Raw genomic sequence first — 230,686 nt, forward strand, 5'->3', positions numbered from 1 at the left:
GTAGATGTAGTCACGGCCAAGGGCCACGGCGACCGTATGGCCCACACTCACGAATAGCGTCTCGGCAGGGGCCCGGTTGAAGAACGGGGACTGCCCGAAGATGGTACCGGGCAGGAAACCGAGCACATAGCGTTCGACGCCCTCCGGGGTGACCGCCTTCGCCACCACATGCCCCTCGAGGACATAGTGGAGGGCATCGACCCGGTCGCCCATCTGGTGGAAAATCTCACCTGTGCCGTACTCACGCGTCACCCCTCCCCCGAGGGCCTTGGCCCATGGAAGATTGAGACCGCGCAGAAGCGGCCCGTGGCAGCGTGGCAGACGCATGGAAGGCCCCCCGGCGAATCGCGTGCACGCAGTCATGCCCAGCACGGCTATCGTTGCAGCTTGCGCTCCGCAAACTCGAGCATCTTGCGCGCCTCGTCAAAGGCCGGATTCACCCGCAAGGCTGCGGCTGCGGCCTTGGCGACCTTGTCCCACCTTTGCCAGTCGACATACAGACGCCCGAGGTTGAAGAGCAGGTTGGGATCGTGCCCGGCGTATTGCAGGGCCCGAAGGTAGTACTTCTCGCCGGTCTCGAACCGCCCCAGACGACGCAGTGCGATGCCGATACGATTGTAGAGATGGATGGATTCGGGGCTCAGGTCGAGGGCCTGCGCGAGGTAGTCGAAGGCCTCTTCGTAGCGCCCGGCCTTGAGAAAGCGCTCGCCTATCTCGCCACGCAGTTGCGGGTCGTCCTTGAACTCGTGGGAAAGCTGGCGGAAAACGGCGGCTGCCGCATCGAACTCCTGCGCGTCAAGATGCGCCTGCCCCTGTTCGAGACCTGCGGCCTTGCGGGCGTCCAGCGCAGCCAGTTGCTCTTGAGCCTCGGTGACGGCGGCGTTGTTCACCGCCGTCACCAGCTCACGGATGATGTCCAGCAGTTCCTTCTCGGAACCCGGCAGATATTCGATCTTGAGGGGGAAGAGCGCACGCAACCCGGCATCATTGTTCAGATGATGGGCCGCATCGGCGAACATGCGTTCGAACTCTTCACGTTCGGCACGCATGAGCGGACTTTTCAGCACGATGACCAGCGCGGACTGGAATGCCTGTGCGGCGGGCATCACCTTTCCCTGCCGCAGGTAGCCCCGAATCTGCGACAACTGCTGCCGCGCCCTCGTCAGTTCAGCCGACATCTCTCCCCCGTTGCTTCATCGCCCGCGTTCGTCGCGGACGGTGTGCGGCTTTAGCAGCCTGCCGCCTCACGCACCATGTTCCTGAACCGGGCGAAGAAGTACCGGCTGTCGTTGGGGCCGGGGCTCGCCTCGGGGTGGTGCTGGACGGCGATGACGGGCTTCGTCTTATGGGCGAATCCCTCAAGGGTGCCGTCGTTGAGGTTCACATGGGTGATTTCTACGTCAGTGAGGCTGTCGATGTCCACGCAGAAGCCGTGATTCTGTGAAGATATCTCGATGCGCCCCGTGGTGAGGTCCTTCACGGGGTGGTTGCAGCCATGATGACCGAACTTGAGCTTCATGGTGCGCCCGCCAAGGGCATGGCCGAGAAGCTGATGCCCGAGACAGATGCCCGCCGTGGGGTAGGTCTGCGCCAGCTTCGCGATTTCGGCGATCTCATCCTTCAGTGTTGCCGGGTCGCCGGGGCCGTTGGAGAGAAAGACGGCCTGTGCGCCCACCGCCGCCACGTCAGCGGCCTTGAAGGACGGGGGCACAACCAGCATGTCGAAGCCCTGCTGGGCGAGAAGGCGCAGGATGTTCCACTTGATGCCGAAGTCGTACACCACGAGACGCGGCCCCTTGCCGACCCATGCGCAACCGCCGGGTTCGAGGGTCACGGCCTGCGGACGCTCACCGTCCCAGCGATAGGGGGCTGCGGGGGCGACGCGGGTGACGAGGTTCTGCCCCTCCATGGACGGCAGGGCACGAGCGCGTTCGACAAGACGCGCCGGGTCGGTCTCCTGCGTGGAGATGACGCCCCGCATGGCACCGTGGATGCGCAGATGGCGCGTGAGTGCCCGCGTGTCGATGCCTTCGATGCCCATCACGCCGTGCCGCTTGAGGTAGTCGGGCAGCGATATCTCGGAACGCCAGTTGGAGGGCACCTTGCAGCATTCCTTGACGATGAACGCCTCGACGTGCACCTTGCCCGATTCCATGTCCTCGCGGGTAACGCCATAGTTGCCCACCAGCGGATAGGTCATGCAGACCATCTGCCCTGCGTAGGAAGGATCCGTAAGGACTTCCTGATAGCCGGTCATGCCGGTGTTGAAGATCGCCTCGCCCCCCGTCTCGCCGGGGCCGGTGAAGGAACGTCCCTCAAGCACGAAGCCGTCTTCCAGTGCCAGCAATGCTCTCATCCGTCGTTCTCCCTCAGCAGGTTGATGATCACGTCGATGTCTTCGGGCCTGTCCACGCCGTGGGTACGGTAGGTGGTAGGCACCACACGAATGGCTATACCGTTCTCGAGCAGCCGCAGCTGTTCGAGTTTCTCAGTCTGTTCAAGTCGTGAAGGCGGTAGCTGCGTGAAACGCCGCAGCGCCTCCATGCGGAAGGCGTACAGCCCGATATGGCCGAGACGCCCTGCGGTATCGCCCCCGACATCCCCGTCGCGCACGAAGGGTATGTCCGCCCGCGAGAAATAGAGGGCATCGCCGTTGGCGGCGACCACGACCTTGACCCTGTCGGGGCTTTGCGCCTCTTGGGCTGACAGGGCCATGGCCAGCGTGGCGACGCGCACCGATGCGTCGGCGAACGGGGCCACAAGCTGGTCGAGCATGCGCGGGTCGAGTGCCGGTTCATCACCCTGTATGTTGACCACCACCGCGTCATCGGGCACGCCGAGGCGCATGGCGGCCTCGTGTACCCGGTCGGTGCCGCTCGGGTGATGCTCCGCCGTCATGACACAGGGGACGCCGAGTACATTCGCGGCGTCCGCGATGCGGGCGTCGTCGGTGGCGAGGGCCACCTCGTCGAAGGCCGCACAACGCCGTGCCCTGTCGTAGACATGCCAGAACATGGGCCTGCCCAAGATCTCGGCAAGGGGCTTGCCCGGAAAGCGCGACGAAGCGTAGCGCGCTGGGATGATGCCGTAGCAGGTTCGGGGTGCGCTCATCTGCGGAACTGTGCTGGTTCGGGGTGCTGGGCGAGGATGCCCCGGCGCGATGCGCGGGCCCTGAAATCGCCCCGCCGCGCCAGCGGCAGGACATGTCGCCCTGAAACTTATGGAACATAACAACTTCACGCCCTTTCGGAAAGACCCCGCAGCAAAAAACATCCATCACATTGACAACAAAGACTTTTTGACATGAGCCCGCCATGCCGCAGCCTCGTCACAGCCTTGACCGCGCGGCCCGGCTGTAGCATAACGCCGCCACCGGGCACCCCGTCCGGCCCCCCTTCATTCCGCATCTTTCTATGGAAGGCATCACACGTGAGCACCAGACTCGAACGTGAAGTGGCGCGCAGGCGCACCTTCGCCATCATCAGCCACCCCGACGCAGGCAAGACAACCCTCACCGAAAAGCTGCTGCTCTTCGGCGGGGCCATCCAGATGGCTGGCGCGGTCAAGGCCCGCAAGTCGGGTCGTCACGCCACGTCGGACTGGATGGCCATGGAACGCGAACGCGGCATCTCGGTGACCACTTCCGTGATGCAGTTCCCCTACGGCGACCACATGGTCAACCTGCTCGACACGCCGGGCCACCAGGACTTCTCCGAAGACACCTACCGCGTGCTCACCGCCGTGGACTCGGCACTGGTGGTCATCGACGTCGCCAAGGGGGTCGAGGCACAGACCCGCAAGCTCATGGACGTATGCCGCCTGCGCGACACCCCGGTCATGACCTTCATCAACAAACTCGACCGCGACGGTCTGCCGCCGCTCGATGTCATGGCCGACATCGAAGAGAACCTGCGCATCGAATGCGTGCCGCTCACGTGGCCCATCGGCATGGGGTCCGACTTCAAGGGCACCTACAACCTGCTCAAGCGCGAACTCCATCTCTTCTCGGCCAGCCACCACGGGCGCATTCAGGAAGGCATCCTCATCCGCGACCTTGACGACCCGCTGCTCGACGAACATCTCGGGCCGCAGGCCGACGCCCTGCGCATGGACCTTGCCCTGCTCGAAGAGGCGGGCACGCCGTTCTCACGCGAGAAGTACCTCCGGGGCGAGCAGACCCCCGTCTTCTTCGGTTCCGCCATCAACAACTTCGGCGTGCGTGAACTGCTCGACAACTTCGTCGACCTCGCCCCCGCCCCTCGGCCTCGCCCGGCCATCACGCGCGAGGTGTCTCCGCATGAGGAGAGCTTCACCGGCGTCGTGTTCAAGATTCAGGCGAACATGGATAAGGCCCACCGCGACCGCATGGCCTTCATGCGCATCTGCTCAGGCACGTTCACCCGCGGCATGAAGCTGCGCCATCACCGTGTGGGCAAGGACGTGACCGTGGCCAATGCCACCATATTCCTCGCGCAGGACAGGTCGGGCGTCGAAGAGGCCTTCCCCGGCGACATCATCGGCATCCCCAACCACGGCACCATCAAGATAGGCGACACCTTCACCGAATCGAAGGAAGAGCTGAAGTTCACCGGCATCCCCAGCTTCTCGCCGGAACATTTCCGCCGAGTGCGGCTGCGCAATCCGCTCAAGGCCAAGCAGTTGCAGAAGGGCCTGGAGCAATTGGCGGAAGAGGGCGCGGTGCAGCTTTTCAGGCCGCAGGTCAACAACGACTACATCCTCGGTGCCGTGGGCGTGTTGCAGTTCGACGTCATCATCTCGCGCCTGCATGACGAATACTCCGTCGAGGCGGCCTACGAACCGTGCTCCATCCACACCGCCCGGTGGCTGCACTGCAACGACCGCAAGGTGTTCGCCGAATTCTGCGACTACTATTCCGCCGAACTCGCCATAGACGCCGAGGGAGCACTGGCCTATCTCGCCCCCAACCCGTGGCGGCTCGAATCGGCCATGGAACGCTATCCCGCCGTGGAATTCCGGACCACCCGCGAGATACGCTAGGGTTGCGACAGCACAAGAGGGGCATCGACGATGCCCCTCTTTTTTTGCGCCCGCATTCTGACGCACGGCAGACGTCAAGGGCCGCAAAGCGATGCTCCGTCTCTGTTCCTCTGCCGCAAGACGCGCAGCCTCCCATATGCAAACGGGGGCGAGCGGCGTTGTGCAGGCCATCAGGGCTCCTCCAACGCAGTATCGCAATCGTCGTTGCACGGCACACGGTCACCGTGCATTGCGTTTTCCCGTCTGAAGGTGTTATGGTGAGCCATGGTTGACAACTTTTCCATGCAGCGCAAGGTGCTGCAACAGAGAGGCCCCATGACGACCTGCAACAGACTTTTCGGTTGCCTGATTCTTGTGGCGTCCCTGCTTCTTCCCGTAAGTGCACACGCGGCCGACCTTGGCGATATAGCCGATTCGCTCGGGACACTCGGCGACCTCATCAACGAAGCCGACCGGGCACGGGAACGCTTCGAGCAACGGCAAAGCGACCGCAGTTACGAACGGGAATGGCGCGACAGGGAGTACCGCCTCGAAGAGGGGCGCATCGACACCCTCGCCCGCAAGGCCGGTGTCTCCCGCGACCGCATCCGTGACATGCGCCGCGACGGGGCAAGCTGGACGGACATCTGCCGACGCTACGACCTCGACCCGCGCACCATCGGCTACGGTACACGCACCTACCGCGGGTACGACAGGGAACACGACGATGACCTCTACCGCGGCTACTACCGCGACCACCCGCATGGCGGGCCTCCCGGCCTGATGAAGAAGGGCGGCATGCCCCCCGGACAGGCGAAGAAGAATCAGGATTACGATGATGACGCCCCCGGCAAGGGCAACAAGGGTAAAGGCAAACACAAAGACTGATCGGGGGCTGCGATGTATGCCGCCCGATGCAGCCGCGCCCACTGAGCGGCTGCCACTCCCGCACCCTCTGAACACCAAGGGGCGATACCGCGAGGTACCGCCCCTTTCTGCTGTCCGACGCCGATCGCTAGACGATGAAGTCGATGGCCTTGCGCGAGGCCACGATCTTCTTGATGAACTCCACGCACTTCATATGTTCGGGATGCTCGGCGTAAGCCTTCAGCCCCTCGGCATCGTCGTGCGTCGACAGGAGGATGATCTGGCAGGGTTCGGTGGTGCTGCCCAGAAATTCCATGGACACGTCGATGGAGCGCAACGAGGGGATGCGTCCTTCGAGACCGCGCAGCATCTCCAGCATCTTGCGGCCATTCTCGGCCCCGGTAGCGCCTTCGGCCTCATCCTTGAGTGTCCACCAGACGATGTGCTTGAGCATGTGTACCTCTATCGGTTGGAGTGATGGTCTGCCCAACGCCATATGCGCGCCGGGGCCCGTGGTCAACCGCCCCCTGACGTGCGCTACGGGCGACGGCAGCGGGCACTCGCAGCCCTTGCGCGGGATTGCAGCCCGCGCCGGATTGCCTTACACCCTTGGAACCCCACCCAAGGAGCCGACATGGAAGAACTTAGCCTCTACACGTTGCGGCATGTGCTCGAACGCAGTGCCGTCCTGTATGCCGACCAGCCCTCGCTCTCACAGCTTGGCTGCGAACCGCTGACCTTCCGCGACCTGCACGACCACGCAGAACACCTCGCCCTGTGGCTGCGTGACAACGGCGTCGGCACTGGCGACCGGGTGGCGCTCCTTGCCGAGAACAGCCCCAACTGGGGCATCGCCTACTTCGCCATCACCGGCATGGGTGCGATTGCCGTGCCCATCCTTCCCGAATTCCACGCCGACGCGGTGCAGCACATCCTGCGCCACTCTGAAGCCAAGGCGGTGTTCGTATCCGAACGCCTCTTCCCCAAACTGGAAGAGGGTGAGGGCATCGCCGACAGCCTCATGTGCATCAGCATGGAGACGTTCCAGTCCATCGCACAGGGAACCACGCGCGACATGCTTCGCGAACTCAAGTCAAAAGGTCTGCGTGAATTCCGCAAGCTGCGCGACAAGGCGAAGCGACTCGCCAACATGGCCGACGCAGCCCCTGCGGAGGACGACGTCGCAGCCATCATCTACACGTCAGGCACGACGGGCCATTCCAAGGGGGTCGTACTGACCCACCGCAACATCGTCTGGGACGCCGATGCCGTGAAGAGCATCGTGAAACTTGGCCCCGGAGACAGGATGCTCTCCATCCTGCCCCTCTCCCACACGTACGAATGTACGCTGGGCCTCGTGCTGCCCGTGCTCAACGGCGCGCACGTCCACTATATGGACAAGCCGCCCACGGCGCGTGCCCTTCTCCCCGCCATGGCGCAGGTGCGCCCCACGGCCATGCTCTCCGTACCGCTGGTCATCGAAAAGATCTTCAAGACCGCGCTGTTGCCCAAACTCACCGGGTCGTGGCTCAAACAGCGCCTTTACGCCATTCCCTTCGTGCGTCGCAAACTGCATGCGCTTGCGGGGCGCAAGTTGCTCGAATCGTTCGGCGGGGCACTGCGCATCTTCTGCATCGGCGGTGCGGGTATCGCCCCCGATGTGGAACGCTTCCTGCGCGAGGCGAACTTCCCCTATGCCATCGGTTACGGGCTCACCGAGACGGCCCCCCTTGTGGCGGGTTCCGGCCCGGCGTCCACACGTCTTACGTCCACCGGGTTCACCCTCGACGGTGTGGACATCGCCATTGATGCGCCCGACCCCGCCACGGGGGAAGGAGAGATCATCGTTCGCGGCCCCAACGTCATGCGCGAATACTACAAGGCACCGCAGATAACGGCCTCGGCCTTCACCCCCGAAGGCTGGTTCCGCACGGGCGACCTCGGCAAGTTCGACGCCGATGGCTACCTGTACATCAAGGGCAGGCTCAAGAACGTCATCATCGGCCCCAGCGGGGAGAACATCTACCCCGAAGAGGTCGAAGCCATCATCCACCAGTCGCCTTTCGTCCTCGAATCGCTGGTCTTCCAGCAGGATGGCAGACTGGTGGCACGCATCCACCTCGATGCAGCCCGGCTGGACGAGTCCTTTGGTGACCTGCCCGCCCTCAAGCAGCGCGAAAAGATAGACGCCCTGCTCGAGACCCTCCGCAACGAGGTCAACACCAAGGTGTCGACGTTCGCCCGGCTTGCCAAGGTCATCGAACAGACCGAACCCTTCGAGAAGACACCCACGCACAAGATCAAACGCTACCTGTACGTGGAGCAATAGCGGCCGTACGACAACGACGGTTCAAGGTTTTTGCCGACGGCACCGGAACGGAAGACGCCACGGCGCGGCAGCCCCCTGTGCGCGTCCTCCGCCGCCCGCCATCAGGATATCGAGCTTTATTTCAACATGTTACAAGTTGACCTCTGCGTTCGGCTTTTTTTACCGCCCCCGTGCGCTGCCCGATTGAACAAGGCGATGGTACAAGTCTTTACACGCTCTTGGCCTGCCATGCCCTGTGCGGAAAGCTCGCCACAGACCATTTATCTTTTGATAACGGCGTATTAAGGCGTCGCGCCCTCACAAGCGAGCCTTTGGCACGCATCATGCTAAAGGAAGATTACCTTCCTTCATTTGCATACCGAACAAAAAGCCTGCGGGTGGTCCGCAGGCTTTCGGTATTTCTAGGGCCCGGCATCACGCCACACGGCCCACGATTATCGCGTTCGAATGCTACAGCAGCCGCCCAAGGGCCTCCAGCAATGCCACGACATTGGTCGTCCGGGCCGAGTGCCCCATGAGACCGATGCGCCAGACCCGTCCGGCAAGACGTCCCACCCCGCCGCCAATCTCGATGCCATGTTCAGCCCTAAGCCTGCCCCGCACATCTTCCGCGTCCACCCCTTCCGGGGCTGGCACCACATGCAGCATGGGCAACCGCCATGGCACATCCGCCAACGGTCGCAGACCCAACGCAGCAAGTCCGGTCACAAGCTGCTCATGCGCAGCGCGATGACGGGCGAACACGTTGGGCAACCCCTCGTTGAGCACGCCCTCCAGTGCCATGTGCAAGGCATAGAGCAGATTCACCGAAGGCATGAGGTGACAGACGCGCGGCGCGCCCTGCCAATAGTCCAGATGCAGGGCGATATCGAAATAACGTCCGGGGATTGGAGTACGCCGTCTGCCAACCCTGTCCAGCGCCCGCATGGAGAAGGCCACGGGGGCAAGCCCCGGCGGGCACGACAGGCACTTGTGCGACGACGCGAAGAGGGCATCGGCACGCCACCGTGCCATATCCACATCCATCCCCCCGAGGCTGGTCTCGCAATCGACGATGAACAGGGCGCCGTGCATGGACACAAGGTCGCCCACGGCACCGACCGGACTTCGCACGCCTGTCGAGGATTCGGCATGTACCATGACCACGGCGTGGTAATCGCTGCGGGCAAGCCGTTGTGCGACCTGTTCAGAGAGAACGGGGTCACCCCACGGCACGGTCAGCACATCGACGGCAAGGCCCAACCGCTGCGCCGTTTCCCGCAGTCGTTCACCGCCCATGCCGTTGTCGAGCACAAGAAGACGCTCGCCCGGTTCAAGAAGATTGACGAGGCATGTCTCCATCCCCACGGCAGCGGGCCCGTCAAGAACCGCGCACACGCCGTCCGACACATTGAAGATGTTCCGCAACTGCCCTTGAAGCCTGTCGAGGATTTCATCGAAACCGGGGTCGAGCGGCCCCACCGTTGGGAGGGCAAGCGCACTATACACACTGTCGGGCACACCGGACGGGCCGTCCCCCATCAACAGCAATGCCTTGATATTCCGTAACGGATGCCCCAAGGGGCCCTCCTGTGTTCTCATGATCTGGCCCCGCCAGGGCCTTGTACACACTAGCACAGAAGAAAATCGTGGCAATAGGCAAGCCTATTACGTATGTCCAACAAAATGCCACCAGACATACAAGCAAGGCGAAGCGCCATGCCCGCAAGGGCGTGCATCTTTTCAGCGAGATGACGGAAAGCTATGTATAAACGCGCCTATAGCCGAGTGAAACACAATGGAATGCCCTTCCCCATAGCGGAGACGCGCCATTGTCAGGCAACTTCCACGGAAAACACATGTATGAAATGTCGTCGGGTGCGCCTTCGCAAACACTTCGCTACGCAGGAGTCACATGTGCAAGACCTGCAACATCGGCCATATGCCCCTCCGTTGCGCAGCCCGTTTCGGCATAATGCGCATCTTCCGCAAACGCTTCCATGATACCGCGCACAGGGGCCTGCGTTGCGCGCAGGGCATCCACCACTTCCGGGTCGTATTGTGTGCCACGGCAGCGCACGACCTCTTCAAGGGCCTCATCGAACGTCCATGCCGCCCGGTATGAACGACGTTGCATCATGGCCGACAGCCCGTCCGCCACGGCGATGATGCGCGCCCCCGGATGGATGGCGCGTCCTGAAAACCCTTGCGGGTAACCCTTTCCGTCGAAACGCTCATGGTGCTGCCCCACCATGACCGGGATGCCGTGCAGTTGCAGCGCGGCCACAGGGCGTAGCATCTCGGCCCCCATACCGGGATGACGCCGCACGACGCCCCATTCTTCATCGGAAAGGCGGTCCGGCTTGAAGAGGATGGCGTCGGGGATGCCTATCTTGCCGATGTCATGCAGATGTCCTGCAATATGGATGATGTCGGCATCTCCGGGCGTAAGCCGCAAGGCCAGGGCAAGCGCGTGAGACACCGTGGCCACTTCTTCAGAATGGGTGCTGGTGCACGGGTCCTTGGCATCTATGGCCCGGCCGAGTGACTCGGAAAGCTCATGCAGGAACGGTTCAAGCACCCTGCGGCATGACATGCCACCGCCGTAGGTGCCTGCCGGATAGCAGCAGGTTGCCATTGTCTCCCCCTTGTGTGGCAGCCTGAATATTGAAAAAGAAAATCATTGTCAAACATGCGAGAGGCATTCGCGCGCCCCGCCGACCGTCATGAACCCAAGCTACAAATGGACTTTCGCACTGGCACAAGGTTGCCGATTACCGGGCAAACAGGCTACCATGCATCATCATATGTTTCGCCCCGTACCGGAGGGCTGGCCATAATCCTTCCGGATGCGCATCAAGGAGTAGCCATGAAACGACTCGCCTTCCTGCTCGCCCTATCGCTCTTCGGTCTCACCGCCTGCGGAGGCGGGCCGAGACCCACAGCCCAGCCAGCCCCGCCCCCCGCCGACACCATGCAACTGGCCGGTGAAGGCACGGGCATCGTCACGTTGGCCCCCCCCGCACCGGCGCAACCCTCAAGCCCCATCGTCGAGCAAGACCTCACGGACGGGGCAACGGCACAGCCGCCCCAGCGACAGGCCACAGCCAGCACCACTGCGGTAGCCCATGAGGCTCCGAAGACCGCCGAACTCAAGGGAACATACTGGCGTCTTGCTACGCTTTCGGGTGTCGCCATCACCCGTTATCCCAACCAGCCAGAACCTCACCTCATCCTTCAGGCTGACGGACGCACGGCCGGGTCGGACGGGTGCAACCGCTTTTTCGGCACCTACAGCCTGTCTGGCGACGGCCTGTCTTTCAGCCAGGGGGGCACCAGCCTCATGGCCTGTCCCGAGGGCGTGGCACAGGCAGCCGTCTACATGGGAGCACTGCGCATGACCCGCGCCTATCGCCTGCAGGGCAACACGCTTGAGCTCATGGCTGACGGCAAAACGCTCGCCACCTTCGAGGCGGCCTCTCCCCGCTGACACACAGGGCACGACTCTACACGACGAGCAGGGGGCACTCCCCTGCTCGTCGTGCATGGTGCAAGCGCATCGCGACCTTTCCCCGCATCCTGTGGGCCCGACGCCGGCGAAGGGGCATGAGGGCGTGCGCTGCCACGGCACATCAACCCACGACCTGCGTCCCGGTCTGCCCCGCCTCCCGCAATCTCGACGCCCCCGGTCGTATTGCCCTCCAGCCTCACCTGTGCGTCTGCCCTATGCTGCAAAAGCGACAATGCCCCCGCCGGACAGGACCTACGCCGCCAGCGCCCCGGAGCACCAGGAAAAGGGCTTGCATCCACTTCATGGCATGAGATTCCTTGCTGCGGACACCGGTTCCAGAATAACGTACTTTGAGGTATCTCTCCGGGCAGACTCCATGCTGGCGCTTGCCAGCGGCACGAGACACGACACCTGACGGAAGAGCCACCATAGTGGACGTGCGGACCAGACGGTGTGCATGCAGAATCCACTCTCCGTGGCGACCTCACCTGTGGAGCCCCCATGCCTGTCATCGCCTGTCATGACTGTGACCTGCTGACACAACTTCCGGCCCGGGCTGGCGCAACCCTTCTGTGCCCCCGTTGCGGCGCGGTACTGCAACGGCACAGGCCGAACAGCATCGACCGGCCCGTGGCCTTCGCCCTGAGCGGTCTGGTGCTCTTTGCCGTCACCCTCACCAACCCATTCCTGGCCATGAGGAGTGCTGGCTTCATACAAGAAGCGAGGCTGCTGACTGGCATCATCGAACTCTGGAAGCAGGATCTCTACATCCTCGGGGGGCTCGTGCTGCTCACGTGCATCATCATCCCCGCAATCCAGCTGACCGGACTCCTGTATGTCCTTGTCCCGATAAGACTGGGCGTAAGAGCCCCCGGGGCCATCCATGTCTTTCGCGCTATCCGGCACCTCAATGCATGGGCCATGATGGAGGTTTTTCTCATCGGCATCCTGGTCGCACTGGTCAAACTCGCGAAAATGGCGACCATCATCCCCGGCATCGCGGTCCTGTCACTGGGGCTGCTGACCATCGTCGTGACCGCAGCCATGACCACCCTCGACCCTCCGTTCATCTGGAGAAAGCTGGACCCGCGTCCATGAAGAGCCTTCCGACATCCGCGAAATCACTCGGGCTGTTGCAGTGCCATGACTGCCATCTGCTCATCCGGTCCGAAGACATCCCTGCGCACCATGCCCATTGCCCCCGATGCGGTGCACCTCTGCACTTCCGCAAACCGGACAGTATCGCGCGCACATGGGCTCTGCTGCTGGCTGCTTCCATCATGTACATCCCGGCGAACCTGCTCCCCATGACCGTCACGACCGCCGTGGGTGCGGTGCAGACCGACACCATCATGAGCGGCGTCATCTATTTCATTCACAGCGGCTCATGGGAGATAGCGGCCGTCATCTTCATCGCCAGCATCTTCGTGCCACTGGTCAAGCTGGCCATTCTCGTATTCCTGCTCGTGAGCGTACAACGCCGCTCGAAATGGCGCCCTCGCGACCGCACCGTGCTGTACCGCATCACGGAACTGGTCGGGCGCTGGTCCATGGTTGACGTCTATGTGGTCACCATTCTGGTGGCACTGGTCAAACTTGGAGCGGTGGCCAGCATCGAAGCCGGCCCGGCTGCCGTCTATTTCGCATCTGTCGTGGTGCTGACCATGCTCGCGGCGGAGAGTTTCGATCCACGTATCATCTGGGATGTCATCGAGGACCACCATGACCGATAACGACTCGACAGAGCAGTACGCGACTCCGGCTACCGTCAAAAGCAAGAACAGGCTGTCCACGGTCTGGATCATACCCATTGTGGCCCTGATCATCGGCGGATGGCTCGCCATCAAGGCCTACTCTGAGAAGGGCCCTGTCATCAGCATTTCATTTGCCACGGCCGAAGGGCTTGAGGCAGGCAAGACCAAGATCAGATTCAAGGATGTCGAGGTAGGACAGGTCAACGAGATACGCCTTGGCGACGACCTCAAGCATGTCGTCGTAACGGCTGAACTCTCGAAGGACCTTTCCAGATTCCTGAACGACAAGACACGGTTCTGGGTCTCGCGGGCACAAATCCGGGGCGGCACGGCTTCCGGACTCGACACGTTGCTCTCGGGTGCCTACATCGGCGTAGACCCCGGTCTTGGCGGAAATCAGACACACGACTTCGTGGGACTCGAGGTCCCCCCCATCGTCACCACCGACCAGCCCGGTCGCCATTTCAAGCTCCGTTCCCAGCAACGGGGGTCTTTGAGCATCGGCATGCCCGTGTACTATCGCCAGATTCAGGTCGGGCAGGTGGTCAGCTACGGGTTTGACGACGATGGCAACTCCGTCGCGGTCCAGATATTCATCGAAGCCCCGCATCACACCAAGATCACAGAGAACACACGATTCTGGAATGCCAGCGGCCTTGACATGTCCCTCACCGCTCAAGGGCTCAAGATAGACACCCAGTCGCTTACCTCCATCGTCTCCGGCGGGCTGGCTTTCGATGTCCCCGAGGGTACTCCCCCCGGCAAGGAGGCTGACGAGAACACCGTCTTCGACCTGTACCCCGACCATGACAGCATCAATCGGCAGACCTACTCATTCCGCAAGGACTGGCTCATCTATTTCGACCAGTCCGTCCGGGGGCTCAGCGTCGGCGCACCTGTCGAACTCTATGGCATCAAGATTGGCGAGGTGAGAAAGATCGACCTCATCTACGACATGGTCCGCAAGGACATCCGCGTCCCGGTCATCGTCTCCATCGAACCCGAGCGCATCTCGGACATGCTGAAGGCCGTACCCAATCCGGAATCCACGAAGGGAGAGCCTATCCTCAAATGGTTCGTGGAAGACCGCAATATGAGGGCGCAACTCAAGACCGGCAACCTGCTGACCGGACAGCTTCTGGTCGACTTCGGATTCCACCCGCGTGAACCCAAGGTCAAACTGGCCTTTGAAAACGGTTACGCGGTCGTCCCGAGCATACCGGGCTCTCTCGAGCAGATTCAGGACAGTATCGCGCACATCACGCGCAACCTCGAAAAGGTGCCGTTCGACAAGATAGGAACGCGTATTGACACTCTGCTCAAAGAGACCACCGTTGTCGTCAAGGAGAGCGGACGTTTTGCCAACCGCCTCAACAACGAGACAACACCGCTTCTGCAAAGCAACCTCATCGCACTTCAGAAGACGCTCGAGGACCTGCAGGGAACCCTCGGCAAGAATTCAGCCTTCAATTACAACACGCAGAAGACTCTTGAAGAGTTGACGCAGACCTTGAGGGCCTTGCGCGAGTTGACCACTGCCATCGACCGTCATCCACAGTCGCTCCTGTTCGGGAAAGGAGAGCCCCACAATGAGAAATAGCAGAACCGGTCTGGCCGCGGCGCTGGTACTCGTCTGTGCCGTGGCATCGTCAGGCTGCGGCGGCGCGCAAGCACCGACACGATACTACTCCCTCCTTGCAGAGGCTGGGCAACGCCCGTCTGCAGCGCCGACGGAGAAGACGCTCTCCGTCAGCGTCGGGCCCGTCATCATTCCCGACATCCTGAAGCAGACACGCATCGCCACCAGCAAGGGGGACGGAAGCTACAACCTGTCAGAGTACCACCGCTGGAGCGGAGACGTGGACAGGGATATCGCCCGGGCGCTGGCTGAACACCTAGGCAGGGGACTCGGCACGGAACAGGTCTTCGTGTTCCCCTGGGATCAGGCTGGCGCGCCCGCGTACAGGGTCCTTGCGGATGTCATCTCCATGGGGGGAAATCCCGACGGTGAGGCGACCCTGCACGTGCGCTGGACTGTCGTGCCGCGGTCGGGCGCAGCGGAACCCGTCACCCGCCGTACGGACCTCAGCGAGAAATGCCCCGGCCCGGACCATGCGGACTGGGTCGCAGCCCAGCAACGTAACGTGGAACATCTGGCTGCGGCGATAGCCGCCACGATTCTGGACCTGCACGGGCAAGGCACCTAGCCACGACGTTCCGATGCCGCGGCATCGGAACGTCGTGGCAACAAGCAACGTGTTCCTTCTCGCGGGGGGCATGGCGTACGCCATGCCCCGCCGCACCTTCGCCTCCTGCCTGCCCACCCCCGACTGCCCCCGAAGGGGGGCCCACCCGATGCCTATCCCGCCACCGGCATCGTTGCCTTGAGGGGTATCGCAGGTACCGAGCCCCCTGAGCTGTGCAAGTGCACACTCCTGACAATATCCGTTTGATTCTGCCTCATTGCAGGAGGCCCCCTGTGGCCGCATGAAAAAGTTGTGCAGCATGTCAATTTTCTTGTTGCAATTTCGTCACAGAGTTTACATATGTTCAGAACATGAACATATGTCGCACCTGAAGGATGGCTTGGCGAATGAGACGAGACTGCCATGCCATCATGCGACATCCCATGAAATGCAACGGCCAACAAAATACCAAATGTCTTTCCAAGGATAGCCACCATGATGATGTAGCTGAAGCCGCATGCCACATCTCATACGTCTACAAGCCTTTCGCATCGACAAAGTAGCGCGGCACATCACCTCATTGCATACGTCGCATATGCTTCACAGCTATCACCGTTCTTTTCGTGCATCACGTACAACGCATCCTGCAACATGATACAGGACGTGGAATGGAAAGAGCACAGCATGACCATGCACTTCTGTCACGTATCGCATGGGCCTACTATGTGAACGGGATGACACAGTCCGACATCGCTTCGTGGCTTGGAACCAGTCGCGTTCGTGTCAACAGGATGCTACAGGTCTGCCGTGACGAAGGCTATGTCCAGATCATGGTACACAGTGGCAAGGCCGCCTGTTTCGAGGCTGAAAAGGCCATGGAAGACAGATTCGGACTTCGCCGCGCCATCGTCATCCCCACTCCGCCCACCCCCCGACAATTGAACCGCAATCTGGGACATGCCGCAGGATACTATCTGGCGGGCATTCTCAAGAACGGAACCTCGGTCGGCATGGGTTACGCGGCTGCCGCATCCATCCCCCGCAAACCCGCCGAACATCTCACCGTCGTATCCCTTTACGGCGGCCTTCCGCACAGCATCGTCATCAACCCCTACGAAATCGTCACCACCATCGCCCGACGGGTACAGGCCGAGCAGACGTTCTACATCGCCGCCCCCATGTTCGCCCCCACCCCAGAGACCTGCCGTCTTCTCAAGTCGCAGGCGCTGTTCAAGGCGGTCTACGCGCGGGCGCTTCAGGTGGATGTGGCCCTCATCGGCCTTGGCGAACTGGCACCCGACGCCACCAACGTACAACTGGGGGCCATCAGCCATGACGATGTAGAATCGCTGGAACGTGCAGGTGCCGTGGGCGAGGTGTTCGGCACGTTCGTCGATGCCGAAGGCGTCCCCGTTCTCCATCCCCGCAACGAGTGCTTCATGGGGCCCGACCTCGAAGAGGTACGAGCCATACCCCATTCCATTGCCGCAGCAGGCGGCGTCAAGAAGACCGGCATCATCAGGGCCGCTCTTTCAGGCGGATTCATCGACGTCCTTGTCACCGATGAGGAGACCGCCACGCGGCTTCTCGCACAACATACGGAGGCGCAGGCATGAGCAGACGACAGATTCTGGAACGCCTGCAGGCCGACAAGACGTTCGACCTGCTCATTGTCGGAGGCGGGGCCACCGGCTGTGGCGTCGCCCTCGACGCGGCCACGCGCGGACTGGACGTGGCACTGGTGGAGAGGGACGACTTCGCGCAAGGCACCAGCAGCAAGAGCACCAAACTCGTCCACGGGGGTGTGCGCTACCTTGAGAAGGCCATCCTCAAGGCAGACAAGGAACAGTTCGCACTCGTGCACGAGGGTCTTCGCGAACGGGGCTACCTCTTGCGCAACGCGCCCCACCTCGCCCACCCCGTGCAACTCATGACGCCGGTCGATTCGTGGAAGGACGCGGGCTACCTCTTTGCGGGCCTCACCATGTACGACCTGCTGGCAGGTCGCCTCGGACTGGGACACAGTCGCTTCGTCACCCGTTCCAAGGCACAACGCCTCTTCCCGACCTTGCGCCTCGGAAAGGCCAAAGGGGCGGTCCTCTACTACGACGGGCAGTTCAACGATGCGCGCATGGCCGTCACCCTCGCCCGCACGGCAGCCCTCCACGGCGCGACCTGCGCCAACCACGTCGAGGTCATCGACCTCGTGCGCGAGAACGGGCGCCTTTGTGGTGCCGTCTTGCGCGATGTGAACAGCGGCGAGACGTGGCAGGTACGGGCGCGGGGCATCATCAACGCCACCGGACCCTTCAGCGACGGCCTTCGCCGCATGGACGACCAGAATGCCTGCGACATCCTCAAGGTGAGTTCGGGCATCCATCTGGTCATCGACCCCGGGCACACCCCGCCCCATCTCGGCCTCATGGTCCCCCGCACCGATGACGGACGCGTCCTGTTCATGATTCCGTGGCAGGGGCATGTGGTCTTCGGCACCACCGACGAACCGGTGGACATCTCGCGCGACCCTGTGCCCACGCAGGAGGACATCGACTACCTGCTGAACTATGCCGGACGCTACCTGTCGCGCCCCCTTTCGCGCGATGACGTTCGCGCGGCGTGGTGCGGCCTGCGCCCGCTCGTGTTCGAGGCCGACAAATCGTGCACACAGGAACTTGCGCGCACCCATGTCATCGAAGTCTCGCCCGGAGGGCTGCTCACCATCACCGGCGGCAAGTGGACCAGCTACAGGCGCATGGCCGAAGACACCATCGACAGGGCGGATGCAGCCTTCGAACTGGGGCTGCAGCGGCCTTGCGTCACGCGCGACCTCAGGGTCATCGGTTCACGGGGGTTCGTGCGCGGGGCCCATGCCGAGATGGCACGCGATTTCGGTGTAGACCCTGCCCTTGCCCGCGGGCTTTTCGAACTCCATGGCGACGAGACCCCACTCATCCTCACCCTTGCCCGCGAAGAGGGGCTGATGGACCGCCTGCACCCGGCGCACAACTACATCGGGGCGCAAGTGGCCTTCGCCGTGCGCCACGAGATGGCGGTGCACCTCACCGACGTCATGGTCCGCAGACTTCCGCTGGGTCTGGTCGATGTGCAGCACACCCTTGAGGCATCTGCCCCGGCTGCGGACATCATGGCGCAGGAACTGGGCTGGGATGCAGCAACCCGCCAGCGCGAGATGGAGGCCCTTGCCGCCTACCTCGCCGCATGGCGACCCGCCCCTGACGCCGCCACGACATGACGCAAGAGGGCGTTCGTCACACCCGGACAGGTACGAAGCCGTCGGGGGGAGAAGCCGACGGCATCCCGCACTGAACTACAACCACAGGAACAGGCAGGAGGAGAAACATGAAGGAGATTTCGCTGGGCAAAGAGATGCTGTCCGAATTCATGGGCACCATGGTGCTCATCATCTTCGGTGCAGGCAACGTGGCCATGACCGTTCTGTTCGGCAAGACCCTCAACATCACATGGGACAACATCACCTTCGGCTGGGGTCTCGCCGTGCTGCTGGGCATCATGGCAGGTCTGCCTTCGGGGGCGCACATCAACCCCGCCGTCAGTCTGGCCCTCGCGGCGACGGGCCGTTTCCCGTGGCGCAAGGTGCTGCCCTATTCGGTGGCGCAGGTCGCAGGCGGCTTCGCCGGTGCGGCCATCGTCTTTCTCGACTTCAAGGCCAAATGGCTTGGTGTTGACCCGCAGCTTGCCAGCACCGCTGGCATCTTCTGCACCTTCCCTGCCATAACCACATCGTATCTTCCCGGATTCATAGACCAGATCATCGGCACTGCCGTTCTCATGTTCGGCATCCTCGCCATCGGCGACTTCGCAGGCAAGAACAACGTTGGCTGGATGGGGCCGGTCCTCGTGGCTGCGCTCATCGTCGCCATCGGCATGAGCCTCGGGGCCATGCACGGTTACGCCATCAACCCCGCCCGTGACTTCGGCCCCCGCTTCTTCGCGCTGGTTGCCGGGTTCACGCAACCCAACCTGATGGAACCCGGCATCGTGCTCGTCCCCATCGTCGGGCCCATCATCGGCGGCCCCCTTGGCGCCTTCATCTACGACTGGACCACCGGTGCCGTGAACAAGGCTCAGGGCTGACCCCGGACCTTCACGCATCCGTCGCCACTTCGGACAGACCGCCGGACAGGCTTCAAGGCAGACGACCCCACGGAACACACCGCAAGACAGGCCCGGTACCCGGTTCTCGACAGGCCGCAACCGGACAAAGGACACAGGAGTAAAGCATGAGCAACTACGTCCTCGCCCTCGACCAGGGCACCACCAGCTCCCGCGCCATCCTCTTCACGCGCGAAGGTGACATCAAGCAGATTTCGCAGAAGGAATTCACCCAGATTTACCCCCAGCCGGGCTGGGTGGAGCACAACGCCAACGAGATATTCGACACCCAGTCGTGGGTCATGCGCGAGTGCCTGCAAGAGGCCGGCATCGGTGCCGCGGACGTCGTGGCCGCGGGCATCACCAACCAGCGTGAGACGACCGTGGTGTGGGACAAGGCCACCGGCGCCCCCGTCTACAACGCCATCGTGTGGCAAGACCGCCGCACCGCAGGCTTCTGCGACGAACTCAAGGCCCGCGGCCTCGCCGACGTGTTCCGCAAGAAGACCGGCCTCGTGCTCGATGCGTACTTCTCCGGCACCAAGGTGCGCTGGATACTCGACAACGTGCCGGGAGCCCGCGCCAAGGCCGAAAAGGGCGAATTGCTGTTCGGCACCATCGACACATGGCTCATCTGGAACCTCACCAAGGGCAAGGCGCACGTCACCGACTCGTCCAACGCCAGCCGTACCCTCATGTTCAACATCAACACGGGCGCGTGGGATGACGAGCTTCTGGGCATCCTCGACGTTCCGCGCTCCATGCTGCCCCGCGTGACCGGTTCGTCCGAGGTCGTGGGTGACATCCACCCAGAATTCCTCGGCAAGGCCATTCCCATCGCCGGCAATGCGGGCGACCAGCAGGCCGCCACCTACGGCAACGCCTGCCTCAAGCCCGGCATGGCCAAGAACACCTACGGCACCGGCTGCTTCATGCTCATGAACACCGGCACCGAAGTCCGTTCCAGCCAGAACAACCTGCTGAGCACCGTGGCATGGACGACCCCCTCGGGACGTTTCTACGCCCTGGAAGGCAGCGTGTTCATCGCAGGCGCAGTGGTACAGTGGCTGCGTGACGGTCTCGGCATCATCAAGGCCGCCCCCGAAGTGGAACAACTGGCCCTGAGCGTCCCCGACAACGGCGGCGTCTACCTCGTGCCCGCCTTCGCGGGACTGGGTGCCCCCCACTGGGACCAGTACGCCCGTGGCACCATGGTCGGCATCACCCGCGGCGCGACGAAGGCCCACATCGCACGTGCCGCGCTCGAGTCCATCGCCTTGCAGACCCTCGACATCATGGACTGCATGCAGAAGGACTCGGGCATCAAGCTGGCCGCACTGCGCGCTGACGGCGGCGCCACCCGCAACAACCTGCTGATGCAGTTCCAGGCCGACGTTCTCGGCGTGCCCGTCGAGCGTCCCAAGGTCACTGAGACCACGGCCCTCGGCGCAGCCTACCTCGCGGGTCTCGCCACCGGATTCTGGAAGAGCGAAGACGAGATAGCCACCATGTGGCAACTCGACCGCCGCTTCGAGCCCAACATGTCCGACGACAAGCGCCAGCACCTCGTCTACGAATGGCAGCGTGCCGTAGAACGCGCCAAGGCGTGGGTCGAGGCATAGCGCCAGCGACGCCGCAACCGCCAACACCAAGGGCGACGGGGATTCCCGTCGCCCTTTTCCGGTCCGAGGATGGTGATTCAACTGCGCTGCGTACAGGGCATCGTGCACGAGCCACGACCATTCTCCGTCGCACGGCGTCGAGCCTCGTCAAAGCCCCTGTAGTCCCGTCATACGAGGAGTGTCATGGAGTCAGGGCGACGGTTGCGGCCGTCGCCCCTTCTGTGGCATCCCGGAGTGTCTCTCAGGAACGGCTTCGCACGGTTCACGCGCCGGAAGTCGCCGCCATGCCGAACGCGGAGGCAAGATGCGCCTCATAGCGCGCCACGTCACGTGCCACATCGGGATTCTTGATCACATCGTAGCTGACGAACGTTGGCAGCCCGGTCATGCCGAGAAACCTGAAATTCATGTGCGCCGGGAAGAAGAGGTCATCCACGGTCCTGCCCTGAAACAGGTACTGTCCGGCATCGCCAAAGGCTTCGGGCGGGGCATTGAACGTCAGTGAGAGCATGTATGTCTTGCCGCCACATGTTCCCCCTGAGCCATATTGCCTTGCGGGGTCGCTCCGCGACCTGCCATCGCCGGTGCACAGCCGTCCGTCCATACCGGCAAGGTAGACGTAGTCCATGTACCGTTTGCAACTCCACGGGAAACCCATCCAGTTCACAGGGGACTGTACGATGACCGTGTCGGCACGTACGTGCCTGTCCACCTCGGCGTCTATGTCGTAGTCGCCATTCGTCGCGACGACCTCGACGCTATGCCCCATGCCGACAAGAACGCTGCGTGCCACTTCCACGAGATGGCTGTTCAGGCGTCCCGGCGACCTCGGGTACGGCTCGTGTCCGTTGATGATCAGAACATGCGACATGGTCGCCTCCTGCCGGAAGTCGCTGTCTTCCGGTCTTATCTTTGACCCGTGTGTTTCAGAACCACTGCACCACGTCGTGCAATGCCTGCCGCGTCTTGGGCCTCGGGTCCGCAACCCGGTAGCCGAATGCCGCCATGCACGCCACGCCGTACTGCGACTGGTCGATGCCGAAGTCGCTGGCGAGGACCTCGTCGATGCGTTGCTGCTGGAAACCTTCCATGGGGCAGCTGTCGACACCGAGCAAGGCGGCAACCGTCATCATGTTTCCGAGGGCGATGTAGACCTGCTTGCACGCCCAGTCGAAAAGGGCGCGCTCATCTCCCCACAGGTTGAAGTCATCCTTCTGGAAGGCTTCATAGCGTTCGAGTTTCATCTTCTGGACATCGGCGGGCAGAGCCTGAACCCTGTCGACGAAATCGCGCACATAGTCGCTATCTGCACGCGTATCCATGCCTTTTCGCGCAAGGTACACCACAAGGTGGCTGCAGTTGGGTATCTGCTTCTGCCCGCCCCATGTGAAGGCGTGCAGTTTCGCACGGAGCGCGGCATCCTGCACCACGAGGAACCGCCAGGGCTCAAAGCCGAAAGAACTGGGCGAGAGGCGGCCCGCCTGAAGTATGGTGGCGAACACCGGTTCCGGAATGATACGCGCCGCATCGAAGTCCTTTGCGGCATGCCTGAACAGAAAGGCATCGAGAATCTTCTTCTGCATACTCATCTCCTGCACTATCACACCGTGCACTGCTATGACATTCAAAAACGATATGCCTGTTGGTCATGCCTATTTATGATCTTGTCTTCATACTGTCGAGAAGGCACAAGTATGTGGCATAGTGTCCTTGGAGTAACCGCACACCATGCCCATCCATATGATGTGCATACGTTATCCAAACTGCATCACGGTATCATGAATGACAAACATCGATACAAACGCATGTTCCGAGAAATGACTCATCGTATAGAGCACGAGAACGACAACCATGCCTTGCTACGCAGTCGTATCCCCCATGCCCGCGGGCCCGCTGTCGCGCACATCAGTCGTGCCCGTCCCCGTGAGACAGGCACGACCGGACACCAGACCGGACGCCAAAGGGGCCGTCCACAAGGATGGTGCCCGGCGGGAGACGGCAAGGCTGCCGTCGGCAACACCATGACACGCAGCAACCGACGGACACGTGGACAGACACCTTCCACAGTGACGCCCACGGCGCGAAACCACCTGTACCCTTCACTTGCCTGACGACATGGGGTAACAGGCAAGACAAGCCTTCAGGAGTGACCACTTGCTTCTGCATGATAAAGTGCACCGTTTGATGGCGATAACCATACCGAGGTACTCATGTTTTCAGGGATGCAAGACAGAAGAGTGATGGTGACCGGTTCTGCCAAAGGAATCGGCAAGGGCATAGCCGAAGCCTTCGCCTCTCGAGGAGCGCGCGTATTCCTCGCCGACCTTTCCGCGGAGCATGTCGAGGCCACAGGCAATGCGTTCAGGGCAAAGGGGTACAACGTCGCATGGGGCGTTGCCGATGTGAAGGACAAGGCTTCTGTGGAACAGGTCGCGAGCAAGGCCGTGGAACAACTCGGCGGGTTGGATGTGCTATGCGCCAATGCGGGCATCTTTCCCGCTGCACCGCTGGAGACCATGACCGAAGAACAGTGGGACACGGTGCTCGACGTGAACCTCAAGGGCATGTTCCTTACGGTGCAGGCCTGCATACCGGCACTGAAAGAGAGCACGTCGGGGCGCATTGTGGTCACATCGTCAATCACCGGCCCCGTGACAGGCTATCCGGGGTGGTGCCACTATGGCGCGAGCAAGGCGGGGCAGATGGGCTTCATCCGCACCGCAGCCATCGAACTGGCGAGATACGGCATAACCATCAACGCAGTCCAACCCGGCAACATCGCCACGGAAGGGCTTCAGGAACAGGGAGAGGCCTATATGGCCTCCATGGCTTCTTCCATCCCCCTGCGGCGGCTTGGCCTCCCTGCCGACATCGCAGCGGCGGCCGTCTTTCTCGCCTCTCCTGACGCGGGGTACATCACCGGGCAGGGCATCATCGTCGATGGCGGGCAAATCCTCCCAGAGACACTCGAAGCGCTTGATGCGTAATCGGGAGAAACTGAACGGGATTCATAACACAGCGCCATATTCCATACCGCGCCAGTCGGCGGATGCGTGAACGCGTCTGGCATGTCCGGAGGCAGTCGACCTGAATGCGCCCGGAGAACCCACGTGCGCCCGGATGAGGCCAGATGCGTCGGGTGCCCAAATGTGCCTTGCCGCGACCACCAGACTACGGCAAGACTCTCACCCCGCGCATCTGTCGTGTTGAGGTCTTCATTGCTGCACGTCAGCACCTGACCGCCGACTAATACAGCCAGATGAAACCATCTCTTGAATCCAAGCCTCTCTCTTAAATCATGTCCCCTCATTACTGGCCAGCGGAAGAAACACCAACGCAGCACGCCACTGAGTGTCCGGACTGGCAGGGTAACGCCACGCTGGCCCTGCCACGAAGAAGTAGAAGTGGAAACGTACAAGATTCTGGCGGCATCGCTTCGGGCATCCTGACACTCACCGCATGCAGCCCATGTTCAAACCCATGGGACTCAGGCAGATGAAGCACATGATAGTACGTGACTTGTTGCCAGACACCCCGCAGACGCAAGCGTTGGCCAAGGCCATTAAAAAGGGGCCACCGCAACCCGGACAAACCTCTTACCGCGGGGGGTGTCCCAATGCCGCGGGGGGATACAGAGTGACCGCCCCCACGCAGGTGGTCCTGCCCCCCGACAAGAAGGACTTCCTCCGCTTGCTCGGACTCGGTACAGGCCCGAACAAGATGGGGCAACCATACAGAGATAAATACCACGAATCAGCAGAGCCACAGTGTATTGTTTTTCACGCGACCTTGTGCGGTATAAATGCGGTTCATTTTCTGGAAGAATATGCAATAATAGACCCTAAAAGGACAAGAACGACACAGCGCACTAAACATAGACACATATTAGCGTGAACACACAGGATTACTAGCATGCTGCAATTACTCACACGTATTTTGGCAATGTCGGCATGTATTCTCCTGCTGGCATATAACAATGCAAAAGCAGGCGCCGACCTCTATGTCATGGCTGAAGAGTCGACGCCTCCATACGCCTTCGTTGAACATGGCATAAAAAAGGGGATTGACCACGACATCATCGTCGAAGCTGCGAAAAGAATGAACATCCGTGTTGAAATCGACATGGTTCCATGGATACGCATGTATAAATCCATCGAGACAGGCGTTTGTGATGCAGGGTCTGTATTCTTCCATGTCAAGGAACGGGAGTCATTTGCGATATTTACAAATCCTCCTCTCCATCATAGCACATATTCTGTATTCATCAGAAAGGACAGCAAGCTTGAATACTCATCGATTGAAAGTCTTTACGGCAAAACGATTGGCGTATCCAGAGGATACAGGCTGAACAACGACTTCAAGGAGGCTGTAGAAAGAGGCTTCATTCAAATAGAAGAGACGAACAACATCTCTATGAACATAAGAAAAGTCATGGCTGGGCGACTATACTGCATGGTGGCAAATTACGATGTCACGATGCTTGAACTTTCCCGTGCTGGTCTTCGTGGCCAGCTTATAGCCTTGAACCCACCATTACTTGAAAGAAAGCCGCTCCATTTCGTTTTTTCTAAAGCAGGCAGGTATGGCAACAATAAAGAGTTCATAGCTAAATTCGAGTCGACGCTCGATGCCATGAAAAACGACGGAACATTCAAAAGAATATACGATCGATACTACGCCAAACAATGACGACTGCAGACCAAACAATGACGGTCGCACAGAGTGGGTATCCTCCTGACACAGCCGTACAAGCGGTCACCGAGCAGACGGAGTGCGCTCTTCTGTCTACCTCTGAGAGGCTATCAGGAGGATTTGACGGGGTATGCGAGCCAAATAGGGGCGATTCGCCCCCATCTTGGCGGGTCTGGGTTCTCATTTCTTGCACAGGCTAGGCACAACGGCATGAGCCAAGAAAAAAGCACTCGCAGCTGTTACGCTGCAAGTGCTTTTTGTACTCGTGGTGGGCGGTGAGGGGATCGAACCCCCGGCATTCGGCTTGTAAGGCCGACGCTCTACCAGCTGAGCTAACCGCCCAAGGGAGTATGCTCTTAAAGGAAAGCCGCGCGCGTGTCAAACGCCTTGCACAGCCTGTACATGCCGCCCCTACAACCCCACGACGACCTTGGTCGCCACGGCAATCTGGTACAGTATCTGCGACATGTCCTTCACGAGTTGCATGTTCTTGGAATCGAAGCGCGGCAGCACCATGAGATGGTCACCGGGTGCGATGGTGGTATCGCCCGTCCGGAAGACCTCGCCATTGGGACGCACGATGAGCACGCTCGACGTGTCCGCCCTGTTCGAGTAGCCGCCTGCCCCGCGAATATAGTCCTTCAGGCGCTTGTCACCTGCCCAGACGATGGCCTGCGGCATGACGACCTCACCCGTGACGAGTACGACGTCACTCTTGCCGGGAATGACGATGACGTCGCCATCCTCGAGGGCGATGTCGGCGACCTTGCCGCCCGACCCCACCACGACGATGCCGTCGGGCTCCACGTTGCGCGCCTTTTCGGCGAACTTGGAGATCATCTCGGCCTCGTGGCTGCGAATCTGGGCTTCCTCCGCGCTGGCAGATGTGGCCGTGAAGGAGCTTTGCTCAAGGCGGCGCAAGGCCTCTTCGATGGCCTTCTTCTGCCGTTCGGCGACGCTGCGCCGCTTGATGTACAGCCCCTGAAGGTCGGCCCTGTCGCGATCGACGGCGATGAACTGCTGCACGTCACGCAGGCGGGCGTTGCGCTTCACGGGAAAACGCGAGGCCCCGCGAATGGCACCACGCACCTCCACCATGATGGTATCGCCGGGCATGTCTGCGAGGTAGGTCACGTTGTCACCATCCTCGAGCGGCATGGTGTCGAAATCGCGCAACGGAAGGTACAGGTTGAAGGGCGCACCATGGCGGGTCCCCACAAGGCTCACGTGCGATGCCGTGGGCTTGGGGTCGGCCATGAGCGAGAGGTTGTGCCCCATCGCCTCGCCCTTGCGGAACTCGAACCGTGCGACGTTGCGCACTTCGCCGGTGGCGGCCACGGCGGGCCCCTTCTCGCCCACGACGATGGTATCGCCGTCTAACAGGCGCAAACGCGGCAGTTCACCACGCAGTGCGAAGGGGTAGAGGTCGAAACGGCTCACCTCGGCGTTGTCGCGCATGATGCGGATGTTGCGATAGCTGCCACGCCGCGGGTCGATGCCGCCCGCCTTGTCGAGATAGGCGAGCACCATGTCACCGGGGCCTCCGGTATACCTGCCGGGCCGCAGCACGAACCCGGTCACGAAGACGGACAGGGGACGGCTGTCGAGCAGTGTCACGTACATCTGCACGTTCTCGACCCCCGTGGCACTCAGCTTGCTCTTGATGGCATCGGCCAGTTGGGCCTGTGCAAGACCTGCCACGGGCACCGGCCCCACGTCGGTGATGTCCACATCTCCGGCCTCGTTGACGGTGAGCACACCATCGAACGACCGGTCACCCCAGAGGCGCAGCACCAGACGGTCGCCAGCGACGATTTCGCGGGTGTCGCCACTGCGGGCTGCTGCGAAATTGCCCTGGAAGAGATTCGCCCCGAAGGGCGCGATGTCGGCTTGCGGGGCCGCCTTGGCATCGGCCGTCACGGCATGGGCCATGTCACCGGACACGGCCACGAATACAGACACAAGGAGGGCAAGGGTCAGCGTCAGGGCTGACCGCCCGAAGAACAAGGCAAGGACGCCACGCATGGCTACCTCCGTCATATATGTCGCGGGCGACTTCGCCCGGAGTCGACTCTGCATGAGCCCTGCACCGAAACGGCGCAGCAGCCATCATCCGCCATCACCTCTGCCCCGTCGTTGACGCGGGCAGGCCTGCAAAAGCTGGCAGGCGTCGGTCAGCACCAGGACCTCCACAGGCAGTGGCAGACCTCCGCCGGGCCGAAGGGCTCCATATTCGAAGCCACTCCGGTCATGGCCGGGGCAGTGTGCGGCCATGGGGTTTGACACAAGGGCGGTGACGCCCGACGTGCATCTACTGGCCGATACCCTGCCCCCATATGCGGGGGGCCATCGTCCATGTACCGTCATCGCCCTTGCAGGCGACAACGACCTCTGCCTGCCCGTCACGGGTCAGCAAGGTGGCCCGGCGGCACTCCTGCCCAGACGCCGAGAGGAACGAACCCTCGACGAAGACGCGGATGGACTTGCCGAATTCCGGGTCGTCCAGCGTCGCCGATGAACCGCCGTCATGGGTGGACAGATAGTCCAGCAGGGGTTTCTCCACCACAGGGTCGTCGATGGGTGAAGCCGCCATTTCGGGCTGCTTGCCGCCGCAGGCTGCAAGAAGAAGACACGCCACGAGTGCGAGAAGGGCCGCAGGGCGCGTGAAGGATCTGTTCGGATGTCCGGGCATGGATACCTCGCAAGTGGTTGGCGAACGGGGAAACAGCCGGAAGGGACAATACCCTCGCCGGGCTGGCGGGGCGTGGCATGACAGGTCGCCCTGCGCCACGGGCCCACGGATGCCCGCAGTGGCCCCTATACCGCCGCGCGGGGGCCACTGTCCACTACGGGAGAGCATCGCCGTAACCGTACGATATCCTCATCATCCCTGACGGCCTCACATCGGCCCGCACTCATCCTTTCACCTCGCGGTGAAGGTCGATGCCGTAACGCGCCATGCGGTTACGTACCGTCCCCCGGTATACCCCAAGCAGGCGCGCCGCCTCGGAGATATTGCCGCGTGCACGACGCAACGCCGTAAGAAGCTGCCTTCGCTCCTCTCCTTCGCGCAATTCGCGTTGCGTTGGCGGGAAGGCGTCCGCCATGGCGGGCGGCGGCGTGCCAGCCTCGCCGGAAGTGCCGGGCAGTGACATCACGCGGTCATGGGCGTCCACCGACATCATCTCATGGTCGGGGCCGGAGTCGGTCACAACAGGCACAGCGGGCACCACGGGCACAGCGGACACGACAGGTATCGCGGCAACAGCACCGACTTCACCGGCCCGACCCTGCGTGCCCCCACCGGCACCGGGCCCGGCAACACGCACTGGGGCATCAGGGCGCACCTCATCCGCAGGGGCCTCCTGTGCGGCATCCGGCCCTGTCCTTTCGGCCACGGTGGCAGCCAGCGCATGCCCCCCGCATTCCGGCGTCCCGTCGATGATGTGCGGCGGGAGATGTTCCGCGTCGATGTCACCTCCGCCCGCCACCACACAGGCATACTCCATGGCGCTACGCAATTCGCGCACGTTTCCCGGCCATGTATAGGCCACCAGATGCCGCAGGGCCGCCGGCGTCAGCCCTCCGGCCTTGCGACCGTCACGTTCGGTGATGGCACGCAGGAAGAAGGCCGCCAGCAGGGGAATGTCTTCACGCCGTGCAGCCAGCGCAGGCAGCGTGACCGGAATGACGTTGATGCGAAACAGCAGGTCTTCACGGAAACGCCCCGCGCGCACGAGCGCGCCGAGATTCCTGTTGGTGGCGGCGATGATGCGCACGTCCACCTCACGGGGGTGATTGTCGCCCACCCTCTCGATGCGTTTGGTCTCAAGCACGCGCAACAGCTTCACCTGCGTCGGCAGGGGCAGGTCGCCTATCTCGTCGAGGAAGAGGTCTCCGCCATGGGCTGCCTCGAACCGTCCCTGCCTGTCGCGTACCGCCCCGGTGAAGGCACCGCGCACGTGACCGAACAGCTCGCTTTCAAGCAGATTCTCGTTGAGGGCCGCACAGTTGAGTTGCACATAGGGGCCGTTGCGTCGCCTGCCCAGTTCGTGCACCGCCCGCGCAGCCAGTTCCTTGCCCGTGCCAGACGCCCCCAGCAACAACACCGGGGCATCGCTCTCTGCGGCACGTTCAAGCAACCTGAAGGTACGATGCATGGCTGAGGACGCACCGACCATGCCCGCGAAGCCCTCCTCCGACCCGAGAAGGCGCGAAAGCTCTTCGATACGGCGCTCCTTGTCCACCAGTTCGGAAAGGTCGGTGATGATCTCCACGGCACCCTGCACGCCTCCCTGTCCATCGGTGAGCACGCGGGCGTTCTTGAGCACGGGAACCACCGTACCGTCCTTGCGGCGCACCGTGCACCGCTTGCGGTTCTCGCCCTTGCGGTCGAAAAGGCGGCACCAGTGCGCCCCGCCATCCTTGCGTTGCCGGACACAGGCATCACATTGCAGCACGGAACACGCGCGTCCCACCAGTTCATCACGGGTGAAGCCCGTCAGCCGCTCCAGCGCCGGATTCACCATGCGGATGCGTCCGTCGGGTCCGACGAAGACCAGCCCCTCGTTCAGGGTGTCGATGATGCCGCGAAGAAAACGCGGGTCGGTCTCATGCATGGCCCCTCCTCCCTGTTGCGCCTTTGCATCCATTGCCGGTGAGCCTCCCCCATGCCCACTGAGAGGGCAAGCGGCGGCAACACGGATCACACCAGATGATGCATCGATTGATGCACATCATGATGCGTCATGTGCTGCATATTTCGAAGTACCGCGTCGCACTCCACGATGCAAGGGGCCACCGCAGATAATAACAGACACGCTATTCCGGCATGTTATGATTATCAAACTCTTCAGGCACAGTTCCTGCTCTGCTTTCATGCGGACGGTTCACCCCTTCCATGAGGAGACAACAGGAGACATGTCAGCATCTACAGCAGTCCGCGGCAAGCGCATCTCGCGCCGCCGCTTCCTTGGCGGTCTCGGCATCGCCGGAACGGCCCTCGCCCTCCCCGCAGGCGCACGGGCGGACGTTCCGGCGATGCCGGGAGCGTCATCCGGCAAGACGCCCACGGTCTATGCCACCCTCTATGACCTCGACCGCTGCGTCGGTTGCGGTGCGTGCGTCGAGGCATGCCATGAGCGCAACGGCGCACGCTACCCCGAACCGATAAAGCCCTTCCCCGACCTCGTCCCCGCCGGGACGAAGAACGAAGACTGGTCGGACAGGCGCGACGTGGACGACAGGCTTACCCCCTACAACTGGCTGTACATCCAGTCCGCCACCGTCGATACGCCGGAAGGCCCGCGCGAGCTGCACTTGCCCCGGCGCTGCCTGCACTGCGCCAACCCGCCCTGCGCCAACCTGTGCCCGTGGGGGTCGGCACGGCGCGAGACCTCCGGTGCCGTGAGTATCGAGGCCTCCACCTGTCTTGGAGGGGCCAAATGCCGCACAGTATGCCCCTGGCACATTCCGCAGCGGCAATCGGGGGTGGGGCTGTACCTCGACCTCATGCCACGCTTCGCAGGCAATGGCGTCATGTACAAATGCGACCGCTGCGCCGACATCACCGCCCGCGGCGGCATACCCGCCTGTATCGAAGCCTGCCCCTACGACGTGCAGACCATCGGCCCCCGTGACGCCATCATCGCCGAAGCGAAGCGACTTGCCGCCGAAAGGGGCTGGCACCTCTACGGGCTTGACGACAACGGCGGCACCAACACCATCTATCTCTCACCCGTGCCCTTCGGGCTGCTGGACGCTGCCATCCCCAAGGGGCCGGGCAGGCCGCACCTCGCCCCCGTGGCGGATGCCATGCGCGACGAGACCCGCCTTGCCGCCGTGGCTGCCACCGCGCCCCTGGCCGGATTCGGTGCCGCCATGCTGCGTGTAGCCGCCGACATACGCGAAGCGGCCCATAGCGACGCACCCGGCGCACATTCTTCACACGCCATGGGGAAGCCCGGACGGGCTGCCACCCACCGTCTGTCAGCCCCCACCCCAATAGACACCATCACACCCCATGCCTTTCTCCCCCCTGCCACGTCTCGCGCCGTCCGCGCCATCTGGCTTGCGTGCGCCATCGTGCTGGGATTCACGGGGCTGATGCAGATGCCCATCGCCGCACGCTACGGCATGACGGCACTGCCCGGGCTGGCATGGACAGGAGATTTCCACGTCACGCACCGCATGCACTACGTCTTCGCAGCCCTGCTGCTTGGACTCGGGGGCTGGCTTCTCGGCAGGGCGTTGCGGCAGCGCGCCTTCCCGGCACTCACCCGCGAGGGCTGGCTTCGTCTCGGGCTTGTGGCCGGACTGACAGGCACCGGGGTGTTGCGTGTGCTCAAGAACCTGCCCGACGTGAGCTTCAGCCCCCTGCTGACCTTATGGATAGACCTCGCTCACCTCGGCCTCGCCGTTGCGCTGGGCGCGGTTGCGCTCGTCTTCGCCTTCACGGGGCGCACGGCATGGACCCGCCCCCGCCCACCCGCCGGACGTCCCCCCGCATAGTGCGGGGTCATGCAATGAAGGAGGATCACATGCACAACGCCAACGCCTCGTTCCCCCGCCGTCAGCGGCTGGCGGTGCTGGCGCTCGCCCTGACCCTGCTGCTGCCGGGTGCTTCCGCATGGGCTGCGGAAGTACCGCCCGGTGCCACAGGCCTCGTAGGCAAGTTGCCGGAGCATCACATCACCGCCGACCACAGCAAGCACCCCGCGCTGCAACAACCCTTCGCCTCGCCGCAGGAGGTCACCAAAGCCTGCCTCTCGTGCCACAATCAGGCGGCCCTTCAGGTACACAAGACCATTCACTGGACATGGCTAGACCCGGCCGACCCCACCCGCAAGATGGGCAAGGGCGGCATCACCTTCAACAACTTCTGTATCGCCGTACCTTCCAACGAGCCACGCTGCACCTCATGCCATGCAGGCTACGGCTGGAAGGACAAGAACTTCGACTTCTCGGCGCAGGAGAACGTGGACTGCCTCGTCTGCCACGACCGCACAGGCACCTACAAGAAATTCCCCACCATGGCGGGGATGCCCGTATCCGAACCGACAAAGTTCGGCGAAGAGCAGTTCGACCCGCCCGACTACAACGCCGTCGCCGCCGCCGTGGGCAGACCCACACGCGACAACTGCGGCAACTGCCACTTCTATGGCGGGGGCGGAGACGCGGTGAAGCACGGCGACCTCGACTCGTCGCTGCATACGCCAAAGCGTGAAATCGACGTCCATATGGATGTGAAGGGGGCCAATTTCACCTGCCAGCGTTGCCACACCACCGATGTGCATTTCATAGCCGGACGCACCTACAAGGAACCCGCCTTCACCGAACGCAAGAGCCTCGTGCAGGACGACCAGGTCAAGCGCATCGCCTGCGAATCGTGCCATACCGCCACGCCGCACAAGGCCGGACACAAGGCCAACGACCATACGGACAAGGTCGCCTGCCAGACCTGCCATATCCCGGCCTATGCACGTGCCATCCCCACCAAGATGTGGTGGGACTGGTCTACCGCAGGCAAGAAGAAGGACGGCAAGAACTACAAGGAGAAGGGGCCGCTGGGGAAGCCCGTCTACGACACCCAGAAGGGCGACTTCAGGTGGGAACAGAACGTCGTGCCCGAATACAAGTGGTACGGGGGCCGCATGGACTACCTGCTGCTGACCGACAAGGTCGACCCCGCCAAGCCCGTCGAAATCAACCGCGTCATCGGCTCGCCCGACGACCCCAACGCGCGCATCATGCCCTTCAAGGTACACCGGGGCAAGCAGCCCTTCGACCCTGAACTGAAGACCTTCGTGGTACCGCACCTCTTCGGCAAGGACGACGCCGCCTACTGGAAGACCTACGACTGGGCCAAGGCCATCGAGGCCGGGCAGAAGGCCGTGGGACTGCCGTGGAGTGGCAAGTACACCTTCGTCGAGACGGCCTACCACTATCCCATCACGCACATGGTGGCCCCCAAGGAGAAGGCCCTGCAATGCGCCGACTGCCACAGCCCGGCGGGACGTCTGGCAGGTGTGGGCGGTGTATGGATGCCAGGACGTGACGCCAGCAGTGCCGCAGACACCCTCGGCTGGATCGCCGTCATCGGTTCACTGTGCGCCGTTACCGTGCACGGCATACTGCGGCTCAACGCGCGCAAGCGCAACGACGGATAGGAGAGCGCCATGAACACCGAGAGACTCTACCTCTACACCCGGTTCGAGCGTTTCTGGCACTGGGCGCAGACACTGCTCATCCTCGTGCTGCTGGTCACGGGCTTCGAGATACACGGCACGTACAGGCTGTTCGGCTTCGAAACCGCCTTCACGGTGCACAACGCCTGTGCGTGGACATGGTTCGTGCTCTACGCCTTCATCGTCTTCTGGATGGCGACCACAGGTGAGTGGAAGCACTATGTGCCCACCTTCCTGAAGCTCATGGACGTGGTCCGCTACTATGTCTCGGGCATCTTCAAGGGTGAGCCGCATCCGGTGCCCAAGAGCGAACGCAGCAAGCACAACCCCCTGCAACGGCTCACCTACCTTGGCATCGTGTCGGTTCTCGTGCCCTTCCAGATGGTGACGGGCTTCCTGTACTACACCTACAACCAGTGGCCCGCCTTCGGCTTCGCCGGGGCGCTCACCCTTCAGGTGGTGGCCGTCCTGCACACGGTGGGGGCCTTCGCCTTTCTCGCCTTCGTCATCGTGCATGTGTACATGACCACCACCGGCCATACGCTCACCGCACATATCAAGGCCATGTTCACCGGCTACGAGGACGTACCGCGCCACTAGGCTGCATGCAGCCCCCGTCATCCCGTATCCACCGGGTTGGCGGGAGCCTTCCAGCACCGTCCACCCGTGCGGCGCGTCTCCTCCGCACGGTCCGGCCGCCCGGCGCACCGTGCACCGGGCGGTTCCCTTGCAGGCATCCCTGCCTGTTCAGACTTGCCGTGACACGGGCAAAGCGTATGGTAGGCTCGCGCGGCAACATCTCGATGCCGCCCGACGCACACACCACAAGGGAATGGCGTTCATGACTCTGTTCACGGTTCTCCCCTGACCTCTCATGCATGCGTAGGCTGCGGCTGGTGTTGCCTCGACAACCAGTGCGGCGTATCGCATCACCTGCACGGCTACCTTCCGCGATGCCCCGAACTGCTCTGGCACGACCCGGCAAGGCGTTACATATGCCGCCTCATCCGAGACGAGCCTTCCGGCGTCGACCTCACAGAACTCCATGCGGGCGAAGGATGCTGTGCACCGCTCAACGGCTGGCACCATGATGTGCGGCAACGCACCTGAAGCCACCACGTAACGGCAGCTTCAGGCATCATTCTCCGACTTCACACGGGAAGACGGGCCGGGAGCATCCGCCACCAGAAGTCGGTGGCGGGCAGCCTGCCGTATCCCACGCGGGCATAGAACCGTTCAAGGCTCTCCAGCGAGCGCTTCGGGTCTCCGCCGATGCGTACCCGGCCCAGCAGTGCCCTGTCTTCGGGCCGCAGCCAGTCGATACAGAACTGCAGAGGGCATGGGCGCAGCAGCGAGACGCCGCAGTCGCCATAGAGCCACGACCGTTCGAGAAGTTGGCGGGCCACGTCGCCACCCCGGGCCTTGGGCGCCACCAGTAGCACGTCCACATAGGAGACGGGGGCGTCGTGGGTCGAAGCCATGGCGAAGCGCACGGCCTCCACGGCCTCGCGCAGGTCGTCGTGCGAGACGCCCGCGAGGTCGCCCACCATGTCCAGCGAGTGGTAGTGGATGACGAAACCGCGCAGCCTGCCCACCACCTCGCCGTCATGGACGGCGTCGATGGTATAGGCGCGCAGACCGGAACCGCATTCCGGAGACTCTGTGAGATGCGTAAGACAGCTTGTGCGTGTCGGGTGCATAGATGTGGGGTTTGAGTGCCCCCGCCGAACGGCCTGGGGGGCGGGCCTGCAGCAGGGCTGCCAGCTAACACGGGACATGGGGGCGGGAACGGATGCGCCGGCATGTGCACGCCTGCAGCGTGCGACCGTTCGCCCGATGGCCATCCGTCGCCCTGTTCCGGGAGACGGAGACGTCTGCACCGGGAGGCCCCGGCACACCGGCTTGCAGCGGCACACAGGCACCATGAGCAGACCGTGCCCGGCGCGCCACCTTCACCACCATGTCGACCGCTACGAACGCTGACGGTCGACCGTGCTCGTCGACCGCCTTACGGCATCGACACCGCCCGCATCTTGTAAGCCGATTCCCGCCCGGACGCCAGCCCCTACATGAAGGGTACCAGTTCGAACAGCTTCTTACGTTGCGTCGCCACGATATGGTAGAACTGGTTCTGCGGGATGTAGATGTGCGGCACGTCCTCTGTGCGACGGTAGAGGAAGTGCGAGAGAATCATGCGGTTGATCGCCTGATGCCCGATGAGCAGCACACCCGGTGCGTCGCCCGCGATGAAGAGTGCCCGTTTGAGCCCCCTCTCCACCCGTTCTCGCAAGGTGACGTAGCCCTCCCCCTGCGGATAGACGTAGTTGTACTTGTCACGCATGCGCGCCGCATACTGTTCAGGCATCTCTGACTGGATGTCCTCGTAGCGCATTCCCTCGCACAGCCCCGCGTCGATCTCGTCGAACTCCGGCAGTGCCATGATACGGCAGTCCGGACGGGCGGCCTTGAGCGGTGCCGCCGTCATGGACGAACGTCGCCGCGTCGAGGTGAAGATGTGCGTGACCTCGACCCGGCTGAAATGCCGTGCCAGCGCGTCGGCCTGTTCCTTGCCGTGCGCCGTGAGTTCGGGGTCGCCGCCTATGCGTCCTTCCACGTTGTAGGTCGTCTCGCCATGGCGCACCAGATAGAGGTTGCGCACCCAGTCGGAGACGAGGATGTCGCGGATACGGTGGAAGAAGGGCACGCGCGCGCCAAGACGTTCCTCGAGGATGCGATTCTGCACCGAGTCGACACGCACCCAGCAGCACTCATCCTCCAGCGGGGCGTACATGCGCTCGTAGTAGTCCATACGCTGCCTGAAGCTGGCAATGGCCTCGGCCCGTGTCTTTCCGGCGAATTCCGGCAAGGCGGCCTTGCGTTCGAGGCTTGCTTCAAGCAGCACCGGGTCGTCGTTGCGGCATTCCACGAACAGCAACGGGTGGTCCGTGAGACGTGCCTCCAGCATGGCACGGCGGGCACGGCTGGCATTGGTCGCATCGAGAATGGCGACATTGCCGCCCCCGGCGAGAAAGGCGCGTGCATGGGCCACGTTCTCTTGCGCCAACTCTTCGCGGCGGGCCCGCCCTTCGGCATTGTCGGGATGATAGAACTCCGGTGCCGTGGAGTCGCGCCCGAGGCGGGTGCGCCGCAACTCGCCGTTATTGAAGATGCCGACGCGCAGCCCCTCTGCCTCGAGCCCTTCGCGGATGCGCTTCGCCAGCGTCGACTTGCCACGTGCCGGAAGTCCGACCATCGCCACGTACAACTTCTTCACGGTCAACCCTCTTGATGCAGAAATGGTGGAAAGGCCCTTCAGAAGGCACTGCACTCGCGGTCACGGCAGGCCCCTGTGCACATTCCGAAGCCTCGTCATGACGACATACCGGACGGCTTGCGCATGGGGTGCCGTGCCACCACATAGAGGCGACGCTGCAGGCGCGTGTGACCTGATGCCGCAGGCATCGGCACCATGCATCGACAACGGAAAGCGGGCAACACGAAACGCACAACAGAGAACGGGTGACGACGAACCGACAGGCCGAGTCATGCCGCCCTCCCCCGCCCGCTCACAAGACGGTGCAAACTATGCGCGCAGCATCCACGCGACCGGACGGCGTCAGCAACGTCCGTACAGGGCCGTCATCCTCGCCAGCGCCTCATAGCGTCGGAGTTCCATGTGTTCCGGCAGCATGCGCCATGACCAGTTGCCCTGCGGGATGGAGGGCATGTTCATGCGCGCCTCACCCCCAAGCCCGAGCACATCCTGCAACGGCAAGAGGCACAGCCCCGCCACGCTGCCCAGCGCCAGACGCTGCATGACCGTCGCCGCCCGGTCAGAGCCGACCTCGTGTCCGACATAGGTCTCGAAACGCCACCGGTCGCCGTCCGGCAAGGCGTCGAACCACGCCCGCGTGGGCGGGTTGTCGTGCGTCCCCGTATAGACCACCGAACGTTCCACATGCCGGAAGGGGATGTCAGGGTTGGATGCCGGGTCGCCGCCGAAGGCGAATTGCAGCACCTTCATGCCCGGCAGGGCGAAGGTGTCGCGCAATTCGCGCACATCCGGCGTGATGACGCCGAGGTCCTCCGCAATGAACGGCAAGCCCGGCAACGCCCGTGACAGCACGGAGAACAGTTCCATACCCGGCGCGCTGACCCAGCGACCGTTGATGGCTGTCGCCTCCTCCGCAGGAATCTCCCAGAAACCCGCGAAGCCTCGAAAATGGTCGATGCGCACCATGTCTGCCAAGGCAAGGTTGCGGCGCAGCCGGCGCACCCACCAGCGGTATCCGTCGGCCCTCAACGCATCCCAGTCGTACACCGGGTTTCCCCAGCGCTGCCCGGTCTCGCTGAAATAGTCGGGCGGCACCCCCGCCACGGTGACTGGTCGCAGGTCTTCACCCAGCTTGAAGAAGTGCGGCGCAGCCCACACGTCGGCACTGTCATAGGTGACATAGATGGGCACGTCACCGATGAGGCGCACCCCCGCATTGGCGGCGACGGCGCGAAGTTCACGCCATTGGCGATGGAAGAGATATTGCTCGAAGCGCACATAGTCCATCTCCACCGACTCGCTGGCGGCCCAGTGCCCCAGTGCCGCAGGGTCGCGCCTGCACAGCTTCTCGGGCCACTCGTCCCAGCTTGCGCCGGAATGGGCGGACTTGATGGATACGAAGGCCGCATAGTCGTCAAGCCAGTGGGCCTCGGCACGGCAGAAGTCACGGAAACCGCCATCAACGGCAAGGGCACCACGGTTGCGTTCGTAGGCGGCGCGCAAGACCCGGCGCCGGTGGCTGTCCACCGCCTCATAGTCGACACGCGAAAGTGCGCCGCCTTCGCTCACACCCCCCGGCAGGTCGCCGATATCGGCCCATGAGACCAGCCCTTCGTCGGCGAGACGTTCAAGGCTGATGAACAGCGGATTGCACGCAAAGGCCGAGGGACTCGAATAGGGTGAGTTGCCTATGAACGTCGATGTCGGATTGAGGGGGAGGAATTGCCAGCACGACTGGCCCGCCGACGCCAAGAGGCGCACGAAGGCATGGGCCGCAGGGCCGATGTCGCCGATGCCCCCGACGGATGGTAACGAGGAGAAATGCAGCAGGATGCCACTTGCGCGCACGCTCATGCCTGACCTCCGTGTGGTGTGCAATGGTACCATGGGTTCCGCACGGCGTCACCGAAGAGAGTCTTCGCAGACGGCGGTATTTTGCAAGGAGAACACGCCCAGGCGGTAGACGGCATGGAGGAGGACTGACTTGCCCGGAGCCCCCTGCCCGTGCCCGCCGGGTGACGGCGGTGACTTCGAAGCGTGCAGGACGCCCGGTGGCGCCAGGCTAGTAATACAGGAAGGCGGGCTGGCCCATGTTCTGCGGCGGGGCGATGCCGAGTGCCGATTCGAGCACCTCGCGCACCCACGACCGTTCCTTGGGCGGTTCGATGAACACGGGCTTTTCACCCTTGAGGTCCACAAGGGCAAGCAGCACGTCCATGGCTGCGGCTTCGCTGCCAAGCTTGTCCACCAGCCCCAGTTCAAGTGCCTGCGACCCGGTGAGGATGCGCCCGTCGGCGAAACTGCGCACCTTCTCGACCGGGATGTTGCGGTCTTCGGCAATCATGCTCACGAATTGACCGTACATCTCCATGATGATGCTCTGAAAGTAGGCGCGTTCCGCTTCGGACATGGCGCGGAAGGGCGAACCGGCGTCCTTGAGGTCGCCGGAGACGAGCGTCTGCCGTGCCACGCCAATCTTGTCCATGAGTCCCTGCACGTTGGGCATCTCCATCTTCACGCCGATGGACCCCGTGATGGTGGCAGGGTTGGCGACGATGCGGGTGGCACCCGTGGAGACCATGAGCCCGCCAGATGCGGCAAGGCTGCCCATGGAGACGACGACGGGCTTGTCGGCAGCAAGCCGTTTCACGGCATCGTGCAATTCCTGCGAGGGGGCGACAGCCCCGCCGGGCGAGTCGACCCGCACCAGCACCCCGCGCACGGTGCGGTCTTCGGCAAGCTTGCGCATCCACTCCAGTGTCTTGCGTACATCGCCGATCATGCCTTCGATGCGCACGATGCCGATGCGCGGGCCCCCGAAGGAGCCAGCATCGGTCAAATGACGAAAGGTGGCCGTGGCCCCCGTAAAGAGGGCCACCGCCACCATGATGAGCAGGAATCCGAAGATGAACGGATGCCGCTGGCTGAAAGAGAGCCTAGTTGTCGGCTGCATCCTCTTCCAGCTTCAGCTTGAGGATATCGCCAAGGGTCTGACCGCCCACTTCGGGAGAACCGGAACGGAACTCCTTGGGCTTGCGACGCTCTTCCTCATCCTTGAGCTGCTTGATGGAGAGGCCGAGACGACGCTCTTCCGCGCTCACATGGATGACCTTGGCCTGGATCTCCTGACCTTCCTTGTAGATCTCGGAAGGAGATTTGATCTTCTTCTGGCTGATTTCGGAGACGTGGACGAGGCCTTCGATGCCCTCTTCCACTTCCACGAACAGGCCGAAGTCGGTGATGTTGGTCACGCTACCGGTGACGAGGGTGCCCACGGGGTAGGTGGCGGGCACACGGCTCCACGGGTCTTCGGCAAGCTGCTTCACGCCGAGGGTGAACTTCTCGTTCTCCTGATCGACGGTGAGCACCTTGGCCTGCACGACATCGCCGACCTTGTACATCTCGTTGGGATGACGGATCTTCTTGGTCCAGCTGATGTCGGACACGTGGATGAGGCCGTCGATGCCGTCTTCGATGCCGATGAACATGCCGAATTCGGTGATGTTCTTGATGACGCCCTCAAGGATGGTCCCTTCGGGGTACTTCTCGGCCACGACTTCCCAAGGATTGGGCTTGACCTGCTTCATGCCGAGGGAGATGCGCTTCTTGTCGGGGTCGACGCCGAGGATGACCACCTCGACTTCATCGCCCACGCGCACCATCTGCGAAGGATGACGCAGCTTGCGGGTCCAGGACATCTCGGAGATGTGCACCAGGCCTTCCACACCGGGTTCGAGTTCGACGAAGGCACCGTAGTCGACAAGGTTGGTGACCTTGCCCTGACCGCGCAGACCTTCGGGGAACTTGGCGGTGATGTCCTGCCACGGGTCGGCCACCAGCTGCTTCATGCCGAGGGAGACCTTCTGGCTGTCGCGGTCGAAGGAGAGAACCTTGAGTTCCAGTTCCTGACCGAGGGAGACCAGTTCCTTGGGATGACGGATGCGCTTCCACGACATGTCGGTGATGTGCAGCAGGCCGTCGAGACCGCCGAGGTCGACGAACACGCCGTACTCGGTGATGTTCTTCGCCTTGCCCTTGACCACCTGACCTTCTTCGAGGGTACGCAGAAGATCCTGACGCTTGGAGTCGCGTTCCTCTTCGAGGAGCACGCGGCGGGAAACGATGACGTTGCTGCGGCGGCGGTTGATCTTGAGAACGCGGAATTCGTATTCCTGGTTCACCAGCGCGTCCATGTCGGGCACGGGGCGCAGGTCGACGTGCGAGCCGGGCAGGAACGCTTCCACACCGCCGAGGTCGACGGTGTAGCCACCCTTGATGCGACGAACGATACGACCCTTGATGACGCCGTTCTTCTCCTGCACTTCTTCGAGCTGGTCGAAGAGCTGCATGCGCTTGGCCTTCTCGTAGGACAGGGTGATGGTGCCTTCCATCTCGTTCTTGCGAACGACGAAGACGTCTACCCGGTCGCCCACGCCGATGATCAGGTCGCCGTTGGCATCCCTGAATTCGTTGGCAGCGATCTGGCCTTCGGACTTGAAGTTCACGTCGACGAGAACGTAGTCGTCGCCGAGGCGGACGATCTCGCCCTTGACGATGGAACCTTCTTCAAGGTCGCCGAAGTCGGAGCTGAGGTAGTTCTCAAGGGCGCTTTCGAAGCTCATATCTGCGTCGAAAGCGTGATTTTCCATGGTTTCAGGGGTGGTTGCCATACGTTTCCTCCAACCAACAACAAAAATTTTCCTGCCCGTATCGAGCCGGATTTGTCTACATAGCAGAAAGCCCCTGCGAACACAACAGCAACCGCACCATTCACCGGCAACCCGCAACGAGGGGCGTCGGGCATACGGCATCTGTCATGTCCCGCCCCCCTGCACGCCCATCACGGGCCGCGGCAGTGTCACCACCGCGCAGCCGGACATGCCATCAGGCAAGGGCCACGAGGTCGTAGGTGCGGGTCTCAACGATGTCGGCCTCCACCAGCGCGCCGGGTTCGACGCCGGGGCCGCTCACGTAGGTGATGCCGTCTATCTCGGGGGCCTGGAACCACGTGCGCCCGGTGTGCAGTCCCGGCCACTCCTCGTGCGGGGCGTCCACGAGCACCTGCTGCCGTGTGCCTTCATGGACCGCGAGCAACTCTTCGCTTATCTCGGCCTGTACTTCCATGAGCGCATCGCGCCGCCACTCCTTCACCCTGTCCTCGACCTGTTCCGGCATCTCCGCAGCAGGAGTGCCCTCTTCGGCACGGTAGGCGAAGACGCCCATATGCGTGAAACGGGTCTCTTCCACGAAGCTGGTCAGCGCGGCGTAGTGTTCGTCGGTCTCGCCGGGGAACCCCACGATGAGGCTGGTGCGCAAGGCGGCGTCGGGGAAGAAGTCGCGCACCCGTTCCACCACGCGGCGCGGGTCGCGCGCGAAGGGCCGCCCCATGCGTGAGAGGATGTCGGGGTGTGCGTGCTGCAACGGCACGTCGAAATACGGCACCAGCGGTGCCCCGGCATCGCGCATGAAGCCGAGCAGTTCGCGCGTCAGCCCCGCCGGGTAAAGGTACATGAGCCGCAGCCGCGCAAGACCGGGCACGGGCAGCAGCCTCTCAAGCAACGTGGCGAGGCCGTGCGGGGCGCCGATGTCCTCACCCCATGCCGTCACGTCCTGCGCCACGAGAACGAGCTCGCGCACGCCTTGCGCCACAAGGTCGCGGGCCTCGCGTTCCAGCACGTCGGCAGGCGTGGAGCGATGTCCGCCCCGGATGGACGGGATGGTGCAGAACGAACAGTTATGGCGGCATCCGTCGCTTATCTTCAGCCACGCGTATGACGGCCCGGTGCTCAAGAGTCTGCCGGGAGTGACGGCTCCCTCCAGCTTGAGGGCATGCGCCAGCATGGCGGGCCATGCCGTGATGTCCTGATTGGGCAGCCATACGTCGACTTCCGGCAGTTCAGAGGCCAGTTCCTTGGCGCCGTAACGACCCACGAGACACCCGGCGACCGCCAGCAGAGGGCGCTTGCGCAACCCGGACAGGTCGTCGATGGTCTCGACGATGGTACGCACCGACTCCTCGACGGCGGGCAGGATGAAGCCGCAGGTGTTGATGAGCACCACGTCGGCACGTGACAGGTGCTCCACCGGCTGCACGGCGACGCCCAGCGAACCCAGGAGATGCTCGGTGTCGACCCTGTTCTTGGGGCAGCCGAGGCTTATGGAATAAACGCTTATCATATGTCGTTTTCCGGGCTAGGATGAAAGAAAGTACACATTCGGACGGACACCCTCAGGGCTCACCCGACGGAGGTACGCATGAACCGCTCAACCGGAACATCCCACGATCGCAGGCCCTTTCCGCTGGCGGTGGCAGGAACGGGCAGGCCACTCGGCCCCATGCTCACCTTCCTGCGCCGTAGGGATTTTACCGACGCATTCCCGTGGGTCAAGCTCGTTGCCGTCGTGCTTCCCCACGGAATGGACCTTCCGCCCATGCCGCTGGCCGAGGGACTACCCCGCTACGGCGACGCCGCCACCCTCTTCGCCAGCCACCCCGACCTGCGCCTCATCCTCGACCTCACCGACGACGGTTCGCTGACGGACGGGCTTCGTGCCAGCGCCCCCCCCGGGGTCTCGGTGGTGGGGCCGGACTCGGCACTGGTGCTGCTCGAGGTCATGGCCTCGGAAAGGATGTGCGGAAGCTGCAACGTCCAGTTGCAGCAGGCGCGCGACCTTTTCGCCACCCTCATCGACCAGGTCGATGAGGACATCCTGCTCATCGACACCGAAGGGCATATCCTCGACCTCAACCGCAACATCCTCGAACGCAAGGGAGGCACCAAGGACGACTGGGTCGGTGCATGCTGCAAGGAGATAGACGGCCCGGATTTCTGTGCCCCCCCTGAACGTGGCGGCTGCCCCTTCCGCGAGACCACCGCCACGGGGCGCAAGGCCGAACGCATCCACACCAAGGTCGACGAGGAGGGGCGCGTCCGCTACTTCCGCGTCTACACCTACCCCGTGCAGGACCAGAACGGGCGCCTCACCAGCATCATCGAGATGCGGCGCGACATCACCAACCGCACGAACATGGAACTGCGCCTTCAGCAATCCGAGAAGCTTGCCGCCATAGGCGAACTGGCCACCTACATCGCCCACGAGATACGCAACCCGCTCTTCGCCATCGGCGGCTTCGCCAACTCGCTGCTGCGCCTCCCCACGCTGGACGAGACCGCGCGGGGCAAGGTTCAGGTCATCCTCGAAGAATCGCGCAGACTCGACAACATCCTGCGCAGCATCCTCAACTTCGCGCGGCCCACCACCTCCAAGGCGGGCAAGGCCGACCTCAACGGTGTCGTGCGCCAGACACTGGAACTCATGGCCTTCGGCTTCGACACGCGGCGCATCACCAGTGAACTTGCCCTCGCCGCCGACCTGCCGCGTGTACGCGGCGACGCCGAACTCATCAAGCAGTGTCTCATCAACCTCGTCAAGAACGCACAGGAGGCCATGCCGGGTGGCGGAGTGCTCACCGTGCGCACCGGCATGACGCACAGCCATGTCTTCGTGACGGTGGAGGACTCCGGCGAAGGCATCCCCGCCGAGATGCACGAGCGCATCTTCAGCCCGTTCTTCAGCACCAAGGAGAAGGGGGCGGGCATCGGCCTCGCCATGACGCGCAAGATCGTCGAGGACATGGGCGGCAAGGTCGACCTCGTGAGCCACGTGGGCAAGGGCACGCGCATCACGCTCTTCCTGCCCCCCGTACTTGCCGTGCCGGAAGGCGAGACGCCCCCGCACGCGAACGGACCTGCCGGAGAGGACACCCCCGGAGAGACCGGCAGGCAGGGCTCCCCGTCAAGCCGGGATGCACAGACCTCGGAGACCGCGACGTCGGGCACGCCCCCCCCGCCGGAGACCGCCTCCGCCCCCGCATCGTCGGCGACGTCGCCCTGTCCGTTCGCACGCAAGGATTGAGGCATGGAGGCCCTCAAGATAGTGTGGGAGTCTCTCTCGCCGGGAACTCCAACAGGACGCACCTAGCCCCGCCATGGGGCTGGTCGCCTCACCGGACAGGCCGCCGGCAGACACACCACAGGCCGCGCACCCTATTGTCCTTGAGGCCATTGGGCCGGGTGCATGGGCGCGTGGGATGTACACCGGAGCAGGGACAGAATGCCCCCCTGTCCGTGCACAGTCCAACGCCCTCTTTTCCGTCGTCCTTCTTCCGTCGCCCCATTGCCGGTCTTGGGTCGCGGGTCGTGGGGCGCACGTGTGGAGTCCTGCGCCAAGCATGCATACCGCGGGTCAGCTTCCCCAGCCAAGCACACACGCGCACCGCAGAGGGGGCGGGCATAGCCCCGGTCACGCACCGCGACACGGCGCCCCCCCACGTCTTGCCCCCCGCAGCACATGGGGTTACCACGCAAGGGTGCCCACGATGTGCGGCGCAAGGCCACTGAAACGCGCCTCCCACCCCAAACCTCGACCGCACCCGCACACGGCGTGCGCCAGTCCAAGGACGCTTCATGACCAAGGCTACCATCGTGCTCGCCACCCGCAACGCAGGCAAGGTCGCTGAACTCGCCGACGCCCTGCGTGCCTACGGGCTCGACGTACTCGGCCTCGACGCCTTTCCGCAGGTGGGCGAGATAGAGGAGACGGGCACCACCTTCGAGGAGAACGCCCTGCTGAAGGCACGTGCCGTGGCGGAAGCCACCGGACATGTCGCCGTGGCGGACGATTCCGGCCTCGAGGTCGACGCGCTGGAAAGACGCCCCGGCGTCTATTCCGCACGGTATTCCGACGACACGCCCGACCTCCCCGGCGACACGCGCGATGCCCGCAACAACGCCAAGCTGCTGCTTGAACTCGACGGCGTGCCCGCCGAACGGCGCACGGCACGTTTCCGTTGTGTCATGGCAGCCTGCACGCCCGACGGACGACATGTCTTCGCCGAAGGTGCGTGGGAAGGCCACATCGCCCTCGCCCCGGAAGGCGACAACGGCTTCGGCTACGACCCGCTGTTCATCGACCCGCAGTCAGGCCTCCACTCGGCGCAGCTTTCACGCGACGAGAAGAACGCCCGCAGCCATCGCGGCAAGGCGCTACGACGTCTCCTCGAACTGTGGCCCGCCTTCTGGCGCGGCTGATACCTTTCCCCTGAATGCCATGGGGCCGTCGCCGCGTCATGTGCGGTGGCGGCCCTTCATCCTCGGACATGCGGGCAGCCCGCGGCCTCCTGTTCTGCCCATGCCCGCCGTCCCTCATCACGAAGTCCGGCATCACGAAGTCCGGCACCATCAAGTCCCGCCGGGTCAGCGCATCCCGCCAGCGATCCCCTTCAAACAGCATCCCGCCAGCGAGAATGCGCAGTGCCCCGGCAACGCGCACCACCACAAGTCACGTTCACTCTGCACACGACACCGCACGCACCCCGCGCCTTGCCGCGGCGGCCCATGCCCCACCCCTTCCTGCGTGTATTTCCCGCATGGGCGCAACCTATCATTGGTCGCCCCAAACCTGCGGTGCTATGATGCCAATCCACACCCCGTCCCGGCGTACCGCCCGACCACCGCGCACACCTGCGAGGCGGTGCGACCGTAACCCCGCATGGGGAGGAACACGATGACACTCAAGCGCAAGCTCATGGTCGGATTCATCCTTGCCCTGTTCGTGACCTGCACTCTCATAGCCGGAGTCAACTGGTACTTCGCCCACGACGGCATGAACGGCATCGGCGACACTGCAGTGGAAGCCATGAAGGACAGGGCACGCGGGCAGCTTGAGAGCATTCGCAGCGCCAAGGCCCTGCACATCGAAGACCTGTTCCAACGCATCCGCAACCAGACACGCACGCTGGCAGAGAGTCTCACCGTCCGTGAGGCCGCAACGACACTGAGTGCGGCCTATTTCACGGTGCAAGGCGAGACCACTGGCGCGCTCGACGCCAAGGCACTGCGAGGCAAGCTGACCGAGGACTATGCCGGGGCGAACTATCTCGCCAACCCGACCTTCGCCACCCATGCCCGCACCGCGAAGGGCTACGCCCCCCGTCCTGCGGAAACGTACCTGCCGAAAGATGCCAACGGCATCATCCTGCAGGCGATGTACGTGCACCCTTCGGGCAACCCCAACCCGCTGGGCGAAAAGCACCGCCTCGACGCCAACCCGCTGGCGTCCACCTACAACACCCTGCACCGCAAGTACCATCCCATACTGCGCAACTATCTGACGACGTTCGGCTACTACGACATCTTCATCATCGATGCCGCCAGCGGCGTCATCGTCTATACGGTCTTCAAGGAGAAGGACTACGCCACCTCACTGCTGACGGGCCCCTACCGCGACACGGGGCTGGGCGCGGTCTTTCGCGAGGCGGTGGAGAACGGACGCAAGGGACGGCGCGACGCCGTATCCATCTCCGACTTCGCCCCCTACGAACCCAGCTACAACGCTCCGGCGGCCTTCATAGCAGCACCGGTCTTCGACGACCGGGGAACATGCCAGGCCGTGCTGGCCTTCCAGATGCCCGTGGACAACATCGACCGCATCATGACCTCGAACGGACGCTGGCAGGAGGTGGGGCTTGGCACCACGGGTGAGACCTACCTCGTGGGCCCCGACATGCACCCGCGTTCGAAGCTGCGCGCCGCCTCCGGGGCATCGGACGAGGTCGTCGTCGACAGCGAGGCGGCACGCAAGGCCCTCGGTGGCGAGTCGGGCACGGCCACCATCAGGGACTACCGCGGCAAGAACGTCCTCGCGGCATGGCAGCCACTGCGTCTGGAAGGTCTCCACTACGGCCTCATCGCCGAAATCGACATCGACGAGGCCCTCCTTGCCGCCAGCAAGATAACCGCCGCACGACAGGGTGCCGAAGCGCGCACGCTCTGGGGCACGCTACTGGTGCTCGCCCTCGGCACGCTGCTCGGGTCGGGCATCGCCATAGCGCTGGTGGGCGCTCTCTCCAGACCGCTTCAACGGCTACAGGTCTACGCGGGAGACGTGGCCGCGGGCAACCTCGACGCGCGCCCCGAAGGGCAGTACCCGGCCGAACTCGACGCCATGCGCCACTCCATCGAGAGCATGGTGCAGAACCTGCGTATGCGCATCCATGAGGCTGACGCCAAGGGCATGGAAGCCGCCGACAGCGCACAGGCGGCACAGGCCGCGCTGGACAAGGCCCGGGCATCCGAAACCCGCATCAAGGGCCTCATGGAACGCATGACCGGGGCGGCAGGCAAGGCCCGCAGCGTGTCGGAACACGTCTCACGTTCCATCAACGACCTCACCGCGCAGGTGCACACCATCACGCAGGGCGTCGAGACGCAGCGCCACCGCATGGACGACACGGCGCAAGCCATGGATACCATGCGCACCATGGTCTCCGATGTGGCTGACAATGCCCGGCGGGCGGCGGAACAGGCCGACCTTTCACGTGGGCACGCGCAGCAGGGCGCCTCGGGAGTGGGCGAGGCCGTGGCCTCCATCGGTCAGGTCCGCGAACGCATCGAACGCCTCAACACCGCCATGGCCCGCCTCGGTGAAGAGGCCGACAGCATCGGCAAGGTCATGTCCGTCATCTCCGACATCGCCGACCAGACCAACCTGCTGGCCCTCAACGCAGCCATCGAGGCGGCAAGGGCGGGGGACGCCGGGCGCGGGTTCGCCGTGGTGGCCGACGAAGTGCGCAAACTCGCAGAGAAGACCATGCAGGCGACAGGCGAGGTCGGCAGTGCCGTCACGCGCATACAGACCCACACCCGAGACAACATCGCCGCCGTTGAGACAGCCATGCGCGAAGCCACAGCGTCGGCGGACGCGGCGACGGCATCGGGCCGGGTCATGGACGACATCGTCTCCCGCGTGGACGAGACGGCGGGCATGGTGCAGTCCATCGCCGCAGCCAGCGACCAGCAGGCCGCGGCCGCGACCATGGTGGGGCGCAACGTGGAGGAGGTGAACGCCATCGCAGGTGACACGGCCGCCTCCATGAGCCACTTCGCAGGCACACTGGAGGACATCTTCTCGCAAGTACAGGAACTGTTCTCCATGATCGAGGTCATCAGCACCGGCGAAGAGGGGGTATCGGTACTGGCCGATACGGGTGACGCGGATGTGCTCGTGAAATGGTCCGAAGACCTCGCCAACCTGCCGAGCATCGATACGCAGCACAAGCGTCTCGTGGACTACATCAACGACCTCTACCGGGCCGCACGACGCAGGGACATGGACAAGGCACGGGAGGTGTTCGACGCGCTCAAGAACTACGCCGTGGAGCATTTCGGGTACGAGGAGAGGCTCTTCGCAGACTATGCCTACCCCGAAGCGACACGTCACAAGGAGATACATCGCCGCTTCGTCGAGACCGTTCTCAAATGGGAGAAGCAACTGGCTGCCGGAGACCCGGAGGTGGTGATGACCACACTGCGCGGACTCGTCGACTGGCTGGTGAACCATATCATGAAGGAGGACAAGAAGTACGAGGCGTACTTGCGCGAACGCGGAGTCTCCTGACGCGCACCCCACGAAAACCCTGCGCACCGCTGGACCTTCGGCGGGCACGGGAGGCCATGGCGATGAACATGCCGAAGGGCTTGCGGGGGGACTTGCGGACGGGACATGAGGACTGCGCGGGCGAGCTGGAACGCCCCCCCATGACACGCAGGCAAGTCGGGCCGAGTCAAATCGGGACGGTCGGGCCTGACGGGCCTGACGGGGCTGCCGGGCCGAATCGGCAGGCCCTGGCCGCACAGCCAGACAGGGCCTTCAGGGCATTTCAGGATGCGGGGGGGGGGTGGCTGCAGGAGCGGGCACTCAGGGGCCTACATGCACGGGCCGGGCATGTAGCGTTCTCCGACACTGTTGCTACGGCGCGCCCTACCTGCTAAAGAGGCAGTCGCGGAGAAGGCGTGCGACACAGCGTCGCCGCCCCGCCAACCTCTACGGCCCGCGCCGCGCCACATACCGCGTGCGGGCGCCACGTCCTCCAAGGAGCTCTGGCCTATGTGCGGCATCATCGGCTACGCCGGTCATCGTCCCGCCGTTCCCGTCGTCATCGAAGGTTTGCGCCGTCTCGAATACCGCGGATACGACTCCGCAGGCGTCGCCTTCGTCCAGAATCGCGAACTCAATACCGTCCGGGCCGAGGGCAAGCTCGCGGCCCTCGAAGAGCGTCTCGCCGGATGTCCCAACACCGTGGCCACCACGGGCATGGGCCATACCCGCTGGGCCACCCACGGCGTACCGGCCGAACGCAACGCCCACCCCCACAAATCCAACGACGGTTCTCTCGCCATCGTCCACAACGGCATCATCGAGAACTATCAGGAGCTGAAGAACGACCTGCTCGCCAAGGGCTACGTCTTCCACTCCGAGACCGACACCGAAGTGCTGGCGAACCTCATCGCCGAGGGGCGCAAGCATACAGCCACCACGCTCGACGCCTTCGCATGGGCGCTGCGGCAGGCCCACGGAGCCTACGCCGTGGCCCTCACCACCCCCGAAGAACCCGACGTGCTCTACGCCGCCCGTCTTTCGGCACCGCTCATCCTCGGTGTCGGCACGGGTGAGAACTTCGTGGCCTCCGACATCCCCGCCTTCCTGCCCTACACCCGCGACGTGGTGTTCCTCGAAGACGGCGAACTTGTCCGCCTCGACGCCCATTCGTGGAAGGTCATGCGCATCGCCGACCTCTCTGCGGTCGACAAGCCCGTCCACCACATCCAGTGGGACATGCAGGCCGCCCAGAAGGGTGGCTACAAGCATTTCATGCTCAAGGAGATCTTCGAGCAGCCCAAGGTCGTCACCGACTGCCTCGCCGGCCGCGTGGACTGGGCCCGCGAAGAGGTGACCCTGCCTGAACTCGCCGCCCTACCCGTGCCGAAGCGCCTGCACATCGTGGCCTGCGGCACCTCGCTGCACGCAGGCATGTGGGGCAAGCACCTGCTCGAGAGCTGGGCCAAGGTGCCGGTGAGCGTGGAGATTGCCTCCGAATTCCGCTACCGCGACATCCTCCTCGACCCCGAAGACATGGTGCTCGTCATCAGCCAGTCGGGCGAGACCGCCGACACGCTGGCGGGCCTTCGCATCGCCCGCGAGAAGGGTGTGAAGGTGGCGGGCCTGTGCAACGTGGTGGGGTCGTCCATCGCCCGTGAGGCCGATGCGGTCATCTACACGCAGGCGGGGCCCGAAATCAGCGTGGCATCCACCAAGGCCATGTGCAGCCAGATGGTGCTGCTCACCCTGCTGGCCCTCTACTGGGGCCGCCGCAAGGCCACGCTCGCCGACGATGTGCGCCACGAGGCCCTCTCCGCCCTGCGCAAGCTACCGGGGCAACTCGAGAGTGCGCTCCCCGGCATGCGTGACGAGGCGCAGCAACTGGCCCGCACCTACTCCAAGGCGCGCAGCTTCTTCTACCTCGGCCGTGGGCACTGCTTTCCGCTGGCCCTCGAAGGTGCCCTCAAGCTCAAGGAAATCTCCTACATCCACGCCGAGGGCTATGCCTCCGGCGAGATGAAGCACGGCCCCATCGCCCTCATCGACCCGGAGTTCCCCACCTTTGCCCTCGCCCTCGCCGACGACCTCTTCCCCAAGGTGAAGTCGAACATCGAAGAGGTGCAGGCACGACGCGGCAAGGTCATCGCCCTGACCAACCCCGGTGTGGAAGTGCGCGTCGACAATCCGTGGGTGGTGCCCGCCGCATGGGGCCCGCTGGCGGCCTTCATCGCCTTGCCCGCCCTCCAGCTTTTCAGCTACGAGGCGGCAGACTACCTCGGCAAGGACGTCGACCAGCCTCGCAACCTCGCCAAGAGCGTGACGGTGGAATGATCCTGCGTCTGACCTGATGCCAAGGGGCCGTGGTGAACCAGTTCGCCACGGCCCTTCTTGCTGGGACATCGTGGCATCGGGCACAGGCGCGACCTGCGCCATGATGCGGGCATAGGCCGGTCTGTGCCAGACCTCGACCCCGTGGTCATGCCTCACCACGCAACGGTCTGCAGGAGGCACCCCCGGGACATCCCCTGCGGCAAAGATGTACCCGCCCTGCCACCCCGGACTGGCGCGAATCCGCGGAAAAAGCTACCAAGGTGCAACACCCGAAACCGGATACGAACCATGAAGCCTGCCCAGAATCATCACGCCGTACGACAGCCCGTCCCGGCTGGCCCGGCTGGCCCAGTCCGCCCGAGAGGACTGGCACTCCACCTCCTTGTCGTACTTCTGCTCTGCGCCGTCGCGCCATTCACCCATGGAGATGAAGCCCTTGCCGGTGTCTCCGCCGCAACTGACGGCACAGCCTACGCTTTCCCGGAAGCCGACCCGCTGCGGGCCACCGTCTTCGGCACCCCTCCGGGCCTCCAGCACCAGACGCGTCTGCCCGCCCATGACGTGCGACGTGAAGTCCGCATCGAAGGTCGCGAAGTTCCTGACATCTTCTGGTACGACAGGTCGTTGCGCTACACCCTGGCCCTCCAGCGCGGCCCCGCACCGCTGGTCTTCATCATCGCGGGCACAGGGGCTGGCGACAACGCGGGCAAGATGCGCTTTCTCACCCGCCTCTTCCACGACGCGGGCTATCACTGCGTGGCCCTGCCGTCGCCCACGCATATGAACTTCATGGTCAGCATGTCGCACACCCGCGTGGCAGGCTACGTTCCCGACGACGTGGCCGACCTCTACCGCGTCATGCGCTGGATGCTGGAGGAGGTCCGCAGCCGCGTCGAGGTCACGGGCACAGCCGTCACGGGCTACAGCCTCGGCGGACTTCATGCGGCCTACCTCGCGAAGATGGATGAGGAACGGGGCGACTTCGGCTTTCGGCGCGTACTGATGATCAACCCGCCCGCAAGCCTCTTCGACTCCGCCTCGCGCTTCGACGCATGGCTGTCGCCCGAGGCTCTCGGCGGCACATCGGCAGACCTCTTCGACCGCTTCTTCGACCAGTTCGCGGACTTCTATCGCAAGAGCGAGCGCGTCGGTTTCGACGACGAGTTCCTCTACCGGTTCTCGCAGAAGGTGGAGGCCTCCCCCACCGAGATGCGCGGCGTCATCGGCCTCTCTTTCCGCCTCACCGCCGCCACCATGATCTTCACCTCTGACGCGCTGCACCGTTCCGGCTATGTCATCCCCAAGGATGCACAGCCCGGCCCCTTCGACGACCTCATGCCCTATTTCAAGGCGGCGGCAGGACTCGGGTTCACCACCTACCTCGACGAGTACATGCTGCCCTTCCTGCTGCAACGGCAGCCCGACCTCACGCGCGAGGCGGTCATCCGGGCATGCAGCCTCGAACCCATCACCGGATTCCTTGCCCATAGCCCCAAGATACGAGCCATCGGCAACGCCGACGACCCCATCCTCACCGCAGGCAATCTCGCCTATCTCAAGAGCACTCTCGGTGACAGGCTCACCCTGTTCCCCACGGGCGGGCATTGCGGCAACCTGAACTACGGCCCGTTCGCCACCCGCATGGTCGACCTCATGAACGCGGAGTACGGCAACCCCCGGGCGAGTGGAACAGCCATGAACTCCGGACTCGCAGACGGAGGTGCACGATGACCGCGTGGACACCTTCGGCCCTTCCAGCCACCCCCTCGGCGCAGGACGCCGTAGTGCGCCCCGCAGCCCGCCATCTCCTGTCGCGCCTCGTCCTGACGCACCTCGTCCGGGGGCTGACCATCGCCATGCTCGCAGCAGGCCTTGCCGGATGCGCCGCCACCATGGAGAACCCTGCCGGGGCCGCCCCGCCACCGCCCTTCACGGCGCCCGTGACGCACGCCCCGGAACATAAGGCCCCACCGCGCGACGCCGCCACGCAGGTCGAACGCGACGACCCCCTCGAGGCCTACAACCGTCGCATGTACGCCTTCAACGCGCGACTCGACAGATACGTGTTCCTGCCCGTGGTCGACCTGTACGAGACGGTGGTCCCGCAACCCTTCCGCAACGGCATCGGCAACGTCTTCGACAACGTGGGCGAGATACCCACCTTCGCCAACTGCCTGTTGCAGGGGCGTTTCGACAAGAGCGCCATCACGCTGGGACGCTTCGCGCTCAACACCACCTTCGGTCTTCTGGGGCTGTTCGATGTCGCGGAAGGTGCCGGTCTCTATGCACAGGACGAGGACTTCGGCCAGACCCTCGGGGTATGGGGCGTGCCTGCGGGACCCTATGTCATACTCCCCGTACTCGGCCCCTCCACGGTGCGAGACACGGCGGGCTACGCCGGTGACTTCGGCTTGCGCTACATGGTCTACGACACGCTGTACGAAGAGACGGGCAACGCCGATGCCACCGCGTTGCGATGGGGTGTCACCGCGCTTGAAGCCGTCGACACGCGTTCGCGCATCCCCTTGCGCTACTACGATGCGGGAACGCCTTTCGAGTACGAATGGCTGCGCTTCCTGTACCTTGAGAAACGCAAGGCCGACATCGCGCGCTGACCGTCCAGTCTGCACACCAATGTTTAGAGACAGCAGGGCGCGTCACCGCAAGGAGACGCGCCCTGAATACGACCTGACATCGAAAACCTTCCGGAAGCCTTCCGGACGCCATTCGACTCCTTACTCTTCGCGAAGCTCGCGTGTCATGAGTTCCTGCACCATGTCACGAGGGTCGCGCCCGTCATGCAGCACGGCGTACATGGCCTGTGTGATGGGCAGGTCGACACCTTCACGCTGCGCCAACTCGTACACAGCCTCGGTTGTCTTCACGCCTTCGGCCACCATGCCCATGCCCGCGACGATGGCATCGAGCCCCTGCCCTTCGGCAAGACGAAGCCCCACCTGCCGGTTGCGCGACAGGTCACCCGTACAGGTGAGCACGAGGTCACCAAGCCCCGAAAGCCCCATGAACGTCGACCCCCGCGCCCCGAGTGCGACGCCAAGCCGTCCCATCTCCGCAAGTCCTCGGGTGATGAGTCCGGCGCGCGCGTTGCTGCCGAAGCCGAGGCCGTCGGAAAGGCCTGCGGCGATGGCGATGACGTTCTTGACCGCCCCGCCGAGTTCGACACCGCGAACATCGGTGCACGAGTAGGTGCGGAACGTCGGGGTGGAGAACACCTCACGCAAGGTGCCGCCAAGGTCGCGGTCTGCACAGCCGAGCACCACGGCGGTGGGCATTCCGGCAACGACCTCCGCGGCGAACGAAGGGCCGGAGATGACAGCGTAGCGGGGTGCCAACCCCGCAAGCTCGTCTTCGACCATCTCGCCCACGGTGCGCAGACCGTCCGTCTCTATGCCCTTGCTGGCGCTGACCACCACCATGCCGGTCTTCAGCCGTGGGCGAAGACTGCGCAGCACTGTGCGGGTCTGCTGGCAGGGCACGACGGAAAGCAGGATGTCCGCCCCCTCAAGAGCCTCACCCGCGTCACAGGTGGCCCGTAGCGCCTCATGCAGGTGCAGCCCCTTGAGATAGCGAGGATTCTCATGGTCGCGGTTCACGCCTTCGACCACAGCGGGGTCGCGCACCCACAGGCGCACGTCCTCGCCCTTTCCCGCCAGTAGATGCGCAAGGGCCGTGCCCCAGCTACCACCGCCCAGTACAGCTATCTTCATCGTCACTCCTCACGCGCCGCGAGTTGCAGGATGCAGGGGCGCGCCGTCACGCATACGGCAAAGCAGCCCCGTCCTCAACCACCGGCGAAAGACACGGCAAAAGATATCCGATGCGCCCCCGCCCCCCGAACTACAACGCAAAACCGTTGACTCGAAGACAGAACCCGGTGCACGATATGGAGATTTCATTCGCTGGTGTCCTCTCCGGGCCGGGCATCACACAGGCGCCCACGGAGAAGACCGCAGCGGGTCGAACAGACACACATCGATTCAGACAGGAAAGGGGGCATAGTGTCCACAATCGTTCTCGACAAGGTCAGCAGGCACTGGGGCGACGTGCGCGCCGTAGACGACGTCAGCTTCGAGGTCGAACAGGGCGACATGCTCGTCCTTCTCGGCCCTTCGGGTTGCGGCAAGTCGACCACGTTACGGCTCATCGCCGGGCTGGAGTCCGTCACCTCCGGGCGCATCCTCATCGGCGGACGCGACGTCACCAACCTGCCCCCGGCCCAGCGCCAGCTTGCGATGGTCTTCCAGTCGTATGCCCTGTTCCCCCACCTGACGGTTCGCGACAACATCCTCTTCGGGCTTGTCGTGCGCAAGGTTCCCGCTGCGGAACGCCAGAAGCGCCTCGACCGGGCCGTCGAGATACTCGGACTCGGCAAGCTGCTCGAACGCAAGCCCGGCGAACTCTCCGGCGGTCAGCAGCAGCGCGTGGCACTGGGACGCGCCCTCGTGGCTGAGGCCGCCGTGTGCCTCATGGACGAACCCCTCTCGAACCTCGACGCCAAACTCCGTCAGGAGATGCGCCGCGAGATACGCGCCCTGCAGCAGACCCTGGGCATGACCATGGTCTACGTCACCCATGACCAGACCGAGGCCATGAGCATGGCCGACCGCATCATCCTCATGCAGGGCGGTCGCATCGTACAGAACGCCACCCCCACCGAGATGTACTCCCGTCCCGCCACCGCCTTCGCGGGCAGCTTCATCGGCACGCCGCCCATGAACCTCGTCCGCCTTCAGGGGAATGACGACGGCATCCGCGTCGCGGGCAGCCGTTCGGGTCGCGTGACGTGCCACGCCGGGGCCGACTGCATGCTGGGCATCCGCCCCGAGCACATCCGCATCGTAGACGACGGCTGGCGTGCCGTGGTCGAGAGTGTGGAGTACCTCGGTTCGAACTCTGTCCTGTCGTGCCGGGTGGGCAGCGAGGAACTTTCCGTTGTCGTGCATGGCGTGACCGACACCGTGGTCGGCGCCGAAATCTACCTGCACTGCCCCGAAGAGCACGTCCACATCTTCGACGCCGCCACAGGGGCAAGACACGCGACGACGTAGCGACGCACTGCCGTAACCTGCGGCAGGTACACCACCCGTCGATTCTGGATCAGGCTGCACCGTTCATTCGCACCGAGCAACATCTCGAAGGAGGACGCACACATGGCCCTATTCCGCAAAACCTGCGCACTGGTGGCGGCTTCGCTGCTGTCGCTGACCCTGATGGCGGGCACCGCGCTCGCAGAAAAGGTCAATCTCACCTTCTACTTCCCGGTCTCCGTCGGCGGCCCCATCACCAAGATTGTCGAGGGCATGACAGAGCAGTTCATGAAGGAACACCCCGACATCAACATCACCCCCGTCTACGCAGGCATCTACCGCGAGACGCTCACCAAGGCGCTCACGGCCCTGCGTGGCGGTGAACCGCCCCATGTTGCCGTGCTGCTCTCCACCGACATGTACACCCTCATCGACGAGGATGCCATCGTCCCCTACGACAGCATCATGAAGCCCGAAGAGATGGCCTTCACCAAGGCCTTCTTCCCCGGCTTCATGAGCAACAGCCAGACCGGCGGCAAGACGTGGGGCATTCCCTTCCAGCGCTCGACCATCGTCATGTACTGGAACAAGGAGGCCTTCAAGGCTGCGGGCCTCGACCCTGACAAGGCCCCTGCCAACTGGCAGGAACTGGTCGCCATGGGCAAGAAGCTCACCGTCAAGGACGAAAGCGGCAAGGTCACCCAGTGGGGCGTCGCCATCCCGTCCACCGGCTATGCCTACTGGATGCTGCAGGCCCTCGCCATCCAGAACGGCGTGGAACTCATGAACGCCGAAGGCACCAAGACCTACTTCGACGACCCCAAGGCCATCGAAGCCCTCACCTTCCTCGTCGACCTCGCCGGAAAGCACGGCGTGTCGCCCTCCGGCACCATCGACTGGGCCACCACCCCGCGTGACTTCTTCGAACGCAAGACCGCCATCATGTGGACCACCACCGGCAACCTGACCAACGTCCGCAAGAACGCGCAGTTCCCCTTCGGTGTGGGCATGCTGCCCGCCAACACCCGTCCCGGTTCGCCCACGGGCGGCGGCAACTTCTACATCTTCAAGAAGAGCACCCCCGCCGAACGTCAGGCCGCCGTCACTTTCGTGAAGTGGATGACCAGCGCCGAACGCGCAGCCCAGTGGGGTATCGACACCGGCTATGTGGCGGTGCGCCCCGACGCATGGGAGACCAAGGCCATGAAGGACTACGTGGCCTCGTTCCCCTACGCCGCCATCGCCCGCGACCAGCTGGCCCACGGCGTGGCCGAACTCTCCACCCACGACAACCAGCGCGTGACCAAGGCGCTTGACGACGCCATCCAGGCTGCCGTCACCGGCTCCAAGACGCCTGCCGAAGCACTCAAGGCAGCCCAGAAGGAAGCCGAACGCATCCTGCGCCGTTACGCGAAGTAGACTGTTGCACACTGCGGGGCGGGTGTGACGCCCGTCCCGCTTCTTCCGTCTTACGTATCTCTGGAGGAGAGACGTGCCCAGACCCGCCACCATGCGGAACATCCATGCATGGCTGCTGCTTCTGCCAGCCATGGCCTTCATCGTGGCGTTCACCCACGTTCCGGCAGTGAACACCTTCATCCACAGCTTCATGCTGGATGGCAAGGGCGGTGCCCCTGCCACCTTCGTGGGCCTCGAGCACTACATGTACCTCTTCGAGGACGAAGTGTTCCGCAAGGCGCTGGTCAACAACCTGCTCTTCGCCTCGGGCACCATCCCCCTCTCCATCGGCCTCGCCATGCTGATGGCCTTCATGGTGAACGCAGGGCTTGCGGGCCAGTCCGTGCTGCGGCTGTGCTATTTCGTGCCCACGGTGCTGCCCATGATCGCCGTCGCCAACATCTGGCTCTTCTTCTTCACGCCCGAATACGGACTGCTTGAACAGGTGCGTGGTGCGCTGGGCTTCTCGGGCGTCAACTGGCTTGGCAACGAATCGACGGCCCTGCCGTGCGTCATCGCCGTCGCCGTATGGAAGGACGCGGGCTTCTTCATGATCTTCTACCTCGCCGCATTGCAGCAGATTTCTCCGTCGCTGGGCGAGGCCGCCATGCTCGAAGGGGCATCGCGACTCTATTTCTACCGCCGCGTCGTCATTCCCCTGCTCATGCCCACGACGCTCTTCGTGCTGGTCAACGCCACCATCAACGCCTTCCGCATGGTCGACCACCTCTTCGTCCTCACGCAGGGCGGCCCCAACAACGCCAGTTCGCTGCTGCTCTACTACATCTACGAAGTGAGCTTCAAATACTGGGATACGGGCTACGGTGCGGCACTGACCATGGTGTTGCTGGCCTTCCTCGGACTGGCCTCCATCGGGCAGTTCGGTTTCTTCGAGCGCAAGGTGCACTACAGATGAAGCAGACGAACATCTACGACAGCCGGGGTCTCGCACGCGCCCTCGACACCACCGCGGCATGGACGCTGGCCATCATGTGGGCGCTGCCCCTGCTCTATGCCATATGGACGGCCTTTCATCCTTCGGCCTATTCGACACGCTTCACACTGAACGCGCCGCTCACGCTGGAGAACTTCGTGACGGCGTGGCATGCGGCGCCCTTCGCGCTCTACTTCGTCAACACGGTGCTGCTCGTCACCATGGTACTGGCGGCACAGCTGGTGCTTTGCACGCTGGCGGCCTACGCCTTCGCCAAGTACGACTTCAGGGGCAAGAACATCATGTTCGCGCTGGTCCTCATGCAGCTCATGATCATGCCCGACGTGCTGGTGGTGGAGAACTACCGCACCATGGCGAGCATCGGCGTGCTCGACTCCACCCTTGCCATCGGCCTGCCGTACATGGCCTCGGCCTTCGGCATCTTCCTGCTGCGCCAGACCTTCAAGAGCATCCCCAAGGAACTTGACGAGGCCGCCGCCGTGGAAGGGGCGAGCACCCTCCAGATTCTGTGGAAGGTGTACGTGCCGCTGGGCAAACCGGTCTACCTCGCCTATGCGCTGGTCTCCATCAGCTACCACTGGAACAACTTCCTCTGGCCGCTCATCGTCACCAACACCACCAACTCCCGACCGCTCACCGTGGGCTTGCAGGTCTTCTCCTCCACGGAACAGGGGGTGGACTGGGCCATCATCACCGCCGCCACACTCATGACCTCCGGGCCGCTGCTGGTCGCCTTCCTCCTGTTCCAGCGGCAGTTCGTGCAGTCGTTCATGCGGGCGGGCATCAAGTAGGACGCCATGGCACGCCTTGCAGTCGAACCGCTTGAGGCACTGGCGCGGTATCAGGGCGAACCGGCCCTTGCCGCCATGCGCCGCGAATTCCTGCCCGCCGTGACCGACCCCGTATGGCGCGGCCTCGTCGAGGAGTTCCTGACGCTCGACGAACCGCTCACGCCCTATGCCCATCAGTGCCGCCGGGTATGGAGCTTCGCCGCCTCTCCGGGGTCGGGGGCGCACCACGCCCACATCGGAGGGCTGGCACTGCATGTCCTGCAAGACCTGCGCAACGCGCGCGCCCTTGCCGAAGCCCACGAGGCGCGGGGACTGGCGCTGGACAGAGGGCTGCTCTTCGCCGCCATCATGCTGCACGACTGCCTCAAGCGCTTCGTCTACGACTTCGATGACGACTACGCCCTCGTGAAGGCCGAAGACCCTTTCATCGCCAGACATGAAGACCATCATTCGTGGATGCTCCGTGAACTTGTCGCCCGCGGTGTCGACCGCACTCTCGTGCTTGCCGTGGCCGCCATGCACGGCCTCGACGACGTGAGCCTCGCCAGCGGCGTACGCCCGCTGGCCGTGGTCAACCACTATCTGGAGATTGGCCTCACAGGGCTCGAGATGCAGCCGGAGGATGTCCGTGCCGAACACAGCATCGGCTTCCTCTCAGACTCGGACTGGCCATGGAGTGGACGCGCCCAGCAGAGGGCGCGGGAAGTCGCCGCGGCACTGTCCCCGCGCTTCGAGGTGACGACGGGCTACATGAACCTGTATCTGGGGTCGCGTTTCAGCTTCGAGCACATCGACAGCCTGTTGCGGACGAAAGGGCATGACGGCACCGTCGACCATCTCAGTACGCTTCTGGAGAAGCAGGGCTGATGCGGCACCCCGGCAGCGCCACGCCCCCGGCGGCACGTACGGGGCCCGCAGCATGAGCGTCCGCAAACTCTTCTGGGACGACCCTGCCCTCACCGAGACGGAGGCTGTCGTGACCGGCGTCGAAAACGACGTCATCACGCTGGACAGGACCGTGGCCTTCGCCTTCTCGGGCGGGCAGGAGTCCGACAGGGGCACCATCGCCGGACATGCCATCCTCAAGGCGGTCAAAGGGTCCCCTTGCGACCCGCTCGAACTGTACTACACCCTCCCCGCCGGACATGGCCTCACCCCCGGCAGCCGCGTGACCGTATGCATCGATGGCGAGGCACGTCGCAGACTCGTGCGGCTGCACTTCGCTGCCGAACTGGTGCTGGAACTCGTCAACCGGCACTACGACCATCCCGAGAAGACCGGCGCGCACATCTCCCCCGACAAGGCGCGGCTCGACTTCGCATGGCAGGGCAACATCTCCGTGGCGTTCCCCATGCTCCATGAGAGGCTCAGCGCACTGGTGGCCGCAGACCTGCCCATTGAAAGCAGCTTCGAGGACGAGTCCACAGAGGTCCGTTACTGGAGCATCGAAGGGTTCGCACGTGTCCGCTGTGGAGGGACGCACCCCGCATCGACGGGCGCGGTAGGGCGTATCCGGCTGCGTCGCGAGAATCCGGGCAGCGGGCGTGAACGCATCGTGATCCTCCTCGACGACTGACGACGGACAGGGACGGGACGCCGGGCTTCTTGCCTATGACGCTACGACGGGGTATCAACTGCGGGTCGAACCGCAACCCACAGGACACACCCCATGAGCCGTTACGATGACTTCACCGAGGTAGAGCGCGCCATTCTGCGCATCGTGCAGTCCAACCTGCCCGACAGCCTCACCCCCTACGCCGACATCGCCCGCGAGGTGGGAACCGACGAGGAGACCGTGCTCGCCCTCTTGCGCTCCCTCAAGGAGGAAGGCCCCATCCGACGTTTCGGTGCCAGTATCAAGCACCAGCGTGCCGGATGGAACCACAACGCCATGGTGGCGTGGAAGGTCGACCCCGCCATCGTCGAGGAGGCGGGCACCAAGGCGGCCGAGCATCCGCACATCTCGCACGTCTACTATCGGCCCTCTTCGGCCCCCGACTGGCCCTACGAACTGTACACCATGATCCATGGTCGCCATGCGACCGCCCACATGGACGTCATCGAACAGTTGCGCCGTGAGACGCCACTTGAGGAGTTCGCCGTGCTTGAGAGCCTCCGCGAGCTCAAGAAGACATCCATGACCTATTTCTAGAGGCCCTGCCGCGCACGACGCGCGGCCCCGCCCTCTTCGCAGCAACCGCAACGACAGGGAGCCAGCCATGTCACAACGCTCCAGCGAACTCTTCGAACGCGCCCAGCAACTCATCCCCGGTGGCGTCAACAGCCCCGTCCGCGCCTGTCTCGGCGTCGATAGCGAGCCCCTGTTCATCGCCCGTGCCGCCGGAAGCCGCCTGCATACCGTCGACGGCGAGACCTTCATCGACTTCGTCGAATCGTGGGGCCCCATGCTACTGGGCCACACCCACCCCGAAGTGACTGCCGCCGTACATGCCGCCGTCGACCGGGGCACAAGCTACGGTGCCCCCTGTGAGGACGAGGTCGTCCTCGCCGCCAAGGTCGTCGACGCCCTGCCCGGCGTCGACATGGTGCGCATGGTCAACTCCGGTACGGAAGCGACCATGAGCGCGCTGCGCCTTGCGCGCGGCTATACGGGCCGCACCAAGCTGGTCAAGTTCGTGGGCTGCTACCACGGGCACGCAGACCCCTTCCTCGCCAGCGCAGGTTCGGGCGTGGCCACGCTCTCCATCCCCGGCACTCCGGGCGTGCCTGAAAGCACCGTACGCGACACCCTGCTCGCCCCCTACAACGACCTCGCCGCCGTGAAGGACCTTTTCGCCCTGCACGGCAAGGACATCGCAGCCATCATCGTCGAGGCAGTGGCAGGCAACATGGGCCTCGTGCCCCCCAAGGCCGGTTTCCTCGAGGGACTGCGCGAACTGTGCGACCAGCATGGCGCGCTTCTCATCTTCGATGAGGTCATCACCGGCTTCCGCGTGTCCTTCGGCGGGGCGCAGCAGCGCTTCGGCATCACGCCCGACCTGACCACCCTCGGCAAGATCATCGGCGGCGGCCTGCCCGTCGGGGCGTACGGCGGCAAGCGCGAGATCATGCAGCGCATCGCCCCCTGCGGCGAAGTCTATCAGGCGGGTACGCTCTCGGGTAACCCGCTGGCCATGGCCGCAGGCATCGCCACCCTCGACGTTCTGTCCCGCAGTGACTACGCGGGGCTCGAAGCCCGTGTCGCCGCCTTCGTGAAGGAACTCGAGGCCATCCTCAAGGGCAAGGGGGTGCCTGTCCGCATCAACACGCTGGCCTCCATGTTCACCGTGTTCTTCACCAACGACCCCGTCACGGACTTCGCCTCGGCCAAGACCGCAGACGGCGCGCTGTACACCAGCTTCTACAAGCAGATGCGCGCGCAGGGCATCTATCTGGCACCCTCGCCCTTCGAGGCGGCCATGGTCTCGTTCGCGCACACCGACGACGACCTTGCCGCCATGCTCGACGCCGCGCGCAAGGTCACGTTCTAGGCCGCGCCCCGTCATTGTCATCCGACGCCGTGCGGCCATCGAGGTCGCACGGCGTTTTGCATACGCGACACCACCCTCTGGACAGCCAGACCTCAGGCCCCTGAACATCCCCGGAAAGCCATGGAACCGTCCGACATCGCCTGCCATGCCCTCACGCCGCAGGGGGCCGACCTCGCCCGACGCATCGCCACCGCGCTGCATGGCACGGTGTATCTGCCACGCAGGTTCGCACAAGATGGTGAGCACGCCTTCGACGCGCTGGCCCCCCATCTTGCCGCCACGTTCCGTGCCCACTCCGGCCATGTGTTCATCGCTGCCGCGGGTATCGTTGTGCGTGGCCTCGCCCCGCTGCTTGGGCGCAAGGACACCGACCCGGCAGTGGTGGTCTGCGACCAGCACGGGGCCTACGCCATCAGCCTTCTGTCGGGGCATCTCGGCGGCGCCAACGACCTCGCCCGGCACGTGGCGCACATCACGGGCGGCCACGCCGTCATCACCACAGCCACAGACACGGCGGGGCTTCCCTCGCTGGACATGGCGGCGCGCGACGCCGGATGCGCCATCCGCAACCTTGGGGCGGTGAAAGCCATCAATGGCGCCCTGCTTGAGGGGCGTCCGGTGATGCTGTTCGACCCGCAGGACAGGTTGGGGCTTGCAAGGCATGTTGCAGGGCAGGACGCTGCCGGAGACGAGAACGCCAAGGCCAGCCGGACGGATGAAGACTCGGCAGCCCATGACGACCGGCCTGACGGCGGCCCGACAACCGGCGTCGACGATGCGGATGCCGCACCAGCCACACGTGTCAGTGCAAGCCACGCGCCCCTATTCCGGTGTGTGGCCGACCTCGATACCCTTTTGGCACTCCCGCACGACGTCGCCTGCGTCGCCGTCACATGGCGCGACATACCGGGTACGCGTAGCCGTCTCGTGCTCCATCCTCCCGTCATCCACGCCGGAATAGGATGCAGGCGCGGGGCTGGCGTCGAGGCCGTGGCCCGCCTGCTGGACGAGGCGCTGCGCATGGCTGGCGCAGCGTCGCACTCGCTGGCGGCACTGCACACCGTCGACATCAAGGGTGATGAACCCGCCCTGCATGCCGTGGCTGCCGCACGGGACGTTCGCCTCCATTGCCATGCTGCCGCGTCACTCGCCGCCATCGAGGTCCCCAACCCCACGCCCAAAGCGGCGGAGGTGCTCGGCACGGGACCTGTGGGCGTCTGCGAGGCCGCAGCCATTCTCGGTTCAGGCGGCGGCAGGCTGCTGGTCGAAAAGATGAAGGGCGACGGGGTCACCGTGGCCCTTGCCCTGCGCCCATGAAAGGGGGGCGCGCAACGCAAGCCATGGCAGGGCCCCGTAGATGGCGCTCGTTGCGACCAGCCGTCAACGGAAGAAGGTACCGCCGGGTCTGTCTGCCCCACCCCGAATGCAGGGGTAGGCACGACCGCCCAGTACACACGGGGGAGTGCCGATGCGACCATGCACCACCAATCTTGACCGGCACCCCCGAGTCCGCGCTGGGGCAAGCCTTCAGCACCCCCGTAGTCCGTGCATGGTCGTCCGCCGTGCAATCCTCTAGTATCACTCTCATACGCTTTCCATGAGGAACCCCATGCCCAAGACCAGCGACCATCCCCGCGGCGTAGCGCCAGAGGCCTCCGCACCCGCGCCCCCCCCCGCCCACGGGGCACAGCAGGCACCAGCATCCGCTGCTGCCCCGGCACCACTTGCCGTGGTGGGTCTCGGCCCCGGAGATGCGTCACTTCTCACGCCACAGGCACTCGCGGCGCTGGAGGCTGCGGATGTTGTCGTGGGGTATACACTCTACGTGCGCCTCATCCCTGAAGAGGTACTACAGGGCAAGACGGTGCTCTCCACAGGCATGATGGCGGAAATGCAACGCTGTGAAGCCGCCATCGACAGTGCGCTGGCGGGCAGGCCCACGGCAGTCGTATGCTCGGGCGACCCCGGCATCTACGCCATGGCGGGACTGGTCTTCGAACTGCTCGAAGAACGGGGATTGGCTGAAACGCTGCCCGTGACGGTGGTGCCGGGCATCCCCGCCGTGTGCGGTGCCGCGGCCCTTCTCGGGGCACCCCTCATGCACGACTTCGCCTGCGTGAGCCTCAGCGACCTTCTCACACCGTGGGAGGTCATCGAACGGCGGGCCAGCAAAGCCCTTGAAGCGGACTTCGTACTGGTGCTCTACAACCCGCGCTCGAAGCGACGCGACTGGCAACTCGGCGCCGTGATGGACAGGGCCAAGGCCATCCTGCCGCCCGCGACACCCGTCGGCGTCGTCCGCGACGCGTACCGCCCCGGTCAGGCCGTGTTCTGCCGGACACTGTCTACGTTCGACCCCGCCGAGGTCGACATGCTCTCCATCGTGGTCATCGGCAACAGCGCAACGCGGCTTGTGGGGGGGCGCATGGTGACGCCGCGTGGCTACATGGAAAAATATCGCTGACACGAACGTCGGAAGACAGCCCTGTACGCGTCACAGACAGCCCTGACATCCGGGCCTGTGTGAGCGAAGATTCACGAGCACCAAAGCCTTGCGACACTAATCCGACGTGCTGCCATCGCGGTGCGCGAACGGGCGTTCCCGCCCACAACAGGGTGGGCGATACCGTCCCAAACCGCCATGAATCTAGGCTTTCCCGCTCCATTCCTTGACACGGCATGGCGGACACAATACCATCCCGCTTGGGAAATCCTTAACTTACCTTTGTGAAGGAGGTAGTTCGATCATGAGGAAACTGTTTTTCTGCGGCGTACTCGCCCTTGCCGTAGCCTTTGCGCTGCCGGTTGTGGCCGCTCCCAAGGCCCCTGCCGACGGCCTGAAGATGGAAGCCACCAAGCAGCCCGTGGTTTTCAACCACTCCACCCACAAGTCCGTGAAGTGTGGTGACTGCCACCACCCCGTGAACGGCAAGGAAGACTACCGCAAGTGCGGTACCGCCGGCTGCCACGACAGCATGGACAAGAAGGACAAGTCCGCGAAGGGCTACTACCATGTCATGCATGACAAGAACACCAAGTTCAAGTCCTGCGTGGGTTGCCACGTTGAAGTGGCCGGTGCCGATGCCGCCAAGAAGAAGGACCTCACCGGCTGCAAGAAGTCCAAGTGCCACGAATAGGCAGTACAGACTGACGCATTTACGGGCCGCCTTTCGGGGCGGCCCTTGCATTTTCGCCCCGCCATTGTGTATCCTGCATTGGATAGACACCGGATTTTCCGTAAGGTTCGGGAACTCGGCGCGGTAGACCGCCCCCCCGATCATCGGCCCGCCCACCTTTGCCACTTCGAGGCTGCCATGACTCCGCAGGAAGCTAACCGCCCACAGCCCGGCGACGACATCATCGAGCTCACCGACATCATCGAAAAGGGAACCGTTCCCGCTGCGGCGGATGCGGTCGATTTCGACAAGGAGCTCGAAGACCTGTTCGCCGACAGCGACATCGAGGCGGCCATCTCGAACCTGAGCCTGCCTGATGAAGCGCCTTCTCCGGCAAAGGCTGCGGTACAGGAACCTGCCGATACGGGGCTCGACAGTGACATCGACGCTTTTCTGGACGCACTCGACGGCCCCGGTCATGCCGCCCCTGAGAACGTCGCGCCCAAGCTTGCCCAGCCGACGCCCACTCCCGGCGGCCGCCCGGTGAATCCTGACGAACAGTTGCAGATGCCCGACATGTCGGACATGGACAGCCTCCTCGAACAACTCGACGCCCCCGCCGCCACCAAGAGCGCAGGGAACATCGAAGACCTCGATGCGGGCGACCTCGATGCCCTGCTGGACGACATCCTCGGCGGTGCACCTGCAAGCCCGAAGGCTGCGACGATGACACCGCCCCCCGCGACCGAAGCCGAGCCTGCGCCCATGAGCCTCGACGACCTCGACGCACTGCTCGACGCACCTGTTGCGCCTGCTGCGCCTGCCGCACCGGAACCTGCTGCCGAACGGGCACCCGGTACTGCGACCATGAGCCTCGACGACATCGACGCGCTGCTCGACACCCCTGTCGCGCCCGCTACGCCTCCCGCACCGGAACCTGCTGCCGAACGGGCACCCGGTACTGCCGCCATGAGCCTCGACGACATCGACGCACTGTTCGACGCACCTGTCGCGCCCGCTGCGCCTGCCGCACCGGAACCTGCTTCCGAACCGACACCCGGCACTGCCGCCATGAGCCTCGACGACATCGACGCGCTGCTCGATGCCCCTGTCGCGCCCGCTGCGCCTGCCGCACCGGAACCTGCTTCCGAACCGACACCCGGCACTGCGACCATGAGTCTCGACGACATCGACGCGCTGCTCGATGCACCTGTCGCGCCCGCTGCGCCTGCCGCACCGGAACCTGCTTCCGAACCGACACCCGGCACTGCGACCATGAGTCTCGACGACATCGACGCGCTGCTCGATGCACCTGTCGCGCCCGCTGCGCCTGCCGCACCGGAACCTGCTGCCGAACCGACACCCGGCACTGCCGCCATGAGTCTCGACGACATCGACGCACTGCTCGACGCGGCACCGATGCCTCCCGCACCTGAAGAGGCCATGCCAGCGCACGACACCGCCGCAGAAGAGACCGTCATCGCTGCGATGCCCCCCGTGCAGGAGGAACCTGTCGCCGCACTCGCAGCAGAGACGATGGCAGTGGCAGCCGCTGCCACCGCCATGGCACCGCAGGAACCTGTCATATCTCCGGCCTCGGGCCCGATGTCTGCCCCGGTCATGGATGCGAACGCCCTTGAGGGGCTGCTTTCGCGTCTGCAAGCCCTTGAGGACGAGGTCGCCGGGCTGCGTGCCACCGTGGTGCATGGAAATGAAGTGACAGCGGGGCTCGAAGAGCGTCTCGCGGCGCTCGATGCGGAGTCTGCCGTCGCCGCATCGCCCGAACCGGCACCCGCTGCCGAGTCCGCCCCTCCGGCTGAACCGCTGATGCCCGACGCGGACGCCCTCGGGCGTATCCTGTCCGAGATGCTGGCGGAAGGGCATCCGGCCATGGAATGGCTTGTCGAGCAGGTGCGGGCAGTGGTCATGAACGGCATGTCCGATCATATCGCAAGCGCCGTCGAACGTGCCGTGGAGCAGACGACCGCCCCGATGCGTGACGCACTCTCCGGGGTCGACGCCACCGCCGAAGGCATGGTGGAACTCGACAACCGCCTGAGCAGCCTCGAAGCCACCCGCATCACCGCAGACGACATCGCCAAGCTCGAGTCCGCCCTGCGCGAGGCCCTGCGCGACGACACCGACAAGGCTGCGGCTGCGGCTGCGGCCCGGGTCATCCGTCAGGAAATCGCCGCGCTGGCCGAAATCCTCTAGAAGGCCTTCGACCGGCATACGGGGCTCGAGCCTCGACGACCGGAACACATGGTGGTATGAGACCCGAAAAAAACGGGAGAGGGGCTTGCAGGTTTCTTTCCCGCTTTACCCGTCCGGTCTTGCCGATGTCCGGTCAGGACCATTCCCCCACGGGCGGGTTTTCTTTTTCCGGCACGCCAAAACGACGAGGCCACAGTGGACAAGGTACGTAAAGAAGCCCTTCAGGTGACCAAGGAGATTGTGGTCAAGTTCATCGAGACCCAGCGCATCTCGCCAAGCAACATCGGCGAGGTCTTTCCTTCCATCTACGGGGTCGTTCTCCGGACTCTGGTCGAGGACGGCGTTGCCGACAGCGAGGACGAAAAGGCGTGAGCACGTCCGAAGACACGCTGCGCACGTCGCCAGACACCTTCGACGCGGACTCGGTGACGTCGAAGGGCGCCCCGCAGGAACACGCGCGACAGGTTTCGGGCATGTTCGGGCGCATCGCCCGCTGGTACGACCTGCTCAACCATGTCCTCAGCGGCGGACTCGACCTCTACTGGCGCTACCGCCTCGTGCGGCAGGTCGTGCCCGGCCCCACCGGACGCGTACTCGACCTTGCGGCAGGCACCCTCGACGTGGCCCGCGAGATTCATCGGCAACATCCGGGCATGCGCGTTCCCGCCCTCGACTTCTGCGAAGCCATGCTGCGGGCGGGGCAACCCAAACTCGTCGACGGCGTACAGGATGTCATCTGGCCCGCCGTGGCCGACGGACGCCGCCTTCCCCTCGCCGACGCCAGTGTGGACTGCGTGACCATAGCCTTCGGCATCCGCAACATCGTGCCCAGACGCGAGGCGTTCGAGGAGATGCTGCGAGTGCTCGTACCCGGCGGCAGAGCGTGCATCCTCGAATTCGGCACCGGCAAGACTCCGGTGTGGAAGGGGCTGTACAACTTCTACCTGAACACCCTGCTGCCACTGGTCGGGCGCTGTGTTTCCGGCGATGCGGGGGCCTATCGCTATCTGGCCGACACCATCATGTCGTTCCCCGATGCCGACGCACTTGCCGCAGAGATGCACGACGCGGGTTTCACGCGGGTGTATCACCTGCCGCTGACGTCGGGTATCGTACGCCTTCATGTGGGAGAGAAACCCCTGTAAGGGGAAGGGCCCTCGCACGGGACCGAGAGGGGCACGAACGCCACAGGCTGGCAGACTCGACCGGTCAGGGACCCGACCGGGAGCACGGACAGGAGGCCGCACAGGCGGCAGGTCAGACAGCCCAACGGTCGGGACACGCTCCGGAAGCGACACCCGCACGCGGGGGGCATCGCCGGGGAAATCAAACGAAGCGGTACCTGCCAGCAGGTGGCAGTCAGTCCGTGGAGGATGCGGAGCAACAGACGCGGATGACCATGAGGGGCGACCTAGCCCAGCCCGCGTGAAAGCCAGACCACGAGAAGCCCGAGGCCCATGCCGCACAGTCCCATGAGCCGCAACACCAGAGGCGGGCTTGCGGCGAGGGATGTGAGCATGTCCCGCATCCGTTCGGCGAAGAGGAAATAGGGAATGCCCTCGATGATGAAGGCGAGCCCAAGAGCGCAAAGGAACGTACCGGCGTCGAAGTGCATGACGCCTTCTCCCACGGGGCGAGCGCCCTGTAAAGCCCCGCAGCGCAACAAGGAACGGGGGCGACGGCACGAACGCACAAGCGGGCACGAATCCCGCGCACCTGCCCTCCACCCCGTACAGCAGGATACGAGCATGAACGAACAGACATCTTTCGACGACATCGCATCCGGTCGCACCGCTGTGGCGGTGGTGGGCCTCGGCTATGTGGGGCTACCCCTCGCCGTTGCCCTCGCGCGCCACTTCCGCGTCATCGGCTTCGACATCCAGCAGAACCGGGTGGATGAACTCTCTTCCGGGCACGACCGCACGGGCGAGGTCGACGACGCCAGCCTCGCCGCCACACCCGCCCTCTTCACCACGGACGCCGCCCGCCTCGGCGAGGCAGGGGTCATCATCGTGGCGGTGCCCACCCCCATCGACAACCACCGCAACCCCGACCTCGGCCCGGTGGAGAAGTCCTCCATCACCGTGGGCCGCCACATGAAGGCCGGTTGTGTTGTCGTGTACGAATCGACGGTCTATCCCGGTGTCACCGAAGAGGTCTGTGTCCCCATCCTCGAACGCGAATCGGGCCTCGTCTTCGGACGTGACTTCACCGTGGGCTACTCGCCGGAACGCATCAACCCCGGCGACAAGGTGCACACGCTGGAGACCATCATGAAGATCGTCTCCGGCAGCGACGCCGCAACCGCAGACCTGCTGGAAAAGGTCTACGGCAGCGTGGTCACGGCGGGCATCCACAAGGCGGCATCCATCAAGGTGGCTGAAGCGGCCAAGGTCATCGAGAACACCCAGCGCGACCTCAATATCGCGCTCATGAACGAACTCTCGATCATCTTCGACCGCCTCGGCATCGACACCCTCGAGGTGCTCGAAGCCGCAGGCACCAAATGGAACTTCCTGCCCTTCCGGCCCGGTCTGGTGGGCGGTCACTGCATCGGCGTCGACCCGTACTACCTGACCTTCAAGGCTGAAGAACTGGGCTACCACCCGCAGGTCATCCTCGCCGGACGTCGCATCAACGACGGCATGGGCAAGCATGTGGCCGAAATGACCGTGAAGCGCATGATACGCTCCGGTTGCCGGGTGGCGGGGGCCCGCGTGGGCGTGCTGGGCCTCACCTTCAAGGAGAACGTGCCCGACCTGCGCAACACCCGCGTCATCGATGTGGTTCGCGAACTCGAAGAGTACGGCGTGACCGTACTGGTGCACGACCCCTTCGCCGACCCGGCGGAGGCCATGCACGAATACGGGCTCACCCTCGCGCACCTCAAGGATTTCCAGCAACTCGACGCGCTGGTCGTCACCGTGCCCCACGATGTCTACCGCGCCATGGACCTTGTGCAGGTCCGTCGCTGGTGCGCGTCCTCCGGGACGCCGCCCCTGCTTGACGTACGCGGCACGTTCAACCCCGGCACGGCCCGCGAGGCGGGCTTCGACTACTGGAGACTCTAGCGGCATGACTTTCGCGGCACCGGCACAAGACCTCATCATCTGCTGGCACGACTGCTGAACGGGCTTCAGGGAGGCGAGTTCGCGCCTCCGTCAGATGTCGCCCGGAGAGACCCTCGTGCTCGAATACGCAGAAGAACAGCGCGACCACGTGCAGCACCTCGCGCGGGTGCGGCACGCCCGCACCGGCGAAGAGCTGCCGACCGCCGACGGATACTACCGCGTCATGCTGGAGCGCATCGAATGACCCTGATTCTCGCCACTGCCACCGCCTCTGAAATGCGCGCCGTGCTCACCGGCTTCAACGGCCGCGGCAGGGTCGGCTGTGTCATGCCCGAAGAGGGCCAGCCTGTCGTCTCGCCCGTCAACGAATGCGAGTGCATCCTGCTTGTCACCGGGGTGGGCCCGGTGAACGCCGCCTTCCAGCTTGGCCGGACACTGGCTGCGAACAAGCGTATCGAAGGTGTCGTCAATCTCGGCATCGGCGGCAGCTTCGACATGGAGAAGGCCCCCCTCTGCCACGGCGTGCTGGTCGACAGCGAGACGTGGCCCGACTACGGTCTTGCCACGACCGAGGGGACCAGCGCCGAAGCCCTGCGCTTTCCGCTGCATCAGGACGACGCAGGCACGGTGTGGAACCGCATCGACCTCGCCCCCGTCGCATCGCTGCATAACCTCGGCCTTTCCGTGCCGGAGCACAGCGCCATCGGTGGGGCACTCACCGTGGCGGCGGCATCGGGGCATCCTGCACGGGCCGAAGAGATGTGCGCCCACGGGGCCCTCATCGAGAACATGGAAGGATTCGCGCTGGCACTGGGGTGCCGCAAGGCGGGCCTGCCCTTCGTCGAATACCGCATCGTCTCCAACCGCGTCGGCTCACGCGCCGCCGTGGACTGGGCACTCGACGACGCCTTCACCGCACTGGGCAAGGCCGCCCGCGCCCTCTTCTGCTGACCTGCAACCCACACAACACCATGCAAGAGCTCAAAGCCCGCATCATCGCCGAACAGCCACGCTTCAACGCCACCCTCGCCACCGAGGTGGGCACCCTGCACCCGCTGGTGCAGCCCGTGGCAGCACATGTCCTCAAGGCGGGGGGCAAGCGCCTGCGCCCGTTGCTCACCCTGCTCGTGGCGCGTGCCCTCGGCTACGCCGACGACGACATCTACCCGCTCGCCTGTTCGGTGGAACTCTTGCATTCGGCCACCCTCCTGCATGACGACATCCTCGACGACGCCGACCTGCGCCGGGGCATGGCAGCGGCGCACACCGTGTTCGGCAGCACCGCCACCGTTCTCGCCGGTGACGCGCTGCTGGCCCTCGCCAACCTCATCGTCGCCCGCTACGGCGACCCGCGCCTCACCGCGTGCATCTCCGAGGCCATCATCCGCACCGCCACGGGCGAGATCGTCGAAATCGCGCATATGCGCGGCACAGACCACGGACGAGACACCTATATCGACATCATCACCGGCAAGACGGCATGGATGCTGCGGGCCTCGTGTGAACTGGGCGCCCTGCGTGCAGGGGCATCCGAAGAGGCCGTCCGCGCCGCAGCCGCCTTCGGCCTCGACCTCGGCATCGCCTTCCAGATAGTCGACGACGCCCTCGACTTCGCCGACCGCGCCGATACCGGCAAGCCCGTGGGCGGCGACCTGCGGGAGGGCAAGCTCACCCCGCCCCTCATCTACTATCTCGAAACCCTCTCCGGTCCCGAGCGCGAGGCCTTCATCTCCCGCTTCCGGGACGGGGGGTTCTCCGGCGACGACGTGGCCCGCATCTCCGCAGAAATCCGCGCCCTCGGCATCATCGAGCGTACGCGCGAACTTGCCGGAAACTACATCGAGAAGGCCGCCGCTTCGCTCGAGACATTGCCTGACTGTCCCGAACGTCGTACCCTGATGCAGACGCTCGCATACGTGCAGCATCGCGACAGGTGACACGCACCGTCACACGACGCACGGGGGATACATGGCGGAACACACCAGCGATACGACGACACGCCCCATAGACATCGCAGCCTGCCTTGAACTGACGTTCCCGCCAGTCACCGTACAACTGGTGCAGGCGCTCGTGGCACCCTACCCGGAACTTGCCACCATAGGTCGCCTCATCGCCATGGACCCCGTTCTCGCGGCGGCCGTCCTCAACCTCGTCAATTCGCCCTACTATGGTCTCGCCTCCCGCGTGGCAGACCTGCAACGCGCCGCTGCCGTCCTCGGCACGCGTGAAGTGCTGAAGCTGGCCCTTTCACTCTCGTTCCAGAAGAAGCTCAGCAGCGCCATCAAGCGCAGCACACAGGCCATGTTCGCCGACTGGCGCATGGTGGTGTGGTCGGCCATCGCCGCAGAGCACATCGCGCAGACCCTCTGCCCCGACAAGGCGCACCTCGCCTACCTCGCCGCGCTGCTGAAAGACCTTGAACTGTTCCTGCGCCTCTGCCTCGACGAGACGGGGCCGCTTGCCGACCGCACCTGCATCACAAGTCTCGACAACGGACAACTCGAAGAGGAGGGCCGCCTGTGGGGGAACACCCACCCCGACAGGGCCGCCGACATCATCCGGCAATGGAACCTCCCCGAAGAACTGGCCGAAGCCATCGCCCTGCACCATGACCTCGACGGGCTCGATGGGCACCCACCTCTCGTCCAGAGCGTCATACTGGCCACCCGCTGGAGTGACCTCATCCACGGCAGGGGCACGCACCCCGCCATGCTCATCCGCTTCGAGATGCTCATCCGCGCACGCCTCGGGCTTGGCGACGAGGGCATGGACGCCCTGCGCGCCTCGTGCGGGCAGCGCTACTCGTCCATGCTGGTCCAGCTGGGAATCCGCGAGCGCAGCGTGGGCGGCAGGTTGCACGAGACCTCGCTGCGGGCCCTGCAAAGCTACCATTTTCTCAGCACCGAACTGGCGCATGTACAGGGCGGGCAGGAGGGCATTGCCGCCACACTCGGCCGGCAGCTGCGCTGGTACTGGAATCTCACGTCGTGGGACCTGTCGTTGCGCGTGCCGGGAACCGACGACCATGTCCTCTACACCATGGATATGGGCCACGCCGCCCCGCGCCTGCGCCACGGCCCCTGTCCCGCGGGTGAGCTCCCGTGGCGACCGGGCCTCAGCAGGCAGCCCCTCGTCACCGAGGCCAGCACATGGGGAGAACTGCGCCTTGCCGCCGGGACGCTCGACGCAGAGAGACTCTCCTCGTTCGGGGTCTACTGCCACTTCATCGCCCTCGCCCTCGAGATGTACCACCGCGAACAGGCCATTCTCGAAACCAAGGCCGCCACGCTCGACGCCCTGCCCCTCGGCATCACCCTGCTCGACAGGGATGGCAGCGCCATCGGTTCCAACCGGCGGATGCTCGACCTCATAGGCTACCCCGAACTCGTCCCGTCCACGCCGTTCATGGAACTCCTGCGGGAGACGCTGGGGCTCGATCTTTCCGACGACTGGAAGGCCTTGCAGCAGCCCGACGCCCCCCCGCTGCACAGCCGTCTGTTCTGCCCACTCCCCGACGCTGCCGCACGGCTGGGGGCCCACTGCGCCTACGTGTCGCTCCACCGCCGCGAACATGACAGCCTGCTGCTCATCGAAGACGTGACAGACCTCAGCGAACTTCAGGCCCAGACGCTTCGAAGGCACGACTTCCTCGAACGGCTTTTCGAGGCGATGCAGGAACTGGTCTTCATCGTCAACGAGACGGGTGTCATCACGTGGGCATCGCGCAAATGGGGGCGGCTGCTTCAGCAGAACCTCTTCACCATCTCGCGGCCCGCCACGAGTGCCACGCCCTCATGGGACCCCGACACCCTCCATGCGGTTTCGCCGCAGGTTCCCGTCGAGGTCATGCTCGATGGAGACGGCAACGGTCCGGGACTCTACGAACTCGTGCTGACGCCGCTGGAGGCGCGCGATGACCAGGGGCGCTCATGGCTGGTCGTGGGGCGCGACCTCAGCACCATACGCCGCCTCGAGGACAAGATACGCCAGCAGGCCATGAACGACGGCCTCACGGGGTTGTTCAACCATTCCCACTTCCACCTCATCCTCGAACGCGAGATGGAACGCTCCCGTCGCACGGGACGCGGGCTTGGCCTCATCTTCTTCGACCTCGACCGCTTCAAGCGCATCAACGACACCTACGGGCATCAGGCGGGCGACACCATCCTGCGACGCGTGGCAGCGGCCCTGGCATCGGTGACGCGCAAGGGCATGGACTTCCCCTGCCGCTACGGCGGCGACGAATTCGCGGTGGTCACCACCGAAATAGAGGCCGAGGCGTTGCAGAGGCTGGCCATGCGCATCCGCAACACCGTTGTCGAAAGCTGCCGCAACGCCATCGACCTGAGCATGGGCCTCGCCATGCTGAAGCCCGAAGACACCATCGAGTCCTTCGTGGCACGCACGGACAGGGCCAGCTACAGGGCCAAGAACCAACCGGGGGGCGACCGTCTGCAATGGGCCGAATGACCCCGGAGGGCGATTGCCTTCCGCCGCGTTTGCCCGTATGGAGACCGCACCCCGCAACCCACCCCAGCCTTTTCAGGAGACCGAAATGCTACGGCGTATTGAAGTTGGACTGCGGCCGCAGGTGACCGACACCGTGGGCCGCAAGGTCGCTGCCAAGATTCACGAATCCCTCGGCCTCGACGCAGGCGATGTGCGGCTGGTCAAGGTATTCACCATCGACGGCCTTGATGCGGCGCAACTCGAGACCGTCGTGCGTGAGGCCGTCCTGTTCGACCCCGTGTTGCAGCACGCCTCGCTCGACCCGCTGGACAGCGATGCCGACTGGGTGCTCGAAGTGGGCTTCCGCCCCGGCGTCACCGACAACGAGGGACGCACCGCGCGCGACACGCTCGCACTCGTGCTCGGCATCGCCGACCGCCGCTCCATCGCCGTGTACACGGCCAACCAGTACCACCTGCATTGCGGTCTCGACCGCGCCGCCGTCGAGCGCATCGCGCGCGACCTGCTCGCCAACGAACTCATCCAGCGCTACGCGCTCAAGAGCCGCGAAGAATGGGCGGCAAGCCCCGGCTTCCCCGCGCAGGCGGCACAGGTCACGGGCGCACGCAACGACGAGGTGGCCGTCATCCCACTGCTTTCCATGAGCGACGATGAACTCATGGCCTTCAGCCGCGCCAACACCCTCGCCCTCAGCCTCGAAGAGATGCACGCCATCCGCGCCTACTACCAGCGCGACGACGTGCGCGCCGCCCGTGCCGCCGAAGGGTTGCCCGCCGACCCCACCGACGCCGAAGTCGAGGCACTGGCGCAGACATGGTCGGAGCACTGCAAGCACAAGATATTCTCTTCGCGCATCGACTACGAGAACCGCGAGACCGGACGCCGCGAGACCATCGACAGTCTCTTCAAGTCCTGCATCCAGGACACCACGAAGACCATCCGCGCCCGTCTCGGCGACAAGGACTTCTGCCGTTCGGTGTTCAAGGACAACGCGGGCGTCATCGCCTTCAACGACACGCATGACATCTGCATCAAGGTCGAGACGCACAACAGCCCCTCGGCCCTCGACCCCTACGGCGGTGCGCTCACCGGCATCGTGGGTGTCAACCGCGACCCCATGGGCACGGGCATGGGTGCCAACCTCGTCTGTAACACCGACGTGTTCTGCTTCGCCTCGCCCTTCTGGGAAGGTGAACTGCCCCCGCGCCTGCTGCACCCCCGCCGCGTGCTTGAAGGCGTCCGCGAAGGCGTGGAACATGGCGGCAACAAGTCGGGCATTCCCACCGTCAACGGTTCCATCGTGTTCGAGGACCGCTACCTCGGCAAGCCGCTGGTCTATTGCGGCACGGTGGGCATGATTCCCGCGCAGGTCGCAGGCAAGCCCGGCTACACCAAGGAGGCGCGTCCCGGCGACGCCATCGTCATGGTGGGCGGCCGCATCGGCAAGGACGGCATCCACGGCGCGACCTTCTCCTCCGAAGAACTGCATGAGGGCTCCCCCGCCACGGCAGTGCAGATTGGCGACCCCATCACCCAGCGCAAGATGTACGACTGCATCATGCGCGCCCGTGACATGGGCCTCTACACCGCCATCACCGACAACGGTGCGGGCGGCCTCTCGTCGTCCGTGGGCGAGATGGCGCAGGACACGGGCGGCTGCCGCCTCGACCTCGCCCGCGCGCCCCTGAAGTACGACGGTCTGCGCCCGTGGGAGATTCTGCTCTCCGAAGCGCAGGAGCGCATGACCCTCGCCGTGCCGCAGGACAAGCTCGAAGCCTTCATGCGGCTCGCCTCCGAGATGGACGTGGAGGCTACGGTACTCGGCGAATTCACCGACTCCGGCTACTTCCACATCACCTTCGGTGACAGGCAGGTGGCCTATCTCGACATGGACTTCCTGCACGACGGCGTGCCGCAGTTGCAGCTGAAGGCCGTGTGGGAACGCCCCGCCCACCCCGAAGGGCGCATCGACCTGCCCGAAGAGGAACAGGGCCCGTTCCTGCGGCGCATGATGGGTTCGCTCAACATCTGCAGCAAAGAATATGTCATCCGCCAGTACGACCATGAGGTGAAGGGCGGCAGCGTGGTGAAGCCCCTCGTGGGCGTGAAACGCGATGGCCCCGCCGACGCAGCCGTGGTGCGCCCCCTGCTGGACAGCGAGTCGGGCATCGTGCTCTCGCACGGCATCTGCCCCAAGTTCAGCGACTACGACGCCTACTGGATGATGGCCAACGCCATCGACGAGGCCGTGCGCAACGCGGTTGCCGTGGGCGGCGACCCCGACTTCATGTCCGGCGTCGACAACTTCTGCTGGTGCGACCCCGTGCAGTCCGATAAGACCCCCGACGGGCACTACAAGCTGGCGCAACTGGTGCGCGCCAATCGCGCCCTAGAGCACTTCTGCCTCGCCTACGGTGTGCCCTGCGTCTCGGGCAAGGACTCCATGAAGAACGACTACACCGGCGGCGGCACCAAGATATCCATACCGCCCACGGTGCTCTTCTCGGTCATGGGCGTCATCGACGACGTGAACCGCACCGTAACCTCCGACTTCAAGCGCGCAGGTGAGCGCATCTACCTGCTTGGCCTCACCCGCCGCGAGATGGCCGGCAGCGAAGCGGCACAGGTTCTTGGCATCTCCTGCGCCGACGTGCCGCAGGTCGACGCCCCCGCCGCCCTGGCCCGGTATCGTGCCCTTTACGGTGCCATCCGCGCCGGGCTTGTCACCGCGTGTCACGACCTCTCCGACGGCGGTCTTGCCGTGGCCCTTGCCGAGATGTGCCTCGGCGGGCGTCTCGGGGCCCGATGCGACCTCGCCCGCGTGCCTGTCTGCGGCGACATGACAACCACCGAACTCCTGTACAGCGAGTCGGCCAGCCGCCTGCTGGTCTCCGTGCGTCCTGCCGACGCCGACGCCTTCGAAGCGGCCTTCGCCGGTCAGCATTACGCCTGCGTCGGCGAAGTGACAGCCGACGGCAGACTGACCCTCGAGACCAAGGGCACCGCCATCGTCTCTGAAGAGGTGGAGGCACTCGCCACCGCCTTCAAGGCGACCCTCGACTGGTAGCCCGCTGGCACACCACACCATCGACAACGAGGCCCGCAGCACTTTGCTGCGGGCCTCGTCTTTTGCAACATACCGCCACGGCGGGTCGCAACTGTCTCTGGGGCGTCCGATGCTTCTCACGCACTGCGCTTGCAGCACCTCTGCCCCATGTCTGCAACACAGGGCAGAGGCTTCATGCACCGTCATATCCGGACATGTTCCAGAAGTTACCCACGCAACATGACTGCCACTGGACGTATCTGCCACCACCGTCTGTGTTGTCTTCTCGCCCTGCGCACTCCTGCAGACTCTTCATGCGGGCACATTGTACGCGAACCCAATCGTAATACACCGGAGATGGTTGATAAGTTATCCGATTGCACATAGGGTCGTTACGGATTTCCGGGTCTGGACCATGGGCGGGCATCTCGCTGCCATCCCGGAATCGCCAACGGCACACCAGTCGCAGTCCCGGAGGTACCATGTCGACGCAACGCTCGCTCGGCACCAAGGTCATGCTCCTTGTGAGCGGCATCTCGCTTTTCGTCTACCTCATCCTCGCCGTACTCACCTCGTACTGGCAGCGGCAATCCGCCCTGACCCTCATCGACAGCGGTGCCGTGCGCGCCTCTGAACTGCTGCTTGATGCCATCGCCGACCCCATGTCCAAGGGCAACGACACAGGTACGACCGAGAAGTTCGACGCCATCGCCAGACGTTACGCCGACATTCGCGCGTACATGACGGACTTCAGGGGCAACATCACCTACTCCACCTCAAAGGATGTGCTGCGGCGCGACCTCGCTGACGTGGTGCAGGCACCTGCCCTGCTCGACAAGTTCAATGCCGCGCTCAAGACCGACAGCCGCGAAGAGCAGCTTGCCACCATCGACGGCATGGCGTTCTACGCCACCATCCGGTCCATACCCAACGCACCAGAATGTCACCACTGCCATGGACGCAGCCAGCCCATCCTCGGTACGCTCGTCATGCTGCAGGACGTCACCCCTGCCATGAGTGAGCTGCGTCTGCACCAGTACGAGACCGTGGGGCTTTCCGTGGGCGGTCTGCTCTTGCTGGTGGGCGTGCTGTCGCTCTTCATGCGACGCGCCGTCATCTCGCGGGTACAGCGCATCGCCGCCGTAAGCGGACAGATTGAACAGGGCGACTACAGCGTGAGCTTCGAGCATGACGGCAACGACGAACTCACACGGCTCAACGCCAACCTCGCCAGCATGGTCACGACCATACGCGACCAGATGCAGTACAACCGCTCGGTGCTCGAAGGCATCATCGTCCCGCTTGCCGTGGTCGACGCCAGAAACCGCATCGAATTCATCAACCAGCCCATGTGCACCATCGTCAGCACAGCCTGCCATGAATACTCGGGCAAGGATTTTTCCGCGTTCATGCAACAGGGCGGCGTCGAGGAGGACATCACCGCCACCGTCCTGAAAGGCGGGAACAACCAGCAGGGCAACATCAGCTACCGCCGCGACGACGGCACCGTCTTCCCCCTGCACTACGAGGTCTCGCCGCTGCGCGATGACAGGGGGGCCGTGAACGGCGCCATCGCCGTCATCATCGACCTGACGCAAGAGGAGGAGGCGCGGCGCCGCATCGAGGAACAGCGCATCAACCTGTTGCGTGTCGCCGACGAGGTGACGGGCGTGGCCGAGACGCTGGTGCGTGCCGCCGAGGCTTTGGTCACACGCATGGGCGAACTCGAGCGCGACGCCACAGAGGCAGCCTCCGAGACCACGCAGGTGGCTACCGCCATGGAGGAGATGAACGTCACCGTCACCGAGGTGGCACGCAACGCCTCCAGCACCGCCGAGATGGCCGACCTCGCCAATGGCGAGGCCCAGTCGGGCGGTACGGAGATGGCCAACACCGTGCGCGAGACGCGACAGGTGGCCCAGCGCACCGAAGACCTCGCCGAATCGCTGCATGAACTGGCACGCAGGGCGGACAACATCGGGCGCGTCATCGAGGTCATCAACGAAATCGCCGACCAGACCAACCTGCTGGCACTCAACGCCGCCATCGAGGCCGCCCGTGCAGGAGATGCCGGACGCGGCTTCGCCGTGGTGGCCGACGAGGTCCGCAAACTGGCCGAGAAGACCATGGTGGCCACACGCGAAGTGGAACAGGCCATCGCGGCCATCCAGCAGGGCAGCAACGACGCCGTCGAGGTCATGACCGAGACCCGGCAGCAGGTCGAAGTGACGGCAGGCAAGGCCGAGGACACCGGCAAGGTTCTCTCGGGCATCGTGGGCAGGGCCGAAAGCATCGCCGACATGGTGCGCAACATCGCCACCGCGTCGGAACAGCAGTCGTCCACCAGCGACGAAATCAACCGCAACGTCACCCGCATCAACGACCTCACCGAAGGCATCCAGAGACGGGTGCGGGAAGCAGGCGATGCCATCCGGCAGGTCGAGGGCATGGCCCAGAGGCTTGAGGCCCTCGTCGACGGTTTCCGCAAATAACCGGTCCACAGGCCACGACAGCACAAGGGGCACGCTCGACGCGTGCCCCTTTCGCATCACGGGCCCGGTTTCGCGCGGGCGATGACGCGCCATGGCAACGCCCCCGTGACGTGACACCGGAGACATACCATCGCATGAGAGGGCATACTGTGCCTGAAAAGTGAATCACCCCGGACACATCTTTCCGCTCATGGGCTGGACAAGCCCAGATTAGGATTTACTCGTAAAAAATCACGCCGGTCATTGAACAGACCGCCGACATGCTGTACACAGGTATAAACAGGTATTTCCGGCGGCCATTCCCGCCTTTCAGACCACCGACAACGAACATGGAGGCCCCATGCCCAACCAGTACGAAATCTACAAATGCATCCACTGTGGCAACATCGTCGAAGTCCTGCATGCTGGCGGCGGCGACCTCGTGTGCTGCGGCGAACCCATGAAGCTCATGAAGGAAGGCACTTCTGACGGGGCCAAGGAAAAGCACGTGCCGGTCATCGAGAAGACCGCCAACGGCTACAAGGTCACCGTCGGTTCCGTGGCCCACCCCATGGAAGAGAAGCACTGGATCGAATGGATTGAGCTTGTCGCAGACGGTGTGAGCTACAAGAAGTTCCTGAAGCCCGGCGATGCGCCCGAAGCCGAGTTCTGCATCAAGGCCGACAAGGTCGTCGCCCGCGAATACTGCAACCTGCACGGCCACTGGAAGGCCGAAGCCTAACCCCGAGGAATCCACGATGAAAAAGTACGTATGCACCGTCTGCGGTTACGAATACGACCCTGCTGAAGGCGACCCCGACAACGGCGTGAAGCCCGGCACCTCGTTCGACGACCTGCCGGCCGACTGGGTATGCCCCGTGTGCGGCGCCCCCAAGAGCGAATTCGAAGCCGCCTAGTAAGCGCTTTCCATGACGCCGCCGCCGGTTGCCCGTACGGGTTGCCCGCGGCGGCGTTTCTTCGTATAGGGGGGTCATCAGCCCCTCTCCATAGCCACACCGCCCCCCGGCGCGCAACACACGAGGAACCCATGCATCCTATCGAAATCAAAAAGGATATATTCTGGGTCGGCGTCGTCGACCACAACAGCCGCGACTTCCACGGCTATTCGCTTTCCCCGCAGGGCACGACCTACAACGCCTATGTGGTCAAGGACGAGAAGACCGTGCTGTTCGACACCGTCAAGCACGACTTCACCGACACCATGCTCTGCCGTCTCTCGCGCGTGGTGGAACCCTGCAAGATAGACTACATCGTCTGCAACCACCTCGAACCAGACCACGCCGGTGCCCTGCCCGAACTGATAGCCCGCTGCAAGCCCGAGAAGATCTTCTGCTCGCCCATGGGCCTGAAGGCCATGGAAGCCCACTTCGACACCACCGGGTGGCCTGTCGAAGTGGTCAAGACGGGCGATTCCATCTCCATCGGCAAGCGCACCATCCATTTCGTCGAGACGCGGATGCTCCACTGGCCCGATAGCATGGTGTCGTACATCCCCGAAGACAAGCTTCTCATCTGCAACGACGCCTTCGGCCAGAACATCGCCTCCACCGAACGCTACGCCGACGAGATCGACCGCTCAGCCCTGTTCCACGCCATGAAGGAGTACTACCACAACATCGTACTGCCCTTCTCGCCCATCGTCCTCAAGACACTGGCGCAGATCGAACAGCTCGGCCTCGACATCGACATGCTGGCCCCCGACCACGGGCTCATCTTCCGTGGCTATGACGATGTGAAGTACGCCCTCGACACCTACCGCATCTTCGCGGAGCAGAAGCCGCAGAAGCGCGCCGTCATCGTGTACGACACCATGTGGCACAGCACCGAGAAGATGGCCTCCGCCATCGCCGAAGGGCTGGAGTCCGTGGGCGTGCCCACCCGCGTCATGTGGCTCAAGGCCAACCACCACAGCGCGGTCATGACCGAACTGGCCGACTGCGGTGCCGTGCTCGTGGGTTCGCCCACGCACAACAACGGCATTCTTCCCGCCGTTGCCGCCATGCTCACCTACATGAAGGGATTGCGCCCCCAGAACCGCATCGGTGCGGCTTTCGGCTCGTTCGGCTGGTCTGGCGAATCGGTGAAGAGCATCACCGAATGGCTGCAATCCATGGGCATGGAAACCCCGGTGGACCCGGTGAAGGTCAAGCACGTGCCCACGCACGACACCTACCGCCAGTGCTTCGAAATGGGGCAGGCAGTGGGCCGCGCCCTCATCGAAAAGTGCGGGGGGTAGCTGACGCTACGCATCGTCCATACCGTATGCATACAGGAAGGCACCGGGCGCAATCGTCCGGTGCCTTCTTTGCTGGCATGGAGGGCGAATGCCGAGGCGACCCAACCTGTAAGGCAAGTGAACTCGTGGCCCGGAATGGGGCACATCACGTCTTCACGCCGCGCAAGTCCCTTGAGTGACTAGCCACACGGCAATCACTCAGGCGAACCAAACCCGGCGGAGACGTACATGCCAGGAATGGGGCTGGCAGACCACAGACTGGAGACGGGTTGGCAATGGCCTGTGACCGACGGGGCAGCCGTAAAACGAGGCGGGTACAAGACGGAGTCAGCCCCGCGCGGCGCGGCGCTTCTCGTCGATGATGCGGGTAAGCCACGTGCGCAACTGGTCGAGGTCTTGCTGCTGCATCTTTTCAGAGGCGTTGAGAAGGATGCGGAGGTTCCCCACATCACGGCGCAGACCGGCGAGTTCATCTTCCACACCACGGGCGTGCGCCACAAGGCGGGCAAGTTCGTCCTGTCGTGCCGACAGGGAGGACAAGGCGTCGGCGATGCAGGCGAGGGTGCGGTTCTGCTGCTCAAGAAGCGCAAGCGCCGCTTCGGGCAGCAGCGCACCCGCAACGGGTACGGAGGCACGAGACGGCGCGATGGCTGCCATCCCTGCGGTCTCTGCTGGCACGGATGCCAACTCCGGGGTGTGCGCCCCGCGCATGGGGGGCTGCCCGTCGTACCCCGACGCGGACGACAACGGCAGCACGTTGCGGGCGAAACGTCCTGCCAGCCGGGCTTCGACGGCAGCGGCGTTACGCGCCGTCTGCATGGCGTCGAGAACGGCTTCGACCACCTCCAGCGCACCCGGCCTGTACCTGCGCCTGCGCCCCTCGCCCACAGAGGGCATGAACGGCGCGAAACGCTTGCAGTAGTAGCGCGCTGTGGACTCGGGCAGACCGAAATGGCGTGCGATGTCGGCGATGGTGAGCAATCCGTCCTGCCGTGTGCCGTTCTCGTCGTGCATGGCGTCTCTCCAGCAGCCTGCTGCGTTTCCGGTTGCGGATACTTCCGCAACCGTAGCCGCAATGCGGAGCCGATGCAACAGCCACGCAGCTGAAAAGGAGCCGTCCCCGTTGACATCCGCGACAGCTACGTGCATAGCGGCAGAATGATAGCAAAGGGCGAGTAGGGGGGGCGAACATTACGTCGTATCCGGGTAAGGAGGAAGTGACGATGCTGACCAAAGCCGAATTTGTTGCCGCACTCAAGGATTCTCTGCCTGATGTCTTCGAAACCAAGGTAAGCGCCGAAAAGGCCTACGACACGTTCTGCAAGATCATGGCCGACGGTGTCGCCAACGGGCAGGGCGTGCGCCTTCCCGGCGTGGGGGCGCTGACCGTGACCGAACGCGCAGCCCGCACCGGACGCAATCCCCAGACGGGACAGACCATCACCATCCCCGCCAGAAAGGCCGTGAAGTTCGCGGCAGCCAAGGCACTGCTCGACGGCATCAACGGGTAACACGCTTCAGCGGTTCCCTCGCCGGATGCCGCAGCACACCCCTGCTGGCGACTTCTTCCGGCCTACCGGATAGAGACGCGCTGCAAACGAAAGGGCTTCCACGCATGGCGTGGAAGCCCTTTTTCCATGTCTTCTGAAAAGCCCCGGGTCAGGGCCAGACCACACGCCGCGCCGCGATGAAATTACGACGCCAGTAAGGGATGTCGAGGGTCTCTTCACGCACGGTCGCCCCGGGTTTGGGGCTGTGCACGAAACGACCGTTGCCGGTGTAGATGCCGGTGTGCAAGCCGTGCATGCCCGACCCCGTACGGAACACGAGGATGTCGGCAGGGCGGAGGACATTGCCGGGTACGGCAGCACCCGCCGTCGCCTGTTCGGCAGTGGTCCGTGGCAGATTGATGCCGTTCTGGTGATAGGTCCACCAGATGAAGCCCGAGCAATCGAAACCCGACCGGGGGTCGAGCCCTCCCGCACGGTAGGGCACACCCAGTTGGCCCCTTGCCGTGGCGACCACTGACCGGGCGGTATCGGAAGCGGGTGGCGGCCCCGTCTGCGCAGGTTCCGGCAAGACCAGCACCTGACGCTCGGCACAACCGCCCGCGAGCAGGACGAATCCGAGAACCAGCCCGAAGAGGATGCGCACGGCACGCGGCCGGGAGCGAAGTCCGGCAAACGGCCAGCCGGATGGGCGGACAGACGACGTGCCCGATGGGCTGACAGACATTTCCGAGCCATGGGCGATGCAGGGGAAGAAGCGGGCGAAGGCTCGCGGCAAGGCGCAACGGGGGAAGGCAGCCCCTCCGTCACGCCCACAGCGTGCGGCATGGTCACGGCTTGCGGACGTATGTGGCGTTGTCATGGAAGACATGCCCGCAATCTAGCAGGAGACGGAGAAAAACCCAAGGGGTGCAAGGGCCCTGCGCGATATGTTCAACGCTCCGACCACAGGGCACGCGCGCCCGCGCCCTTTCCCTTCAGACGCAGACGGCACAGCGGAAGCCCCCGCCAGTAGAGGCACACCTCGCTGGCGTCACCCGTTTCGGCGAGGGGAAGACTACGTCCCGTGAGCACTCCGGCGACATCCTCGACGGAGTCGACATCAAGGGCCACGGCACCGGACTGGCGGGCGTCCTCAGGACGCGGCATCAGGCAGCGCAGACGCGGCAACAGGCGCAGCCCTGCCTTGCTGGCCTTGCCCACGGCACAACCTTGCCAGCGAAAACTCTCGGGCAGCCTCTCAAGGGCCTGACGCGGCAGGAAGTGCGCCGTATCACCGAAGATGGACACCTGCCCCTCTGGCAACAGGGCGGGAAGCACACCGGGCATGGCGAGTTCAGCGGAATGCAGGGGCGTGGCCTTGAGGGGCGTGAACGGCGAAGACGCTACGGGCACGTCGTCACCGGGCCGGCGGAAGGCGGCGACGAAGAAGCCCTGCGCCGCCGAACCTTGTGGGTCCACCCGCAGGACGCCTTCGCACCCCGGCAGTTCGGGGGCGGCAAAGACGAAGCCCGGCGGGGGTTCCAGCGGGACGGGCTCGAACCCCAGTTCATCGATGGCGTAGCGCACCTGCGCCTCGTTCTCGTCCACATTGGTGGTGCAGGTCGAATACACCACGCGTCCGCCGGGACGCAGCAGCCTTCTGGCTTCAGCCAGAAGCAGGCGTTGCAGCGCGATGAGCGGGCGTATCTTGTCACCCTGCCACAGCTTGAGCACCTGCGGATTGCGCTCGACGGTGCCCCAGCCGGAACAGGGGGGGTCGAGCTGGATGCAGTCCCATGTGCCCTCGGGAAGGGGAAGCGATTCGCCCGGGTACGAACAGGTGGCGGCATGCAGCAGGTTGAGCGTGAAGAGATTCTGCCGCAACGTGGCGAGACGGCTTCTGTTGGGTTCGTTGCCCAGTACGAACCCCGTCTCACCCACCAGTTGGGCGAGAAAGCCCGTCTTGCTGCCGGGACTGGCGCACATGTCGAGCACGGCACTGCCGGCCGCGGGGGCCAGCGCCACCGGCGGCAGCATGGACGACCTGTCCTGGATGTAGATGAGCCCGAAAAAGGCGGCCAGACTGCCACCAAGCGGTCGGGGTTCCTCGACGAGGCGCCTCGACCACGGCGAAAAGGGCTCGGGAATGAAACGGTAGCCCTGCGCTTCAAGCAGGGCCTCGACAAGCGGAATCTGCCCGGCAGGGCAGACGATACGGAAGGAGCGAAGGGCTTGCAGGTGACTCATGGGTACTCGCAGTTCCCGGATTGGGCGTTCGGCGCGCCATACCTTATGGTTGCCTGATGCCGCAAGAGATATTATGAGTGCGGACAGCCTAGGGCCCTCCAAGGGTGCGGCCCACGAAACAAGGAGAGACTATGAAGGTGCTCATGCGCACGGCCCTCGCCGTGCTTGCCCTGCTTCTGCTCGCCGCCTCGCCCGTCTTTGCGGCACCGCAAAGCTACGCGGTGCTGCCGTTCCAGATCAACGGCCCCTCGTCCTACCGTTACCTCGAGAAGGCCATCCCCCAGATGTTCTCCTCGCGACTCTACTGGAAGGACCACTTCCATCCGGTAGCGTCAGACGCGGCCGCCAAGGCAGCCCTGCCGGGTTCCGAAGCGGATGTGGCAAAGACGCAGGCCGCCCTCGGCGCAAACTACGCCGTATGGGGCAGCGTCACCATCGTGGGTGACGACTGCAGCCTCGACGTGCGCGTGCGCGACCCCAAGGGCAAAGTCTGGCCCAAGTCGTCGCGTGCCAAGGTCAACGACCTCATCGCCGCTCTCCAGACCTCTGCCGACGCCGTCAGCGCCGAGGTGTTCGGCCGTGCTTCTGCCCAGCCCGCCAACGCCGCCGCCGAACCCAAGGTCGTCAACCAGATGAACGAAGCGTTCGTCGTCAACGAAACGCAGAACCAGCAGGTCTACCTCAACCCGCAGTTCCGCTATCAGGGCAACGCCGCGGGTGACGCGCGGATGCGCAGCCAGTCGCTGCCCTTCTCCGCCCTCGGCATGCTCGTCGAGGACGTGGATGGCGACGGCAAGAACGAAGTGCTGCTTCTCGACGACAAGGCCGTCTACGCCTATCGCTGGGAAGGTGGTCGCCTCGCCCCCGCTGGCGAATTCCGCCCCAACCGCTACCTCGACTGCCTCAACATCAACAGCATCGACCTCAACCGCGACGGGCGCCGTGAAATCGTCATCACCGCCGTGGACGAGAAGAGTAACGAACCGGAGTCGTTCATCCTGAACTACGCCGGTGGGCAGTTCACCGAGGTCATGACCCGCATCGGCTACTTCCTGAACGTGGTCAAGCTGCCGCCGGACTTCATCCCCGTGCTCGTGGGCCAGAAGACCGACCAGCCCCGCCTGTTCCGTCCCGGCGTGTACGAGATGGCGAAGAACGGCGACTCGCTGATGCAGATCAAGCGGCTCGACCTGCCTGAAGGCGCCAACGTGTTCAACTTCGTGTGGGTTCCCGGCGGCTCGAAGGGCGACGGCGACAAGATCGTCACCCTCACCGACACCGAACGCCTGCGCGTCCACACCGCCAAGGGCGGGCGCGTGGCAGAGACCGACGAGTCCTACTCCGGTACCGCCAAGGGCATCTCCATCGAGCCCAACATGCCCGGCATGGGCCGCGACAAGGTGCTGCTCAAGAGCCAGTACTACATTCCCATGCGCATGCTGGCGGTCAACCTCGACCGCGACGACAACTGGGAGTTGCTGGTCAACCGGCCCATCTCCACCGCATCGCAGTTCTTCGAGCGTTACCGTTTCTTCCCGCAGGGTGAGATTCACGCCCTGTACTGGGACGGCGTGGGCCTCGGCCTTCAGTGGAAGACCCGCCGCGTGAAGGGCTCCGTGGCCGACTTCGCCCTTGCCGACGTGAACAACGACGGCGTGCAGGACCTCGTGCTGTGCGTGAACACCCACCCCGGCGCGCTGGGTATGGAATCGCGCAAGACCATGGTGCTCGCCTACCCCCTCGACCTCAGCAAGGTCGACCCGAACACCGCCGCCGCGAACGAACAGCTCGACCAGTAGCCCCGGCCAAGGCCGGAGTATCGTACGCATCCCAGCCCGGCGGGTCGCTCCCGTCGGGCTTTTTTTCAGGAGGAACCATGCCCCCGCAGGCGATCGTCGTCACGAGGGAGGAAGCCGGACAGAAGCTGCTGCAATTCCTTGCGCGCCGCTTCGCCTTGCCGCAGGCCATGCTGCACCGCTGGATACGTTCCGGACAGGTGCGGCGTAACGGAGGCCGCTGCAAGCCCTTCGACCGTCTCGAGATGGGCGACGAGGTCCGCGTACCGCCTTTCGCCGCATCCATGAGCGAAAGGGCCGACGTCGGGCCCGTCTCCGCCAACAGCGATGCCGTCCGGAATGTCCCTGACGCGGCGGCGCCACGCCCTGCACCGTCGCGTCATGACCGTGACGGACATGATGCCATGCAGCCCTCCCGCCAGCGACGCCCCAAGGCGGACACGAGCCTCCAGCCCGCGCGCCCCCTGCCGCCCGTCGTGGCCGAGACGCCCGACCTCTTCATCTTCGACAAGCCTGCCGGTCTTGCCGTGCACCCCGGCACGGGCCACACCGACAGCCTCACCACGAGGCTGGCACAGCATTTCGCCAAGGCCCCGTTCATGCCCACCCCCGCCCACCGCCTCGACCGCGACACGTCGGGCCTTCTGCTGGTGGCGCGCAGCTATGCCATGCTGCGCACCCTGCACGAGGCCTTCGCCTCGCACGATGCGCTCGTGAAGGAGTACCTCGCGTGGGTGGCGGGATGCTGGCAACCCGCAGCCCCGGTCACGCTGCACGACAGGCTGTCCAAGGGCGCCGAGGCGTCGGGGTTCGAACGCGTCGCAAGCGACGATGAAGGCGCGGAAGCCGCCTGCACCGTACGTTGCCTGTTGCGAGAACAGCACCGCAGCCTGTTGCTTGTGACCTTGCACACCGGACGCACCCACCAGATACGTGTGCAGCTGTCCCGGCGCGGGCACCCCCTGCTGGGCGACCGCAAATACGGCGGCCCGCCACGCATGGGCGGCTTCCTGCTGCATGCGGTGCGCCTGTGCCTGCCTTCCGGCGTCGTCCACACGCTCCTGCCCCGCTGGGCGGGCAACGATGCCCTGCCGCAAGGCTTCATCCTTCCCGAACCACTCGGCCCGGTACCGGCATCGGCAATCCATGCGGACTCGGCCTGCCCATGCCCTCGGGCACCATCCGACCGGGACGAAGGGCCTGACCGCGGAGAAGCCGACACGGACACCGTAACCGAGGGACGCGACGCATGACCCCCCCGGTCGTCTGCTTCTGCAACACCAACCCCGGCTGGGGCGGCGGCGAGAAATGGCACCTTGAGGCGGCCATCGCCCTTGCCCATCGTGGACGGCGTGTGCTGCTCATGGCCCACCCGGCAGGACGCCTCCATGCCGAGGCGTCACGACTGGCAGCCACCCTCCCCGCCCATCTGCCCGGACTGCGCGTCCTTCCGTTGCAGGTCGGCAGGCTCACGTTCCTCAATCCGGGCGCCATCGTCCGTATCGCGCATGTCCTGCACAGGGAGAAGGTCGACAGCCTCGTGCTGGGCCTGACCTCCGACCTCAAGGCCGTGGGCCCTGCCGCGCGCCTCGCCGGAGTGCGTCAGGTGTTCTATCGCCGGGGCAGCGCGCTGCCCATACGCAACACGGCCCTCAACCGTCTGCTCTATGGGCGCGTCATCAATGGACTCATCGTCAACTCGCAAGAGACCCGCCGGCTGGCGCTGGTGAACAATGCGGGACTCATCCCCGAAGAGCGCATCCACCTGCTTCACAACGGCATCGACGCCACGGGGTTCGACGCCGCGCTCAAGAAGGCCAGCCCCGCCTACAGGGCCGGCGGACATACGCTGGTCATCGGCAATGCGGGGCGCCTCAACAGGCAGAAGGGGCAGCACCACCTGCTGCACATGGCGCGTCTTCTGGCTGACGAGGGGCTGGACTTCAGGCTTGTCATCGCGGGAGAGGGCGAACGGAGACAGGAGCTTGAGACGCTGGCGCGAACGCTCGGCGTTTCGGGGCATGTGGTCTTTGCGGGGTTTCTCGCCGACCTTGCGCCTTTCTGGAAGAGTCTGGACGTCTTCGTGCTCAGTTCGCACTGGGAGGGCTTCGGCTATGTGCTTGCGGAGGCCATGCTGGCAGAAGTGCCCGTGGTGTCCTTCGACGTGAGCAACATCCCCGAACTCGTGCAGGATGGCACCAACGGCCTGCTGGTGCCCGGCCCGGACGCGGCACCGGAAGGCGACGCCGCCCCCGCAGCGGGGCTTGCCCGCGCCGTCATGACCATGGCTGCGTCGCAGGGCCTGCGTTGTCGCATGGGAGCGGCGGGCAGGGCGCACGCCCTCGCCAAATATGCGCAAGAGTCCTGCATGGACGCACTGGAGAGCATCCTCGGTAGCGCACCCCGGTAGGCTGCAGGGGCCTCCGGCCTGCGCCGTATCGCGAGATGCCGTCTCGTATGGTGTCGAGTGACGCCGGGGCAACGCGCCGGATGAGCATGCCAGCACAGCAGGTCGAGACAGGACGCCGGAGCAACGCATGGCGCAGGCTCGCCGGAACGCGCAACGGCCCACGTCGACAACACCGGGTCTATCGCAGGAAGGGTGTGCGCCCCATTGCCAGAGGGAAGGCCGCCTGCACGACGGCGTACGCCCTGCCCGTTATACGGCGTCGCCCGGAAAGACCACCCGCCCCGACTTAGACAGGTCGTAACCGTCGAGGTCGTCGGTGAGTGACCGGAAGCGCGGGTCGCCCAGCATGGCGATGAAAAGCTGCACCCGCTTGTCGAAATAGCCTGCCCGCGGCACCAGCAGGTCGTAGCGTTCGCGCTGCAACGGCACGAAGCCCAGCCCCAGGAGTCCCGCCACCGCACGGATGCAGGGGGCCACATCGGCCCGCCCCGCCACAATCTCCATCCCCACGTCGATGTGTCCGGCGAACTCGCGCCCGTAGCCCGGAACACGTGCCGGGTCGACGCCATGCCGCGTGAGTTCGGCATCGAACAGGAGGCGCGTACCCGTGCCATGCGGACGGTTCGCCACACGCAGCCCCCGGGCCGCGATGTCTCCCGCATCGGCGATACCGTGCGGGTTGCCGGGTGCGGTGAGATAGCCCTGCTCACGGATGCAGAAGTTGACCACCGCCGGGGGTTCATCCAGCACGCGCTGGGCCGTATCGAAGTTGTATTCGTGCCCCTCGGCCTGCATCAGGTGGCTGGTGGCCATGTGGCACAGCCCGTCGCGCAGGGCGTGCAGTCCGCCTAGGCTGCCGAGATTGACGAAGGCGGCGAGACGCCCCGGATGCAGCTGGGCGAAAAGGCGCAACGCCCTGTCCAGCAGGATGTCATTGCTGCCCGCAAGCACCAGTGCCTGCCCGGTCTCGCCGTCTCCGGGCTGCCCCGGATGGTTCAACGTGTTGCGCTCAAGCCATGCGTCCACAAGGTGCAGGGGGAAAAGCCACTTTCCCGTGACCTTGGTGCCGGGGAGTCCCTTCTCGGTGACGAGGGCGTAGACCATCTTCTCGTTTATGCCGAGGTAGGCCGCGACTTCACGGGTGGAGAGCAACTGTTTCATGGCGTCATCCTTGGGGTTCTCGGTTGGAAAAGCGCTCCGGGCCGGGTGCGCCCCTGAGGCAGTACTGTAGACAACAGCCCTTCCGCTGGCAACGGCGTCTCGCACGTATTGCAAGCCGCACGATATTGGTATAGATGATACGACCCACGTCCGCGTCCGGCATTTGAGCCGCACGATGTGACGTACCATCTTCGGGGGTCGTCCCCCTTCGTGCCGGTACGCCGGCCATCCCCTCCATCCGCCGGGAATCGCATATGTTCGCCAAGATAGCACTCGTGGGCCGACCCAATGTCGGCAAGTCTACCCTCTTCAACCGCCTGATACGCAGCAACCGCGCCATCACGCACGACATGCCGGGCGTCACCCGCGACCGCATGGAAGGCATCGTGCGTGGTCGCAACAAGCGTCCCTTCGGCATCATCGACACCGGGGGCATCACCCTCGACGGACATGCCGCCGTGGCCGAAGGCCCTGCGGGCATCCGCGGGTTCGAGGCCGAAATCCTGCGGCAGGCCGAAGAGGCCATTGCCGAGTGCGTCGCCGTCTGCCTCGTGGTGGACGGACGCGAAGGGCTGTTGCCCTTCGACGAACACCTTGCCTCGTACCTGCGCCGCACGGGCAAGCCCGTGCTGGTGGTCGTCAACAAGGTGGACGGCATCGAAAAGGAAGACGTGCTCACCGCGGAATTCCATATTCTGGGCTTCCCGGTACTGGCAGTTTCAGCCGAACATGGTCACAACCTGCGCTGGCTTGAATCGGAGATGCGCGACCTTCTGCCCGAAGAAGACGAGGACGGCATCGATGACGACGCCGCGGACGCAACCGCCGTCGCCATTGCCGACGCCGACGCCGAAACCGAAGACGGTGCCTCAGCCTCCGAGACCGAGGAAGACATCACTGAAGAGACCGTGGAAGACGAACCGGAAGCCCCCCTGCGCCTGTGCATGCTGGGACGCCCCAACGCCGGAAAGTCCTCTCTGGTCAATGCCCTCACCGGCACCAATCGTATGATCGTCAGCGATGTGGCGGGCACGACCCGCGACAGCGTGGACGTCGCCTTCGAGAAGGACGGCCTCTCATACACCTTCGTGGACACGGCAGGCGTCCGCCGCCGCTCGCGCATCACCGACACGGTGGAGCGCTACAGCGTCAACTCCTCGCTGAAGAGCACCACCAAGGCGCACGTCACCCTGCTGGTGCTTGATGCCGTCGAAGGCATCACCTCGCAGGACAAACGCCTCATCGAACTGCTCGACGAACGCAAGACCCCGTTCATGGTGCTGGTCAACAAGATGGACCTCGTGCCCGCCAAGGCACGCGAAGACGGCAAGCGCAATTTCCGTGACCTGCTCAACTTCTGCCAGCATGTGCCTCTGCTCTTCGTCTCCGCCAAGACCGGGTATGAACTGCGCTCCATCGTGCCGCTTGCCGCGCGCATCCGGCGCGAATGCAGCGTCCGCATCCCCACCGGGCAGCTCAACCGCGCCATGGAAGAGGTCATCACCCGCCACCAGCCCCCTGTGGTGCGCCGCGTACGGCCCAAGTTCTACTACATGACACAGGCCGAAAGCCAGCCGCCGACCTTCGTGCTGTTCGTCAACGACGCGGACAGGATTCAGGCGCCCTACGCCAAATACATAGAGAAGTCGCTGCGCCGCCTGTTCGGCATCGAGCACGCCCCCATGCGCGTCCACTTCCGTTCATCGCACAAGAAGAACAGCGAGAAATAGAAGCCTCCCCATCGCACTGAAAGGCGGCGGTACGGTTCATTCCGTGCCGCCGCCTTTGCGTTGCGAAGAAAGATGGGCTGGCGGTCACATGCCAAGGTCGCTTTCACGCCCCGCCACCGCGGGCAGGAAACCAGCCTTGCGCAGCGTGGGCCCGCTACCGAAACGCACCAGCACCATGCCCGCGAACTTCTGCCCCCGGTAGACTTCGACACGGTACAGCGTGCCCGCCTTGTCCACCGAGTAGCGTGCCATGAAGTCGCGCTTGCCAAGCGGAATGCCGCTTTCATCGGTACGATGCGCCGTGGCACCGATGGCGTTGATGCGATACCCCTTCACAGGCTGCACCACGAAACGCTCGCGCACCGACACCACTTCGCCGAAGCCAACGCGCACGGGCTTGCCGTCCACCATGAGCGTCATGCCCGACAGGGCGTCGTCAGTGTCGCGCCAGTCAGGACGCAATCTCGTGAGGGTGCGGTTGCCATAGAAGACGTCATATCCGCCCTTGGCGGACACGAGGGCGAGAATGGGCTTGCTGGCAGCGAACGTGCCTGCCACATCACGCGGAAGGGGGAAGCTGCCCAGCGAAGGGCGCACGTCGTCCAGCGGCAGCACGATGCGGTTGTGCGCAAAGCCCACGGTCACGTCGCTTTCAAGGGCCGCCTGCACACCGCGGGGTGAAAGGTCGAAGTCGCGTTCGAAGCGGACCCCCGCCTGCTTCAGGAACGCCTCCACCGCACGAAGATGGTAGTAGGCGCGATATTCGGTGGTGAAGTCCTTGCTGGCTTCGATGCCGAAGGCGGGCTTGCCGTTGCGGTAGGCGAACCATGTGAGGGTACGGTCCATCTCATGGTCGCCCTCGTCGGTGCGGGTGTTCTTGAGGTGATAGCGGTGCTTGGGCACAAGCACGCCTTCGTTCACATCGCGTACGGCACGTTCACCCATGCCGGTGAGGTCGCCGAGGGGTGCCCCTTCGAGGCGCGCCTTGTCGATGATGACACTCTGTCCCCACCGCGAGGGATTGCACTGGGCGTCCTCATGGTCGGGGCGATAGAAGCCGCTGCCGTCATGCAGGTTCAGCACGAGAGAGACGTCAGGCGCGGTGATGATGCGCTGGATGCGCTGCACCAGCGGGTATTCGGGGTCGTCGGCGGGCAGGGTCGCGAACTTGCGGTTGAGGTCGCCATGCACCCCGCGCGACCGTTTGATGATGCTGGGGAAATTGAGATTGGGCACCACCCACACTCTGCCCGACGTGAACCGGTAGTGGGTGACCAGTAGCGTGGCGGCCGAGAATCCCCCCGGTTCGTCACCCTGTATGCCTCCCACCACAAGCACCACGGGCCCACCCGTCCCGAGACGGTGCAGGGTGAAATCGAGGTTGGTGCCTTCCGGGGCAGCGAGGGCGGGGCTGCACGCCCATAGGGATGCGAAGACCAGCAGGCCCGACAATAGCGCGGATATCCATCTCATGCGATGACCTTGACGTGCCAAGGTTCGAAGCGAACCCCGAGAAAGTTGTCACGCGGGTAGCGCAGCGTGATGTAGCCGCGCTCTTCAAGCTTGCGGAAGACCTCGGTTCCGGTGAAGTCGGACGTGAAGTTGCGGATGCCGTATCCGCGCTGTCCCACGTCGAAGTCTCCCACGCCGTGGAATGAATAGCCGGGAGGCGCCAGCGAACGTGACGCCAGCGAGAGGTTGCCGCCATTGGCCTCGGCCTTGGCGAGAAAGAGGTGCAACTGCTTGACGATACCCCGCACCCCGCTGGTCAGCACCACCTGCTCACCCATGATGCGCTGAATGGTCAGCCATGTCTCGTGCGCGTCACCGCGATAGAGATAGTTGCCCATGCCGGGCACCTTCACCACCTCACGCTGCGGGATGACGGAGGTGAGCGTGGAAAGGGGCTTCTTGCCGAGAAAGCCGTAGTTCTTGGCATCGGCGTGGAACACGTCGTCGATGAACTCGAGTTCGGCGCGCGAGAATGCTCCCACGGCGGGACGCCGCGCCTGCCGCATGGCCTCGTCGAGGCTCAGCAGATAGAAGAAGCCGTGTCCCACGGTGCGTTGCAGCCTGTCCAGCCTGTCGACCAGCCCCCCCATGAGGGCGTAGCGTTCAGGGGTGAGCACGATGTCGGAAGGATGCACCTCGTCGAAGTTGCGCATCTTGTAGAGATAGTCGCGCACTGACTCGGAGGTTTCGGCTGGCAGGGGCTGAGGCGGCTGGCTGACGGCCCTGGCCGGGGCGAGGTCGGGTTCTACGGTCTGGGCGCGCGCCCGGGATGCGGCCTTGGCGGGGCGTTGCGCGCCGCGTTGCGGCGCGGAGACGCGCCCCTGCGTCTTGCGGGCGGGGGCCGCAGGTGCAGCCTTGCCCTTGGGGGCGGGCTTGGCAGGGGCAGGACGTGAAGGTTGAACGCCGCCGGAGGCTGCGACAGCCCCCCCGGCCAGCAACAGCTGGAGGGTTCCACAAAGGGCGGCTGCGAGGAACGTGCGTCGATTCACACGATGCTCCGGGTTGTTGGCTTGAAGCTCACCCGAATCCGTATAGCAAATGTCTAGAGAATGCAAATACAAGGTGGGGTTTTCCACCATATCCACCATGATACCGCGGTCGGGCCTCATAGGGAAAGCCCCACCGCCTTTTCGCGACATCCGCATTGCGACTGAAGGCACTCGCCGGTGACCGCGCGGCATCCGCACGGGACGGGGCCATGCAGTCCCTCTGTCCCGGCCTTGACCTTGCGCAGGGCTTTCCTTTAGCGTTGCTCGTTACGGCAGTGTCCCGTGTGCCGCCCCGCGGCACATGTTCCCCTTCACGGGCCCGCCTCCGCCACCGCAGGCGCCCGCTTGCGGCGTCAGGAGCCATGGCAAAGGGCCGCAGGGTATGCAAGGAGTTATGAGCATGGTCCAGAAATCGGAAACCATCTGGTTCGACGGCAAGCAGGTTCCGTGGGATGAGGCCAACGTGCATGTGCTCACCCACGCCCTGCACTACGGCGTGGGTGTCTTCGAAGGCATTCGCGCCTACCGTTGCGCCGATGGTTCTTCGGCCGTCTTCCGTCTGCGCGAACACGTGCAGCGCCTGTTCTCGTCGGCCAAGATCCTGCGCATGGAGATTCCCTTCACCGAAGACGCCATCTTCGACGCCATCGTGGAGACGCTGCAACGCAACAGGCTCGCCGAAGGCTACATCCGTCCCCTTTCGTTCGTCGGCGCAGGGGCCATGGGCGTCTACCCCGGCGACAACCCCGTTCAGACCATCATCGCCGTATGGCCTTGGGGTGCGTACCTCGGTGCCGAGGCCCTCGAAAAGGGCATCCGCGTCAAGACCAGTTCGTTCGCCCGCCACCACGTCAATGCCATGATGACCAAGGCCAAGGCCTCGGGCAACTATGTCAACTCGGTGCTGGCCAAGATGGAGGCCAAGGCGGACGGCTACGACGAGGCCCTGATGCTGGACGTGAGCGGCTTCGTCTCCGAAGCCACGGGCGAGAACATCTTCATGGTCCGCAACGGCGTCATCAAGACCACGCCGCTGACCTCCATCCTCGACGGCATCACCCGCAACAGCCTCATGACGCTGGCACGCGACCTCGGCTACGAAGTGGTCGAACAGCAGTTCACCCGCGACGAACTCTATGTCGCCGACGAAGCGTTCTTCTGCGGTACCGCCGCCGAGGTGACGCCCATCCGCGAAGTCGACCGCCGCGTCATCGGCAAGGGAAGTGCCGGGCCTGTCACCAAGCATCTCCAGCAGGAATATTTCAAGGCCGTCAAGGGCGACAACCCCAGCTACGACCACTGGCTGCACCGCTACGCGCTGTAGCACTTTCGCAGTATAGACAGACGACACAGAGACGCGTCCACACCCCGGCATCTGCCCGGCTACGACGCGCGGCACGTCCATAACGAAGACACCATTTGACGCGAGAGGGGCGGGGCCGCACGGTCACGCCCCTTCCGAAAGAAGCATCGACGGCATGAGCCACGCCTCGCTGACAGCCAGATACCGCCCGCAGACCTTCGCCGAGGTCGCGGGGCAGGAGACGGTAAAGGCCATCCTCTCGCGCGCAGCACAGGAGAACCGGGTCGCTCCCGCCTACCTGTTCAGCGGCACGCGCGGGGTGGGCAAGACCACCATCGCCCGCATCTTCGCCAAGGCCCTCAACTGTACCACCGCCCCCACCGGCGAACCCTGCAACACCTGTGAGCAATGCCGCAAGGTCACGCAGGGGATGCACGTGGACGTGGTGGAGATAGACGGGGCCTCGAACCGAGGCATCGACGACGCCAAACGCCTCAAGGAGGCCATCGGCTACGCCCCGATGGAAGGCCGCTACAAGGTCTTCATCATCGACGAGGCGCACATGCTCACGCGCGAAGCCTTCAACGCCCTGCTGAAGACGCTGGAGGAACCCCCGGCCCGCGTGACCTTCGTGCTGGCGACCACCGAACCGCACAAGTTTCCGGTCACCATCGTCAGCCGCTGCCAGCACTTCACCTTCACCCGCCTTTCCGAAGCCGGGCTTGAAGCGCACCTCACCAAGGTGCTCGGTCGCGAGGGCGTCGACTACGACCCGGCTGCCGTGCGTCTCATCGCACGACGGGCGGCAGGCAGCGTGCGCGACTCCATGTCGTTGCTCGGGCAGGTGCTCGCACTGGGCGAAAGCCGCCTCACCATCGACGGTGCGCGTGGCGTGCTGGGGCTGGCGGGGCAGGAACTGTTCCTGCGGCTCATGGAGGCACTGGCTGCACAAGACTGCCTTGGCGTGGCGAACGTCGTCCGTGAGCTGCTCGACAGAGGCGTGGACATGGGCTTCTTCCTGCGCGAACTCGTGGCCACATGGCGCAACCTCTTCATGTTGCGGCAGGCGGGCGAAGCGGCCCTCGCATCCCTCGACCTGCCAGAGGACGAAGCCCGGCAATGGCTCGGATGGGCCAAACGGTTCGAACCCGCGCACATCCATGCCTGCTGGCAGATGACCCTCGAAGGACAGCGTCGGGTGCTGACCAGCCTCGAACCGGCCATGGCGCTTGAGCTGCTGCTGCTCAATCTCGCCATGCTGCCCCGCCTCATGCCCGTGGAGAGTCTGCGTCCTTCGGGTGGAGGCGCATCCGCCCCTTCGGGTTCCGCTGCCGAAGGCCCAGCCTCGGGTGGTGCTGCAACCATCCCCACACCGGGCACACAGGGGATGCAAGGCACAGCCCCCGCTGCCGGGATGACACCTTCGCCAGCAGCACCCGCCACACCGGCGCCCTCCGCAGCGCCTTCACCACGAGTGCCGTGGGACGATGCAGCCCCCGCGCCACGCCAGACGGGCATCCCGCCACGGCCCGCACCGCGGATGCCGGAAGCCTCGCCTACTGCGGGCAGCCCGGCGGCACCAGCACAGGGTGACGACTCCGACACGGCAGAGCACACGCCGTCCGGCCCGAGGACATGGGACGGATTCCTCGAGTTCTGCCAAGGGCGGAACGGGCAGGGCGGCAGACTCGCAACCGTCCTGCGGCAGACCACCCCCGAACACGATGACGGCATCCTGCGTCTTGCCACCATGTCGTCAGTCCAGTATGAGCGCCTTACGGACGCAGCGACACGGACGACGCTCGCCGGACTGGTGCGCGACTATTTCGGGGATGCGTGCCGCGTAGAGGTGAACCCGCCCACGCGAGTGCGCCGCACTGAAGCCGAACTGCGTAAAGAGGCGGAGGCCCACCCCGCCGTACAACTACTCAAGGAAGAGATGGGCGCGTGCATCCTCAAGTGTACACCGCTTGCAGACCTGCGCCGCCCTGAAGACACCACCGAGCAAGGAGACAACAAGCCATGAGAGGCATGAACGACCTTCTTCGTCAGGCCAACCTGATGCAGTCCAAACTCGCCAAACTCCAGTCGGAGATGGCGGACAAGTCCTTCGAAGCATCCAGCGGCGGCGGCATGGTCAAGGTTTCCGTGACGGGCCGTCAGGAACTGAAATCCATCACCATCGACCCCAAGGCCCTCGAAGGCGGCGATGTGGAGATGCTGCAAGACCTCATCCTCACCGCGGTCAACGAAGGCGTCCGCGTCTCGCGTGCCACCATGGAACGTGAGATGAACGCCCTCACCGGCGGCCTGCGCCTCCCCGGCATCATCTAGCGGAGTCACTGTGCAGCGTCTTCCAGAACCCTTGAAGGCCCTCGTGGACCAGCTGGCGAAACTGCCGGGACTGGGCCCCAAGTCGGCCCTGCGCCTTGCCATGACGCTGCTCAAATGGCCCGCCAGCGAGACGCGACGTCTCGGGCGGGGCATCCACGACCTGCGCGACAACCTGCACCTGTGCAGGCGTTGCGGTGCGCTCACCGACTGCGACCCCTGCGCCCTGTGCACCGATGCCACCCGCACACAGGACATGCTGTGTCTCGTCTCCGAATGGGACAGCATGCTCACGCTGGAAGAGGGCGGCTTCTACAGGGGGCAGTACCTCATTCTCGGCGGCCTGCTGGCACCGCTGGACAATGTGAACGCCGACTCGCTGGAACTGGAAAGGCTCACCCGTCGCCTCGCTGAAGGGCAGGTGCGCGAGGTGGTGCTGGCGCTGGGAACCACCGTGGAGGCCGAGAACACCGCCACCTTCATCCGGGCAATGGTCGAACGCCAGTACCCCGGCGTCCGTGTGACCAGACTCGCGCAGGGCATCCCCCTCGGGGCCGAGGTCAAGTTCATGGACCGTGAGACCCTGCGCCAGTCCATGCAGTACCGGCAGGAACTGTGACCGGACCTGCCCGGCAAGGGACACAGGCGACACGCCGCGGCGGCCAACGATACCCGCAGGACACGACCAGCGGGCACGACCAGCGGGCACGACCGGCCGCGAATGCTGCCACGGAATGCCGTTCATGAAGGCTGCCTGCGGAAATGACCCGGCAACCTGACCGTCGACAAGGCGAATGCCGGGGACTGCCGGGCGACTGCCAGACAGCGGGCGGCCAGCGGGCGGACTGAAATCGGAACGACGGGCGGCGGCGGGGAGACCCGCCGCCGCTTTTCGGTGCCGCCCCGGCGAGTGCGCATCGCATAGCGATGCAACCGCCTGCGGCGCCCCATAGCCCGCATTGCCGAAACCGCAGCCTCACGCCCTCTCGCCTCAAACGGCAAAGTAGGCTAACGTCGCGTCATGCGAACGCGCATCTTCATCCCTCCGCTGCCCCGCATGTCCGGCGGCCTTGCCGTACTCTACCGCATGGCCTCACACCTGCATCAGGCCGGACACGACGTGGCCCTCGTCCCGCGCGACACGGCACCGTGCCTCGACGAAGCGGCGCGTGAACTCCCGGTTGTATCGTGGGAGTCCATCGACCTGTCCGGCGACGACCTCTGGCTGGTCCCGGAGGGCTGGGTCAACGCCCTCGCCCCCGGACTGAAGGCCGGTGCGCGTAACGTGGTCTACGTGCAGAATTGGGCGTACCTGCTTTCCGCGCTTCCGTCAGGCGTGCAGTGGCCGCAGCTTGACGTGTCGTTCATGGCGGTCTCCGACCCCGTGGCATGGTTCACACGAGAGACCACCGGGCACGAGGCGGTCGTCTTGCGTCCGGGCATCGACACGGCCCTGTTCCATCCGGCACGCCCCGACGATACCGATGTCTGCCCGCCCCGTGACCGGATTCGCGTGTGCTGGATGCCCCGCAAGAACAAGGCGCTGGCCATCCAGATACGTGCCATCCTCGAAGCGCGCCTCTCCCTTGCCCCGCCCTGCGGGAGTGCGGGCCCTCTCCCCGTGGAGTGGGTCGAAATCCACGGGCTGCGGCAACCCGAGGTGGCAGCGGCACTGCGTTCGGCGCACATCTTCCTTGCCACCGGCTTTCCCGAAGGTTGCCCGCTTCCCCCGCTCGAGGCCATGGCTTCAGGAGCGCTTGTCGTCGGCTTCGCGGGCATGGGTGGATGGGACTACATGCGGCAGGCCATGCCGGGCGGCTATCTGCCGTGGTATCTCCTGCGCGAGGTGCCTTGGGGTGGCAACGGGCTGTTCGCCGCCGACGCCGACGTGACCGGCGCCGCCTTCGCCCTCGAACATGCGATACGCATGATAGCCGCCGCCGACCCGCGGGTGGATGCGCTGCGCAAGGCTGGACTGCACACCGCCGCGGCCTACGACCTCGCCGCCCAGCGTGATGCGCTGCTGACGCTGTGGGCACGCGCCGCCGAAGGCGACCTGTTCCCTGCCGCACGTAGGCCCTAGGCCCAGCGCAAGGCCAAGGCCGTCTGCACGTCCCACCCCGAACCTTCCAGACCCATCGCAAACCGCATGCCGCCCGCAAGGCGTAGCCCGTCCGCCGCGACAGCCTCCCGTGCACGGCACACTTGCAATCCCCGGCGACGGGCCTATCTTCTCCCCGCGACGGAAGGCCCGTCATGCCAACATTCAAGCCTGAAATCCCGCTGCCCCGGCACGGGTGATGTCCGGAGTCATCGCACCATGTCCAAGAAGAAACCTGAACGCCCCGCGCCGGAAAGCCTCGGCCTTCCGTGCTGCGGTGTCGAATCGCACGCCCATCTCGACCTCGACGCCTTTGCGGAAGACCTCGGCGACGTGCTGCAACGCGCGCAACAGGCTGGCATTGCACGCATGGGCAATGTCTTTCTCGGCCCGCAGGCGTACGCACGCAACCGTCACCTGTTCGACAGCCATCCTTCCGTCTTCTTCCTGCTGGGCATCCACCCCTGCGAAGGGCACACCTGCGACGAGGCGGCCCTCGATGCCATGCGGAAGGCTTTCGCCAGCGACCCGCGGCTGCGCGCCGTGGGAGAGATAGGACTCGACTTCTACTGGGACGACTGCCCCCCCGACGTGCAACGCGCCGCCTTCAGGGCACAACTCGCCCTCGCACGCGAGGTCTCGCGGCCTGTAGTCATCCATGCGCGCGACGCGGCTGAAGAGACCATCGCCATCCTCGAAGGTGATGGTTTCCGGGGATATCCCGTACTGTGGCACTGCTTCGGGGGTGACGCCCCCCTCGCTGAACGCATCGTGGACAACGGCTGGCATATCTCCATTCCCGGCCCTGTCACCTACCCTGCCAATACGGCGCTGCGCGAGGCGGTGCACGTCATCCCCGTCGACCGCCTCATGCTGGAGACGGACTGCCCCTACCTCACGCCCGTACCCTACAGGGGCAAGCGCAACGAACCGGCCTACGTGGTGTTCACGGCGCAGTGCGTGGCAAAGGAACGGGGTATGGACACGGCAGACCTGTGGACGACGGCAGGCGACAACGCGCGGCGCTTCTTCGGGCTGGACGACGGGCAGGCGTGACGCAGAGGCGAGCTGACGTCACCCTGAACGACGACGCATACCCGGCACACCCTCGCATCATCCTGCGCACTACATTCATCTGTGATGCGGTGATGTCCGGCATACGCGGCACCGCCGAGACAGGTAGCGGCTGATGCAGACAGGCGTCGGCTGTCAGACGACCGAGGTTGAAGCACGTAGACAATGTCCCATGACCGGGCACACCGTGCATCGGCTGTAGACGGGATGAAGAGACGGTGGGCAGGATGAAGAGACGACAAAGGGCGCGGTGGAGACATCGCACCCTTTTCTTGTGACCTTCAGGACAGGAGGCTTCAGCGCGCAGCCGCCGGAGACTTGCGTCGCGAACGTGCCAACCCGAAGAGGTGCGCCGCCAGCCAGTCGAGAACCATGGGAGGGGTCACAGGACTTGGCCGCAATGCGAGACTTTCGCTACAGTGGGCCAGCAGGGCATCGACCTGCGCCATGCCCTCCGGCCCCAGACGGCTGAAGAACGCCGTCAGCGGATGCGTCGCCATGGGCGAGGGCGCATGCCCGCCGTCACCGGCATCCGCCTCGCCGGACAGGGCGGCAAGGAGGGCACGTTCACAGGCAAGAACCACCGCCGTGGCAAGGTCGGCGTCCACGGCCCCCCGTACGCCCGTCTTCTCGAACCAGCCCCGCCCCGAACCACAGAAGGCGGCCAGCGCATCCAGCCACGGGGTCACGGCTTCGGCAGGCGCATCCATGGGACGCGGCCACGGCAGGGTCAGCACCCAGCCGCGAGAGACGAGGGTGGGCAGAAGGCGTTCACGCTGTGGGGCCAGCAGGAGGAATGACGTGCCGGGGCGCGGTTCCTCCAGCGATTTGAGCAATGCGTTGGCAGCGGCCTCGCCCAGCGACTGCGCCTCGGCGAAGACGATGACGCGATACCCGTCGCCACGGGGTGGTTCACCGAGGATGGAACGCACCTCGCGCACCGAGTCGATGCTGATGTTGCCCTCGCGCCCGTCGAAGAGAAAGACGTCGCGGTGCATTCCGCCCGTCACCTGCACACAGGCGGGACAGGCGAGGCAGGGGGAAGAGGCTTCGCGGCAATTGAGACGGGCTGCCCACCACAGGGCCACGGCATAGCGCTCGTCGGCCGTCGCCCCTTCGAGCAGCAGCACTTGCGGGGGCGAACCGGCAAGGGCCTCCAGCCGGGCGCGCACGCCATCGAAGCGTGCGGCAAGGGCCGGGGAGAGGGCTTTCACCCCCTCCCCGGCCCCGGGAAGCGTAGCGTCGACGTCGCGCGCCATGACAGCCTAGCGACGGATGGTCTGGTCGCGCTCAGGCCCGACGGAGACCAGCGAAATACGTACGCCGGTGATTTCCTCGATGCGCAGGACATAGGCCTTCACGGGAGCGGGCAGGCTTTCCCACGTGGTGCAGCCGGTGATGTCGTCATCCCAGCCGGGTATGGTCTCGTACACGGGGGTGACGTGGGCCATGCCGTTCTGTTCCTGCGGGGGGTAGGCCACCTGCTCGCCCCTGTAGATGTAGGCGGTGCAGATGCTGATCTCTTTGAGGCCCGAGAGCACGTCAAGCTTGGTGAGGGCGATGTCGGTGGGGCCGTTGAGCCGAACCGATTCGCGCAGCACCACGGCGTCGAGCCAGCCGCAGCGGCGCTTGCGGCCCGTGGTGGCGCCGAATTCATGGCCCTTCTGCTGCAGGTATTCGCCGGTGGCGTCATCCAGTTCGGTGGGGAAGGGCCCTGCACCGACGCGGGTGGTGTACGCCTTGACGATGGCGATGATGCGGTCGAGCTTCGTGGGCGGCACGCCGCTACCGGCCGCGGCATTGCCCGACACGGTGTTGGAGGAGGTCACGAAGGGATAGGTGCCGTGATCGATGTCGAGATGCGTACCCTGTGCGCCTTCGAACAGGACGCTCCGGCCTTCGGCCCACGCATCGTGGATCTCGGAGGAGACGTCGGCGAGATAGGGGACAAGCTTGGCACCATGGGCCATGACCTCTTCGAACACTGCATCGGCGTCGAGGGGCTGCTGACCGTAAAGCCCGGTGAAGAGGGCGTTCTTTTCGACGAGGGCGGCCTCGATCTTGGAGCGCAGCAGTTCGGGCATGGCGAGGTCGGCGGCACGCACGCCGATGCGCGCGGACTTGTCCTCATAGCAGGGGCCGATGCCGCGCCCGGTGGTGCCTATCTTGGCATCCTTGCACTTGTGCGCCTCGCGCGCCTGATCGAGCACCTTGTGGTAGGGCATGATGAGGTGCGTCTTGCGGCTGATCATGAGCCGTGCGGGGCTCATGTCCACGCCCTGTGCACGCAGCGAGTCAATCTCGCGGCAGAACACTTCGGGGTCGAGCACCACGCCGTTGCCGATGAGGCACTTCTTGCCTTCATGCAGGATGCCGGAGGGGATGAGGTGCAGGATGTACTGTTTCTCGCCCACGAGCACGGTGTGCCCGGCGTTGTTGCCACCCTGGAAGCGGACGATGACGTCGCTCTCCCGCGTGAGCAGGTCGACGATCTTGCCCTTGCCTTCATCGCCCCACTGGGCGCCCATCACTACCACGTTTGACATTTCCGACTCCTTGTGACATGGAATGCCACCCTGCGTCCGGGGGCGGTCGCCCTTGGTACGCAGAAAAGGCATCATCACATACACCGCCACACGTTCAAAGTCAATTTATTCACTTCCAAACAAGCGATCAACGCACCCCACAGACCCGGCGGCATCCCGCCGTCGCCGACCAACAGGCGACGGGACAGGGCGGCCCGCCACAGCGCTGATGCCCCGCTGCACGGCTACCGGGTCCCAGAGATATGACACACTCGAACCTTCACCGGAAAAGGTGGCAGTTCTTCGGGCTGCTTTTCGCCAAGGCACTTCTTCTCACCCTCGCCCTCGCCCCCGCCTCCTCAAAAGCCTCTCTTCCGCACCACCACGACAACGATGTCCTGCGCGTGGCCGCCCCGGCACGCGAGCGCGTCTTCGCGCGCCTCTCCCCCTATGGCGAAGGCTTCGAACCCGACCTCGTGGAACGCTTCGCACGCACCTACGGCTACCGCATCGAATGGCTTTCTGCCGCCGACAGGGCAGAGGCGCTGGACATGCTGCGGCGCAACAGGGCCGACCTCGCCGTGGGCTTCACCGAGGCACCCTGTGCCGACGACGCCATCGCCAGCGGCCCCTCCTACGCCCACGAACGCCCGGTGGAAGTCCGCGCCCGCCATGCCGACGGCCGCGAACCCGAGGTGTTGCGCGACGAATACGAAGCGCCCGTCATGCAGACGGCCGCCTTCACGCCCGATGCGGAAGGCCTGCACGCTACGGGCGCACCTGCGCGCACGGCAACCATGCCGGACAGGCAAGAGGGCGCAGCACTCCCTGCGACGGCCCACGAAACGCCGACGATCATCGACGGCGCATCATGGGCGCTCTGGCAACCCTTCGTCCACACCGAAAGCCGCGCCGCCACGCTGGAATCGCCCCTCACCTACCGCTGGCACTGGCGTGCAGGCGCACCGCGCCTCGACGCCAACCTGCGCGGCTTCTGGCAGGCGCGCCAGCACCCCGTGGACACCATGCTCGACGACCTCACCGAGCAGTATTTCGGCTTCCTGCCGGAGACGCTCGACCCTTACGACCTGAAGGAACTCTCCGACACGGTGGAAGACCGCGTGCCCCGCTACGGGCGCACCATCGCCAAGGCGGCCTCGAAGGCGGGGCTCGACCCGCTGCTGCTCACCGCGGTCATCTTCCAGGAATCGCGCTTCAATCCCAACGCCCGCAGCCACACGGGGGTGCGCGGCATCATGCAACTCACGCAGGAGACGGCCATCGACCTCAAGGTCAACCGCATGGACCCCGACCAGTCCATCCGGGGCGGCGCACGCTATCTGCGCATGATATGGGACAGTCTCGAAGAGTTGAACCTCGACCCGTGGGACCGCTGGTTCTTCACCCTTGCAGGCTTCAATCAGGGGCCGGGGCATCTGCGCGACGCCATCCGCCTTTCGCAGGAACTCGGCGGGTCGGGGCGCACATGGCGCGAACTCAAGGAAGTGTTCCCCAAGCTGGCCCGCGCGAAATACTACACGCGGGCGCGCTACGGGTACTGTAGAGGCTATGAGGCCGTGGATTTCGTGGAGAGTGTGCGCTGGTACTACTATGTGCTCTCGGGGCTAGTCGTCCTCGACAGGCCCGAAGCGAAGCACCTTGCCCCGCTTCTTGCCGTCCGCGGGACGCCCGTCGCGCCCTTCATCTAGGGGCGACGCCCCGGAGGCAGGACGACGCTCGAGGTCGAAGTCCACACGCGGGGGGGCGGCATCAACGCCCTGCGAACGCACACGCGACGCCCACTGGTGGTTGAAGAGCTGGTTCTTCCAGCGCTTGGCCTGAATGAGCGAAAGGACGAGGGCGGCCTCTTCCCAACGGCGGGAGGGCTCGAAACGGTCGACGATGGCGGCGTAGCGCTCCCACAGCGCCATGAGCGACGCCTCATCGAATGCGTCAAGCTGGCGTGCGAGTTTCAGCAGTTGCTGCTCCATAGGGTTTGACGAACCTCCTTGTGCGGGGCGCAGGGCCCGGCGGCGCAAGGCTACGTCAATCCGCGCGGGCGTTCAAATGGAAATTGCCCGTCGTCGGGCACTGTGCTACCTTGTCCGCCTTCCGCGAGCGCGGCGCGCGCCCCTGCCGGGGTGTCGTGCGGTCGTCGTTCCGCCGGGGCGTCATGCCGGGTCTGGCCCGCACATGGGCCCGCCACGGCGGCATCCCGCGCAGTGCATCCAGCAGCCAGCCCAAATCCATACCGGAGCCAACCATGAGCAGCCTCAAGGACATGTACCGCACCCTGCAACAGGACGACTTTCCCGAACGCATGACCATCAGCTTCGGCGACCGCACGCTGGTCTACCGCAAGCGCACATGGGTCATCGACGGTGAAGCCAAGGGGCTGCGCTACGGTGAGAACCCCGACCAGCCCGCAGCCCTCTACGAACTGGCGGAAGGCGGTCTCGAACTGGGTGGCGTCACCTTCAGGGGGCCCGGACAGGGGCTCGTCTCGGCGCTGACCGAAGAGCACATGGTGCAGGCGGGCAAACACCCCGGCAAGACCAATCTCACGGACGTGGACAACGGCATCAACATGCTGCAGTACCTCACCGCCCGTCCCGCCGCCATCATCCTCAAGCACAACAACCCCAGCGGGGCCGCGTGGAGTGACGCGGGCATCGCCGACGCCCTCTCCAAGGCGTTCTGGAGCGACCGCATCGCCGCCTTCGGCGGTGCCGTGGTGCTGAACCGCCCCCTCGACAAGGCTGCGGCCGAACTCATCGCCGCCAACTACTTCGAGGTGGTGGCAGCCCCCGACTTCGAAGAGGGCGCCCTCGACATCATCAAGGCCCGCAAGAACCTCCGCATCCTGCGCATCCCCGGTCTCGCCCGCCTCGAGGAGGTGCTGGCCGACGCGCCCTTCCTCGACGTCAAGAGCCTCACCGACGGCGGCATCGTGGTGCAGCACTCGTTCCGCAACCGCATCCGCACCGTGGGCGACTTCCTGCCCGCCACCGCCACCAGCAAGGAAGGCGTCACCGTCACCGCACGCGCGCCTTCGAAGCAGGAGGCCGAAGACCTGCTCTTCGCATGGGCTGTCGAGTCGGGCGTCACGTCCAACTCGGTCATCTTCGTCAAGGACGGCGCCACCGTCTCCATCGGCACGGGTGAACAGGACCGCGTGGGCTGCGTCGAACTCGCCATCCACAAGGCCTACACCAAGTACGCCGACGTTCTCGCCTTCCGCGAACAGGGCTGCTCGCTGTACGAACTGAAGCAGAAGGCCGTTGCAGACGCCACGGCAGCCGCCGCGCTCGCCGACATCGACGAACGCACCCGCGCTGCCAAGGGCGGGCTCATCGGCACCTCGCTCGTCTCTGACGGCTTCTTCCCCTTCCGCGACGGCGTCGACTGCGCCGTGGCACAGGGTGTCGCCGCCATCGCCCAGCCCGGCGGGTCCATGCGTGACCATGAGGTCATCATGGCCCTCAACGAAGCTACACCGCAGGTGGCCATGGTCTTCACCGGCCAGCGGTCGTTCAAGCACTAGGCGGGCAGATGGCGACACCTTCGGGCATCGTGCGTTTTCCCGGCGCTGGCTGCGTCGTGGAGTTCATGCAGGGCAACCGCCCCCAGATAGCGTGGGTCATGGAGGAACAGGGCGGCCGCCTGCGCCTGTTCCTGCCCAACCGGCGCGAGACGAAGCTCGCCGCGGCGAGGCTTCTGCCATGGGCAGGGCCGCGTTACGATGGCGAACGCTCGCGTGACGACATGGTGGCGCTGCTCGAAGAGCACCGCCAGCGGCGCGACACCCGCGAAGCCGACATCCAGCCCCTCGAATTGTGGGAGATGGTACAGGGCGAAGTGGAACAGGCGTCCGTGGAATGGTTCGCCGAACTTCTGGGCGAGACTCCGGGCGTCGACGAGGTGGCCGCCATGGGCCGGGCACTGCTCGGTTGCAAGACGCACTTCAAGTTCCACCCGCCGGACTTCGAGGTCTACGACGCCGCCAAGGTCGAAGCGCGCATGGTCGAGATGGAGGCCGCGCGAGTGCGTGAAGCCCTCGTCGAAGCCGGACAGGCCTTCATCAAGGTGCTGTGGGACGTGCATTGCCGCCGCCGCACCATGCCGCTGCCCTCGTCTTCCGAGATGCCCCCCGCCGAAGTGGCGGAACGTCTCGCCACGCTGCTGCGCACTCGCATGGCCGACCCAGACGACCATGACAGCGATTCGGTCTGGAAGCAGGTCACCAAGGGCCTGCCCGACGACGCGCACATGCCGCTGCACCTTGCCGCCGCATGGGGCATCGTGCCAGTCCACCACAACTTCTGGATGGACAGGGCAGGCTATGCCCCCGGCGACGAGTGGGCCATCGACCACGTGGACGAAATCGACGCACTCATGAAGCGCGTCGAAGCGCTGCGCGAACCACTCGTGGACGGCACGTTCATCAGCATCGACTCGTCCACCACCCGCGACATCGACGACGCCTTCGACATCTCGCCCTCTCCCGAGGGAGGGTGGATACTGCGCCTCGTGCTGGCGTCGCCCGTCACAGGGTGGGACTTCGACGGGCCGCTGGACAGGGCCGTCCTGCGCCGTGCCACCAGCATCTACCTGCCCGAAAGGTCGCATCACATGATGCCGGAGACGCTGGGGACAGACGCCTACAGCCTTCTCGCAGGTCAGGACAGACCCGCACTGCTGGTCACCTTCGACATCGCGCCCGACGGGTCACTCCGTTCCACCACCCCCGCCACCGGGTGGGTGCGCCTCGCCGCCAACCTCACCTACACCGAATGTGAGGCATGCCTCACCGGAGAGGGCGATGCAGGTCGCGCCGCCCCGCACGCCGACCGCCTCGCGCTGGCGGATGCGCTGGCGAGAGTGCGGCAGCAGTTGCGCGTGGCTGCCGGTGCCGTGATCATCGAACGCGACGACCCCAAGGTCACCCTCGAAGGCGAGGGCTGCGCCGTGAAGGTGCATGTGGCCCCGCCCGACGAGACCCCGCGCGCGCAGCTTCTCGTCTCGGAGATGATGATCCTTGCCAACGCCGCCATCGCCTCATGGGGTGCGGAACGTGGCATCACTCTCCTCCACCGCACGCAGGACGTGGGCATCCCGCGCGAATATGCCGGGGTATGGAACCAGCCGCACGACATCGCACGGGTGGTCAAGGCACTGGCCCCTGCCCACCTCGAACCCGTTGCCAAGCCCCACGCGGGTATCGCCGTGCCCGCCTACAGTCCCGTGACCTCGCCGTTGCGGCGCTACCCCGACCTTGTCAACGAGGCGCAGGTCATCCATTATCTGACCCACGGCACCCCGCGCTGGTCGCGTGAAGAGGTGGAGGCCATGCTGCCGCTTCTCGGTGCGCGTCTTGATGCCGCGGGGCAGGTGCAACGCTTCCGCCCCCGCTACTGGAAGCTCTTCTACATCCGGCAGCAGGGTGACAAGGCATGGCACGAGGCCGTGGTCACCGAAGAGAACGACGCCTTCGTCACCATCAGCCTGCCTGAAGTGCAGATTTTCGTGCGGGGCAGACGGTCCACCTTCGGCGACAAGGTCTATCCGGGCCAGCATTTCAATGTACGACTCGGCAAGGTGCATCCGCTCAACAACGAGATTCAGATAGTGGACGCCATGGAAGGCTAGGCGTCGCCACAAGGAGGAAACATGGGTTCGCTGCTCTGGCTCGCCGTCGCCTACGTGATGGGCTCCATCCCGTTCGGTCTGCTCTTCGCCAAGATGTTCTGCGGCACCGACCCCCGCACGGGCGGCAGCCGCAACGTGGGAGCCACCAACGTCGCACGGCTGTGCGGCACGAAGGTGGGCGTGCTCACCCTCGTGTGTGACGCCCTCAAGGGCGCCATCCCCGTGGCCGTGGCCCTCTCCATCAGTGATTCCACCGTCTTTCACAGCCTCACGGCTCTCGCCGCGCTGCTGGGCCATCTCTACTCGTGCTTCTTGAGTTTCAAGGGCGGCAAGGCCGTCGCCACCACCGTGGGCGTGTTCCTGCCGCTGGCCTTCTGGCCGCTGGTGCTCTCCGGCATCGCCTGCCTCGCCGTCATCTGGCGGTCGGGATTCGTCTCGCTGGGTTCCCTCACGCTGGTCACGGCCATGCCCGCCATGCTGCTTCTGGGTGGTCACTGGAAGCTTGTACCGCTTGCACTTGTCGTCATGGTGCTCGTGTACTGGAGTCACCGCGAGAACATAGGCCGCCTCTCGCGCGGCGAAGAGAAGCCGTGGCAGAAGAAGCACCACGACGCCGCGCAGGGGACGGACGCCGGGGCTGCGCCTGAAGCCGCCGCCGATGCCGCCCACGCCGGCACGGTGGACTGCGGCTGCGATTGCGGCTGCGATGCGCACAAGCCCTCCACAGAAGCCGCACCGTCACAAGAGACGTCCGACGCCTCCGCGCACGGGGCCGAAGCCCCCGTCGCTGCCGATGAAGGCGACAAGCGCGAGAACGAGGAGCACGACAACGCCCCCGAAGCCAGCGCGGCCGAAAGCAAGCCAGAGGACAAGCCTGCGGGCAAAACGGTCGGCAAGCCTGCCAGCAGGTCCGTGGCAAAGCCTGCCAGCAAGTCTGCGGGCAAAACGGGTGGCAAGGCTGCGGACAAGTCCGCAGGCAAATCGGGCAAATCGTCCGGCCAGTAGGCCGGCAGCAGCCCGGCCTGAAGTCCGTCAGGCATTACGGGCCCCCCTGCGTGCGCCCGCACTTGAAGCAACGCGACGCCCGCCGCAAGACCGGTGCGCCGCTGTACGGCAACATACGTTACGGAGTAAACCATGCCCTCCTGTGATTTTCCCGGCTGGCGCAGCCGGATGGAATATGTCTGCCTCGGATGCGGGGCACGGCACTCCATAGACGAACTGCTCTACACCTGCCCCTCGTGCGGCGGGGTCTTCCTGCTTGAAGACCTCGACTTCGACCACCTCGCCGACCACCGTAGCGGCGACGACTGGCGCACGCTCTTCGACTCCCGGGCATCCACCCGGTGCCGTTCGCTGCGCGGCATCTTCCGCTTCTATGAATTGATGGCCCCCGTCCTTGAAGAGGACGACATCATCTATCTTGGCGAAGGCAATACGCCGGTGGTGGATGCCTCGCCCGCCCTCGAAAGAAGCGTCGGGCAGCGTTTCGCCTACAAGAACGACGGCCAGAACCCCAGTGCATCGTTCAAGGACAGGGGCATGGCCTGCGCCTTCAGCTACCTGCGCGCACTGGTACGCAAGCACGGCTGGGACGAGGTGCTCACCATCTGCGCCTCCACGGGTGACACGTCCGCCGCAGCGGCCCTGTACGCCTCGTATGTGGGTTCCCCCATCAAGTCGGCGGTCATCCTGCCCCACGGCAAGGTCACCCCGCAGCAGCTTTCGCAGCCTCTTGGCAGCGGGGCCACGGTGCTCGAGATTCCCGGCGTGTTCGACGACTGCATGAAAGTGGTCGAGCACCTTGCCGAGAACTACCGCGTCGCCCTGCTCAACTCCAAGAACAGCTGGCGCATCCTCGGGCAGGAGTCGTACGCCTTCGAAGTGGCCCAGTGGTACGGCTGGGACATGGCGGGCAAGTGCGTCTTCGTGCCCATCGGCAACGCAGGCAACATCACCGCTGTCATGTCGGGCTTTCTCAAGATGCACCGTCTTGGCATCATCGACGCCCTTCCGCGCGTCTTCGGGGTGCAGTCGCACCACGCCGACCCCGTCTACCGCTACTACAGCGTCGAAGACCCCAGGCAGCGCCACTACGAACCCGTCACCGTCCAGCCCAGCGTGGCGCAGGCGGCAATGATCGGAAACCCCGTGTCCTTCCCCCGCGTGAGGCACCTCGCCGAACGGTTCGAGGCCCTCGGCGGCCCCGGTGCCTTCCAGGTGGTGCAGGTGACGGAACAGGCCATCATGGATTCCATGATCCGCGCCAACCGCCATGGGCACATCGCCTGCACGCAGGGTGGCGAGTGCCTTGCGGGACTTCTGCGCGCCAAGGAACTGGGTCTTGTCGACAAGGACGAGACGGCGGTGCTCGACGCCACGGCACACAGCCTCAAGTTCTCGGGCTTTCAGGACATGTACTTCACCAATGGTTTTCCGCCCGCCTATGGCGTCACGCCCGACGCCACTCTCGGCAACGCGCCCTCGCTGGTGCTGCACGATGAGGACAAGGTGGCACTGGCTGAAAAGTACACCGTCGAAGCGGCCCAGCGCATCGCGGCGAAGCTTGGACTGGCTGGCAAGTAGTCAGCCTCGCACACAACGACCTTGCACGAAGGCCGGAGCATGTTCGCTGCTCCGGCCTTCTGTCATTTGCCGCAACACACATCCAACACCTTGCCATCGCAGCACAAAAAAACATCACCTTCTTTAACGGCATGTTACATTCACAGGATAAGAAGATGGCAACAGAGCTAATCAGACGCATCAATCGTTACGGTACATTGCATCATGTTTGATGAGACAGTCGGCACACTGCAAAAAGATTGCATCCATATGGACACAGACGACGCACTGCGTTATGTTTAGGCCGTATCCATTTCACGGCCGCTGCGAGTGCCGCCGGATTTGGTGCAGGAGTGCGATGCGTCGGAAGCATCGCCACAACGGTGTCGGAGTGCGCAAGAGGTCTTCAGGCTGCGCCTGAGGCAGCCGGGACAGGGCCACTTGGTGGCAGGGAAAGCACGAAGACGAGGCAGTGTTCAGAAGGACAATGGCGGAGGGTATAGCCTCTGGTGGAAACAGGATCCCATAACGGCAAAGCGAGTTGCCCATGACCGATGGGGAAACCATTGTAAACCCCTAGAAGGCGTGCAAAACCGTTCCACGCATCAGCTGGACGCCGCCGTACATCCGGCACTGCACGCCTTTTTTCACGCCCTTTGACCACGCCAGCACGACACGACCGCCCCGGTCGCCACACTGCCCGAAAGGGCTTTTTTCGTTTGCGCAACAGACCTCAACGCACAACGGTACAGGCACCGTCTCCACTACGTAAAAACGACGACAGGGACAATGTCAGTGGACACAGACCTTGCGAAAAGCCCGGCATGGGTGTAAATCCTACTCCGAAAGTATGCTTTCAGATGCTTGACGCTCACCAAAGCGTAAGGCACTCAACCTACCGGCACAGCTGGCGTATGCCAGCCACGCACCCGTAACGGGCCAAAGCACCCCACCTGCTTTCGCCGCCCCAACGCCGCATCTCTGGAGGAACCCATGCCGAAGCATGTCGTCGTCATCGGCGCAGTGGCCCTCGGGCCCAAGGCCGCCTGCCGCTTCAAACGTCTCGACCCCGAAGCCCACGTCACCATGATCGACCAGGCATCGCGCATCTCTTACGGCGGTTGCGGCATCCCCTACTACGTGTCCGGAGAGGTGAGCAACATCGAGTCGTTGCAGGCCACACCCTACAACGTGGTTCGCGACCCCGAGTTCTTCCGCATCAACAAGGACGTGGAGGCACTGGTCGAGACCCGCGCCCATGCCATCGACCGGGCCGCCCATACGGTGGAGATCGAGAACCTGCGCACGGGTGAACGCCGCACCCTCAAATACGACAAGCTGGTGCTCGCCCTCGGCAGCAAAGCCAACAGGCCTCCTGTCGAAGGCATGGACCTTGCCGGGGTCACTCCCGTCACCAACCTCGACGAAGCCGAGTTCGTGCAACACGCCATCTCCGCCGGAGAGGTCTCCAAGGCCGTCATCGTGGGCGGCGGCTTCATCGGCCTTGAAATGGCCGTGAGCCTTGCCGACATGTGGGGCATCGACACCACCGTGGTGGAACTCGCCGACCAGATCATGCCGGGCTTCACGTCAAAGTCGCTTTCGCAGATGCTGCGCCACGACCTTGAGAAGAACGACGTCGTCGTGCACACCGGCGAGAAGGTCGTCCGCCTTGAAGGCGAGAACGGCAAGGTCGCCCGCGTGATCACCGACAAGCGCACCCTCGACGCCGACCTCGTCATCCTTGCCGCCGGGGTATCGCCCAACACCCAACTGGCACGCGACGCCGGACTCGAACTCGACCCCCGCGGCGCCATCATCGTCGACACCCGCATGCGCACCTCCGACCCCGACATCTTCGCCGGGGGCGACTGCGTCACCATACCCAACCTCGTCACGGGCAAGCCCGGCTTCTTCCCGCTGGGTTCCATGGCCAACCGTCAGGGGCGTGTCATCGGCACCAACCTCGCAGATGGTGACGCCACCTTCCCCGGCGCCGTGGGCAGCTGGGCCGTGAAGCTCTTCGAGGGCTCCGCCTCCGGTGCGGGCCTTACGGTCGAAGGCGCGCTTCGCGAAGGGTATGACGCCGTCAACGTGCACGTGGAACAGTTCGACCGCGCCCATTTCTACCCCGAAAAGACCATCATGACCCTGCAACTGGTGGTGGACAGGCCCACCCGCCGTGTGCTCGGCATTCAGGGGTTCTCGACACTTGGCGATGCTCTCACGGCACGCATCAATGCCGTGGCGACCATGCTGGCTTCAAAGCCCACCGTCGAGGACATCAGCAACGCCGAAGTGGTCTACTCGCCGCCCTTCGCCTCTGCCATGGACATCGTCAACGTGGCGGGCAACGTGGCAGACAACGTGCTGGCGGGCCGCTGCCGTCTCGTGGGCACGGAAGAGTTCGTCCAGCTGTGGGAAGGCCGCAAGGATGCCGACATATGCTTCGTCGACACGCGCCTTGCCGCCAACGCCGTCCCGCTGGTGGAGAAATACGGTGATGAATGGATCAACATCCCCGAAGAGGAACTCGCCGCCCGCATCGACGAAATCCCGCGTGACAAGACCGTCATGCTGGTGTGCAACACCGGTCTGCGTTCCTTCGAGTCGCAACTCATCCTCGACAGACTCGGCCTGACCAACACCAAGAGTGTTGCCGGGGGCATGGTCGCCATCCACAAGATTGGCGGCGATATCTAGCCGAAATCTGTACGACGTAGGCAACGGGCTGGCAGACAGCCCTGCAGACGTGCGGCCAGCGGCCACAGGCGCCTTGCGCCTCCTGCGAAGGACAACCGTCGGAGACCTCCGGGGCACTGCGCCCAGACATGCGCGGCAGTGACGACGACGCAGGAACACTGGCAGACCCCAGACAGATGACAACGAGGCGGGTGTGCGCGATAGCGCATACCCGCCTTTGCCTTGGGCGTACACGCCTCTGCGTTGGCGCATCATGATGCGCCGCCGGGCAGCCACAGGAAGGCACGTTACGCAGTGTTGCCAGCCCCCCTGTATCAGGCATGGACAGACGGGCACGACACGCCTATGGGAAAGACTGGCGGGTCACCTCAACGCCGGGGATTCTCATGGAAGACGATGCCGGTTACATCGCCATGCTCGAACGTCAGATGGACGAGACCATGCAACGCCTTGCCGACGCATGCCGGGATGAGTTGGGGACTGCCTCGTGCGAGGCGGCAGAACACATCGCGGAGAGTGCGCGTTCCACCTACGAGGAAGAATGGGCGAAGGTCGCCGGGCTTGTACGACGACGGCGGGCACGCCGCCGCCCCGGGAGTGTGTAGACGCCGGGGCGCAGGTTGTCGGGGGCTGCACGACGGGGGGCGATGTCGGCAGGGGGAAAGATGTCCCCCACAGCATCTGCGTCACCGGCTGTCGGGTACGTTCGGCCCGATGAGGCATGGCTGGCTTTCAGGTGGCACCCGCACGACGTACCGCGTCTGCCATGTGCCACCGTGCGCCATCCTTCCCTCGCTCACGCCTGCGACTCGCCAAGTCCACCACCTGAAACTGTTCTGGGGCTGCCGACAGCCAGATGCGAAACGCACCCCCTAACGGTGCGGCTGCACATAGGGGACGACGACGGCGGGCCGCTGGCGCACCGCTAGCATCTCGTCACGCAAGCGCTGGTGCAAGGCCGCGCGTGCAGTGGCGTTGTGCATGATCATGTCCACCTGACGGGTATGGATGATCAGGTAACCAAGCAGCCGCGTGAGCGCCAGTGTCTCCTCGCGCGGCTGCCCTTCGCATGAGGCGAAGAGGGCATCCTCTTTCACGTCCACCCGAAAGCCCTGTTCCTCCAGCACCTCGGCGACCAGCAAGGCGCGCGACACCCGTCTGTCGGGGCTGGCGGCCCCGCCCTTGAAATGGAAACTCACATAGTTGCCGTGGGCATCGTCACCCGCCTGCGCCTCGACGGTGCAGAAGTGGTAGCCGAAACGCGCCTGCAGGTTGCAGAAGTCGGCGGACACCATCAGGAAGTTCTTGTTGGCCAGCGGGCTGGCGGCTGTAGCCTCAAGGTCGGGGTTGGCGGTGCTTTCGAACACCACGGAGAAGAACCCCTGCGCGTCCAGCGTGGGCGGCCCGGCCCATGGCACGGCCACCATGCCATCCCACAGGTACAGCATGGGCAGCGAACGGATGTTGGCGATGTCGACCACCTTGCCCGGCACGGGGTCGATGAAGCCATCGTCGATGTCGATGACCCAGTACTGCAACTTCACCCCGGCGCGCAGCTGCTTTCCCGCCAAGGCCTCGGCGGGCGAGCCTTCATGTGCACCGAAGAGGGCATCCACCGACTTCTCGTGGCAGAAACGGGTGATGTCGTGCAGGGTGCGGCAGTTGCCTGGGGCGAACGAAGGCGACTCGGGGTCGAGCAGATTGAGCGGCACCACAAGGCGTGCCACCTGTTGCAAGGTCTCGAAGACGGGGCTGCCCTGCATGAGGTTGCGGGGCGGCGTCCGTTCGAGAAGGGCCTCTATCCTGCCGGGATGGACCCTGCGGTTGTCCGCATCCACGGTGACCGTGCCCGCCCCTTCCAGCGCAGCCACACAGCCTTCGATGCCGAAAAGCGCGGGAACGCCGTATTCGCGCGCCACGCTGGCAAGATGCCCCGCCGTGCCGCCCGCCTCGGCCACCACGGCGGCAGCCCGCCCCAGCAATGGGGCCCAGCGGGGCAACGAACGCTCCACGACGAGGACCGCCCCGTCCGGGAAGCCCAGAAGGTCGGCGTCACGCCGCACCACATACACGTCTCCGGCCCCCGTCCCGGGGCTGGCGGCGGCACCACCCGCAAGCAGCACGGGATACGCCGACCCGCCTCCGCCCGGCACATCCGGCCCGGCGGCTGCGGCGATGTCCAGCGGCGCCTCGTGTACCGCCTCCTTGAGGGGGCGGCTTTGCAGGATGACCAGCTGCCCGTCGGGGGCGAGCGCCCATTCGATATCCTGCGGTTCGCCGTAGTAGACTTCGAAGCCCGCCGCCAGAGAGGCTATCTCCACCGCCAGTGCATCATCTATGGAAGGCAGGGTACGCTCCGCCTCGGGCAGTTCCACAAGGCGCACCCCCTCGACGGGGTCGCACACGAAACGTCCGGGTTTGGAGGCTATCTCGCGCCGGACGAGGCGCGGGGGGACGTCACGCGAGACGACGAAGACGTCAGGCGTCCAGCTGCCGTCGACCACAGCCTTGGGCAGCCCCGCGACCGCATTGATGACCACGGTGTTGTCGCGCAGGTCGAGTGGATTACGGCTGTAGGCCACGCCACCGGCAAGGGCATCGACCATGACGAGGCCACCCACGCACATGGCCACATCCTCATCGGGGATACCCCGGTTGTGGCGGTAGGTCATGGCGGTGACGCCGTATTTGCTGGCGACCACCTCGCGCCATGTATCGAGCACGTCTTCAGGCGTCACATTGAGTTCGGAACGGTACTGCCCGGCGAAAGAGGCGCCCAGCGCGTCCTCGCCCACGGCGCTGCTGCGCACGGCAAGACGCAGAGGCCCGGCATGGCAGGCGGCAAGGCGTTCCACCTCGGCGGTGATGGCGGCTGCGAGGTCGTCCGGCACGGGCGCACGCAGGATGAGCGACTGGATGGATGACGACAGGGCGAACACCTCATCGAGGCGTCCGGCGTTGGCCGCCTGAATGCGCCTGTCTATCTCCTCCTGAAGGCCATTGGCCGCCATGAAGTACTGGAACCCCGAAGCGGTCACCACGAAGCCATCGGGCACGGAGATGCCGAGGCGGCGCCGTATCTCGCCCAGATTGGCCATCTTGCCCCCCGTCTCGTCAGCCATGTCGAGGCTGATGTCGGCGATGGGCAGCACCAGCGGCCCCCGTTCACTGCGGTGGCGGCTGCCGAGGCATGCTTCGATGGCGGTGCGCACCGCGTCGAAGCTGGCGTAGAGGTCGCGGTACCTGTCTTCCGTGAGGCTGTTCAGTGCCCGCACCATCTGGAATACGCTGGCCGTGACACGCGTGGACGCGCCCCTTACGTAGTGCAGCCCGAAAGGCCGCCCGCCGCGCAGCGTCTCCTCCATGTCGGCCATGACCTCGAGCGCGGTCTTGTTGGCAGAGAGCAAGTGCCTGAAATGCCCGCACCGTTCGCGGTAGACAGCGCGCAGCCTCTCGGCCTCGGCCAGTGCCACCGGGTCGGGGGGGCGGTCGAACAGCGCCCGTAGCTTCGTGAGCAGCGACGCCATGCCCTGCGCGCCGCCTCTAGGCCCCGCCCAGTCGGGCGGCCTCGTTGAGCTTGATGATGAGTTCGTTGATGGCCACAGGCTTGAGCATGTAGTCGAAGGCCCCCAGTTCCATCCCGCTGACGGCAGAACCGAGGCTGGCGTGCCCCGTGAGCAGCAGAACCGGCATGGTGGGGTGCATGACGCGAAGGCGGCGCAGCGTCTCCAGTCCGTCGATGCCCGGCATCTTCACGTCGAGCACGACGACGTCGAAGACACGCCCCTCGGCCAAGGTGAGCGCTTCTTCGCCGCTGGAGGCCGTGGTCACGTCCATGCCGCGCCGCGCAAGGCGCTTACCCACCAGTTCGAGGAATTCCGTCTCGTCGTCGACGATGAGTATGTTCATGACGGCGTCATCTCCTGTCAGCGCAGGTTCAGCATCCCGTCGGCGGCGAGGGCGGGGTTGGCGGCCAGGGGCAGGGTCACGGTGAAGGTGGCCCCCTGTCCGGGCGCACTCGCGGCGTGGATGCGGCCTCCGAGTTTTTCGAGAATGGAGTGGCAGATGGCGAGGCCGAGTCCTGTGCCCTCGCCCACCTTCTTGGTGGTGTAGAACGGATCGAAAATACGCGAGAGCAGTTCGGGGGGGATGCCCTCGCCCGTATCACTGACCGAGACGAAGACCTCACTCCTGTCCGGGGCGGCCCCGGTGCGGATGGTGATGGTGCCGTCGCGGCCCACAGCGTCGATGGCGTTGTCGAGGATGTTGAGCAGCACCTGCTGCACCTGCGTGGCGTCGGTCGTGATGGGGGGCAGGTCGTCCGCCAGTTCCTTGACGAGGGTGATATGGCGATGCAGGGCCTCGGTCTCAAGGAACTTGATGGTCTGCTCGGTGAGCAGGTTCACGCACACGTCGTCCTGCAGCGGCTCAAGACGGCGCGCAAGCCCGAGCATCCGGTGCGTCACGCCCTTGGCCCTGTCCACATGCATCTCGATCTTGTCGGCGGCGGTGACAAGCTCCTTGTGGTTCCGCATGGCTGCGGGGTCCTCTTCCACGAGGAGGTCCTTGATCCAGCCCGCATTCTCGCGGATGAGCATGAGGGGATTGTTCACTTCGTGGGCCACGCCCGCCGCCAGCTTGCCAAGGGCCGCCATCTTGCTCGACTGCAGGAACTCCGCATCGAGCATGGCCTGCTTCCGGTCGCTATCCTTGAGCTTGCCGACGATGGCTCGGGTGGTGAGGAAGGTTCCGAGGCAGATGACCGCCACGCCCCCCATGACGAACAGCACCAGCAGCAGGTTGGTACGCTCAAGCGGCGAAAGGGGTTCGCGCGGGTCTTCCATGACCACCAGCAGCCACGGCATCCGCTCGAGCCATGTCATGGCGGCGATCATGGGGCGTCCGTCGGCGCTGTGGGTGGGTTCGATGAGGATGCCCCGCTTGCCGCGCGGCGGCAGGGGGATGGCGGAGTGCGACATGATCTCGCCGTTGTTGCGCGAGTCCGACTGCAGAAGTCCTTCGGTGTTCAGCAGAAAGGCGTCGCTGTTGTTCCCCGAATAGGAACGGCGCAGCAGCTGGTTGATGGCGGCGGAGTCGATGGTGGCCCGCACGATCCATGTCCGCGCCCCCTCGCGCCGTGCCACGGCGATGACGAAATGCGGGTACTTGCGGAAACCGAGGAAGACATCGCTGACGTACTGCCCTTTCAGCATCACCTCCTGGAACCACGGTTCGTCCATGTAGTTGGCCCCTTCGAGGTTGTAGGGGCCGACGTATGCCGCATGGGTTCCGTTGGAGAGGATGATGCCGATATCGACGTATGAACGTGCATTGGCCTGAATGACCGAGAATATCTCGCCGAGACGCGCCGGGTTCGAGAGTTCCTCGAAGCTGTGCGTGTAGACGAGGCTCTTTATCTGCGAGACGCGCTCCTCAAGGAACGTATCAAGGGCGCGCCGCTTGCTTTCGGTCACGGCTTCGAGACCGGAGACCAGCTTTTCGTTGTAGGTTCCCGTGAACTGCTTCTGGAAGAAAAGGCCCAGCGCAAGCAGGGGCACCAGCGAAAACGCCAGCATGGCCAGCATCAATCTACGTCGCAGTCGGGTGTAGCCGCCGATTTCCATGCCTTCTCCGGATGCGGGATACCGCGCTCACCAATGAGACATTCCGTTTCATGCCGACGGCCTGTGTGCGGACATGACACAGGGAAGATGCGACATGTTTCACAGACGCGACGCTTCTTGGAACGCCGGAACAATGATAAACGGTATCCTATCGGATGGTTGTTGACAATCGGCCCTGATGCGCGGCGGGCTGGTTTCTTCACGGTCACTCACCCTGCCCTGAACCATCCAGCATCCGCACCAGCCACACAGCCCCGCCTGCGCCCTCAAACGCCTGACACGGCTGACTCGCCCAAGCCCATGACGGTTTCAGTGGCACACCGCCATGCCCACCGTACCGACGCGAAAACGCCCGACCCCAGAATGGGGCCGGACGTCAGGGTCAGCGTAGATATGACACTCATGCCGGACAGTCGGACTAGCCCGCATCCTGCCGCGCAGTTGACCTCGACCGGGTTACCGGCTGGCTGGCAGAGGTCCCCGACCGAAGCACACCGGACGGGGCATGACATGGACGGACATGATACCGGACGGGCATGATGACGGGCACGCCACGCCAGCCACAGGCACCTCCCGCGTCTGGGGCGGCAGGATAACCGACGCAGAGAGTCTGGCGCAGTCCGTCTGGCGCAGACGGCGTGGCGCAGACGGCTTGACGCAGGCTGTCAGGCACGCCCCTGCCGGGTCAGGACTTCCGCTTGTGGGACTTCCTGTCCTTGCCTTCCTTCACTGCGGGTGCATCACTCATGGCCTGTGCCGCCCCTTCACCGGGGGTTATCTCCGCAGCATCGATGAGCACCTCGGCCTCGTCATCGAGGCGTGCCTCGCCCGACGCACCCGACTGACCGGGTTCGTCATCTTCCCCGTCTTCAGCCTCATGTTCTCCATCTTCGGAGACACGCCACGATATTTCGAGGGTTATCTTGCCTCGCCCGTCCTTGAGTCTGGCCTCGAGTTCAAGGTCGACGGCCTCTGGCGGCGTAAGCACCAAGGTCTCGTCCCCTTTCTGGATACGCAGGCACCGTTCCTTCAGGCCTTCGGCAAGGGCGTCGATGACCCCCGCCGCGTCGGCACAGACGAGACGGGTGTTGAGGCAGAGTTTCTTCTTCTCCATGTGGCCCTCCGTGTGGACCCGCGGTCAGGCGGGGATGCGAGTTGGCTGTGTGAAGCATAGCATGTGGGGACACCAAGGCAAGACCTGTCGGCAACAGCCGGGGCGGTGGCCCTTTCATGCCGATGATGCCGGATGCGCGGGCATGCGACGGTCAGGACGCACAGCCCCTGCATGCAGACAGGCGCGAACCCCGCCACAGGGCACGGGTTCGCGCTGTCCGTCACACATGCAGGAGGCCGCCCTGCGCAGTACTACACGATAGCCAGTGCGATGATGGCGTCGGTATCCATCACATCGGCGAAGCGGTCGGCGAGTGCGGCAAGGGCGTTTCGATGGATGGCGAGATGGGGGATGATGCCATGCCCGTCATGGGCTGGCAGGTTACGGTCGGCACAGGCGTCGGCCGCCACGATGACCGAAAAACCGCGATAGCTGGCATCTGCGACGGCACTGGTCACGCACATGTGGGTCATGAGGCCCGCCACCACCAGAGTGTCGATACCCCGCGTACGCAAGGCCTCTTCAAGCCCCGTATCGGCAAAGGCACTGGGCAGGTGTTTCGAAAACACAAGATGATGCGGTTTCGGTTCCACGTCGGGGTGGAAATCGATCATCCCCCCCTGTGCGCCGAACAGCGACGACGCAGGGTCCGACGCCACATGCCGGACATGTACCACGGTCATGCCGTGGGCGTCGGCCCACTCGACCAGTCGCGCCCCCTGCATGACCGCCTGCGGCCCGTGGGGGACGTGAAGGTGTCCGGCGAAGAACTCAAGCTCGTAGTCGATGCACAGGAGCGCAGTGCGCGCGGGGTCGATGGCGGTGGGCGGTGTGCAGCCTGCCCATTGCCGCATGGTGCTGTCGTTGTCCATGACCTGCTCCCTTGGAATGCTGGTGCGGGGGTACATCAACCCCCGAGACGCTGCCGGAAGGCGTCGATGACGCGCTCGCGCGTCATGCCGGCCCGTTCGAGTTCCTTAAGCGTTACAGGGTCTTCCCACAAGGGCTGAACACCTATTTCCCGCGCGAGGCGTGCCTGTTCCGGGCCGTCGGGCAGGCGCAGCATCTCACCGAAGTGCGTATCGTCGCCCATGGTCACCAGTGTGGGCTTCGCTGACGGGTGCTTCGCATTGGCCTCGTTCACGACGGAAATAAGGAAGTTGGTGTGACGCCGCGACTGCGGATTCCACACTTCGATGGCGTCCACGTCGTACCCGGCGAGGAGGATAGGCCAGAATTGTTCGGGGTGCGGGATGGTGACCAGCCCGCCGAGTCCTCGCGCCTCTTCCATGAAGGCATGGGCATCGTGGAAGAAATCGAGAGGGAACTCGGCTTTGACCCGGTCGCGCAGGGCCTTGGTGTAGGCGTGCACCTGCGGTGTGAGTACCGGCCCCAGTTGCGGACGCCGCGCCTCCACGAAGTCGCGCAAGAGCGTGCTGCGCCGTTCATCGGCTGGCGGGGCGTCCCTTTCGGCATCCAGAAGGCAGAGAAGCTTGGCGGCGCAGGCAGCGGCAGTGGCAAGCACCTCCGGCCCGCTGCCCGTCGCCCGCACGGCGCGTTCGACACGATGACGGTGCCCCGCCTCGTCGGGGCGGGCGGCCGTCTCAAGCAGCGCTCGCAACTGGATACCCCGGTACAGGGCCGTATGGTCGAGCATGGCGCGAAGGGTGTGCGCTTCGCGTACCCTGTCGGCCCTGAAATGCAACAGAAGCTGCACCTTGAGGCCAAGGCGCAGGTCGCGGCAGTCGGCCTCCACCCCCGCATGGTCGCCCCAGACGTGCAGCACGTTGTGTTCGGTGGGAATGACGAGCGTGTCGCGGGCATCGGGGAACAGGGCGGCGAGACGGCGGCGGGCGACGTCCAGCGGCACATGTTGCGGATGCCAGTGGATGGCCAGCACATGGTCGACGCCGTGGCGTGGCTGCACCGGGCGGGCAAGGGCTTCGAGCCTTTCCGGGGTGATGGTGTCATCCACGAGACGTCTGAAGAGGACGGCGTCATCGGCATCCGGCACCGGGTCGAGAAGGCCGCGGCGAGGGTCTTCTCCGCCATGGGCGGCGGGGTCACGGAAGGTGCCGTTTTCGGGATGGGGGGCGTCGGGTGCGTTCACCGGGTGTCCTTTGCCCTGACGGGCGGCTTGCCCCACCGGGGCGCGCCACCGCCCGCAGGGGGACGTCACGCTAGTGGCCGGTTATGCCGTATTTTTTCAGCTTGTACTGGAGCAGGCTCTTGGAGATGCCGAGAAGCTCTGCCGCTTTCACCTGCACGAATTCGGCGCGCACGAGAGCCCTGCGGATGAGTGCCGCTTCGATCTTCTCCAGCGTGTCGGCAAGGTCGAGACGCACCGGCAAGAGGTCCACGGCGCTCTTCAGCTGCGACTCCTCGTCACGTATCTCCGGCGGCAGGTCGTCGACCCCCACGGTGTCGCTGGCCACCAGCACGAGGCACCGCTCAACCACGTTCTGCAGTTGGCGGATGTTGCCGGGCCATTCGTACCCCGTGAGATAGTCGTGGGCCTCGGGGGTGAAGGTCTTGGGCTTCATGCCGTTGTCACGGGCGAGTTTCTCGACGAAATGACCCACCAGCAGGGGAATGTCCTCGCGGCGTTCGCGCAGGGGCGGCAGGGCAACATGGACGACGTTCAGACGGTAGTAGAGGTCTTCGCGGAACGTTCCGTTCTCCACTTCCTTCTGAAGGTCCTTGTTGGTGGCGGCCACCACGCGGATGTCGACCTCTATCTCGTCGCCGCCGCCCACGCGTTCGAAGCGGCGCTCCTGAAGCACCCGCAGCAGTTTCACCTGCAACTCGGGGGTCAGCTCACCGATTTCGTCGAGGAAGAGCGTCCCGCCGTCGGCCTGTTCGAACCGCCCGCGGCGCATGGCCATGGCCCCGGTGAACGAGCCTTTCTCATGCCCGAACAGCTCGCTTTCGAGTACGCCCGGATTCAGCGCCATGCAGTTGACGCTGACGAAGGGCCCGCTGTTGCGGGGCGACGAGAAATGGATGGCCCGGGCCACCAGTTCCTTGCCGGTGCCCGACTCTCCGGTGATGAGCACCGTCGAACGGCTGGGGGCGGCCCTGTCGACCATGTCGAGCACTTCGCGGATGGCCTTGCTACGACCGATGATCTGATGCGTGCCGTAGCGCTCTTCGAGGTTGGCGCGCAGGGCGCGGTACTGGCGGTGTACCCGCGAGAGTTCGGCGGCGTTCTGCACCGAGAGCAGCAGTTCGTCGTTGGAGAACGGTTTGGTGATGTAGTCGAAGGCCCCGTACTTCATCACGTCGACGGCCCCTTCGATGGAACCGAACGCGGTCATGATGCACACGGGGATGTGCGGCCACGTCTTCTTGACCCGTTCGAGCACCTCGCGCCCGGTCACACGCGGCATCTTCATGTCGGTGATGACAACGTCGACCTCGCTCTCCTCAAGAAAGGCGAGGGCCGTCTCGGGGTCGTTGAGGGCCGTGACAGCGTAGCCCGCGTCCGTAAGCAGGGCTTCGAGCACCAGCAGGTAGTTCTTCTCGTCGTCTATGACGAGGATGTGCGTCGTTTCGCTCATGGTTGCGTGGGTGTCCGTCCGTTCTGTACGGCGGGCAGGCGCACGGTGACGATGGCGCCGCCCTCCGGGGCGTTGTCGAGTTGGAGCGTGCCGCCGTGGCTGGTCACGATGCTGTTGACGATGGGCAGTCCCAGTCCCGTGCCGTTCTCCTTGGTGGTGAAGAACGGGTCGAGCAGTTTGGCGCGGGTGTTCTGGTCGAAGCCGGGGCCGCTGTCGCGGAAGCTCACCTCCACGACGCCGTCATCGGGCAGGGCGCGGCCCTGCATGGTGATGCCACCGGGCCCGTCCATAGCCTGTACCCCGTTGACCATGATGTTGTAAAACGCCCGGTAGAGCAGGTCCTTGTCTCCGGTCGTCCACAGGTCGGCTGCGGTGTCGCGCGCTATGGTCACGCCGCGTCGTTCGAGTTCGGGTTCCAGAAAGGTCAGCACCTGATCGAGCACCAGCCCGACTTCAACGGCGTCCTCTCTCGGCTTGCGCGGACGTGCATAGTCGAGGAAGTCGTTCACCGTCTGGCTGAGGCGCATGGACTCGTCATAGATGGCTTCGAGGATGCGACGCGACATGGCATCGCCGTTACTGGCGCGATTTCCGTTGCTGCCACCGCTGCCATTGCTGCCACTTATACCGCCGCTGCCGTTGCTCCCCCCGCCACCGCTACCGCCGCCGTTGGCCGCGCGTTTCAGCAGCAACTCCGCACTGGAGCGGATGATGCCGAGCGGATTGCGAATCTCATGGGCGATGCTGGCGATGACCCGGCCCATGCTGGCAAGCTTCTCGTGCTGGTGCAGTTCCCGTTCGAGACGCTGCTTCTCCTGCACGCGTTCGGCGAAGATGCGCTCGGCCCGGCGGATGAACATCTGGAGCAAGGCGAACAGCACCACCGAAGACACCAGCGAGGTGAGCACGATGAGCCACTGGAAGCGCATCACCGTGCCGAGGTCACCCGTGATGTCCTGTGTGAACTCCAGCACGCCCATGACCGCGCCGTCGTTGTCCAGCGAGCTTTGACGGTTCTCGATGCGCAACGGGTAGATGGTGCGCAGCATGTACGACCCCGGTTCCTGATCGAGCAGGAACATCACCCGCCAGAACGAGATACCCGGTACGATGTCGAAGCTGGGTTCGTCGCCCTGCAACGCCTCGTCGGTGTCGGGCGGTGCAAGGTCGGTGCGACCGAGTTCACTGCGGTCGCTGGAGTACGACACCACCTTGCTGTGGTCGTAGATGCGCAGGCGCGCCACATGCAGCCCGTGGATGGTCGACTGGATGACCTGATCGAGCCGCTCGTACTGCACGGGCTGGCGCAACGCCACACGCCCGAACCCTATCAGGGTGGGCAGGGTGAAGCGCCGGTATATCTGGTGGTTGAGGTTCTCGGCGAGCAGGATGGCGAAATCCTGCTGCTTGCGCAGCAACGTCTCGCGGGCGTTGTTGCTGATGACCACCGAAAGCACGATGCTGGAGGTGAGGATGAGCACCAGCGACACCCATGACAGCGCACGGGCGAAGCTGAAGGGCATCCTGCCGTCGTCGAACCTTCCCCCCACCTAGAACTCCTGCCGCTCACCCTCGCGGGCGAGGAACCCGGCGAGGGCCGAGCCTTCGGCCTCATAGCCGGGGGCACCCAGCTTGGCGTTGGCGAGGCGCTTGCCCAGTTCCACGGCGGGCTGGTCGAGGGGGTTGATGTCGAGCAGCCACCCCGTGAACAGCGTCGCAAGCTCAAGCAGGGCCATCATGCGGCCCGCGGCCTCGGGGCCAGTGTCGGCCATCTCCAGCGCCACGGTGGGCACGTCGCACGAAGCGAGCGCCATGCGCGTGCCAAGGGCCTCTGCATGGAGGAGGTCGCCGAAGTGTGCGCCCTTGAGAAAGGCCCACTGGTCGGGAAGCTGTAACGGAAAGGCACGCCCCGCAGGCAAAGTGGGGCAGGTGAGGAAGAGGCAGCCCTTGTCGCGCGGGCCGTCGAGGAACATCTGCTGCAGCGAGTGCTGGTCGGTGACGCCTGTGGCGGGCAGCGGCATGGAGCCTTTGCCTTCCTTGCCGAGGCTTTCGGCCCACAGCTGGGCGAACCACGGGCCGAAGGTCGCCCACAGGGGGATGTAGGCGAAGAAGATGATCTGGGTGTACCCGTGCGCCATGAGGCTGCGGTTCCACAGGGCAAGCCGCCATGCCGGATGGTCTGCGGGCAGCCCGCCGTCACGCAAGGGCCGTCCGACGGAGAGTGCGCCGTCGAGCAATGCCCTCCAGTCCATGCCGAGGAACGCCGCAGGCACGAGGCCCACTGCCGAAAGCACCGAATAGCGTCCGCCCAGATGGTCGGGTACGGGCAGGCTGACCAGCCCGTGGGTGTCGGCCTCCTGACGCATGAAGCCGTGGGCCACATCGGTGACGAGCAGCATGTTCTCGCGCCACGACTCGCCGAGGTGACCGCGAAGCCACTCGCGGGCCAGCAGGTACTGGGCCACGGTCTCGATGGTCCCGCCCGACTTGCTCACCGCCACCACGATGGTCTCGCGGGCGGGCAGCGTGGCGAACCACGCTTCGAGGGTGTCGGCATCGATGTTGTCGGCAATCCACAGGCAGGGGCCGGTATGTCCGGGCCTGTCCTGCGAGGGGTGAAACGCCTTCTGCAGGGCGCGCGCGCCGAGGGCCGACCCGCCTATGCCCAGCAGCACCATGTGCCTGAAGCGACGAAGGCGGGGCGTGAGCGCCTCCAGCGAGGCGATGAGGTCTTCGGCATAGGGCATGTCCACGAAAGGCAGACGCCCCGCGGAAAGTTCCGTGGCGAATCGATGGGCGATGTCGGCATGGCGCAGGGCGAAGGGTGCTTCCTGCTGTCCCTCCAGACGTCCTGTCCATGCGTTCGTCCAGTCCAGACGGTGCATTGCGGGCATGGTGTCCTCCTTGTTCCGGTACGACGAGGCCCGCAGTCCCGGAGGCGGGACCACGGGCCGATGGTAACGCAAGACGGGGCCGACGGCTAGCCGAACAGTACCTTGGCGACGCGCGAGAGCGCATCTTCGAGCACATCGTCCGCCACGGCGTACGAGAACCTGATGCACTTGTCGTCGCCGAAGGCGGAACCGGGCACCAGCGCCACCTGCGCCTCTTCGAGAAGACGGGTGCATACGGCGGCCGAATCGGGCATGGAGGCGTTGTAGTGCCGGTGGATGTCGGCGAAGAGGTAGAACGCACCGTCGGGGCGCGGGCACACCACGTCCTTCCAGCCGGAGATGATGTCATAGGCGAGGTCGCGACGGCGCACGAAGGCGCACCGCATCTCCTCCACGGCATCGTAGGGACCGGTCAGGGCGGCGAGGGCGGCCTTCTGGGCGATGGAGCATATGTTGGACGTGGACTGCCCCTGAATCTTGGCCACGGCCTTCACGAGGTCGGGGTGGGCAAGCACATAGCCCACGCGCCACCCGGTCATGGCAAAGGTTTTGGCGAGGCCGTTGACCACCGCCACCCTGTCGGGGAAGCGCTGCCACCAGCCGGAGACGCTCACGGGCTGCATGTCGCCGTAGACGAGGCGGTCGTATATCTCGTCGGCGATGACGAAGATGTCATGGTCGACGGCCCACTGCATGAGGGCGTCCATCTCCTCGCGGGTGTAGCACGCACCCGTGGGGTTGGAGGGCGAATTGAGCAGCAGCACCCGTGTTCTGGGGGTGCGGTGCGCATCGAGTTCGGCGGGGGTTATCTTGAAGCCGCGCTCGGCGGGCGAGGGCACGAACACGGGCACACCCTCGGCAAGCTGCACCAGCGCAGGATAGCTCACCCAGTAGGGCGCGGGCACGAGCACCTCGTCGCCGGGGTTGAGCAGTGCCTGAAAGAGGTTGTACAGTGCCTGCTTGCCGCCGTTGGTCACGATGGTGGCCTCGGCGGGGGCTTCGACCCCGTAGCATCGACCGAAGTAGCCCGCCACCGCCTCTCGCAGTTCGATGATGCCGGGCACGGGGGTGTAGCGGGTGAAACCCTCGTCGATGGCTCTCTTGGCCGCCTCGCAGATGTGCGCGGGTGTGCCGAAATCAGGCTCGCCCACGGCGAGGCTGACGACCTTCACCCCACGGGCCTTGAGTTCGAGCGCCTTGGCGTTGACGGCGAGCGTGGCGGAAGGTTTGATGCGGGTAAGACGATCCGAGATGTTCATGTCCGAATCCTCGCGGGATATGATGGGGCGTGGCCCTGACAGTCGAGGAAGGCGTCGTCCGCAAGCCGTTCTGGCTGACATGCCCTTCCGCCATGGCGCGGCGCACATGGGCGCGTCCGGCGCCGTAGCGCGCTGCAACAATGCGCATCGACTGCTGGCGCTTGGTATCAGGTTGCAAGGTGCGTGTAAATCGCACTGTGAAACAAGGCCCTGCAAGGCTTCAGGGATGGGGTGGGACAATGGATGCACCAGTGGGGAAGGACGACATGCGAAAGATACTGCTCCCCTATCCGGCAGGATGCGCGACCGGGACGTTCGTGCGCCGCGTCAAACGCTTCAGTGTGGAGATGACGCGCGACGGCGAAAGCGTGTGGGTACACAGCAACAATTCAGGCAGCATGCTGGGATTGCTGCGCCCCGGCGCCACCATGCTGGCATCCCCTGCCGCCAACCCCGACCGCAAGCTGGCGTGGACGCATGAGGCCATGCGCTGTCATGGCGACGGGCCGCAAGGCTTCTGGGTGGGGGTCAACACTTCGGTGCCCAACCGCATGGTCGAAGCGGCGTTCCATGCCGGACGCCTGCCATGGGCGCAGGGCTACGATACCTTCCGGCGTGAACGCAAGCGGGGCGACAGCCGCCTCGACGCCCGTCTCGACGGCCCCGGACTGCCGACGCTGTGGGTGGAGTGCAAGAACGTGACGATGGTGGAGGATGATGTGGCGTGCTTCCCCGACGCGGTGACCGAACGTGGCAGCAAGCACCTGCGCGAGATGATGGACATCGTGTCGCGCGGCGAACGCGCCGCCATGTTCTACCTCGTGCAACGCCCCGACGGACTGTGCTTCGGCCCCGCCGATGTCATCGACCCGCAGTACGCAGCCCTCTTCTGGGAGGCGGTGGATGCGGGGGTCGAGATGTACCCGCACCGTGGCATCGTCTCCCCGGTAGGTATCGACCTTAGTGGGGTGCTGCCGCTTACGCGATGCAGGTGAGGTGGGGGGAGACAGACAGGCGCTTCAAACCAAGACCCCCTACCTCTCCCCGGCCCGTGCGAGGATGATCTCAACCTCGTCGCGGGCGAGGCCCGTCACACGGGCGAGGTCTTCGATGGTGCGCCCCTTGCGTCGACCGTTGACGATGACCTCGCGCAGGAAGTGGGGCGAACGGCTCACCTCTTCCGCCTGCCGGATGAGCTTCTCCATGGTGGCGGCGCGCTCCTCGAGTTCCATGTCGAGTCGGCGCAACTCATGTTGACGCTGGGCGAACGAGGCCACCAGTTCGGCTTCGAGTTCGGCGTTCTGGCGCAGGCGTTCGAGCAGGCTCTCCTGATTGGCCTGCAACCGCGAGAGCAGCGTCTCGGAACGGCGCAACCGCACGAAGAAGAGCAGCAGAAGGCCCAGCAGGGCCACTTCGGCGAGGGAAAAGAGGGCTATTGTCCAGAGGGATAGCTGCATGGGGGCGGTCTCAGACCTTGATGTTCACGAAGTTGCCCGTCCACGGGTCCTGCGGGGTTTCGGGCGTATCGTCGTCTTCAGGGGGGGGCGGCTTGCGGCGCGGCGGGGGACGGCGCTGACGCCCCCGGCTTCTGCCTTGTTCCTGCCGGGTCTGGACACCGGGCGAATGCTCGGCGTTGTCGGTCTTCTGCACCTGCTCACGGTCATGCAGCAGAGCCTCCTTCGCGACCTCCTGCGCTGTCGAACGCGCAAGTTCCGGTTGCGTCTGCGCATCATGCGCCAGACGCTCCGTATGTCCCAGCTGCGCCAGCAGCACCGGAAGCGAAGGGTCGATGGTCATGCTACTTCACCAGATAGTTCTCTATGAGCAGGTCCTCCAGCTTGCCGAGGCTCAGATAGCCGTTGATGATGGTGAGCAGGTCTTTCTTGAGCGTCTCGGCATTCGCCCCGTCCGTCAAAAAAACCAGCGACTTGTTCTTGAGGTAATAATACACCGCATCGCGGATGACCACCTTTTTGCCCTGTATCTCATGGATGAGCTTGGGGTCGGTGGCGGGGGCGGCGAACTTGCACACCAGAAAGCGAATCTGACCGTCCATGTCGCGCTGTTCGACCCAGAAGGGTTCCAGCGAGACGACCGGTGTCGATGCCTTGGGAACTTCGACGGGCGCAGGTTCAGACGGGACGACGACGGTCTTGGGCCCTGCCGGCTTTTCTGGCGGCGTACGCAGCACGAACCACCATGTGGCACCGCCGCCGCCCACAAGCAGCAACAGCACCGCAGCCGCGATGATGAGCAGCTTGCGATTGGCGAAGAGCGACTTCTTGGCGGGCTTCTCTTCAGGAATGTCGAGCGAGAGCGAGGTCTCGGCCTTCGGGGGGGGCGGGGGCGTCTCGACTTCGGGGATGAGGAATGGCGCGTCGTCGAGGTCGAGTTCGACCTTCTCTTCAGCGCGAGACATGGCCAGCCCCGCGTCGAGAGGGGCGGTATCGGGCTGGGCCTTGCCGGAAAGGTCTTCGGGCATGCGTTTCTCTGATGCCGCCCGCATAAGGACGGGTCGGACAGGGGTGGCGCGGCCTTATGCGACCGCGCCCGGAAATCAACCGAAGATCTTGTCGATCTTCTGCTTCATGGTCTCGGCAGTGAACGGCTTGACGATGTAGTTCGACACCTTGGCCTGCACGGCTTCGATGATGTTCTCCTGCTGCGCTTCGGCGGTGACCATGAGGAACGGCATGTCGCCGAACTCTTCGCTGGCGCGCACCTTGCGAAGCAGTTCGATGCCCGTCATGTTGGGCATGTTCCAGTCGGAGATGACGAAGTCGACCCTATCCTTGTTCAGGGTCTCCCACGCGGTGGTGCCGTCGTCAGCCTCGATGACGTTGGAGAATCCAAGCTGGCGGAGGATGTTCTTGATGATCCTGCGCATGGTGGAGAAATCGTCCACGACGAGGATACGCATATTCGGATTCGCAGGCATCTGAGGCTCCTTGCACGCTGTGCTAGACGGCGTCGTGCTCGCCGTAATGGTTGCGGAATTCGCGACGCAGCCTACCCAGCGCCTGTGAGTGCAACTGCGAGACCCGCCCCTCGGTGATGCCCATGACTTCTGCGGTTTCGCGCATGTTCAGTTCATCACTGTAATATAATGACAATACCAACTTCTCTCTTGGTGTCAATTCGTCGATGAGAGAGGCCACGCGCTCGATGAGCTCTTGCGTGGCTGCGGTCTGCATGGGGTCGGCGTCCGACTGCGGGCCGCCTTCACCCGCCAGCGAATCCTGCATAGCCTCCAGCGAGAGGCACAGCTGGTTCTGCAACGCCTCAAGGCCCAGTCGTACATCCTTCTCGTCCAACCCCGTGGCCTTCTGCAAGTCTTCTTCAGTGGCGCGCCGCCCCGTCTCGTGCTCGATGCGCTGCATGGCCTCGTCAAGCTGTCGCACCCGTTGCCGCAGACTTCGCGGGAACCAGTCGAGCCTTCGCAACTCGTCGAGCATGGCCCCACGGATGCGGCTTTCGGCGTAGGTCTCGAAGCGGATGCCCAATTGCGGCTTGAACTTGCCAAGTGCCTCCATGAGACCCAGCGTACCAGCGCTGATGAGTTCGCCAAGCTCGACGTTGCGCGGCAGCTTGGCCTTCAGGCGCAGGGCGAGGAAGCGTATCTTGGGCGCGTAATGACGGACGATGGCCTCCTTCTCCGCCGGGGCGAAGTCGGGCCATGCCGTCGTTCCGGCCTCAAGCGCCTCCCAAGGGCTAGCTGCGGAAGAGCAGCTTTTTCCAGAAGAACTTGATGTTACCATCCAGAGCCGCCGGAACGTCCCACGTTTGTACGGTCGCCGCCACCTGACGCACGGCGCGGCAGGCGGGGCTGTCGAGGGCCACCGAGCAGAACGGACGCTGGCTCACCACCGCCTTGCGGACGATGGGGTCGCGGGGGACGAAGCCCGCGAGGTCGAGCGATACGCCGCTCAAGAAGTGGTCGCAGGCCTTGTACAGGCGCGTGAACATCTCTTTCGCGCCGCGTTCGTCGGTGGCCATGTTCACCAGTACCTTGAAATGCTCCACCCCGTGGTTGAGCTTGAGCACCTTGATGAGCGCGTAGGCGTCGGTCAGCGAGGTGGGTTCGGGCGTGAGCACCACCAGCCGCTGTTGCGCAGCAAGGTTGAAATACAGGACATTGTCGTTGATACCGGCCCCGGTGTCCACGACAAGGTAGTCCACCCTGTCTTCCAGCGCGTCCAGCGCCTCGAGCAACTCGAGTTTCTGCCCCGTGGAGAGCGAGAGCATCTCGCTCATGCCGGATGACGCAGGCAGGATGTCGAAACCGTAGGGCGTGGGGCACAGCACCTCGTCGAGGGTCGCGCCGTCATGGAAGAGATGGAAGAGATTGCGCTGCGGGGTCAGGCCGAGCACCACGTCGACGTTGGCAAGACCGAGGTCGGCGTCAAGAAGCACGACGCGTTTGCCCGCCGCGGCGAGGCAGCAGGCGAGGTTCACGGAGAGGTTCGTCTTGCCCACTCCCCCCTTGCCGGAGGTGACGGAAAAGACCAGTGGCAGTTCAGCGTGCATCGGCAGCTCCACTATGGTTGACGGGCCGCGGGGCCGTCGGAGGTTCGTCCGGGCAACTGGCGCTTGAAGACCAGCCGCCACAGTGCGCTCTCGCTGGCGGAGACGAGGCTGCCACGCAGCCCCGGCCCGAACGAGAGGGCGGACACGGGCAGACCGTTCGCCGCGGCGACGTTGACCAGTGTTCCGTAAGTACAGGCTTCGTCCAGCTTCGTCCAGACGATGCTTGCGGTTCCGGGTGCGCCGTAGCGGTTCACGAAGTCCGCCGTCTGCTGCCCCCCGCAGTGCGGGGGCAACACGAGGTGCACCGCCACATCGTCACCGCCCAGACCGAGATGGGCGAGGCGTTGCGTCAGGGTCTCGCCTCGGGCGAGTCCGGGCAGGTCGACGAAGACGCGGTCTGCGTCACAATCGAGGGCCGCGCGCATGGCACCGTCGTCGGCGGCCTCGGCATAGCCGAAACCGGAGAGTTCGGCCCAGTGGCGCAGCAGCAGCCTGCCGTTGCCGCGCTCGCAGTCGGCGTTGACCACCTGCACGCGCCCGCCTGCGGATTCCGCCCCCTGACCGCGCAGGGCCATGCGCACCAGCGTGGTCGTCTTGCCGCTGCCGAAGGGCCCGGCGAAGACGTGCACCCGCTGCGGCCACGCCTCGCGCGACCACGGCTTCACCGGCACCATGCCGGTGAGCGGTTCGAGAACCGAGGCGCCCGGCGAGGTCAGCAGCCGACGGTACAGGGACATGAGCACAGTATCCTCCACGCCCTCGCGTTCAAGGAACTCCAGTGCAAGCCGCTGGCGCGGGGTGAGCTGTTCGAGGCGCAGCCCCGGCTTCATCAGGGCGAGCAGGTGTTCCTTGATGCACGACCATTCGCGATGCCACGACTCCCAGCCGGCGGGCAGTTGCGAGGGGTCGCCCCCGTCTGCCGCCGCACCCGCCCCATGGGGCGTGCTGCCGTTGCCGTTGCGCTCCACGCCTGCGGTCACCTCGCAGAAACGGCGTCCCTCCTTGCGACCGGAACGGGTGGAGAGAATGACGGCGTCAGGGCCGAGTTCGCTCTTTATCTGGGCCAGTACGGCCTGCGTAGAGGGGCCTGTGTACGTCTTTACCTGCATCAGTCGACCACCACGTTACCTACGGCCTGAAGCCGGATGTCAGGGGGAATCTCCGCTTGCGAGAGCACGGGGATGTTGGGGAGAAAGCGCATGAGCAACTGGGCGAGATGGGGGCGAGTGCCGGGCTGCGTGAGCACAACGGGTTGACCGTCGGTGCCCACGGCATTCTCCACCTGCGTGTTGACGCTCTGGATGAGCCGCTGCGCGGTGGATGGGTTGAGAGCGAGATAGGCGCCGCCTTCGGTCTGGCGGATGGAGTCCTGAAGAGTGCGTTCCACATTGGCGTCGAGCGTGATGATGGGCAGCGTGCCTTCGCTGTCCATGTGCGGCTTGACGATGCTGCGCGCGAGACGTTCGCGGACGTATTCGGTGAGGGTGTCGGGGTTCTTGATGGCGGGGCCGTAGTCGGCCAGTGTCTCGACCACCGAAAGCAGGTCGCGCACCGAGACGTTCTCGCGCACGAGGTTCTGGAGCACCTTCTGCACCACACCCAGTGAAAGGACGCCGGGAACCAGTTCCTCCACGGCCTTGGGGGCGTGCTTGGAGAGGTTGTCGAGCAGTCCCTGCACTTCCTGTCTGCCGAGGAACTCGGAAAGATGACGGCGGAAGACCTCGGTGAGGTGCGTGGCGATGACCGTGGACGGGTCCACCACCGTGTACCCAGCCAGCATGGCCTCTTCCTTCTGCGATTCTGGAATCCACAGCGCGGGCAGGTTGAACGCGGGCTCGCGCGTCTCGATGCCCTGAATGCGGTGGCGCGCCGTGCCGGGGTCCATGGCGAGGAGATGGTCGATGAGAATCTCCGCCGACGTCACCTGGTTGCCCTTGATGAGCAGGGCATACTGCCCCGGCTTCAGCTGGAGGTTGTCGCGCAGGTGCAGCGAGGGGATGACCACGCCCATGTCCAGCGCGAACTGACGGCGGATGGAACGGATGCGCGTGAGCAGGTTGCCGTTCTGCTCCTCGTCCACCAGCGGAATGAGGCCGTAGCCCACTTCAAGTTCCAGCGCGTCGAGGGGCAGCAGCGCCTGCACCTCTTCGGGGGTGTCGAGGCTGTCGCCCTTGCCCTTGGCGGCCTTGCCGCCAGCCCGCTTGGCGTCTCCCTGCGCTTCGTCCCCGTCGCGGTCGCCAAGCAGCTTGGCGAAGAAGAAGAGCGAGGCCGAGAAGATGAGGAAGGGCACCGTGGGCAGTCCCGGCACGAGGGCGAAGAGCAGCAGCACCCCGGAGACGAGGCGCATGGCGCGGGAGTTGTAGGTCAGCTGGCCGAGGAACTCTTCACCCATCTTCGCTTCGGAGGCAGCACGCGACACGATGATGCCCGCCGCCGTCGAGACGATGATGGAGGGGATGGTGGAGACGAGACCGTCACCGACGGTGAGCAGGGTGTAGGTGGTCAGGGCGTCGCGCCACGGCATGTCCTTCTGGATGATGCCGACAAGCAGGCCGCCGATGATGTTGATGAGGGTGATGAACATGCCCGCGTTCACGTCACCGGAGACGAACTTGCCCGCACCGTCCATGGCGCCGTAGAAGTCGGCCTCCTTGCGGATGTTCTTGCGGCGTTCGTTGGCCTCCGTCTCGTCGATGAGTCCGGCGTTGAGGTCGGCTTCGATGGCCATCTGCTTGCCGGGCATGGCGTCGAGGGTGAAGCGCGCGGCCACTTCGGCGATGCGGGTGGTACCCGCCGTGATGACGTTCTTGTTCAGGATGAACAGGATCATGAAGATGACCGCGCCGATGACATAGCTGCCGCCGACGACGAACTCGCCGAAGGCGCGAATGACCTCGCCCGCGGCGTCCGTCCCTTCGTCGCCGTGCAGCAGGATGAGTCGCGTCGAAGCCACGTTGAGCGCAAGGCGCAGCAGGGTGGTCACCAGCAGCAGCGACGGGAAGATGGAGAACTCCAGCGGCGACATCATGAACATGGAGGTGACGAGAATCACCAGCGAAAGCGAGATGCTGCAACAGAGCAGGATGTCGAGGAAGAACGTGGGCAGGGGCACCAGCATGACGAAGAGGATCGTCACCACGCCCCCGGCAAGCAGGATGTCGCCCTGTTTGGCGAAACGGGCGTAATCTATGCGGGGAGCGACACCGGGTTGCGAAGCCATGCTTTTGACACCTGTCTGCCGGGTTTCCGGCGTTCCGGGGTTGTCTTTCGGGTTTCCGGGCATCCCCGGACGGGGCTACACCCCGCGCGCCTGCGGCCTGAACTTGGCGAGGCCCGCGAGAATGGCGGCCACGGCCTTGTAGAGTTCGGCGGGGATCATGTCCCCGACTTCAACACTCTTATACAAGGCCCGTGCCAGCGGCTTGTTCTCGCGGATGGGCACGTTGTGCTCGCGGGCCACCTCGCGGATGCGCTTGGCCAGATGGTCGGCACCCATGGCGACCACGATGGGGGCGGGGGCCGCGGTCACGTCGTAACGCAGCGCCACGGCGATGTGCGTGGGGTTGGTTATGACCACGTCCGCCGTGGGCACCTCCTTCAGCATGCGCTGGGCCATGACCTTCATCATCTTCTGCCGCTGCTGCGACTTGACCACGGGGTCGCCTTCCGCCTGCTTGCGTTCGTCCTTCACCTCGTCCTTGGTCATCTTGAGGTTCTCGTTGTAGTCCCAGCGCGTGTACCAGAGGTCCACGGCGGCGATGATGACCATGGGCACGAGGGCGTACTTCACCATGCGTGCCCCCGTCTCCAGCATGTAGACGGCGATGCCCGACATGTCGGCGAAGTAGAGGGGCAGCAGGTTCAGCATCTCCTGCTTGAGCACGATGATGGGCGCGATGCCGATGAACACGGCCTGAAGCAGGCTTTTGCCGAGGCGTATGAGCGTCTGCGGCGAAATGAACATGCGCTTCAGGGCGTTGATGACGTTGAAGCGCGACCAGTCCAGTTTGAAGACCTCGGTCGTCCACAGCTTGCCCACCTGAAGACGCATGGCGATGAAGGCGGCAAGGCCGATGAACAGCATGATGGGCAGAAGCATGATGGCGAGTTCGCCCGCACTCCACAACAGCAGCGAGTAGACCGTCTGTTCATTGGGCGTGAAGTCGTGCGGACGCGAGAGGAAGAAACGAAAGACCTCCTGCATGTGCTCGTTGAGCACACCCAGCATGAACGTGATCGCCACAAGGCCCGCGAAGGTGGTGACCGCCTTGGAGACCTCCTGCGACTTGGCGACGTTACCCTTGTTGCGCGCCTTGTTGAGGCGTTTTCGGGTCGCCTGTTCTGTTCTGCTGGGGTCTTTCTGTGCCATGTGTCATGTCCTTTCCGTGAAGGGCCTCGCCCCTCTCTTCGTCATGGCCGGATACGGCCTGCCCCCATATTCCGGGCACCATATCTGGGCACCACAGCCGGGCGGCGCGTGCGCCGTGGCCGCGTCAGACACCCTTGGGGCTTACACCGTGCAACAGGTGCAGCATCATGGGCGGCATTCCGATGATGAACTCTTCGATGTACTGTGCGAGAATGGTGAACAGGAGCCCCATGAAGAAGAATCCCACGGCGATCTTCAGCGGGAAGCCGATCATCAGCAGGTTCATCTGCGGCGCGGCGCGGGCCATGAGCGCGAGGGCGAGTTCCACCAGAAAGAGCGTCACCAGCACCGGAGCGGCTATCTTCACCGCGATCACGAACATGCCCCCCGCGAGGCGCACCAGCTCATTGGCGACGGCGGGATTGGCCACCAGCCCCCCTGCGGGCACCAGCGCGAACGATTCGGCGAAGGCACGCAGCAGAAAGAGGTGCCCGTCCAGCGCAAGGAAGGTCAGCAGCGATACCATGTAGAGGAAATGCGAGGTGATGCTTATCTGCGCCCCGGAAAGGGGGTCGGCGATGCTTATCATGGTGAACCCCATCTGGAAGCCCAGAAGCTGCCCCCCCGTCTGGATGCCAGCGAAGAGGAAGTGCACCGCCATGCCCAGCACCAGCCCCAGCACCAGTTCACTGGCGAGCATCACCACCAGTTCGAAGGGATGCGACGGCATGACAGCACCCGCCAGCGAAAGGCGTGGCCACAGGGCCATGGCCATGACGAGGCACAGGGCCACCTTCACCTGCATGGGCACGGCGTCACCGCCGAAGAAGGGCAGCAGGAACATCACGAGGCTCACGCGCATGAAGGTGAGCAGAAAGCCAAGGGTGGTGGCCGGGTCGAAAGCGAAGAGGTCCATGCCACGAGGTGAGCAAAATACGGGCCACGAACGGACATACGGCACGACGGCCTTGCCTTGCCACGCGGATTCTGGCACTGCCCGTTGAAACGCAAGGAGCATCCATGGATCTGTTGCCCATCAGAAGGGCGCTCTTGAGCGCCACCGACAAGGGCGGTCTGGTCGAATTCGCCGGTTTTCTGGCGGAGAACGGGGTCGAGCTGGTCTCCACCGGCGGCACCTACAAGACGCTGGAGGCGGCTGGCCTTACGGTCACCCCCGTCAGCCGCGTGACGGGCTTCCCCGAGATTCTCGGCGGGCGCGTCAAGACGCTGCACCCCCATATCCACGGCGGCATCCTCGCCGACAAGGACGACCCGGCCCATATGGACACGCTGAAGGAACTCGGCATCGTGCCGTTCGACCTCATCTGCGTGAACCTCTACGACTTCGCCAGTGCCGTGGCCAAGGGGCTCGACCTGCGCGGCGCTGTGGAGGAGATCGACATCGGCGGACCGTGCATGCTGCGCGCCTCGGCCAAGAACTTCCATTCGGTGCTGGTGCTGCCATCCCCGACGCACTATGCTCGCGCCATGGAAGAGATGCGCGCCAACGCCATGGGTGTGACCCTGGACTTCCGCCGCGAGATGGCCGCGCTCACCTTCGACGCCACGTCGAAGTACGACCGCATGATCTCCGACTACCTGTCCGGCACCGCGAAAGCCTAGTGTCGCGTCCATCCTGAAGCGCGGCACAGACGTGACGCGGCGTCAGGATACCGCCGAAGCGCTCCGGACATGGCGTGAACCGCGTTCCGCGCCATGCGACGCAGCCGGAAGGCTTCAGCTGAAGAAGTCATCGCATTCCGGGGCGTCACGCCCGCTGCCACACCACGCCCACACCCCGCACGTCGCCCTTCGCGGCGTGCGGGCCTCACGGGAGCACCACCATCGCCGCCAAAGTCCTCGGCAACACGCAGGGTCTGAAGCCCAGCCAGCTCAAGGCCCTCTCGCGCCTGTCACAGCGTCGCTACCCCGCCCTCGGGGGCTATACCCACGAACAGGCCCGCGAACTCGCCGCCCTCTCGCGCAGCGTGGGCAGACAACTGGGTCTGCTCATCGACAGGCAGGGGCGCGTCGAGATGATCATCGTGGGCGACACGGGGGCCATCTTCATCCCTGAACTGCCCCGCGCCCGCAGCGGTGCAGGTCGCCTGCGCGGCCTGCGGCTGGTGCACACCCACCTCACGCCTGAACTCATCTCGCAGGAAGACCTCATGGACCTGCTCTTCCTGCGGCTGGACGGTCTTGCCGTGCTCACGGTGGACGCGCACGGCGGCCCGCAGCAGTTGCAGCGTGCCCACCTGCTGCCCCCCAACCCGGAGAAGCGGCACTACACGGTACACCCGGCGACCCCGTGGGACAGGGTGGAGACCGATTTCGTGGCCGAGGTCGAAGCCCTCGAAGAGGAGATGACGCGCGCCATGCCCGAAGTGCGCGAGGCTTCTGACGGCCCTGCGGCGGTGCTCGTCTCCGTGGCGGCCCTGCCACGGCCCGTGCAGGAACTGAACCTCGAAGAACTGCGCGAGCTTGCACGCACGGCAGGGGTCGACGTGGTGGGCACCATGATCCAGCGTGTCCCCTCCGTGAACCCCAAGTTCATCCTCGGCAAGGGCAAGCTGACAGAACTCGAGGTGCTGGCGCTTCAGGGCAACGCCTCGATGATCGTCTTCGACGGCGAACTCTCGCCCGCCCAGTTGCGCAACATCGCCGAAGTGACCGAACGCAAGGTGCTCGACCGCACCCAGCTCATCCTCGACATCTTCGCACAGCACGCCACCACCCGTGCGGGCAAGTTGCAGGTCGAGATGGCGCAGCTCAAGTACACGCAGCCGCGTCTCGTGGGCAAGAACCGCGCCATGGACAGGCTCGCAGGCGGCATCGGCGGGCGCGGCCCCGGCGAGACCAAGCTGGAGACCGACCGCCGCCGCATCCGCGACCGCATCACCCGCATCAAGGGCGAACTCGACACCCTGCGAAAGCAGCGGGCCTTCGCCCGGGCCCGCCGCGCCAAGCAGCGCGTACCGCTGGCCTCGCTGGTGGGCTACACCAACGCGGGCAAGTCCACCCTGCTCAACGCCCTCACCAACGCCGAGGTGCTGGCCGAGAACAAGCTCTTCGCCACCCTCGACCCCACCACGCGCCGCCTGCGCTTCCCCGAAGAACGCGAGCTCATCCTCGCCGACACCGTGGGTTTCATCCGCAACCTGCCCAAGGAACTGGTCGAGGCATTCCGGGCGACCCTCGAAGAACTCGAGGCCGCAGACCTGCTCATCCATGTGGCGGACGCGGGGCATCCCGAACTCGACCGCCAGCTTCGCGCCGTCGAGGACATCCTGGTGGAGATGGAGATGCACGACATCCCCCGCCTGCTGGTGCTCAACAAATGGGACACCGTACCCGAAGAACTGCGCGAGACCCTGCTGCTGGCACATCCCGAAGCAATCCCCGTGGCGGCGCTGCAACGCGAGGGACTCGATGCCCTCGCCCACGGCATCGCCTCACGCATCGACTGGGAACGCACCATGCGCCCCGCCGACGGAACCGACGGCGAGTGGTGCGACGAGGGCACCGACGCCTCCCCCTCCGGCACCGTCGACCCGGACGCATGGGGAAGCGACACCGACGACGGCCTCCCCTACGAGTGGCCTTGCTCCTGTGAAGACCCGGTGCAATAGGTCGTACGCGCAACAGGGCAGGTCACCGGACGCGTCTCGCGTCGAGAATCCGTTCCGATTTTTCGTGTTTTTTTCCAATATCCAGCGGGGACGACCTTTTTCCGGAGAGGCCGTCCCCGTTCTGCGTCCGGAGTAACGCACACACACATCCGCGCCCGTCGGGGCTGGTGCGCCATGCCGGGCATACAGGATAGGGCCGGACATGCCGGACCGAGCGTGACCGGACAACACAGGCCGAACAGGGGCTCGTCGCCCGTGGTCAGGGGACTATGGATGTGTGCATTCCGTGGCATCACGGCAGGGTTCGCGCGAAGGCCCGTGGCGACCGGAACAGACGCGTGGCATCCGGCAGACACCGGGTACTGCTCCAGCGCTACAGGTACACGGCCCACGTACCGGCACACGTACCGGCACATGCTCCCGGCACATGATCAAGTCGCGTGACACCCGGCCTCATGCACGCCGTGCACTGCGCAGCTAGATGTCGCCGCCGTCAGTGTCGGAAGGTCGCCCGTCGCCGGCACCCTCCATCCTCTCCACGGGTTCATCGCGCAGCCGGGCGCATTCCGCGAGCAACTTCTCGCGCCGCACGGCCAGTTGCGCCACGTCGGTCATGATCATGTCCATCTGCCGGGTATGGATGGTGAGATGCCCCGCCACACGCAGGTGGCGTTCCGCCGTCTCGCGGTCTATGCCCTCGAGCCGCGCAGTCAGCGCGTCACGACGCACCACGGGCGTGAAGCCGAAATTCTGGAGCAACTCCGCCACGAACTGCACCCGCAGGATGCGCCGTTCGATGTTGGCGGCCCCGCCGCGCAACTGGAACACCACATAGTTCTCCTGCGTACGTTCGCCCACCAGCGACTCCACGGCCACGAAGTGGAAGCCGAAGCGCGAATGCAGGCTGCAGTAGTTGGACGAGACCATGAAGTAGTTCTTCTCGGAGAAGAACGCCGACTGCGACGCCGGGTCGAGGTGGGGGTTCGCCGTGGCCTCGAACATGACGGACAGGAAGCCCTTGGCGTCCACGGGAGGCGGCCCCTCCCACGGGATGGCGTTCATGCCCCGCCACAACGCGCGGAAGGGAACGGACTGGATGCGGGAGGCGAGCACGAGGGGCCCCTTGAGCCCGACGGGGAAGGCGTCATCAAGGTCGACCACCCAGAATTGCTTGGGCACGTCGCACTGCAACTGCTTGACCCGCGACGGGGCATACGCCTGCTGCGACCCGAAGCGGAACATCTCCCCCACCGCCTGCTCATGGCAGTAGCGGGCGATGTCGTGGAAGGTCTGGCAATTGCGGGCCTTGAAGTCGGGGCTTTCGGGGTCGAAGGTCAGGGGCAGGATGTGGTGCGCGGCCTCTGCAAGGGTGCGGTGCACGGGACTGCGCGGCATGAAGTTGTGTGCGGGCGGTGCGGCGGACACGATGTCGTAGACATAGTCCGCGTAGACCACCCCGGCATCGCCGCATACCGTCACCGAGTCCACTCCCGAGAGAGCCTCCACCGCCCCCCGCAGACCGAAGACGGCGGGTTTGCCGAATTCACGGGCGACGGCACCAAGGCTACAGGCGGGCGTACCGTATTCGGCGACCACGGCGCAGGCGCGGTCGAGGACCATGCCCCACGCCGCCAGCGGGCGTTCCACCACCAGCACCCCGCCGTCGGGGAATGTGCGGATGTCCTCAAGGGTCCTGACCACATGCACAGGCCCGCACGCGGCACCGGGGCTCACGGTCACGCCGCCGCAGGCCAGCGCCTCGGCGGGGCATGAATCCTCGATGCGCTCTTCGGGGGGCAGGGGGGCCGCTTCGGGCAACAGGCGCGCATGAAGAAGCGTGAGACGCCCAGCTGCATCAAGCAGCCAGTCGACCTCCTGCCGACAGCCCGCGGCAGCCTCCACGGTGAGGGCGAGGTCGGCCACCGCGCACGCCTGCGCGTCGTCCAGCACCGGGGCATCGGGCCGTGCATGACTGTGCAGCCTGACACCCCGGGGTGCCGTGCGCCACACATGGTAGGCGTCCACGTCATGTTCCCCGGTTTCCACGGACTCGGGCAGCCCCGCCCCCGCATAGACATGCACACTGTCGTCGCGCACATGGAGGGGGTTGCCCGTGTAGGCCACGCCCCCCGCCACGGGGTCGCCCACGACGAAGAACCCTACGCACACGCAGGTGCCCGCGTCGCGCAGCCCGCGATAGCGGCGATAGATGGTGGCCTGTGGCGAATATTTGAGGGCCAGCGTGGCGCGGAAGGCGGCAAGCACACTCTCGCGGTCGGCGTCGGTGCCGGAAAGCAGCGGCCCCCACAGTGTCATCCCCCCGTCATCCGCCTGCGCGCCTTCGCCTCCGCTGATGACGGACACGAGGCCCGTCGAGGCATCATGCCCCGTGCCGGGAATGGCCCCGTCGGTGGTCAGCGGCCACACCCGGCCTCGCAGCAATACCCGCACCGGCACACCACCGGTGCGTTGACGCAGGCTGCGCATGGAGTCCATGAGTGCGTCGGCCACATCGTCAGGCACGGGCGCGTCAAGGATGAGCGAACGGATGGATGACGACAGACCCTCGATGTTGTCGGGGCGAATACCCCCAGAGGCCTGCACCCTGCGGCTGACCTCCTCCTGAAGGCCGCCATGGCGCATCATGCGCTGGCATGCGGCTGCCGTGGCGATGAACCCTTCGGGAACGCGCACGCCCAGTGCGCCGCGAAGGCCCGCGAGGCGGGTCATGGCCGGGTCGGCCCGGTCGGCACTGTCGAGGCCGGGGTCTCCCAGAGGCAACGCCAGCGGGCCGTCCATGTCGTCGGTGCGCCCGTAGACGAGGGCGGCGACCTCCGACTGCACGGCGTTGAAACGTTCCTCGAGCGCAGCGAACCTGCCCGGCGCCAACTCGTCTAGCTGGCGCATGCACTGGAACACCTGCGTGGTGATGCGGGTACAGAGCGCACGCACGGTCTGCATGCCGAACGGGTTGACGCAACACAGCGTCAGTTCCAGTTCGGTCATCAGTTCCTGGAACTTGCCCCATGCGCCCAGAAAGAGCTTGAAGCGGTGGTAGCGCGCGGCGAAGGCGTCTTCAGGGCGCGTTGCGGACGAAGCGGCGGTCTTCTTGCGGAACGGGAGCCAGCGCAGCCATGACATGTGGCGGTCCTTCGTCCTGCGTCCCCTGCGGGGGCGTTCAGGCCCTGTCGCCCTCGGCGAGCTTGCGGTCGAGGCGGCTCTGCTTGCAGGCGTCCTCGATCTTGTAGAGAAGTTCGTCGAAGTCCGCGGGCTTCATGAGATAACCGAACGCGCCAAGGCGCATTCCCTCGACGGCGACGGTCATGTCCGCATGGCCCGACAGCATGATGACCTCGGTACCGGGGTGGTCGCGCCTGATGTGCTCCAGCGCGCCGATGCCCCCCATGCCGGGCATCTTCACATCCATGACCACCACATCGACCTCATGGTCGGCAAGGTGGGCCACGGCCTCTTCACCGCTTGCCGCCGTGGCGGTGAGCATGCCCCGCCGCGCAAGCCGCAGCGAGAGCATCTCTGTGCATTCGGTCTCATCGTCGACGAGAAGGACCCGTATGCCGTTCATGGCACGTCTCCGAGTTCAGGCGTATGGTTCTGTATTTCTATCGCTCTTCGGGCATTGCCACAAGGGGCGTCCGTAGCGGGCGGGCAGACATCGGCCCGACCCTCCGGTCGGACACCGCATCGTGCTGCCATCGGGAGGGGGTGCCCCCCGCGAACACGGAACAGGGGCGCGGCCACTGCACGGCCGGTGACGGGCCCGCCAAAGGTGCGCAACGGCCCCGCGCGCTAGCCGTGCCCGCCCCCTGCGCGCACGCACGCATCCTCGTGCAGGACGTGATGCATGCAGTAGCGCCATACACGCCACGCAAGGTAGCCCATCACCAGCCCCACCACCCAGCCGGCGAGGATGTCACTGGGGTAGTGCTTGCCGAGGTACAGCCGCGACCAGCCAACCAGAAGAGGCACGGGCAGCAGCCACGGCCGCAGCAACGGCACGGCGAGCATGATGACGAGACAGACAGCCATGGAATTGGCGGCATGCGACGACACGAACGATGAGCCCTTCACCGCCGTCGGCACGAAGTCGGGCGGCGTGATGCTCCATGCGCCCTCGTCCACCATGTGCACGCCCGCAAGGGCTTGCATGGGGCGCAGCCTTCCGGCCTGCCCCTTGATGACGTTGCATGTGGCGTCGGTGACGCCTGCGGCAAGCCCCGCCAGCAGCAGCACGGCTGCCACGCGGCGCCAGAGGGGCCGTTCAGGCAGAAGGGCCGCGCCCTGCGGGCCTGAACGACGTCGCAACCACAGGAAGCCTCCGGCTACGACAGCCAGCAGAAGCCACAGGGCCATGCCCGACACGGCGGGCATGAGCACGTCGAGAAGAGGGGTGCGCCACGTACCGTTGGCGAGCCTGAAAAGCGCGAGATCCCACGAAGGGGTGGCGAAGGGCATGGGGGATTAACCGGAGATCAGTTGAGGATGTAGCGCATGGGGTTCACGCATACGCCGTTGACACGCACTTCGTAATGGAGGTGGGGGCCGGTCGTACGGCCTGAACTGCCGACGTAGCCGATGATGTCGCCACGCTGTATCGACTGGCCTTCCTTGACGACGAAGCGCTGCATGTGGGCGTAACGGGTAGACAATCCGGCACCGTGCTGGAGGATGACGCAGTTGCCGTAGGCGCCGTCGGTTCCGGCGAAGGTCACCGTGCCTCGCGCCGGGGCCCATATGGGTGTACCGGGACGGTTGTTGATGTCGAGCCCCTTGTGGAACTCGCCCCTGCTCGTGAACGGGGACTTGCGCGAACCGAACGTTGAGGAGATGAACCCTTCAGTGGGCCAGATGGACGGTGTGGCTGCGAGGATGTCGCGGTTGGCGCGCAGGGCATGCAGCAACTCCTGCTGGCGGACCTCTTCGAGCCGTACATCCGTGGCAAGCTGCTTGATGAAGGTGTGCATCTTGCGCGCCAGCAACTCCTGCCGGTGCAGCGGCAGATACCCCTTGGAGAGGTCTTCGGTGCGCGAACCGCCCATGGAGGTCTGCACTTCGGTGGGGTCCTTCTCCATGTTGATCATGAGCCGCAGCTTGGTATCGAACTGCTGCACGCGGGTGAGGTCCGCCTGCAAGCCCTGCAACTTGCCCGTCATGGCAAGCAGCTGCGTACTCTGTTCTTCGATGGTCTTCTCGGCCTCGGCAAGGCGCTGTTCCACCTCATAGGTGTGCAGGTACTTGCCCGCCAGCCAGATGGTGAGCCCCATGAGGCTGGCGACGAACAGCACCCCGGCGATACCGCACCAGCCGCGCATGAACAGGTTGCGGCACGAACCGCCCCGTTCGCGGAGGATGACGATGTGGTATTTGCCGAACAGCATGGGAACCTTTGGCCGGGGTTGCGGGACACGGAACAGGTCGAAACGGGTCGTAGCCATCAATGCCGGATGCCCACAGACCACCATTGTTAACGTTGCGTCAATCGGCCTTGGGTGTCAAGTCCATCTGCCAACGACACAACCCGTTGAAGACATTGCGTTTCATGCCCTTGTTCTCGCGACACAGCCGCTGAAAATCATCCATCACCTCACTACGCCGGGTCGCCCCGGCTGACGGGCAGGGGTTGCTCCATACAGGCAGCCCCCACTGCCGCACCGCACGCGCGATGTCGCTCTTCTCCACCATGAGCAGGGGGCGGATGACCTGCAACCTGCCGCCAAAGAACGCCTCCTTCATGGACATGCCGTCCACGCGTCCGTTCTGGTACAGGTTCATGAGGAACGTGCCCACGAGGTCGTCGGCGTTGTGCCCGAAGGCAAGATGGGAGAGCCGATACTGGGCACACAGTTCGAAAAGCCGTTTGCGCCGCAGCCAGGCACAGTAGAAGCACGCGGAGTTGCGACGGTTCTCCGGCGAATGGGCGCGCGGCCCATGGTCCGTCACCTCGATATGGGCTGCCACACCGTTACGCTCAAGCCACGGCAGCAGCGGGGCATGGTTCTCCGGGTCGAAACCGGGGTTCACGTGCAGCGCCATGATTTCGAAGGGAAAGGGCACGATGCGCTGCCGTATGCGCAGCACCTGCAACAGCACCCAGCTGTCCATGCCGCCCGACACCGCAACGCCGATGCGTGCGCCGGGATAGAGCATCCCCGTGTGCTGCATGGTCTTGCCCGCGCTCTTGATGCATACTTGCTGGGCGTAGGTGTATTTCTCTCTCGCCATGAGTCCTCCACCGGAAGTTCCGGTGCCCCCCGATACCCGCACCGCCCGCCGGAAGCAACCGTTCACGGATACCGGGGAAGCCCCGTCCCGCACCTCGCACCCTCGGCACCGACACCACATCCGGTATTGGACAGACCTCGGGCAGCTTTGCGGGCGGGGCAGGATCAGGCCCCTTACTACTTGACTTGAGACATGAACAGGGTCTATTTTCTCCGACTTGGCGTGTCGCCGGTGTTCAGCCCGCGTCGCGCACGCACCGTCCGGGATGCACAACAGAGTGACATCCCCGGCTTTTTGTCGTGCCCGCCGCTGAAGGGGTGGACAACGCGCCCGTGTGCGTTATCCTGTCCTTCATCATCGGCTTCTGCCGTACATCACACACCCTCCGGAGGAATCTTACCCATGGCACGTATTACCGTGGAAGATTGCCAGAAGCGCATCGACAACCGTTTCCTGCTCGTCCAGATGGCCATCAAGCGCGTACAGCAGTACCGCGAAGGCTACGAGCCCCTGGTGGACTCGAAGAACAAGGAAGTGGTCACCGCCCTGCGTGAGATCGCCGCCGGCAAGGTCATGCCCGAAGACCTCGCCCTGTATCGTCCCGCAGAGGGCGAGGAAATGCCCGTCGCCGAATAATCCGGTCGCCCCATGAGCCAGAGAGATTACTACGAAGTTCTCGGTGTCGCGCGCGACGCGTCAGAGGACGACATCAAGCGCGCCTACCGGAAGCTGGCCCTCCAGTACCACCCCGACCGCAACCCCGACGACCCCGAGGCCGAACAGAAGTTCAAAGAGGCCGCCGAGGCGTACGACGTGTTGCGTGACGGTGAGAAACGCGCCCGTTACGACCGCTTCGGTCATGCGGGTGTGGGCAACGGCGGCGGCTTCGGTCAGGGCTTCTCGTCCAACGAAGACATCTTCGCCCACTTCAGCGACATCTTCGGCGACCTGTTCGGCTTCGCCGGGGCCGCTGGCGGGCGTTCGCGCGGCCCCCGGCCTCAGGCCGGTTCAGACCTGCGCTACAACCTGACCATCTCGTTCAGGCAGGCCGCCAAGGGCGACGAAGTCACCCTGCGGTTGCCCAAGAGCGTCCCTTGCGACGAGTGCGGCGGCAGCGGTGCGGCACCCGGCACCCGGCCCGAGACCTGCCGTCACTGCGGCGGCGCGGGCCAGATTCGCCAGAGTCAGGGTTTCTTCCAGATTGCCATGCCCTGCCCCGTATGCCGTGGCGAGGGCACCGTCATCACCTCTCCCTGCCCCAAGTGCAAAGGTTCCGGGCAGACGCAGCAGGTCAAGGAACTTTCGGTTCGCATCCCCGCCGGAGTGGACACGGGCAACCGCCTGCGTCTGCGTGGCGAAGGCGAACCGGGCATCCATGGCGGGCCTGCAGGCGACCTGTATGTCGTCATCAGCGTCGAGGACGACAAGACCTTCCGCCGTCAGGGGCAGGACCTTGTCGTCACCCGCGAGATTTCCTTCGTACAGGCGTCGCTGGGCGACCGCATAGACGTGCCCACGCTCGACGATGACATCACCCTCGACATTCCCGCCGGCACCCAGAGTGGCGAGGTCTTCCGCCTTGTCGACAAGGGGCTGCCCTACCTCGGGCACGGCCACACCGGCGACCTGCTTGTCGAGATCCGCGTCGTGACCCCCACACGGCTCACCAAGAAGCAGGAGGAACTCCTGCGCGAGTTCGCCCTGCTCGACGAGGAGAAGCCGCTGGAGAAGGTCAAGAAGATGGCCCGCAAGATAGGCAAGGCCATGGGCATGGACTGAACGTAGGTTCTTCCGGGGCGTAGCCGCCCCCCTGCGGCCCCGTCATGCCTCGGCACGGCGGGGCCGTGAAGCACCGTCACCGGGCCCCTGCACACGGCAGTGCCCACCCGCCGGCAGGCCGTTGCCCGGAGAGGCCCTTCCCGGAAGGCGGCTTGCGCAGCCTCGGGGATGGCGGTACCCAAGCAGCCGCCCCGCAGGATGCACCGCCGCAGCGACGGGCGCGGCCCCTTGACCGGGGCGGAAGTATGTTCTACCCAATAGGTGCACCCGGTTCAGGGCGCCTTCCCGACACAGCCCCAGTCCCGCCATGAGATTCTCATGGCGTGGTGTTTTTTTGACGTGCACATGGCACCATACGTTACAGGCAAGGAACATCATGAGCAGCATTCCTATTTCCGTCGAAGGCTTCAAGCAGCTTGAAAAAGAGCTGGACCGTCTCAAGAAGGAACGCCCCGGCGTCATTCAGGCCATCAAGGAAGCACGCGAAGAGGGCGACCTGAGCGAAAACGCCGGCTACGACGCCGCGCGTGAACGTCAGGGGATGCTCGAGGCCCGCATCAAGTACATCGAATCGCGCATGGCGCAGTTCAATGTCATCGACCTCGACACCATCTCCGGCGACAAGGTCATGTTCGGCGCCACGGTGAAGATAGAAGACCTCGAATCCGGCGAAGAGAAGGAGTACACCCTTCTTGGCCCCGACGAGGCCGACTACGCCAAGGGCTCCATCTCCGTGCAGTCGCCCGTGGCCCGCGCCATGCTCGGCAAGGAGGAGGGTGACGAAATCGTGGTGGACGCTCCGCGCGGCAAGATCCATTACGAGATCGTCTCCATACGCTTTCTGGGCACCAAGGGTCAGCAGCGTTAGCCACGGGCGCGGCCACCCGCGCCTCGTCACCTCCGGCACATGGCCCTTGCGCAGTGACTCGCCCCGCGACCGGAGGCAGACGCCACGTACAGCCCCCGCCGCCATGAATCCGGCATGGTGTTGCCGCGGCCCCTTCGGGCAGACCATGGAGGCTCAGACGCCTGTCATGCGAAGCATGACAGAGATTGCGGCGTAACCTGTCCACCAGAACAACGCCTCTCCGGGGAGTGGCTTTCCGCATCAGCCCGCATCCCCTGACACGAATCATGACAATCCCGCAGGAGTGCCTCTCCTGCGGGATTGTCGTTTATGCCATTGCATCGGACGGTGCCGTCCCGCCTGTTGGCAGCCCCAGCGGGCAGCCCCGGCAGCACGGGGCAGCAGCACGGGAGACGCCGCGAAGGTGGCAACCAGAGGACACGCCCGCACTCGCAAAATAATACACAAAACCATCGACTGGGTTATCGTCATATCCAGTGTGAACCCCACGCCTTGCCATTCGACACCGGAGGCTTCATGCCCGAAAGCCCTCACCGCCCGCATCCTGACAGGAGCCCTTCAGGTCGCCATAGCACCTTTACCCGCCTTCTTCGCGCCTGCCTGACACCCGTTCTTCTGCTCACCCTTCTGACAGCCTGCGCCAAAGTGGGGCCGGACTTCAGCGCCCCCGGGGGGGACGTCCCCGACGTCTGGCAGGATGCCTCACATCCTGTGGCATCCTCCGATGCGGATGTGGACGGAACGTGGTGGAACACCTTCAATGACCCGGTGCTGGACAGCCTCGTCACGGAAGCGCGTAGCGCGAACCTGTCACTTCACCTTGCGGCGTTGCGCGTCTTCGAAGCCCGTGCGCGTCTGGGGGCGGCGGTCGGCAACCTCTACCCGCAAACGCAACAGGGGACTGGCGGTCTCACGTGGACACACCCCAGCGACAGGGCGCCCACAGCCCCGCAGCCGACGACGGGGCGCGACAACCCCGACTATGTACAGACGAGCGCAGGTCTCGATGTCGCCTGGGAACTCGACTTCTGGGGCAAATTCCGCAGGGGCATCGAGGCCGCAGATGCGGACCTGCGCGCGTCGATGGCAGACCATCAGACCGCGCTGGTATCCGTCTCCGCCGAAGTCGCCCGTTCCTACATCCTGTACCGCACGGTGCAGAAACAGCTTGCCATCGCGGAGACCAACGTGGCCATCCAGCGCGAGAGTCTGCGCATCGCCACGGCCCGCTTCAATTACGGCGCCACCAGCGAACGCGACATGCGACAGGCCCTCTCGCTGCTACGCGACACCGAGGCGCGCATCCCCAATCTTGCCCACTCTCTCCGCGAGACCCGCAATGCGCTTTGCGTGCTGCTTGGCAAGGCCCCGCAGGATATCAGCGCACGACTCGGAGACGCGCCCATACCCACCGCCCCAACACACGTCGCGGTGGGCATACCCGCCGACCTGTTGCGGCGGCGACCCGACGTACACAAGGCCCTCGCCACAGCCGCAGGGCAATGCGCACGACTCGGCGTGGCCAAGGCCGATTTCTACCCGGCCTTCACACTGGGCGGCTTCGTCGGGTTCACAGCCAGCAATGTCGGGGCGTTCGGGCTTGGAGACACGTTCTCGAACGGCTTCACCGCGTATGGGGGGCCCGGACTTTCCCTGCCCCTGTTCAACTACGGACGCATTGTCAGCAACGTACGCGCGCAGGACGCCCGGTTCCAGCAGTCACTGACAAGCTATCGGGAGACCGTACTGGTGGCCCTTCGTGAGACGGAGGACGCCATAGACAGGTTCATTCAGGCGCAGGGCCGTACGGCACTGCTGACCGAAAGCGCATCCGACGCCGCACGGTCCATGCAACTGGCCCTCATCCAGTATCAGGAAGGTTCCACCGATTTCACCACCGTGCTCACCGCAGCGCGCGACCTCGCAACCAGAGAAGACGCCCTCGCCGCGGCCAAAGGCGAAATCTGCCAGAGCCTCGTCGCCATGTTCAAGGCACTGGGAGGAGGCTGGCACAAGCTTCCCGGCGACGTCTTCATTCCCGTCAACGCCCTCCGTGAGATGCGTGAACGCACACACTGGGGCTCACTGCTTGAAGAGGATGCCCCACCAGCGAGTGAGGGCATCAGGCTACCCGACATGTAGGTTCGCCTCATCCTAGCCACATCGCCCGAAGGGGGTCGTTGATGTTGCGCCGCCACACCATTTCAAGAGCCGTCCACATTGCTCTTCTGGCCCTTGCCACCGCCACGGGCATCTACGGTTGCGACTCGCGCAACGCCTATGTGCCGCCTCCTCCGCCCAAGGTGACCGTCGGGGCGCCCCATGTGGGCCCCGTGACCGAGTACATGGAGTTCAGCGGCACCATCGCCGCTGTCGAATCCGTGGACATCACGGCGCGCGTGACCGGTACCCTCCGGTCGGCCCAGTTCCGCGATGGCTCCACTGTGCATAAGGGTGACCCGTTGTTCATCATCGAGCCGGAACCCTATCAGGCGGCCCTGCAGCGGGCAGAAGCCGAACTCGAAGTGCAGCAGGCAGCATTGGCGCGGGCCGAAACCGAACTGGCACGCAGCCGCAAACTGCTGACAGAGAAGGCCGGTTCGGAGACCGACGTGGTGAAATGGCAACAGCAGCGCGACAGCGCCAAGGCGAACATCAGCCGGGCCAAGGCACAGATAGAGACCGCACGCATCGACCTCGGCTACACCCGCATCACTGCGCCGTTCGATGGGCAGATAAGCCGCAGGTTCGCAGACCCCGGCAACGTCGTCGGCCCCGGGGCCGTGACCCGGTTGGCAACCATCGTCCGGCGTGACCAGGTGCATGTCTATTTCAACATCAACGAACGTGACCTCCTCCGGCTCATGGCTGAACGCCCCAAGCCGAAGACGGCTAGCGCGCCCACCATGCCGCTCGAGCTTGCACTCGCCGATGAAGACGGCTTTCCGCATGCGGGCAAGCTGGACTACGCAGACCCCGGCGTCGACCCCGCGACAGGCACGATGCAGTTGCGCGGCCTGTTCCCCAACCCTTCAGGCCGGTTGCTACCGGGCCTGTTCGCCCGGATACGCGTGGCCGTGGGCCAAAGCGACAAGGCCATGATGGTGCCGGACCGTGCCATCGGGCAAGACCAGTCGGGCAGCTACGTCATCATCGTCAACGCACAGAACATCGCAGAGCAACGAGCCGTCGTCCTTGGGCCGCTGCACGAGGGCTACCGCGTGGTCAGCAAGGGTTTGAGCGCAGAGGACAGGGTCGTGGTCAATGGCATCCAGCGCGCCCGCCCCGGAAGCCCTGTCGACCCGACCCCCGCCCCGGACACAGGACAGCCCGCAGGCAAGCCCGCCAGCTAGCCTCAATCGCCACAAGCAAAGGCTCGCCATGTTCGCGAAATTCTTCATCGACCGCCCCATTCTGGCTAACGTCATCGGCATCGTGCTCATTCTCATCGGCGTCGTATCGGTCATGCTGCTACCCATTTCGCAGTATCCTGAAATCACGCCCCCCACGGTCGAAGTAAAGGCCATCTATCCGGGCTCGAACTCGCTGGTACTCGCCGACACCGTCGGGGCCCCTATAGAACAGGAGGTCAACGGCGTCGAAGGCATGCTCTACATGTCCTCCAAGAGTGCCAACGACGGAACCTACACCCTGACGATCACCTTCGCCCTCGGAACCAACATCGACATGGCGACCGTGCTCGTCCAGAACCGCGTCAACGTGGCCATGGCGCGCCTGCCCGACGAGGTGAAACGACAGGGCGTAACGGTCAAGAAGAAGTCGACCGCCATCCTTCAGGTTGTCACACTCACCTCGCCGGACGGATCATACGACGACCTCTTCCTGAGCAACTTCGCATCACTGCGCATCAGGGACGAGCTTGCCCGCATACCGGGCGTGGGCGAAGCGACGGTGTTCGGCGCCGCAAGCTATTCGATGCGTGTCTGGCTTGATGCGCCCCGGCTCAAGAGCATGGGGCTCACGACAAAGGACGTGGTCAACGCCATCAGCGAACAGAACGTTCAGGTCGCTGCGGGCCAGATAGGCGCACAGCCCGCGCCCGACACCCAGAACTTCCAGTTCACGGTGCAGACGCAGGGCCGTCTGTCCAATGTCGAGGAATTCGAGGACATCATCATCCGGACGGCGACATCCGGGCCTGCGGGGCGTGTCGTACGGGTGCGCGACGTGGCGCGCGTCGAACTCGGCGGGCAGACATACGACCTCTACGCACAGAAGAACGGCAAACCTGCGGCACTCGTCATCATCTATCAGCTGCCGGGTGCCAACGCGCTGGATGTGGCACAACAGGTCAACGCACGCATGAAGACCCTCGGCAACGACTTCCCGCAGGGGGTCGCATGGGATGTCCCCTACGACACGACGCGATTCGTCGAAGCCGCCATCGAACAGGTCTACCACACACTTTTCGAAGCAGCGGTGCTCGTTCTCGCCGTCATACTCATCTTCCTGCAGGACTGGCGTGCGACGCTGGTTCCGGCATCCGTCGTGCCCATCACCATCCTCGGTGGTTTCATGGCCATGATGGGCCTCGGTTTTTCGGTGAACCTCGTCACGCTCTTCGGCATCATACTCGCCATCGGCATCGTGGTTGACGACGCCATCATCGTCGTCGAGGGCGCCGCGCACCACATGGAACATGGCGACCCCGCGCGCGAGGCCACCATCAAGGCCATGATGCAACTCTTCGGCCCCATCATCGGCATCACACTGGTGCTGTCGTGCGTGTTCATCCCCGCATCGTTCATGTCCGGCATCACCGGGCAACTCTACAGGCAATTCGCCCTCGTCATCGCATCGACAGCCCTCGTCAGCGCCCTGCTTGCCGCCACCCTCACCCCGGCACAGTGCGCCCTCTTCCTCAAACCCATCGTGCCGGGTCGCAACGCCTTCTACCGCGGGTTCAACAAGTCCTACGATGCCGTCGAGAACCTGTTCGTCACGATTCTGCGCACCATGGTGCGGCATGCGAAGACCACCATGCTCGTCTTCGTCGGCCTCATCACGGCCACCTTCTGGGCGTTCACCTCGCTACCCACGGGGTTCCTGCCCGACGAGGACCAGGGCTATGCCCTTGTGGCGGTGCAGCTGCCCGGTGCCGCATCACAGGCCCGTACGCGCGAGGTGACCACCAGACTCGACGCCATCTTCTCCGAGACGCAGGGGGTCGCAGACTGGATAACCTTTGGCGGCATGTCCATCCTGAACGGCGCCAACACCTCCAACTCCGCCACGGTGTTCGTCATGTACAAGGACTGGAGCGAACGCGGGGCACTCACGCAGGAGAGAATCGTCGCCGACCTGCGTCGCAAGGTCGCGTCCATTCAGGAAGGGATGGTGATTGTCGTGACGCCGCCCCCCATACAGGGACTGGGCAACGCTGGCGGATTCGAAATGATGGTGCAGGACCGGGCGGCGCTGGGGGCCCAGCAACTTGAGACCGTGGCCTACTCGATGATGGCGGCTGCACGGGGACAGTCGGGCCTTGGCAATGTCTCGACGACATACAACGCCCGCACACCGCAGCTTTTCGTCAACGTGGACCGTACGCAGGTCAAGAACTACGACGTGCAACTCAATGACGTCTTCAGCACGATGCAGTCCTACCTCGGCTCATCCTATGTCAACGACTTCAACAAGTTCGGAAAGACATATCAGGTCCGGGTGCAGGCAGACAGCCGTTACCGCCTCACCGCAGAGGACATCGGTCGCCTCGAAGTGCGCAACGCACAGGGCGGCATGGTGCCTCTGGGCGCGGTGACCGACGTGAAGGATGTCGTCGGACCCGACGTGGTCACCCGCTACAATCTCTACCCTGCGGCCTCCCTGATAGGCGCCGCCGCACCGGGATTCAGTTCGGGCCAAGCCCTCGCCCTGATGGAAGACATGGCCCGCAAGACCCTGCCGCAGTCGATGGGATTCGAATGGACGACCATGGCCTATCAGGAGAAGGCGACGGGCAACGAAGCCTTCGCCGTTTTCGGCTTCGCCGTGCTGCTCGTCTTTCTCGTGCTGGCGGCCCAGTACGAAAGCTGGTCTGCGCCAGCCGCCATCATCATGGTCGTTCCGCTGGCCCTGCTGGGAACCAGCATCGCCGTTGCGACGCGTGGCATGGACAACAACGTGTACACCCAGATAGGCATCGTGCTTCTCATCGCACTGGCGAGCAAGAACGCCATCCTCATCGTCGAATTCGCCCGTGAACTCCGCCTGCAGAAGGGCATGTCCATTCAGGATGCCGCAGTCGAGGGGGCCCGCGCGAGGTTCCGCCCCATTCTCATGACCTCGTTCGCCTTCATTCTTGGCGTCGTTCCCCTGCTCACCGCCTCCGGCGCCGGTTCGGCAAGCCAGCGAGCGCTCGGCACGGCGGTCTTCGGAGGCATGCTGGCATCGACATTCCTTGCCGTGCTCTTCGTCCCGGTCTTCTTCACTGTCATCCAGACCTTGAGCGAAGGCCTTTCGCGTCAATCGTCACCCAGCCAGAAGAACATCAACCACAAGTGAGACGACGATGAACAGGACTGCATACATCGGCTGCGCCCTTCTCATGAGTCTGGCACTTGCACTGACCGCATGCGCCGCCCACAAGATGGAAAGCAAACCTTCCGGCTTTCTCCGTGACTATCAGGGCCTTTCAAAAGGACGAGATGATCAGGCGGGGCTGATATGGATCAAGCCCGGCATCAAGGCAGGCGACTACGACGGCATCGTCATCGACAGGGTCCAGACATGGATCAAATCGGATACCACATTCAAGGGTGTAGACGCCAAGGAACTTGATGCCCTCACGACATTCTTCAGCGATGCCCTCGTCCGCGAAGTAGGCAAGGTCATGCCCATCGTCGCGAAGCCCGGCCCGAAGACCCTTGTACTGCGTACTGCCATCACGGACATCGTGCCCAGCAATCCCGTCACCGGAACACTCTCGTCCATCGTGCCCATCGGCATCGTCGCCTCCGGTGCCACGGCGGCGGTCACCGGCGAACACATCGGCGTTGGCGAGGCGGCAATCGAGATGGAGTTGCTGGACGGCGCGACGGGCAGCCGCCTTGCAGCTGCGGTAGACCGACGTAGCGGCACGAAGGCACCCTTCCGCGGGTCGCTGACCGACGCCGAGGATGCATGCAATTACTGGGCGCAACTCGTCGGCAAACGCCTTGCCGAGTTCAAGAATGGCACGTTGCGCCCATAGCGCACACGACATGGAGTCCGGCAACGTCCATAAGGCGGTGCCCCGAAGTGCATGGTGGGTGCAGGACGAGAACAGGCCATCCGCTTGAGCTTCCGTCTGTTCCGCCATGTCCGCGCCCTGAAACAGCCTTGGGAGAAACGGCTACGGCTAGCTGTCCAACCCTATCAGAAGCCCTCTGAAACCGCCTGAAAGAACGAAGCCCCCGACACCATCATGCCGGGGGCTTCTTGCCGTCTTTTCCTGTGCCACTTCGCCTGCGACACAATGCCAAAGCGTTCGTGCGCTTACAGAGCCCCCCGAAAGAGGGCTTTTTGCACTTATTACACGCTGTGGTCTACAAAGGTACACAGAGGTACTCAACAGCACGAAAAACGGGTTAGGATATACTCCTAACCCGTTGATTTCCGTGGTGCCGAGGGAGAGAATTGAACTCCCGACACGGGGATTTTCAGTCCCCTGCTCTACCAACTGAGCTACCTCGGCGTCGCGAAGGCTGTGAATAGGCAAAAAGCCGGAGCTTGGCAAGCCTTTTTTTATCCCTGTCCCAAAAAACATGACGGCCCTTGGCGGAATCGCACGAACCCGCCCCGCGCCGCATGCTGTCCAAAGTGGTTACAGCAACATCCGCTTGGCCTGACGCATGGCGTTATGGCAGTCGGACACGAAACGGTAGGCTGCAAGCTGCCTTGGCGTGGCGTCGGCTGCGGGCCTTCCGGAAGCGGCCCACATGAGCAGTTCGTCCACAGGCGCGTTGACGCTGAACCAGTACCCCTGTTCGGCCGGGACTGTAGCATGGGCGTAATGCCCGAAGATGATGCGATCGTCGATGATGATGCAGGGTACGCAGGGCAGGGCGCGCGTCTCGTACACTTCGACAAGCCCTTCATGGCGTACCGCAAGCCGCACGATGAAATCCCGCGAGGCAGCGAACTCATGTTCCGTCTCTGCGATGCCCTGACCGGGACGCAGCAGTTGCAGGAATTCATCGAGCCATGCCTTGCGCGAGATGAAGGGGATGGTGATGATGGAGAGTCGGCCGAAGCCGGGCTGCCCCAAGGCGCAGGAAAGGGCGTCGCAAAGGTCGGGCGACCGCGCGAAGCGGTCGTACAGGGCAAGGTTGAGGATGATGCGCTTGCGCGCCTCGGCGAGGGCCTGCGGAAGGCTTACGGTATGGATGCCGACGTACACATATCCCCCTTGCTGCTGATGTCCAGACGCGAAAGACCAAAGCCCCACCGGATTGCGCGCGGCGAACAACAGGGGTCTCCATCCCCGCAACGGGCATGGCACGTTCCGGCGCTGCGCTTCGCGCATGGAGCGTAGTCCAACCATACGCCTTGTGGCAACACTTCGTTTTTTATGGAAGGACCGGGCCTGACACCCGCCGTCGCCAGCCCCTCCTGCCTTCTGGCGTCGCAGTCAGTGCCCCCAAAACGGATGGGGTTACCGGGGGGGCAGTGGCACCGACGGGATAGCCACGAACCAGGCAGCCACGGCGGCGACGTACCTTGCGGGTCTGACGCACGGATATCGCACACTACGACGGTTGCAGCATGCGTCGCCACAAGGGCTTTTCATGCTGGAACACTCCCATGGCACCCCATCGGCAGAGGCACCATCGCGCTTCCCATGGTCCGCGCCTCTCATGCATTCACGGGAGGGAGTCACCACCAGTGCTGCGGGTAGCGCCTGTGCTTCGGGATGTTGTTGATGACAAGGGCCACCCCCAGAATGATGAATGCACCGGCACCCACTGGGGCCACGACGTACCCGTACCCGAGGTCGTGGATTGCCGGGCTTCCCGTCACGGCGATGAGGGCCGTCGCACCTCCGGGGGGATGGAGTGTGCCCGTCATGTGCATGAGGGCGATGGCCGTACCCACGGCAACCGCAGCCGCAAGCCAGGGTGTGCCACCCAGCGCCTGCCACGTGGCCACGCCGACCAATGCTGAAAGCACATGCCCCCCCACGAGGTTGCGCGGCTGTGAAAGAGGGCCCGCAGGCGCACCGTAGGCCAGCACGGCAGAGGCACCGAACGAACCGATGAGAATCGCACCGTCCGAGGGGGAGGCCAGATGTTCACACAGCCACGCCACGAGTCCGATGCCGCAGATGGCCCCGATGAACGACCACGCGGCTTCAAGAGGGTCTGCCGCGCACTGGCTGCGCCCGCAGCCACGCATCTTTCCGAAGTAGTGTCTCACGTTCTCTCCTGTGCTGTTGCCACGCCTTGGATTGCGCAAGGCGCATCCCCGGTTGTGCGCCCCTTGCGCCGGGCATACCGTGACGTGGGTCACAGACGCCGCCTGTCACGCGACTTTGCGCCCGAAGAGCGTCCTGCCGCGTGCCGCCCCATGGGGTGCTGGCAGCGATGATACGGGTGGCAGCACCACAGCCGCATGGAGGAACAGGGTGGCAATAGAGTTCTGTTATCACCACAACATACTGAAAATATTATTTTATTAACATAATACTTGCCACTCGCCGTTCGATTGGTTATCGATTGCGTTTATTCTGGGAAAATCGTTTCCTGAACAAGGGAGAACACCGCATATGACCCGCAAAGACCGCACAGAAGGCATCTACAGCCGCCGTGAAGTGCTCGACGAGAGCGAGCGCAGGCAATACTACCTCATCCAGCTCAAAGACCTGCTGGCCTACGCCTACCGCTACTCCGAGGACGTGAAGAAGCGTTTCGACCGCGCCCAGTTCAGCGTGGAGAAGTTCAAGACGCTGTCTGACCTCAAGCACATCCCCATCCTCAAGAAGAAGGAACTCATCTTCCTTCAGTCTATGGGGCCGCGTCTGGGCGGTCTGCTCACCAAGGACCTTGGCGAGCTCAAGCGCATATTCCTCTCCCCCGGCCCCATATTCGACCCCGAAGACCGCGCCGACGACTACTGGGGCTACACCGAGGCCTTCTATTCCGTGGGCTTCCGTCCCGGCGACCTGTCGCAGATCACCTTCAACTACCACCTCGCCCCGGCGGGCCTGATGTTCGAAGAGCCTCTGCGCAACCTCGGCTGCGCCGTGGTGCCCGCGGGCCCCTCCGACGCCAGCACCCAGCTCGACATCATGCAGAAGCTGCGCGTCTCCGGCTACGTGGGCACGCCCAGCTACCTCATGCACCTCGCCCAGAAGGCAGAGGAGAAGGGCCTCAACCTGCGCAAGGACCTCTTCCTCGAAGTGGCGTTCGTCACCGGCGAACGCCTGTCCGAGAAGATGCGCGCCCAGCTCGAGAAGAAGTTCGACATGGTCATGCGTCAGGGCTACGGCACCGCCGACGTGGGCTGCATCGGCTACGAATGCTTCCACAAGACCGGCCTGCACATCGCCAACCGCTGCTTCGTCGAGATATGCCACCCCGACACCGGCATTCCGCTGAAGGACGGCGAAGTGGGTGAGATCGTCGTCACCGCCTTCAACAAGACCTATCCGCTCATCCGTCTCGCCACCGGCGACCTGTCGTACATCGACCGCTCGCCCTGCCTCTGCGGGCGCACCAGCCCCCGTCTCGGCAGCATCGTGGGCCGTGTCGACACCACCGCCCGCATCAAGGGCATGTTCGTCTACCCGCATCAGGTCGAGCAGGTCATGTCGCGTTTCGAAGAGGTGAAGCGCTGGCAGATCGAAGTCACCAACCCCGGCGGCATCGACGAGATGACCCTGCTCATCGAAGCCAGCAACTTCCGTCGCGAAGACGAGCTGCTCCACCAGTTCCGCGAGAAGATCAAGCTGCGCCCCGACCTCAAGATCCTCACGCCCGGCACCCTGCCGCCGCAGATTCGTCCCATCGAGGACAAGCGCGTATGGGACTAGCGGCCCGTTGCGCCCTGATTCTCTGCCTGTTCATGCTGACAGGCGGCTGCTCCCTTGCGGGGCGGCCGCCTGCGGCATCGCACGGAGTCGTGCCTGTGGCCTCGCCGCAGGATGACGTGCCGCGCGCCGGACAGGTCTCCGCCGCTACGGCTGCTGCCGTTCCGGTGGGGAGTTTCGTGCAGGGCGACGGTTCGCTGATTGCATCTTCCGATGTCGTGCGCCGCCTCGCCGGGGCCGACTACATCCTCGTGGGCGAGTCGCACACCTCGCCGTGCGACCACCGTCAGCAGGCGCGCCTGTTGCGCCTGCTGACGGACGCGGGCCTTCGCCCGGTCGTCGGGCTGGAGATGCTGCCCACCGCCACCAACCCCGCGCTGTGGCGTCTTTCGGCCGGCAGCCTCGGCATCGACGCCCTGCCCGACGCCGTGGACTGGCGCACCAACTGGGGCTACGATTTCGCACTGTACCGCCCCGTCTTCGAGGTCATCGCCTCTGCGGGGCTACCGGTGCGCGGCCTCAACCTGCCCGCCGGACTCGCCCGCAAGGCGGGCCGTGAAGGGCTGGAAGGCCTGCCGCCCGCAGAACGCGCCCTCATCCCGTCCGTGGTCATGCCTCCTTCTGAAGGGCAGCGCGCGACGCTGGAAGAGGTCTTCCGCGAGCACATGACCATGCGCGAGATGCGCAAGCCCGGTGGCGCCACCTCCGCCACAGGCGCAGCCTCTTCGACCGGAATGCCCTCGGGTACTGCCGCCACCGCGGGAATGCCCACGGAAACAGTGCAGGCGGCAGCCCCCGCAGCCCCGGAACAGACCATGCCGGAGGCCATGCGCCGGGCATTCGACAGCTTCATGCTCGTCCAGTCGGTCTGGGATGCGACCATGGCCTACGAAGCTGTGCGCGCCCGCATCGACATCGGCGGCCCGGTCTACATCCTTGCGGGTGGCGGGCATGTCGAATACGGTTGGGGCATCGCACGGCGTCTGCGGGGTTTCGACCCCACCGCGCGCATCGTGCTTGTCCATCCATGGCGAGGAGACGGCACGCCAGACCCGGCACAGGCCGACATATTCTTCAGATGCGACGCAGCCCCGCCAAGGCTGGGCCTCGCCTTCACCTTCGATGACGGACGTGTCCGCATCGCAGAGGTGCTGCCCGGTTCACCCGCCGCCGCTGCGGGCTTCTTGCCCGGCGATGTGGTGCTGACCGCTGGCGGACGCACCGTGGATTCACCCAAGGTGCTGCACGAGGCCGGGTCTGCGGCTGCGGCTTCCGGCGCATCCATCGTCTTCACCGTGCTGCGCGACGGCGCGTCGCACACCATCACCGTCCCCGGCCGTGCCGGGGCGAAACCCTGACCCCCGAGACCTCCACTCATCCTCAGGAGCCCGACGTGCTCTATCCCGCACTCCTCTCGCCCGAAGGCGAGGATGCCTATACCGTTGTCTTCCCTGACTTTCCCGACTGCGAAGCCACGGCAGACACCCTTTGCGAAGTCTACGGGCTCGCTGAAGAAGTGCTCGCCGAACACGTTCGCGGCCTCATCGGTCGTGGTGGCACGCCCCCCGAACCCACGACCCCGGACAGGGTAGATGGACTGGGGGCACCGGGCGTAGCCCTGCTGATGGTGCCCGTGCGTCTCGAACCACGCCGCAACGTCAAGGTGACGCTGACCATCAGCGAAGACGAAAAGGAACTGCTCGACCGTCTCGCGCATGAATGGGACATGAGCCGTTCGTCACTGGTGGTGACGGCACTGCATGACATGTGCAACCGCATGGGCTGCGACTAGGAACGCACACCTGCACAAGCCGAGGGTAGCGCGGCGCAGCAGGCATAGCCCCTCAGCACCGACAACACACCGACCCCAGTGACGGAGAACAGGTCATGCCTGAACTGCCTGAAGTGGAAACCATCGCCTGCGGCTTGCGTCCGGCCCTTTCAGGGCGGCGCATCGTGGGTGTTACGGTGCACAACCCCGGCACGCTGGAAGGTCCGCTGTGCACACCTGCCGCCTTCACGGAGGCCGTGCAGGGGCAACGCATCGCGGATGTGGGACGGCGCGGCAAGCTGCTGCTTGTGGCGTTCGCGTCATTGCCACCTGTCGGCCACGCAGGACAACCGCGACCTGAAGGTCTCTCCTCTTCCACGGTTCGCGACTTCCTCGTCACGCACGGCTTTCATGCCGCAGGGTGCGCCACGTCAGTCCATGCCTGTGCCCCCCTTCTTGCGGACGGGCAACAGACACGGGGCCGTCTCGCGGGGCACGGCGATGGCATGGATGGCACATCGCGGACGGGAAGCACCTTGCCCGGAACCGGAGGCACCGAAAACTCTGACGCTGTAGCCGTAGCGGATGACGACACCGTCCTCGGTCTCGCCTTCCACCTCAAGATGACCGGACGCCTCTTCATCCACCCGCCCGCAACCCCGGCGGGTATCCACACCCGCGTGGTCTTCGACCTTGAAGGCGGCACTCGCCTCTTCTTCGATGACGCCCGCAAGTTCGGCTATGTGCGTTGCATCACCCGGCGCAGCCTTGCGCTGTGGCCTTTCTGGCGCGACCTCGGCCCCGAGCCCCTCGAGACTGAAGCGCGCGGCTTCGCGGCGCGGCTCGCCCGCAGGCGAGGGCGCATCAAGGCCCTGTTGCTCGACCAGAAGGTCGTGGCGGGGGTTGGCAACATCTATGCCGACGAGTCGCTGTTCCGTGCCGGCATCCGCCCCGACACGCAGGCCCATACCCTGACGCCGGAACGCCTCTTCGCCCTGCACGGGCATCTTCAGGATGTGCTGCGCGAGTCCATCGCCGAATGCGGCAGTTCCATCCGTGACTACCGCGATGCACACGGCGATGCGGGGGCCTTCCAGAACAGCTTCAGGGTCTACGGGCGGGGCGGGCAGCCTTGCCGTCACTGCGGCACGACTCTCGCCACGGCGCAGGTAGCAGGACGCACCACGGTCTTCTGCCCGCAGTGCCAACGGTGACAGGCCGAGTCGTCGATTCTGGAGTGTGAGGCGCAGGGTGCGGGAATGACGTGTCGCACGTCCCCCATCCGCCACGGGGGGGCAGCCCACGGCATCGGCAGACCGGCCCACGGCAGGACACATGCACGGCATGATGCCGTCCGCGTCTTGCCCTTGAAGGCTGGACTCCGGCAGAGCGCCAATGCAGCAGGAACAGCCAGCCGGAACGCAGTACCCGGCGCCTCAAGGGCCGCGTGTTGCCCGTCCGTCAGCCTTCGTGCTGAGAGGCCCGTCACTCCCCGAAGGCCGACGTGTCCGCAGCCCCCCTGTCGCGACTCGTATCCAACGTCAACGGGCCTCGACCGCCGTCATCCCATCCCAGCATGATGCACCCGGCCTCCCCCGTGGTGCGTAGCGTCACGCCACGTTCAGCCAGCGCAGCCCGCACGGCTGCGACGGGAAAGCCATACCTGTTGTCCACACCGCAACTGGCGATGGCAAGGCGCGGGGCCACCGCATCATAGAAGGCGGGCAGCAGACTCGACGCAGACCCGTGGTGCGGCAGCACCAGCACCTCCGCCTTCAGCGGTGCGCCACTGCGCAGGATGTCTCGCAGGGCCGGGGCCTCGGCATCACCGCACAACACCGCCAGCCCCCTGCCATCTCGCTCAAGACGCAACACCAGTGCCTTGTTGTTGCTCGACCCGCGATGCTTCTGCGGCGGGTGCAGCACACGCAACGCCAGTCCGTCACCGAGGGGCAGCACCTCACCAGCGTACATCGGGGTCGCCTCCATACCGGTGCGTGCCAGCACCCGGGAAAGGTCGCGGGCATTGAGACCGCGCGGTGCGTCGCCATTGGTGGCGAACGCGTCCACGGCGAAACGGTCGAGGATGTGGATGAGACCGCGCAGATGGTCGGTGTCCGGATGGGTGTTGAGCACCATATCAAGGCGCGGCGAACGATTGGCAGTCAGCGCGGGGGCCACGAGGTCGCGTCCGGCGTCGAAACGGGGGGAGTTGAAGCCCCCGCCGTCCACCAGAAGCCGCCTGTCACCCGGAAGGTCGATGGCGATGGCCTGCCCCTGCCCCACATCGAGCACTGAGACCCGCACGGTGCCGTCCGTTGCGGCATACAGCCGCAGCACCGGGCCCGCCAGAAGCAGGGCGAGGGCAAAGGGCAGCAGGCGTCTCGCCAGCGGCGGCAGGCACGGGGCAGCCGCCCTTGCCCCCGCCAAGAGGGTACCCGCGGGTGTCGCGCCATGAGGGGCATGATGCGAAGCCCTGCCACGGGCAGGGAAATGGAACAGCCGACCGGGCAACGAAGCGAACGCAACCACCAGCGCGCCGTACCCCAGTGCCGCCGTCCAGTGCGGGCGCAGCATGGCGGGCACGGCCAGCAGCCCCGCCCCCTCCATCCACTCCAGCAGCCACATCAACCCTTCACAGGGCAGGGCGGCCACCATGAGCAACGGCCCAGCCAGCGGGCGCGTGAGGTCGGCGGCTTCACACACAAGGCCCAACGCCCCCAGAGGCAGTACCACGAGGTCGGCGAAGGGCAGCCACAGCAGGTTGAGCGCGAACCACGGGCTGGCCCTGCCGAAGCCAATGAGTTGCACGGGAAGCAAGGCCACCTGCACTGCCAGCGTGGTCAGGGCCATGAGCATCAGGGTACGCCGCACCCGCTGCCACACCCCATCGCGCAGCGTAGCGGTGTCGGGCCCTCCCGCATCGGAAATGCCCTCCGTGCCTGTGCTCAAGGTCCCTGTGCTTCCGGTCACGCCTGCCAGCGGTGGCGCGGTCCCCGGTCTGAAATTTCCATGATGACCGCCACCGTGAAGCCACGCCGCGAAGGGCAGGCTGAGGGCGATGGACGCCACGGCGAGGGCCGAGAGTTGCAGACCGAGGTCGTACACCGCATCGGGGTCGAAGAGGAGGATGCAGCCCACGGCCCACAAGAGGCCGTCCAGCAGTACGCCGGGCCTGTCGGCAAGGGCCAGCACCGTCCAGAAAAGGAGCATGAGCGCGGCACGCACCAGAGACGGCGGGGCATTCCCAAGCCAGAGGTACGCTGCGGCGGGCGGCAACGAAAGGACGAATAGCAGCTTGCGGCGCGGCAGGCGCAGGAAGACACCGGGGGTGAACCGGCCGACCAGCAACACCGCCGCCCCCGCGAAGAGGCCCGCCACGGCGAGGTGCTGCCCCGAAAGCGCAAGACTGTGCAGGAGGTCGGTGCGGGCGAAGAGGTCGAGCATGGCGCTGTCGAGGTGGAACCTGTCGCCGAAGAGTATGGCCAGCAGCACACCGCCCCCGCGCGTGATGCCCTGCGGGCCGCCAAGCGTATCGACAAGCCTCTCCCGCAGCCATGCGCGCAGGGCCGCAGGGCCGGACGGCGCGCCCGTCACCTCGGCACGGGGCATGTCATCCCGGGCCCATGCCCTGAAATGCGCGTCGCGGCGTTGCCAGTAGGCGGCACTGTCCTGACCGCCGGGGTTGGCGAAGCCACGCACCGGCTTCACGGCGAGGGTCGCCGTCACCGTCTGCCCGGTGAGGGGAAGCGCCACGGGGTGCTCCCATGTCCAGACAAGCCTTCCGGGTAGAGGCGGGGCAGGGGGGACGAGGGGGGCGGGCTGAACGCCTCGTCCGGTCTCGCCGCCCATGGCGCGGACTTCGGGTGGCAGGTGCGAACCTGCGCGTGCGGTCTCCGGCTGTCCCGCCCCTTCGCCGCGTCCTGCCGCGTTCTCCGCCACGGTGGGCCTCGCGGGCCTGCTGTCCGCCCTGTCCTCACCCTCTGCAACGTCAACAGGCAGGCCTTCAGCCTCGCTACCGTCGCCTTCGTCCCCGGCGGTCACCACCGGAGACGCACCGCCTTCCGGAAACACGGGGTGCACGTCGCGCAGCATGATGCGAAGTCGGCCATCCGGCAGGCCATCCACATCATCCACGATGCCCGTCACCCGCTGCGGCTTGCCCGTCACCCACGCCGGGGTGGGCGGCGTCTCGGGCAGGGCGGCGAGGGCCACGCCCCATCCGGCGGCATAGCACAGGCACAGCAGCACGAACCGTGCAGGGACGCGGGCGCGGGGCCAGTCTCCCGCCAGCAGCAGGGCGAACGCACACAGTGCCGGCAGGGGATGTCGCGCCGCAAAAAGCCCACCGACCCACGCCAGCATGCACACCTGTCGGAAAAGCAGTGAAGGGGTACGGGCAAGGTTCATGGCATGGCTACCCGGTGGCGGAGTTGGGGCCGAGGCTACGGGCGGGACCGGTGACGCAGGGCCGGAGGCACTCCGCCCCCAACCCGCAGGTACGGGAAGGGCCGCCCCGTATCACCGGTGCGGCCCTCGTTCATCATTCGGCTTCGCGGCGGATGCGGGCACCCACGGCGTTGAGTTTGAGTTCGATGCGTTCGTAGCCGCGGTCGAGGTGGTAGATGCGCTGCACATGGGTGGTGCCCCGCGCGGCAAGACCGGCAAGCACCAGCGAGGCACTGGCTCGAAGGTCGGAGGCCATGACCGGGGCGCCCGTGAGTCGCTTGACCCCGCGCACCACGGCGGAACGCCCGGAGATACGGATGTCGGCCCCCATGCGCACCAGTTCGAGAACATGCATGAAGCGGTTCTCGAAGATGTTCTCCTGCACCACGCTCGTTCCCTCGGCGAGGCACATGAGTGACATCACCTGCGCCTGCATGTCGGTGGGGAAGCCGGGGAAGGGCTGGGTGGTCACGTCCGTGCCGCGCAAGCCCCCGTTGCGGCGCTTCGCCAGCACGCCCTCGGATGTCTTCTCGATGTGCATCCCCATGGCATTGAGCTTGACGATGACGGCATCGAGTTCCTCCCACGGGCAACCGGTGAGCAGCAACTCGCCCCCGGTGATGCCCGCCGCCACGAGGAACGTACCGGCCTCGATGCGGTCGGGCATGATCGCGTACTCGCAACCATGCAGGCGCGGCACACCCTGAACGCGGATGACGCTGGTCCCGTGCCCTTCGATTTTCGCACCGCAGGCGATGAGGAAGCGGGCGAGGTCCACGACCTCGGGTTCGCGCGCGGCGTTCTCGAGGATGGTCTCGCCCTCGGCGAGGGTCGCCGCCATGAGCAGGTTCTCGGTGCCGCCCACGGTGGGGAAGTCGAAATAGATGTGCGCGCCCTTCAGCTTGCGGCAACGGCCTATGATGTAGCCTTCCTCAAGTTCGAACCGTGCGCCCATCTTCTCGAGCGCGGTGAGGTGCAGGTCGACGGGCCGTGCGCCGATGGCGCAGCCGCCGGGCAGGGCGACCCGCGCCTCGCCAAGGCGTGCCAGCAGCGGGCCGAGGCAGAGCACGGAGGCGCGCATGGTCTTGACCAGGTCGTACGGGGCTTCCGGCTTGAGGTCGCAGGGGCGCACGCTCACGGTGTCGCCCTCGAACTCCGCCGGGCAGCCGAGAATGCTCAGAAGCTTGTTGGTGGTATGAATGTCGCGCAGACGCGGCACGTTGGTGTAGGTGACGGGCTCCTCGGCGAGGATGGAGGCCATGAGGATGGGGAGTGCGGCGTTCTTGGAACCGCTGACGTTGATGGTGCCCGTCAGGGGCACGCCGCCCTCGATGACCAGTTTGTCCATGTGTGGTTTCCTTGCGATGGTCGTTCGGTGCTATGCTGAAAACGCTTGACCCCGTCGGGGGGCAAGGTGTATATGCCGTCTCTCGCTTGTGGCGGATGTAGCTCAGCAGGTAGAGCACCTGGTTGTGGCCCAGGTGGCCGTGGGTTCAAGTCCCATCATTCGCCCCATTCCAAGCGTCTTCAGGCCCTGTTTCACAGGGCCTTTTTTTGCGCCCTGTGCATGGCCCCGCGGATGCGAAGGCAAAAGGCCGCGCCAGAGCGCGCCTGCATCGCACGGCATTCCATGATGTACGGCTATGGGGTGCAGCATTGTCGCCTCGTGCATCCCTGACGTAAGGCGTGCAGGGGGAATGGCGGCACGCCGACGGGTCGCCGTGCCGCAGCGACGGAAGATACCTTGATGCCCTCCAAAACGAAAGCCCTGTGTGGGGCCAGATACGCGACAGGGCGTGAGTCGGGGCGTGATGCCCGAAGCCTCTCCGCACAAGCCCCCTGTATAACAGGGTGTTGCCCACGCAGTCCGGCGAGGGCGTCCTCTGAAAGCTTCGGCCATCCCTGCATACCGTAGGTGTCGGGCACCTCGGGTGGCGCGGCACGACACGCCAGACACGGCACATTGGCACCACACCATGACGCCCGTTCCCAGACCGGCAGCACCCTGACCGTCCCGGCATGGTCCCCATGGCGAAGGCGTCCGGTGAATGCTCTGGCAAACACTTCCGGCACCGTCGCTGCATTGCCATGGCTGCCGAAGCTGGCTAGAACAGCTAAGGCTTCACCCTTCAAGATGGCACACCGCTGGCGACCACGATGCAACGGGCAAGGTCGCCGCCTCTGCGGCGCTTCTTCGTCCGGGGCCTCACGCCCATGCGGGAATCACGCCCGGAGCCTCCCAAGCCTGCCAGCCCGTGAACCGCGTGGAGCAGACATCGACATCCCCAGCGAGGAGACCATGCGCTACAGACTCGTCTCATGGAACGTCAACGGCTTCAGGGCCGTCAGCAGCAAGCCCGAATGGAACTGGTTCTCCACCACCACGGCGGACGTGGTGGCCCTGCAGGAGACGAAGGCCGACCCCGCACAGGTGGGCGAGGAGCACCGTTCCCCTGATGGATGGCATGCGTGGTGGCTGCCCGCCACCGTCAAGAAGGGCTATTCGGGCGTGGCGGTCTTCAGTCGCCACACGCCCCTCGATGTGGCCTACGACCTGCCCGACGAACGCTTCCGCGGCGAGGGGCGCTGCCTGCACCTCACCTTCCCGGAGTTCCACTTCTTCAACATCTACTTCCCCAACGGGGGCATGGGCGAAGAGCGTCTGCGCTACAAGATGGGCTACTACGAGGCCTTTCTCGAACACGCCGAAACCCTGCGACGCGACAGGCCCATCGTGGTTTGCGGCGACTTCAACACCGCGCACAGGCCCATCGACCTTGCGCGCCCCAAGGAGAACGAGACGGTCTCGGGCTTTCTCCCTGAAGAGAGGGCGTGGATGGACCGCTTCGTGGCGGCGGGCTATGTGGATACGTTCCGGCATGTGCGGGGCGACGAGGCCGACCGGTACTCGTGGTGGTCGTACAAGACGCGCGCCCGCGCCCGTAATGTGGGGTGGCGCATCGACTACTTCTTCGTCTCCGAAGAGTTGCGCGGGGCCGTGCGCGATGCGTGGATAGAGATGGACGTGATGGGTTCGGACCACTGCCCCGTGGGTCTTGAACTGGAAGTCTGACCCACCCCCGACTCACCGGCCTTGTCAGGCGCACCGTCACGCACCCGACGTACCGGGTGCCTCGGCAACCTGCCTGCCGTGCAGCCCCGCCCGCCTGCAGCATACCCCGCCCCCGACAAGGGAAACGTGGGACAGCCAGGGGATGCACTCGGGCGTCACGGAACACGCCGCACAGCCTTCACGGCGAGACGGGACACCCCGCCCAGACGGAAAATGAAGCGGCACGCCCCCATACCGGGAAGGCGTGCCGCACATGCTCCTGTTAACGGGCGTCGCTTTGGGCAGGTGCGGGGACGAGGGCCGCATTCAGGGCGGCGTCGAGTGCCTCGACAAGGTCGGGGGCGATGTCCGGGTTGCCGTTGAGCAAGCGCACCACATCGGTCACCTTCGCCCCCGGCTGCACCGGAAGCCCCATCTCGCGCGCAAGGCGCAGCAATTCTTCAAGTCTCTCCTGCATATCGCATACCTCTTTCTCGGTATCCCGCCTGCGGGGCCATCGGTCTGCCGCAGGCAAGCCTTTGGCATAGCCTCGGTTCCGACGAAATGCAAACCATGCCCCGCTGGTTTGGCACTCAACCAGATTTGACAGCCATGACGGTATGGTACAAGGTGCATGATGCCGGAAAACGTCGGCTTCCGACACCTCTGGCGATGATACGATGACACCCTCGCAGCCGGGTGCCGAACCCGCTTGCGTACCATCTTCAGCAGGAGGCGATGCATGGCTTCCCTTCCCCCTGTCGGCAAGACGGGAACAACGCGCTACGACGGCCTCTTCGACGTGGTGCAGATGCTCTCGGGGGCGTTTCTCGCCCTGTTCGTGTGTATGCACATGGTCTTCCTCTCCAGCGTACTCTTCGGCGCGGGGGCCATGGACGGGCTTTCCGCACTCTTCGAAGCCGTCCATGCCGAAGCCGTGGGCGGTGCCATCGTCGTTGCGGCCTTCGTGGCGCACATCGTCGCGGTAGGGCGCAAGATTCCCTTCCGCATGGCGGAATCGATCGTCATGTACCGCCACGCCCGGTTGTTGCACCACGCCGACACATGGCGATGGGTCGTACAGGTGCTGACGGCGCTGGTCCTGCTGCTCATGGTCACCGTGCACATGTGGGAAGGGTTCATGGTCATGCCCGTGGCGGCGGGTACCAGTGCGGTTCGTGTGCAGCACGGGCCGTGGGGTTTCTTCTACCTCGCCCTGCTTCCGGTGCTGGTGCTGCACCTCGCCATCGGCGTGTGGCGACTCTCGGTCAAGTGGGGCGCGCTCGCATCAGCCGCGCGGCCCAAGGCCCGCCGCTGGGAACGCTGGTTCATCGGGGCCTTTCTGGGTCTCGCCCTGCTCACCCTCCTGCGTCTGTGGACGCTGCCCCTCTAGGAGAATCCGATGCAGATACTTCATACCGACCTTCTGTGCATCGGGGCGGGCCTCGCCGGAGAACGCTGTGCCATCGAGGTGGCAGGGGCCGGACATTCCGTGGTGTGCATAAGCCTCGTGCCCGCGCGCCGTTCGCATTCGGTGGCGGCGCAGGGCGGCATGCAGGCGGCCCTCGGCAACGCCATCATGGGCGACGGAGACAGCCCCGACGTCCATTTCGCCGACACGGTCAAGGGTTCCGACTGGGGGGCCGACCAGGAGGTGGCCCGCATGTTCGTCGAGGCAGCCCCCATCGAGATGCGACGCCTCGCCCACTGGGGCGTACCGTGGAACCGGGTTGTGGCGGGGACGCACACCTACTGGAAGGGCGGCAAACCCTTCGAGGCCACAGAGAAGACCGAGAACCACGGGCTCATCCACTCCCGCGCCTTCGGCGGTACGGCCAAGTGGCGCACCTGCTACGCCTCCGACGGGGCGGGCCACGCCGTGCTCTACACCATGGACAACCGTGCCGCCCAACTGGGCGTCACAGTGCATGACAGGTCGGAGGCGGTGTCGCTCATCCACGACGGGCACACCTGCTTCGGCGCCGTGGTGCGCTGCCTGCGGACGGGTGCGCTGCGCGCCTATCTCGCACGGGCCACGCTCATCGCCTCGGGCGGGTACGGGCGCATCTACCGCGCCTCCACCAACGCCATCATCTGCGAAGGCACGGGCCTCTCCATCGCCCTCGATACCGGCGTGGTACCCCTCGGCAACATGGAGGCCGTGCAATTCCACCCCACGGGCACCGTGCCCACCGACATCCTCGTCACCGAAGGCTGCCGGGGCGACGGCGGCACACTCCTCGACCGCGAGGAGTACCGCTTCATGCCCGACTACGAGCCGGACAAGGCCGAACTCGCCTCTCGTGACGTCGTGTCGCGCCGCATGATCGAACACATGCGCAAGGGACTCGGCGTGGAAGGGCCCTATGGCGAACACCTGTGGCTCGACATCCGCCACCTCGGTGAAGCCCACATCCGCACCAAGCTGCGCGAGGTGGACGAAATCTGCCAGAACTTCCTCGGCATCGACCCCCTGTACCAGCTCATCCCCGTGCGGCCCACGCAACACTACAGCATGGGCGGCGTACGCACCGACAAGACCGGCGCGGCCTACGGCCTCGCCGGACTGTTCAGCGCCGGTGAATCGGCCTGCTGGGACCTGCACGGCTTCAACCGGCTTGGCGGCAACTCCCTTGCCGAGACGGTGGTGGCTGGCGGCATCGTCGGACGCAACATCGCCGCCTTCCTCGACGGCTACGACGTGAGCTTTCCCACCGCGCCCGTCCGCGAAGCCCTCAAGCGTGCCGAAGAGCGCGTCGTGCGCCTCATCGCGGGCAGCGACGGCAAGGAGAGCGTCTACGCCGTCCGCGAGGCCATGTACGACGTGCTGGAGAAGGCCGCCTACGTCTTCCGCAACGGCACCGACCTCGCATGGGGTGTGCGTGAACTCGAGGCCCTGCAGGAGAGGGCCGCGCACATCGGCCTGAAGAGCTCCGGTTCCGGGGCCAACGCCGAACTCGCCCTCGCCCTGCGCCTGCCCGGCATGGTGCGCCTCGCCCAGTGCGTCTGCCACGGGGCGCTCGAGCGCACCGAAAGCCGCGGTTCGCACTGCCGCGAAGACTATCCAGAACGCAACGACCGCGACTGGCTGAACCGCACCCTCGCCACATGGCAGGAGGGGGCCACCCTGCCCACGCTGACCTATGAACCCGCGACCGCCGTCTTCGAACTGCCCCCCGGCGACAGGGGCTACGGCGGCGGAAAAGTCATCGCCGCCACCACTTCCGAGGAGGCCGTCTAGCCATGGGCCGCACGCTCGTCTTCAACATCTTCCGCCACGACCCGCAGGATGCCGTCTCCACACCGCGCATGGACACGTTCAGGTTGCAGGAGACCGACCGGATGACGCTGTTCATCGCCCTGCACCGCCTGCGCGAGGAACAGGACCCGTCACTCAAGTTCGACTTCTGCTGTCGCGCCGGGGTCTGCGGCTCATGCGCCATGGTCATCAACGGGCGTCCGGGGCTGGCCTGTCACACCAAGACCCGCGACCTGCCCGACACCATCACGCTGCTACCGCTGCCCGTCTTCAAGCTGGTAGGCGACCTCGCCGTGGATACGGGCACATGGTTCCGCGCCATGTACCAGCGCACCGAATCGTGGGTGCACACCTCCGTGCCCTTCGATGAACATGCAGCCGAAGCGCGCATGGAGAATGAGACCGCCAACGCCATCTACGAACTCGACCGCTGCATCGAATGCGGTTGCTGCGTGGCGGCGTGCGGTACCGCCAACATGCGGCCCGACTTCCTCGCCCCGGCGGGCTTCCTGCGCGTGGCGCGCTTTCTGGCCGACCCGCGCGACGAACGAGACCTCAACGCCTATTACGAACTCATCGGCACCGAGGACGGCATCTTCGGCTGCATGGGGCTGCTTGCCTGCGAAGACGTCTGCCCGAAGCACCTGCCGCTGCAGAACCAGCTTGGCTACCTGCGACGCAAACTGGGCATAACCGCCATCCGCCGCTTGCTGCCCTTCGCGAAATAGGCGAAACCACAGGGCGCGCCGTCGCGGCGCAACACGCGGGTGACGCATCGCCCGCACAGACGTTTCGGACACCATGACGCCACGGCGCATCCCGCCGTCATATGTCGTGCCGCCAGCGGCATCCGGTGCATCAAGCGGCACCGGGGCAGCCCGCAGCGAGAGGGCGCAGTGACCGGATGGCGCAAGGCGTCGCCGTGGCGTAGACTCCGTCGCCCGTCCGCCCTGTGGATTGTGACAGATTCGGCCAGAAGCGCAGGGAATCGCGGGGAGTAGCCGGAAGGTCACTCACCCGACACGAAGCCCGCACTGCCGGGCACGATGCCGTCCTGCATGAAGCTTTTTCCGGGGCGAGGCGGCGCACGCAGACTGCCAGCAAGGAGCGAACATGCGGAAGATTCCCGCCAAGGATGTCATCGAGGCGGTGGCCCGCCTTTGTACCGGGTGCAATCATCACCTGCCGGGTGATGTGCGCGCGGCCTTCGAACGCGCCCACGCCGCCGAAACGGACGACGTACCCCGCGAGGTGTTCCGGCAACTGCTGGAGAATGCCGACCTCGCTGCCAACTCCGCCCTACCCCTGTGTCAGGACACGGGCCTTGCGGTCTTCTTCGTGGAGATGGGCGAGGGATGCCGGGTCGACGGACTCGCCCTGCGCGAGGCCATCACCGAAGGCGTACGGAAGGGCTACGGCGAAGGCCACCTGCGCAAGTCGTCGTGCGACCCCTTCTCCCGCGCCAACACGGGCGACAACACCCCCGCCATCATCCATATCGACCTCGTCCCCGGCGACAGGCTGCACATCGCCTTCATGGCCAAGGGGGGAGGCAGCGAGAACATGTCGCGCGTGACGATGCTTGCCCCCGCACAGGGTTGGAAGGGCATTCGCGACTTCGTGGTACGTCGCGTGGCCGAAGCGGGCCCCAACCCCTGCCCCCCGGTGCTGGTGGGCGTGGGCGTGGGCGGTACCTTCGAATATGCCGCCATGCTTTCCAAGAAGGCCCTGCTGCGTAACGTGGATGATGTCCACCCCGATGCAGCCCTTGCCGCACGTGAGGCTGAACTTCTCGATGCCATCAACGCTCTCGGCATCGGCCCCATGGGACTTGGCGGCCGCACCACCTGTCTTGCCGTGAAAATGGCCGTGGCCCCGTGCCATCTTGCCAGCCTGCCGCTGGCCGTGAACATCCAGTGCCATTCGGCCCGCCACGGGGAGGTGACGCTCTGATGCCCGTCCATCACCTGACGACCCCTCTCACCGACACCGCCGTGGACGCACTGCGCAGCGGTGACGTGATATTGCTCTCCGGCACCATCTACACCGCCCGTGACGCAGCCCACCGCCGCCTGTGCGACGCCCTCGACAGGGGCGAACAGCCGCCCTTCGACCTGCGGGGGGCCGTCATCTACTACGTGGGGCCCAGCCCCGCCCCGCCCGGACATCCCATCGGGGCGGCAGGCCCGACCACCAGCTACCGCATGGACAGCTACGCGCCGCGCCTGCACGCGCTGGGACTCAAGGCCACCATCGGCAAGGGGCGACGTCACGCCACGGTGCGCAAGGCCCTCTCCGAACATACCGCCGTCTACTTCGGTGCCACCGGGGGCGCAGGCGCGCTTCTGGCGCAGCGCATCACCGCCGCGCGGGTCATCGCCTACGACGACCTCGGCCCCGAGGCCATCCGTGAACTGACCGTGCAGGACTTTCCGCTGCTGGTCATCAACGACGCCCACGGGGGCGAGTTGTACGTGACCCCGCAGTTGCCCGAAGGGGACTAGCAGCCGACACCGCACGGACGCACGACAACAGGACAAGCGAAGCCCCTGACCGCATGGCAGGGGCTTTTCCTCTGGCAGACTCTCAGGGCCGGGTCTCACGGCGACGTCACGCGATACCGGGTGCAGGCAGGGGCAACCGGGGATGGCCGAAGGCAGGCGCAGGCACGCGGGGCAACCGGATGCCGACGGAGTCGCTGCCTCAAGGCGGCGGCAACGCAAGGCAGGCAACGCAGGCTATACGATGGGCAGGGCTACACGCGATATCAGGGGTCTGTCCCGTCACACCCCGAAGGGTCGACACCTTCACGCGCGAGAAGACTGCAGGCCGTCTCATTGAATCTATCGAGGAAGCCCGGATGCGCCTCGAGATACGCCTTCGAGAAATAGACCCCCACCGGCTTGTCCACATAGGGCACGAGGCGGTATCGCCCTAGCAGGCCGCGCCGCGAAAGCTCTTCGCGGATACCGAGGTGCCCGCCCAGTGCGGCGTCGATGCGCCCGGCATCGAGAAAGGAGATGAGGGCCTCGTAATCATCCGGCGGGACGGGGCTGACCCGGAAACCACCCGACTCCAGCCATGCCTGCATGTTCGACCCCTTGAAGGCCGAGACACGGGCCTCGGCCATGAAAGCCGCCGTCCCGGGTTCGAAGCTGCTGTCCTTGGGCAACGCCCAGGTCCAGCGCTGTGCGGCGAGAGGGGTCGAAAGAACCAGCGAGATGTCGCGCCGTTCGGACTGCGACGCAGCAAAGAAGCCATCCGCGTGGCCGGAAAGGGTCATGGCCTGCGCCCGTTTCCATGGATACGGCTTTATCGTGAACGCAACGCCCATCTGCTGCAGCACCTTGCGCACGATGTCCGTCACCGTCCCCTCCACTGCCCCCCCGGACGTCACCACCACATAGGGAGGCTGATGTTCGGTGACAAGCCGCAGCACATCAGCCCCCTGCGCCGCCGCCCACGAAGGCAAGACAAGCAGCACCACGCCCGCAAGAAGCAGACTGGCAAGGCAGCATCGCATGGCGCGCAGGGCCGTTTCGGGTCTCACTCTTGGCATGGCCCAGCATAACAGGCTCACGGCAGGCCTTCAAACGATTAGAATCACGGATGCCCTCGCAAGCAGTGTTGCCCCTCCCCGTGCGACTGGCACTTGCTTTCGCCTTCGGGCTTGGCTACGAGTCGACCATGGGTCGTGATGCATCCACTCCATGCGCGCCTCGCGTCGTCCTGCGCCTATGCCGGGACATGGGCAGACGCCTGCACCGCTACCTGTTCAGGGTGGCCCCCCTGCCGCACGCCACAGGCGGGGCTTCGGCTGTCATCGGCACCGGGCTGCTGACTGCGGGACTCGACATCCTCTCCGAAGGGGCTGCCGTCGCATGGGCCTGTCTGCTGCCAGCCACGGGCTGGTACGGGCTTGCCCTGCTGTGCTGCGCCGACGGGTACAGCCGCTACCGCGAATACCAGAGACTCAAGCGCATCTTCGGTCGCCGGGGGTATTCACCGCGGCTGCTGCGGCCCGTGGCCTCCTCCCGTTGCCAGCGTGACGCCGCCCTGCAAGCCGCCCACGACCTCGGACATGGCGAGTGCGCCCGGCGCTATTTCCGTTCGCTGGGCTACCGCTGGTACCATCTCCTGCCTGACAGGGTCGTCGACAACCCCCTCCGGTTCTTCGACATCGACTTCCTTCGCACCACGTTTCTCCCCAGCAGGAAGTAGCCGCCGCCCTTGAGACATGGTAGCCTGACAGCGTCCCGGACTCTCACGGACTCCCGCAGGCCCCAACAATGAGGACGAACATGCGGTACACCTATCAGCACCCCGACTTCGACGCCCCCGCCCTGCGTGCCGCGCCCCTGACCCGTTTCGCCCCCGGCCCCGCCGATGGCGTGGCCCCCGGCGGCTACCATGCCACATCCATCTTTCCCGAGTACCTGCACGTTGAACAGGGGCGCTGGGTACTCCTCGAACGCTCGCGCATGGACTGCGTCATACGCCAGAATCCCGACGGCACGCTGGAAGTCGTCGAATTCCGCAGGCTCAAGGCGGGCGACCTCGTGGCCCTCGGGCGCGGTGAACACGCCGAAGAGGGCATCCTCGTGCACCCTGCCGGATTCTCCGCGTCGGCATCCGACGAAGAGACCGGACCGGACGCGACACCCCGTGCGCCGACCTCGCCCCCGTGCGGGCGCTGCGGCGACGCCTCCGTCCCGGCGTCCGCCGTGCCCCCCGGGTCTCCCGCGTCCACACAGGAACAGCCCTTCGCCTTTCGCACCGGCATCAGCCGCGAGACGTCGTTCTCCATCGACTACGACACGCTCTATGAAATCCTGCGCCATGACCGGGAGAACGGATTCATCGTGTGGGTGGCGGGGCCTGCTGTGGTCTTCGACGCCGACGCCCGCAACGCCTTCGCCAGCCTTGTCGAACAGGGCTATGTCCACGCCCTGCTTGCCGGAAACGCCCTCGCCACGCATGACATGGAAGGCGCACTCTACGGTACGGCGCTTGGACAGGGCATCTACCACAAACGACAGGCACCCATGGGGCACTATCACCACCTCGACTGCATCAACGCAGTGCGCGAGGCGGGCGGCATCGCCGCCGCCGTGCGCTCCGGACTCATCCGCGACGGTGTGATGCATGCGGTGGTGAAGTACGGCGTTCCCTTCGTGCTGGCGGGTTCCATCCGCGACGACGGCCCACTGCCCGATGTCATCCCTGACGTCTATGACGCGCAGGACGCCATGCGCCAGCTGGTGTCACGCGCAACCACGGTGGTGGCGCTTGCGACCCAGTTGCACACCATCGCCACAGGCAACATGACGCCGTCGTATCAGGTACTCGAAGACGGCGGGGTACGCCCCGTGCACTTCTTCGTCGTGGACATGTCCGAATTCGCCGCGGGCAAGCTGGCCGACCGTGGTTCGCTTTCGGCACGTGCCATTCTCACCAACGTGCAGGACTTCGTTGTCAACGTCACCCGCGCCCTTTCCCCGTCGAAACCCCTTCCGCGCACGCAGGAGAATGCGTGCCCGAAAGGGGCTGAACCTGCGAAATAATCCGCTTCCGAAACCATTCTCCAAGGTGTACGGTCATACTACTGTTTTATAGGGCACCGCCCGCTACAGATACCCGTATGTAGTACAGCCGCACGCCATTGCTGGCTCTTTTCCGGAGGTCGGGTCCATGGCCGTATCGCCAGATGGCCCCATGAGCCTTTACGGGCTTCTCGCGCCCCATCTGCCAGCACTGGTTCCGGCGGTCCTGCTGGCCTGCCTTTGCGTCTGCATCGTGCTCATCGCACGCTTGCGTCGGCAGGTCGGGGCGGCACGCCATGAGAACGACCTGCTCAAGGCCATGCGCATTGCCTCGCCTGTGCCGCTGTGCGTCAAGGACGTCCATGGCAGGTATCTCGGCTGCAACCATGCCTTCGAACTGCTCTTCGGCGTGCGCGAGGCCGACATCCTCGGAGGCACGGCCGCCGGGGTGCTGCCCCAGCCCCTCGCTGCCGGCGAATCCGCAGCCGAAGAGAACATGGCCCGATTCGGCACCTCACGCCAGACCTTCATGAGCGCCTATGAGTCACCGGGTGGCCCGGCCCTTGTCCTGCAAGTGGATTGCGCCACTTGGCGCGACGCCTCCGGCGTGCACAAGGGGCAGGTCAACGCCTACGCGGACATCACCCCCCTCAAACGGGCAGAGGCGGCCCTGCACGAAAGCGAAGCCCGCAACCGCATGCTGGTGGAAGAGGCGCCCATATCCATCATGAGCTTCGACGCGGCAGGACACATCACCTTCGTCAACAAGTGGCACCTGCGTGTCTTCTGCCGCCACAGGGTCGACGCGGGCTTCTTCATCGGACGCAGGCTCGACGCCTTGCCCGGCCTTGCGCGCGCGGGACTGTGCGAAAGGGTCGCCCGTGTCCTGCATGGTGAAGAACTGGCCATCCGCGAAGTGTACTTCCCCGAATTCACGGGAGGGCATGACGGCTGGGCCAGCATCCGCGGGGTCCCGATACACCGCGACGGTCAGATCGTGGGCGGCATCCTCATCCGCGAAGACATCACCGAACGCAAACGCATGGAGGAGGTTCTTCGCCAGCGCGAGGCGCTCGTCTCATCCATGCTGCGCAACCTGCCCATCGACTTCTGGGCGGCTGACGGGGAAGGCAGGATGTTGATGCAGAGCGACGAGAGCGTCCGCGTGTGGGGGCACCTGCCCTCCGGCGTGGAACCTCTCACCGGTTCACCGCTCCAGTGGCGCAACTCCGACAGGTTCGAGCCCCGGGTCTTCGCGGGCGAGACGGTCGAGCGCGAGATCGACGTGGCGCTCCCCTCCGGGCAGATGCGCACCTTCAACGTCATCGCGGCCCCGGTGCGCTTGCAGGGCGGCATCACCGCCATGCTGCGGGTGAACCTCGACGTCACAGAACGCAAGCGCGTCCTCGCCGAACTGCGCACCGCCCGTGACGCCGCGGAGGCTGCCAACAAGGCCAAGTCCGAGTTCCTTGCCCACATGAGCCACGAACTGCGCACGCCCCTCAACGGCGTCATGGGCATGTTGCAGCTTCTCGACGAGCATGTCGCCGCACCGCAGGGCCGCGCATGGCTCGACGTGGCCCTTGAATCCAGTCGCGCGTTGTTGCGCATCCTCAGCGACATTCTCGACTTGTCGCGCATCGAGGCGGGAAGGCTTGACCTCATGCAGGAGCCGTTCACCCCGGAATCCGTGCTTGCCCCGGTCTTGGTCTCGCTCCATCGCACGGTCGAAGGCCGGGCAGTACGCATCGTGAACGAGATGGACGACTCCATGCCGCCGGTGCTCGTGGGCGACCCGGGTCGCATCAGGCAGGTGCTGCTCAACCTGCTGGGCAACGCCGCCAAGTACACCGAACGCGGGGAAGTGCGGGTCGGGATGCGTGTCCTGCGCCGCAACGGCAAGGCGTTGCGGGTGCACCTGCATGTCACCGATACGGGGGTGGGCATCGCCGATGAACAGTTGCAACGCGCTCTCGAACCCTTCGGCAGACTCCGTCAGGGTTCGGGTCTGCCTCGCGGGGTGGGACTGGGCCTGCCCATCGTGGTGCGCCTTGTGCGCCTCATGGGCGGGACGCTGTGCATCGCCTCCGAACAGGGCGTCGGCACCGAAGTGCACGTGACCCTGCCCCTTCTCGAGGCAGACGCCGGTGCGGTACCGGTGGCACCGGACGTGGACGAAGCCGGAGGCATATGCTCCTTCGCGGCCTTCCGCTGTGCGGGAGTGGTGCCCGAGGCGGACCGCCTTGCCCCCGGCGAAGCCCCTTCCCCGGCGGTGCGCCATGTCCTGCTTGTGGAGGACGACCCCGTCAACCTCATGGCCGCCAGACGGATGCTCGAAAGGCTGGAATGCAAGGTGACGACGGCGACGTGCGGGCAGGAGGCCCTGAACGCATTGCGCTCTTCCGTCTTCGATGCCGTGTTCATGGACATCCAGATGCCCGACTTCGATGGCATAGAAGCCTTGCGCCGTATGCGGGCCAAGGGCAGCGGCGTGCTGCGCCCGCAGACGCCGGTGGTCGCCATGACCGCCTTCGCCATGAAGGGCGACCGCGAGCGCTTCATGACCGAAGGCATGGCCGACTACGTGTCCAAGCCCGTGCTCATCTCCGCCCTCAAGGATGTGCTGGAGAGGCTTGCCGTCACGTCCCCCGGTACCTCCCGCACATAGCCACCCCGACAGGCTGCGCCCCGGCACATCGGGGAGGCGGACGCCTGCGTCCGTGCACTCCATTGCTGCCACATCCCCCGGACGGCATGACGCGGGGCACCCCGACAGGCCAGGTGCATCATCTCCGCACACCCTCGCTGCCCTTTTCCGTCGCCCCCTGTCATCCGCAGCCCGGGCCATGCAGAAGGGGCCGCCCTTGCGGGCGGCCCCTTGCAATCCGTCATACCGACCCGACACGTTTTCGCGCAGGTCGGGCATGTCTAGTAGGCGTTGTCCATCTTGAGGTCCTCGTCGGTCACCTTGTGGGAGAACACCGAGTACACCCAAGCCTGGTAGGCGATGACGATGGGCACGAAGATGGCGACCACGCCCAGCATGATCTTCAGCGTCAGTGGGCTCGAGGCCCCATTGTAGATGCTCACGTGTGCGGCGGGGTCCATGCTGGAGGGCAGCAGGTTGGGGAACATGCCCAGCACGCCGAAGAAGGTGACGGAGATGATGAACAGGGCGCTGAACACCCACGCCAGAACCACCGAGTCGGACGAGAGGAGGAACCTGATGGTCAGCAGCGAGGCCACGGCCAGCACCGGGAAGATCATCAGCGGCGGGACCTTCGCGTAGTTGCTCCACAGCGTGGTGTAGGCGGCCGTCATGGCGAGGAACAGCACCGCAACACCCACCAGATAGGGCCACAGGGCCTTGGCGGTGCGTACGGCACGGGCGTGCAGGTCGCCTTGCGACTTGATGGCAAGCCACAGTGCGCCATGCAGCGAGAACATCAGCACGAAGAACACGCCTCCGGCCAGCCCGTAGGGGTTCAGCAGCAGAAGCAGGTTGCCGTGGTAGACACCGTCCTTGTCGATGGGGATACCCATGAACAGGTTGGCGAAGGCCACACCGAACAGCAGGGCGGGCACGAAGTTGCCGAGGAACTGGAAGACGTCCCACAGCTTGCGCCAGCCGGGGCTGTCGACCTTGTTGCGGAATTCGAAGGAGACGGCGCGCATGATGAGCGCGAAGAGCAACATGAGCAGCGGAGCGTAGAGCGCGCTGAACATCACGGCATAGGCCTTGGGGAACGCGGCGAAGGTCACACCGCCAGCGGTGATGAGCCACACTTCGTTACCGTCCCAGAAGGGCCCGGCGGAATTGTAGAGGGTGCGCCTCTCCACCTCGTTGCGGGTGACGAACGGAAGCAGGGTCCCCATGCCGAGGTCGAAACCGTCGAGCACGAAGTACACGGCCCACAGCAGACCCCAAAGAACGAACCATATGGTCTCGAGCATCGTTATGAACCTCTCGGTTGACGTTGGGCGACGCAGGTCATGCGCCTAAGCCTTGGGGCCCTTGATGGCGTATTTGCGCAGCAGGTAGATGTCGAGCACCCCGAGGAAGGTGTAGACCACCGTGAAGGCCAGCAACGACGTGGCTACAGAGGCGGCAGGCACGGGTGAGACCGCGTCGGTGGTGCGCATCAGCCCATGGACGATCCATGGCTGGCGTCCCACTTCGGCCACCGTCCACCCGGCCATGATGGCGATGTACGGCAGGGGAATGAGCCACGGCAGCACACGCAGCAGCCATGCCTTCTCTTCCGGACGCTTGCGCCACAGGTAGGCGAGACCCGCCACGATGGGAAAGAGCGTTCCGAGGCCCACCATGGCGCGGAAACTCAGGAAGGTGATGAGCACGGGCGGACGGTCTTCCTTGGGGAAGTCCTTGAGGCCCTTCACTTCGGCATCGGGGTCGTTGAAGGCGAGAACGCTGAGCAGCTTGGGAATGCCGATGGCCTGCACGAGGTTGCCCTCGTTCTTCTCGTCGGGCATGGCAAGCAGGTACATGGGAACGCCCTTGCCGGTCTCCCAGTGCGACTCCATGGCGGCGAGCTTGGCAGGCTGGATTTCGGCCACGGTGTTGCCATGACTATGCCCCTGCACGGCCACGAGGATGGCGAAGGCCAGCGTGAACGGGGCCGCGATGCGGAACGAGCGGCCGAAGAAGTCCATCTCGTTGCGGCGCAGCAGATGCCATGCCGAAACGCCCAGCACGAAGAAACCGCCGAGCATCCACGACGCGAAGATGGTGTGGAAGTACTGCCCCCACGCGAAGGGGTTCGAGAGCACGGTGAGGAAGTTGTCGAGTTCAGCACGACCGTTGCGGATGACGTAGCCCACGGGGTTCTGCATCCAGCCGTTGGCGATGATGATCCACAACGCCGACATGTTGGAGGCGAACGCCACCGCACAGATGGCGAAGAGGTGCACCTTCTTGCTCACCTTGTCCCAGCCGAAGGCCCAGACTGCGAGGAAGGTCGATTCGAGGAAGAACGCCAGCGTCGCCTCTATGGCAAGCAACGACCCGAAGATGTCGCCCACATATTCGGAGTAGCGCGACCAGTTCGTGCCGAACTGGAATTCGAGCGTGATGCCCGTGACCACCCCGAGGGCGAAGTTGATGAGAAAGAGCTTGCCCCAGAATTTGGCCATGCGCTTGTACACTTCTTCGCCGGTACGCACGTACAGCGCTTCCATGACCGCAAGCAGCACAGAGAGGCCCAGCGTGAGCGGCACGAAGATGAAGTGGAAGAAGACGGCTACCGCGAATTGCAGCCGTGACAGCATGACGACGTCCATACGCTCCCCCTTTGGCGGAATCCCGGCCGGGATGCCGTTGAGGTGTTACCGTGATACCTACAAGGAGCCCGGCCAGCCCGCCGTACGCTCCATAACAGCCAAAAGTAATGATTGCTGATAGCATTTTCCTGCTAACATGCAAGTACTTTTCAGCCTTTTCATGACTCTACGTGAATAGACAGACTATAGCACAGAAGCGTCAGCGTTGGCAGTAAGAAACTGTCACGACTGGGAAAGGTGCCCGGTCCGGATGACGGCGACTCGGGTGGCGCCATGCTGCACGTCTGGCATGTTCCCTCTTTGGACGCCGCCGACGTGCGGTTGTGCTTCGCGCAGGACGACAGGGCACCAGACATGGTGCCATACACTGCGAGGCAGGTGTTTGCCGGACGCCTGGCAGGACGCCTGCCGAGCACATGGCGGGCATACGTCTGGGAATGCATCTGCGACGAGAAACAAGGAAGGGGCGGAGGGGGTGTCGCAACCCTCTCCGCCCCGTTACGGCACTGTGCACGGCACTACGTGCATTCTTCAGGCGCAGCGATGTGCCCTAGCGATGGGCTTCGAGCTCCTTCAGGAACTCGGGGCGCACCTCGAAGCCGTTCTCCATGGCGAGGTCGGCGAACTTCACGGACTTGGCGAAGTCGCCAAGCTCGAAGTAGGCGAGGGCGAGGTTGTTGTAGGCCGGGCCGAAGGAGGGCTCCTTCTTGATGGCCTCGTTGCTGATGTTGATGCAGGCCTCGTAGTCGCCCTCCATGTAGAAGGCCGCGCCCATGGTGGCCATGGCCTGAATGAAGTCGGGCTGCCACTTGAGGGCCTTCTTGAGGGCCGCGATGGCCTTCTCGGGTTCACCGCGCTGCAGGTGCACGAAGCCGATGTTGCTCCACGCCACGGGGAACTTGGGACGCGACTGCGCGGCCTCTTCGTTGTAGCGCAGGCAGCCTTCGAGGTCGCCACGCTGGAGGCAGATGCCGCCAAGCTGCACATAGGCCTCGGCAAGGCGGGGTGAGTTGCGCACGGCGTTGAGGAACGACTCCTCGGCAGCCACGAAATCGCGCTTCGAAAGCAGGGCGAGACCGAGGTTGTAGTGGTGGTTCGCGCAGTTTTCGCTCTGGGCTATCTCGGCCCGCAGGTCGGCAATGTATTCGTCGAGGTCTTCATATCTGGCCTTCATCGACGTGGCCCTCCTTGAGCAGAAGCTTGTAGTACCAGATGCAGAAATCAAAGATTCCGCGGTACTTCTCGTCCTTGTTGATGATGCCGAGAGCGCTTTCGAGCGCACCACGGCCGTATTCGTTGGAGTAGTCCTTGACCTTGGAGCTTTGCAGAAATTCGCGGACGAGTTGCTGTGTCGTGCGCTTGGTCACGTCCTGCCGCAGTTCCATCGGGTCGTTGGGCTTCTGGAAGGGGTCCCAGTTTTCGTAGCCGATGCGGTCGATGAACTTGCGGCGGCGGGGGGCCATCTTCTCGTAGATGGCGCGCTTCTGCTCCTCCTCTTCGGGAGTGAGCACGCGCGGTGTACCGTCTCTGTAGATGGAGGCGGATATCATCAGTCGTCCCTCTTCGGCTTGCCGATGCCGAGGTAGGCGTCGTCGTAGCGGGTGAGAAGCGCCATGGAAACGGGCACATAGACCTGATGCAGTTCGCTGAAGCGGCTGCCCACGGCCACGGCTATCTCCTTGCTCAGGGCCGCGAGGCGGTCCTGAATCCTGTCCACGGCCACGGTGGGGTACTTCTCGCCAGCGCGGAAGGCCGTCTTGCCACAGGTGTGGCCCTTGCCCCCGATGGCGGTGGGAATGCCGTACAGGCGGCAGGTGATGGGCCGGTGCGCATACAGCACACAGGCGTCGCCCTCGCCAAGCAGCGGACAGCGGACGCGCTCACGGGCGGCCTCGGCGAGGATGTCCTCTGCCGGGCGGCCGTCTTCCGATTCGCGGTACATGCGACGCTTGATGCGGTAGGCGTGCCTGTCGGCGTCGCTCGCGCGTTCGAGCACAGCGGAGCGCTCGGGGCCGAAGTCGAAGGAAGCCGCGAACTTGCCGTTCAGATACATGGCCTCGACAAGGCTCAGGTCGAACATGGCATGGCAGCAGTCGCTACAGCCGAGACCGCAGGTCACGCAGTCGGGGTGCAGCGCACGGACGCGCTCGAACAGGGCGTCTGTCTCTGCCACGAGAGCCTCGTATTGTGCGAAGATGGCCGAAAGGTCGATGTTCATTGCGGTAGTTGCGCTCCTTGGGATGCGGCGCGGGCGTCGGCAGACGCCGACCGGAGGTCGGCCTCGCTGCCATCGGCCATGCGCCGGAACGTGCGACGGGGTGGGCTGCGCAGGATGCAGCGCGGAACGCCGTCCACAGGGGGACGCGGGCGGCCCCGCTTGCGGGGTGCGTCGAAGGCCCTATGCGAATGCCGCCGGGCGGCGAGTTGCGTCGTCCGGCGGCACGAAAACGGTGCGGAACGAGTTGCGTCTAGTTCTCTTCGACGGTGAGGGCACCGGCTTCACAGACTTCCACGCAGGACTCGCAGCCGAGGCACTCTTCTTCATTCACGGCAACAGCCTTGCCGTCCTGAAGTTCGTAAACTTCAACGGGGCACACGTCCACGCATTCGCCGTCGCCAGTGCACTTGTCAGTGTCAACAGTAACAGTCCAACCCATGTCTTCCTCCGGGCGTTTTGTTGTGAGCGCCTATGCGCCCCCTTTTCATGATATCACCCTGACATGTCAGGAGTAATGTCGCTTAGCATGTCAGGGGCACGTTCAGCACTTGTTCCTGCTGATAGCTTTCGGCCCCAAGGGTGTCAAGCTTTCCGCGCAGAAAGCCGCTGACCCGCGCCAATCATTGCAGCACGAGCCTTACATGGTAGAGACGCGCCCCCCGCTGCACCTGTATCAGCACCTGCGCGTTCAGCTGATACCGACGATAGGCCACCGCGAAATCATCAAGGCTTTCGACCTGACGCGGCCCCACGGCGCGCAGCACGTCACCGCGTGCCAGACCCAGCTGTGCGGCGGGGCTTCCGGGACGGACTTCGGCGATGACCAGCCCGCCGCGCCCCTGTTGCAGGATGACGCCCCAGCGCTGTGCCGCCAGCCGTTCGGCGTCGGCCCGTCCGAAGATGGCGGGAACGACCCGCAATTCGCGCTCCTGACCGCCACGCATGATGATGACGCGCAGCACGTCCTTATGGGTGTAGTTGCCCACCAGCAGCAGGTACTCGTCCTTGCCGCCCACATCGTGCCCGTTGATGGAGAGGATGACATCGCCCGGTTCAAGGCCCACGGTGGCTGCCGGACCGCCTGCGAAGACCTCTGTGACGAGAAGCCCCGCCACCTTGCCAAGACCGAGCACCGAGGCGGTACGCGGGTCCACGTTCTGTCCGGAGAGGCCAAGCCACACGGGGCTGACGCGCCCCTGTCCCAGAAGTTCCTCCACCACGCCACGCGCCTTGTCGATGGGGATGGCGAAGCCGATGCCCTCGCCCCGCGCATAGACCGCCGTGTTGATGCCGATGAGTTCGCCAAGGATATTGAGAAGGGGGCCGCCGCTGTTGCCGGGGTTGATGGCGGCGTCGGTCTGGATGAGGTCGGTGAAGAGCCCGTCCTTGCTGCGGATGGTGCGGTTGAGGGCGGAGACCACCCCAGTGGTCACGGTGTGCGAAAAACCGAAGGGATTGCCGATGGCGAGCACCGTCTCTCCCGGCATGAGGTCGGCGGAGTGGGCCATGGGGGCCTCGGGCAGGCGTCCCGCGCCGGCAAGGCGCAGTACCGCGAGGTCGAAGTCCGGGTCTGCGCCCACGAGGTCTGCCGTGAAGGTGCGCCCGTCAAGCAGCCGCACGGCGATGCTGGTGGCCCCGGCGATGACATGGGCGTTGGTGAGCACGAGCCTGCGCTCTCCGTCGATGATGACCCCAGACCCCAGACTGCGCGAGGTGACGCGCTGTTTCGGCAGCCCCGGCGCCAGTTGGTCGAGCATCTCGTCATCGAGGAGTCCCGGCATGGGATTGACGCGGCGCTCCTCCACGCGGGCACTGGTGATGTTGACGACAGCGGGCGCCACCCGCTGCACAGCCTGCACCACCGGGGTCACACGCGGGCTGGCAGGGTCCACCGCAGCGAACGCGACCGGCTGCGAGTCAGGGCCGCCCAGCACACACAGGCATGACAGGCAGATGCACAGCACCCGCAGCACGGCGCGCCTCCTGCTGGCAACTCTCCCGGTGCGCCGTGCGACAGACCGCAATGGCAGCGATACGACACCCCCTTCAGCAGGCACGCCCCAATCCGTTCGCGGAAGCGGGCCCGACGCACCGGGGCAGGCACAGGAAGGCGGGGAGTCTCCGGCAGGGCGGCTACAGGACGCCGGATCATGTGACGACATATGCGGACTGGGCATGGGGGACCTCTTCGCGTATCGGGTGTGCGTGACCTCTATCCCTTATCCCTATACTGCAAGCCCGACCTGTTGTGAACGCATGGGCGATTGCCAACGCCCCATGCAGACGCTACCTTGCCGCCAAGCATCACAGGAGCGACCATGAACCACGAACTGCGTAGCGTCATCGACGCCATCAACCCTGTCGACCAGAGCCTCATGGCTGCTGCACAGGCCCATCTGGACAACCTGACCAAACCGCGCGGCAGCCTCGGCAGGCTCGAAGAACTGGCGGCGCGTCTCTATTGCATCGCCGGAGGACGGCGCCCGCTGCGCGTCGACCCGGCCCGCGTCTTCACCGTGGCGGGCGACCACGGCGTCTCGGCCGAAGGGGTGAGCCCCTTCCCGCAGGAGGTCACCCGACAGATGGTGCTCAACTTCGCCAACGGCGGGGCTGGCATCAACGTGCTGTGCCGCACGGCGGGCGTCGACCTGCGCGTGGTGGACGCCGGATGCCTTGGCGGACCGTTCCCCGAACACCCCGCACTCATCCAGCGCAAGGTGGCCGAAGGCACCGCCAGCATCGCCCGTGGCCCCGCCATGAGCCTCGAGACCTGCGAAAAGGCCCTGCTGCTGGGCATCTCGCTTGCCGAAGAAGCCGCTGCCGACGGTTGCCGCTGCGTTGGCACGGGCGACATGGGCATCTCCAACACCACTCCATCCACCGCCCTCTACTGCGCCTATCTCGGTCTCGACCCCGCCGATATCACCGGCCCCGGCGCGGGGCTGGCAGGCGAAGCCGTCCGCCACAAGGTCGAGGTCATCCGCCGCGCGCTCGAGGTGAACCGCCATATCGTGGAGGCAGGCGACCCTGTCGCCACCCTCGCGGCGCTGGGCGGCATCGAAATCGCCACACTGGCGGGGCTGGTCATCGGGGCCGCGCGGCACGGCCTCGCCTGTGTCATCGACGGGTTCATCTCCACGGCTGCGTTCACCGCCGCGTGGAAGATATGCCCGGACGTGCGCGGCTACTGCTTTCTGTCCCATGCCTCGGCCGAACCCGGCTACCGTAGCGTGGTCGATGCGCTCAATGCCCAGCCGCTGCTGCACCTCGGCCTGCGCCTCGGAGAAGGCACGGGCGGGGCACTCGCCATGTTCCTGATGCGGGCCGCCGCCGACATCTTCAACGACATGGCCACATTCGCCGATGCGGGCGTGAGCGAGGCCGACGACTGAACCGCATACGGGGCAGCCTGCACGGAAAGACTGCACACCCCGCACTGCGGGCAGGGGGAAGGCCGAAGCCGATACCAGCCCGAAGGCGATTCACGCAGATGCACCAACGCCCATGCATCCCCATGGAGAACCCGTCATGACACCACTGCTCGAACTGCGTGACGTCTCACGCCACTTCACCGTCCGGCGGGGGTTCTTCGACCCCACACCGCTGACGCTCAAGGCGGTGGACGGCGTGAGCCTCTCCGTCGACAAGGGCGAGACCCTCGGCCTCGTGGGCGAAAGCGGGTGCGGCAAATCCACGCTGGCACGGCTGGTCGTACGCCTGCTTGACCCCACGCACGGCGACATCCTGCTCGACGGGGACTCGTTGGTGACCCCCGGCACGAAGGTGCAGACCAGCCTTACCGGCAGGCTACAGATGGTGTTCCAAGACCCCTCTCATCGCTCGACCCGCGCATGTCGGTGGGCCGCAGCATGGCCGAACCACTGACGGCCTCCGGCCGTTCCTCCGCAGCCCGGCGCCGCGAACGGGTCGCCGCCATGCTCGACCGGGTGGGCCTGCGACCGGAACACGCCAGCCGCTATCCGCACGAATTCTCCGGCGGGCAACGGCAGCGCATCGCCGTGGCGCGGGCCCTCATCAGCAACCCCGACCTCGTGGTCTGCGACGAGGCCGTCTCATCGCTCGACGCCTCTGTACAGGCGCAGGTGCTGAATCTGCTGCGCGACCTGCAGGACGAGATGGGGCTTGCCTACCTGTTCATCTCCCACGACCTCGGGGTGGTGGGCCACATGAGTGACCGCATGGCGGTCATGTATCTGGGCAGGGTGGTCGAATACGGCCCCCGCGAAGCACTGCTGCGGACCCCGGCGCACCCCTACACCCGGGCCCTGCTGGCAGCGGCCCCCGGACGCGACCCTTCGCGCCGGACGCGGCGTCCGGCCCTCTCGGGCGACCTGCCAAGCCCACTCGCCGTGCCTACGGGCTGCCCTTTCCACCCGCGTTGCGCCGAATCCATCGCCCGATGCACAGACGACGACCCGATATGGCACACGGTGGCGGGAACGGGGCAGATGAGCCACACGGCCCGCTGCCACCTTCTCGCAAGCGGCTTGTGAAAAATTGGACTTGACGCTGACGCCGCACCGGAATCATAGTGCCCCTGTCCACGCGACCCACCAAGCAAGGAGAGACACCATGTCCAGCGAATTTACCAATGCCGTTCAGGACATCTGCGAAATCCTGATGTTCGAGAACTGGTTGCGGTTCTATTTCATAAAGGAAGGCGAGGGCGACACGCTGACCATCGAGGTGCCCGAAGCCAGCCTTGCGCGCATCACTGAACAGCACGCCCACCTCGTGCCGCTGGTCGAGGCCCTCAACGGACAGGTCATCGACCACACCACCTCGCAGCAGGCCGTGTGCACCTACGTGGCCGCCCACGTCGAAGGGCAACGGATGCGTGACGGCGTGCCCGCCACCGTCTTCGGCAGCACCACCTTCCAGAACGAGATTCAGCTTTTCGGCGTATGGGTGCAGACCCATGAAGAGCAACTCGACAAGGGGTTCCTCGACTTCGCCACATGGAAGGCCCTGTTCGCCGAATGGCGCAACTCCGACAAGGTGAAGGCCCAGATTGACGCCGCGCGCGAAGCCAGCACCCGCGCCTCCACCTCTTCCTGCGATACCGTGCAGTAGGTATCGCGCACAGGGCACCATGCGCTCCCACTGTCGTTTCCGCGGAAGGGGTTCCGCGTAGCGTGAGGGGCGACCCGGCCAAGCCGGGTCGCCCCTGTCTCATCTCCGCTATGTGCTACAATCTCAAGTGGCATGACCGCATGTCGGGCCGCCATCCATGACACGTTCGCGCACGGGTGCAACCCGCTCAAACGACGGACAGAGAGGAACGCCCCCCCGCGTCAGCCAAAAGACCTAGCGCGACTCGAACCAGTCACGCACCTCTCCGGTCACACGCAATGCATCAAGCCATCTCCGGGGCAACCACTCGCCACCGTGGCGCGCGCCCATCAGCATCCCCAGCATGAGCCCGCGCGCGCACGAGTCGCCTCCGCCCATGACATTCTCCACAAGGCCCGTCTCCGGTTCGTGTTCGTGACGCACCGCCATGTGCACCACCCCGCAGAAGGCGCCCTGCATACCGCATGACTGGCCGAACCTTGCAATGGCAGCAGAGGTATCGGTGCCACCCGCCATGAGCGCGAACTCCACCCAGTCCTGCGCGGGCAGGGCACCGTAAGGTTCTGACGCGGCCTTGCGCAACGCGTCCTCCATGCCTGCGCCATCAAGCAGGTACAACGCGGTGCGGGCGAAGAACGCGGCACCGTCGCCGATGACGGGTGCCCCGTGCGTCATGAGCGTCTGCGCACGTGCGGCCTCGACAAGCACATCGGGCGCTGCGGCATGGACTGCCAGAAGCGGTGCGATGCGTGAAGCACCGGCGAAGTCGTTGGTGATGGCGCCTGTCGCCGAAGGGGGGCGTCCGGCCCGGAAGTTCTCGAGCGCGCCCAAGGTCGCCTTGTCCATGTAGCCCTTGTAGTGCGACATCTCCTCGACCCATCTCCGGGCGAAGTCTGCGAGGTCGAAACGCCCCAGGGCCGACACGGACCTGAAGAGCAACATGGTCTGGTCGCCGTAGTGCGACAGGTCGCCAAGAGCCTTTCCGGCATGGTATCCGCGCCTTCCGGGGGCGCGCATTTCCGTCATGCGGCCGTATTCCTGAAGGATGTGCTGCTGGTCGTATTCCCAGTGTGCGCCCAGTGCGAGCGAGTCCGCTACGAACGAGGCGAGTATGGCGGCTTCGATGCGTGTCATGTCCGTTCTCCTGTGGGCGGTGAGCGCCCGCAGCCTTCAACGGCGTGGTGCCCCGCAACGGGGCGACGGGATAACGCGGGGTTGGACTACGGGTCTTGGCGTAACTGTAACATATCCTGCGAAGTCTGTCAGCGTCCGCAAACAGACACCTCCATTGCCGGGTGGAAAGGCACGGCAGGCGTTCGCCCACGGCAGGAGGCACCCCTGTCAGCCCACTGTGCCGACCGTCGCAGCCTCGATTCTGCATCGGCGCTGCAACGGCGAAAGGCCCGGACCGCTGTCCGGGCCTGCCAGCGACAGACGACCGCCCCCGATGCGGGGTCGGTGCCACCTCGGCGTCATGCAGCCGATTCATGCTCGCGATGGCGCCAGAGGCACGCATGGCGCCGGGTGGAAAGGCACGGCAGGCGTTCGCCCACGGCAGGGGGGCCCCTGCCTGCTCACTGTGCCGACCGTTGCAGCCCCGATTCTGCATCGGCGCTGCAACGGCGAAAGGCCCGGACTGCTGTCCGGGCCTTTCTGGGGAGGAGGGGCCGGGGGGAGTGCCCCGGCTGGTCATCATCGCTCGCCCGACGATGACCTGGCAGAGGAGGGTCGCGTAAGGAGGAGGGCACCGGACCGGGCAAGTCCGGCGAAGAGGCGCTGTGACGTGCGCCAGAAGTCTGCCATGATTTCTATGCCTCGACGCTCTGCGGGGGGGAGGTCGAAGAGCATGACGTCCAGAGGGACGGCTATGGCTCGGGCTGCGGGTCGGCCGTTGCCGGTGTATCGTTGGTTGCGGATGTGCATCACAGGCTCCTTGTTGCCTGCCTTCTCTAAAGCACCAACCGTGCCAAAGGATCATCTCCATAAATATCAGAACGCTACAACAGCGTACCATTTCACGGCCGTCGTGCACATGTGCAGACTTGCGCACGCTCTTGTGCACCATGCTGCACAAAATGCACGAAACGCATCGTGGGCTTGCCTTCGGCGCGCACCGGTCCTATCCCTTTTCCGCAACCCAAGGAGAATCCATGAGCAACAGACCCACAGACCCCGTCTACCCCGACATCTCCGACGACGACCTCTGGCTGCATATCCTTGCCGACCTCGACGCCTTCTACGGCGACAGGTTCAACCTCGACCAGAAGCGTCAGGCCTTCACCAAGACATGCGAGGCCTTTGACGACTACGTTCCCCTCGAACGCTTCACCAAGAGGGTGCGCGTCAACTGCGTGTGGAACCGCCGTATCGACCTCGACGCCTGAACAGCCAACGAAGGGGCCCGCCTGCGGCAACTGGCCTCGCTGTCCGCTGGCCGCTGGTTCCAGCCGTCTGCATACACCAGACAAAAAGAGGCTCCCCCGCCCTGCGCAGGGGAGCCTTCCGAGAACCGGAGCGACGCGTCGGGATCGCGCCGACCGGCGGTTACGGCAACATGCCCTTCAACGGGTAGGCCTGCAGCAGCGTCAGCACGCACACGAAGAGCGTCATGGCGATGCTGTGCCCCAGCGTGAAGCGGAAGAGGGAACCTTCCTGACCGACCATGTTGGTCGAAGCGGTCGCCACCGAGATGGACTGGGGCGAGATCATCTTGCCGGTGACGCCACCCGAGGAGTTGGCAGCCACGGTGAGGTGCGGGTCGACACCCACGGCCTCTGCGGTGGCACGCTGCATCCCGCCGAAGAGGGCGTTGGACGAGGTGTCGGAACCGGTAAGGAACACGCCAAGCCAGCCGAGCAGCGGCGCGAAGAACGGGAAGAGCCAGCCGGTCTTGGTGAAGGCGATGCCCAGCGTGGAGCTCATGCCCGAGTAGTTCATGATCTGGGCGAGGCCGAGGATCATGGCGATGGTCACGACGGGGAAGCGCAGCTGGTAGAAGGTGCGGAACAGGCAGGCGATGGCCTTGTCGAAGCCGTACTTGGGCATCACGGGCACAGCCAGCAGACCGGAGAGAAGAATGGCGGTACCGCCAGCCGAGATGAGGTTCAGCTTGTACTTGGCTGCGTAAGGGGCGTTCTTGGCGGCGATGGGGGCGGTCTTCTCGATGAGGTTGTGCAGGCCGGGCCAGTCGACCGAGACGGAGAAGATGCCGTCGAGCACCTTCTTCACACCGTCGAGACCCCAGAAGAACACCATGACGGCAAGGATGATGTAGGGCATCCATGCACGGATGACGTCACCCGCGCTGTACTGCGACACGGCGCTCAGTTCCACCTCGGCCTCACCGGGGAAGCGCCACGTGGTGGCGGGCTTCCATACGCGAAGCAGCAGCACGAGGCCGATGATGGTGACGATGGCGGACATGATGTCCGGCAGGGTGGGGCCGTGGTAGTTGGAGAACACGAACTGCGAACCGGCGAAGCACACACCCGCGACGGCGACGGCGGGCAGCACTTCCATGGCACGCTTGAAGCCGCACATGGTCACGCACAGCCACATGGGGACGATGACCGACAGGAAGGGAAGCTGACGGCCGACAATCTGGCTGATGTGCATGGTGTCGAGGCCGGTGACCTGACCTGCGACGATGATCGGGATGCCGATGGCGCCGAAGGCCACCGGGGCGGTGTTGGCGATGAGGCAGATACCCGCGGCGTAGAGCGGGTTGAAGCCGAGGCCCACCAGCATGGACGCGGTGATGGCGACAGGCGTGCCGAAGCCGGCCGTACCTTCGATGAACGAGCCGAAGGCGAAGGCGATGAAGATGGCCTGCAGGCGACGGTCGTCGGTGAGGCGGGCCAGCGAATCCTTGATGATCTCGAACTCGCCCGACTCGACGGTCATGTTATAGACCCACACGGCGGTGATGACGATCCACACGATGGGGAACAGACCATAGGCCGCCCCGTACAGCGTGGCGCTGGCGGCAAGAGACACGGGCATGCCCCACACCGCGATGGCGAGGACGATGGCGCTGGTCGTGCCGAGGAATGCGGCCACATGGCCCTTGGCCCGCTTGACCGCGAGCATGTAGAACAGGATGAACAGCGGAATGGCCGCCACAAGGGCCGAGCCGAGCGCGCTGGACAGCGGGTCGTAGTTCTGGATCCAATTCATGAACGGTTCCTCCTCAGGGCTGCACGGGCCTAGCCGCAGGCCCGCATGTTGTGATGCTTATGCGCGCATTACGGCATCACCACGCCCATGAACAAGCCATCCCACCTATCCGTACGGTTTTCCAGACACTTCACTTGTGCAAAGCCTTCGCCCCTTCCCGCCCGCCATTTCAGGGGCAAACGCGGCACAGGCTCCCCGAGTCGGATGTAACCCATGACAATTGAATAGGTTTTTTCCGCCCGCACACTGGTTGAACAACTTGCACATATACATTAACCCGCGCTCATGAACTCCGCATAACACTGACAAACCCATAATACATCGTTATTAAAAGACAAACACGACACGCTGCGTATCCATTAAAAGGCAGTAACACATGCGAGTCCGAGAAAATGGACAGCCTGTGCAAGACAAGCAGTCCGTGTCACGTGGGAGGAACGCCACGGCTGCGACGCCTACGCATGAAGGGGCATCCTCTCGCCGCAACGGGCTCTTTGAAGCGCCCTCACACGCCTACCCTTACAGGCTGTCCATGTGTAGGGGCACGCATGCAAAGACGGCGCACCTTACGGTGCGCCGTCCGGCATTGGTAACATCTGAAAGTCATGCTCACACGTCGCTTTTCCCGCCAGCAGCGCAGGGCAGGCGCCTTCTCCGGCATCTCGCCGCCACGCCATCCGCCACGGCTACCCCGTGATCATGCAGCGCGACGCGACGCCTCGTGCCCCCGCCCGTGCATGGAGGCGGCCTCTGCTGGCGAGGTCATTCCGCAGCGGCCTGCAATGTCCTGACGCAAAGCCCTGCCAGCATCCGTGCAGCAGCAGGCAGTCTCGGGGCGGTTCTGCCATAGGTGGCGAGAAGGTCCCTCGCATCGGCACGGCGAGTGGCCCTGTCGATGGACGCGAGTTCTTCTTCGGTGAACTTGCGTTCCATCTTGTGATGATTGCCCCACACATGGCCCCATGCCGCTTCCGAAAGAGGGGCTGCGCGACCGGCGTCCTGCCGGTGCACGACGCGCACCCTGCCGTCGTACCGCACCATCCCCCCCGCCTTCCACACCTGAATGTCGTGTTCGAGGTCATCGACCTGCGAAGGCGAGAAACGGATGTCGAAATCCGGCACGCCCAGACGCTGGCATGCACGTCTGTCCAGAAGATGGCAGCAGCCCATGACGGAGAGGCAGGGCCTCGCATGGTCGTACTGCCCAAAATCCATGACCAGCGGGGCATTGTTGGTGAAGCGTATGAGATGCCTGCCCGTCTTCTCGAAGAAACGCGCCACGTACTGCACCGTGGGCAGGGTACCGGGGTTCACGCCCTTGGGGCCCACCACCACCGTGCCGGGATGCTCTTCCATGTCCTGCACATAGCAACGCAGCCAGTCCTGCGGCAGCAGCACGTCGTCATCGAGGAAGGCGAAAAGGTCGGCCTCGCGCATGGAATCGAGGTGCCACAGCCAGTTTCGGGCCGCAGGCGCGCCCACGTTCACGGGCAGGTGGATGAGTTCAACGGGCCTTCCGGCGGCGGTGGCGCGCACCGCAGTCTCGAAGTCTTCACGCGAGAAGGTCGTCGAACCGTTGTTGATGAGCGCGATGGTCGCCCCGCCCGTGTCCGACGCCAGCAGGCTGCGCAGGGTATCGAGGGTCACCTCGAACTTGTTCCACGTATAGAAGCCGATGCCTATGCGCTTGCCCGCAAGGATGTCAGCCGGTGGCGCAGGGCGGTCGAGGTCGTCCAGCGTCCGCAACAGGTGCAACTGCGCGGGTTCGCCCGCCAGTGCCTGTGCATACAGGTCACGCGCCCCATCACGGTCGCCAGCGGCATGGGCGCGACGGGCATGGTAGAGCGTGAGCAGGGGCGAAGGCAGCGACACGGCAACGCATGACGCAGCGCAATCGTCATCTCCGGCCGCAAGGGCCGCATGGGCGAAGAGGGGTGCCACCAGCGACGCCACCGGGGTCGCCATGAACGCGGTCACGCCTGCTGCCATGTGCTCCCACGAACCAAGTTCCCATAAGCGCAACAGGCAGGCGAAGGCGTCACCGTGTGACGCACTGCCCACCGCAACGCGCACGGCCTCCAGAACGGCATCGGGCGAGGGCGGCAAATCATAGGCACGCCCAAGCGCCTCATTGGAGGGCACGTTGGCATGTTCGCCGATGCACGCCTCCACGCCCCGCAGCCATGCCGCATACTCCGGAGACGGCGGGGCCATGCGCGAGAGCGTATTCACCAGTCCACGCAGGGCGTCGTCGAAAGGATGCAGCATGAGTGCCTGGCGCAGCAGCCCCGCCGCGAAATGCAGACGCCCCTGCCTGAAGGCGGGCGGCTGCCGGTCGAGGTCGCGCAGGAGGGCGTCGGCCCACAGCATGGCATAGCCCGGCTGGCTGTAGCCGTGCAGCAGATGCAGCGTCACATGATGTGCGAGCAGGGTGTCATAGGCGTGCATGGTGTCTCCTCGTTGGGTGCACAGTATCCAGCAAGAGCGATGCCAGCAACCATAACCAGCCACCACGAAAGGGATTCCACCTCCGGCACTCCGTTCATCTGCCCCCCCGTCCGGCAAGGTGTCCGAATGATGACAACTGCCCCGATTCCCCCATCTCTCCCTGACCGGATGCGCCACAACCTGCGACGTGCGGGGCTTCGATAGGCGATGACTACAGTCCCGCCCATGGCGCCCCCCCCTTGCACGTCGGCAGGGACCGCGCCGGGCCTCACGTCCGCCAGCCTTCGGGCCACTAGCGTCGAATGCGCCTTCGGCGCACCCTGTCGGGCCCCGGGGCTGCTGCGACACCGCCTCCTGACTGCGCAGCGTAAACGCTCATTTATTCGATATTGCTAATCCAAGGACACCCTGCTGACTCCTATCATCTATTCATAGACAAAAATGTTACTAGATTCTCATATACAACGCGCTTAAAATACATTTATTGCCATTTTTGATATTCTGACATATTTCTCGGTTCCCGGCGACGGAATCTCCCGTCGTCGCACCACCACGGCCATGGGCCCGCACAGTCACCACGGAGAACGCGCATGTGTCGCCTGTTCGCCCTGACCTCCACATCCCCGGTCTCGCCCATGCTCGCCATCAATGCCCTCAATGTCATGAAGGAAGGGCACGATGGGTCGGGCGTGGGCCTGTATCTTTCGGGGCTTGAAGGTCCTTTCGCCGCCCACGAGGGGCGGCCCGTCCTTTCGGGCATCTTCACCGATGCCGGACGCAAGCGCCTTGACGCGCTCATGAAGGAGCGCGGCTTCCGCCCGGTGCACAGTCTTGAAATCCGCAAGACCGACCCGCCTGCGGGCACGCCGCGCCGGGGCATGTACCTTGCGCAGGTGTACGAACCCGCCCCGGCATGGGAAGAGCTTTCGGCCGCGCACCGCGCCGCCTCGCTGGTGGAGACGCGCGTCGCCATCCGCGAAGCCGGTGAAGAGAAGCGCGACATGATGGCCTTCTCCTTCTGGCCCGGTGTGGTGATGATCAAGGAGGTGGGCGACCCGCTCACCATCGGTCGCTGGCTCGACCTCGACAGGAGCGACCTGCACGCGCGCCGCATCCTGTGTCAGGGCCGCCAGAACACCAACTACGCCATCAATCTCTATGCGTGCCACCCGTTCTTCATCGAAGGCGTGTGCACCATGACCAACGGCGAGAACACCGCCTTCGTGCCCATCCGCGAGTACCTCCAGACCCGCGGCATCCCCGGCTACATGGGCTACCAGTCCGACTCCGAGGTATTCGCGCACATCCTGCACTTCACGCTCAGGCGTCTCGGTCTGCCGCTGGAGGCGTACAAGCACGTCATCACGCCCCTGCGCGGCGCGGAACTGGCCGAACACCCCGACAGCGCCACGCTGACGCGGCTTCAGACCGTGTGCCGTCGCATGATCATCGACGGCCCCAACTGTGTCATCGGCGTCACGCCCGAGGGCACCATGTTCATGGTGCAGGACCGCAAGAAGCTGCGCCCCGGCGTGGTGGGCGGCAAGCCGGGCATCTACGCCTTCTCGTCGGAAATCTGCGGCCTCGACGCGGCCATCCCCGACCGCGACCCCGCGCTGGACTTCCAGCCCATGCATCTCGACACGGCCTACGTCAGGCCGGATTGTCAGGAGGTCACCGTATGCAGCCAGCTCAAGGCATTACCCCCTCGACCCTGAGCGTGAAGGACCTGCCATGGCAGGTCGAATGGGACAGGGCCACCTGTGCGCTGTGCGGTCGCTGTACCGCCGTGTGCCCGGTGAACGCCATCGAGCTTGGCGTGCATCGGCAGCGCATCGTCGACGCGCCCGTGGGCCTCGCCAAACGCCCGTCCAACGCGCACACCGTCTACCACGGCGTACGCCAGCGCACCGACGCGGCCTATGCCTGCGTGGGCTGCGGCATGTGCACCATGGTCTGCCCCAACAACGCCATCCGCCCCGTGCATCAGGCCGAGGCCACCGCACTGCGCTTCCACAACAACCGTGGCGGACAGCCGCGCACCCGTGGCGGGCGACGCAACGACCCGCTGGGGCTGCTCGACCAGATCAAATTCATCCGCATCTCCATGCTCACCGACCCGGCCCTCGATGCCGGACGGCACGAGTTCGAACTGCGCACCCTGCTGGGCCGCATCCTGCCCCCCGAAGAGGGCATGGCCGCGCTGCATGGCAACGGCTGGGTGCCGCCGGTGCGCGAAATCTACCCGCTGGTCATCGGCGGCATGAGCTTCGGCGCGCTCTCGCCCAACATGTGGGAAGGGTTGCAGATGGGCGTGGCCTACCTCAACGAGGAGATGGGCATGCCCGTGCGCATGTGCACCGGCGAGGGCGGCTGCCCCCCGCGCCTGTTGCGCTCGCGCTTCCTCAAGTACGTCATCCTCCAGATAGCCTCGGGCTACTTCGGCTGGGACGAGATACTCCACGCCATCCCCGAGATGAAGGAAGACCCCTGCGCCATCGAGATCAAATACGGGCAGGGTGCCAAGCCCGGCGACGGAGGCCTGCTCATGTGGCACAAGGTCAACAAGCTCATCGCCTCAATCCGTGGCGTGCCCCCCGGCGTCTCGCTGCCGAGTCCGCCCACGCACCAGACCAAGTACTCCATCGAAGAGGCCGTGGCGAAGATGATCCAGTCCATGAGCATGGCCTGGGGCTTCCGCGTGCCCGTCTACCCCAAGATATCCGGCACCGCCACGGCACTGGCCGTGCTCAACAACCTCGTCCGCAATCCCTATGCGGCGGGGCTTGCCATCGACGGTGAGGACGGCGGCACGGGTGCGGCCTACAACATCTCCATGAACCACATGGGACACCCCATCGCCTCCAACATCCGCGACTGCTACAACGCCCTCGCCGCGCAGGGCCGCCAGAACGAGATTCCCATCATGGCGGGCGGCGGCATCGGCAAGAACGGCAACCTCGCGCACAACGCCGCCGCGCTCATCATGCTCGGCGCCAGCATGGTGCAGAGTGGCAAGTACATCATGCAGGCGGCTGCGGGCTGCGTCGGCTCGGAGGTCGACCGCTGCAACATCTGCAACATAGGCCGCTGCCCCAAGGGCATCACCTCGCAGGACCCGAGGGTGTACCGCCGCCTCGACCCCGAGAAGGTCGCCGAAAGGCTGGTGGACGTGTACCTCGCCTTCGACACCGAACTGAAGAAGGTGTTCGCGCCACTGGGCCGCTCCACATCGCTGCCCGTGGGCATGTCAGACGCCCTCGGCATCGCCGACCGCAATGCGGCGGAGAGGCTCGGCATCAGGTACGTCGTCTAGCGGGCGGGCAGGTTCCCGGCCCCGCGCACCGGGCCGCTGGCGCACACGCGCCGCGGCAAACGCAAGCGGAGAAGCATGATGTCCGGCAATGAAACGATCCGCATCGGCGGACTGGATAACGGAGAGCGCGTCTCGTCGCGCAGGCTCGAAGAGCGCATACAACAGGCCGTACAGGATGGCGCGCGCACCATCGACATCGAGGCGGCAGGGCAGCACGGCATAGGCGGTCGCCTGTGGGTTGCCCGCACCGAACCCGTGCGCGTGACCGTGCGCGGCGCGGTGGGCCAGCGTCTCGGTTCCATGGGATGCGAAGGCACCAGCATAGAGGTCATGGGCCCCGCCTCCGAGGACGTGGGCTGGCTCAACGCCGGGGCCGACATCCTCATCCACGGCAACGTGGGCGGGGGCACGGCCAACGCCATGGCGCAAGGCCGCATCCGCGTGGGCGGCAACATCGGCTCGCGCGGCATGACCATGACCAAGCAGAACCCGCGCTTCACCGCCCCCGAACTCTGGGTGCTGGGGAGCGTGGGCGACTATTTCGCCGAGTTCATGGCGGGCGGCACCGCCGTGGTCTGCGGGTTCAACGCACAGAACCCCGCCAACGTGCTGGGCTACCGCCCGTGCGTGGGCATGGTGGGCGGGCGCATCCTCGTGCGCGGTCCCTATGACGGCTTCTCGCAGGCCGACGCGCGCCTCGACCCCATCGACGACGCCCTGTGGCAGTGGCTGGTGGACGGCCTTGCCGACTTCACCGCCGCCCTCGGCAAGCCCGAACTCGCCGCCGCGCTCTCGGTGCGTGAGGAGTGGCAGTGCATCGTGGCGCGCGGCCCCTACGAGAAGACGGGCAAGACCCGCCGCTCCATCTCCGACTTCCGCCGCAACGTGTGGGACCGAGAACTGGGCATGGGCGGTCTTGTGGGCGACCTGACGTCGCTCGACCGCAGCCCCATCCCGCTCATCACCACCGGCGAACTGCGCCGCTTCGTGCCCGTGTGGGAGAACGCCCGCTACGCGGCCCCTTGCCAGTCGAGTTGCCCCACGGGCATTCCCGTACAGGAACGGTGGCGGCTGGTGCGTGACGGACTCGTGGACGAGGCCGTGGACATGGCGCTGGCCTACACACCCTTTCCCGCCACTGTATGCGGCTACCTGTGCCCCAACCTCTGCATGCAGGGCTGCACCCGCAACCTGCAACGCATGAAGCCCGTGGACGTGACCATGCTCGGCAAGGCCGGGGTGCGTTCCGACATACCGGCCCTGCCGCCCCTCACCGGGCAGCGCGTGGCCGTGGTGGGCGGCGGTGCGGCGGGCATCTCCGTGGCGTGGCAGTTACGGATGCGCGGCATCGAAGCCGTCATCCACGACATGGAGCCTCTCCTCGGCGGCAAGATTGCCTCGGCCATTCCCGAAAGCCGCATCCCGCGCGAGGTTCTCGACGCTGAACTCGAACGCGTACGCAAGGTGCTGCCCCACATCCACCTGCACCGCAAGCTGACGAAGGACGACTTCGAACAGTTGCGCGCCGACTTCGACTTCGTGGTGCTGGCGACCGGGGCGAGCAAACCCCGTATGCTGCCCGTACCCGGCAGGGAGTTGGCGACCACGGCCCTCGACTTCCTGCGCGATGCCAAGTCCGGCAACGGCAAGCCCTGCAAGCGCGTGGTCATCGTCGGCGCGGGCAACGTGGGATGCGACGTGGCCACCGAAGCCGCACGCCTCGGTGCCGAATCCATCACCCTCGTCGACATCCAGACCCCCGCCGCCTTCGGCAAGGAGCGCGACGAAGCCGAACATGTGGGTGCCACCTTCCGCTGGCCCTGCTTCACCCGCGAGGTGACCGCAGATGGGCTGGTGCTCACCACCGGCGAGCTCATCCCCGCCGACACGGTGGTCTTCTCCATCGGCGATGCGCCCGACCTCGACTACCTGCCCGACACCATCGCCACGGAACGCGGCTACGTCACGGTCAACGACCTTGGCCAGACCACCGACGCCCGCGTCTTCGCCATCGGCGACGTGGTGCGCCCCGGTCTGCTGACGCAGGCCATCGGCGCAGGTCGCAAGGCCGCCGGTGCCATCGCGGACATGGCAGAGGGCAAACGCCCCGTCTCCGACACCCGCGAGATGGTGGACACCGCCCGCATCAAGCTTGAATACTTCGACCCGCGCATCTCCGGCTTCGACGACCTCGAACGTTGCGGCGAAGCGTGTGTGAGTTGCGGCGCATGCCGCGACTGCGGCGTGTGCGAGACCATCTGCCCGCAGGGGGCCATCTCGCGCCGCGACCTCGGCGAAGGACGCTTCGAGATGACTGTGGACGGCGAACGATGCATCGGTTGCGGCTTCTGCGCCGGGGCGTGCCCGTGCGGCATCTGGAACCTCGTGGAGAACACGCCGCTGGAGTAGCAGCCTCGAACGCCGCCGTGCCCGTGCCCAAGACGCTGGCACAGGTGTCCCGCCGCCACTGAACAGCCGCGGGGCACGCCACAGGACGCGACAGCGCCAGACGAACATGCAAGGCCCCCCGGACGACCGGGGGGCCTTTTACGTGACGCGACGCCACCGGCAGGTCGAATCCACTGCGGCAACAACGATGAGGCAAGCCATATCTCATAGGTGTGGCATTCTAGCCACTTGCCCCATGGCATAGCATCCCGGTCACATCGGACACTCAGGCATGCTCTCACGATACGGCAGTAATCCGCGGACTCCCAACTACGTTCGAACCGACTCCTCCACATTGACAGCGCGTGCACCCGGTGGGCATAGGATGGTATGGCCTCTTCATACCCATGTCGCAGCAAGGAGCACGCATGAACGCCGCCACGCTTTTCGTCCGCTGTCTCGAAGCAGAGGGCGTCGACCATATCTTCGGCATCCCCGGCGAGGAGAATCTCGCCTTTCTCGAGGCCCTGCGTACCTCGTCCATCAGGCTCGTACTCACCCGCCACGAACAGGCGGCGGGCTTCATGGCAGCCACCTACGGCAGACTCACGGGACGCCCCGGCGTATGCCTCTCGACCCTCGGCCCCGGTGCCACCAATCTCGTCACCGCCGTGGCCTATGCACGCCTCGGGGGTATGCCGCTCATCGTCATCACCGGGCAGAAGCCCATCAAGCACAGCAAGCAGGGGCGGTTCCAGATTCTCGATGTGGTGCGCATGATGGAACCCATCACCAAGTCGACCCGGCAGGTGGCTTCGGGTTCCGCCATCCCCTCGCTGGTGCGTGAGGCGTTCCGCCTTGCCGCCAAGGAGAAGCCCGGCCCCGTGCATATCGAACTGCCGGAGGACATCGCCGCCGAAGAGGTCGCCACCACACCCCACACCCCTTCGCTGGTTCGCCCTGCACAGGCCGACCCTGAACTCGTGGGCGAAGCCGCGCGACGCATCCGCAAGGCCAAACGCCCGCTGCTGCTCATGGCGGCAGGGGCCAACCGGCACGACGTATGCGGCCACCTGCGCCGCTTCATCGACACCACCGGCATGTTCTTCTTCTCCACCCAGATGGGGAAAGGGGCGGTCGACCAGCGGCACCCCCGGTCTCTCGGCACGGCGGCACTCTCTGACCACGACTACCTGCACTGCGCCATCGAACGTGCCGACTGCATCGTCAACGTGGGGCACGACGTGGTGGAGAAGCCGCCCTTCTTCATGCACCGCGACGACGGGCGCACCGTCATCCACGTGAACGTCTTCCCGGCGCAGGTCGATGACGTGTACTTCCCGCAGCTTGAGGTGGTGGGCGACATCGGCGAATCGCTGCAACTCATGGCCGACATCGTCGGACGCTGCCCCGGCGCGGACGACGACTACCTCAGGCGCATCAAGGAACACATCGACGCCCACGTCTACGCCACCGGCCTCACCAACTCCTTTCCGCCCACGCCTCAGAGCATCGTCAGCGAGGTGCGCGAAGCCATGCCCGAGAACGGCGTGCTGGCCCTCGACAACGGCATGTACAAGCTGTGGTTCGCCCGCAACTACCGCGCCTATGCCCCCAACACCCTGCTGCTGGACAACGCCCTCGCCACCATGGGGGCGGGCCTTCCCTCGGCCCTTGCCGTGGCCCTGCTGCGCCCCGGCACCCCCGTGGCGGCCCTGTGCGGCGACGGCGGGTTCATGATGAACTCGCAGGAACTCGAGACGGCGGTGCGCCTCGGCGTCGACCTCACGGTCATGGTGCTGCGCGACGACGGCTACGGCATGATCAAATGGAAGCAGGCGGGCATGGAACTGCCCGTGCATGGTCTCGACTTCGGCAACCCCGACTTCGTGCGCTACGCCGAAAGCTACGGGGCCACGGGGCATCGCGTCTCAGCCCCTGACGGGCTGCGCCAGACCCTGCGCCGCTGCCTCGCCACGCCGGGCGTCCATCTCATCGAAGTCCCGGTGGACTACAGCGAGAACGAAAAGGTCTTCATCGAAGAACTCCGCAGCAAGACATGCCTGCTGTGACGCGTGAAGGAGACACCATGAGCAGCATCACCGTCCGCAACCCCTTCGACCTCTCCACCGTCGGCGAAGTGCCCCTCATGTCCGAAGCAGAGGCCTTCGCCGCACTTGAGCGCGCCCATGCCCTGCATGGCGACCCGGCGCACCGCATCCCCGCCCATGAACGTCTCGCCATCCTCGAACGGCTGGCGACGCTCATGCGTACCCACGCCGAAGCACTTGTGCGCGATGCCGTCCGCGAAGGCGGCAAACCATGGGCCGACAGCGTGGTGGAGGTGGAACGCGCCATCGACGGCGTGCGCTGGGCCGCGCGTGAACTGGCACAACTCGGCGGACGCGAGGTGCCCATGGGCCTTACCCCGGCCTCGGCAGGGCGGCTGGCCTTCACGGTACGCGAACCACGCGGGGTGGTGCTTGCCATCAGCGCGTTCAACCACCCGGTGAACCTCATCGTGCATCAGGCGGTTCCCGCATTCGCGGCGGGTTGCCCCGTTCTGGTCAAGCCCGCGTCGGCGACACCACTTTCGTGTCGCAACGTGCTGCGCCTCATGCACGAGGCCGGAGTGCCCGAAGCATGGGCCACCATGCTGCCCTGCGCCGCCGCCACGGCGGAGAAGCTGGTCGCCGACCCGCGCGTGGCCTTTCTCTCGTTCATCGGGTCGTCGCGTGTGGGCTGGCACCTGCGCTCGAAGCTGGCCCCCGGTGCCACCTGCGCACTGGAACACGGCGGGGCCGCCCCCGTCGTGCTGGACGCCAGCGCCGACCTTGACGCCGCACTCCCCCTGTTGCTCAAAGGCGGTTTCTACCATGCAGGGCAGGTATGCGTTTCGGTGCAGCGTGTCTTCGCCCCGCACGAAACGGCGCGCACGTTCGCCGAACGCCTTGCCGCAGCGGCGGCGCAACTGCCCACCGGCGACCCCATGCGACACGACACCGCAGTGGGGCCGCTCATCGACCCGCGAGAGGTGTCGCGCGTCCATGAATGGGTCGAGGAGGCACGGGCAGGCGGAGGCACGGTGCTGTGCGGCGGTGCCCCCCTTTCGGAGACGCTATACTCCCCCACGGTGGTCTATGACCCGCCGCAGGGCTGTCGCCTTGCCCGCAACGAAGTGTTCGGCCCGGTGGTGGCGGTCTTCTCCACACGCGACCGCGACGAGGCCATCGCCCGCGCCAACGACGTGCCCTTCATCTTTCAGGCAGCGGTCTTCGCACGCGATGTGGATGTGGCCCTCGACACCGCGCGGCGGCTGAACGCCACCGGGGTCATGGTCAACGACCACACGGCCTTCCGTGTGGACTGGATGCCCTTCGGCGGGCGTGGGGAATCGGGCATGGGTACGGGCGGCATAGGCCCCGCCATGCACGAAATGACGACGGAGAAGCTCATCGTGCTGCGTTCACCCGCATGGGCATGACGGGATGCGACCACAACGGCTTGGGGGTATACAGCGACGGCATAAGAGGGCGCACACGAGAACAGGGTGCATGCAAGAACAGGCGGCGTCTGGCAGACGAGAAGGGCGACGAGACGGGGCAACGAATCTGCACCACGCGGTCATCACGCAACCCGATATGAGGCTGTCTGAGCTCAACGTGCAGCCCACAGCGTATCCGCTCACGGGCGCTTTCGCCTGCACACGCGGCAGCCGAAAGCCTCTCACAGCGAAACGCCCTCCCTGCGCGGAGGGAGGGCTGCCGCGGGCTACAGCCTGCTCACGTACAGGTACATCACGAGGAAATGGCAGAAACTTCCGGCCATGACGAACACGTGGAACAGCTCATGGAAGCCGAAATGCCGTGCCACGTTGGGCCAGCGGCTGGCATAGACCACGGCACCCACGGTGTAGAACAGGCCTCCCGCCAGCAGCCACCACAGCGCCCCGGCGGGCAGGCTCACCACCAGCGGGTACACGCCGACGATGACCATCCACCCCATGCCGAGGTACAACCCCGTCGACAGCCAGCGCGGCGCATGCAGCCAGAACACCTTCACGAAGATGCCAGCCAGCGCCAGCGCCCATACGCTGCCGAAGAGCGACCAGCCCCACGGCCCGCGTAACGGGATGAGGCATATGGGCGTATAGGTCGCCGCGATGTAGACGAAGATCATGCAATGGTCGATGCGCCGCCACAGCCGCACGCCCGCCTCGGAAAGCGGCAACCAGTGGTAGAGCGTACTCGCCGTGTAGAGCATGACCATGGCGGTGCCGAAGACCGCGAAGGTGACGATGTGCCACGGCATGGCGGGCGACGCCACGCGGGCAAGCAACAGCACGGCCCCCACCAGCGCAAGGACAGCGCCAAGACAGTGGGTCAGTCCATTGACGGGTTCCCTCAATCGTACAGCCACGGCTCCCCTCCCGTCGCTACAGGTGCAATGGGATACTACCCGAATGGATGGTCGGCGTCATCCCGTGAGAAGGCTCGATGTCCGCCCTCGATGCCAAGGGAGCATGGCAGCGACCACAGCTGACAGGCGGACGAAGGGGAACGCCAGCCAACGCCACGGAAGCCACACAGTTCGAACAGGGAGACCGCTCATGTCATGGACGCGCGATACCATCCAGACCATCGCCGAACACATCTCCACCCGAGCCCGAAAATGGATCAGGGTGCTGCATCTCTTGTCGGCAGGGCTGTGGATAGGGGGTACGGCGGCACTCACCTCCGTCATCTGCCTCTTCCACCCGCAGAGTCCTGCTGAACTGCTCGCCCAGAACCGCATCCTCATGACCATCGACTTCTTCATCATCGCACCGGGGGCGCTAGGCTGTCTTGCAAGCGGCATCCTCTACGCCCGCAGGACCCCGTACGGCTTTCTCAGATTCCGGTGGATCATCGCCAAATGGCTGGTGAACATCGGCTTCATCGTGTTCGGCGGGCTCGTGGTCGTGCCATGGCTTGAGCGGGGCATCGCCCGGAGTCTGGCCATACAGGACATCCCCACCGAGACGTGGAGCATCATCGGCATGCACCTGACCGTGAACACCCTGCAATGGGCCACCATCATCCTTGTGGTCATCATCTCGGTGTTCAAGCCGTGGGGCAGGACCCGCTTCGATGTCTAGCCTGCCCAGCGCCGGACGCGATACGGGCTACCTGTACATGGGCAGCACACCGAAGACGAAGAGCGTGTGGCACACGGCGGTGACGAGGCCGAAGGCCAGCAGTGCAGGCACCGTAAGGCTGCCGCCGCCGACACGGTAGCCCGGCGCGGGACGTGTGGCGCGACTCGCCCGCAGCATGAGTGCGGGAACGACCACCGACCACACCGTGGCGGCAAGCCCCGCCCAGCCGATGGCCAGCAGGAAGCCGTCAGGCCACAGCAGACCGCCCACGGTGGGAGGGCCGAAGGTGACCAGCGTGGTCTTCGTGCGTCCGGCGCGCGTGTCGTCGAAGCGGCACAGGTCGGCGATGTAGTCGAACAGGCCCAAGCCCGCCCCGAGAAACGACGTCGCCACCGCAAGCGCAGAGAAGGCTTCGAGCATCCGCAGGATGAACCCGCTGTTCAGGTTGGAACCTGCCGCACGCACGAGGTCGCCCACGTTGCCGCCTGCGGCGATGACATCCCTGAACTCCGCGCGGGGGATGGTGCCGTCGCACGCCACTATCCACAGCAGGTAGCAGACGAGGGCGATGCCCGTGCCCCCCACGAGACAGCGGTTGATGTCGGCGGGCCTGCGCCCGAAGTACTTCACGAGGCTGGGCACGCTGGCGTGGAAGCAGAACGAGGTGAGATAGGTCGAGAGGGCCCCCCACACGAAGAGGGCCGAACCGCCTTCGCCTCCGGCGTCGAAGAGTACGTCGGCGCGGATGTCCGAGAGCATCCCGGACATGGAGAGGATGAAGCTGACGACCATGCCACCCATCATGATGACGGACAGACGGTCGACGATCCATGTGCTCCACCACACACATGCCGCCAGCAGCAACGCGAAGGAGAGGCCCGCCGCCAGCTTCGAGGGTTCGTAGCCCGAGACCGCCAGCAGGGTGTGCCGCATGATGGAACCGCCCCCGCTGACGTAGGCGTAGACGAGGATGTACAGCACGAAAGCCACGGCCGCGCCGTTGATGACGCTCCAGCCGGGGCCGAGTGTCTCGCGGACGAGGGTGTGGAAGCTGGCCCCCGGTTCGAAATGCAGGTTCACCTCGAGCAGTGCCTGACTCGAAAGCAGCATGACCAGCCACGCCAGCAGCATGACCGCAAGCGACCAGCCGAACCACATGCCCGCCGAGATGGTGGGCAGGGCGAGCATGCCTGCGCCGATGGACGTACCGGCGATGATCATGGTGCCACCGAAGACTCCGGGGCGATGTGCCGCGTTCTGCCCGGGGCGATGAGCCGCGTTCTGCATGGATACTCCCTCGATAAATGAAAAGAGGAGCGCGCTATGCACTCCTCATTGTTGAACAGAGTCGTGTCGACGTTCCGTTGGACTTCGCCCCGCGACGACTCCGGGGCGGCTGACAGGAACGGGGGTTGTACCGTGCAACCCTCGCAGGGGCAAGCACGGCGCGAATCTCATGCAGAAGGCCACCCGCGCCGCCTCATGTCGCCGTGAAGCGCTTGCCGTACCCCGGCCAATGTCCGTTACCCCCTCAGGCGCGGCGGGTACGGCGTGCCGGGACTGGGCCACCCGTCTTGACCGGGACGGTACGCTTGCGCCTGCGTCCGAGAATGGCAAGAAGCGGACGCGCCTTGGCGAACAGCGTCTCCTCCACGGTCTCGTCGATCATGAGCGAATAGAGGTCTCGCCCCATATGACGCCGTACGCGCATCCCCATCTCGCGAAGGCGTGCCGCACAGTCTGCGACGCACAGCCCCGGCGACACCGGAGGTACATTCTGGTGCGCCCTGCCGACCGGTAGCGGACGGGCTCCATCAGCCTCCTGTCCGGCATGATGCGCAGCATGGTGTCCGGGGAGAGGCACGATGCCATCATCCCGGCTGCCGACCGAGGTCGCCGCAAGCAGCCGCGCTATGCCTGCCGCTGGCATACCCTGCGGCACCATCAGAACGTGCGCGTCCGTGCCGGACTCCACATCCATGCCGGAAGCGACCCCCAGAATGATGAGGTCTGCGCCAATCTCGCGCACGGTCCGGTCGACCACCACCGGAAGGTCGCCTTCACGGTAGAGACAGTCGAGGTCGAAACGGTAGCGCTCGGCAAGGAGCAAGGCCTCGGCAAGCAGGCTTGCGGCACGGCGACGTATGGGCGCACATCCCGTCGCGAACCCCACGCCCGGCTGCCGTTCAGCCCCGACGGCCAGTGCCGTCACCCTGCACTTGCGCCGTGACGCGAAGGCGAGGGCCTGCTCCAGTACCACCAGAGCATGGCCCCCGTCGACGAGAGGTACGAGGATGCGATCAAGCCTGACCATGCGCCCCGGCGACGCCGCCGGCACGTTCCGCGGCACGCCCCCTCCACATGGAACCGAGGATGATGACCGCCCCGATGAACAGCGCGAAGCACATGCACACGAAGCTGACCCGACCGAGGATGGTCAGTGTCGATGCCGACAGGTCCATAAGGCCCAGCTTCACGAGATAGCCCGGCAGGGCGATACAGCGGCTCACCGCCACGATGAGCATGATGGTGGCCATGACGACCTTGATCATGTGTTCGCGGACATAGGTGGTGCCGATGGCGCCAAGCTGCACGCCCAGCAGCGAACCGCCGAGGATGATGAGCACCAGACGGATGTCCACAAGCCCGTGCATGGCCCAGTTGATCGACCCCCCGAGACCCATGATGAACGCCACGACCAGTTCCGTGGCGGAAGCCATGATGCCGGGAACACCCAGAACATAGATCATGCCGGGAACGCCCACGAAACCGCCCACGGCGATGGTAGCGGCGAGCAACCCCGTGGCGAGGCCCACCGGAACGGTGAACCAGAATGAGATGCGTATGCCCGAGGTCTTGAACGTGACCATGGGCGGCAGTTCTATCTGTTGCAGGCGACGGGCCAGCGGGGGCGTTCCCTCGGGGATATGGCATCGCGCGCAACGAATCGCGTCCTGCATCACGTAGCCGCCCACGATGACGAGGACCGCCACGAACGACAGGCTCACATAGAGGTCCGAACCGGCCTGACCCCATGTCTGAAGCACCATCTGCTGGATGCGGATGCCGCCCTGTACCCCCACGGCCGCCGAGATGGCCATGTACAGGCCCAGCTTGAGGTCCACCTGCCCGTACTTGAAGCGCTTGATGGTGCCCACGAGGGCCTTGGGGAACTTGTGGCACATGTTGCTGGCCACAGCCACCGTACCGGGTACCCCAAGGCTCATCATGCCGGGCGTGAGCACGAACGCCCCCCCGGAACCGATGAAGCCGCTGACCAGACCGCCGATGAAGCCGACGATGAAGAGGAACGCCACCGAGGCGGCATTGAGTTCGATGAAGCGCGAAGGGTCGAGCGCGAGAATATCCATGCCGATGCTCCTGTCATGCCTTCACGGTGGCGCGTGCCGAAGGGCGTGCCACCGTGGTTTCTGCGGCCTTGCGGGCTTGCGGGCGCGCATTCACTCCGAGGACGCTCCACAGGTCGCTGGCGAACGTGCCATGGACGTACGAGAACGCGAACACCGTCGCTATGGGGCCTGCGGCCCACAACGACCCGCGGGCGAACATGGACGTGATGACTTCGGCGTGGGTGAACACCGCCGCATACATGGCGACGGTCAACAGACCGAAGACGGTCATGCGTCCCACGGGTTTACGGTCAGTCTTTGCAGCCATTGACTCTCTCCCTTGGTTTGCCCGCGCTGCGGGTCATGCCTACGGAGGGGCACAAGCCCTCCTAGTCGACCGTGAACAGGGCCAAAGGCATCCGGCCCTGCAATCGCAAGCCCTCTTCAGGCTCGCTCAAGACCATCTCCACACGTCCCAGCGACCGGGTCATGCGGGTGATGGCGTCTCCAATCTCCGCGAAACACACTTCGTGGCCTGCCGGCACCCCGCACGCCCGGGCGGCTTCCAGCCAGTAGCGGGCCGAAACCCCAGCCTGTGCGGTGTAGGCCTCTCGTGTGCTGTCCCCTGCCTCTGCCGGCCCTACGGTCAGGAAGGTCAGCGCGGCATCCATGCGACCCGCCAGCGAGATGGCGTACCCCGCAAGCCGCGCCGAAAAACCCGCGCCATGTCCCACGACCAGCAGGCGCTTGCGCCCCTGTCCCTCGCGGCGCATGACCGCCCCGGCAAGCAGCATCTCCCCCGCCTCGGCAAGGGCGATGGCCTCCGCGTAGTCGGCCAGACGCTCTTCGATGGCGTTGACGCGTCCTGCGCGTACGCCGTCGGGCACGTCACGGGCGCCTCGACGCAACAATGAAAACCACTTCGGTCTCATCCCTGACTCCTGAAATCCCATCAGACGCGCTGCCGGGGTGCAGGACGGGAGGTCACCGTCTTGCCTGCCACCGGGGTCGGGCGCCGGTCTTGCCGGGTTTCAAGCGAACGGACGAGATAGGCGGCCTCCGTCTTCTGGTCACGTTCTGCGAAAGCCACCGCGGCGAAGAGCGTCTCAACGGAATGGCGGATGGTTCCCATTTTGCTTCTCCCGGCTTCATGTTTTTTGTGAGAGCCATAACAAGCCCCGTGCCAAGCGCGATTCCGATCACAACCATTCAAAATGATGAGACATTCACTGCACGGATCTCCACAGCGCAAAAAGCCTCGTGTTGCGATATGCAACACGAGGCCACTTCAAAGGCACAATACTACTTGCTTTTCACAAGGTTAGGCTGAAAAATACACACATGCTGCATAATGCAACACCAGAGCAGGATGCAGCAGACGGCAACACCGGGCATGGAGGTAGCGAACGGCATGATCTTCTTCAGGAAACTCATCGAACCCGGCTGCGCCCCGGAAGAGACAGCGGAAGACCCTACCACGCTTCGGGGCAAGGTCGCCGCAGCGAAACTCCCCGAAGACGCGCAGCGGGCCGCAGAGGCCGAAATCGCGCGCATGGAGAAGACCGACCCCTCGGTCGCCGAATATGCCATCGCCCTCGGCTACGTGGAGTGCCTGCTGTCACTGCCATGGTCGGACATGGCCCCCGCGTCGTTCGACCTCCATGGCGCCGCCCGCGTCTTCGACGCGAGTCATGCGGGACTGGGACAGGTTCGCGAACGGGTGCTGGAGCATCTCGCCGCCCACGCCCTCGGGGCATCACGCCCCTTCTCGCTGCTGGTGGTGGATGACGAACCCATAGCGCGGGCGAACCTCGAACTCGTCCTGCGGCGCGAGGGGCACCATGTCGAGGTTGCCGCCAACGGGGAGGAGGCGTTGCGACGTTTCGACGGGCAGGAGTTCGACCTCGTCGTCTCCGACCTCAAGATGGACACCATGGACGGCCAGCAACTGCTCGAGGCGATACGCGAACGGTCGCCCGAGACGCAGTGCATCATCGTCACCGGATTCGCCACCGTCGACAGTGCCGTCCGGGCCATGCGCTCGGGTGCCGTGCACTATCTCACCAAGCCCATCGACCTTGACGACCTGCGCGCTGCCGTGGCCGACGTGCTGCGCGGCCGCCGGGCACGCTACCGGATGCGCGCCCCCCTGCTGTGCTTCGTGGGCCCGCCCGGCGTGGGCAAGACATCGGTGGGGCAGGCCATCGCCAAGGCCATGAACCGCCCCTTCGTGCGCCTGTCGCTGGCCGACCTGCGCGACGAGGCCGAACTGCGCGGACACCGGCGCACCTACGCGGGCGCCATGCCCGGGCGCATCATGCAGGCCCTGCGCACGGCCGGAGTGCGCAACCCCGTCTTCATGCTCGACGAGATGGACAAGATGGGGCAGGACGCCCGTAGCGACCCCGCCATGGCCCTTCTCGAACTGCTCGACCCCGAGCAGAACGACCGTTTCCTCGACCGCTACGTGGACCTTCCCTTCGACCTTTCGGAGGTCATGTTCATCGCCACGGCCAACGACACCTCGCGTATGCGCGGACCACTGCTCGACAGGCTCGAGGTGGTGCCCTTCGCCGGGTACTCCGAAGACGAGAAGGCCGACATCGCCTCACGCTTCCTGCTGCCGCGCCAACTGCGCGAGCACGGGCTCGTGCACCCGCGCCCCGTGGTCGCGGACGAGGCCCTGCGCCGCATCGTACGTGACTATACCGACGAGGCGGGCGTGCGCGGGCTCGAGCGTGAACTGGCCCGACTGTGCCGCAAACTCGCACGCCTGCACATGGAGGGGCACGCCCCACTCCCCGCCGGACTGGACGCGGAGCAGGTCACCGCGCTTCTCGGCCCCGCCCGCTACAACCACGACAGGACGGGCGGCGGGCAGCACACGGGCCGAGCCACCGGGCTTGTCTGGTCGGAGAAGGGCGGCGAGGTCATCTTCGTGGAGGTCTCGACCATGGGGGGCTCGGGCCAGCTCATCCTCACCGGTTCGCTGGGTGACGTACTCAAGGAATCGGCCCGCATCGCCCTGAGCCACCTGCGCAGCACCCCCGACGTGTTCGGCCTGCGCGCCGTCCCGTTCGACAGGCTCGACATCCACATCCACATCCCGGCGGGCGACGTGGCCAAGGACGGCCCCTCTGCGGGGGTGACCATCGCCGCCGCGCTGGTCTCGCGCCTTGCGGGCAGACCCGCCCGCGCCGATGTGGCCCTCTCGGGCGAACTATCGCTGGGCGGCAGCCTGCTGCCCGTGAGCGGCATCCGCGAGAAAGTCCTCGCCGCGGCGCGCGGCGGCGCGCGCACCGTCATCCTGCCCCGGGCCAACGCCCCTGACGTGGCCAACCTGCGAGCCACGGTTCAACGCCTGCCGCGCATCGAACTGGTCGGCAGCGTTTCAGATGCGCTCGAAATCGTCCTTGCCCCTGCCGCGCAGCCCGCGACAAAGGGAGGCCTCGACGCATGAGACCTCCCCTTTTCGGCACGCTCCGCGCCAACCTCCGGCAGCTTGTGATGGCGGGCATCGCCCTCTCCATTCTCGGCATCAGCGTACTTGGCGGCATGTCATACTCCTACCTGCTGCAACTGGATGACGCGCTTGGTCTTGCCGAGGTGGTAGACGACCTCAGCAGCGACATCCTCGAGATACGCCGATATGAGAAGAACTACCTTCTCTACGTCATGGAGGAGGACTACACCGAGAACCTCGCCTTCATCGAACGCGCCCTCGGCGTCACGAACGTCATCCTGCCCCCCGACGGCACGGGGATGCTTGGCACCGACGAACAGGGCAGGCACGCCATCGTCGCCCTGCGCCAGCAACTGCACGGCTACCGCGCCACCATCACGCGGCTGGAACAGCTGCGGCGGCAAGGCGACAACCGGCAGGCAGACTCGCTGCTCAACGACCTGCGCGAAGAGGGGAAGCGCCTCGTGGAGGGCGCACGGCAAATCGCAGCCTACCAGCGGTCGCGCATCCTCGGCATGGTCTCGAAGCTCAAGCAGCAGCTGCTCATCTCCATCCTCGGCTTTCTCGCCGTGGCCGTGTTCTTCTCATGGCTGGTGGGACGCAGGCTTCTGGGGGCCTTCACCCTCATCGAGAACGCCACCCGGGGCATCGTGCAGGGCGACTTCAAGCCGTTGCCCCTTCCGGACAGCCGCGACGAGTCACGCAGCGTCGTCAAGGCACTCAATCACATGATCGAGGAACTGGAGAACCGCCAGAACCAGCTCGTCCAGGAGAAGAAGCTCGCCTCGCTGGGGGTGCTCACGTCCGGCATAGCGCACCAGCTGAACAACCCCCTCAACAACATCTCCACCTCGTGCCAGATACTGCAGGAGGACATCGGTTCGGGCGACGCCGAACTCCACGCGCGCATGTTGCGGAACATCCATCAGGAGGTGCTGCGCTCGCGCGACATCGTGAAGGGACTGCTCGAATTCGCGCGCGAGAAGGACTTCTCGCTCGTGCCACAACGACTGGCCGATGTGGTGGAAAGGGCCGTGTCGCTGGTCTCCAGCGAAGTGCCCGCAGGGGTGACGCTCTCCGCCAGCGTACCTCCCGACATGGTGGTGCCCCTCGACGCACAGCACATGCAGGAGGCGCTCATCAACCTGCTCATCAACGCCATACAGGCCATTCCCGCGCCCCCCGGCACCATCACCGTCTCGGCCACGCGCGTGCCCGGACGCGACATGGTGGCGCTGCGCGTCGAGGACACGGGTACGGGCATCCCGCCGGAACACCTCGGCCGCATCTTCGACCCCTTCTTCACGCTCAAGGCCGTGGGCAAGGGCACGGGGCTTGGTCTCTCCATCGTCTTCGGGGTGGTCAAGAAGCACGGCGGACGGGTGACCGTCGAAAGCGAACCGGGCAAGGGCACCGCGTTCATCATCCATCTTCACGATAACGACGCCGCCGGAAGGGGAATGCACACATGACGCACCGCATCCTTGTGGTCGACGACGAGGCCATCGCCCGCGACAACCTCGCTATCCTCCTTCGCAAGCGCAAGTACGAGGTCGACACCGCAGCCAACGGCGAAGAGGCCATGCGCGCCCTCGCCGGGGCCGACTACGACCTCGTGCTCACCGACCTCATGATGGACGACATGGACGGCATGGCCCTGCTGCGGCACATCAGGCAGCACCACGCCGACACCGAGGTCATCATGATCACCGGATACGCCACGGTGGAGACGGCTGTCCTTGCCATGCAGGAGGGAGCCTATCACTACCTCGCCAAGCCCTACCGCATCGAAGAGGCGCGGGCACTGGTCCAGAAGGCGCTGGAGAAGCGGGCGCTGAATCAGGAGGTGCATCGCCTGCGAGAGCAATTGCGCGAACGCTCGCTCCCGGTGCCCATTCTCGGCAGCGCACCGTGCATCGTCGAACTCAAGCGGCTCATCGCCAAGGTGGCCCCTGCAGAGGCGTCGGTGCTCATCCTCGGCGAGACCGGTACAGGCAAGGAGCTTGCCGCGAGGATGGTGCACCTCTTCAGCCGTCGTTCCGACAGGCGCTTTCTGGCCATCAACTGCGGGGCGTTCAATGACGCGCTGCTCGAAAGCGAACTCTTCGGCCACGAGCAAGGAGCCTTCTCGGGGGCGGCGCGCCTCAAGAAAGGGCTGTTCGAGGCGGCGGAGGGCGGAACCCTCTTTCTCGACGAAGTGGGCGAGATGTCACTCGCCATGCAGGTGAAGCTGCTGCGCACGCTGCAGGAGAGGAGCATCCGACGGGTGGGGGGCACTGTGGACATTCCGGTGGACGTGCGCCTTGTGGCGGCCACCAACCGCGACCTCAAGCGCGAGGCCGAGGCGGGCACCTTCCGGGCCGACCTCTTCTACCGCCTGAACGTCGTCTCACTGCGTATGCCGCCGCTTTCGGAACGCCGTGCGGACATCCCCCTGCTGGCGCGGTACTTCACCGAGAAGAGCGCCCGGGACATGCAGGTCGCCCCCCCCGCCATCGGACAGGATGCCCTCGACGCGCTGGCCCGCTACCCGTTTCCCGGCAACGTCAGGGAGTTGCAGAACATCATGGAGCGGGCCGTGGTGCTGTGCAGCGACGGCGTCATCAAGGCGGGGCATCTGCCGCCCGACCTGTTCGAAGCCCCCGACCACGTGATGCGCGGGGACGAACGCAAGGCACTGACCCTTGATGACAACGAGAGGGACCACATCATGTGGATGCTCGAACATGCGGGGGGCAACCGCACGCTGGCGGCACGGCTTCTGGGCATCGACCGGGCCTCGTTGTGGCGGAAGCTCAAACGGTTCGGCGTGGAGGCGGGGTAGCACCCCGGCGCCGCAACAGCCGCCGCCCGGACGCAGCGCGGCCCACGGGATGCGGGGCCTTCGCCGGTAACCCGTGCCAGCCCTGCACCCCTCCTTCCCCATTCCTGCCGGGTACGACCGGGCGTGGCAGCCAGAGTGAACCCCAAGGGGGCGATACTCGCCCCTTGCCTCCCGGGTCCACTGGCACCTTCCCTCGTACAGGGCAGGGGGTATGCAGGGAGTCAAGGCTATGGGCCATGGGGGCGGCGTGGCAGCACCTTCGCCCTTGCAGCGACAGGACCTGCCCGCAACGGGGAAGGGCAAGGGGCGACGCCACGAGACAGCCCCTTGCAGAAGCGAAGGCAAAGAAAGTTTTTTTCTGCCATGGAAACGGCACACCGGCATGACCGCATGAAAAAAGCACCTGCCGCTTTTACGCTGCAAGTGCTTGTTTCCATTAGTGGTGGGCAATGCAAGATTCGAACTTGCGGCCTTTGGCTCCGGAGGCCAACGCTCTATCCATCTGAGCTAATTGCCCTGAACCGCCTCTTTTAGCTCTTGCCAAGTTCCACTGTCAAGCACATACTCTGTTCCGTCGCGTTCGCGAGGTCATTCCTGCCGTTCCGCACATCCTTTCCGACAAGATTGCAAAAACCGCCCCCGGAAGGTCCCCTTTTCGCTGGCGCGTCGTACACATTTTTGCTAATAAAGGCCCTGCAACGGCTCATATGCTCCCGACGGGAGTCCGGCCCGGCGCAGCGGACATGCACAGGAGACTCCCATGCAACGTTTCGTCTTCGCCGTCTCCGGCGCCAGCGGCATGCCGCTGGCCGTGACGCTGCTTCGGGCCATGGCCACCATCCCGAACGTGGAGACGCATCTCGTGGTCTCGGACGCGGCGCGTCAGGTGCTGCATCACGAATCATCCCTCGACCTGCCAGACCTCGCCGCCCATGCCCACACGGTGCATTCGTGTGACGACTTCGCGGCAGGCCCCGCCAGCGGTTCGTGGCGGCACAGCGGCATGGTGGTATGTCCCTGTTCGATGGCGACGCTAGCCGCCATCGCGCACGGCACAGGTACCAACCTCATCCACCGCGCGGCAGACGTCACCCTCAAGGAACGCAGGCCGCTGGTGCTGGTGGCCCGGGAGACGCCCCTTTCACGGGTGCATCTGGCCAACATGCTTGCCGCGACCGAAGCGGGCGCCACGGTGATGCCACCATGCCCCGGTTTCTACGGCAAGCCGCTGTCCGTACAGGACGTGCTCGACCACCTTGCCGGACGGGTGCTCGACCAGCTGGGGCTTCCGCATCATCTGGGGCATCGCTGGCAAGGCGGATAACTCCGGTACGGCATCCCCCCGACCCGATGGACCACCCCACGGGTATCGCGTCACAGGCCCGGGAACGGCGTTCGCGCCATCCTCCAACCCCCTTTCGGAGCAAGTCATGCAGACCCGCATCACATGGCACGGTCATTCGAACTTCCAGGTCGCCTCCGGTGGCACCAACGTGCTCATCGACCCGTTCTTCGACGGCAACCCCGTCGCCGCAGCGCGATGGGACGCCATCGACCGGCCCGACCTCGTTCTCGTGACACACGACCATGGCGACCATGTGGGTCAGGCCATCGACATCTGCAAGGCCACGGGGGCGAAACTGGGCTGTGTGGTCGGCACGGATGCCCGCCTCGTCGAGGCGGGGCTGCCGCGTGAACTGGTGCTGAACGGCATCGGCTTCAACATCGGCGGCACGGTGGAATGCGCCGGAGCGCGCATCACCATGACACAGGCGTACCACTCTTCGGAGTCGGGCGTTCCGGTAGGCTACATCGTGACCATGCCGGACGGATTCACCTTCTACCATGCGGGCGACACGGGCATCTTCTCGGAGATGGAGCTATGGGGCCGCCTGTATGCCATCGACCTCGCCCTGTTGCCCATAGGCGGGGTGTTCACCATGGACCCGCGTCAGGCCGCACTCGCGTGCAGCCTCTTGCGTGCACGGTCCGTGATTCCCATGCACTGGGGAACGTTCCCCGTGCTGGAGCAGAACACCACGCGCTTCAGGGAGCAACTTGCGAACCACGCTCCGGACTGCCGACTGTTCAACATGACGCCAGGCGAGAGCCTGACTCTCGACAGAAGCCAGGAAGGGTGCGCCTGCTAGGGCGTACCGTGTGCGTCGGGCCTCGAACGTCATGCCGAATGGAAAGGCGGACGAAGTCTGGTTCGTGTATCTGCTGCGATGTGCCGACGGCACGCTGTACTGCGGCGTGACCAACAACATCGAAAGACGTCTCACGCAGCACCATCGGGGCAGGGGAGCGCGCTACACCCGCGGCCGCGCTCCATTCATCCTGCTCGGACATGCGCCCTTCCCCGGCAGGGGAGAGGCGCAGCGGGTTGAGTATCGCATCAAACGGCAACCGACCGACCAGAAGCTCGCCTGCCTCGCCACCATCGGCGGGGATGCGTTCGTGGCCGGGGCGCTGCAATCCGCGCCAGCGGAAGGAATCACATGGAATCCGTAGAATCGTTCAAGGACCTCCCCCTCGAAGAGGAACTGCTCAAGGCCATCGAAGAACTCGGCTTCACCGAGCCCTCGCCCATCCAGTCCATCGCCATCCCCCGCCTGCTTGAAGGCCGCGACGTGATAGGTCAGGCCCAGACCGGCACCGGCAAGACCGCCGCCTTCGGTCTGCCCCTGCTTCAGCGCATCGACGCCGCCGACCGCTCGGTACAGGCCCTCGTGCTCTGTCCCACCCGTGAACTGGCCCTGCAGGTGGCCAATGGCCTCACCGCCCTCGCCAAGCATCTGCGCGGGGTACGCATCCTCTCCGTGTACGGCGGCCAGCCCATCGAACCGCAGGCCTCCGCCCTGCGCCGTGGCGCACAGGTCGTCGTGGGTACGCCCGGGCGCATCCTCGACCATATCAACCGCGGCACCCTGCAACTCGGCGTCGTGCGCATGACCGTGCTCGACGAAGCCGACGAAATGCTCGACATGGGCTTTCGCGAGGACATCGAACGCATCCTCAGCGAAATGCCCGAATGGGTGCAGTCTGCGTTCTTCTCCGCCACCATGCCCGACGGCATCCTCGAACTCGCCCGCCGCTTCCTGCGCGAACCCGAGTTGCTGCGCGTGACGCGCCGCCAGCTTACCGTCGCCAATACGGAACAGGCATGGTTCGAAGTGCGGCCCTTCCGCCGCGTGGACGCCGTATGCCGAATTTTCGACGCCTACATTCCGCGCAAGGCCATCGTCTTCCGCGCCACCAAGCAGGGCGTCGATGAACTGGCCGCCGCACTCCAGCAGCGCGGCATCCTCGCCGACGCCCTGCACGGCGACCTCAACCAGACCCAGCGCGAACGTGTCATGTCCCGCTTCCGCGCCGGGGGCATCTCCGTGCTGGTCGCCACCGACGTGGCAGCCCGTGGTCTGGACGTTGACGACGTGGACACCGTCATCAACTTCGACCTGCCCAACGACCCCGAGACCTACGTGCACCGCATAGGCCGCACTGGCCGTGCAGGCCGCACCGGCAGGGCCTTCTCGTTCGCCGCAGGTCGCGACGTGTACAAGTTGCGCGACATCCAGCGCGTGACCGGGTCGCGCATCGACCGCCGCGCCATGCCCACCGCCGCCGACGCCTCCCGCGCCCGCACCGGGCAGTTGCTTGAGGAAGTCGCCGCCGGGCTTGCCAGCGCCGAGACCTCGGCCTGCCTGCCTGTGGTGGAGAAGCTCATCGCCGAAGGCGCCGACCCGACCCAGCTTGCCGCCACGCTGCTGCGCATGATCATGCAGCGCGACCGCATCGACCTGCCGGGTGCCCGCCAGACCGATGACATCGGCACCGGGCGCGTGCGCCTGTTCTTCAACGTGGGGCGCCGTATGCGCATCACCCCGCGTGACCTCGTGGGCGCCATCGCCGGTGAGACGGGCATCTCCGGCCGTTCCATCGGTTCCATCGAAATCCACGACCGCTTCTCGTTCGTGGAAGTGGATGCCTCCATCGCCCCCGAAGTGGTGTCGGTGATGCACGGCAACCAGATTCGCGGCTTCCGCCTCGCCGTGGAACAGGCAAGCCCCCGTGAGGGTCAGGACCGCGCCGCTTAAGCACGCCGCCTGCATCCTCCCGCCTGACAAGTAGAAAGAAAGCCCGACCCCCTGACGAAACTCAGATGGGGTCGGGCTTTTCCATTGAGGGCAGCCAGCCACCACCGCTGCAGCATCTCAGACCGCAAGCACGTAGCTATTCCCCCTTGAGAAATGGATGGAGCATGACTCCTGTCCATGTTTCGGTCAGCCAATCATGCCCGGATTGAGGTGATGCTGGCGAATCTGCTGCAAAAACGAGCCTTTTAGCTTCAATGCCGCCGTCCATGTACGACCTGTGTTCGGACGATGCCTGAACCAGTCTACTCTCGCGTCGCCATCCGCATTGGATTCACTCTTGCCCCACCCCTGTCCTGGCACCAACTGTTAACGAGAGAGTAGACTGGCTATCATCCTTCGTGCACGCAGTGGAGGTGTTCAGATAACCCGTGGACTGATGATAGAGCAGACAGAGTTCCTGATGACACCTGATTGAACCATTAGGCTGGAGGAGGTCGTCGTGAAGTCATTGCCCATCGTATGGCAGCGCCTGGTCGATCCAGAAGGCAACACGTGCGGCCGCTGCGGGAACACACACGAAAGCGTGTTGGCGGCTGTAGAGGCGTTGAAGGAGATTCTGAAACCATTGGATGTGGCACCGATTCTTGAGACCAGAGAAATCGACAGCGAATCATTCAGGGTAGACCCTTCGCAATCGAACCGGATATGGATTGCCGGTAAGCCCATCGAAGAGTGGCTTGATGCCAAGGTTTCAAGTAGCTGCTGTGACACAGTATGCGAGGGTGCCCATTGCCGGACTCTAGAAATCGGTGACCGGACCTTCGAGGTCATCCCGCCGGGCATGGTCATCAAGGCAGCGCTCATCGCAGCGTCGAAGATGGTCGACTCCGCGAAGCGTGCTGGAGGTTGCGCATGTGATACCGGCTGTTGCACACATAGACACTCGCCCTTCTGATTCCGTCGTTCCATAGTCGGTGCCGCGCCCTCACCCTTCCATCCCGAAGGGCCGCACCGCGTCGAGAAAGGCCCGTAACAGCGCGTCGTCGCGCCCCTTGCGCCACGCGAGGTCGAGCCTGATGTCCGGCAAGGGCCCGATAATCGTCCGGTAGGCGACGCCTTCGCGCGGTTCGCGGCGCGTCGCGCCGGGGACGATGGCGACACCTGTACCCGCCGCCACCAGTGCCTTCTGTGTGCCGATGGAGACGGCCTCCTGACCGATGCGCGGCGAGAAGCCCACGCTACGGCACGCCTCGATGATGGCATCATACGCCGCCGGAAAGACCGGACGCGGATACATGACCAGCGGCACGTCCCGCAGGTCGGCGAGGTTCACGCTGTCGCGCCCCGCCAGCGGATGGCGTTCAGGCAGGGCGAGGATGTAGCTGTCGTGCAGGAAGGGTTCGGTGGTGAGGTCGTCGGGCGTCTCCCCGAGGTTGCGGAAGAGCCCCACATCAAGCCTGCCCTCTGCGATGGCGCGGCGCTGCACCAGTGTACCGCTTTCGCGCAACTCCAGCCTCACGGCAGGGTGCCTCTCCCGGAATGCCGCCACACCCGCCGGAAAGCGCGTGGATACGGCGCTGCCTACAAAGCCCACACGCAACCTGCCACGCTCGCCCTGCGCCACACCGCGCACCCTGTCCACAGCCTCTTCAAGCCCCCGCAATACGCCGCGCACGTCTTCAAGGAACGCCTCGCCCTCGGGGGTGAGGAGCACCCTCCGGCTGGTGCGGTCGAAAAGCCGCGCCCCGAGTTCTTCTTCGAGGGCGCGTATCTGCTGGCTGAGAGGGGGTTGCGAGACATGCACCCTGCGTGCGGCCCGCCCGAAATGCAGTTCCTCGGCGAGCGCCACGAAATAGCGGAGTTGACGGAGTTCCATATTGATATGTCCTGCGAATCGATTCGTTGAAAAGTTCGAATTGGACATATCACCGGTGCGGGCATAGCGTCCACCCAGCAACGGATAAGGAGCTTGACCGTGAAAGCAGCCGCGCTTCCCCCAAGGCACTCCCGCAGCCAGTCAGCCATTTTCCCGATGGTCGGCAGGCTGGTCTGGGCGGTACTCGCGGGCCTGCTGGTCGATCCATCTAGGGCCGGGGCGATCGGCGCCCCGGCGCTCCTGCCTGCCTCACGGCAGCTGCCGGGAGACGGCTGGCCCGACATGACGCAAGAGCCCAGCACAGCCATGACGGTGCAGCAAGAAAACCGGCCCCGGACGTGACGGCATCGCCGTCCATCACATGACATAGCCCGCCCACGGGCACGACGACACCGCCTGTCCCGTGCCTGTATATCGAAACGGCCTCCCATACCCTGCCGGGTGGGAGGCCGTTCGACATTGCTCATGCGACAGATGACAGTTCTCGATATGGAGCGCCGCCCCTGCCTGATGGCGACCGCCCGTTCAGGCTGCCGCCATCAGCGAGATGCACTTCCGCACCTCATCTATCCGGGCGTGTACCGTTGCGGCGTTGCCTGTCCGTCAGACTGGCTGACCGCAATGGCGCGCCCCCAGTGGAAGCTGCGTTCGCACCACCTGCCGTGACGCCGCTACAGCAGCGGGAGGTCCCAGTTGAACGTGCTGGCGCGGCGCGCCTCGGGCAGGTTCTTGGGCGGGTATTCGTCGATGCGCACGCCGAAGGCATAGCCCGCTGCATCCAGTTCAGCCCTACGGGCGCTGATGTCCAGCGGCCAGCCGGGGTATATCCACGTGTTCTGACCGTAGCGACGAGCCCAGAACACCTCGCCCTTGGGGCTGGAGAACGGTTCGCCGGGCTTCACGCCCTCAAGCTGATGCCGCGCGATGCCCATGGGCCAGAAGCCGGAAAGCACCACACCCAGCGGCAGGCAGCTTTCTTTGGGCAGGGCGAGCAGGTCTTCGCCCGCAAGTTCGGGGCTGACGATGGCGGCGGAGAAGCCGTGCTCGCGCAGGCATGCCAGCGCCGCCGCGTTGCCGATGTTGCAGAATGGCCCGGCGATGAAGTCCAGGTCGTCACGCTCCGGGAAAAGGCCGAGCTGCCACGGCGCATTGAGCACGAAGTGCCGCGCACCGTTGCGTAGCGCCTGCACCACCATGCGCCGGTGGGCGTCCTCCTCGTCGGGCCAGATGACCGGCGAAAGCCACCATGCCATACGCCCGAACACCGTGCGCGAGACCTCCTGCACCGACTTGGGCGACAGCCACAGCCCGGTGACGACGCCACGCGAACCGCGCGTCTCCATGCCATGGGGGACGGAACTGCGCAGCACCATGTCTGGGCGCTTGCGTCCGCGTACTGGGGCGGGCAGCTTCGGTTCGAAGTCCACGGCTGTGGCCTTGCGCCCGTGGCACTTGGCGAGGCGGTTCTGCCATTCGCGCAGGATGTGCATCATCTCCGGCTCGCGGCGGTCGATGAGGAACACGGGCGTGCCCGCCTTGGGCGTCTTGTGGCGGGGCATCCGCAAGGTGAACGAACCGGCCTTGGGGATGCGGCGCGGTACGGGCTGCGTGGCATGCCACGGTTCATCTTCATAGCCGATGCGCAGGTAGTCCTGCGGCAGCAGTTCGATGCGCGGCTTGAAGTAGACCGTGCCTTCCTTGTCGTGCTGAATCTTGCCGACGAGAAGACCGGAACTGGTCTGCTCGTC

Annotated in this window: 184 protein-coding genes, 4 tRNA genes and 1 pseudogene (2 of these 189 cut by a window edge); 107 read left to right on the forward strand and 82 right to left on the reverse strand. The window is 64.9% G+C overall.

Annotated features, from left to right (window positions below; genetic code table 11):
• The 4 genes in view from DVU_RS14640 to kdsB are tightly spaced (at most 50 nt apart) and all read right to left on the reverse strand, a layout consistent with a single transcriptional unit that may run on beyond the window.
• Positions 1–327, reverse strand: partial view of a Crp/Fnr family transcriptional regulator gene (locus DVU_RS14640; RefSeq protein WP_014524616.1) — the beginning only. Its footprint begins 483 nt before the window's first position; only the first 327 of its 810 coding nucleotides appear in the window; its start codon is at positions 325–327; its stop codon lies off the left edge, out of view.
• Between the two features lie 47 nt (positions 328–374).
• Entirely contained in the window at positions 375–1,178 is an 804-nt protein-coding gene (locus tag DVU_RS14645; protein ID WP_010940371.1) for a tetratricopeptide repeat protein, read from the reverse strand.
• 50 nt (positions 1,179–1,228) lie between these two features.
• Positions 1,229–2,356, reverse strand: a complete 1,128-nt coding sequence (gene carA, locus DVU_RS14650; protein ID WP_010940372.1) for a glutamine-hydrolyzing carbamoyl-phosphate synthase small subunit — start codon at positions 2,354–2,356, stop codon at positions 1,229–1,231.
• Positions 2,353–3,111 carry a 3-deoxy-manno-octulosonate cytidylyltransferase gene (gene kdsB, locus DVU_RS14655; RefSeq protein ID WP_010940373.1) on the reverse strand — a complete coding sequence of 253 codons (759 nt, stop codon included), beginning with the start codon at positions 3,109–3,111 and terminating at the stop codon, positions 2,353–2,355. The genes carA and kdsB overlap by 4 nt, the downstream gene beginning before the upstream one ends.
• Positions 3,112–3,429: 318 nt before the next feature.
• Here kdsB and DVU_RS14660 point away from each other — a divergent pair, with 318 nt between their 5' ends.
• Complete coding sequence (locus DVU_RS14660) at positions 3,430–5,019, forward strand: peptide chain release factor 3 (RefSeq protein ID WP_010940375.1); 1,590 nt, start codon at positions 3,430–3,432, stop codon at positions 5,017–5,019.
• Between the two features lie 264 nt (positions 5,020–5,283).
• Complete coding sequence (locus DVU_RS14665) at positions 5,284–5,886, forward strand: hypothetical protein (RefSeq protein ID WP_011791504.1); 603 nt, start codon at positions 5,284–5,286, stop codon at positions 5,884–5,886.
• A 127-nt stretch (positions 5,887–6,013) separates the two neighbouring features.
• Here the strand turns inward: DVU_RS14665 and DVU_RS14670 are convergent, their stop codons facing one another.
• Positions 6,014–6,319 (reverse strand): Dabb family protein, encoded by a 306-nt coding sequence (locus tag DVU_RS14670; RefSeq protein ID WP_010940377.1) that lies wholly within the window; start codon positions 6,317–6,319, stop codon positions 6,014–6,016.
• A gap of 180 nt (positions 6,320–6,499) precedes the next feature.
• Between DVU_RS14670 and DVU_RS14675 the strand changes: the two genes are divergently transcribed.
• Positions 6,500–8,194 (forward strand): long-chain fatty acid--CoA ligase, encoded by a 1,695-nt coding sequence (locus DVU_RS14675; RefSeq protein ID WP_010940378.1) that lies wholly within the window; start codon positions 6,500–6,502, stop codon positions 8,192–8,194.
• A 450-nt stretch (positions 8,195–8,644) separates the two neighbouring features.
• Here the strand turns inward: DVU_RS14675 and DVU_RS14680 are convergent, their stop codons facing one another.
• Both DVU_RS14680 and DVU_RS14685 read right to left on the reverse strand, forming a co-directional pair.
• Complete coding sequence (locus DVU_RS14680) at positions 8,645–9,775, reverse strand: pyridoxal-phosphate-dependent aminotransferase family protein (RefSeq protein ID WP_010940380.1); 1,131 nt, start codon at positions 9,773–9,775, stop codon at positions 8,645–8,647.
• Between the two features lie 298 nt (positions 9,776–10,073).
• Complete coding sequence (locus DVU_RS14685) at positions 10,074–10,811, reverse strand: HD-GYP domain-containing protein (RefSeq protein WP_014524618.1); 738 nt, start codon at positions 10,809–10,811, stop codon at positions 10,074–10,076.
• Between the two features lie 231 nt (positions 10,812–11,042).
• Between DVU_RS14685 and DVU_RS14690 the strand changes: the two genes are divergently transcribed.
• From DVU_RS14690 to glpK, 9 genes are all read left to right on the forward strand, one after another.
• Positions 11,043–11,663, forward strand: coding sequence for an META domain-containing protein (locus DVU_RS14690; RefSeq protein WP_010940384.1), 621 nt, complete (start codon positions 11,043–11,045; stop codon positions 11,661–11,663).
• A 522-nt stretch (positions 11,664–12,185) separates the two neighbouring features.
• The gene (locus tag DVU_RS14695; protein ID WP_014524619.1) at positions 12,186–12,782 is read left to right on the forward strand and encodes a paraquat-inducible protein A; all 597 of its coding nucleotides are present in this window, start codon (positions 12,186–12,188) and stop codon (positions 12,780–12,782) included.
• A complete protein-coding gene (locus DVU_RS14700; RefSeq protein WP_011791499.1) occupies positions 12,779–13,417 on the forward strand; it encodes a paraquat-inducible protein A in 639 nt (212 codons plus the stop codon). Before DVU_RS14695 ends, DVU_RS14700 begins: the two co-directional genes overlap by 4 nt.
• Positions 13,407–15,038: a PqiB family protein gene (locus DVU_RS14705; protein WP_010940385.1), complete on the forward strand. Its 1,632-nt coding sequence runs from the start codon at positions 13,407–13,409 to the stop codon at positions 15,036–15,038. Before DVU_RS14700 ends, DVU_RS14705 begins: the two co-directional genes overlap by 11 nt.
• Positions 15,028–15,645, forward strand: coding sequence for a PqiC family protein (locus DVU_RS14710; RefSeq protein ID WP_010940386.1), 618 nt, complete (start codon positions 15,028–15,030; stop codon positions 15,643–15,645). Before DVU_RS14705 ends, DVU_RS14710 begins: the two co-directional genes overlap by 11 nt.
• A 647-nt stretch (positions 15,646–16,292) precedes the next feature.
• Positions 16,293–17,240 carry a sugar-binding transcriptional regulator gene (locus tag DVU_RS14715; protein ID WP_010940389.1) on the forward strand — a complete coding sequence of 316 codons (948 nt, stop codon included), beginning with the start codon at positions 16,293–16,295 and terminating at the stop codon, positions 17,238–17,240.
• Positions 17,237–18,877 carry a glycerol-3-phosphate dehydrogenase/oxidase gene (locus DVU_RS14720; RefSeq protein WP_010940390.1) on the forward strand — a complete coding sequence of 547 codons (1,641 nt, stop codon included), beginning with the start codon at positions 17,237–17,239 and terminating at the stop codon, positions 18,875–18,877. The genes DVU_RS14715 and DVU_RS14720 overlap by 4 nt, the downstream gene beginning before the upstream one ends.
• 107 nt (positions 18,878–18,984) lie before the next feature.
• A complete protein-coding gene (locus DVU_RS14725) occupies positions 18,985–19,740 on the forward strand; it encodes an MIP/aquaporin family protein (RefSeq protein WP_010940391.1) in 756 nt (251 codons plus the stop codon).
• Between the two features lie 146 nt (positions 19,741–19,886).
• On the forward strand, positions 19,887–21,380 hold the full coding sequence (gene glpK / locus DVU_RS14730; protein WP_010940392.1) for a glycerol kinase GlpK: 1,494 nt from the start codon (positions 19,887–19,889) through the stop codon (positions 21,378–21,380).
• Between the two features lie 262 nt (positions 21,381–21,642).
• On the opposite strand, the gene DVU_RS14735 is transcribed toward glpK, so the two are convergent.
• Together DVU_RS14735 and DVU_RS14740 are read right to left on the reverse strand one after the other, a co-directional pair.
• Positions 21,643–22,251 (reverse strand): NAD(P)H-dependent oxidoreductase, encoded by a 609-nt coding sequence (locus DVU_RS14735; protein WP_010940393.1) that lies wholly within the window; start codon positions 22,249–22,251, stop codon positions 21,643–21,645.
• A 55-nt stretch (positions 22,252–22,306) separates the two neighbouring features.
• On the reverse strand, positions 22,307–22,963 hold the full coding sequence (locus DVU_RS14740; protein ID WP_010940394.1) for an NAD(P)H-dependent oxidoreductase: 657 nt from the start codon (positions 22,961–22,963) through the stop codon (positions 22,307–22,309).
• Positions 22,964–23,602: 639 nt separating this feature from the next.
• Between DVU_RS14740 and fabG the strand changes: the two genes are divergently transcribed.
• Positions 23,603–24,367 carry a 3-oxoacyl-ACP reductase FabG gene (fabG, locus tag DVU_RS14745; protein ID WP_223295116.1) on the forward strand — a complete coding sequence of 255 codons (765 nt, stop codon included), beginning with the start codon at positions 23,603–23,605 and terminating at the stop codon, positions 24,365–24,367.
• A 925-nt stretch (positions 24,368–25,292) separates the two neighbouring features.
• Positions 25,293–26,069, forward strand: coding sequence for a substrate-binding periplasmic protein (locus DVU_RS14750; protein WP_010940397.1), 777 nt, complete (start codon positions 25,293–25,295; stop codon positions 26,067–26,069).
• Positions 26,070–26,338: 269 nt separating this feature from the next.
• On the opposite strand, the gene DVU_RS14755 is transcribed toward DVU_RS14750, so the two are convergent.
• From DVU_RS14755 to DVU_RS14770, 4 genes are all read right to left on the reverse strand, one after another.
• Positions 26,339–26,414, reverse strand: a tRNA-Val gene (locus DVU_RS14755).
• 69 nt (positions 26,415–26,483) lie between these two features.
• Entirely contained in the window at positions 26,484–28,097 is a 1,614-nt protein-coding gene (locus tag DVU_RS14760) for a polysaccharide biosynthesis/export family protein (protein WP_010940398.1), read from the reverse strand.
• Between the two features lie 286 nt (positions 28,098–28,383).
• Positions 28,384–28,764: a lipoprotein gene (locus DVU_RS14765; protein ID WP_010940399.1), complete on the reverse strand. Its 381-nt coding sequence runs from the start codon at positions 28,762–28,764 to the stop codon at positions 28,384–28,386.
• Positions 28,765–28,987: 223 nt separating this feature from the next.
• A complete protein-coding gene (locus tag DVU_RS14770) occupies positions 28,988–30,691 on the reverse strand; it encodes a sigma-54 interaction domain-containing protein (protein WP_010940400.1) in 1,704 nt (567 codons plus the stop codon).
• 301 nt (positions 30,692–30,992) lie between these two features.
• Between DVU_RS14770 and DVU_RS14775 the strand changes: the two genes are divergently transcribed.
• From DVU_RS14775 to DVU_RS14785, 3 genes are read left to right on the forward strand one after another with little or no spacing between them, the layout of a single operon-like run.
• Complete coding sequence (locus DVU_RS14775; protein WP_010940401.1) at positions 30,993–32,582, forward strand: 4Fe-4S dicluster domain-containing protein; 1,590 nt, start codon at positions 30,993–30,995, stop codon at positions 32,580–32,582.
• Positions 32,583–32,611: 29 nt separating this feature from the next.
• On the forward strand, positions 32,612–34,240 hold the full coding sequence (locus DVU_RS14780) for a tetrathionate reductase family octaheme c-type cytochrome (protein WP_010940402.1): 1,629 nt from the start codon (positions 32,612–32,614) through the stop codon (positions 34,238–34,240).
• A gap of 9 nt (positions 34,241–34,249) precedes the next feature.
• Positions 34,250–34,858, forward strand: a complete 609-nt coding sequence (locus DVU_RS14785; RefSeq protein WP_010940403.1) for a cytochrome b/b6 domain-containing protein — start codon at positions 34,250–34,252, stop codon at positions 34,856–34,858.
• Between the two features lie 551 nt (positions 34,859–35,409).
• Here DVU_RS14785 and DVU_RS14790 read toward each other — a convergent pair.
• The 6 genes from DVU_RS14790 to rimO form a co-directional block, all read right to left on the reverse strand.
• Positions 35,410–35,958 (reverse strand): hypothetical protein, encoded by a 549-nt coding sequence (locus tag DVU_RS14790; protein ID WP_014524621.1) that lies wholly within the window; start codon positions 35,956–35,958, stop codon positions 35,410–35,412.
• A gap of 365 nt (positions 35,959–36,323) precedes the next feature.
• Positions 36,324–37,532: a bifunctional nucleoside/nucleotide kinase/histidine phosphatase family protein gene (locus DVU_RS14795; protein WP_014524622.1), complete on the reverse strand. Its 1,209-nt coding sequence runs from the start codon at positions 37,530–37,532 to the stop codon at positions 36,324–36,326.
• 342 nt (positions 37,533–37,874) lie between these two features.
• Positions 37,875–39,386 carry a 4-alpha-glucanotransferase gene (malQ, locus tag DVU_RS14800; RefSeq protein WP_010940406.1) on the reverse strand — a complete coding sequence of 504 codons (1,512 nt, stop codon included), beginning with the start codon at positions 39,384–39,386 and terminating at the stop codon, positions 37,875–37,877.
• A 208-nt stretch (positions 39,387–39,594) separates the two neighbouring features.
• Positions 39,595–40,485, reverse strand: coding sequence for a signal peptide peptidase SppA (gene sppA, locus DVU_RS14805; RefSeq protein WP_010940407.1), 891 nt, complete (start codon positions 40,483–40,485; stop codon positions 39,595–39,597).
• On the reverse strand, positions 40,469–42,202 hold the full coding sequence (locus DVU_RS14810; protein WP_010940408.1) for a 30S ribosomal protein S1: 1,734 nt from the start codon (positions 42,200–42,202) through the stop codon (positions 40,469–40,471). The genes sppA and DVU_RS14810 overlap by 17 nt, the downstream gene beginning before the upstream one ends.
• A 214-nt stretch (positions 42,203–42,416) precedes the next feature.
• Positions 42,417–43,709, reverse strand: coding sequence for a 30S ribosomal protein S12 methylthiotransferase RimO (gene rimO, locus DVU_RS14815; protein WP_010940409.1), 1,293 nt, complete (start codon positions 43,707–43,709; stop codon positions 42,417–42,419).
• A gap of 78 nt (positions 43,710–43,787) precedes the next feature.
• Here rimO and DVU_RS14820 point away from each other — a divergent pair, with 78 nt between their 5' ends.
• The 6 genes from DVU_RS14820 (at position 43,788) to DVU_RS14845 (ending at position 54,919) form a co-directional block, all read left to right on the forward strand.
• The gene (locus DVU_RS14820) at positions 43,788–45,449 is read left to right on the forward strand and encodes a two-component system sensor histidine kinase NtrB (RefSeq protein ID WP_010940410.1); all 1,662 of its coding nucleotides are present in this window, start codon (positions 43,788–43,790) and stop codon (positions 45,447–45,449) included.
• 551 nt (positions 45,450–46,000) lie between these two features.
• Positions 46,001–46,624 (forward strand): RdgB/HAM1 family non-canonical purine NTP pyrophosphatase, encoded by a 624-nt coding sequence (gene rdgB / locus DVU_RS14825; RefSeq protein WP_010940412.1) that lies wholly within the window; start codon positions 46,001–46,003, stop codon positions 46,622–46,624.
• Between the two features lie 475 nt (positions 46,625–47,099).
• Positions 47,100–49,991, forward strand: coding sequence for a bacteriohemerythrin (locus tag DVU_RS14830; RefSeq protein ID WP_010940413.1), 2,892 nt, complete (start codon positions 47,100–47,102; stop codon positions 49,989–49,991).
• A gap of 489 nt (positions 49,992–50,480) precedes the next feature.
• Positions 50,481–52,304: a glutamine--fructose-6-phosphate transaminase (isomerizing) gene (gene glmS, locus DVU_RS14835; protein ID WP_010940414.1), complete on the forward strand. Its 1,824-nt coding sequence runs from the start codon at positions 50,481–50,483 to the stop codon at positions 52,302–52,304.
• A 288-nt stretch (positions 52,305–52,592) separates the two neighbouring features.
• Complete coding sequence (locus DVU_RS14840; protein WP_010940415.1) at positions 52,593–54,035, forward strand: alpha/beta fold hydrolase; 1,443 nt, start codon at positions 52,593–52,595, stop codon at positions 54,033–54,035.
• Entirely contained in the window at positions 54,032–54,919 is an 888-nt protein-coding gene (locus DVU_RS14845; RefSeq protein WP_010940416.1) for an MlaA family lipoprotein, read from the forward strand. Before DVU_RS14840 ends, DVU_RS14845 begins: the two co-directional genes overlap by 4 nt.
• A 120-nt stretch (positions 54,920–55,039) precedes the next feature.
• Here the strand turns inward: DVU_RS14845 and DVU_RS14850 are convergent, their stop codons facing one another.
• The gene (locus tag DVU_RS14850; RefSeq protein WP_010940417.1) at positions 55,040–56,032 is read right to left on the reverse strand and encodes an NAD(P)H-dependent glycerol-3-phosphate dehydrogenase; all 993 of its coding nucleotides are present in this window, start codon (positions 56,030–56,032) and stop codon (positions 55,040–55,042) included.
• 291 nt (positions 56,033–56,323) lie between these two features.
• Here DVU_RS14850 and DVU_RS14855 point away from each other — a divergent pair, with 291 nt between their 5' ends.
• From DVU_RS14855 to DVU_RS14915, 14 genes are all read left to right on the forward strand, one after another.
• Positions 56,324–57,373, forward strand: coding sequence for an ABC transporter ATP-binding protein (locus tag DVU_RS14855; RefSeq protein ID WP_010940419.1), 1,050 nt, complete (start codon positions 56,324–56,326; stop codon positions 57,371–57,373).
• Positions 57,374–57,475: 102 nt separating this feature from the next.
• On the forward strand, positions 57,476–58,771 hold the full coding sequence (locus DVU_RS14860; RefSeq protein WP_010940420.1) for an ABC transporter substrate-binding protein: 1,296 nt from the start codon (positions 57,476–57,478) through the stop codon (positions 58,769–58,771).
• Positions 58,772–58,844: 73 nt separating this feature from the next.
• Positions 58,845–59,726 (forward strand): carbohydrate ABC transporter permease, encoded by an 882-nt coding sequence (locus DVU_RS14865; protein WP_010940421.1) that lies wholly within the window; start codon positions 58,845–58,847, stop codon positions 59,724–59,726.
• Entirely contained in the window at positions 59,723–60,556 is an 834-nt protein-coding gene (locus DVU_RS14870; protein ID WP_010940422.1) for a carbohydrate ABC transporter permease, read from the forward strand. The genes DVU_RS14865 and DVU_RS14870 overlap by 4 nt, the downstream gene beginning before the upstream one ends.
• Before the next feature lie 6 nt (positions 60,557–60,562).
• Entirely contained in the window at positions 60,563–61,423 is an 861-nt protein-coding gene (locus DVU_RS14875; protein ID WP_010940423.1) for a hypothetical protein, read from the forward strand.
• Between the two features lie 52 nt (positions 61,424–61,475).
• A complete protein-coding gene (locus DVU_RS14880; protein ID WP_010940424.1) occupies positions 61,476–62,132 on the forward strand; it encodes an alanyl-tRNA editing protein in 657 nt (218 codons plus the stop codon).
• 93 nt (positions 62,133–62,225) lie between these two features.
• The gene (gene ahbB, locus DVU_RS14885; RefSeq protein WP_010940425.1) at positions 62,226–62,708 is read left to right on the forward strand and encodes a siroheme decarboxylase subunit beta; all 483 of its coding nucleotides are present in this window, start codon (positions 62,226–62,228) and stop codon (positions 62,706–62,708) included.
• Positions 62,709–62,775: 67 nt separating this feature from the next.
• A complete protein-coding gene (hemL, locus tag DVU_RS14890) occupies positions 62,776–64,047 on the forward strand; it encodes a glutamate-1-semialdehyde 2,1-aminomutase (protein WP_010940426.1) in 1,272 nt (423 codons plus the stop codon).
• A gap of 120 nt (positions 64,048–64,167) precedes the next feature.
• Positions 64,168–65,364: a cobalt-precorrin 5A hydrolase gene (locus DVU_RS14895; protein ID WP_010940427.1), complete on the forward strand. Its 1,197-nt coding sequence runs from the start codon at positions 64,168–64,170 to the stop codon at positions 65,362–65,364.
• Positions 65,365–65,656: 292 nt separating this feature from the next.
• Positions 65,657–66,511, forward strand: a complete 855-nt coding sequence (gene cobJ / locus DVU_RS14900; RefSeq protein ID WP_010940428.1) for a precorrin-3B C(17)-methyltransferase — start codon at positions 65,657–65,659, stop codon at positions 66,509–66,511.
• A 283-nt stretch (positions 66,512–66,794) separates the two neighbouring features.
• The gene (locus tag DVU_RS14905) at positions 66,795–67,184 is read left to right on the forward strand and encodes a cytochrome c3 (RefSeq protein WP_010940429.1); all 390 of its coding nucleotides are present in this window, start codon (positions 66,795–66,797) and stop codon (positions 67,182–67,184) included.
• 177 nt (positions 67,185–67,361) lie between these two features.
• Positions 67,362–69,377 (forward strand): hypothetical protein, encoded by a 2,016-nt coding sequence (locus DVU_RS14910; RefSeq protein ID WP_014524624.1) that lies wholly within the window; start codon positions 67,362–67,364, stop codon positions 69,375–69,377.
• Positions 69,378–69,572: 195 nt separating this feature from the next.
• The gene (locus DVU_RS16725; protein ID WP_010940431.1) at positions 69,573–69,749 is read left to right on the forward strand and encodes a hypothetical protein; all 177 of its coding nucleotides are present in this window, start codon (positions 69,573–69,575) and stop codon (positions 69,747–69,749) included.
• Positions 69,746–70,522 carry a ubiquinone/menaquinone biosynthesis methyltransferase gene (locus DVU_RS14915; RefSeq protein WP_010940432.1) on the forward strand — a complete coding sequence of 259 codons (777 nt, stop codon included), beginning with the start codon at positions 69,746–69,748 and terminating at the stop codon, positions 70,520–70,522. The genes DVU_RS16725 and DVU_RS14915 overlap by 4 nt, the downstream gene beginning before the upstream one ends.
• Positions 70,523–70,788: 266 nt before the next feature.
• Here the strand turns inward: DVU_RS14915 and DVU_RS14920 are convergent, their stop codons facing one another.
• A complete protein-coding gene (locus DVU_RS14920) occupies positions 70,789–70,992 on the reverse strand; it encodes a DUF2065 domain-containing protein (protein ID WP_010940433.1) in 204 nt (67 codons plus the stop codon).
• Positions 70,993–71,125: 133 nt separating this feature from the next.
• On the opposite strand from DVU_RS14920, the gene DVU_RS14925 reads away from it, so the two are divergent.
• The 10 genes from DVU_RS14925 (at position 71,126) to DVU_RS14970 (ending at position 84,692) form a co-directional block, all read left to right on the forward strand.
• Positions 71,126–72,448 (forward strand): nucleotide sugar dehydrogenase, encoded by a 1,323-nt coding sequence (locus tag DVU_RS14925; protein WP_010940434.1) that lies wholly within the window; start codon positions 71,126–71,128, stop codon positions 72,446–72,448.
• A gap of 115 nt (positions 72,449–72,563) precedes the next feature.
• Positions 72,564–72,692, forward strand: coding sequence for a hypothetical protein (locus tag DVU_RS14930; RefSeq protein ID WP_014524625.1), 129 nt, complete (start codon positions 72,564–72,566; stop codon positions 72,690–72,692).
• Positions 72,689–73,399, forward strand: coding sequence for a futalosine hydrolase (mqnB, locus tag DVU_RS14935; protein ID WP_014524626.1), 711 nt, complete (start codon positions 72,689–72,691; stop codon positions 73,397–73,399). Before DVU_RS14930 ends, mqnB begins: the two co-directional genes overlap by 4 nt.
• Before the next feature lie 20 nt (positions 73,400–73,419).
• Positions 73,420–74,385, forward strand: a complete 966-nt coding sequence (locus DVU_RS14940; protein WP_010940437.1) for a polyprenyl synthetase family protein — start codon at positions 73,420–73,422, stop codon at positions 74,383–74,385.
• A 31-nt stretch (positions 74,386–74,416) separates the two neighbouring features.
• Positions 74,417–76,918, forward strand: coding sequence for a GGDEF domain-containing response regulator (locus tag DVU_RS14945; protein WP_010940438.1), 2,502 nt, complete (start codon positions 74,417–74,419; stop codon positions 76,916–76,918).
• 85 nt (positions 76,919–77,003) lie between these two features.
• Positions 77,004–79,985: an AIR synthase-related protein gene (locus tag DVU_RS14950; protein ID WP_010940439.1), complete on the forward strand. Its 2,982-nt coding sequence runs from the start codon at positions 77,004–77,006 to the stop codon at positions 79,983–79,985.
• 461 nt (positions 79,986–80,446) lie between these two features.
• A complete protein-coding gene (locus DVU_RS14955; protein WP_010940440.1) occupies positions 80,447–82,456 on the forward strand; it encodes a methyl-accepting chemotaxis protein in 2,010 nt (669 codons plus the stop codon).
• A gap of 340 nt (positions 82,457–82,796) precedes the next feature.
• On the forward strand, positions 82,797–83,177 hold the full coding sequence (locus DVU_RS14960) for a desulfoferrodoxin (protein WP_010940441.1): 381 nt from the start codon (positions 82,797–82,799) through the stop codon (positions 83,175–83,177).
• A 16-nt stretch (positions 83,178–83,193) separates the two neighbouring features.
• Positions 83,194–83,352: a rubredoxin gene (gene rd / locus DVU_RS14965; RefSeq protein ID WP_010940442.1), complete on the forward strand. Its 159-nt coding sequence runs from the start codon at positions 83,194–83,196 to the stop codon at positions 83,350–83,352.
• Positions 83,353–83,483: 131 nt separating this feature from the next.
• Positions 83,484–84,692 (forward strand): FprA family A-type flavoprotein, encoded by a 1,209-nt coding sequence (locus tag DVU_RS14970; protein WP_010940443.1) that lies wholly within the window; start codon positions 83,484–83,486, stop codon positions 84,690–84,692.
• A gap of 327 nt (positions 84,693–85,019) precedes the next feature.
• On the opposite strand, the gene DVU_RS14975 is transcribed toward DVU_RS14970, so the two are convergent.
• Complete coding sequence (locus DVU_RS14975; protein ID WP_011791459.1) at positions 85,020–85,706, reverse strand: MerR family transcriptional regulator; 687 nt, start codon at positions 85,704–85,706, stop codon at positions 85,020–85,022.
• A 209-nt stretch (positions 85,707–85,915) separates the two neighbouring features.
• On the opposite strand from DVU_RS14975, the gene DVU_RS14980 reads away from it, so the two are divergent.
• Positions 85,916–86,203 carry an HU family DNA-binding protein gene (locus DVU_RS14980; protein ID WP_010940445.1) on the forward strand — a complete coding sequence of 96 codons (288 nt, stop codon included), beginning with the start codon at positions 85,916–85,918 and terminating at the stop codon, positions 86,201–86,203.
• Positions 86,204–86,351: 148 nt separating this feature from the next.
• Here the strand turns inward: DVU_RS14980 and DVU_RS14985 are convergent, their stop codons facing one another.
• Both DVU_RS14985 and DVU_RS14990 read right to left on the reverse strand, forming a co-directional pair.
• Positions 86,352–86,846 carry a C40 family peptidase gene (locus DVU_RS14985; RefSeq protein ID WP_223295117.1) on the reverse strand — a complete coding sequence of 165 codons (495 nt, stop codon included), beginning with the start codon at positions 86,844–86,846 and terminating at the stop codon, positions 86,352–86,354.
• 287 nt (positions 86,847–87,133) lie between these two features.
• Positions 87,134–88,429, reverse strand: a complete 1,296-nt coding sequence (locus DVU_RS14990; RefSeq protein ID WP_010940447.1) for an NOL1/NOP2/SUN domain family protein — start codon at positions 88,427–88,429, stop codon at positions 87,134–87,136.
• A 131-nt stretch (positions 88,430–88,560) separates the two neighbouring features.
• Here DVU_RS14990 and DVU_RS14995 point away from each other — a divergent pair, with 131 nt between their 5' ends.
• From DVU_RS14995 to DVU_RS15005, 3 genes are all read left to right on the forward strand, one after another.
• Positions 88,561–90,228, forward strand: a complete 1,668-nt coding sequence (locus tag DVU_RS14995) for an FG-GAP repeat domain-containing protein (RefSeq protein WP_010940448.1) — start codon at positions 88,561–88,563, stop codon at positions 90,226–90,228.
• A gap of 77 nt (positions 90,229–90,305) precedes the next feature.
• Complete coding sequence (locus tag DVU_RS15000; RefSeq protein ID WP_010940449.1) at positions 90,306–91,478, forward strand: RluA family pseudouridine synthase; 1,173 nt, start codon at positions 90,306–90,308, stop codon at positions 91,476–91,478.
• Positions 91,475–92,635, forward strand: a complete 1,161-nt coding sequence (locus tag DVU_RS15005) for a glycosyltransferase (protein ID WP_010940450.1) — start codon at positions 91,475–91,477, stop codon at positions 92,633–92,635. Before DVU_RS15000 ends, DVU_RS15005 begins: the two co-directional genes overlap by 4 nt.
• Before the next feature lie 249 nt (positions 92,636–92,884).
• Here the strand turns inward: DVU_RS15005 and DVU_RS15010 are convergent, their stop codons facing one another.
• Positions 92,885–93,796 carry a helix-turn-helix transcriptional regulator gene (locus DVU_RS15010; protein ID WP_011791454.1) on the reverse strand — a complete coding sequence of 304 codons (912 nt, stop codon included), beginning with the start codon at positions 93,794–93,796 and terminating at the stop codon, positions 92,885–92,887.
• A 254-nt stretch (positions 93,797–94,050) separates the two neighbouring features.
• Between DVU_RS15010 and der the strand changes: the two genes are divergently transcribed.
• Positions 94,051–95,526: a ribosome biogenesis GTPase Der gene (gene der, locus DVU_RS15015; RefSeq protein WP_010940452.1), complete on the forward strand. Its 1,476-nt coding sequence runs from the start codon at positions 94,051–94,053 to the stop codon at positions 95,524–95,526.
• Between the two features lie 84 nt (positions 95,527–95,610).
• Here the strand turns inward: der and DVU_RS15020 are convergent, their stop codons facing one another.
• Together DVU_RS15020 and DVU_RS15025 are read right to left on the reverse strand one after the other, a co-directional pair.
• A complete protein-coding gene (locus tag DVU_RS15020) occupies positions 95,611–96,999 on the reverse strand; it encodes a lipoprotein (RefSeq protein ID WP_010940453.1) in 1,389 nt (462 codons plus the stop codon).
• Positions 96,996–98,027, reverse strand: a complete 1,032-nt coding sequence (locus DVU_RS15025) for a M15 family metallopeptidase (RefSeq protein ID WP_223295118.1) — start codon at positions 98,025–98,027, stop codon at positions 96,996–96,998. Before DVU_RS15025 ends, DVU_RS15020 begins: the two co-directional genes overlap by 4 nt.
• Positions 98,028–98,427: 400 nt before the next feature.
• Between DVU_RS15025 and DVU_RS15030 the strand changes: the two genes are divergently transcribed.
• From DVU_RS15030 to DVU_RS15055, 6 genes are all read left to right on the forward strand, one after another.
• Positions 98,428–99,351 carry a branched-chain amino acid transaminase gene (locus DVU_RS15030; RefSeq protein ID WP_014524628.1) on the forward strand — a complete coding sequence of 308 codons (924 nt, stop codon included), beginning with the start codon at positions 98,428–98,430 and terminating at the stop codon, positions 99,349–99,351.
• 154 nt (positions 99,352–99,505) lie between these two features.
• A complete protein-coding gene (gene dnaX / locus DVU_RS15035; RefSeq protein WP_010940456.1) occupies positions 99,506–101,356 on the forward strand; it encodes a DNA polymerase III subunit gamma/tau in 1,851 nt (616 codons plus the stop codon).
• Complete coding sequence (locus DVU_RS15040; RefSeq protein WP_010940457.1) at positions 101,353–101,664, forward strand: YbaB/EbfC family nucleoid-associated protein; 312 nt, start codon at positions 101,353–101,355, stop codon at positions 101,662–101,664. The genes dnaX and DVU_RS15040 overlap by 4 nt, the downstream gene beginning before the upstream one ends.
• Before the next feature lie 10 nt (positions 101,665–101,674).
• Positions 101,675–102,280, forward strand: coding sequence for a recombination mediator RecR (gene recR, locus DVU_RS15045; RefSeq protein WP_010940458.1), 606 nt, complete (start codon positions 101,675–101,677; stop codon positions 102,278–102,280).
• A gap of 402 nt (positions 102,281–102,682) precedes the next feature.
• Positions 102,683–103,744 carry a glycosyltransferase family 4 protein gene (locus DVU_RS15050; RefSeq protein ID WP_010940459.1) on the forward strand — a complete coding sequence of 354 codons (1,062 nt, stop codon included), beginning with the start codon at positions 102,683–102,685 and terminating at the stop codon, positions 103,742–103,744.
• Between the two features lie 237 nt (positions 103,745–103,981).
• On the forward strand, positions 103,982–104,818 hold the full coding sequence (locus tag DVU_RS15055; RefSeq protein WP_010940460.1) for a TatD family hydrolase: 837 nt from the start codon (positions 103,982–103,984) through the stop codon (positions 104,816–104,818).
• 314 nt (positions 104,819–105,132) lie between these two features.
• Here DVU_RS15055 and DVU_RS15060 read toward each other — a convergent pair whose 3' ends face one another.
• Entirely contained in the window at positions 105,133–106,095 is a 963-nt protein-coding gene (locus DVU_RS15060) for a DNA polymerase III subunit delta' (protein ID WP_010940461.1), read from the reverse strand.
• Between the two features lie 6 nt (positions 106,096–106,101).
• Positions 106,102–107,382 (reverse strand): adenylosuccinate synthase, encoded by a 1,281-nt coding sequence (locus DVU_RS15065; protein WP_010940462.1) that lies wholly within the window; start codon positions 107,380–107,382, stop codon positions 106,102–106,104.
• A gap of 242 nt (positions 107,383–107,624) precedes the next feature.
• Here DVU_RS15065 and DVU_RS15070 point away from each other — a divergent pair, with 242 nt between their 5' ends.
• Positions 107,625–109,070, forward strand: coding sequence for an MltF family protein (locus tag DVU_RS15070; protein ID WP_010940463.1), 1,446 nt, complete (start codon positions 107,625–107,627; stop codon positions 109,068–109,070).
• On the opposite strand, the gene DVU_RS15075 is transcribed toward DVU_RS15070, so the two are convergent.
• Positions 108,987–109,352, reverse strand: a complete 366-nt coding sequence (locus DVU_RS15075; protein ID WP_010940662.1) for a hypothetical protein — start codon at positions 109,350–109,352, stop codon at positions 108,987–108,989. The genes DVU_RS15070 and DVU_RS15075 overlap by 84 nt on opposite strands.
• 272 nt (positions 109,353–109,624) lie before the next feature.
• On the opposite strand from DVU_RS15075, the gene DVU_RS15080 reads away from it, so the two are divergent.
• From DVU_RS15080 to DVU_RS15105, 6 genes are all read left to right on the forward strand, one after another.
• Positions 109,625–110,905, forward strand: coding sequence for a phosphoribosylaminoimidazolecarboxamide formyltransferase (locus DVU_RS15080; protein ID WP_014524629.1), 1,281 nt, complete (start codon positions 109,625–109,627; stop codon positions 110,903–110,905).
• A gap of 8 nt (positions 110,906–110,913) precedes the next feature.
• Positions 110,914–113,010 carry a ribonuclease catalytic domain-containing protein gene (locus DVU_RS15085; RefSeq protein WP_010940465.1) on the forward strand — a complete coding sequence of 699 codons (2,097 nt, stop codon included), beginning with the start codon at positions 110,914–110,916 and terminating at the stop codon, positions 113,008–113,010.
• A gap of 21 nt (positions 113,011–113,031) precedes the next feature.
• Positions 113,032–114,015 carry a glycerol-3-phosphate 1-O-acyltransferase PlsY gene (gene plsY, locus DVU_RS15090; protein WP_010940466.1) on the forward strand — a complete coding sequence of 328 codons (984 nt, stop codon included), beginning with the start codon at positions 113,032–113,034 and terminating at the stop codon, positions 114,013–114,015.
• 132 nt (positions 114,016–114,147) lie between these two features.
• The gene (thrC, locus tag DVU_RS15095; RefSeq protein ID WP_014524630.1) at positions 114,148–115,596 is read left to right on the forward strand and encodes a threonine synthase; all 1,449 of its coding nucleotides are present in this window, start codon (positions 114,148–114,150) and stop codon (positions 115,594–115,596) included.
• Between the two features lie 972 nt (positions 115,597–116,568).
• Entirely contained in the window at positions 116,569–118,278 is a 1,710-nt protein-coding gene (locus DVU_RS15100) for an FAD-dependent oxidoreductase (RefSeq protein WP_010940470.1), read from the forward strand.
• 386 nt (positions 118,279–118,664) lie between these two features.
• Positions 118,665–118,883 (forward strand): hypothetical protein, encoded by a 219-nt coding sequence (locus DVU_RS15105; protein WP_011791439.1) that lies wholly within the window; start codon positions 118,665–118,667, stop codon positions 118,881–118,883.
• A 267-nt stretch (positions 118,884–119,150) separates the two neighbouring features.
• Here DVU_RS15105 and DVU_RS15110 read toward each other — a convergent pair whose 3' ends face one another.
• From DVU_RS15110 to DVU_RS15155, 10 genes are all read right to left on the reverse strand, one after another.
• The gene (locus tag DVU_RS15110; protein WP_010940472.1) at positions 119,151–121,805 is read right to left on the reverse strand and encodes a PEP/pyruvate-binding domain-containing protein; all 2,655 of its coding nucleotides are present in this window, start codon (positions 121,803–121,805) and stop codon (positions 119,151–119,153) included.
• A 16-nt stretch (positions 121,806–121,821) separates the two neighbouring features.
• The gene (locus tag DVU_RS15115) at positions 121,822–122,187 is read right to left on the reverse strand and encodes a response regulator (RefSeq protein WP_010940473.1); all 366 of its coding nucleotides are present in this window, start codon (positions 122,185–122,187) and stop codon (positions 121,822–121,824) included.
• 17 nt (positions 122,188–122,204) lie between these two features.
• Positions 122,205–123,902 (reverse strand): sensor histidine kinase, encoded by a 1,698-nt coding sequence (locus DVU_RS15120; RefSeq protein WP_010940474.1) that lies wholly within the window; start codon positions 123,900–123,902, stop codon positions 122,205–122,207.
• Positions 123,903–124,587: 685 nt separating this feature from the next.
• Entirely contained in the window at positions 124,588–125,016 is a 429-nt protein-coding gene (locus DVU_RS15125) for an amphi-Trp domain-containing protein (protein ID WP_010940475.1), read from the reverse strand.
• A gap of 251 nt (positions 125,017–125,267) precedes the next feature.
• Positions 125,268–125,888 carry a cysteine hydrolase family protein gene (locus tag DVU_RS15130; RefSeq protein ID WP_010940476.1) on the reverse strand — a complete coding sequence of 207 codons (621 nt, stop codon included), beginning with the start codon at positions 125,886–125,888 and terminating at the stop codon, positions 125,268–125,270.
• Positions 125,889–125,923: 35 nt separating this feature from the next.
• Positions 125,924–127,126 (reverse strand): hypothetical protein, encoded by a 1,203-nt coding sequence (locus DVU_RS15135; protein WP_010940477.1) that lies wholly within the window; start codon positions 127,124–127,126, stop codon positions 125,924–125,926.
• Between the two features lie 70 nt (positions 127,127–127,196).
• Positions 127,197–128,576, reverse strand: a complete 1,380-nt coding sequence (locus DVU_RS15140) for a sigma-54-dependent transcriptional regulator (protein ID WP_010940478.1) — start codon at positions 128,574–128,576, stop codon at positions 127,197–127,199.
• Positions 128,573–130,126 (reverse strand): sensor histidine kinase, encoded by a 1,554-nt coding sequence (locus DVU_RS15145; protein WP_014524631.1) that lies wholly within the window; start codon positions 130,124–130,126, stop codon positions 128,573–128,575. Before DVU_RS15145 ends, DVU_RS15140 begins: the two co-directional genes overlap by 4 nt.
• Positions 130,127–131,470 carry a hypothetical protein gene (locus DVU_RS15150; protein ID WP_010940480.1) on the reverse strand — a complete coding sequence of 448 codons (1,344 nt, stop codon included), beginning with the start codon at positions 131,468–131,470 and terminating at the stop codon, positions 130,127–130,129.
• 86 nt (positions 131,471–131,556) lie between these two features.
• A complete protein-coding gene (locus DVU_RS15155; RefSeq protein WP_010940481.1) occupies positions 131,557–132,729 on the reverse strand; it encodes a pyridoxal phosphate-dependent aminotransferase in 1,173 nt (390 codons plus the stop codon).
• Positions 132,730–132,995: 266 nt separating this feature from the next.
• On the opposite strand from DVU_RS15155, the gene sfsA reads away from it, so the two are divergent.
• On the forward strand, positions 132,996–133,724 hold the full coding sequence (sfsA, locus tag DVU_RS15160) for a DNA/RNA nuclease SfsA (protein ID WP_010940482.1): 729 nt from the start codon (positions 132,996–132,998) through the stop codon (positions 133,722–133,724).
• A 39-nt stretch (positions 133,725–133,763) separates the two neighbouring features.
• On the opposite strand, the gene DVU_RS15165 is transcribed toward sfsA, so the two are convergent.
• The 10 genes from DVU_RS15165 to fliR form a co-directional block, all read right to left on the reverse strand.
• On the reverse strand, positions 133,764–134,186 hold the full coding sequence (locus tag DVU_RS15165; protein WP_010940483.1) for a hypothetical protein: 423 nt from the start codon (positions 134,184–134,186) through the stop codon (positions 133,764–133,766).
• Positions 134,187–134,196: 10 nt separating this feature from the next.
• Positions 134,197–134,526 (reverse strand): hypothetical protein, encoded by a 330-nt coding sequence (locus tag DVU_RS15170; RefSeq protein ID WP_010940484.1) that lies wholly within the window; start codon positions 134,524–134,526, stop codon positions 134,197–134,199.
• Between the two features lies 1 nt (position 134,527).
• Entirely contained in the window at positions 134,528–135,211 is a 684-nt protein-coding gene (locus tag DVU_RS15175; RefSeq protein WP_010940485.1) for a flagellar basal body-associated FliL family protein, read from the reverse strand.
• Positions 135,212–135,286: 75 nt separating this feature from the next.
• The gene (locus DVU_RS15180) at positions 135,287–135,667 is read right to left on the reverse strand and encodes a chemotaxis response regulator CheY (RefSeq protein WP_010940486.1); all 381 of its coding nucleotides are present in this window, start codon (positions 135,665–135,667) and stop codon (positions 135,287–135,289) included.
• A gap of 22 nt (positions 135,668–135,689) precedes the next feature.
• Positions 135,690–136,487, reverse strand: a complete 798-nt coding sequence (locus DVU_RS15185; RefSeq protein WP_010940487.1) for a FliA/WhiG family RNA polymerase sigma factor — start codon at positions 136,485–136,487, stop codon at positions 135,690–135,692.
• Positions 136,441–137,256, reverse strand: coding sequence for a MinD/ParA family protein (locus DVU_RS15190; RefSeq protein ID WP_011791427.1), 816 nt, complete (start codon positions 137,254–137,256; stop codon positions 136,441–136,443). Before DVU_RS15190 ends, DVU_RS15185 begins: the two co-directional genes overlap by 47 nt.
• Before the next feature lie 11 nt (positions 137,257–137,267).
• Complete coding sequence (locus DVU_RS15195) at positions 137,268–138,365, reverse strand: flagellar biosynthesis protein FlhF (protein WP_010940489.1); 1,098 nt, start codon at positions 138,363–138,365, stop codon at positions 137,268–137,270.
• On the reverse strand, positions 138,365–140,476 hold the full coding sequence (gene flhA / locus DVU_RS15200; RefSeq protein WP_010940490.1) for a flagellar biosynthesis protein FlhA: 2,112 nt from the start codon (positions 140,474–140,476) through the stop codon (positions 138,365–138,367). Before flhA ends, DVU_RS15195 begins: the two co-directional genes overlap by 1 nt.
• 75 nt (positions 140,477–140,551) lie before the next feature.
• Positions 140,552–141,625 carry a flagellar biosynthesis protein FlhB gene (gene flhB / locus DVU_RS15205; protein WP_010940491.1) on the reverse strand — a complete coding sequence of 358 codons (1,074 nt, stop codon included), beginning with the start codon at positions 141,623–141,625 and terminating at the stop codon, positions 140,552–140,554.
• A 124-nt stretch (positions 141,626–141,749) separates the two neighbouring features.
• Entirely contained in the window at positions 141,750–142,541 is a 792-nt protein-coding gene (gene fliR / locus DVU_RS15210) for a flagellar biosynthetic protein FliR (RefSeq protein ID WP_010940492.1), read from the reverse strand.
• Positions 142,542–142,645: 104 nt separating this feature from the next.
• Here fliR and DVU_RS15215 point away from each other — a divergent pair, with 104 nt between their 5' ends.
• Both DVU_RS15215 and hflX read left to right on the forward strand, forming a co-directional pair.
• On the forward strand, positions 142,646–143,248 hold the full coding sequence (locus DVU_RS15215; protein WP_010940493.1) for an IMP cyclohydrolase: 603 nt from the start codon (positions 142,646–142,648) through the stop codon (positions 143,246–143,248).
• Between the two features lie 365 nt (positions 143,249–143,613).
• Positions 143,614–145,257 (forward strand): GTPase HflX, encoded by a 1,644-nt coding sequence (hflX, locus tag DVU_RS15220; RefSeq protein ID WP_010940494.1) that lies wholly within the window; start codon positions 143,614–143,616, stop codon positions 145,255–145,257.
• Between the two features lie 477 nt (positions 145,258–145,734).
• Here the strand turns inward: hflX and DVU_RS15225 are convergent, their stop codons facing one another.
• The 5 genes from DVU_RS15225 to DVU_RS15245 all read right to left on the reverse strand — a co-directional run bounded on the left by DVU_RS15225 (position 145,735) and on the right by DVU_RS15245 (position 151,497).
• Positions 145,735–148,398, reverse strand: a complete 2,664-nt coding sequence (locus tag DVU_RS15225; RefSeq protein ID WP_014524633.1) for a PEP/pyruvate-binding domain-containing protein — start codon at positions 148,396–148,398, stop codon at positions 145,735–145,737.
• A gap of 37 nt (positions 148,399–148,435) precedes the next feature.
• Positions 148,436–148,840 carry a response regulator gene (locus DVU_RS15230; protein ID WP_010940496.1) on the reverse strand — a complete coding sequence of 135 codons (405 nt, stop codon included), beginning with the start codon at positions 148,838–148,840 and terminating at the stop codon, positions 148,436–148,438.
• A 224-nt stretch (positions 148,841–149,064) separates the two neighbouring features.
• Positions 149,065–149,730, reverse strand: a complete 666-nt coding sequence (locus DVU_RS15235; RefSeq protein WP_010940497.1) for a phosphatase PAP2 family protein — start codon at positions 149,728–149,730, stop codon at positions 149,065–149,067.
• A 17-nt stretch (positions 149,731–149,747) separates the two neighbouring features.
• Complete coding sequence (locus tag DVU_RS15240) at positions 149,748–150,653, reverse strand: M23 family metallopeptidase (RefSeq protein ID WP_011791421.1); 906 nt, start codon at positions 150,651–150,653, stop codon at positions 149,748–149,750.
• A gap of 97 nt (positions 150,654–150,750) precedes the next feature.
• Complete coding sequence (locus DVU_RS15245) at positions 150,751–151,497, reverse strand: tRNA lysidine(34) synthetase (RefSeq protein ID WP_010940499.1); 747 nt, start codon at positions 151,495–151,497, stop codon at positions 150,751–150,753.
• 402 nt (positions 151,498–151,899) lie between these two features.
• Between DVU_RS15245 and rpoZ the strand changes: the two genes are divergently transcribed.
• The 7 genes from rpoZ to DVU_RS15280 all read left to right on the forward strand — a co-directional run bounded on the left by rpoZ (position 151,900) and on the right by DVU_RS15280 (position 161,357).
• Positions 151,900–152,133 carry a DNA-directed RNA polymerase subunit omega gene (rpoZ, locus tag DVU_RS15250; RefSeq protein ID WP_010940500.1) on the forward strand — a complete coding sequence of 78 codons (234 nt, stop codon included), beginning with the start codon at positions 151,900–151,902 and terminating at the stop codon, positions 152,131–152,133.
• A 12-nt stretch (positions 152,134–152,145) separates the two neighbouring features.
• Positions 152,146–153,276, forward strand: coding sequence for a molecular chaperone DnaJ (gene dnaJ / locus DVU_RS15255; RefSeq protein ID WP_010940501.1), 1,131 nt, complete (start codon positions 152,146–152,148; stop codon positions 153,274–153,276).
• Positions 153,277–153,652: 376 nt separating this feature from the next.
• The gene (gene greA, locus DVU_RS15260) at positions 153,653–154,144 is read left to right on the forward strand and encodes a transcription elongation factor GreA (RefSeq protein WP_010940503.1); all 492 of its coding nucleotides are present in this window, start codon (positions 153,653–153,655) and stop codon (positions 154,142–154,144) included.
• 516 nt (positions 154,145–154,660) lie between these two features.
• Positions 154,661–156,286 carry an efflux transporter outer membrane subunit gene (locus tag DVU_RS15265; RefSeq protein WP_010940504.1) on the forward strand — a complete coding sequence of 542 codons (1,626 nt, stop codon included), beginning with the start codon at positions 154,661–154,663 and terminating at the stop codon, positions 156,284–156,286.
• A 41-nt stretch (positions 156,287–156,327) separates the two neighbouring features.
• Positions 156,328–157,497, forward strand: a complete 1,170-nt coding sequence (locus DVU_RS15270; protein WP_010940505.1) for an efflux RND transporter periplasmic adaptor subunit — start codon at positions 156,328–156,330, stop codon at positions 157,495–157,497.
• A gap of 28 nt (positions 157,498–157,525) precedes the next feature.
• Entirely contained in the window at positions 157,526–160,669 is a 3,144-nt protein-coding gene (locus DVU_RS15275) for an efflux RND transporter permease subunit (RefSeq protein WP_010940506.1), read from the forward strand.
• A gap of 7 nt (positions 160,670–160,676) precedes the next feature.
• Positions 160,677–161,357 carry a DUF3313 domain-containing protein gene (locus DVU_RS15280; RefSeq protein ID WP_010940507.1) on the forward strand — a complete coding sequence of 227 codons (681 nt, stop codon included), beginning with the start codon at positions 160,677–160,679 and terminating at the stop codon, positions 161,355–161,357.
• A 407-nt stretch (positions 161,358–161,764) separates the two neighbouring features.
• On the opposite strand, the gene DVU_RS15285 is transcribed toward DVU_RS15280, so the two are convergent.
• The 3 genes from DVU_RS15285 to DVU_RS15295 all read right to left on the reverse strand — a co-directional run bounded on the left by DVU_RS15285 (position 161,765) and on the right by DVU_RS15295 (position 163,561).
• Positions 161,765–161,840 (reverse strand) — tRNA-Phe (locus tag DVU_RS15285).
• 129 nt (positions 161,841–161,969) lie between these two features.
• Complete coding sequence (locus tag DVU_RS15290; protein WP_041722858.1) at positions 161,970–162,545, reverse strand: hypothetical protein; 576 nt, start codon at positions 162,543–162,545, stop codon at positions 161,970–161,972.
• 476 nt (positions 162,546–163,021) lie between these two features.
• On the reverse strand, positions 163,022–163,561 hold the full coding sequence (locus DVU_RS15295; RefSeq protein ID WP_010940509.1) for an HPP family protein: 540 nt from the start codon (positions 163,559–163,561) through the stop codon (positions 163,022–163,024).
• A 349-nt stretch (positions 163,562–163,910) separates the two neighbouring features.
• Here DVU_RS15295 and DVU_RS15305 point away from each other — a divergent pair, with 349 nt between their 5' ends.
• The 4 genes from DVU_RS15305 to mutM all read left to right on the forward strand — a co-directional run bounded on the left by DVU_RS15305 (position 163,911) and on the right by mutM (position 168,158).
• Positions 163,911–165,176 carry a phenylacetate--CoA ligase family protein gene (locus tag DVU_RS15305; RefSeq protein ID WP_010940511.1) on the forward strand — a complete coding sequence of 422 codons (1,266 nt, stop codon included), beginning with the start codon at positions 163,911–163,913 and terminating at the stop codon, positions 165,174–165,176.
• Positions 165,167–166,531, forward strand: coding sequence for a ChaN family lipoprotein (locus tag DVU_RS15310; protein WP_010940512.1), 1,365 nt, complete (start codon positions 165,167–165,169; stop codon positions 166,529–166,531). The genes DVU_RS15305 and DVU_RS15310 overlap by 10 nt, the downstream gene beginning before the upstream one ends.
• Positions 166,532–166,566: 35 nt before the next feature.
• Positions 166,567–166,965, forward strand: a complete 399-nt coding sequence (locus tag DVU_RS15315; RefSeq protein WP_010940513.1) for a type II toxin-antitoxin system HicB family antitoxin — start codon at positions 166,567–166,569, stop codon at positions 166,963–166,965.
• A 95-nt stretch (positions 166,966–167,060) separates the two neighbouring features.
• Positions 167,061–168,158: a bifunctional DNA-formamidopyrimidine glycosylase/DNA-(apurinic or apyrimidinic site) lyase gene (mutM, locus tag DVU_RS15320; RefSeq protein ID WP_010940514.1), complete on the forward strand. Its 1,098-nt coding sequence runs from the start codon at positions 167,061–167,063 to the stop codon at positions 168,156–168,158.
• 271 nt (positions 168,159–168,429) lie between these two features.
• Here the strand turns inward: mutM and DVU_RS15325 are convergent, their stop codons facing one another.
• Together DVU_RS15325 and murA are read right to left on the reverse strand one after the other, a co-directional pair.
• Positions 168,430–171,354: a ComEC/Rec2 family competence protein gene (locus tag DVU_RS15325; protein ID WP_010940515.1), complete on the reverse strand. Its 2,925-nt coding sequence runs from the start codon at positions 171,352–171,354 to the stop codon at positions 168,430–168,432.
• A gap of 133 nt (positions 171,355–171,487) precedes the next feature.
• Positions 171,488–172,741 carry a UDP-N-acetylglucosamine 1-carboxyvinyltransferase gene (gene murA / locus DVU_RS15330; RefSeq protein ID WP_010940516.1) on the reverse strand — a complete coding sequence of 418 codons (1,254 nt, stop codon included), beginning with the start codon at positions 172,739–172,741 and terminating at the stop codon, positions 171,488–171,490.
• Between the two features lie 91 nt (positions 172,742–172,832).
• On the opposite strand from murA, the gene DVU_RS15335 reads away from it, so the two are divergent.
• A tRNA-His gene (locus tag DVU_RS15335) sits at positions 172,833–172,908 on the forward strand.
• A 784-nt stretch (positions 172,909–173,692) separates the two neighbouring features.
• Positions 173,693–174,466 carry an exodeoxyribonuclease III gene (locus DVU_RS15340; RefSeq protein ID WP_010940517.1) on the forward strand — a complete coding sequence of 258 codons (774 nt, stop codon included), beginning with the start codon at positions 173,693–173,695 and terminating at the stop codon, positions 174,464–174,466.
• A gap of 262 nt (positions 174,467–174,728) precedes the next feature.
• Here the strand turns inward: DVU_RS15340 and DVU_RS15345 are convergent, their stop codons facing one another.
• Complete coding sequence (locus DVU_RS15345) at positions 174,729–174,923, reverse strand: hypothetical protein (RefSeq protein ID WP_014524635.1); 195 nt, start codon at positions 174,921–174,923, stop codon at positions 174,729–174,731.
• Positions 174,924–175,187: 264 nt separating this feature from the next.
• On the opposite strand from DVU_RS15345, the gene DVU_RS15350 reads away from it, so the two are divergent.
• The 5 genes from DVU_RS15350 (at position 175,188) to DVU_RS15370 (ending at position 180,208) form a co-directional block, all read left to right on the forward strand.
• On the forward strand, positions 175,188–175,838 hold the full coding sequence (locus DVU_RS15350) for a succinate dehydrogenase/fumarate reductase cytochrome b subunit (protein WP_010940519.1): 651 nt from the start codon (positions 175,188–175,190) through the stop codon (positions 175,836–175,838).
• 9 nt (positions 175,839–175,847) lie between these two features.
• Positions 175,848–177,686 (forward strand): fumarate reductase flavoprotein subunit, encoded by a 1,839-nt coding sequence (locus DVU_RS15355; protein ID WP_010940520.1) that lies wholly within the window; start codon positions 175,848–175,850, stop codon positions 177,684–177,686.
• A 2-nt stretch (positions 177,687–177,688) separates the two neighbouring features.
• Positions 177,689–178,432, forward strand: a complete 744-nt coding sequence (locus DVU_RS15360) for a fumarate reductase iron-sulfur subunit (RefSeq protein ID WP_010940521.1) — start codon at positions 177,689–177,691, stop codon at positions 178,430–178,432.
• Positions 178,433–178,817: 385 nt separating this feature from the next.
• Positions 178,818–179,657: a fumarate hydratase gene (locus DVU_RS15365; RefSeq protein WP_010940522.1), complete on the forward strand. Its 840-nt coding sequence runs from the start codon at positions 178,818–178,820 to the stop codon at positions 179,655–179,657.
• Positions 179,657–180,208, forward strand: coding sequence for a Fe-S-containing hydro-lyase (locus DVU_RS15370; protein WP_010940523.1), 552 nt, complete (start codon positions 179,657–179,659; stop codon positions 180,206–180,208). Before DVU_RS15365 ends, DVU_RS15370 begins: the two co-directional genes overlap by 1 nt.
• A gap of 263 nt (positions 180,209–180,471) precedes the next feature.
• On the opposite strand, the gene DVU_RS15375 is transcribed toward DVU_RS15370, so the two are convergent.
• Complete coding sequence (locus DVU_RS15375) at positions 180,472–181,263, reverse strand: substrate-binding periplasmic protein (RefSeq protein ID WP_010940524.1); 792 nt, start codon at positions 181,261–181,263, stop codon at positions 180,472–180,474.
• An 80-nt stretch (positions 181,264–181,343) separates the two neighbouring features.
• On the opposite strand from DVU_RS15375, the gene DVU_RS15380 reads away from it, so the two are divergent.
• The 3 genes from DVU_RS15380 (at position 181,344) to DVU_RS15390 (ending at position 185,915) form a co-directional block, all read left to right on the forward strand.
• Positions 181,344–181,925: a hypothetical protein gene (locus tag DVU_RS15380; protein WP_223294632.1), complete on the forward strand. Its 582-nt coding sequence runs from the start codon at positions 181,344–181,346 to the stop codon at positions 181,923–181,925.
• A gap of 80 nt (positions 181,926–182,005) precedes the next feature.
• Positions 182,006–183,268, forward strand: a complete 1,263-nt coding sequence (locus tag DVU_RS15385) for an ornithine cyclodeaminase family domain (protein WP_010940526.1) — start codon at positions 182,006–182,008, stop codon at positions 183,266–183,268.
• A 127-nt stretch (positions 183,269–183,395) separates the two neighbouring features.
• Positions 183,396–185,915 (forward strand): response regulator, encoded by a 2,520-nt coding sequence (locus DVU_RS15390; RefSeq protein ID WP_010940527.1) that lies wholly within the window; start codon positions 183,396–183,398, stop codon positions 185,913–185,915.
• A gap of 260 nt (positions 185,916–186,175) precedes the next feature.
• Here DVU_RS15390 and cydB read toward each other — a convergent pair whose 3' ends face one another.
• From cydB to DVU_RS15425, 7 genes are all read right to left on the reverse strand, one after another.
• A complete protein-coding gene (gene cydB / locus DVU_RS15395) occupies positions 186,176–187,201 on the reverse strand; it encodes a cytochrome d ubiquinol oxidase subunit II (RefSeq protein ID WP_010940528.1) in 1,026 nt (341 codons plus the stop codon).
• Between the two features lie 45 nt (positions 187,202–187,246).
• Positions 187,247–188,548 (reverse strand): cytochrome ubiquinol oxidase subunit I, encoded by a 1,302-nt coding sequence (locus tag DVU_RS15400; protein ID WP_010940529.1) that lies wholly within the window; start codon positions 188,546–188,548, stop codon positions 187,247–187,249.
• Between the two features lie 550 nt (positions 188,549–189,098).
• Complete coding sequence (locus DVU_RS15405; RefSeq protein ID WP_010940530.1) at positions 189,099–189,722, reverse strand: tetratricopeptide repeat protein; 624 nt, start codon at positions 189,720–189,722, stop codon at positions 189,099–189,101.
• Positions 189,706–190,098 (reverse strand): hypothetical protein, encoded by a 393-nt coding sequence (locus DVU_RS15410; protein WP_010940531.1) that lies wholly within the window; start codon positions 190,096–190,098, stop codon positions 189,706–189,708. The genes DVU_RS15405 and DVU_RS15410 overlap by 17 nt, the downstream gene beginning before the upstream one ends.
• Positions 190,098–190,766, reverse strand: a complete 669-nt coding sequence (locus tag DVU_RS15415; protein ID WP_010940532.1) for a hypothetical protein — start codon at positions 190,764–190,766, stop codon at positions 190,098–190,100. Before DVU_RS15415 ends, DVU_RS15410 begins: the two co-directional genes overlap by 1 nt.
• Before the next feature lie 250 nt (positions 190,767–191,016).
• On the reverse strand, positions 191,017–191,205 hold the full coding sequence (locus DVU_RS15420; RefSeq protein ID WP_010940534.1) for a ferredoxin: 189 nt from the start codon (positions 191,203–191,205) through the stop codon (positions 191,017–191,019).
• Between the two features lie 181 nt (positions 191,206–191,386).
• A complete protein-coding gene (locus DVU_RS15425; RefSeq protein WP_011791400.1) occupies positions 191,387–192,739 on the reverse strand; it encodes a trypsin-like peptidase domain-containing protein in 1,353 nt (450 codons plus the stop codon).
• Between the two features lie 345 nt (positions 192,740–193,084).
• Between DVU_RS15425 and cobT the strand changes: the two genes are divergently transcribed.
• From cobT to DVU_RS15440, 3 genes and pseudogenes are all read left to right on the forward strand, one after another.
• Positions 193,085–194,158 (forward strand): nicotinate-nucleotide--dimethylbenzimidazole phosphoribosyltransferase, encoded by a 1,074-nt coding sequence (gene cobT / locus DVU_RS15430; RefSeq protein ID WP_010940537.1) that lies wholly within the window; start codon positions 193,085–193,087, stop codon positions 194,156–194,158.
• A gap of 136 nt (positions 194,159–194,294) precedes the next feature.
• Positions 194,295–195,280: pseudogene (locus DVU_RS15435) on the forward strand (ABC transporter ATP-binding protein).
• A 79-nt stretch (positions 195,281–195,359) separates the two neighbouring features.
• Complete coding sequence (locus DVU_RS15440; RefSeq protein ID WP_010940538.1) at positions 195,360–195,860, forward strand: hypothetical protein; 501 nt, start codon at positions 195,360–195,362, stop codon at positions 195,858–195,860.
• Between the two features lie 234 nt (positions 195,861–196,094).
• On the opposite strand, the gene DVU_RS15445 is transcribed toward DVU_RS15440, so the two are convergent.
• The gene (locus tag DVU_RS15445) at positions 196,095–196,994 is read right to left on the reverse strand and encodes an ADP-ribosylglycohydrolase family protein (protein WP_010940539.1); all 900 of its coding nucleotides are present in this window, start codon (positions 196,992–196,994) and stop codon (positions 196,095–196,097) included.
• Between the two features lie 1,016 nt (positions 196,995–198,010).
• Here DVU_RS15445 and DVU_RS15450 point away from each other — a divergent pair.
• Positions 198,011–198,244, forward strand: coding sequence for a hypothetical protein (locus DVU_RS15450; RefSeq protein ID WP_010940540.1), 234 nt, complete (start codon positions 198,011–198,013; stop codon positions 198,242–198,244).
• 160 nt (positions 198,245–198,404) lie between these two features.
• Here DVU_RS15450 and DVU_RS15455 read toward each other — a convergent pair whose 3' ends face one another.
• Both DVU_RS15455 and DVU_RS15460 read right to left on the reverse strand, forming a co-directional pair.
• A complete protein-coding gene (locus DVU_RS15455) occupies positions 198,405–200,036 on the reverse strand; it encodes an L-lactate permease (RefSeq protein WP_010940541.1) in 1,632 nt (543 codons plus the stop codon).
• A gap of 762 nt (positions 200,037–200,798) precedes the next feature.
• Entirely contained in the window at positions 200,799–202,484 is a 1,686-nt protein-coding gene (locus DVU_RS15460; protein WP_014524639.1) for a glycosyltransferase, read from the reverse strand.
• A 590-nt stretch (positions 202,485–203,074) separates the two neighbouring features.
• Between DVU_RS15460 and DVU_RS15465 the strand changes: the two genes are divergently transcribed.
• The 5 genes from DVU_RS15465 to DVU_RS15485 all read left to right on the forward strand — a co-directional run bounded on the left by DVU_RS15465 (position 203,075) and on the right by DVU_RS15485 (position 211,672).
• Positions 203,075–204,202, forward strand: a complete 1,128-nt coding sequence (locus tag DVU_RS15465) for a class II glutamine amidotransferase domain-containing protein (protein WP_011791395.1) — start codon at positions 203,075–203,077, stop codon at positions 204,200–204,202.
• A complete protein-coding gene (locus tag DVU_RS15470; protein ID WP_010940548.1) occupies positions 204,166–205,800 on the forward strand; it encodes a glutamate synthase-related protein in 1,635 nt (544 codons plus the stop codon). The genes DVU_RS15465 and DVU_RS15470 overlap by 37 nt, the downstream gene beginning before the upstream one ends.
• 78 nt (positions 205,801–205,878) lie before the next feature.
• On the forward strand, positions 205,879–208,209 hold the full coding sequence (locus tag DVU_RS15475) for an FAD-dependent oxidoreductase (protein WP_010940549.1): 2,331 nt from the start codon (positions 205,879–205,881) through the stop codon (positions 208,207–208,209).
• A gap of 407 nt (positions 208,210–208,616) precedes the next feature.
• On the forward strand, positions 208,617–210,260 hold the full coding sequence (locus DVU_RS15480) for an acetolactate synthase large subunit (RefSeq protein WP_010940550.1): 1,644 nt from the start codon (positions 208,617–208,619) through the stop codon (positions 210,258–210,260).
• A 17-nt stretch (positions 210,261–210,277) separates the two neighbouring features.
• Positions 210,278–211,672: an aldehyde dehydrogenase family protein gene (locus DVU_RS15485; protein WP_010940551.1), complete on the forward strand. Its 1,395-nt coding sequence runs from the start codon at positions 210,278–210,280 to the stop codon at positions 211,670–211,672.
• Positions 211,673–211,959: 287 nt separating this feature from the next.
• Here the strand turns inward: DVU_RS15485 and trhA are convergent, their stop codons facing one another.
• A complete protein-coding gene (gene trhA / locus DVU_RS15490; RefSeq protein ID WP_010940552.1) occupies positions 211,960–212,607 on the reverse strand; it encodes a PAQR family membrane homeostasis protein TrhA in 648 nt (215 codons plus the stop codon).
• 190 nt (positions 212,608–212,797) lie between these two features.
• Here trhA and DVU_RS15495 point away from each other — a divergent pair, with 190 nt between their 5' ends.
• Positions 212,798–213,325, forward strand: coding sequence for a hypothetical protein (locus DVU_RS15495; RefSeq protein WP_010940553.1), 528 nt, complete (start codon positions 212,798–212,800; stop codon positions 213,323–213,325).
• A gap of 27 nt (positions 213,326–213,352) precedes the next feature.
• Here the strand turns inward: DVU_RS15495 and DVU_RS15500 are convergent, their stop codons facing one another.
• The 6 genes from DVU_RS15500 to DVU_RS15525 all read right to left on the reverse strand — a co-directional run bounded on the left by DVU_RS15500 (position 213,353) and on the right by DVU_RS15525 (position 217,807).
• Positions 213,353–214,612 carry an aromatic amino acid transporter gene (locus DVU_RS15500; protein WP_010940554.1) on the reverse strand — a complete coding sequence of 420 codons (1,260 nt, stop codon included), beginning with the start codon at positions 214,610–214,612 and terminating at the stop codon, positions 213,353–213,355.
• Between the two features lie 244 nt (positions 214,613–214,856).
• Entirely contained in the window at positions 214,857–215,675 is an 819-nt protein-coding gene (locus DVU_RS15505) for a universal stress protein (RefSeq protein ID WP_014524640.1), read from the reverse strand.
• Positions 215,626–216,696 (reverse strand): sulfite exporter TauE/SafE family protein, encoded by a 1,071-nt coding sequence (locus DVU_RS15510; protein WP_010940556.1) that lies wholly within the window; start codon positions 216,694–216,696, stop codon positions 215,626–215,628. The genes DVU_RS15505 and DVU_RS15510 overlap by 50 nt, the downstream gene beginning before the upstream one ends.
• A 13-nt stretch (positions 216,697–216,709) precedes the next feature.
• A complete protein-coding gene (locus DVU_RS15515; RefSeq protein ID WP_010940557.1) occupies positions 216,710–217,003 on the reverse strand; it encodes a hypothetical protein in 294 nt (97 codons plus the stop codon).
• 61 nt (positions 217,004–217,064) lie between these two features.
• Positions 217,065–217,607 carry a hypothetical protein gene (locus DVU_RS15520; RefSeq protein WP_010940558.1) on the reverse strand — a complete coding sequence of 181 codons (543 nt, stop codon included), beginning with the start codon at positions 217,605–217,607 and terminating at the stop codon, positions 217,065–217,067.
• A 20-nt stretch (positions 217,608–217,627) separates the two neighbouring features.
• Entirely contained in the window at positions 217,628–217,807 is a 180-nt protein-coding gene (locus DVU_RS15525; protein WP_014524641.1) for a hypothetical protein, read from the reverse strand.
• A 279-nt stretch (positions 217,808–218,086) separates the two neighbouring features.
• On the opposite strand from DVU_RS15525, the gene DVU_RS15530 reads away from it, so the two are divergent.
• The 3 genes from DVU_RS15530 to DVU_RS15540 are packed head-to-tail and all read left to right on the forward strand — an operon-like array spanning position 218,087 to position 222,962.
• Positions 218,087–220,135 carry a S16 family serine protease gene (locus DVU_RS15530; RefSeq protein ID WP_014524642.1) on the forward strand — a complete coding sequence of 683 codons (2,049 nt, stop codon included), beginning with the start codon at positions 218,087–218,089 and terminating at the stop codon, positions 220,133–220,135.
• Entirely contained in the window at positions 220,132–221,610 is a 1,479-nt protein-coding gene (locus DVU_RS15535; RefSeq protein WP_014524643.1) for an ATP-binding protein, read from the forward strand. Before DVU_RS15530 ends, DVU_RS15535 begins: the two co-directional genes overlap by 4 nt.
• Positions 221,607–222,962, forward strand: a complete 1,356-nt coding sequence (locus DVU_RS15540; protein ID WP_010940561.1) for a sigma-54-dependent transcriptional regulator — start codon at positions 221,607–221,609, stop codon at positions 222,960–222,962. The genes DVU_RS15535 and DVU_RS15540 overlap by 4 nt, the downstream gene beginning before the upstream one ends.
• A 440-nt stretch (positions 222,963–223,402) precedes the next feature.
• On the opposite strand, the gene DVU_RS15545 is transcribed toward DVU_RS15540, so the two are convergent.
• Positions 223,403–223,479: transfer RNA gene (locus DVU_RS15545), tRNA-Arg, on the reverse strand.
• 243 nt (positions 223,480–223,722) lie between these two features.
• Between DVU_RS15545 and DVU_RS15550 the strand changes: the two genes are divergently transcribed.
• The 5 genes from DVU_RS15550 to DVU_RS15570 all read left to right on the forward strand — a co-directional run bounded on the left by DVU_RS15550 (position 223,723) and on the right by DVU_RS15570 (position 228,017).
• Positions 223,723–224,286 carry a UbiX family flavin prenyltransferase gene (locus DVU_RS15550; protein WP_010940563.1) on the forward strand — a complete coding sequence of 188 codons (564 nt, stop codon included), beginning with the start codon at positions 223,723–223,725 and terminating at the stop codon, positions 224,284–224,286.
• A gap of 106 nt (positions 224,287–224,392) precedes the next feature.
• A complete protein-coding gene (locus DVU_RS15555; protein ID WP_010940564.1) occupies positions 224,393–225,112 on the forward strand; it encodes a metal-dependent hydrolase in 720 nt (239 codons plus the stop codon).
• 31 nt (positions 225,113–225,143) lie between these two features.
• Positions 225,144–225,476: a GIY-YIG nuclease family protein gene (locus DVU_RS15560; RefSeq protein ID WP_010940565.1), complete on the forward strand. Its 333-nt coding sequence runs from the start codon at positions 225,144–225,146 to the stop codon at positions 225,474–225,476.
• Positions 225,464–227,062 carry a DEAD/DEAH box helicase gene (locus DVU_RS15565; protein WP_010940566.1) on the forward strand — a complete coding sequence of 533 codons (1,599 nt, stop codon included), beginning with the start codon at positions 225,464–225,466 and terminating at the stop codon, positions 227,060–227,062. Before DVU_RS15560 ends, DVU_RS15565 begins: the two co-directional genes overlap by 13 nt.
• A 499-nt stretch (positions 227,063–227,561) precedes the next feature.
• On the forward strand, positions 227,562–228,017 hold the full coding sequence (locus tag DVU_RS15570) for a DUF2703 domain-containing protein (protein WP_010940568.1): 456 nt from the start codon (positions 227,562–227,564) through the stop codon (positions 228,015–228,017).
• A gap of 30 nt (positions 228,018–228,047) precedes the next feature.
• On the opposite strand, the gene DVU_RS15575 is transcribed toward DVU_RS15570, so the two are convergent.
• A complete protein-coding gene (locus DVU_RS15575) occupies positions 228,048–228,938 on the reverse strand; it encodes a LysR family transcriptional regulator (RefSeq protein WP_010940569.1) in 891 nt (296 codons plus the stop codon).
• A gap of 671 nt (positions 228,939–229,609) precedes the next feature.
• On the reverse strand, positions 229,610–230,686 hold the 3' portion of the coding sequence (locus tag DVU_RS15580; RefSeq protein WP_010940570.1) for a peptidase U32 family protein. The gene runs 900 nt beyond the window's last position; only the last 1,077 of its 1,977 coding nucleotides appear in the window; the start codon falls outside the window, past its right edge; it ends in the stop codon at positions 229,610–229,612.

Origin of the sequence: Nitratidesulfovibrio vulgaris str. Hildenborough (genome assembly GCF_000195755.1) — a bacterium.
Classification (GTDB): domain Bacteria; phylum Desulfobacterota; class Desulfovibrionia; order Desulfovibrionales; family Desulfovibrionaceae; genus Nitratidesulfovibrio; species Nitratidesulfovibrio vulgaris.

Coding starts and splice junctions, on each gene's coding strand:
- der (WP_010940452.1), top strand. CDS start 94,051: ATGTTCGCCAAGATAGCACTCGTGGGCCGACCCAATGTCGGCAAGTCT.
- DVU_RS14690 (WP_010940384.1), top strand. CDS start 11,043: ATGAAACGACTCGCCTTCCTGCTCGCCCTATCGCTCTTCGGTCTCACC.
- rdgB (WP_010940412.1), top strand. CDS start 46,001: ATGACCAAGGCTACCATCGTGCTCGCCACCCGCAACGCAGGCAAGGTC.
- DVU_RS14960 (WP_010940441.1), top strand. CDS start 82,797: ATGCCCAACCAGTACGAAATCTACAAATGCATCCACTGTGGCAACATC.
- DVU_RS15530 (WP_014524642.1), top strand. CDS start 218,087: ATGATCTTCTTCAGGAAACTCATCGAACCCGGCTGCGCCCCGGAAGAG.
- DVU_RS14830 (WP_010940413.1), top strand. CDS start 47,100: ATGACACTCAAGCGCAAGCTCATGGTCGGATTCATCCTTGCCCTGTTC.
- DVU_RS15525 (WP_014524641.1), bottom strand. CDS start 217,807: ATGGGAACCATCCGCCATTCCGTTGAGACGCTCTTCGCCGCGGTGGCT.
- DVU_RS14695 (WP_014524619.1), top strand. CDS start 12,186: ATGCCTGTCATCGCCTGTCATGACTGTGACCTGCTGACACAACTTCCG.
- DVU_RS15195 (WP_010940489.1), bottom strand. CDS start 138,365: ATGCAGGTAAAGACGTACACAGGCCCCTCTACGCAGGCCGTACTGGCC.
- DVU_RS14675 (WP_010940378.1), top strand. CDS start 6,500: ATGGAAGAACTTAGCCTCTACACGTTGCGGCATGTGCTCGAACGCAGT.
- mutM (WP_010940514.1), top strand. CDS start 167,061: ATGCCTGAACTGCCTGAAGTGGAAACCATCGCCTGCGGCTTGCGTCCG.
- DVU_RS15475 (WP_010940549.1), top strand. CDS start 205,879: ATGTCCGGCAATGAAACGATCCGCATCGGCGGACTGGATAACGGAGAG.
- DVU_RS15355 (WP_010940520.1), top strand. CDS start 175,848: ATGCAGATACTTCATACCGACCTTCTGTGCATCGGGGCGGGCCTCGCC.
- DVU_RS15305 (WP_010940511.1), top strand. CDS start 163,911: ATGACCCGCAAAGACCGCACAGAAGGCATCTACAGCCGCCGTGAAGTG.
- DVU_RS15130 (WP_010940476.1), bottom strand. CDS start 125,888: ATGGACAACGACAGCACCATGCGGCAATGGGCAGGCTGCACACCGCCC.
- DVU_RS15420 (WP_010940534.1), bottom strand. CDS start 191,205: ATGGGTTGGACTGTTACTGTTGACACTGACAAGTGCACTGGCGACGGC.
- DVU_RS14845 (WP_010940416.1), top strand. CDS start 54,032: ATGACCGCGTGGACACCTTCGGCCCTTCCAGCCACCCCCTCGGCGCAG.
- DVU_RS15230 (WP_010940496.1), bottom strand. CDS start 148,840: ATGAACGGCATACGGGTCCTTCTCGTCGACGATGAGACCGAATGCACA.
- DVU_RS15055 (WP_010940460.1), top strand. CDS start 103,982: ATGTCCAAGAAGAAACCTGAACGCCCCGCGCCGGAAAGCCTCGGCCTT.
- DVU_RS14910 (WP_014524624.1), top strand. CDS start 67,362: ATGACTCCGCAGGAAGCTAACCGCCCACAGCCCGGCGACGACATCATC.
- DVU_RS15550 (WP_010940563.1), top strand. CDS start 223,723: ATGCAACGTTTCGTCTTCGCCGTCTCCGGCGCCAGCGGCATGCCGCTG.
- malQ (WP_010940406.1), bottom strand. CDS start 39,386: ATGAGCGTGCGCGCAAGTGGCATCCTGCTGCATTTCTCCTCGTTACCA.
- dnaJ (WP_010940501.1), top strand. CDS start 152,146: ATGAGCCAGAGAGATTACTACGAAGTTCTCGGTGTCGCGCGCGACGCG.
- DVU_RS15310 (WP_010940512.1), top strand. CDS start 165,167: ATGGGACTAGCGGCCCGTTGCGCCCTGATTCTCTGCCTGTTCATGCTG.
- DVU_RS15110 (WP_010940472.1), bottom strand. CDS start 121,805: ATGGCGTCGCTGCTCACGAAGCTACGGGCGCTGTTCGACCGCCCCCCC.
- DVU_RS15070 (WP_010940463.1), top strand. CDS start 107,625: ATGACACACTCGAACCTTCACCGGAAAAGGTGGCAGTTCTTCGGGCTG.
- DVU_RS15500 (WP_010940554.1), bottom strand. CDS start 214,612: ATGCAGAACGCGGCTCATCGCCCCGGGCAGAACGCGGCACATCGCCCC.
- DVU_RS15040 (WP_010940457.1), top strand. CDS start 101,353: ATGAGAGGCATGAACGACCTTCTTCGTCAGGCCAACCTGATGCAGTCC.
- DVU_RS14785 (WP_010940403.1), top strand. CDS start 34,250: ATGAACACCGAGAGACTCTACCTCTACACCCGGTTCGAGCGTTTCTGG.
- DVU_RS14970 (WP_010940443.1), top strand. CDS start 83,484: ATGCATCCTATCGAAATCAAAAAGGATATATTCTGGGTCGGCGTCGTC.
- DVU_RS15235 (WP_010940497.1), bottom strand. CDS start 149,730: ATGCCCTTCGCCACCCCTTCGTGGGATCTCGCGCTTTTCAGGCTCGCC.
- DVU_RS15020 (WP_010940453.1), bottom strand. CDS start 96,999: ATGAGATGGATATCCGCGCTATTGTCGGGCCTGCTGGTCTTCGCATCC.
- dnaX (WP_010940456.1), top strand. CDS start 99,506: ATGAGCCACGCCTCGCTGACAGCCAGATACCGCCCGCAGACCTTCGCC.
- DVU_RS15560 (WP_010940565.1), top strand. CDS start 225,144: ATGCCGAATGGAAAGGCGGACGAAGTCTGGTTCGTGTATCTGCTGCGA.
- DVU_RS15080 (WP_014524629.1), top strand. CDS start 109,625: ATGAGCAGCCTCAAGGACATGTACCGCACCCTGCAACAGGACGACTTT.
- DVU_RS14940 (WP_010940437.1), top strand. CDS start 73,420: ATGCAAGAGCTCAAAGCCCGCATCATCGCCGAACAGCCACGCTTCAAC.
- DVU_RS15535 (WP_014524643.1), top strand. CDS start 220,132: ATGAGACCTCCCCTTTTCGGCACGCTCCGCGCCAACCTCCGGCAGCTT.
- DVU_RS14875 (WP_010940423.1), top strand. CDS start 60,563: ATGGCACGCCTTGCAGTCGAACCGCTTGAGGCACTGGCGCGGTATCAG.
- DVU_RS15175 (WP_010940485.1), bottom strand. CDS start 135,211: ATGCCCGAAGACCTTTCCGGCAAGGCCCAGCCCGATACCGCCCCTCTC.
- DVU_RS14870 (WP_010940422.1), top strand. CDS start 59,723: ATGAAGCAGACGAACATCTACGACAGCCGGGGTCTCGCACGCGCCCTC.
- DVU_RS15455 (WP_010940541.1), bottom strand. CDS start 200,036: ATGAATTGGATCCAGAACTACGACCCGCTGTCCAGCGCGCTCGGCTCG.
- DVU_RS15370 (WP_010940523.1), top strand. CDS start 179,657: ATGCCCGTCCATCACCTGACGACCCCTCTCACCGACACCGCCGTGGAC.
- DVU_RS14980 (WP_010940445.1), top strand. CDS start 85,916: ATGCTGACCAAAGCCGAATTTGTTGCCGCACTCAAGGATTCTCTGCCT.
- DVU_RS15050 (WP_010940459.1), top strand. CDS start 102,683: ATGCGAACGCGCATCTTCATCCCTCCGCTGCCCCGCATGTCCGGCGGC.
- DVU_RS15170 (WP_010940484.1), bottom strand. CDS start 134,526: ATGACCATCGACCCTTCGCTTCCGGTGCTGCTGGCGCAGCTGGGACAT.
- DVU_RS15345 (WP_014524635.1), bottom strand. CDS start 174,923: ATGCAGGAGAGACTTGAAGAATTGCTGCGCCTTGCGCGCGAGATGGGG.
- DVU_RS14680 (WP_010940380.1), bottom strand. CDS start 9,775: ATGAGAACACAGGAGGGCCCCTTGGGGCATCCGTTACGGAATATCAAG.
- glmS (WP_010940414.1), top strand. CDS start 50,481: ATGTGCGGCATCATCGGCTACGCCGGTCATCGTCCCGCCGTTCCCGTC.
- DVU_RS15465 (WP_011791395.1), top strand. CDS start 203,075: ATGTGTCGCCTGTTCGCCCTGACCTCCACATCCCCGGTCTCGCCCATG.
- fliR (WP_010940492.1), bottom strand. CDS start 142,541: ATGGACCTCTTCGCTTTCGACCCGGCCACCACCCTTGGCTTTCTGCTC.
- DVU_RS15540 (WP_010940561.1), top strand. CDS start 221,607: ATGACGCACCGCATCCTTGTGGTCGACGACGAGGCCATCGCCCGCGAC.
- DVU_RS15405 (WP_010940530.1), bottom strand. CDS start 189,722: ATGAAGGCCAGATATGAAGACCTCGACGAATACATTGCCGACCTGCGG.
- plsY (WP_010940466.1), top strand. CDS start 113,032: ATGGGTTCGCTGCTCTGGCTCGCCGTCGCCTACGTGATGGGCTCCATC.
- DVU_RS14740 (WP_010940394.1), bottom strand. CDS start 22,963: ATGCAGAAGAAGATTCTCGATGCCTTTCTGTTCAGGCATGCCGCAAAG.
- DVU_RS15445 (WP_010940539.1), bottom strand. CDS start 196,994: ATGACACGCATCGAAGCCGCCATACTCGCCTCGTTCGTAGCGGACTCG.
- DVU_RS14700 (WP_011791499.1), top strand. CDS start 12,779: ATGAAGAGCCTTCCGACATCCGCGAAATCACTCGGGCTGTTGCAGTGC.
- DVU_RS15185 (WP_010940487.1), bottom strand. CDS start 136,487: ATGGTAACATCAAGTTCTTCTGGAAAAAGCTGCTCTTCCGCAGCTAGC.
- fabG (WP_223295116.1), top strand. CDS start 23,603: ATGCAAGACAGAAGAGTGATGGTGACCGGTTCTGCCAAAGGAATCGGC.
- DVU_RS15150 (WP_010940480.1), bottom strand. CDS start 131,470: ATGCCCGCAATGCACCGTCTGGACTGGACGAACGCATGGACAGGACGT.
- DVU_RS14770 (WP_010940400.1), bottom strand. CDS start 30,691: ATGCATGAGACCGACCCGCGTTTTCTTCGCGGCATCATCGACACCCTG.
- DVU_RS14905 (WP_010940429.1), top strand. CDS start 66,795: ATGAGGAAACTGTTTTTCTGCGGCGTACTCGCCCTTGCCGTAGCCTTT.
- DVU_RS15410 (WP_010940531.1), bottom strand. CDS start 190,098: ATGATATCCGCCTCCATCTACAGAGACGGTACACCGCGCGTGCTCACT.
- flhB (WP_010940491.1), bottom strand. CDS start 141,625: ATGGCACAGAAAGACCCCAGCAGAACAGAACAGGCGACCCGAAAACGC.
- DVU_RS14880 (WP_010940424.1), top strand. CDS start 61,476: ATGAGCGTCCGCAAACTCTTCTGGGACGACCCTGCCCTCACCGAGACG.
- DVU_RS15440 (WP_010940538.1), top strand. CDS start 195,360: ATGTCCAGCGAATTTACCAATGCCGTTCAGGACATCTGCGAAATCCTG.
- DVU_RS15515 (WP_010940557.1), bottom strand. CDS start 217,003: ATGGCTGCAAAGACTGACCGTAAACCCGTGGGACGCATGACCGTCTTC.
- DVU_RS14920 (WP_010940433.1), bottom strand. CDS start 70,992: ATGCACTTCGACGCCGGTACGTTCCTTTGCGCTCTTGGGCTCGCCTTC.
- thrC (WP_014524630.1), top strand. CDS start 114,148: ATGCCCTCCTGTGATTTTCCCGGCTGGCGCAGCCGGATGGAATATGTC.
- DVU_RS15155 (WP_010940481.1), bottom strand. CDS start 132,729: ATGAACATCTCGGATCGTCTTACCCGCATCAAACCTTCCGCCACGCTC.
- DVU_RS15060 (WP_010940461.1), bottom strand. CDS start 106,095: ATGGCGCGCGACGTCGACGCTACGCTTCCCGGGGCCGGGGAGGGGGTG.
- DVU_RS14975 (WP_011791459.1), bottom strand. CDS start 85,706: ATGCACGACGAGAACGGCACACGGCAGGACGGATTGCTCACCATCGCC.
- cobT (WP_010940537.1), top strand. CDS start 193,085: ATGAACCACGAACTGCGTAGCGTCATCGACGCCATCAACCCTGTCGAC.
- kdsB (WP_010940373.1), bottom strand. CDS start 3,111: ATGAGCGCACCCCGAACCTGCTACGGCATCATCCCAGCGCGCTACGCT.
- DVU_RS15030 (WP_014524628.1), top strand. CDS start 98,428: ATGGTCCAGAAATCGGAAACCATCTGGTTCGACGGCAAGCAGGTTCCG.
- DVU_RS15010 (WP_011791454.1), bottom strand. CDS start 93,796: ATGAAACAGTTGCTCTCCACCCGTGAAGTCGCGGCCTACCTCGGCATA.
- DVU_RS14955 (WP_010940440.1), top strand. CDS start 80,447: ATGTCGACGCAACGCTCGCTCGGCACCAAGGTCATGCTCCTTGTGAGC.
- DVU_RS14645 (WP_010940371.1), bottom strand. CDS start 1,178: ATGTCGGCTGAACTGACGAGGGCGCGGCAGCAGTTGTCGCAGATTCGG.
- DVU_RS14895 (WP_010940427.1), top strand. CDS start 64,168: ATGGAACCGTCCGACATCGCCTGCCATGCCCTCACGCCGCAGGGGGCC.
- carA (WP_010940372.1), bottom strand. CDS start 2,356: ATGAGAGCATTGCTGGCACTGGAAGACGGCTTCGTGCTTGAGGGACGT.
- DVU_RS14750 (WP_010940397.1), top strand. CDS start 25,293: ATGCTGCAATTACTCACACGTATTTTGGCAATGTCGGCATGTATTCTC.
- DVU_RS15375 (WP_010940524.1), bottom strand. CDS start 181,263: ATGCCAAGAGTGAGACCCGAAACGGCCCTGCGCGCCATGCGATGCTGC.
- DVU_RS14780 (WP_010940402.1), top strand. CDS start 32,612: ATGCACAACGCCAACGCCTCGTTCCCCCGCCGTCAGCGGCTGGCGGTG.
- DVU_RS15450 (WP_010940540.1), top strand. CDS start 198,011: ATGAGCAACAGACCCACAGACCCCGTCTACCCCGACATCTCCGACGAC.
- sppA (WP_010940407.1), bottom strand. CDS start 40,485: ATGCAGCCGACAACTAGGCTCTCTTTCAGCCAGCGGCATCCGTTCATC.
- DVU_RS15075 (WP_010940662.1), bottom strand. CDS start 109,352: ATGGAGCAGCAACTGCTGAAACTCGCACGCCAGCTTGACGCATTCGAT.
- DVU_RS14945 (WP_010940438.1), top strand. CDS start 74,417: ATGGCGGAACACACCAGCGATACGACGACACGCCCCATAGACATCGCA.
- DVU_RS15190 (WP_011791427.1), bottom strand. CDS start 137,256: ATGCACGCTGAACTGCCACTGGTCTTTTCCGTCACCTCCGGCAAGGGG.
- DVU_RS14820 (WP_010940410.1), top strand. CDS start 43,788: ATGAACCGCTCAACCGGAACATCCCACGATCGCAGGCCCTTTCCGCTG.
- DVU_RS15245 (WP_010940499.1), bottom strand. CDS start 151,497: ATGGCGAGAGAGAAATACACCTACGCCCAGCAAGTATGCATCAAGAGC.
- DVU_RS15115 (WP_010940473.1), bottom strand. CDS start 122,187: ATGAACATACTCATCGTCGACGACGAGACGGAATTCCTCGAACTGGTG.
- DVU_RS15575 (WP_010940569.1), bottom strand. CDS start 228,938: ATGGAACTCCGTCAACTCCGCTATTTCGTGGCGCTCGCCGAGGAACTG.
- DVU_RS15340 (WP_010940517.1), top strand. CDS start 173,693: ATGCGCTACAGACTCGTCTCATGGAACGTCAACGGCTTCAGGGCCGTC.
- DVU_RS15520 (WP_010940558.1), bottom strand. CDS start 217,607: ATGAGACCGAAGTGGTTTTCATTGTTGCGTCGAGGCGCCCGTGACGTG.
- DVU_RS15000 (WP_010940449.1), top strand. CDS start 90,306: ATGCCCCCGCAGGCGATCGTCGTCACGAGGGAGGAAGCCGGACAGAAG.
- glpK (WP_010940392.1), top strand. CDS start 19,887: ATGAGCAACTACGTCCTCGCCCTCGACCAGGGCACCACCAGCTCCCGC.
- rpoZ (WP_010940500.1), top strand. CDS start 151,900: ATGGCACGTATTACCGTGGAAGATTGCCAGAAGCGCATCGACAACCGT.
- rimO (WP_010940409.1), bottom strand. CDS start 43,709: ATGATAAGCGTTTATTCCATAAGCCTCGGCTGCCCCAAGAACAGGGTC.
- DVU_RS15350 (WP_010940519.1), top strand. CDS start 175,188: ATGGCTTCCCTTCCCCCTGTCGGCAAGACGGGAACAACGCGCTACGAC.
- hemL (WP_010940426.1), top strand. CDS start 62,776: ATGTCACAACGCTCCAGCGAACTCTTCGAACGCGCCCAGCAACTCATC.
- cobJ (WP_010940428.1), top strand. CDS start 65,657: ATGCCCAAGACCAGCGACCATCCCCGCGGCGTAGCGCCAGAGGCCTCC.
- DVU_RS15120 (WP_010940474.1), bottom strand. CDS start 123,902: ATGGAAATCGGCGGCTACACCCGACTGCGACGTAGATTGATGCTGGCC.
- DVU_RS15065 (WP_010940462.1), bottom strand. CDS start 107,382: ATGTCAAACGTGGTAGTGATGGGCGCCCAGTGGGGCGATGAAGGCAAG.
- ahbB (WP_010940425.1), top strand. CDS start 62,226: ATGAGCCGTTACGATGACTTCACCGAGGTAGAGCGCGCCATTCTGCGC.
- DVU_RS14860 (WP_010940420.1), top strand. CDS start 57,476: ATGGCCCTATTCCGCAAAACCTGCGCACTGGTGGCGGCTTCGCTGCTG.
- DVU_RS14775 (WP_010940401.1), top strand. CDS start 30,993: ATGTCAGCATCTACAGCAGTCCGCGGCAAGCGCATCTCGCGCCGCCGC.
- DVU_RS15005 (WP_010940450.1), top strand. CDS start 91,475: ATGACCCCCCCGGTCGTCTGCTTCTGCAACACCAACCCCGGCTGGGGC.
- DVU_RS15270 (WP_010940505.1), top strand. CDS start 156,328: ATGTTGCGCCGCCACACCATTTCAAGAGCCGTCCACATTGCTCTTCTG.
- greA (WP_010940503.1), top strand. CDS start 153,653: ATGAGCAGCATTCCTATTTCCGTCGAAGGCTTCAAGCAGCTTGAAAAA.
- DVU_RS15125 (WP_010940475.1), bottom strand. CDS start 125,016: ATGGAGAAGAAGAAACTCTGCCTCAACACCCGTCTCGTCTGTGCCGAC.
- DVU_RS15180 (WP_010940486.1), bottom strand. CDS start 135,667: ATGCCTGCGAATCCGAATATGCGTATCCTCGTCGTGGACGATTTCTCC.
- DVU_RS15390 (WP_010940527.1), top strand. CDS start 183,396: ATGGCCGTATCGCCAGATGGCCCCATGAGCCTTTACGGGCTTCTCGCG.
- DVU_RS14725 (WP_010940391.1), top strand. CDS start 18,985: ATGAAGGAGATTTCGCTGGGCAAAGAGATGCTGTCCGAATTCATGGGC.
- rd (WP_010940442.1), top strand. CDS start 83,194: ATGAAAAAGTACGTATGCACCGTCTGCGGTTACGAATACGACCCTGCT.
- DVU_RS15365 (WP_010940522.1), top strand. CDS start 178,818: ATGCGGAAGATTCCCGCCAAGGATGTCATCGAGGCGGTGGCCCGCCTT.
- mqnB (WP_014524626.1), top strand. CDS start 72,689: ATGACCCTGATTCTCGCCACTGCCACCGCCTCTGAAATGCGCGCCGTG.
- DVU_RS15100 (WP_010940470.1), top strand. CDS start 116,569: ATGCCGAAGCATGTCGTCGTCATCGGCGCAGTGGCCCTCGGGCCCAAG.
- DVU_RS15470 (WP_010940548.1), top strand. CDS start 204,166: ATGCAGCCAGCTCAAGGCATTACCCCCTCGACCCTGAGCGTGAAGGAC.
- DVU_RS15400 (WP_010940529.1), bottom strand. CDS start 188,548: ATGGACGTCGTCATGCTGTCACGGCTGCAATTCGCGGTAGCCGTCTTC.
- murA (WP_010940516.1), bottom strand. CDS start 172,741: ATGGACAAACTGGTCATCGAGGGCGGCGTGCCCCTGACGGGCACCATC.
- DVU_RS15415 (WP_010940532.1), bottom strand. CDS start 190,766: ATGAACATCGACCTTTCGGCCATCTTCGCACAATACGAGGCTCTCGTG.
- DVU_RS15555 (WP_010940564.1), top strand. CDS start 224,393: ATGCAGACCCGCATCACATGGCACGGTCATTCGAACTTCCAGGTCGCC.
- DVU_RS15085 (WP_010940465.1), top strand. CDS start 110,914: ATGGCGACACCTTCGGGCATCGTGCGTTTTCCCGGCGCTGGCTGCGTC.
- DVU_RS15480 (WP_010940550.1), top strand. CDS start 208,617: ATGAACGCCGCCACGCTTTTCGTCCGCTGTCTCGAAGCAGAGGGCGTC.
- DVU_RS14995 (WP_010940448.1), top strand. CDS start 88,561: ATGAAGGTGCTCATGCGCACGGCCCTCGCCGTGCTTGCCCTGCTTCTG.
- DVU_RS14710 (WP_010940386.1), top strand. CDS start 15,028: ATGAGAAATAGCAGAACCGGTCTGGCCGCGGCGCTGGTACTCGTCTGT.
- DVU_RS15510 (WP_010940556.1), bottom strand. CDS start 216,696: ATGGATATTCTCGCGCTCGACCCTTCGCGCTTCATCGAACTCAATGCC.
- DVU_RS15140 (WP_010940478.1), bottom strand. CDS start 128,576: ATGAGCGAAACGACGCACATCCTCGTCATAGACGACGAGAAGAACTAC.
- DVU_RS14705 (WP_010940385.1), top strand. CDS start 13,407: ATGACCGATAACGACTCGACAGAGCAGTACGCGACTCCGGCTACCGTC.
- DVU_RS14765 (WP_010940399.1), bottom strand. CDS start 28,764: ATGCCCGGACATCCGAACAGATCCTTCACGCGCCCTGCGGCCCTTCTC.
- DVU_RS14950 (WP_010940439.1), top strand. CDS start 77,004: ATGCTACGGCGTATTGAAGTTGGACTGCGGCCGCAGGTGACCGACACC.
- DVU_RS15485 (WP_010940551.1), top strand. CDS start 210,278: ATGAGCAGCATCACCGTCCGCAACCCCTTCGACCTCTCCACCGTCGGC.
- DVU_RS14790 (WP_014524621.1), bottom strand. CDS start 35,958: ATGCACCCGACACGCACAAGCTGTCTTACGCATCTCACAGAGTCTCCG.
- DVU_RS15275 (WP_010940506.1), top strand. CDS start 157,526: ATGTTCGCGAAATTCTTCATCGACCGCCCCATTCTGGCTAACGTCATC.
- DVU_RS15325 (WP_010940515.1), bottom strand. CDS start 171,354: ATGAACCTTGCCCGTACCCCTTCACTGCTTTTCCGACAGGTGTGCATG.
- DVU_RS15385 (WP_010940526.1), top strand. CDS start 182,006: ATGCGGTACACCTATCAGCACCCCGACTTCGACGCCCCCGCCCTGCGT.
- DVU_RS14735 (WP_010940393.1), bottom strand. CDS start 22,251: ATGTCGCATGTTCTGATCATCAACGGACACGAGCCGTACCCGAGGTCG.
- cydB (WP_010940528.1), bottom strand. CDS start 187,201: ATGCTCGAGACCATATGGTTCGTTCTTTGGGGTCTGCTGTGGGCCGTG.
- DVU_RS15265 (WP_010940504.1), top strand. CDS start 154,661: ATGCCCGAAAGCCCTCACCGCCCGCATCCTGACAGGAGCCCTTCAGGT.
- DVU_RS15105 (WP_011791439.1), top strand. CDS start 118,665: ATGGAAGACGATGCCGGTTACATCGCCATGCTCGAACGTCAGATGGAC.
- flhA (WP_010940490.1), bottom strand. CDS start 140,476: ATGGCTTCGCAACCCGGTGTCGCTCCCCGCATAGATTACGCCCGTTTC.
- DVU_RS14715 (WP_010940389.1), top strand. CDS start 16,293: ATGGAAAGAGCACAGCATGACCATGCACTTCTGTCACGTATCGCATGG.
- DVU_RS15225 (WP_014524633.1), bottom strand. CDS start 148,398: ATGTCATGGCTGCGCTGGCTCCCGTTCCGCAAGAAGACCGCCGCTTCG.
- DVU_RS14990 (WP_010940447.1), bottom strand. CDS start 88,429: ATGAGTCACCTGCAAGCCCTTCGCTCCTTCCGTATCGTCTGCCCTGCC.
- DVU_RS15165 (WP_010940483.1), bottom strand. CDS start 134,186: ATGCAGCTATCCCTCTGGACAATAGCCCTCTTTTCCCTCGCCGAAGTG.
- sfsA (WP_010940482.1), top strand. CDS start 132,996: ATGCGAAAGATACTGCTCCCCTATCCGGCAGGATGCGCGACCGGGACG.
- DVU_RS15215 (WP_010940493.1), top strand. CDS start 142,646: ATGGATCTGTTGCCCATCAGAAGGGCGCTCTTGAGCGCCACCGACAAG.
- DVU_RS14685 (WP_014524618.1), bottom strand. CDS start 10,811: ATGGCAACCTGCTGCTATCCGGCAGGCACCTACGGCGGTGGCATGTCA.
- DVU_RS15240 (WP_011791421.1), bottom strand. CDS start 150,653: ATGCTGTTCGGCAAATACCACATCGTCATCCTCCGCGAACGGGGCGGT.
- DVU_RS14840 (WP_010940415.1), top strand. CDS start 52,593: ATGAAGCCTGCCCAGAATCATCACGCCGTACGACAGCCCGTCCCGGCT.
- DVU_RS14720 (WP_010940390.1), top strand. CDS start 17,237: ATGAGCAGACGACAGATTCTGGAACGCCTGCAGGCCGACAAGACGTTC.
- DVU_RS15460 (WP_014524639.1), bottom strand. CDS start 202,484: ATGCACGCCTATGACACCCTGCTCGCACATCATGTGACGCTGCATCTG.
- DVU_RS14850 (WP_010940417.1), bottom strand. CDS start 56,032: ATGAAGATAGCTGTACTGGGCGGTGGTAGCTGGGGCACGGCCCTTGCG.
- DVU_RS14670 (WP_010940377.1), bottom strand. CDS start 6,319: ATGCTCAAGCACATCGTCTGGTGGACACTCAAGGATGAGGCCGAAGGC.
- DVU_RS14760 (WP_010940398.1), bottom strand. CDS start 28,097: ATGCGTGGCGTCCTTGCCTTGTTCTTCGGGCGGTCAGCCCTGACGCTG.
- DVU_RS15495 (WP_010940553.1), top strand. CDS start 212,798: ATGTCATGGACGCGCGATACCATCCAGACCATCGCCGAACACATCTCC.
- DVU_RS14925 (WP_010940434.1), top strand. CDS start 71,126: ATGAACGAACAGACATCTTTCGACGACATCGCATCCGGTCGCACCGCT.
- DVU_RS15280 (WP_010940507.1), top strand. CDS start 160,677: ATGAACAGGACTGCATACATCGGCTGCGCCCTTCTCATGAGTCTGGCA.
- DVU_RS14665 (WP_011791504.1), top strand. CDS start 5,284: ATGGTTGACAACTTTTCCATGCAGCGCAAGGTGCTGCAACAGAGAGGC.
- DVU_RS15565 (WP_010940566.1), top strand. CDS start 225,464: ATGGAATCCGTAGAATCGTTCAAGGACCTCCCCCTCGAAGAGGAACTG.
- DVU_RS15360 (WP_010940521.1), top strand. CDS start 177,689: ATGGGCCGCACGCTCGTCTTCAACATCTTCCGCCACGACCCGCAGGAT.
- DVU_RS14810 (WP_010940408.1), bottom strand. CDS start 42,202: ATGGCAACCACCCCTGAAACCATGGAAAATCACGCTTTCGACGCAGAT.